The 230,686-nt window shown below is 58.0% G+C and carries 197 protein-coding genes (2 of these 197 running past the window's edge); 127 read left to right on the forward strand and 70 right to left on the reverse strand.

Features of this window, described 5'->3' with window-relative positions; genetic code table 11:
• The 18 genes from gmd to ACWGXE_RS09580 form a co-directional block, all read left to right on the forward strand.
• Positions 1-561, forward strand: partial view of a GDP-mannose 4,6-dehydratase gene (gene gmd, locus ACWGXE_RS09495; protein ID WP_447603188.1) — the 3' portion only. Its footprint begins 447 nt before the window's first position; 561 of the gene's 1,008 nt are visible here — the last part of the coding sequence; its start codon lies beyond the left edge, outside the window; its stop codon occupies positions 559-561.
• A gap of 8 nt (positions 562-569) precedes the next feature.
• A complete protein-coding gene (locus ACWGXE_RS09500; protein ID WP_447603190.1) occupies positions 570-1,727 on the forward strand; it encodes a glycosyltransferase family 4 protein in 1,158 nt (385 codons plus the stop codon).
• Between the two features lie 10 nt (positions 1,728-1,737).
• A complete protein-coding gene (locus tag ACWGXE_RS09505) occupies positions 1,738-2,841 on the forward strand; it encodes a glycoside hydrolase family 10 protein (protein ID WP_447603192.1) in 1,104 nt (367 codons plus the stop codon).
• A gap of 74 nt (positions 2,842-2,915) precedes the next feature.
• Entirely contained in the window at positions 2,916-4,265 is a 1,350-nt protein-coding gene (locus tag ACWGXE_RS09510; protein ID WP_447603194.1) for an O-antigen ligase family protein, read from the forward strand.
• A 31-nt stretch (positions 4,266-4,296) separates the two neighbouring features.
• Entirely contained in the window at positions 4,297-5,832 is a 1,536-nt protein-coding gene (locus tag ACWGXE_RS09515) for a flippase (RefSeq protein ID WP_447603196.1), read from the forward strand.
• Positions 5,833-5,857: 25 nt separating this feature from the next.
• The gene (locus tag ACWGXE_RS09520) at positions 5,858-6,637 is read left to right on the forward strand and encodes a class I SAM-dependent methyltransferase (RefSeq protein WP_447603197.1); all 780 of its coding nucleotides are present in this window, start codon (positions 5,858-5,860) and stop codon (positions 6,635-6,637) included.
• Between the two features lie 44 nt (positions 6,638-6,681).
• Positions 6,682-7,821, forward strand: coding sequence for a glycosyltransferase family 4 protein (locus ACWGXE_RS09525; protein WP_447603199.1), 1,140 nt, complete (start codon positions 6,682-6,684; stop codon positions 7,819-7,821).
• A 26-nt stretch (positions 7,822-7,847) separates the two neighbouring features.
• The gene (locus ACWGXE_RS09530; RefSeq protein WP_447603201.1) at positions 7,848-8,600 is read left to right on the forward strand and encodes a WecB/TagA/CpsF family glycosyltransferase; all 753 of its coding nucleotides are present in this window, start codon (positions 7,848-7,850) and stop codon (positions 8,598-8,600) included.
• 362 nt (positions 8,601-8,962) lie between these two features.
• Positions 8,963-9,646, forward strand: a complete 684-nt coding sequence (locus tag ACWGXE_RS09535; protein WP_447603203.1) for a VPLPA-CTERM sorting domain-containing protein — start codon at positions 8,963-8,965, stop codon at positions 9,644-9,646.
• Between the two features lie 136 nt (positions 9,647-9,782).
• Entirely contained in the window at positions 9,783-11,333 is a 1,551-nt protein-coding gene (gene xrtD / locus ACWGXE_RS09540) for a VPLPA-CTERM-specific exosortase XrtD (protein WP_447603205.1), read from the forward strand.
• A 3-nt stretch (positions 11,334-11,336) separates the two neighbouring features.
• Positions 11,337-12,965: a glycosyltransferase family 4 protein gene (locus ACWGXE_RS09545; protein ID WP_447603207.1), complete on the forward strand. Its 1,629-nt coding sequence runs from the start codon at positions 11,337-11,339 to the stop codon at positions 12,963-12,965.
• A 103-nt stretch (positions 12,966-13,068) separates the two neighbouring features.
• Positions 13,069-15,459, forward strand: a complete 2,391-nt coding sequence (locus ACWGXE_RS09550) for a tetratricopeptide repeat protein (RefSeq protein ID WP_447603209.1) — start codon at positions 13,069-13,071, stop codon at positions 15,457-15,459.
• A gap of 18 nt (positions 15,460-15,477) precedes the next feature.
• Positions 15,478-16,065 (forward strand): polysaccharide biosynthesis/export family protein, encoded by a 588-nt coding sequence (locus tag ACWGXE_RS09555; RefSeq protein WP_447603922.1) that lies wholly within the window; start codon positions 15,478-15,480, stop codon positions 16,063-16,065.
• Positions 16,066-16,118: 53 nt separating this feature from the next.
• The gene (locus ACWGXE_RS09560; protein ID WP_447603211.1) at positions 16,119-17,315 is read left to right on the forward strand and encodes a hypothetical protein; all 1,197 of its coding nucleotides are present in this window, start codon (positions 16,119-16,121) and stop codon (positions 17,313-17,315) included.
• A 29-nt stretch (positions 17,316-17,344) separates the two neighbouring features.
• Positions 17,345-19,111, forward strand: a complete 1,767-nt coding sequence (locus ACWGXE_RS09565; protein ID WP_447603213.1) for a lipopolysaccharide biosynthesis protein — start codon at positions 17,345-17,347, stop codon at positions 19,109-19,111.
• Positions 19,112-19,166: 55 nt separating this feature from the next.
• Positions 19,167-20,000: a CpsD/CapB family tyrosine-protein kinase gene (locus ACWGXE_RS09570; RefSeq protein ID WP_447603215.1), complete on the forward strand. Its 834-nt coding sequence runs from the start codon at positions 19,167-19,169 to the stop codon at positions 19,998-20,000.
• Between the two features lie 25 nt (positions 20,001-20,025).
• Complete coding sequence (locus tag ACWGXE_RS09575; protein ID WP_447603217.1) at positions 20,026-21,432, forward strand: AAA family ATPase; 1,407 nt, start codon at positions 20,026-20,028, stop codon at positions 21,430-21,432.
• A 29-nt stretch (positions 21,433-21,461) separates the two neighbouring features.
• Entirely contained in the window at positions 21,462-23,612 is a 2,151-nt protein-coding gene (locus ACWGXE_RS09580; protein ID WP_447603219.1) for a bi-domain-containing oxidoreductase, read from the forward strand.
• A 20-nt stretch (positions 23,613-23,632) separates the two neighbouring features.
• Here ACWGXE_RS09580 and ACWGXE_RS09585 read toward each other — a convergent pair whose 3' ends face one another.
• The 4 genes from ACWGXE_RS09585 to ACWGXE_RS09600 form a co-directional block, all read right to left on the reverse strand.
• A complete protein-coding gene (locus ACWGXE_RS09585; RefSeq protein ID WP_447603221.1) occupies positions 23,633-24,895 on the reverse strand; it encodes a GNAT family N-acetyltransferase in 1,263 nt (420 codons plus the stop codon).
• Positions 24,876-27,587: a hypothetical protein gene (locus ACWGXE_RS09590; RefSeq protein WP_447603223.1), complete on the reverse strand. Its 2,712-nt coding sequence runs from the start codon at positions 27,585-27,587 to the stop codon at positions 24,876-24,878. The genes ACWGXE_RS09585 and ACWGXE_RS09590 overlap by 20 nt, the downstream gene beginning before the upstream one ends.
• Positions 27,588-28,208: 621 nt before the next feature.
• Positions 28,209-29,009: a hypothetical protein gene (locus ACWGXE_RS09595; protein WP_447603225.1), complete on the reverse strand. Its 801-nt coding sequence runs from the start codon at positions 29,007-29,009 to the stop codon at positions 28,209-28,211.
• Between the two features lie 81 nt (positions 29,010-29,090).
• Positions 29,091-29,597, reverse strand: coding sequence for an AI-2E family transporter (locus ACWGXE_RS09600; protein WP_447603227.1), 507 nt, complete (start codon positions 29,595-29,597; stop codon positions 29,091-29,093).
• 303 nt (positions 29,598-29,900) lie between these two features.
• On the opposite strand from ACWGXE_RS09600, the gene ACWGXE_RS09605 reads away from it, so the two are divergent.
• Positions 29,901-30,341 carry a PRC-barrel domain-containing protein gene (locus ACWGXE_RS09605; RefSeq protein ID WP_447603229.1) on the forward strand — a complete coding sequence of 147 codons (441 nt, stop codon included), beginning with the start codon at positions 29,901-29,903 and terminating at the stop codon, positions 30,339-30,341.
• A 21-nt stretch (positions 30,342-30,362) separates the two neighbouring features.
• On the opposite strand, the gene ACWGXE_RS09610 is transcribed toward ACWGXE_RS09605, so the two are convergent.
• The gene (locus ACWGXE_RS09610; RefSeq protein WP_447603231.1) at positions 30,363-31,940 is read right to left on the reverse strand and encodes a PAS domain S-box protein; all 1,578 of its coding nucleotides are present in this window, start codon (positions 31,938-31,940) and stop codon (positions 30,363-30,365) included.
• A 253-nt stretch (positions 31,941-32,193) separates the two neighbouring features.
• Here ACWGXE_RS09610 and ACWGXE_RS09615 point away from each other — a divergent pair, with 253 nt between their 5' ends.
• A complete protein-coding gene (locus tag ACWGXE_RS09615) occupies positions 32,194-32,691 on the forward strand; it encodes a SixA phosphatase family protein (protein WP_447603233.1) in 498 nt (165 codons plus the stop codon).
• Positions 32,692-33,371: 680 nt separating this feature from the next.
• Positions 33,372-33,788 (forward strand): hypothetical protein, encoded by a 417-nt coding sequence (locus ACWGXE_RS09620; RefSeq protein WP_447603235.1) that lies wholly within the window; start codon positions 33,372-33,374, stop codon positions 33,786-33,788.
• A gap of 506 nt (positions 33,789-34,294) precedes the next feature.
• Here the strand turns inward: ACWGXE_RS09620 and ACWGXE_RS09625 are convergent.
• The 8 genes from ACWGXE_RS09625 to ACWGXE_RS09660 all read right to left on the reverse strand — a co-directional run bounded on the left by ACWGXE_RS09625 (position 34,295) and on the right by ACWGXE_RS09660 (position 43,908).
• Positions 34,295-35,020: a dTMP kinase gene (locus ACWGXE_RS09625; protein WP_447603236.1), complete on the reverse strand. Its 726-nt coding sequence runs from the start codon at positions 35,018-35,020 to the stop codon at positions 34,295-34,297.
• A complete protein-coding gene (tmk, locus tag ACWGXE_RS09630; protein WP_447603238.1) occupies positions 34,968-35,714 on the reverse strand; it encodes a dTMP kinase in 747 nt (248 codons plus the stop codon). The genes ACWGXE_RS09625 and tmk overlap by 53 nt, the downstream gene beginning before the upstream one ends.
• Positions 35,711-37,264 carry a Ppx/GppA phosphatase family protein gene (locus ACWGXE_RS09635; RefSeq protein ID WP_447603239.1) on the reverse strand — a complete coding sequence of 518 codons (1,554 nt, stop codon included), beginning with the start codon at positions 37,262-37,264 and terminating at the stop codon, positions 35,711-35,713. The genes tmk and ACWGXE_RS09635 overlap by 4 nt, the downstream gene beginning before the upstream one ends.
• A gap of 208 nt (positions 37,265-37,472) precedes the next feature.
• Entirely contained in the window at positions 37,473-38,141 is a 669-nt protein-coding gene (phoU, locus tag ACWGXE_RS09640) for a phosphate signaling complex protein PhoU (protein ID WP_447603241.1), read from the reverse strand.
• Positions 38,142-38,177: 36 nt separating this feature from the next.
• Positions 38,178-38,984, reverse strand: coding sequence for a phosphate ABC transporter ATP-binding protein PstB (pstB, locus tag ACWGXE_RS09645; protein ID WP_447603924.1), 807 nt, complete (start codon positions 38,982-38,984; stop codon positions 38,178-38,180).
• 78 nt (positions 38,985-39,062) lie between these two features.
• Positions 39,063-40,691 carry a phosphate ABC transporter permease PstA gene (pstA, locus tag ACWGXE_RS09650; RefSeq protein WP_447603243.1) on the reverse strand — a complete coding sequence of 543 codons (1,629 nt, stop codon included), beginning with the start codon at positions 40,689-40,691 and terminating at the stop codon, positions 39,063-39,065.
• Positions 40,692-40,704: 13 nt separating this feature from the next.
• Entirely contained in the window at positions 40,705-42,906 is a 2,202-nt protein-coding gene (locus tag ACWGXE_RS09655) for an ABC transporter permease subunit (RefSeq protein ID WP_447603244.1), read from the reverse strand.
• A gap of 18 nt (positions 42,907-42,924) precedes the next feature.
• Entirely contained in the window at positions 42,925-43,908 is a 984-nt protein-coding gene (locus tag ACWGXE_RS09660) for a PstS family phosphate ABC transporter substrate-binding protein (protein ID WP_447603246.1), read from the reverse strand.
• 249 nt (positions 43,909-44,157) lie between these two features.
• Between ACWGXE_RS09660 and ACWGXE_RS09665 the strand changes: the two genes are divergently transcribed.
• From ACWGXE_RS09665 to ACWGXE_RS09680, 4 genes are all read left to right on the forward strand, one after another.
• A complete protein-coding gene (locus ACWGXE_RS09665) occupies positions 44,158-45,684 on the forward strand; it encodes a hypothetical protein (protein ID WP_447603248.1) in 1,527 nt (508 codons plus the stop codon).
• 80 nt (positions 45,685-45,764) lie between these two features.
• A complete protein-coding gene (locus ACWGXE_RS09670) occupies positions 45,765-46,301 on the forward strand; it encodes a Slp family lipoprotein (protein WP_447603250.1) in 537 nt (178 codons plus the stop codon).
• 19 nt (positions 46,302-46,320) lie between these two features.
• Complete coding sequence (locus ACWGXE_RS09675; protein WP_447603252.1) at positions 46,321-46,641, forward strand: hypothetical protein; 321 nt, start codon at positions 46,321-46,323, stop codon at positions 46,639-46,641.
• A complete protein-coding gene (locus ACWGXE_RS09680) occupies positions 46,632-47,594 on the forward strand; it encodes a hypothetical protein (protein WP_447603254.1) in 963 nt (320 codons plus the stop codon). The genes ACWGXE_RS09675 and ACWGXE_RS09680 overlap by 10 nt, the downstream gene beginning before the upstream one ends.
• 55 nt (positions 47,595-47,649) lie before the next feature.
• On the opposite strand, the gene ACWGXE_RS09685 is transcribed toward ACWGXE_RS09680, so the two are convergent.
• On the reverse strand, positions 47,650-48,768 hold the full coding sequence (locus ACWGXE_RS09685) for a PstS family phosphate ABC transporter substrate-binding protein (RefSeq protein ID WP_447603256.1): 1,119 nt from the start codon (positions 48,766-48,768) through the stop codon (positions 47,650-47,652).
• Positions 48,769-48,874: 106 nt separating this feature from the next.
• Positions 48,875-49,108: a hypothetical protein gene (locus tag ACWGXE_RS09690; RefSeq protein WP_447603258.1), complete on the reverse strand. Its 234-nt coding sequence runs from the start codon at positions 49,106-49,108 to the stop codon at positions 48,875-48,877.
• 256 nt (positions 49,109-49,364) lie between these two features.
• On the opposite strand from ACWGXE_RS09690, the gene ACWGXE_RS09695 reads away from it, so the two are divergent.
• Both ACWGXE_RS09695 and ACWGXE_RS09700 read left to right on the forward strand, forming a co-directional pair.
• Positions 49,365-50,495 (forward strand): PstS family phosphate ABC transporter substrate-binding protein, encoded by a 1,131-nt coding sequence (locus ACWGXE_RS09695; RefSeq protein ID WP_447603260.1) that lies wholly within the window; start codon positions 49,365-49,367, stop codon positions 50,493-50,495.
• 244 nt (positions 50,496-50,739) lie between these two features.
• Positions 50,740-51,432 (forward strand): hypothetical protein, encoded by a 693-nt coding sequence (locus ACWGXE_RS09700; RefSeq protein WP_447603262.1) that lies wholly within the window; start codon positions 50,740-50,742, stop codon positions 51,430-51,432.
• 66 nt (positions 51,433-51,498) lie between these two features.
• Here ACWGXE_RS09700 and ACWGXE_RS09705 read toward each other — a convergent pair whose 3' ends face one another.
• Complete coding sequence (locus ACWGXE_RS09705) at positions 51,499-52,800, reverse strand: porin (protein WP_447603264.1); 1,302 nt, start codon at positions 52,798-52,800, stop codon at positions 51,499-51,501.
• 531 nt (positions 52,801-53,331) lie between these two features.
• Between ACWGXE_RS09705 and ACWGXE_RS09710 the strand changes: the two genes are divergently transcribed.
• From ACWGXE_RS09710 to ACWGXE_RS09720, 3 genes are all read left to right on the forward strand, one after another.
• Entirely contained in the window at positions 53,332-54,021 is a 690-nt protein-coding gene (locus ACWGXE_RS09710) for a response regulator transcription factor (RefSeq protein ID WP_447603266.1), read from the forward strand.
• A gap of 301 nt (positions 54,022-54,322) precedes the next feature.
• Positions 54,323-55,288, forward strand: a complete 966-nt coding sequence (corA, locus tag ACWGXE_RS09715) for a magnesium/cobalt transporter CorA (RefSeq protein ID WP_447603267.1) — start codon at positions 54,323-54,325, stop codon at positions 55,286-55,288.
• A gap of 198 nt (positions 55,289-55,486) precedes the next feature.
• Complete coding sequence (locus tag ACWGXE_RS09720) at positions 55,487-56,971, forward strand: DUF3943 domain-containing protein (protein ID WP_447603269.1); 1,485 nt, start codon at positions 55,487-55,489, stop codon at positions 56,969-56,971.
• Here the strand turns inward: ACWGXE_RS09720 and ACWGXE_RS09725 are convergent.
• Positions 56,968-57,699 (reverse strand): tetratricopeptide repeat protein, encoded by a 732-nt coding sequence (locus ACWGXE_RS09725; protein WP_447603270.1) that lies wholly within the window; start codon positions 57,697-57,699, stop codon positions 56,968-56,970. The genes ACWGXE_RS09720 and ACWGXE_RS09725 overlap by 4 nt on opposite strands.
• 486 nt (positions 57,700-58,185) lie before the next feature.
• On the opposite strand from ACWGXE_RS09725, the gene ACWGXE_RS09730 reads away from it, so the two are divergent.
• Both ACWGXE_RS09730 and ACWGXE_RS09735 read left to right on the forward strand, forming a co-directional pair.
• Entirely contained in the window at positions 58,186-59,676 is a 1,491-nt protein-coding gene (locus tag ACWGXE_RS09730) for a DUF3943 domain-containing protein (RefSeq protein WP_447603272.1), read from the forward strand.
• A gap of 73 nt (positions 59,677-59,749) precedes the next feature.
• Positions 59,750-60,313 (forward strand): Slp family lipoprotein, encoded by a 564-nt coding sequence (locus ACWGXE_RS09735; RefSeq protein ID WP_447603274.1) that lies wholly within the window; start codon positions 59,750-59,752, stop codon positions 60,311-60,313.
• 39 nt (positions 60,314-60,352) lie between these two features.
• Here ACWGXE_RS09735 and ACWGXE_RS09740 read toward each other — a convergent pair whose 3' ends face one another.
• The 4 genes from ACWGXE_RS09740 to ACWGXE_RS09755 all read right to left on the reverse strand — a co-directional run bounded on the left by ACWGXE_RS09740 (position 60,353) and on the right by ACWGXE_RS09755 (position 65,463).
• The gene (locus ACWGXE_RS09740) at positions 60,353-60,736 is read right to left on the reverse strand and encodes a CBS domain-containing protein (protein ID WP_447603276.1); all 384 of its coding nucleotides are present in this window, start codon (positions 60,734-60,736) and stop codon (positions 60,353-60,355) included.
• 45 nt (positions 60,737-60,781) lie between these two features.
• Positions 60,782-61,000, reverse strand: a complete 219-nt coding sequence (locus tag ACWGXE_RS09745) for a hypothetical protein (protein WP_447603278.1) — start codon at positions 60,998-61,000, stop codon at positions 60,782-60,784.
• 145 nt (positions 61,001-61,145) lie between these two features.
• Complete coding sequence (locus ACWGXE_RS09750) at positions 61,146-61,721, reverse strand: OmpA family protein (protein ID WP_447603926.1); 576 nt, start codon at positions 61,719-61,721, stop codon at positions 61,146-61,148.
• Positions 61,722-61,788: 67 nt separating this feature from the next.
• Positions 61,789-65,463: an aldo/keto reductase gene (locus tag ACWGXE_RS09755; RefSeq protein ID WP_447603280.1), complete on the reverse strand. Its 3,675-nt coding sequence runs from the start codon at positions 65,461-65,463 to the stop codon at positions 61,789-61,791.
• A 233-nt stretch (positions 65,464-65,696) separates the two neighbouring features.
• Between ACWGXE_RS09755 and ACWGXE_RS09760 the strand changes: the two genes are divergently transcribed.
• From ACWGXE_RS09760 to rnd, 3 genes are all read left to right on the forward strand, one after another.
• Positions 65,697-67,154 carry a malic enzyme-like NAD(P)-binding protein gene (locus tag ACWGXE_RS09760; protein ID WP_447603281.1) on the forward strand — a complete coding sequence of 486 codons (1,458 nt, stop codon included), beginning with the start codon at positions 65,697-65,699 and terminating at the stop codon, positions 67,152-67,154.
• Positions 67,155-67,175: 21 nt separating this feature from the next.
• Positions 67,176-67,865: a DnaJ domain-containing protein gene (locus ACWGXE_RS09765; protein ID WP_447603283.1), complete on the forward strand. Its 690-nt coding sequence runs from the start codon at positions 67,176-67,178 to the stop codon at positions 67,863-67,865.
• A gap of 62 nt (positions 67,866-67,927) precedes the next feature.
• Positions 67,928-69,070, forward strand: a complete 1,143-nt coding sequence (gene rnd / locus ACWGXE_RS09770; protein WP_447603285.1) for a ribonuclease D — start codon at positions 67,928-67,930, stop codon at positions 69,068-69,070.
• A 33-nt stretch (positions 69,071-69,103) separates the two neighbouring features.
• Here rnd and ACWGXE_RS09775 read toward each other — a convergent pair whose 3' ends face one another.
• Both ACWGXE_RS09775 and arsC read right to left on the reverse strand, forming a co-directional pair.
• Positions 69,104-69,319 carry a DUF6116 family protein gene (locus ACWGXE_RS09775; protein WP_447603287.1) on the reverse strand — a complete coding sequence of 72 codons (216 nt, stop codon included), beginning with the start codon at positions 69,317-69,319 and terminating at the stop codon, positions 69,104-69,106.
• Between the two features lie 23 nt (positions 69,320-69,342).
• Entirely contained in the window at positions 69,343-69,708 is a 366-nt protein-coding gene (arsC, locus tag ACWGXE_RS09780; protein ID WP_447603289.1) for an arsenate reductase (glutaredoxin), read from the reverse strand.
• Positions 69,709-69,787: 79 nt separating this feature from the next.
• On the opposite strand from arsC, the gene ACWGXE_RS09785 reads away from it, so the two are divergent.
• A complete protein-coding gene (locus tag ACWGXE_RS09785) occupies positions 69,788-70,165 on the forward strand; it encodes a hypothetical protein (RefSeq protein WP_447603290.1) in 378 nt (125 codons plus the stop codon).
• 111 nt (positions 70,166-70,276) lie between these two features.
• On the opposite strand, the gene ACWGXE_RS09790 is transcribed toward ACWGXE_RS09785, so the two are convergent.
• Positions 70,277-70,738 carry a hypothetical protein gene (locus tag ACWGXE_RS09790; RefSeq protein WP_447603292.1) on the reverse strand — a complete coding sequence of 154 codons (462 nt, stop codon included), beginning with the start codon at positions 70,736-70,738 and terminating at the stop codon, positions 70,277-70,279.
• Between the two features lie 504 nt (positions 70,739-71,242).
• On the opposite strand from ACWGXE_RS09790, the gene ACWGXE_RS09795 reads away from it, so the two are divergent.
• The 4 genes from ACWGXE_RS09795 to ACWGXE_RS09810 all read left to right on the forward strand — a co-directional run bounded on the left by ACWGXE_RS09795 (position 71,243) and on the right by ACWGXE_RS09810 (position 76,528).
• Positions 71,243-72,376, forward strand: coding sequence for a citrate synthase (locus ACWGXE_RS09795; protein WP_447603294.1), 1,134 nt, complete (start codon positions 71,243-71,245; stop codon positions 72,374-72,376).
• A 316-nt stretch (positions 72,377-72,692) separates the two neighbouring features.
• Entirely contained in the window at positions 72,693-73,142 is a 450-nt protein-coding gene (locus tag ACWGXE_RS09800; RefSeq protein WP_447603295.1) for an Hsp20/alpha crystallin family protein, read from the forward strand.
• A 486-nt stretch (positions 73,143-73,628) separates the two neighbouring features.
• A complete protein-coding gene (locus ACWGXE_RS09805; protein ID WP_447603928.1) occupies positions 73,629-75,032 on the forward strand; it encodes a class II fumarate hydratase in 1,404 nt (467 codons plus the stop codon).
• Between the two features lie 128 nt (positions 75,033-75,160).
• Positions 75,161-76,528 carry an FAD-dependent oxidoreductase gene (locus ACWGXE_RS09810; RefSeq protein WP_447603297.1) on the forward strand — a complete coding sequence of 456 codons (1,368 nt, stop codon included), beginning with the start codon at positions 75,161-75,163 and terminating at the stop codon, positions 76,526-76,528.
• A gap of 7 nt (positions 76,529-76,535) precedes the next feature.
• On the opposite strand, the gene ACWGXE_RS09815 is transcribed toward ACWGXE_RS09810, so the two are convergent.
• Complete coding sequence (locus tag ACWGXE_RS09815) at positions 76,536-77,468, reverse strand: NAD(+)/NADH kinase (protein WP_447603299.1); 933 nt, start codon at positions 77,466-77,468, stop codon at positions 76,536-76,538.
• Between the two features lie 228 nt (positions 77,469-77,696).
• Here ACWGXE_RS09815 and ACWGXE_RS09820 point away from each other — a divergent pair, with 228 nt between their 5' ends.
• From ACWGXE_RS09820 to thiE, 14 genes are all read left to right on the forward strand, one after another.
• Positions 77,697-80,126 carry an ATP-dependent Clp protease ATP-binding subunit gene (locus ACWGXE_RS09820; protein WP_447603301.1) on the forward strand — a complete coding sequence of 810 codons (2,430 nt, stop codon included), beginning with the start codon at positions 77,697-77,699 and terminating at the stop codon, positions 80,124-80,126.
• A 133-nt stretch (positions 80,127-80,259) separates the two neighbouring features.
• Entirely contained in the window at positions 80,260-81,294 is a 1,035-nt protein-coding gene (tsaD, locus tag ACWGXE_RS09825; RefSeq protein ID WP_447603303.1) for a tRNA (adenosine(37)-N6)-threonylcarbamoyltransferase complex transferase subunit TsaD, read from the forward strand.
• Positions 81,295-81,297: 3 nt separating this feature from the next.
• On the forward strand, positions 81,298-83,049 hold the full coding sequence (gene hflX / locus ACWGXE_RS09830) for a GTPase HflX (protein WP_447603305.1): 1,752 nt from the start codon (positions 81,298-81,300) through the stop codon (positions 83,047-83,049).
• Between the two features lie 51 nt (positions 83,050-83,100).
• Positions 83,101-83,757 carry an endonuclease III gene (gene nth, locus ACWGXE_RS09835; protein WP_447603307.1) on the forward strand — a complete coding sequence of 219 codons (657 nt, stop codon included), beginning with the start codon at positions 83,101-83,103 and terminating at the stop codon, positions 83,755-83,757.
• A 35-nt stretch (positions 83,758-83,792) separates the two neighbouring features.
• Positions 83,793-84,632 carry a YicC/YloC family endoribonuclease gene (locus tag ACWGXE_RS09840; RefSeq protein ID WP_447603308.1) on the forward strand — a complete coding sequence of 280 codons (840 nt, stop codon included), beginning with the start codon at positions 83,793-83,795 and terminating at the stop codon, positions 84,630-84,632.
• A gap of 23 nt (positions 84,633-84,655) precedes the next feature.
• On the forward strand, positions 84,656-85,363 hold the full coding sequence (gene gmk, locus ACWGXE_RS09845; protein WP_447603309.1) for a guanylate kinase: 708 nt from the start codon (positions 84,656-84,658) through the stop codon (positions 85,361-85,363).
• Positions 85,356-85,718: a DNA-directed RNA polymerase subunit omega gene (locus tag ACWGXE_RS09850; RefSeq protein ID WP_447603311.1), complete on the forward strand. Its 363-nt coding sequence runs from the start codon at positions 85,356-85,358 to the stop codon at positions 85,716-85,718. The genes gmk and ACWGXE_RS09850 overlap by 8 nt, the downstream gene beginning before the upstream one ends.
• Positions 85,719-85,724: 6 nt before the next feature.
• Entirely contained in the window at positions 85,725-86,939 is a 1,215-nt protein-coding gene (coaBC, locus tag ACWGXE_RS09855; protein ID WP_447603313.1) for a bifunctional phosphopantothenoylcysteine decarboxylase/phosphopantothenate--cysteine ligase CoaBC, read from the forward strand.
• Between the two features lie 49 nt (positions 86,940-86,988).
• A complete protein-coding gene (locus ACWGXE_RS09860) occupies positions 86,989-87,657 on the forward strand; it encodes a tetratricopeptide repeat protein (protein ID WP_447603315.1) in 669 nt (222 codons plus the stop codon).
• A 125-nt stretch (positions 87,658-87,782) separates the two neighbouring features.
• Positions 87,783-88,283 carry a type II 3-dehydroquinate dehydratase gene (aroQ, locus tag ACWGXE_RS09865; RefSeq protein WP_447603930.1) on the forward strand — a complete coding sequence of 167 codons (501 nt, stop codon included), beginning with the start codon at positions 87,783-87,785 and terminating at the stop codon, positions 88,281-88,283.
• 43 nt (positions 88,284-88,326) lie between these two features.
• On the forward strand, positions 88,327-88,887 hold the full coding sequence (efp, locus tag ACWGXE_RS09870) for an elongation factor P (protein WP_447603317.1): 561 nt from the start codon (positions 88,327-88,329) through the stop codon (positions 88,885-88,887).
• The gene (accB, locus tag ACWGXE_RS09875) at positions 88,884-89,459 is read left to right on the forward strand and encodes an acetyl-CoA carboxylase biotin carboxyl carrier protein (protein WP_447603319.1); all 576 of its coding nucleotides are present in this window, start codon (positions 88,884-88,886) and stop codon (positions 89,457-89,459) included. Before efp ends, accB begins: the two co-directional genes overlap by 4 nt.
• 144 nt (positions 89,460-89,603) lie before the next feature.
• Entirely contained in the window at positions 89,604-90,953 is a 1,350-nt protein-coding gene (gene accC, locus ACWGXE_RS09880) for an acetyl-CoA carboxylase biotin carboxylase subunit (protein WP_447603320.1), read from the forward strand.
• A 36-nt stretch (positions 90,954-90,989) separates the two neighbouring features.
• Positions 90,990-91,637 (forward strand): thiamine phosphate synthase, encoded by a 648-nt coding sequence (gene thiE / locus ACWGXE_RS09885; RefSeq protein WP_447603322.1) that lies wholly within the window; start codon positions 90,990-90,992, stop codon positions 91,635-91,637.
• Here the strand turns inward: thiE and bioD are convergent.
• A complete protein-coding gene (gene bioD, locus ACWGXE_RS09890) occupies positions 91,597-92,325 on the reverse strand; it encodes a dethiobiotin synthase (RefSeq protein ID WP_447603323.1) in 729 nt (242 codons plus the stop codon). The genes thiE and bioD overlap by 41 nt on opposite strands.
• Before the next feature lie 6 nt (positions 92,326-92,331).
• Positions 92,332-93,084 (reverse strand): SDR family oxidoreductase, encoded by a 753-nt coding sequence (locus ACWGXE_RS09895; protein ID WP_447603325.1) that lies wholly within the window; start codon positions 93,082-93,084, stop codon positions 92,332-92,334.
• Positions 93,085-93,213: 129 nt separating this feature from the next.
• Here ACWGXE_RS09895 and ACWGXE_RS09900 point away from each other — a divergent pair, with 129 nt between their 5' ends.
• Entirely contained in the window at positions 93,214-94,080 is an 867-nt protein-coding gene (locus ACWGXE_RS09900; RefSeq protein ID WP_447603327.1) for a hypothetical protein, read from the forward strand.
• Here ACWGXE_RS09900 and ACWGXE_RS09905 read toward each other — a convergent pair.
• Positions 94,009-96,981 (reverse strand): proline dehydrogenase family protein, encoded by a 2,973-nt coding sequence (locus ACWGXE_RS09905; RefSeq protein WP_447603329.1) that lies wholly within the window; start codon positions 96,979-96,981, stop codon positions 94,009-94,011. The two genes, ACWGXE_RS09900 and ACWGXE_RS09905, sit on opposite strands and share 72 nt — an antisense overlap.
• Before the next feature lie 163 nt (positions 96,982-97,144).
• On the opposite strand from ACWGXE_RS09905, the gene ACWGXE_RS09910 reads away from it, so the two are divergent.
• The 6 genes from ACWGXE_RS09910 to lipA all read left to right on the forward strand — a co-directional run bounded on the left by ACWGXE_RS09910 (position 97,145) and on the right by lipA (position 101,631).
• Complete coding sequence (locus tag ACWGXE_RS09910) at positions 97,145-97,978, forward strand: acyl-CoA desaturase (RefSeq protein WP_447603331.1); 834 nt, start codon at positions 97,145-97,147, stop codon at positions 97,976-97,978.
• 150 nt (positions 97,979-98,128) lie between these two features.
• On the forward strand, positions 98,129-99,013 hold the full coding sequence (locus ACWGXE_RS09915) for an Mrp/NBP35 family ATP-binding protein (RefSeq protein ID WP_447603333.1): 885 nt from the start codon (positions 98,129-98,131) through the stop codon (positions 99,011-99,013).
• Positions 99,014-99,075: 62 nt separating this feature from the next.
• On the forward strand, positions 99,076-99,381 hold the full coding sequence (locus ACWGXE_RS09920) for a Rieske (2Fe-2S) protein (protein WP_447603334.1): 306 nt from the start codon (positions 99,076-99,078) through the stop codon (positions 99,379-99,381).
• A 491-nt stretch (positions 99,382-99,872) separates the two neighbouring features.
• Positions 99,873-100,238: a hypothetical protein gene (locus ACWGXE_RS09925; RefSeq protein WP_447603335.1), complete on the forward strand. Its 366-nt coding sequence runs from the start codon at positions 99,873-99,875 to the stop codon at positions 100,236-100,238.
• A complete protein-coding gene (locus tag ACWGXE_RS09930) occupies positions 100,238-100,603 on the forward strand; it encodes a hypothetical protein (protein ID WP_447603336.1) in 366 nt (121 codons plus the stop codon). Before ACWGXE_RS09925 ends, ACWGXE_RS09930 begins: the two co-directional genes overlap by 1 nt.
• A gap of 95 nt (positions 100,604-100,698) precedes the next feature.
• Entirely contained in the window at positions 100,699-101,631 is a 933-nt protein-coding gene (gene lipA / locus ACWGXE_RS09935) for a lipoyl synthase (RefSeq protein WP_447603338.1), read from the forward strand.
• A 57-nt stretch (positions 101,632-101,688) separates the two neighbouring features.
• On the opposite strand, the gene ACWGXE_RS09940 is transcribed toward lipA, so the two are convergent.
• From ACWGXE_RS09940 to ACWGXE_RS09970, 7 genes are all read right to left on the reverse strand, one after another.
• On the reverse strand, positions 101,689-102,138 hold the full coding sequence (locus ACWGXE_RS09940) for a hypothetical protein (protein ID WP_447603340.1): 450 nt from the start codon (positions 102,136-102,138) through the stop codon (positions 101,689-101,691).
• Between the two features lie 796 nt (positions 102,139-102,934).
• Positions 102,935-103,870 carry a hypothetical protein gene (locus tag ACWGXE_RS09945; protein ID WP_447603341.1) on the reverse strand — a complete coding sequence of 312 codons (936 nt, stop codon included), beginning with the start codon at positions 103,868-103,870 and terminating at the stop codon, positions 102,935-102,937.
• A gap of 34 nt (positions 103,871-103,904) precedes the next feature.
• Positions 103,905-105,284, reverse strand: coding sequence for a YaiO family outer membrane beta-barrel protein (locus tag ACWGXE_RS09950; RefSeq protein WP_447603343.1), 1,380 nt, complete (start codon positions 105,282-105,284; stop codon positions 103,905-103,907).
• The gene (locus ACWGXE_RS09955; RefSeq protein ID WP_447603345.1) at positions 105,281-106,864 is read right to left on the reverse strand and encodes a hypothetical protein; all 1,584 of its coding nucleotides are present in this window, start codon (positions 106,862-106,864) and stop codon (positions 105,281-105,283) included. Before ACWGXE_RS09955 ends, ACWGXE_RS09950 begins: the two co-directional genes overlap by 4 nt.
• A complete protein-coding gene (locus ACWGXE_RS09960) occupies positions 106,861-108,300 on the reverse strand; it encodes a glycosyltransferase family 2 protein (RefSeq protein ID WP_447603347.1) in 1,440 nt (479 codons plus the stop codon). Before ACWGXE_RS09960 ends, ACWGXE_RS09955 begins: the two co-directional genes overlap by 4 nt.
• Entirely contained in the window at positions 108,297-109,361 is a 1,065-nt protein-coding gene (locus ACWGXE_RS09965; RefSeq protein WP_447603348.1) for a HEAT repeat domain-containing protein, read from the reverse strand. The genes ACWGXE_RS09960 and ACWGXE_RS09965 overlap by 4 nt, the downstream gene beginning before the upstream one ends.
• The gene (locus ACWGXE_RS09970) at positions 109,362-111,872 is read right to left on the reverse strand and encodes a response regulator (protein WP_447603350.1); all 2,511 of its coding nucleotides are present in this window, start codon (positions 111,870-111,872) and stop codon (positions 109,362-109,364) included.
• A gap of 1,531 nt (positions 111,873-113,403) precedes the next feature.
• Here ACWGXE_RS09970 and ACWGXE_RS09975 point away from each other — a divergent pair.
• The 9 genes from ACWGXE_RS09975 to amrB all read left to right on the forward strand — a co-directional run bounded on the left by ACWGXE_RS09975 (position 113,404) and on the right by amrB (position 122,865).
• Positions 113,404-113,904, forward strand: a complete 501-nt coding sequence (locus ACWGXE_RS09975; protein WP_447603351.1) for a hypothetical protein — start codon at positions 113,404-113,406, stop codon at positions 113,902-113,904.
• A 245-nt stretch (positions 113,905-114,149) separates the two neighbouring features.
• Positions 114,150-114,524 carry a hypothetical protein gene (locus tag ACWGXE_RS09980; protein WP_447603353.1) on the forward strand — a complete coding sequence of 125 codons (375 nt, stop codon included), beginning with the start codon at positions 114,150-114,152 and terminating at the stop codon, positions 114,522-114,524.
• Positions 114,521-116,377, forward strand: coding sequence for a glutamate mutase L (locus ACWGXE_RS09985; protein ID WP_447603355.1), 1,857 nt, complete (start codon positions 114,521-114,523; stop codon positions 116,375-116,377). The genes ACWGXE_RS09980 and ACWGXE_RS09985 overlap by 4 nt, the downstream gene beginning before the upstream one ends.
• A gap of 293 nt (positions 116,378-116,670) precedes the next feature.
• Complete coding sequence (locus ACWGXE_RS09990; protein WP_447603357.1) at positions 116,671-117,795, forward strand: hypothetical protein; 1,125 nt, start codon at positions 116,671-116,673, stop codon at positions 117,793-117,795.
• A 160-nt stretch (positions 117,796-117,955) separates the two neighbouring features.
• Positions 117,956-119,218: a DUF6754 domain-containing protein gene (locus tag ACWGXE_RS09995; RefSeq protein WP_447603359.1), complete on the forward strand. Its 1,263-nt coding sequence runs from the start codon at positions 117,956-117,958 to the stop codon at positions 119,216-119,218.
• Positions 119,215-119,865 carry a hypothetical protein gene (locus ACWGXE_RS10000; RefSeq protein ID WP_447603361.1) on the forward strand — a complete coding sequence of 217 codons (651 nt, stop codon included), beginning with the start codon at positions 119,215-119,217 and terminating at the stop codon, positions 119,863-119,865. The genes ACWGXE_RS09995 and ACWGXE_RS10000 overlap by 4 nt, the downstream gene beginning before the upstream one ends.
• A 92-nt stretch (positions 119,866-119,957) precedes the next feature.
• Positions 119,958-120,806, forward strand: a complete 849-nt coding sequence (locus tag ACWGXE_RS10005; RefSeq protein ID WP_447603363.1) for a hypothetical protein — start codon at positions 119,958-119,960, stop codon at positions 120,804-120,806.
• Positions 120,803-121,564 carry a hypothetical protein gene (locus ACWGXE_RS10010; RefSeq protein WP_447603364.1) on the forward strand — a complete coding sequence of 254 codons (762 nt, stop codon included), beginning with the start codon at positions 120,803-120,805 and terminating at the stop codon, positions 121,562-121,564. Before ACWGXE_RS10005 ends, ACWGXE_RS10010 begins: the two co-directional genes overlap by 4 nt.
• Positions 121,565-121,632: 68 nt before the next feature.
• A complete protein-coding gene (amrB, locus tag ACWGXE_RS10015; RefSeq protein WP_447603932.1) occupies positions 121,633-122,865 on the forward strand; it encodes an AmmeMemoRadiSam system protein B in 1,233 nt (410 codons plus the stop codon).
• A gap of 135 nt (positions 122,866-123,000) precedes the next feature.
• Here the strand turns inward: amrB and ACWGXE_RS10020 are convergent, their stop codons facing one another.
• Positions 123,001-123,522: a peptidylprolyl isomerase gene (locus ACWGXE_RS10020; protein WP_447603366.1), complete on the reverse strand. Its 522-nt coding sequence runs from the start codon at positions 123,520-123,522 to the stop codon at positions 123,001-123,003.
• Positions 123,523-123,574: 52 nt separating this feature from the next.
• Positions 123,575-124,852, reverse strand: a complete 1,278-nt coding sequence (locus ACWGXE_RS10025; RefSeq protein ID WP_447603368.1) for an MFS transporter — start codon at positions 124,850-124,852, stop codon at positions 123,575-123,577.
• Between the two features lie 274 nt (positions 124,853-125,126).
• Here ACWGXE_RS10025 and ACWGXE_RS10030 point away from each other — a divergent pair, with 274 nt between their 5' ends.
• The 5 genes from ACWGXE_RS10030 to ACWGXE_RS10050 all read left to right on the forward strand — a co-directional run bounded on the left by ACWGXE_RS10030 (position 125,127) and on the right by ACWGXE_RS10050 (position 132,865).
• Positions 125,127-128,576 carry a YhdP family protein gene (locus ACWGXE_RS10030; protein ID WP_447603369.1) on the forward strand — a complete coding sequence of 1,150 codons (3,450 nt, stop codon included), beginning with the start codon at positions 125,127-125,129 and terminating at the stop codon, positions 128,574-128,576.
• 19 nt (positions 128,577-128,595) lie between these two features.
• Positions 128,596-129,753, forward strand: a complete 1,158-nt coding sequence (locus ACWGXE_RS10035; RefSeq protein ID WP_447603371.1) for a M24 family metallopeptidase — start codon at positions 128,596-128,598, stop codon at positions 129,751-129,753.
• A gap of 123 nt (positions 129,754-129,876) precedes the next feature.
• The gene (locus ACWGXE_RS10040; protein WP_447603373.1) at positions 129,877-130,857 is read left to right on the forward strand and encodes a succinate dehydrogenase/fumarate reductase iron-sulfur subunit; all 981 of its coding nucleotides are present in this window, start codon (positions 129,877-129,879) and stop codon (positions 130,855-130,857) included.
• A 109-nt stretch (positions 130,858-130,966) separates the two neighbouring features.
• Complete coding sequence (locus ACWGXE_RS10045) at positions 130,967-131,407, forward strand: archease (RefSeq protein ID WP_447603375.1); 441 nt, start codon at positions 130,967-130,969, stop codon at positions 131,405-131,407.
• 6 nt (positions 131,408-131,413) lie between these two features.
• Entirely contained in the window at positions 131,414-132,865 is a 1,452-nt protein-coding gene (locus ACWGXE_RS10050) for an RtcB family protein (RefSeq protein ID WP_447603377.1), read from the forward strand.
• Between the two features lie 228 nt (positions 132,866-133,093).
• Here the strand turns inward: ACWGXE_RS10050 and ACWGXE_RS10055 are convergent, their stop codons facing one another.
• The 3 genes from ACWGXE_RS10055 to ACWGXE_RS10065 all read right to left on the reverse strand — a co-directional run bounded on the left by ACWGXE_RS10055 (position 133,094) and on the right by ACWGXE_RS10065 (position 137,183).
• Positions 133,094-134,788, reverse strand: coding sequence for a tetratricopeptide repeat protein (locus ACWGXE_RS10055; protein ID WP_447603379.1), 1,695 nt, complete (start codon positions 134,786-134,788; stop codon positions 133,094-133,096).
• A gap of 119 nt (positions 134,789-134,907) precedes the next feature.
• Positions 134,908-136,323: a Si-specific NAD(P)(+) transhydrogenase gene (sthA, locus tag ACWGXE_RS10060; RefSeq protein ID WP_447603381.1), complete on the reverse strand. Its 1,416-nt coding sequence runs from the start codon at positions 136,321-136,323 to the stop codon at positions 134,908-134,910.
• On the reverse strand, positions 136,320-137,183 hold the full coding sequence (locus tag ACWGXE_RS10065; protein WP_447603383.1) for an HDOD domain-containing protein: 864 nt from the start codon (positions 137,181-137,183) through the stop codon (positions 136,320-136,322). The genes sthA and ACWGXE_RS10065 overlap by 4 nt, the downstream gene beginning before the upstream one ends.
• A gap of 185 nt (positions 137,184-137,368) precedes the next feature.
• Here ACWGXE_RS10065 and ACWGXE_RS10070 point away from each other — a divergent pair, with 185 nt between their 5' ends.
• A complete protein-coding gene (locus ACWGXE_RS10070) occupies positions 137,369-138,289 on the forward strand; it encodes a CoB--CoM heterodisulfide reductase iron-sulfur subunit B family protein (RefSeq protein ID WP_447603385.1) in 921 nt (306 codons plus the stop codon).
• A complete protein-coding gene (locus tag ACWGXE_RS10075) occupies positions 138,286-138,603 on the forward strand; it encodes a cupin domain-containing protein (RefSeq protein ID WP_447603387.1) in 318 nt (105 codons plus the stop codon). The genes ACWGXE_RS10070 and ACWGXE_RS10075 overlap by 4 nt, the downstream gene beginning before the upstream one ends.
• 31 nt (positions 138,604-138,634) lie before the next feature.
• Here the strand turns inward: ACWGXE_RS10075 and ACWGXE_RS10080 are convergent, their stop codons facing one another.
• From ACWGXE_RS10080 to ACWGXE_RS10125, 10 genes are all read right to left on the reverse strand, one after another.
• Entirely contained in the window at positions 138,635-140,029 is a 1,395-nt protein-coding gene (locus ACWGXE_RS10080) for a sigma-54-dependent transcriptional regulator (RefSeq protein ID WP_447603389.1), read from the reverse strand.
• Between the two features lie 6 nt (positions 140,030-140,035).
• Positions 140,036-141,955 (reverse strand): ATP-binding protein, encoded by a 1,920-nt coding sequence (locus tag ACWGXE_RS10085; protein ID WP_447603391.1) that lies wholly within the window; start codon positions 141,953-141,955, stop codon positions 140,036-140,038.
• Between the two features lie 805 nt (positions 141,956-142,760).
• On the reverse strand, positions 142,761-143,759 hold the full coding sequence (locus ACWGXE_RS10090) for a multicopper oxidase domain-containing protein (RefSeq protein ID WP_447603392.1): 999 nt from the start codon (positions 143,757-143,759) through the stop codon (positions 142,761-142,763).
• A 144-nt stretch (positions 143,760-143,903) separates the two neighbouring features.
• Positions 143,904-144,662 carry a Crp/Fnr family transcriptional regulator gene (locus ACWGXE_RS10095; protein ID WP_447603394.1) on the reverse strand — a complete coding sequence of 253 codons (759 nt, stop codon included), beginning with the start codon at positions 144,660-144,662 and terminating at the stop codon, positions 143,904-143,906.
• A complete protein-coding gene (locus ACWGXE_RS10100) occupies positions 144,610-146,475 on the reverse strand; it encodes a transketolase (protein ID WP_447603396.1) in 1,866 nt (621 codons plus the stop codon). Before ACWGXE_RS10100 ends, ACWGXE_RS10095 begins: the two co-directional genes overlap by 53 nt.
• A 234-nt stretch (positions 146,476-146,709) precedes the next feature.
• Positions 146,710-147,807, reverse strand: coding sequence for a sulfate/molybdate ABC transporter ATP-binding protein (locus tag ACWGXE_RS10105; protein ID WP_447603397.1), 1,098 nt, complete (start codon positions 147,805-147,807; stop codon positions 146,710-146,712).
• Entirely contained in the window at positions 147,804-148,625 is an 822-nt protein-coding gene (locus ACWGXE_RS10110; protein ID WP_447603399.1) for a sulfate ABC transporter permease, read from the reverse strand. Before ACWGXE_RS10110 ends, ACWGXE_RS10105 begins: the two co-directional genes overlap by 4 nt.
• Entirely contained in the window at positions 148,622-149,458 is an 837-nt protein-coding gene (cysT, locus tag ACWGXE_RS10115) for a sulfate ABC transporter permease subunit CysT (RefSeq protein ID WP_447603400.1), read from the reverse strand. Before cysT ends, ACWGXE_RS10110 begins: the two co-directional genes overlap by 4 nt.
• A 9-nt stretch (positions 149,459-149,467) precedes the next feature.
• Positions 149,468-150,505 carry a sulfate ABC transporter substrate-binding protein gene (locus ACWGXE_RS10120; RefSeq protein ID WP_447603402.1) on the reverse strand — a complete coding sequence of 346 codons (1,038 nt, stop codon included), beginning with the start codon at positions 150,503-150,505 and terminating at the stop codon, positions 149,468-149,470.
• Positions 150,506-150,522: 17 nt separating this feature from the next.
• A complete protein-coding gene (locus ACWGXE_RS10125) occupies positions 150,523-150,957 on the reverse strand; it encodes an RrF2 family transcriptional regulator (protein ID WP_447603404.1) in 435 nt (144 codons plus the stop codon).
• Between the two features lie 145 nt (positions 150,958-151,102).
• Between ACWGXE_RS10125 and ACWGXE_RS10130 the strand changes: the two genes are divergently transcribed.
• A complete protein-coding gene (locus tag ACWGXE_RS10130; protein WP_447603934.1) occupies positions 151,103-151,384 on the forward strand; it encodes a type II toxin-antitoxin system mRNA interferase toxin, RelE/StbE family in 282 nt (93 codons plus the stop codon).
• 28 nt (positions 151,385-151,412) lie between these two features.
• Positions 151,413-151,646 carry a helix-turn-helix domain-containing protein gene (locus ACWGXE_RS10135; RefSeq protein ID WP_447603935.1) on the forward strand — a complete coding sequence of 78 codons (234 nt, stop codon included), beginning with the start codon at positions 151,413-151,415 and terminating at the stop codon, positions 151,644-151,646.
• A 381-nt stretch (positions 151,647-152,027) separates the two neighbouring features.
• Here the strand turns inward: ACWGXE_RS10135 and ACWGXE_RS10140 are convergent, their stop codons facing one another.
• The gene (locus tag ACWGXE_RS10140; RefSeq protein WP_447603406.1) at positions 152,028-155,153 is read right to left on the reverse strand and encodes a CHAT domain-containing protein; all 3,126 of its coding nucleotides are present in this window, start codon (positions 155,151-155,153) and stop codon (positions 152,028-152,030) included.
• Between the two features lie 101 nt (positions 155,154-155,254).
• Positions 155,255-156,637, reverse strand: coding sequence for a lipase/acyltransferase domain-containing protein (locus ACWGXE_RS10145; RefSeq protein WP_447603407.1), 1,383 nt, complete (start codon positions 156,635-156,637; stop codon positions 155,255-155,257).
• A gap of 1,446 nt (positions 156,638-158,083) precedes the next feature.
• Between ACWGXE_RS10145 and ACWGXE_RS10150 the strand changes: the two genes are divergently transcribed.
• From ACWGXE_RS10150 to ACWGXE_RS10195, 10 genes are all read left to right on the forward strand, one after another.
• Entirely contained in the window at positions 158,084-159,004 is a 921-nt protein-coding gene (locus tag ACWGXE_RS10150; protein ID WP_447603408.1) for a glycine--tRNA ligase subunit alpha, read from the forward strand.
• Positions 159,005-159,016: 12 nt separating this feature from the next.
• The gene (gene glyS / locus ACWGXE_RS10155; RefSeq protein ID WP_447603409.1) at positions 159,017-161,209 is read left to right on the forward strand and encodes a glycine--tRNA ligase subunit beta; all 2,193 of its coding nucleotides are present in this window, start codon (positions 159,017-159,019) and stop codon (positions 161,207-161,209) included.
• Between the two features lie 14 nt (positions 161,210-161,223).
• Positions 161,224-161,745 (forward strand): hypothetical protein, encoded by a 522-nt coding sequence (locus ACWGXE_RS10160; protein WP_447603411.1) that lies wholly within the window; start codon positions 161,224-161,226, stop codon positions 161,743-161,745.
• A 221-nt stretch (positions 161,746-161,966) separates the two neighbouring features.
• The gene (gene ppdK / locus ACWGXE_RS10165) at positions 161,967-164,771 is read left to right on the forward strand and encodes a pyruvate, phosphate dikinase (protein WP_447603413.1); all 2,805 of its coding nucleotides are present in this window, start codon (positions 161,967-161,969) and stop codon (positions 164,769-164,771) included.
• Between the two features lie 26 nt (positions 164,772-164,797).
• Positions 164,798-165,898, forward strand: a complete 1,101-nt coding sequence (ribD, locus tag ACWGXE_RS10170) for a bifunctional diaminohydroxyphosphoribosylaminopyrimidine deaminase/5-amino-6-(5-phosphoribosylamino)uracil reductase RibD (protein WP_447603415.1) — start codon at positions 164,798-164,800, stop codon at positions 165,896-165,898.
• A gap of 13 nt (positions 165,899-165,911) precedes the next feature.
• Entirely contained in the window at positions 165,912-167,222 is a 1,311-nt protein-coding gene (locus tag ACWGXE_RS10175) for a carboxylesterase family protein (RefSeq protein ID WP_447603937.1), read from the forward strand.
• On the forward strand, positions 167,219-168,034 hold the full coding sequence (locus ACWGXE_RS10180) for a hypothetical protein (protein WP_447603416.1): 816 nt from the start codon (positions 167,219-167,221) through the stop codon (positions 168,032-168,034). The genes ACWGXE_RS10175 and ACWGXE_RS10180 overlap by 4 nt, the downstream gene beginning before the upstream one ends.
• Positions 168,031-169,206, forward strand: a complete 1,176-nt coding sequence (locus ACWGXE_RS10185) for an MFS transporter (RefSeq protein WP_447603417.1) — start codon at positions 168,031-168,033, stop codon at positions 169,204-169,206. Before ACWGXE_RS10180 ends, ACWGXE_RS10185 begins: the two co-directional genes overlap by 4 nt.
• Positions 169,207-169,213: 7 nt before the next feature.
• A complete protein-coding gene (locus ACWGXE_RS10190) occupies positions 169,214-169,390 on the forward strand; it encodes a hypothetical protein (RefSeq protein WP_447603419.1) in 177 nt (58 codons plus the stop codon).
• A gap of 130 nt (positions 169,391-169,520) precedes the next feature.
• A complete protein-coding gene (locus ACWGXE_RS10195) occupies positions 169,521-170,177 on the forward strand; it encodes a riboflavin synthase (protein WP_447603421.1) in 657 nt (218 codons plus the stop codon).
• Between the two features lie 344 nt (positions 170,178-170,521).
• On the opposite strand, the gene ACWGXE_RS10200 is transcribed toward ACWGXE_RS10195, so the two are convergent.
• On the reverse strand, positions 170,522-171,502 hold the full coding sequence (locus ACWGXE_RS10200; protein WP_447603423.1) for an SGNH/GDSL hydrolase family protein: 981 nt from the start codon (positions 171,500-171,502) through the stop codon (positions 170,522-170,524).
• Between the two features lie 42 nt (positions 171,503-171,544).
• Here ACWGXE_RS10200 and ACWGXE_RS10205 point away from each other — a divergent pair, with 42 nt between their 5' ends.
• The 12 genes from ACWGXE_RS10205 (at position 171,545) to ACWGXE_RS10260 (ending at position 184,738) form a co-directional block, all read left to right on the forward strand.
• Positions 171,545-172,939 (forward strand): hypothetical protein, encoded by a 1,395-nt coding sequence (locus tag ACWGXE_RS10205; protein ID WP_447603425.1) that lies wholly within the window; start codon positions 171,545-171,547, stop codon positions 172,937-172,939.
• A gap of 168 nt (positions 172,940-173,107) precedes the next feature.
• The gene (gene pyrR, locus ACWGXE_RS10210; RefSeq protein ID WP_447603427.1) at positions 173,108-173,686 is read left to right on the forward strand and encodes a bifunctional pyr operon transcriptional regulator/uracil phosphoribosyltransferase PyrR; all 579 of its coding nucleotides are present in this window, start codon (positions 173,108-173,110) and stop codon (positions 173,684-173,686) included.
• Positions 173,687-173,688: 2 nt separating this feature from the next.
• Complete coding sequence (locus tag ACWGXE_RS10215; protein WP_447603429.1) at positions 173,689-174,609, forward strand: aspartate carbamoyltransferase catalytic subunit; 921 nt, start codon at positions 173,689-173,691, stop codon at positions 174,607-174,609.
• A 64-nt stretch (positions 174,610-174,673) separates the two neighbouring features.
• On the forward strand, positions 174,674-175,054 hold the full coding sequence (locus ACWGXE_RS10220; protein ID WP_447603430.1) for a hypothetical protein: 381 nt from the start codon (positions 174,674-174,676) through the stop codon (positions 175,052-175,054).
• A gap of 25 nt (positions 175,055-175,079) precedes the next feature.
• The gene (locus ACWGXE_RS10225; RefSeq protein ID WP_447603939.1) at positions 175,080-176,366 is read left to right on the forward strand and encodes a dihydroorotase; all 1,287 of its coding nucleotides are present in this window, start codon (positions 175,080-175,082) and stop codon (positions 176,364-176,366) included.
• Between the two features lie 41 nt (positions 176,367-176,407).
• Positions 176,408-176,890, forward strand: a complete 483-nt coding sequence (locus ACWGXE_RS10230; RefSeq protein WP_447603432.1) for a hypothetical protein — start codon at positions 176,408-176,410, stop codon at positions 176,888-176,890.
• 60 nt (positions 176,891-176,950) lie between these two features.
• A complete protein-coding gene (carA, locus tag ACWGXE_RS10235) occupies positions 176,951-178,129 on the forward strand; it encodes a glutamine-hydrolyzing carbamoyl-phosphate synthase small subunit (RefSeq protein ID WP_447603434.1) in 1,179 nt (392 codons plus the stop codon).
• The gene (gene sppA, locus ACWGXE_RS10240; RefSeq protein ID WP_447603436.1) at positions 178,122-179,090 is read left to right on the forward strand and encodes a signal peptide peptidase SppA; all 969 of its coding nucleotides are present in this window, start codon (positions 178,122-178,124) and stop codon (positions 179,088-179,090) included. Before carA ends, sppA begins: the two co-directional genes overlap by 8 nt.
• A 55-nt stretch (positions 179,091-179,145) precedes the next feature.
• Positions 179,146-180,123, forward strand: a complete 978-nt coding sequence (locus ACWGXE_RS10245; RefSeq protein WP_447603437.1) for a M48 family metallopeptidase — start codon at positions 179,146-179,148, stop codon at positions 180,121-180,123.
• Between the two features lie 21 nt (positions 180,124-180,144).
• On the forward strand, positions 180,145-183,408 hold the full coding sequence (carB, locus tag ACWGXE_RS10250) for a carbamoyl-phosphate synthase large subunit (protein WP_447603439.1): 3,264 nt from the start codon (positions 180,145-180,147) through the stop codon (positions 183,406-183,408).
• Positions 183,409-183,454: 46 nt separating this feature from the next.
• Positions 183,455-183,931 carry a transcription elongation factor GreA gene (greA, locus tag ACWGXE_RS10255; protein ID WP_447603441.1) on the forward strand — a complete coding sequence of 159 codons (477 nt, stop codon included), beginning with the start codon at positions 183,455-183,457 and terminating at the stop codon, positions 183,929-183,931.
• A gap of 6 nt (positions 183,932-183,937) precedes the next feature.
• Entirely contained in the window at positions 183,938-184,738 is an 801-nt protein-coding gene (locus ACWGXE_RS10260) for an SAM hydrolase/SAM-dependent halogenase family protein (RefSeq protein WP_447603443.1), read from the forward strand.
• Positions 184,739-184,837: 99 nt separating this feature from the next.
• On the opposite strand, the gene ACWGXE_RS10265 is transcribed toward ACWGXE_RS10260, so the two are convergent.
• Positions 184,838-186,067: a hypothetical protein gene (locus ACWGXE_RS10265; protein WP_447603445.1), complete on the reverse strand. Its 1,230-nt coding sequence runs from the start codon at positions 186,065-186,067 to the stop codon at positions 184,838-184,840.
• Positions 186,068-186,259: 192 nt separating this feature from the next.
• Complete coding sequence (bioA, locus tag ACWGXE_RS10270) at positions 186,260-187,630, reverse strand: adenosylmethionine--8-amino-7-oxononanoate transaminase (RefSeq protein ID WP_447603447.1); 1,371 nt, start codon at positions 187,628-187,630, stop codon at positions 186,260-186,262.
• Positions 187,631-187,771: 141 nt separating this feature from the next.
• On the opposite strand from bioA, the gene lepA reads away from it, so the two are divergent.
• From lepA to ACWGXE_RS10325, 11 genes are all read left to right on the forward strand, one after another.
• Entirely contained in the window at positions 187,772-189,583 is a 1,812-nt protein-coding gene (gene lepA / locus ACWGXE_RS10275; RefSeq protein ID WP_447603448.1) for a translation elongation factor 4, read from the forward strand.
• 68 nt (positions 189,584-189,651) lie between these two features.
• On the forward strand, positions 189,652-190,368 hold the full coding sequence (gene lepB / locus ACWGXE_RS10280) for a signal peptidase I (RefSeq protein WP_447603941.1): 717 nt from the start codon (positions 189,652-189,654) through the stop codon (positions 190,366-190,368).
• Positions 190,338-191,399 carry a D-glycero-beta-D-manno-heptose-7-phosphate kinase gene (rfaE1, locus tag ACWGXE_RS10285; RefSeq protein ID WP_447603450.1) on the forward strand — a complete coding sequence of 354 codons (1,062 nt, stop codon included), beginning with the start codon at positions 190,338-190,340 and terminating at the stop codon, positions 191,397-191,399. Before lepB ends, rfaE1 begins: the two co-directional genes overlap by 31 nt.
• Positions 191,392-192,198, forward strand: a complete 807-nt coding sequence (gene kdsB / locus ACWGXE_RS10290; protein WP_447603451.1) for a 3-deoxy-manno-octulosonate cytidylyltransferase — start codon at positions 191,392-191,394, stop codon at positions 192,196-192,198. The genes rfaE1 and kdsB overlap by 8 nt, the downstream gene beginning before the upstream one ends.
• Complete coding sequence (locus ACWGXE_RS10295; protein ID WP_447603453.1) at positions 192,195-193,796, forward strand: CTP synthase; 1,602 nt, start codon at positions 192,195-192,197, stop codon at positions 193,794-193,796. The genes kdsB and ACWGXE_RS10295 overlap by 4 nt, the downstream gene beginning before the upstream one ends.
• 42 nt (positions 193,797-193,838) lie before the next feature.
• Complete coding sequence (gene kdsA / locus ACWGXE_RS10300; protein WP_447603455.1) at positions 193,839-194,657, forward strand: 3-deoxy-8-phosphooctulonate synthase; 819 nt, start codon at positions 193,839-193,841, stop codon at positions 194,655-194,657.
• A complete protein-coding gene (locus ACWGXE_RS10305) occupies positions 194,639-195,679 on the forward strand; it encodes a KpsF/GutQ family sugar-phosphate isomerase (protein WP_447603457.1) in 1,041 nt (346 codons plus the stop codon). The genes kdsA and ACWGXE_RS10305 overlap by 19 nt, the downstream gene beginning before the upstream one ends.
• 20 nt (positions 195,680-195,699) lie before the next feature.
• Positions 195,700-196,320 carry a CDP-diacylglycerol--glycerol-3-phosphate 3-phosphatidyltransferase gene (pgsA, locus tag ACWGXE_RS10310; protein ID WP_447603458.1) on the forward strand — a complete coding sequence of 207 codons (621 nt, stop codon included), beginning with the start codon at positions 195,700-195,702 and terminating at the stop codon, positions 196,318-196,320.
• 67 nt (positions 196,321-196,387) lie between these two features.
• Complete coding sequence (plsY, locus tag ACWGXE_RS10315; RefSeq protein WP_447603460.1) at positions 196,388-196,981, forward strand: glycerol-3-phosphate 1-O-acyltransferase PlsY; 594 nt, start codon at positions 196,388-196,390, stop codon at positions 196,979-196,981.
• A 184-nt stretch (positions 196,982-197,165) separates the two neighbouring features.
• Positions 197,166-197,807: a TrkA C-terminal domain-containing protein gene (locus tag ACWGXE_RS10320; RefSeq protein WP_447603462.1), complete on the forward strand. Its 642-nt coding sequence runs from the start codon at positions 197,166-197,168 to the stop codon at positions 197,805-197,807.
• Between the two features lie 83 nt (positions 197,808-197,890).
• A complete protein-coding gene (locus ACWGXE_RS10325; protein ID WP_447603464.1) occupies positions 197,891-199,282 on the forward strand; it encodes a Do family serine endopeptidase in 1,392 nt (463 codons plus the stop codon).
• A 9-nt stretch (positions 199,283-199,291) separates the two neighbouring features.
• Here ACWGXE_RS10325 and fusA read toward each other — a convergent pair whose 3' ends face one another.
• Positions 199,292-201,397 carry an elongation factor G gene (fusA, locus tag ACWGXE_RS10330; protein WP_447603466.1) on the reverse strand — a complete coding sequence of 702 codons (2,106 nt, stop codon included), beginning with the start codon at positions 201,395-201,397 and terminating at the stop codon, positions 199,292-199,294.
• Positions 201,398-201,529: 132 nt separating this feature from the next.
• Complete coding sequence (radC, locus tag ACWGXE_RS10335; protein ID WP_447603468.1) at positions 201,530-202,246, reverse strand: RadC family protein; 717 nt, start codon at positions 202,244-202,246, stop codon at positions 201,530-201,532.
• Between the two features lie 188 nt (positions 202,247-202,434).
• Between radC and ACWGXE_RS10340 the strand changes: the two genes are divergently transcribed.
• The 5 genes from ACWGXE_RS10340 (at position 202,435) to ACWGXE_RS10360 (ending at position 205,667) form a co-directional block, all read left to right on the forward strand.
• Positions 202,435-202,608 carry a hypothetical protein gene (locus tag ACWGXE_RS10340; protein WP_447603470.1) on the forward strand — a complete coding sequence of 58 codons (174 nt, stop codon included), beginning with the start codon at positions 202,435-202,437 and terminating at the stop codon, positions 202,606-202,608.
• A 327-nt stretch (positions 202,609-202,935) separates the two neighbouring features.
• Entirely contained in the window at positions 202,936-203,511 is a 576-nt protein-coding gene (gene rsmD, locus ACWGXE_RS10345) for a 16S rRNA (guanine(966)-N(2))-methyltransferase RsmD (RefSeq protein ID WP_447603472.1), read from the forward strand.
• Positions 203,508-203,996: a pantetheine-phosphate adenylyltransferase gene (gene coaD, locus ACWGXE_RS10350; protein ID WP_447603474.1), complete on the forward strand. Its 489-nt coding sequence runs from the start codon at positions 203,508-203,510 to the stop codon at positions 203,994-203,996. Before rsmD ends, coaD begins: the two co-directional genes overlap by 4 nt.
• Complete coding sequence (locus ACWGXE_RS10355; RefSeq protein WP_447603475.1) at positions 203,993-205,186, forward strand: pyridoxal phosphate-dependent aminotransferase; 1,194 nt, start codon at positions 203,993-203,995, stop codon at positions 205,184-205,186. Before coaD ends, ACWGXE_RS10355 begins: the two co-directional genes overlap by 4 nt.
• Before the next feature lie 100 nt (positions 205,187-205,286).
• Positions 205,287-205,667 (forward strand): FmdB family zinc ribbon protein, encoded by a 381-nt coding sequence (locus ACWGXE_RS10360; protein WP_447603477.1) that lies wholly within the window; start codon positions 205,287-205,289, stop codon positions 205,665-205,667.
• Here ACWGXE_RS10360 and ACWGXE_RS10365 read toward each other — a convergent pair.
• From ACWGXE_RS10365 to purH, 4 genes are all read right to left on the reverse strand, one after another.
• Positions 205,642-206,148: a hypothetical protein gene (locus tag ACWGXE_RS10365; RefSeq protein WP_447603478.1), complete on the reverse strand. Its 507-nt coding sequence runs from the start codon at positions 206,146-206,148 to the stop codon at positions 205,642-205,644. The genes ACWGXE_RS10360 and ACWGXE_RS10365 overlap by 26 nt on opposite strands.
• Before the next feature lie 49 nt (positions 206,149-206,197).
• Positions 206,198-206,860, reverse strand: coding sequence for an L-threonylcarbamoyladenylate synthase (locus ACWGXE_RS10370; RefSeq protein ID WP_447603480.1), 663 nt, complete (start codon positions 206,858-206,860; stop codon positions 206,198-206,200).
• Positions 206,861-206,983: 123 nt separating this feature from the next.
• Positions 206,984-208,255, reverse strand: coding sequence for a phosphoribosylamine--glycine ligase (gene purD, locus ACWGXE_RS10375; protein ID WP_447603482.1), 1,272 nt, complete (start codon positions 208,253-208,255; stop codon positions 206,984-206,986).
• Between the two features lie 191 nt (positions 208,256-208,446).
• Positions 208,447-210,000, reverse strand: a complete 1,554-nt coding sequence (gene purH, locus ACWGXE_RS10380; protein WP_447603484.1) for a bifunctional phosphoribosylaminoimidazolecarboxamide formyltransferase/IMP cyclohydrolase — start codon at positions 209,998-210,000, stop codon at positions 208,447-208,449.
• A gap of 350 nt (positions 210,001-210,350) precedes the next feature.
• Between purH and ACWGXE_RS10385 the strand changes: the two genes are divergently transcribed.
• The 4 genes from ACWGXE_RS10385 to ACWGXE_RS10400 all read left to right on the forward strand — a co-directional run bounded on the left by ACWGXE_RS10385 (position 210,351) and on the right by ACWGXE_RS10400 (position 217,565).
• Positions 210,351-211,229 carry an OmpA family protein gene (locus ACWGXE_RS10385; RefSeq protein WP_447603485.1) on the forward strand — a complete coding sequence of 293 codons (879 nt, stop codon included), beginning with the start codon at positions 210,351-210,353 and terminating at the stop codon, positions 211,227-211,229.
• A gap of 3 nt (positions 211,230-211,232) precedes the next feature.
• Positions 211,233-212,474 carry a hypothetical protein gene (locus ACWGXE_RS10390; protein ID WP_447603486.1) on the forward strand — a complete coding sequence of 414 codons (1,242 nt, stop codon included), beginning with the start codon at positions 211,233-211,235 and terminating at the stop codon, positions 212,472-212,474.
• Positions 212,475-213,100: 626 nt separating this feature from the next.
• Positions 213,101-216,559 (forward strand): DNA polymerase III subunit alpha, encoded by a 3,459-nt coding sequence (locus ACWGXE_RS10395; protein WP_447603488.1) that lies wholly within the window; start codon positions 213,101-213,103, stop codon positions 216,557-216,559.
• Between the two features lie 40 nt (positions 216,560-216,599).
• On the forward strand, positions 216,600-217,565 hold the full coding sequence (locus tag ACWGXE_RS10400; protein ID WP_447603942.1) for an acetyl-CoA carboxylase carboxyltransferase subunit alpha: 966 nt from the start codon (positions 216,600-216,602) through the stop codon (positions 217,563-217,565).
• A 25-nt stretch (positions 217,566-217,590) separates the two neighbouring features.
• Here the strand turns inward: ACWGXE_RS10400 and ACWGXE_RS10405 are convergent, their stop codons facing one another.
• Genes ACWGXE_RS10405 through ACWGXE_RS10415 form a run of 3 tightly spaced genes read right to left on the reverse strand, consistent with a single transcriptional unit; the run spans position 217,591 to position 218,891 of the window.
• Entirely contained in the window at positions 217,591-218,166 is a 576-nt protein-coding gene (locus tag ACWGXE_RS10405; protein WP_447603489.1) for a hypothetical protein, read from the reverse strand.
• Entirely contained in the window at positions 218,163-218,369 is a 207-nt protein-coding gene (locus ACWGXE_RS10410) for a hypothetical protein (RefSeq protein WP_447603491.1), read from the reverse strand. Before ACWGXE_RS10410 ends, ACWGXE_RS10405 begins: the two co-directional genes overlap by 4 nt.
• Before the next feature lie 3 nt (positions 218,370-218,372).
• On the reverse strand, positions 218,373-218,891 hold the full coding sequence (locus ACWGXE_RS10415) for a hypothetical protein (protein ID WP_447603493.1): 519 nt from the start codon (positions 218,889-218,891) through the stop codon (positions 218,373-218,375).
• A gap of 124 nt (positions 218,892-219,015) precedes the next feature.
• Between ACWGXE_RS10415 and hrpB the strand changes: the two genes are divergently transcribed.
• On the forward strand, positions 219,016-221,523 hold the full coding sequence (hrpB, locus tag ACWGXE_RS10420) for an ATP-dependent helicase HrpB (RefSeq protein ID WP_447603495.1): 2,508 nt from the start codon (positions 219,016-219,018) through the stop codon (positions 221,521-221,523).
• Between the two features lie 86 nt (positions 221,524-221,609).
• Positions 221,610-222,662: a DUF2235 domain-containing protein gene (locus ACWGXE_RS10425; protein WP_447603497.1), complete on the forward strand. Its 1,053-nt coding sequence runs from the start codon at positions 221,610-221,612 to the stop codon at positions 222,660-222,662.
• An 11-nt stretch (positions 222,663-222,673) separates the two neighbouring features.
• Here the strand turns inward: ACWGXE_RS10425 and ACWGXE_RS10430 are convergent, their stop codons facing one another.
• Complete coding sequence (locus tag ACWGXE_RS10430; protein ID WP_447603499.1) at positions 222,674-223,081, reverse strand: hypothetical protein; 408 nt, start codon at positions 223,079-223,081, stop codon at positions 222,674-222,676.
• Between the two features lie 180 nt (positions 223,082-223,261).
• On the opposite strand from ACWGXE_RS10430, the gene ACWGXE_RS10435 reads away from it, so the two are divergent.
• The 3 genes from ACWGXE_RS10435 to ACWGXE_RS10445 all read left to right on the forward strand — a co-directional run bounded on the left by ACWGXE_RS10435 (position 223,262) and on the right by ACWGXE_RS10445 (position 225,794).
• Complete coding sequence (locus tag ACWGXE_RS10435) at positions 223,262-224,113, forward strand: CBS domain-containing protein (protein ID WP_447603501.1); 852 nt, start codon at positions 223,262-223,264, stop codon at positions 224,111-224,113.
• A 96-nt stretch (positions 224,114-224,209) separates the two neighbouring features.
• Positions 224,210-224,779, forward strand: a complete 570-nt coding sequence (locus ACWGXE_RS10440) for a thioredoxin family protein (RefSeq protein WP_447603503.1) — start codon at positions 224,210-224,212, stop codon at positions 224,777-224,779.
• A gap of 262 nt (positions 224,780-225,041) precedes the next feature.
• A complete protein-coding gene (locus ACWGXE_RS10445; RefSeq protein WP_447603504.1) occupies positions 225,042-225,794 on the forward strand; it encodes a CPBP family glutamic-type intramembrane protease in 753 nt (250 codons plus the stop codon).
• 101 nt (positions 225,795-225,895) lie between these two features.
• On the opposite strand, the gene ACWGXE_RS10450 is transcribed toward ACWGXE_RS10445, so the two are convergent.
• From ACWGXE_RS10450 to ACWGXE_RS10460, 3 genes are all read right to left on the reverse strand, one after another.
• A complete protein-coding gene (locus ACWGXE_RS10450) occupies positions 225,896-226,084 on the reverse strand; it encodes a hypothetical protein (RefSeq protein WP_447603506.1) in 189 nt (62 codons plus the stop codon).
• Positions 226,085-226,217: 133 nt separating this feature from the next.
• The gene (locus ACWGXE_RS10455; RefSeq protein WP_447603508.1) at positions 226,218-227,120 is read right to left on the reverse strand and encodes an alpha/beta fold hydrolase; all 903 of its coding nucleotides are present in this window, start codon (positions 227,118-227,120) and stop codon (positions 226,218-226,220) included.
• Positions 227,121-227,519: 399 nt separating this feature from the next.
• Positions 227,520-228,089 (reverse strand): hypothetical protein, encoded by a 570-nt coding sequence (locus tag ACWGXE_RS10460; protein ID WP_447603509.1) that lies wholly within the window; start codon positions 228,087-228,089, stop codon positions 227,520-227,522.
• Positions 228,090-228,349: 260 nt separating this feature from the next.
• On the opposite strand from ACWGXE_RS10460, the gene ACWGXE_RS10465 reads away from it, so the two are divergent.
• Positions 228,350-229,384, forward strand: a complete 1,035-nt coding sequence (locus tag ACWGXE_RS10465; protein ID WP_447603510.1) for a Tim44 domain-containing protein — start codon at positions 228,350-228,352, stop codon at positions 229,382-229,384.
• Between the two features lie 235 nt (positions 229,385-229,619).
• Here ACWGXE_RS10465 and ACWGXE_RS10470 read toward each other — a convergent pair whose 3' ends face one another.
• Positions 229,620-230,264, reverse strand: a complete 645-nt coding sequence (locus ACWGXE_RS10470; RefSeq protein ID WP_447603512.1) for a c-type heme family protein — start codon at positions 230,262-230,264, stop codon at positions 229,620-229,622.
• 169 nt (positions 230,265-230,433) lie between these two features.
• Positions 230,434-230,686 carry the 3' portion of a hypothetical protein gene (locus tag ACWGXE_RS10475; RefSeq protein ID WP_447603513.1) on the reverse strand. Its footprint extends 173 nt past the window's final position, so 253 of the gene's 426 nt are visible here — the last part of the coding sequence; its start codon lies off the right edge, out of view — the gene reads right to left on this strand; it ends in the stop codon at positions 230,434-230,436.

Raw genomic sequence — 230,686 nt, forward strand, 5'->3', positions numbered from 1 at the left:
CCCAGAAGCCCCTATGGCGCCGCGAAGGTGTACGCCTACTGGATCACGGTGAACTACCGCGAAGCCTACAATTTATTTGCCTGCAACGGGATTCTCTTCAACCACGAATCGCCCAGACGGGGCGAGACGTTCGTGACTCGTAAGATTACGAGAGCCGCAGCCAGAATTAAACTAGGGACGCAGCGAGAGTTGTTCCTCGGCAATCTCGATGCCAAGCGGGACTGGGGGTTCGCCGGCGATTACGTGCAAGCCATGTGGATGATGCTCCAGGCCGATCACCCGGATGATTATGTGGTGGCGACCGGAGAAACCCATACGGTCCGTGAATTTCTCGATCGGGCGTTCGGATATCTGGAGTTGGACTGGAAGCGGTACGTCAAGATCGATCAACGGTATTACCGTCCGACTGAAGTCGATCTCTTGATCGGGGATGCCGCCAAAGCAAATCAGGCCTTAGGCTGGGAGCCAAAAATCTCGTTCGAAGAGTTGGTCGTCATGATGGTCGAGGCGGATCTGCGGGCGGAACGGGACATTCTTGAAGGAAGTAAGAGCTTACGCTAGCTGCCTGTATGCGAACCGTGTCGATCATTCAGCGAGAAATTCCCCATTACCGCGTCAGGCTCTTTGAAGAATTGTATGCTCAGGGACAATCACAAGGGTTAGACATCAAGGTATACACCGCCGCTCCTCCACCAAACTCACAGACATCACCGGATTTCCCATACTGCGTTTTGCCCGTGCGCCGTTTTGGCAACAGCAAATCCAGTTCTTATTGGATCTATGGATTAAAAAAAGCGATTCTTGGGTCAGATATCGTGGTGGCTCCGCAAGAACTACAGTGTCTGACAGTTCCCTACCTGTGGGCAAGACGAAAACGCATCTGTAAAAACTGGATTTGGTGGGGGCACGGATATAATCATCAGGCATCGGTGAATCCGTCGCTTTCGACCACTATAAAAGAAGTAATTAAACAGTTCATGACCAGACGGGCCGATGGCTTGATCACCTATACGGCGAAAGGAGCGGAATATTGGCGACAGCGGGGTTTCCCGAAAGACCGCGTCATTCCTTACTTTAATACGATTGACGTTGAAGGCTTGAGGAATGCAGCAAAAGAGATCAGCGAAGACCAACTTTCCCATGTCAGACAGAAAATTGGAACGGAAGGAAAACAGGTACTGTTGTTCTCGGGACGTCTTTATGCCGAAAAGAAAGTTGATTTTCTCATTCGGGCATTTGCGATTTTAAAAAAAGCGCACCCGGCTGTGGTGCTACTAATAATTGGCGATGGAGAAGAACGCGGCAAATTGGAGGGACTTGTCGCACAACTTGACGTCCGAGATGTGCACTTCTTGGGCGAAGTTATAGATCCGAAGGAGACTGCAGTTTATTTCTTGCTCTCAGATTTGATGGTGGTTCCTGGCCTAGTTGGGCTCGTGATTGTTCATGGTTTTGCATACGGCTTACCGATGATAACCACAGAACATTCCGTTCACAGCTTCGAGGTTGAGTATCTGTCAAATAAGAATGGAGTTATCACTTCGAAGAGCGAAACGCGTTATGCAGATGCGATTCGCGAAATCCTCTCTTCAGAACCTCGTCTCCGAACAATGCGTAAGGCGGCAAAAAGAGATGCTGATCGTTTGTCCTTGGCCCTGTCCGCCCAACGATTTGTCAATGGCATGATTGCCTTTCACAATACTGATTCCACGATACCGTTACCATAAGAGGGTGGGCATGGTAGGAATTCTTGCATTAAGTATTGTTCTCGGGAGCCTAGCATATGATTTGTCATTTGCTGCAGAGCTGCTACAGCAACCAGCACCCTTTTCCGGTAAGCGCGCAATATTGGATGGAGATATCGTGCTGTGGACAAATAGGCAACAACTTGATCGTAGATTGGAACGAATCAAGGAGGCGGGTTTTAACGTTTACATGCCAACCGTTTGGCAAGGACGTGGCACTGTATGGCCTTCAAAATATGCCTCGTGGGATACAAAACTCGGGGACGGACCTGAAAAACATTTTGATCCATTACGACATTGCATCCAAAAGGCTCATCAATTAGGAATCGAAGTTCACCCGTGGTTCACGCTGACATTGCGTCAGGAAGATATCTTTCCTGAATTCGCTATGCCTGGAACTCCCGCAAAGGCGTTTGACGTTCATAACCGACAGTTTCGTGAGCTTATGTCGAACCTGATCGATGAAGTCGTCACAAATTACGATGTAGACGGAATTAATCTGGACTACGTGCGTGCAATAGATCTATGTACAAATGTTAACTGCCGGAAAGAATACAGCGAAAAGTATGGCAGGGATATAGAAAGGGATGCACGGCTTTTTAAGATTGTACCCGGAATGGTGCAACCGCTGGTGGAATATCAAAAAGCAGCCGTTACCGCCATGGTAACAGAAATCTCTGAAAGGATTAGACGCAGTAAGCCGGGGATCTTAATAAGTGCTGACGTATTCGTGGGGCATGCTCCGCTGAATCAAGGACAGGACAGCGTCGCATGGGCGAACAGCGGACTGGTGGATGTTCTCCTAAGGATGGACTATTTTCGACGACTCAATGTTGAATCTATGGATGCAACAAGACGGGAATTAAAGAATCCGAACGCGCAGAATTTTCTCATTTCAAATATGTCCAATCCTGCGGAATTAAGTCCAGGGCAAGAACCGTTTGCTCGGGATGGAAAATGGCTTGCAGAGACAATTTCCATGGTCCTCGACCGCTGGCCCGCAACTGGAATCGCTGTGTATTTTTATAAATATCTTACGGATGAACAAGTAGACGCGCTTAAGAACGGCCCGTTTCGGAAGGAAGCATCTCCATAAGTCCTGCCCCAAATGTGAAATGAAATAGACATAGTTGTCTTCCGATAGCGACAGTTCAAGATTCTATTTAGTAGATGGCATACAAGCAATTTCCCTTTGAGTGCAGATTAATTGATTTGGTGGTCTTCCTACCGCTCTTGGGACGTTGTTTTTTTCCTCAAGTCAGAAACACAGGCTCTATTACTTTCCAGTCCTCTTTCACCGATCCACAGATGCTCGGAACTTATTGTTTATGGTTCTACTGTCTCTATCACATTGCCCGTCGTCCAGGTGCGATTCGAAATTTATCTTCGACAACGCTGTTGCCTCTGGCTTTATTTTCGGCAATTGCCATTCTATCTGCATTCGTAAGTTCCATCTCACCAATGTACTCACTTTGGAGAAGTTTCGAAACGATCGGTGTTCTCTTGTGGGGAGGAATCGCGCTGAATTACGCTGAAGCAGATAATGCTTCTCGTAAGCTATTTAATGGGTTCTATACCATGAGTTTGATCATGCTAATGGGCGTTACCCTAACTATAATTCGTGACCCAGGACATGCATGGATGATAGAGGGCAGAGGAGTTCACCGGTTGGATGTAACGTCGACCTTTTTAATGGGAGCCAATTCTATCGGGGGCACGGCAGCATTATTGACCCTGGCAATGGCCGTACGATTTATATTCTTTATGAAAAGTCGCTACCTCATTCTATTAGGTCCGTTTTTGATGCTGTGTTACGCGGCTCGCTCAAGGACAGGATTTGTAGTCCTTACATTAGGAATAGCAGTCTCAATGGTTCATTTTGTTCGATTGCCAAGTCGACGATGGATAACTGCTATTTCAATAGCCCTTTGTTTGGTCCTTATTATGGGCCTTCTCGTTTTGAGTCAAGATTTCACGGATTCCATAGTAGACACCTTTACTCGCGGCCAAAATGAGGAAAATCTTAAATCTCTAGACGGACGAGTTTCCATTTGGACATCCGCTATGCAAGCATTTGAAGAATCCCCAATCCTTGGGTCTGGCTACGGTACCTATCCAGCCTGGATCGGCAGGATTGGGCATTTTCATAATTTATTTATTGAATTGGCAGTTACGACGGGAATTCTAGGGCTTACACCGATGGTTGTACTAATGCTTCTTACTGCTTGGCGTCTGGTTAACATATGGTTTGGTGCTTTAAAGGGAGATATGTCTGACCAACTCGTATCGCTTGATGCTCTTCTGATTGGTGCTGTGTTGATGGTTTCTAATATGACAACTGCCGGTACCGCCTATTACTCGTGGCATATGATCGGAACAGTTGTCTTGATGATCGCTCTCCACAATATGCTTAAGGTACAACGGGCGGCAACTATGCGGATCCCTCAAAACAGTCCTATGCAGCTTCAAGGGTCCGTTAATTTAGGAGCAGGGATGCTCAAGTTCCAAGGGAATTTGTAATGTAATGACATCTTCGGTTCGAACGCCTTCTATGGTATCTCCTTCCGCAGATCATGATCGTCAATGTGATGGACAAACCATTGCGATCAGTGGAACGGCTGTGCTCTTTTCTTCATTCTTTGGCAATGGACTTAATTATGCGCTGAGTATTTTCCTGGCACGCTTTCTCGGTGCGCATGAGTTTGGACTCTATGCGTTAGGGCTAACCATCTTTAATGCCTGCTGGTTAGTGGCCATGTCGGGAATAGATACCGGAGTGATCCGATTTGTTTCGCATTATCTCGGTCTAGGCGATGTTTCTAAGGCGCGCGAAATCTTCATTCAGGCGGTGCTGATAGTTACCATCTGTGGCGCTCTTATCGGCCTCATATTGGCAGTACTCGCCACTCCAATCGCGGTCTCGCTCTATCGCAAACCTGAGTTGGCGGCTGTTCTGTTCTATTTTTCTATGGCTATTCCACTAAATGTGCTAGTCGCGATTCTCATTGCTAGTCTCCAAGCCTTCAAGACAATTCGGTATACCATACTGATCAGATATCTCTGGGAACCGATGGGTAAGTTTGTTCTGGCAGCATTCTTCCTGTATACCGGTTTTGGATTATTCGGTGTCTTGTTAGCAATCATTATCACGCTATTTGGCAGTTGTCTTATCGCCGGACGCGGTATCGTTAAGGTCGCTGGAATTCGGATAAAAGACATACTTTTATGGAGGTTCGATGGCCTCCATATGCTTTTGGCTTTCTGTCTGCCGCTGACAATCTCAAATCTAGTTGGAGTCGTCGCGCCGCGCTCGGATTTATTGATGTTGGGATATTTTGTCACTCCCGAAGATGTCGGGATCTATCTGGTCGCCTTGCAGACGGCCGCGATTCTTGCGCTCATTTTAGCAGCCATTGAGCCAACTCTTGCGCCCATTCTAAGTAATGTCTGGGTGCAGGGTGATTTGGTCAGGCTCCAAGAGGCATATCAAACTGCCTCACGATTGACCCTCCTTTTAACAGTCCCCATATATATTGTTTTCGTTACTTTCTCAGGTGAGTTGCTTTCCTTGTTCGGAAGCAGATTCTCAACAGGTGCCTTGGTGTTCATTGTTCTAGCCACAGGTCAAGTAATTGCCACTTCAACAGGCTCGGCAAACAATATTTTGCTCATGACCGGCTATTCTGGGCGGGTTATGTGGAATAGCATTTCTATGGGAATTGTGATGCTCGCGGCAGCGGGTTTGGTGATCCCTCGATGGGGAATCCTCGGGGCGTCCATAGCTGCTTCTACCAACTTATTGCTTATGAGCCTAGTCCGTGTCATCCAAGTGTGGCGCCTCCACAGAATTCAGCCATATTCGAGTAGTCTTCTGAAAGTTGTGTATGCAGGGCTAATGACCGCTGGAGTGTTGTCATTTATGAAGACCTGGATCAGTGCTTCATATTATCCAATTATGGCAATAATTGGAGGCATCATCTATCTCGGTTGCTTATCATTTTTCGGGTTCGAGGAGGTCGATAGATCAGCGGTTAAATCTATTATAAGCAAGATTAAACGGCCCTCCATGCAAAGAGCCGAGGCCTAAACCTGTTCACTAGGAGCGACTGAGTATGTTGCTGAGAAAGAATCCGGAGGTTACTGGTAAGGAGCATTATCAGACGCTCTATAAAAATGACCTCGCCGACCAGGCAGAATGGTTGCGCCGATGCGCACGAGAAAAGGTCGATTCAATCGAACGGCTCCTAAAGCACAATCATATTAGCCCGAGAACGATACTAGAACTGGGGTGTGGAACTGGCGCCGTAATTATGGAATGTCAACGGAGAGGGCTTGCTGAGCAGTATACCGCTGTGGATTATTCCCATGAAGCCATTGGACATCTTAGAGGAGTTACTTCTGGTATCAACTGCATTGTCGCTGATATCACTGCCATGCGGCCTCTCTCACTGAAATGCGATGTGCTGATTCTGAGTCATGTAATTGAACATCTGGAGGCTCCAACGAAATTCCTCGCTTCGGTCCGTAACTTACAATTCTTATACCTTATCGCTGAGGTCCCTTTGGAGGATTTATTGGCCGGAAAAGTGAAAGCGATGTTCTCGGATCGAACACGCAATACAGCTGGGCATGTTCAGTTCTTCACAGCGGAGTCCTTTCGGAGGCTCTTAGTTTCAACTGGTTTCGTTATCCTAAACACCAGAAGGTATGTACCTGTTCTGAATTTGGATACCATCAGGTTTGTTTGCAAAAGAAATGGTTGGGGATTGATGAGGCAGATGAGGATGAGGATGGTATCACGCTGTATCCTTCCTTTATTGAACCCGCTGTGGTCTAAAATCTATTACGCTCATTACGCCGCGCTGTGCCGAAAGCAAACAGCTGATCATTAGTCTTCCGACTTCTCGAAAAGGAATTGCGCGATGTTGCTCAGACTATGGGTGTCGCTCAGACTATGACGGCTAAGCCTCGATTACTTGTTATCGGTCCCACGCCCCCTCCGTTTCATGGCGTGGCAGTTGCCATACAGACATTACTACAGTCGAGCATCACAGCGGAGTTCCAGGTATGTCATGTAGAGCTTGCTGATCGTCGAGGGATTCAACATGTCAATAAGCCGGACCTGCATGATGCTTTTCTCTTTGGGAGGCAGTGGGTACGGCTAGTCGCTATGCTGTTCCGCTCACGTCCCAGGCTCACTTACCTCGTTCTTTCTCAAACAACCATCGGCTTTATCCGAGACAGCCTGCTGATCTGGCCGGCATTCTTGAAGGGAAGCCACGTGGTACTGCATCTTCATGGTGGAAATATCCGTGACTGGTTTCTTAGCCGATCCTGGTTGATGAAACGCTACGTCCGGATGGTCCTAAATAGAGTTGCCCGTGTCATTGTTCTTGGAGAATCGTTGAAAGGCCTTTTCGAAGGGCTTGTTCAGGAACATAAAGTCGCTGTCGTCCCAAATGGGGTTGATTGGCAAAGCGGTAATGAAGACGGTGAACAAGTCAGCGTGGGAAATCGCCATAGAATTCTTCATTTGAGTACATTGAGCCATTTGAAAGGGGCATTAGTCCTGCTTCAGGCTATTCCACTGGTAGTTAAGCATCATCGGAACGTCGAGTTTGTATTTGCCGGTCCATGGTCGCACATGGAAGACAAGGAATGGGCAGAGAAGTTTATCGTGGAAAAAGGGATTGCGCCTTTCGTTAGTTTCACCGGCCAGGTGGAAGGCGATGCAAAAGTTAGCTTATTCAAATCCTCCCATATATTTGTATTCCCGGGAGTTCAGCAAGAAGGACAGCCGTTGGTCGTCCTGGAGGCAATGGCGGCGGGCTTACCGGTCGTTTTTACGAATCGCGGTTGCCTAAAAGAAACTCTGGGCCGTGAATCAGGTCTTTGCACTGAATTAAATGATCCCAAAGATCTTGCGGCTCAAATATTGTGGCTGCTCGATCACCCTGAGGAGAGAACTATGATGGGGCAGGCCGGTAGACGGCGGTATGAGAGGTTTTTCACTAAAGAGCAACACATTGCCAGCATGACTCGTGTACTGAAGGGCGTCGCCACAGCGACGAAATGAATACGAGGTTTAAGAACAAAGACTCCATGGCTAGTACAATGCTAGGTATCCAGCTTGATGGACGATCGCTTGAAGCCATGACCGCGGATTCGCTTTCCGCTGTCGAGCGAATGATGCCTCAAATTGTTTTCGCCTGCGCCAATCCCCATTCACTCGTAGTCGCGCAAAGCGATGATGCCTTCAAAGCAGCCCTCACAAGAACTAATCATGTGGTGGCCGACGGTGTAGGTGTAACCATTATGGCGCGTCTGGTTGGTGTGAAAACAGGTCCAAGAATAACCGGCCATGATTATTTTATTTCCGTGATGGATGCTTTGCATCAGCGTGGTCAGGGACGGATCTTCTTCTTTGGTTCGTCGCCACGTGTCCTCGATCTTATCGAGAAGCACTTTATAGCGGAATATCCGTCGCTTACTCTGTGCGGCACACTTTCTCCTCCATTTCGTCAATGGTCTAAGGAAGAGAATGACCGGATGATCGAAAAGATCAATGATGCCTGTCCAGATGTACTTTGGGTTGGGATGACGGCCCCCAAGCAAGAGAAATGGGTAGACGCCAATCGTCACCAATTGAATGTCCCGCTGATTGGATCTATTGGCGCAGTTTTTGATTTTTTTGCCGGTACTTATCCGCGAGCGCCGGAGTGGGCTTGCCGCGCCGGTTTGGAATGGGCCTACCGATTCATAAAGGAGCCCCGCCGCATGTGGCAGCGGAATATTATCTCCACCCCGAAATTCGTCGCATTTGTTCTAGCCAGGCATCTCTTTGCTTCAAAATAGCCGACTCCTACCTGTCTCATTCTGAATCATATCGGTGCGATCTTTCCTGAAAACCCAGTGATCCTACGTGAATGGTTTAGCATTCACCGGCACAATCAACCCGTGTAGCGTTCATAATGATCGTTGGCCGCCCTTGCGGAAATGGCAGCTCAAGCCTTCCTCGCACTTCAGTTTTTGCTAGGGCCGTTGAGCCCTAAAGAATTACGTATCGGGGAATTTCGATAGTGCCAAAAATCTTCTTGCGCTAAGGCATTGTTTTGAGTAATCTCCGACGTGCTGAGTTTCTGATCTTTTATAAGTAATGTGGTTACTACGTACGAAGACATGGGCGGCGGATGCGTCAAATGAACAGAGGAGTTGGTATGCCAAGCACGAAGCGTAGGAAACGTTTTTCGGCAGTCGGAGGCGGAAGCGCCTTGATGTTTATTCTGCTGCTGGCTCCGGGCCACGCCAGCGCTGCTCCCGTGACGTTCAGCTTCGGCGGCGCGGTAACCGACGTGATGGGGAGCGTCTTTACGCCGGGAGGGCAGGGTCCCAACGGGTTCAGCACCGGCCTTCCGTTCTCCGGCAGCTTCACATTCGACTCTTCCACGCCCGACAGCATCGCCGCCGCGAATACAGGACGGTATAACGGAGCGATTCAGACCCTCACCGTCAATGTCGGTACGTACCAGGCGACATTTACGCCGGGGTCGAGCTTCATTCAGGTGATCAACCGTCCCAGCGGCGACATCTACGAATTGCGGGCCGACGGCTTCCTGGGTAATTCGGTAAACGGACGGATTCCGACAAGCTTTCGATTGGAATTGACCGATCCGAGTGCCAGCGTCTTCAGCAATGATTCTCTTCCGACCAGTCCTCCGAGCCTCTCCTCTTTCGCATCGAGCCAATGGCGCCTTATCTTCGAGGCGAACGGGCGGCGCGTGCAGGGAGCGATCGCGTCGTTGGTTCCGTTGCCCGCGGCGGTATGGCTCTTCGGCGCCGGATTGATTGCTTTAGTGGGGCTTGGCTCCAGGAGCCTGGCTCGGAAAAATTCCGAGGCGTAGGATAATTGTACAATCGCGGCGGACATGGCTCGCGCGGCTGACACCAAAGGGACTCGAACGCGGTTGCATTGCAATCCAGCGGCATCCTGAAACACATAGGTCACTCGCCTCTTCTTTTCCTCTAGGTATTGATTCCTTGACGGTCATAGGATTACTGGCTCTTGGCCTGCTGGGCTATATGTATTTCGATAGCCTCCGGTTCATGGTCGGTCAGTGGGGTAGCGACGACTACAGCCACGGTTTCTTTGTTCCCATCATCAGCGCGTTATTGATCTGGCAGAGACGATCCGCGTTGGCCGCGATCCCTCTGCAGCCGTCCTGGTGGGGCCCGCATGTGCTTGTTGCGGGTCTCCTGCTCTATGTGATCGGCGATTATGCCACGCTGTACGTCGTGCTCCATTTTTCTCTCTGGCTCGTGATCGTCGGCCTCGTACTGTCGTTCATCGGCCTGAACGGCACGAAAGCGATCGCGTTTCCGTTGTTGTACCTGCTGGCGGCCATCCCGCTTCCGGTCTTTCTGTATGGGGCGCTCTCGAGCCGGCTTCAATTGTTGTCCTCGGCGCTCGGCGTCGGATGTTTGCAACTGGTAGGCGTCACGGCGTTTCGTGAAGGGAATGTCATTGATTTGGGGCCCGTCCAGTTGCAAGTGGTCGAAGCCTGCAGCGGCATCCGCTATCTCTTCCCGCTCACGGCGCTCGCGCTGCTCTGCGCCTATGGGTTTCGAGATCGGATGTGGAAACGCGTGGTGCTGGTGCTGTCCGCCTTGCCGATTTCGGTATTCGTCAATGGGTTCCGCATCGGCATCGTGGGCATTCTTGTCGAGCTCTACGGCTCGCAGGCAGCGGAAGGCTTCTTTCATTTGTTTGAAGGGTGGGTTTTGTTCATGGCGAGCCTGGGATTGCTTGTCCTCGAGATGTGGAGCTTGGCTCGACTGAACCCCGCGGAAGGATCGGCGGGACTGTTGGATCGGTTTACGTTCCGTGTCGAAACCGCGCGCCCGGTGCCCTCGAACTCGCCGGCGCCTGACGCTCCGGCAATCAGATTGATGCCTGGAGCCACTCTCTGCAGCGTGGCGGTGCTCGTTCCTTTTGCCATGCTCTCGTGGATGATCGGCGAGCGGGCTGAATCGCCTCCGGCCAGGCCGGCGTTCATGGATTTTTCCATGCAGATCGGAGATTGGCAAGGCACTCCCTCGTCAATGGAATCCCAATACCTCGACGCGCTGAAGCTCGATGATTACGTCCTGGCCGACTACGCGGCGGCGGGCGAATCCGTCAATCTGTATGTCGCCTACTACCGCTCGCAAAGGAAGGGACAGTCGGCCCATAGCCCGCAAAGCTGTATCCCCGGCGGCGGCTGGGAAATCATCTCCCATCGAAATATAGGTCTTCCCCTTGGCGACCGCGAGGGGACGGTCCATCCGGCGAATCGCGTCCTCATTCAAAAAGGACATGAGAAGCAGCTGGTACTGTACTGGTTCAAGCAGCGGGAGCGGTATCTCTCGAATGAGTATCTGGTGAAGTTCTATTTATTTTGGGATGCCCTCACCAAAGGTCGGAGCGACGGGGCATTGATTCGCCTCGCGTCCGCGGTTGGGCTCGGCGAGTCTGAAGAGGCGGTGGAGCGTCGCGTGATGGAACTGGCCCGCGCGATCCAGCCGGACTTGGCCCGCTATGTCCCGGATTGAACGATGACGAGCGCCGTCTTTTTCAGCTTCATCACCTCGCTCTTTGTCTGCATGGCGCTGATTCCGCCGTTGCAGCTTGCGGCCGGCAGGTTGCAGTTCATGGATCTGCCCGGCGGACGGAAAGTCCATCATGGCCCCATGCCGAGAATCGGCGGCATCGCGTTCGGGATCGGCGCGTTGCTCGCCATTGTGCTCTGGGTGCCGCACGATCCCATCGTCGCGCCGATTCTCCTGAGCGCCTGCATTCTCTTGGGATTCGGCGCATGGGATGATCGCGCCGGCCTCGGCTATAAAGCCAAGCTGGTCGGGCAGCTGCTCGCGGTGTTCGTCGTCGTCGGGATCGGACAGATCAGGCTGGATACGTTGCCGTTTCTGTTCGACCACGAACCTCCGCGCTGGCTAAGTATCCCGCTGACCGTGGTGTTCCTTGTCGGGGCTGCCAACGCGGTCAATCTGTCCGACGGGCTTGACGGCTTGGCGGGAGGGCTCGCCTTTTTGACGTTCGCCGGTATCGCCTATCTAGCCTTTCTTTCGCATGAGTCGATCGTGTTGCTGTTGGCGGTGGGACTGTTGGGCGGGCTCTTGGGATTTCTTCGCTATAATACCTATCCGGCCCGTATTTTCATGGGGGACGCCGGCAGTCAGCTGCTCGGTTTCCTGATGGGCGTCCTGGTGATTTTGCTGGCTGATCCCTCGCGCGCCCCGTTCAGTCCTGCGATAGGGCTGCTGCTCCTGGGCCTGCCGTTTCTCGATACCATCGCCGTCATGGTCAACCGGCTGAGAAAAGGCCGGTCTCCATTCGTCGGCGATCGCAACCATATCCACCATAAACTGCTTGCGCTCGGCTTGTCGCACTATGAAGCCGTCCTTGCGATCTATGCGGTCCAAGCCGGCATGGTCGGGCTCGCCTATGTGCTGCGATGGCAGTCCGATGCGCTGATTCTCTCCATCTATATTGGATTTGCCTGCGGCATGTTCGGCCTGTTTGTGGCGACAGAACGCGGCGTCATTCTCTTGCCTGCGCGGGCCGGCGGGCGCCTGCTTTCGGATACGAGGTTGGCGCGGATCGGGCCCTGGCTCAGCGAAATGGCTCCGCGATTTCTCGCGATCGTCGTCCCGCTCTTTCTGATTGCGAATGTATTTTTGCCCGGCCATGTGCCCGCCGACGTGGGCTATGCGGCAATCGCCCTCTTCGGCGTGATGTCGGCCGGTCTGTTCCTGCTTCCTCGCTATACCTCGCTGTTCGTGCGTGGCGGCCTGTATGTCGGCAGCGCATTCCTTATGTACATGAGCGAACAGTCGAGCCTCCCGGCCATATGGCCGATTCATGTCACGCAAAACACGGTGTTGGCCGTAATCGCGCTTCTGGTAGTGCTCTGCATGCGATTCAATCGTGCCGGTGGATTTCAGACGACGCCGCTCGACTATCTTATGGTGTTCTTCGCGTTGATCATTCCGCTGCTGCCGGAAATGCGCGCCGACATGCCGACGCTGAGTATTCTGGCCGGGAAACTCATCGTCCTGTATTTCTCGTTCGAATTGCTGCTCCACACCTTCTCGGAACGGGTGAGACAGTTGGGGTTAGTGTCGCTCTGGATTCTATTCGGGCTGGGCGTGAGGGCGTGGATGTGAAGAAGTTAGGAACCCGCCGGACCTCTTTAGTAATTCGCTTTAGGGCTAGAAATGAGGATTGAAAAATGAGGAATCCGGTAACTATGGGTTGTGAATGAGCGCGATGAAGTTTCATGCGGCGATTGCGGCCGTGACAATTGGAGGCACGCTGGTCTTTCTTGCCTGCGGAGGTCCCCACGAGCGGAAGACTCAATATCGGATGAAGGCCCAAGAGTATATCGAGGCCGGGAATTTCCCGAAGGCGCGGGTCGCCCTGCGGAACGTGCTCAAGATCGACCCGAAGGACGCCGAGGCCTATTTCCTCGTGGCGCAAGTCGAAGAGAAAGAAAAAAACTGGCGTAATGCCGTCGCCAATTATCAGCAAGTGGTCGAACTTGTGCCGGATCATAAAGGGGCGCTCCTCACGCTGGCCAAGTATTACCTTGAAGCGCGCCTTGCCGATCAGGTGCTCCAGGCGACCGGCAAGGTATTGGCGAAAGATCCGGCAGACCCTCAAGCCATGGCGCTGAAAGTGGCCGTGATGGCGCAGGAACAGAAGATGACCGAGGCGATGGCCGAGGCGGAGAGCTTGAACAGGCGCCATCCTACCGAGCCCGATGTGGCGATTCTGTTGGCCGCGCTGTACTCGCATCAGCACCGGCTGCGGGATGCGGAGGCGGTTCTCCGCCTGGCCCTTGAGGCGCATCCTCACCATCTGGACCTATTGCGCCATTTGAGCGCGGTGCTCGTGGATGCCGGAGACCGGCAAGGGGCGGAGTCCGTCTTGCGTCAGATCATCGACGAGGAGCCGAGCATCTTTGACCACCGGCTGAAGCTGGCGCGGTTTTACGACAAGCACCAGGCGGTCGATCGCGCGGAAGCGGTGCTCCGGGAGGCGGTCCGGCTTTCTCAGGAAAAGGAACAGCCGTGGTTGGCTCTGACGGATTTCCTCAAGCACCGAAGGGGAGCGGTGGTCGCGGAGCGCGCCTATCTCGACGCCGCCCGCGAGCTTCCGTATTCCAGCAAAATCCGTTTCGGTCTTGCCGCGCTCTACGAGGAGAGTAGAGACGAGGCGAAGGCTCGCTTGGTTTATGAATCCCTTATCAAGGAATACGACGACAAACCCGCTGGACTTGACGCTCAGGTAAAGGTCGCCGCCCTGGACTTTGCGGCGGGCCGGCGTGAGCAAGCGGAGGAGGGCCTCGCGGGCGTCTTGAAACAGAATCCGCGCGCGGCGGAAGGGCTGATTCTGCAGGGAAGGATCGCACTGGCCCGGCGAAGAGGGAAGGACGCCGTCCAGGCGTTTCGGACCGTCTTGCGTGATCAGCCGGAATTGGCGCACGTGCAGGTCCTTCTCGGGCAGGCGCACCTGATGTCCGGCGAATTGCAGTTGGCGCGGGAGAGTTTTGAGCGGGCCGTTGCACTCTATCCCAAGCAAGTCGATGCCGGGCTGGCCTTGGCGATGTTGGAACGTCAGGCCGGCCATGTGCAGCGGGCGAGGGCACGGGTGGAGGATATCGTCAGGGCGAATCCCGATCATCTTCGTTCCCTTGAAACGCTGTTCTCATTCGATCTGGCCGCGCAGGACTGGGCGCAGGCGAAGAAAACCTACACGAAGCTTCGGGCGGCCCTTGGGCAAAGTCCGACGGGATTCATGGCGGAAGGCCGGCTGTATGAAGCGCATCGACAGTTTGGCAAAGCGATCGCGGCCTTCGAACAGGCTATGGCCGCCGACCCAGATGCGCCGGAGCCGTTGTTGGCCGTGATTAAGCTGGAAATCGGGCTGAAACAGATTGACCGGGCCCGTGGGCGCCTGGAAGCATTGCTGGCGGCTCGTCCCGATCATCCGTATGGACATGGGCTGCTGGGTGAAGTCATGGCCTTCACCGGCCGGCAGGATGAGGCCGAAACCCGGTTTCGGACGGCGACCAGCGTGAATCCCAAGTGGATTACTCCCTGGCTGAACTGGGCGACTCTGAATGTGTCGCAGCGAAAGCCCGAGGCGGCGATCCGGATTCTTACGGAAGGATTGTCGGTCAATGCGGACAGCGAAGAGCTTCACATGATGCTGGCGTCGGTCTTGTCCGATCAGGGGCACGTGGATGCCGCGATCGCCGAGTACGGGACGGTGTTGCGGATGAACCCGCAGAATATCTTCTCGGCGAACAATCTGGCCGTCTTGCTCGTCGATTACAAAGGGGATGTGACGAGCCTCGAAAGAGCCTTTGTCCTTAGTCGGGATTTCGAGCGAGAAGCTCCGCACCCGCTTTTTTTGGATACGCTGGGCTGGGTGCGCCTGAAAATGGGCCATCTCGACCATGCGCTTCGTGTGATGAAGGACGCGGTCGTCAAAGCGCCCGATCTTCAGGCGCTCAATTATCATTTTGGCACGGCCTTGTACCAATCGGGCAACAAAGAAGAAGCCCGGCTGTACCTGTCGAACGCGCTTAAAAGGCCTGAGCCGTTTATCGGGCGCCAGGCAGCGGAACAGTTGCTGGCGCAAACGAGCGGATAAGGAGTGTGGGTGAGAAGGATGATCACGAAATGCACCGCGGCCATCTGCATGCTGGCGGCGATGGTGACTGTTGCCGCGGCATCGTTTGCCGCTTCGAATGATGTACCGGTCTCGACCGCTGATCCCGGCTATTTCCTCGGTCCCGAAGACGTACTGTTGATCTCCGTCTGGAAGGACGAACAATTGACCAGGGAAGTCGTGGTGCGGCCGGATGGGATGATTTCGTTTCCCCTGGTGGGCGATGTGCCGGCCGAGGGCCGGACGGTCGAAGACCTGCGCGCGGAATTGGTCAGGCGGCTGGGCAGATATATTCCGAATGCCAATGTCACCGTCGCGGTGACCAAAGTCCTGAGCTACAAGGTCTATGTCGTGGGCCGGGTGACCAAGCCTGGAGAGTATTTGGTCGGCCATTATACCGATGTGCTCCAAGCGCTCAGCTTGGCCGGCGGATTGACCCCGTTTGCGGCGGAAAACGACATCAAGATCATCCGGAGAATCAGAGGAGAGCAATTGGTGTTTCCGTTCCGGTATAGCGACGTGCGGAAGGGAAGAGATCTCGACCAAAATATCTTGCTGCAACGCGGCGATGTCGTGATGGTGCCGTAGCGTCTGTGGATTGTGTGCGCGGCGCCGGTATACACAATTTTTGGCGTGGGGGCTTGACGCGCGTTGTCGCGCGGGGAGTTCTCGTCGGGATAGGGTGGCTGCTGGCCGGCATCGGCTCGATTGGCCTGGCGGCGGAATGGTCCATCCTGCCGTCAATCGGCGTGAAGGGCTATTACAACAGCAACCTGCTGCTCACGCCGTTCCCGCATGAAGCGACGTACGGCTATTGGGTGTCGCCCGGGACGGAATTTTCCGGCAAGACGGAACGGCTGGAAGTCAGCGGTCGAGCCGCGCTGGATTTTGTCGATTACTATGGAGGCCAGCAGGATCGATTCACCAATATCCATTTGCCCCTATCGGCCCGATATAGAACCGAGAAGGACGAGTTCGGCTTCACCGGCGGGCTCAGTCGCGACAATACATTGATGGGCGAGTTTTTGACCACGGGCGTCGTGTTGCGCTTTACCCAGCGCGATCTCTGGACGGCAAATCCAACTTGGACCAGAAATCTGACGGAGAAGGTGGCATTCCAGGGCGGCTTCCAGTTTTCCGACGCCACGTATGAGAATGGATTGCGGCTCAACCTTGTGGATTACCAAGTGTATGGCGGGTCCGCGGGGTTCCTCTATCACGCGACGGAAAAGGATGACATTCAATTGACCGGCACGTATGCCAATTTTCACACCACGAATGCGCCGTTCGGACTGCGCGCGACATTGCCCGGCGCCGTGCTGAGCCTGGCCCATTCCTTTACGGAGACGCTGAAGGGCACGGTGTACGGCGGGCCTCGGTTTGTGAGTTCCACGACGCACGTGTCAGGCGGTTCTATCGAGAGCCAAGATACGGTGTGGGTCTACGGAGCCACTCTTGCGAAACAATTTGAGCGGGCCTCGCTGCAGGTAAACCTAACACGGGATGTTTTGCCCAGCGGATTCGGTCTTTTGCTCCAAACAGATCGCGCGGGCCTCCTCGCCACGTATGACGTCTCGGAAACCATCCGGCTGTCATTCGATACATCCGGCTACATCGTGTCCGGCATCACGCCGCTGGCAAACGGAGGCACCTTGTCGGATCAGCAGGTCGTCTACACCACCCCCATGGTGAGCTGGAAGTTCATGGAGTGGTGGAAGCTTGACGCCTCCTACTCGTATCGGTGGCGCGACGTCGACACGTTCGCCGAACCGGCCACGGCCAACATGGTGACCTTCATGGTGACGTATTTTCCGCCGAAACTGGCGGTCTCCCGGTAATAGGACGTTGAAAAGGGAACGATACTTCTATGATGACCCAACGCGCTCCAGAAACTGAATCGATGCTGAGTCTTCGCGACTATCTGGCCGTGTTGCGGCGGCGCCGCCGTCTGATGATCGTCGCCGGCGGATTTCTTTTTGCAGCGGGTTTGGCCGCCGCGCTGTTCTGGCCCGCCACGTACAAGTCCACGGCGACCATTCTCATCGAAGAGCAGGAAGTCCCACCGGAACTCGTGCATTCGACGATTACAAGCTTCGCCGATCAGCGGATTGAGATCATCAAGCAACAAGTCATGAGCCGCACCAGTCTCTGGAAGGTGGTGGAGCAATACGATCTCTATGCGGAGATGCGGCGTACCAGCTCAACAGAGGATGTGGTGAAGCGATTCACGAAAGACATCCAGGTCGAGGTCATCAGCGCGGATGTGATTGACAAGCGGACGCAACATGCGACCAAGGCCACCATTGCCTTCACGGTTTCCTATCAGAGCGGGTCTCCTGAAACGGCGCAGAAGGTTGCCAACGAGCTGACCAGTCTCTTTTTGGGGGAAAACTTGAAGAGCCGCGAGCGGCAGGCTCAGGAAACCACGATATTCCTCCAGCAGGAGGCGGCAAGCCTCGCCAAGCATATCGAAGAGGTCGAGGCCAAGATCGCCCAGTTCAAACAAAAGGCGAACGGCGCATTGCCGGAGCTAATGTCCTTGAATCTCCAGCTCATGAACCAGGCGGATCGCGAGCTGATGGACTTGGATCAGCAAATCCGAAGCCTCGAAGAACGGCAGGCCTATCTGGAGGGAGAATTGGCCACGATCAAGCCGAATACCCCGATCCTGTCCGTGACCGGCGAGCGCATCCTTGATTCGGTCGAGCGGCTGCGGGCGCTGCGCGCCGAATATGCAGGTGTCGCCGCAACCTTCGCGGCGGATCATCCCGATGTGATCAAAATGAAGCAAGAAATTCAGGCGTTGGAAAAGGAAACCGGCGCTGATCCCGAAAGCGAGGAGCTGGCAAAACAATTGATCGATGCCCGCGCGACCTTGGCGACGCTGAGTGATCGATTTGGGCCGGATCATCCTGATGTGCTGATTGTCCGGCGCCGGATCGGGTCTCTGGAACAGGAAATCAAACACATCGGCCTGACTTCAGGAAAGAAGCCGATGCAGCGTCCTGAAAATCCTGCCTATATCAATATCCAGGCTCAGCTCAAATCCGTGACCTCGTCGCTGGAAGCGTTGCGCGGCAGCCGCTCGGCGGTGAAGCGGCGTCTTCAGGACTATGCCGCACGCATCGAACGCACCCCCGAGCTCGAACCGGACTATCTCATGCTCGCGCGTGACCGCGACACGTCGGCGGAGAAGTATCAGGACATTCGCTCGCGGTTGCTGGAGGCGAAGGTCTCGGAAGGGCTTGAAGTCCAGCGCAAAGGCGAACGGTTTTCGCTGATCGATCCGCCGGGCTTGCCGGAGAATCCGGAGAAGCCCAACCGGAAGGCGATCGGCCTCCTGGGCTTGATTCTCGCGCTGGCCGGAGCAGCGGGCTCGGCGGCGGTTGCCGAAAACCTGGACCATTCGATCCGCGCGCCGGAACAAGTGGCCCGGCTGACACAGGCCTTTCCGCTCGCCGTCATTCCCTATATGCCCAACCGGGCCGATGTCGCGAGGGCGCGGACTCGCCTAAGACTGGTCCGAAGCGCGGGCCTTGCGGTTGTGGCGGCGCTGTTGCTGCTCAGCCATGTCTTCTGGACGCCATTGGACGTTTTGTGGTATGCCGCGCTGAGGAAAATCGGGTTGGAGTAAGCGAGCAATACGATACGACCGACGATTCACGAAGGACACATGAGAGGGACTTCCTATGGAATGGTTTCAAGCCGCGCTCGAACGATATAAGGAGCTGACGCCTTCCGACCCGGTCGTACCGAGGCCGGCACGCGTCACTTCCGCGCGGCGCGCCGCTTCGACGTCGTTTGTGTACAGCCGCACGAGGTCGATCGAGATTCCGGAAGCAGTTCTGCAGGACCGCCGCATTCTAGCGGGATTCGATGGGGGGCCCTTCGTGGACGCGTTCAAGATTCTACGCACGCAGGTCTTGCATCGCATGAGGGAAAAGGGGTGGAACGTCATCGGGGTGACGAGCCCCGGAAACCATGAGGGCAAGACCTTGACGGCCGTGAACCTGGCGACCAGCTTGGCCATGGATGTCACGCAATCCGTGTTGCTGATCGATGCCGACCTGCGCGATCCTCATCTTCATGAGATGTTCGGCATCGGAGATTGCGCGGGGTTGGCCGATTACTTGCTTGACGACACCCCGATCGAGGATCTCTTGATTCATCCCGGTATCGGCCGCTTTGTTCTGCTTCCGGGCGGGCGCTCTGTGTCCCATTCCGCCGAAGCCTTGACGAGTCCCAAGATGATTGCGCTGACCGAAGAATTCAAACATCGCTATGAATCGCGATTCATCATCTATGATCTTCCGCCGCTGCTTCGCACGTCCGATGTGCTGGCCTTCGCACCGTATATCGACGCGCTGTTGCTGGTTGTAGAAGAAGGGCGGACGAAAGTTGAAGACCTGGAGCGGGCCCTGTCGCTGGTGAAGCAGTCGACGCCGGTATTGGGTACCGTGCTCAATAAGGCGGGACGCGAAGCCGCCACGCTGACCGGCATGAGAAAATCTCTCTCCACCTGAGTCGCTCGCGACGGAGTAGGGTCCGATGTATAAGACATTCTATGGCCTCCGTGACAAGCCCTTCGCTTTATTGCCGGACACCGAGTTTCTCTACCTGGGCGCGACGCACCGCACCGCCTATAGTCTTCTCGAATATGGTTTGATCAGCGAAGCGCCGTTCATGGTCCTTACCGGAGACCCTGGGATGGGCAAGACTTCCCTGCTGCAGAAGGTCATCGCGGAGCACCGCGCGGCCTATTCCATCGGCCTGGTGACCAATGCCCGGTATGACGTGAACCATCTGCTGCCGTGGATTCTTCTCGCACTCGGCCTCAGCCACAAACAGTTGGATCCGGTCGAGGCCCACCACACGTTCACGGAGTTCCTTTCCCGGGAGGCCGAACGGAACCGGCGGGTGGTGCTGATCGTGGACGAAGCCCAAACGCTTGGCGTGAACTTGTTGGAAGAGTTGCGCCTGATGTCGAACATGAATCAAGAGAAGACGCTTCAATTGCAAATCATTCTTTCCGGCCAGCCCGATCTCCACCGGTTATTGCAGCGTCCCGACATGACACAGTTCGCCCAGCGCATCGTGGTGGACTACCATCTGCAGCCTTTCAGCCAGGAAGATGTCCTGCACTATATTCGCCACCGCCTGTGTGTCGCAGGTGGAAGGCCTTCTCTTTTCACCCAGGAAGCCTGTAACCTCACGCATCGGTTAAGCAGGGGCAACCCGCGCCTGATCAACCAGGTCTGCGAAATGGCGCTCACTTATGGGTTTGCCCGACAGGCCCCTCGGGTGACCGCGAAATTGCTCGCACAGGCCGCGCTGGATCGCCAAAAGAATAAGATCCTTCCATTGGCCGAAGAGGAGGACCTGTCCTCGATCGTGAACGGGCCTGAAGAAATTCAGGAAGCGGAAGAAATGGAGGAGATCGTCCCGGCGTCCTTGCCGATGCTTGGACGCGCCCCGCGCGAGAAGGAACCGGAAGCCCTGTCTGCCTCGGAAACATTCTACCAGAGCGGCTTGGCTCTCAAGAAAAACCGGCAGTATGAAGCGGCGATCAAGCAATTTGAACATGCGGCCGCCGATCCGTCATATCATCTCAAATCGTTCAGTCAAATCGGATTGTGCTACAAGGCGATCGGCCGGTTGGGAGAGGCCGTGTCGGCATTCAGGAAAACGTTTGCCGATCAGTATGCGTCCCGCCAGCAAAGTCTCACCGTGCGCTATCTTCTCGGCCGAACACTCGAGCATATGGACGAGGTGGATGAGGCACAGGAACAGTATCGGAAGATTTGCCGCGTCGATCGGACGTTCAAGGACGCCGCGATCCGCCTCTCTCGGTTGGAAGAATTCGCGCCGTCCGGGTCGATGCCTGCATCATTCCGGCCGTCGGCCGTCGGACGCGCCTGGCGCCAGGTCCGGCAGTTGTTGAAAGGCAGCAGCTAGGTAGATCAGAATAGCTCGATTGATACTCCATGAAGCAAGTCATTCAAAGTTACCGATCCGGTACCCTGAAAGTCGATGACGTACCGCCGCCATCGTTGCGCGGTGCGGGTCTACTCGTCCTGAATCAGGCTTCCTTGATCAGTCCCGGGACGGAAAAATCCACCGTGCAGGTAGCGCAGAAGACCCTGATCGGCAAGGCGATGGAGCGGCCTGAGATGGTGAAGAAGGTGCTGACCGCCATTCAAAAGGACGGGCTCAAGGAAACATTGAAACGCGTGTTCGACCGGCTCGATACGCCGGTCGCGCTGGGCTACAGCTGCGCCGGAACCGTCGCGGCGGTGGGGAAGGAAGCGGGACAGTTCTCGGTCGGAGATCGGGTAGCCTGTGCCGGGCAGAATTACGCATCCCATGCCGAGATGGTCTATGTGCCGAAAAACCTCTGCGTCAAGATTCCGGACGGAGTCGAGTTTGAGGACGCGTCGTTTGTGACGCTCGGCGCCATCGCGTTGCAAGGCATCCGCCAAGCGGAACCCAGGCTGGGCGACCGGATTGCGGTGATGGGGCTGGGCTTGCTGGGACAGCTTACCGTGCAGCTGTTGAAAGCCTCCGGCTGCCGCGTGATCGGTGCCGATCTGGATTCGTCAAAATTGAAGTTGGCGCAGCAGCTCGGGGCGGATGCCGCCGCATCACCCGGCGAATTGGTCGAGGCCGTGTCGGTCTTCTCCGAGGGCCAGGGCGTGGATGCGGTCATCATCACGGCCAGCACCAAGGACAATGGGCCGGTGGAGGTGGCCGGCGCGATTGCGCGGAAGAAGGGTCGGGTGGTGATCGTGGGGGCGGTTGGAATGGACCTGCCGCGGGAGCCTTATTATAAAAAGGAGCTGGATCTTCGCCTCTCGATGTCCTATGGGCCTGGGCGATACGACAGCGACTTTGAGGAAAAGGGCCACGATTATCCCTACGGCTATGTGCGCTGGACGGAAACGCGGAACATGCAGGCGTTCCTTGAATTGGTCGCCGAGCGGAAGATTCAGATCAAGCCGCTCATCACGCACCGCTTTTCCATCGAAGAGGCGGAAAAAGCGTACGCGCTCATGATGGAGGGCGGCGTGCCTTATATGGGCATGGTCATTACGTATCCTCATGATACGGCTCGTGCCTTGCCGGTGGCGATTCCGGTGGCGGCCGCACCGGGCGCTCGTTCGGTCACGCTTGGGATCATCGGGGCGGGCAATCATGTCAAAGATATGCTGCTCCCCCGGCTGCAGAGCTTCTCATCGGTCTCGATCCGCGGCATTTGCACGGCGTCCGGCATCACGGCCAAGTCGCTGGCCGAAAAAATCCACGCGGGCTATTGCACCAGCGATGCGCAGGCCATTCTGGATGATCGGGCAATGAACACGGTCTTGATCGGAACCAGGCACGACAGCCACGGGTCGCTGGTAATCAGGAGTCTCTTGGCGGACAAGCACGTCTTTGTCGAAAAGCCGCTCTGTCTGACCGAGGAAGAGTTGAGTGAGATTCGTGCGGTCTACGAAAAGAAGGCGGCGAGCGGGCTCCAGTTGATGGTGGGATTCAACCGGCGGTTTTCGCCCCATGCGAAGCAGGCGCAGGCATTCTTTGCCGCGCGCAAAAACCCGCTCGTGATGCTCTATCGGATCAATGCAGGGCGGATTCCGAGAGAACATTGGGTTCAAGATCCGGAGGTTGGCGGCGGTCGGGTGATAGGTGAGGCCTGTCATTTTGTCGATTATCTGCAAGCCCTGGCGGGAGCCCAGCCGACATCGGTCTTTGCGAGACGAGTCTCCCGGCATGGTTCCGGCGTCACCGATGATCAATGTGTTTTGTCACTCACGTTTGGGGATGGGTCCATCGGCACGATTGTCTATACAGCCGAAGGCAATCGGAGTCTTCCGAAGGAATATTTTGAGGCCCATGCCGATGGGAAGTCGCTGACGATGCAGGACTTCATGGACACGCAGATGTATGCCGATGGTCGAACTAGCCAATTCAAGACGGCAAAGCGTGAGAAAGGATTTCAGGAAGAGATGACCCGGTTCGTGCAAGCCGTCGAGCAGGGGAGTCCGCCCGTCATGCCGTTCGAAGAAATTGAAGCAGTCACCCGCGCCTGCCTCCTTGCCGTGCAAAGCCTCCAGACCGGATCGGTCTACGAGATCTAGCCCGACCTTCCCCTGAAAATTTAAACCACGCCGTGCTGGAAACTTGATGCTTCTTGCAGCCCGGTTTGGGCCGCTTCCTCGAACGGTCGGACAGAGCCGTTCACATTGAGCATGAGGCAAAAGCTGTCTTGGTCAAGTGAAGCGTTCAGATCGCTTCGAGCGTCATTCAAGCAGGTCCGCACGAATCCTTTGCGGCCATAGAAACGCAACCAACCCGCCATTTCGTAACTATAGCCCGGATCGTCGCATCTCAGCGCCGGTAATAACACTACGACCTGCTTATTCTCTACAGGATAAGAGACACATAGCTTCTGAAGAATCTGGCTGCCGAGCCCGAGACGTCGAAAAGCGGGTCGAATCCATACCATAAGTCGTAACCTGGACGGTGCTTCAGGATCTTTGGCAAGAACACCGAAACCCCACGTCCCTTCTCCAAGGTGGGAATGATTCGTGCTTGGGTGAGTATCTCCCACCCGGGCAACGATCAGAGGGTTCATGAAGGGCTTATAATAGAGATCATATTTATATTCTTGGACCGGCCATTCCCTTAGCAGCTCCCTCAGGATTTTGGGAGGCTTCTCAGGCACGGTGCTGTCATTTTTTCCCGTGAGATGGCTCTTTAGTTTCTCAAAAATGAGATCGAGATCATGGGGCCATGTCCCATCCTTTCGCGAATACACTTCTGGATTTATCTCCGGTGAGAGGTTGAGTTGATACTCTGCGAACTCCACGAAATCCTTGCTGTATGTGCTTCGCAGGCTTGGCCAAAGAAGCCGGAAGGTCTCAGTCGAGGCCCAGCGCTGAAACAAATTCATCCAGCCCCGGGCTGTTGAATGTGCATAATATTGCGCTAAGCGAAGATCGTAGAAGACGTTTTCCATAAGCTGGATCTGCAGATTACAGAAATGGAGAGCCGCTCGTTGTTCCGTCGCGGGTCGCCCGGCATTTTGCCGGTTGGGCCTGCCGTCGGTCCTTTGAATCGTTCGATCTTCAGTGTCAGCGCACTGTTCTCCCAAGTCTTGTTGTATATTTGGGAGCTGGGCCTCGTGCCGCGACCGGGCTTCATCCTCTTTATCCTGTCCTCTGAACATGTACCCGATTTCGGGGTAAATTTCTTGATCATATGTCATCAGATCAGGGTCGGCACTAAGCTTGGCCTCGAGCTTCATCAACTGGCTTGTCTGCTGGAGAAAGGAATTCTGGATAGTGGGCGGGATCGGATCCCAATAGGATCGCAATGCATAAAAGAAGTCGTCGGGCGGCTTATAGTTTTGGTTGGGCATACCTGAATACCTCCCAGCCGATATGCTCGCCGAGTCGGCGATATGACTCGAACTGCGATTCTGAAAAGAACTGATCGGCCGTGGTCTCATGGGGAAAATCCGGGTGCCGTCCGGCATACTCGGCGACGTCCGCCGGTTCATCCCCGGTTCGCGAAGCTTTGATATAGACCAGCATTCCGACCGGCGAACTCGAGTCTACATGATCGTAACGAATCGTGCCGATCGCATGATGCCGAGCGCTCGAACCGCCGTTTTTTGATCGGAGTATTTCTAAGTCGATCTCAATGTCGATACCGAAATCGGCGCGAATCTTCCGTATGGCGTTCCCCAGATCCTCGAATTCGAAGTTCCGGTCGGCTCCTGCATCACAACAGACGATATAGCGGCACCGGCGCCGTACCAACTCATAGATTCCGAGATTGTCGAAATGGCCTCCGTCGGACAGATAGACGTACCGGCTCTCTGCCGACGTCTTCCCGAACAATTCACACAGGAGGTAGTACAGGCTGAGCGTCGGGCCAGGTGTATCTCGCGTGGTGCGATGATGCGGATTACCGACCCACCATCCCAGCCGCGCATTGAATAGCGAGAGGAAGAAGGCCACCGGACGGCTGCTATGGTATCCCCAGTTTGGCGAGACGGCCGCGCCCGAGATGGCCATCGCTGTCCCGAGCGTCATCTTGTTCGCGAACGTTTCAGTCGGACAATAACCTGTTTCCCGGCTGCCGCAATAACGTGAGGTTAAGACAAAGGACGAGGCCTTCCGTTCCTGCCACCCGAGATCCTTGCCATCGGTCAAGTTGAGCGCCGTGTTGATGATCAGATAGGGGCCATTGTCGCCGGCAAGCTCGCACAGAAACAATTCGTCATCCGGATCGAAGTTCATCACAGGATCGGACCGGGCGCGGTCTGCCCGAGAGGCGCGAAGATAACAACGCACCAAGCGGTTCCGGTAGAACGCGTGCATAGAAAACTCGTTGACATCCACGCTCAATGCTGCAATGCCGCCGATGACCAGACAAGTAACGGTAAATATGAGGAGAGTCCAAGGCGAGGTCTCTTTCAAACGGTCTCCATAATCAGCGATCAGCGCGCTGACCGTCGAGGATTTCGGTGTGATCGTTCCATCAACGTGAATGTTCGCCTGAACCGGCCCTGCCAGATGGATGTCGGCTGTGGCGCGCCTCAGTTTCTCAAATTGAATCGGTGATGCTTCCGAAGCCGGATGCGGACGAGGATCAACCACCTTGGCGGACACGGTGGCAATAGCAACGAGGAGGCCGATGAGAGCGATACCGGGAAGAAGCTTGGAGGCTCGCTGCATCCAGATTTGCGCGTGCGTTGAGCCCGTTTTCGAGCTGTCTCCCAGCAGAATGCCGCCGATGGTGCTCAGGACCCATCCTGAGATGAGTGCGTGTTGAGTCGTTTCCCATTCGGCAAGCAGGTCCCAGCCGAGAGGCCCATACAGGGAAAGACAAAACAGCCCTCCCCAAGCAACGGCATAGAGCAAAAGAGTTCCTCCCATGCTGCCCAGCCACTCTCGGGTCATGTCCGTATGGACACGTGTATGCCACGCAATTTGCACGCTGACAGTAAGTAGACAGACAAGAAGGGTAAAAGGAGGACCCCAGATCAGCAAATGCCATGGTTCCTCAGACCACGCCAGATGCCATACGCCGACATAGATCACGCTATAGAGCGTGAAGCCGGCAAGGGAGCCGGCGAGCAACGCAAACCCGATGCGTGAGGGAATATGGTTGACTTTTACGTTTGTTTGTCCGCTCCGCACCGAGTTATACGCGGCGAACAGTGCGAACGATCCGGCATGCACTAGACCGCCCAGGATCGCCCATCCGAAGCCTCCTAACGAGTTGAAGGTGGCGATCATCCAGGATAGCGACCAGGACAAGGGCCACGAAGCGGACCAGGGTAGTGGGGTTGACGGCCAGTACAATAGGAAGGACGATAGCCCGACTGAGGCAAATTCGAACGACAAGAGGATGGAAATCAGAATTGCAGCCAACATCAATGGAACACAAATCCTCGTATGGAGCTGCAGGAGAGTATACGGACAACACTTTTCCGGTGGAACGTCTCGCGTTCGGAGGCGATTGAGTGCCGAGGACAAACACCACAAGGCTGATCCAATCGCAAGGACGATCAACCCAAGGACTGCAGAGAAGATCCATCCAGTGGCAAGCTGCAGATTCGGCCCGGCAAGCCATGCTGATAGGTGATATTGAGCGAGTACCACCAGTCGAGGAAGGATGAGCATGGCGGTCAGGAGGGGCAGGATCACGAGCTGATTGAGAAAAAGGTTCCGGCAATAGACCGCGATCGCTGTCCAAGTATCTAGAGAGAACAGACCTAATTGCGGGGTGAGATAGTTACTGTAATGGCGAAGATGGGTAATGGGCTCGAGCGGCCGACCGTTCGCTCCATTCTGCATGTGAACATGCGCGCTGGGTCGCGAGTCCAGTCCCTGTTCAACGACCTGGAACGCTATATCTTTCTCGCCCTGACCGGTATCAATAACTGAGGCATCGTGTCCGCCGCGGGACTTTTCAATTCGCTTGATCCGTTCGCGATGGATCCACGCAGACAGCCAACTGCCGATGTACCCGCCGCCGGAGACGGTTGAAAGATAGTCAAAGACACTGAGAAAGCTTCGCCGCTCCTGATTCTGAATCATCGCGAAGCTTTGGAGAATCCCCAAATTGAAGGACGCGCTGCGAATACCTCCGCCTGAAAGTGCAAGTCCGACCAGCCCAGTATCAGCCGAAGGCCGCGTGGAGGAAAAGTTCCTGCCTCGACGCTTGGATATTTCGACCAAGTCAGCTGGAAAAATTTCACAAAATGGCGGTTCGCCGGGAATTATTGCTTCATCCTGTTGAGGCGGGGGAGTAGGCTGTTGAATCTTATCGGTCCATGGTGCTTGCATGCTATCGCTCTCGGTAGTGGCAGGAGAAACAGCAATACTGATGCCTGTTTGAAGAGAAAATACATGTGAATATTAATTGCTTTGTTTTCTATAGGACAGAAAGCGGGAGGCGAGACAAATAGCCGGTCGCTTATTCGCTCTGTGTATCCAATCGTGCGTTGCTGTTATCCGAATCGATACATTTCTGAGGCGGAGTTCGGAAAGAAGATCGGTATCGGAATGCAACTCGCTGAAGCACAGCATCAGGCGGCCGGCTCCAGTCCATGAACCTGTCCGAGGTTTGCATAAGGCGAAGCAGTCACCCGCGCCTGCCTCCTTGCCGTGCCAAGCCTCCAGACCGGATCGGTCTATTCGGTCTAGGTGTCCATGAGTTTACTTGCTCAATGTCGGATGGGCCGGTTCTATGCGCCATAGGGGCCCATTGGTATAAAGAGGCCCTTCAAACCGTACAAAAGCGGGAACCTTTCCTTTTACGAGCCAGAAGTGATAATCAGGCGGAAGTTTGCCCAGAAGGGAGGCCAGCGTCTGTACGAACCAACCCAATTGAGGGCTCAACGTATAGTGAATGGCGTCGCGAGATGCTCCACCCGCGCGAATCGGCTCCTTTTCGACAGGCTTCAGCTGCACTTCATAGAGCTTGGGTTTTGGTAGAAAATCAATCATATGAACCGTGACGCTTTCATCAGGATCAAGGTTTTTGAGAAGCGTGACGGTCATGCCATTGTAGGTGTCCGGAGGAAGATCTAAATTGCCGGTGTCCGTCGTTTGCGCGCCGTCCTGAGGAGTCCGACTGAGCGTGTAGGCACCGGTGCCCGTATCCAGCGAGAGGTCAAGCGCCTCAGGAAATGAGGCGCCCCGTTGAAGTAATTTATAGCTCAGCAGTTTGAATCGCCGTTTCTGAGAAAAGACGACGGTTTCATCGTGCAGGGATCCGTCTTTGAGCTTAATTGATAGGCGACTCACTATTCGGTCTGCGCCGGCTGCTATCTGACTCAGTTCTCCGTCGCCTAATTTTTTCCCGTCAAGCGATGTGAGCGTCACGAATCCTTCGCTGATCCCCTCCGGGTAACGAACTTCAACGGGGCCGGCTTGAACTAATCCACGGTTTGATACCAGCCATAGGAAAAGAGATAAAGCGACGAACACCAAAGATTCCACCAGTCTCGATGTCATGTGCGGGGCCCTCAGTATGAAGTTCTCTTTCTACGGTTTATGGCACTCTAAATCATAAGATTCGGATGAACCGGCAGTCCGCTATGTCGACGATCTATCCTGAGGAACGACGGCCAATGTGCGCCGGCCGGCCCATAACTCTTCAAGCATAATCTTGCCGCAGGCGGCAACGGGGATGGCCAACAGCATGCCCAACGCCCCGCCGACTGCTCCACCGATCAGGACGGCCACCAACACCGCCAGCGCACTCATTTCCATAGTTTCGCTCTGGATCCACGGCGTCAGTACCCATCCTTCGGCAAAGGCGACTACGACGACCACCAAGCTCGGCCAAAGGAGGACATCCATCCAAGCCGCCGATCCGGATGAGGATAAGGCGTCGATATATTTCGCGAGCACGACTATCGGCCATCCCACGGCGGATAAGTACGGGACGATGGTCAAGAGTCCCGTTAAGATACCGAGCAATAAGGCGTACGGGACCCCGGCCACGCTCCAGCCCAGCGCAAAGGCCGCGGCTGTAATCGCGGCAATGAGCAACCGGCCCCGCACAAAGGCGCTGAGCGCTTGGTCCATCCGCCTCAGCATGCGATGAACCCGCCGGCCATAGCCTTCTTCCACTTTAGTCCGGACGAGGCGTTCCTTGGCATCTCATCGATCGACATGGCTCGTCGGCGGATGCCGACTGGATTCACGACGCCCGCTTCATTTGGCAGTCTCACTGTATGGCAGGTCCGTTCACCACACAACCAGGCTTTCCCCTAACTGATCTCGCGAGTTTGCATAAGGTCTCCAGTCCGGATGTAATGTGGAGGCAGTGATCGTCCGTGCTGGAGCAGGCGACGATCGCTCTATCGGAGCGCCGCAACATAACTCAATAGGAGGTGCTGTATGGTCCGTCCAGTATTGGCCGGGTTGATGATCGTGTCGCTGGCCGCTCTCTCTCAGGAGGTCGAAGCGCGCGATAAGAGTGGTGTGTTGAAAGCGACCGACTTGATCGGTATGAAAGTCGAGGGCACGGACGGAAAAAACTTGGGAAAGATTCTCGATCTGGTCATTGATCCAGTCGATGCGTCCATCGACTATGCCGTGTTGGATTTCGGCGGCGTTCTCGGAATTGGAGAAAAATATTTTGCGGTGCCGTGGGACGCCCTCACTTGGACCGAGGATAAGAAGAAGATTACGCTGGACGTCACGAAGAAGGACCTGAAACAAGCTCCCGGGTTTGATAAAAATAATTGGCCTGATCTCACCGACAGAGGGGAGTCCGTCGCCATTTATGAGTTCTATGGAGTGCCTGTTCCGAGCGGCGAGGCTTCGTCGAAACGGTAGTAGCGCCGAGATCTGATCTCTTTAATTGCTGGCAGGTGGTTCGTTCAGCGCTTGCAGAATCGCGTGATGCAATCGTTCGGGTGCGGCGTCCTTGGTGAGATAGGATGCCACGCCCGCCTCTTTCATGGCAGTTGCAATCTGTTCGCTTTCATGAACCGATAAGCCGATGACCGCGATGTCGGGGCAGGTGTTCCTGATGATGCGGGTGGCCTCGACTCCATCCAGTCTCGGCATATTGACGTCCATAACCACCACGTCGGGACGAAGCGCCTGCGCCAGTCGCACCGCGTCATGTCCGTCCACTGCCTCGCCGACCACAAGTACTTTCTCGAAGCCCATAAGCACGGACCGCATGCCTTGACGCACGAGCGGATGATCATCGACTAGAAGAACACGGATAAATCTCTGGCCCGACGGGCCGGCCGAATGAGTGGACTCAAAGATGGGCGGAGTCTGCACGGCATTGTCCGACTCTTTGACCGGGAGAATGAGGCGGGCGGTGGTTCCACTGTCTGGGCCTGATATGATTTCGACTCGCCCGCCGATGGCTTCCATCCGCTCTCGAATACTGAAGAGTCCGAAATGCTTTCCGGCTGCCACGGCGGCTGACGACGGGTCGAATCCCTTTCCGGCGTCTGTAACGGTGACAACCAGCAAACCGGAATCGGGGGTGGCTATAGCCAAGCCGGCGCTCTTGGCTCCGGAATGTTTGACGACGTTCATCAAGAGTTCGCGCGCCGACTGAAACACGAGCACGGCATGCTCCTCGGGAATATCGACACAAGAAGACGCGATGTCGGTTGAGACCGTGATGCCATGCTGCTTCATTTGGTCGGCCAGCCAGGTCAAGGCCATCACCAACCCAAACTCCCGGAGGACCGGCGGGGTGAGTTGTGCGACGAGCGAGCGCGTGTACGAGATGCAGTCCTGTACCATGCGCTCGGTGTCCCGGAGCTGCTGAGCCAGGCCGGTATGCTCAGCTTGCTGTGCGGTTTGTGCGAGCCGCAACCGGCACACGACGAGTATTTGACCCAGATAATCGTGCAGCTCTGTGGCGATTTGTTGCCGTACCCGTTGTTCAGCCAGACTGAGTTCCGTAGCGAGCGCGCGCAGACGTTCCTCCGACCGGTGAAGTTCATGCGTCCGCTCCGCCACACGTCGATCCAACTCGGTGGTGAGTTCACGCAGCTCCGCTTCGATACGTTTGCGCTCGGTGATGTCCCGGGCGCTTTTTGAGGCTCCGACGATGCGACCCGCATCATCTTTGATCGGAGAAACTGTCAGCGATACGCTGATGTGACGACCGTCTTTTCTGCGCCGAACGGTTTCATAATGATCGACATGCTCGCCGCGGCGAATCTTATCCAGAATATGAGTTTCTTCGTTGAGCCGATCTTCAGGGATGAGCATCGTGATGGACCGGCCAATGACCTCCGCCGGCGTGTACCCATAGATGCGTTCCGCGGCGCGGTTCCATGTAATAATTTTGCCCGTGAGATCCTTGCTGATAATAGCGTCCTCGGAAGACTCGACGATCGCAGCTAAATGTGCTCGATCGGAAACGAAGGGCAGCTCTCGCAGCTCGTCGGGGTTCGGCACTGGTTCTCCGGGGCGTTGAGGAGGTTAGAGACGTTAAATGGTAGTCCGATAACATATAATTGACAGCGAGCCTTCGCCACAACTGGGATGTTCCCTAGGGTCGAGAGTTTAATCTGGATGGGGCGCTGTAGAGGTGGGCTGGCGCCAGCCACACCCGTGTGTTTCGAAGCTAGAACCATGGCGGTGTATTTGTTGACGAGGGATAGAAAAGAATAGGAATATGTCGGCATCAGTTTGTTGAACCGGAGGCGCTATGGATTGCATATTGTTTCGGCACGGTATCGCGGTCGAGCGGGAGGAGTGGGACGGAGTCGAGAGTGATCGGCCGCTGACCGATAAGGGCCTCCGGAGAGCCAGGCAAGCGGGTGAAGGATTACGTGAACTCGAACTTAAGCCGACGCATCTCCTGTGCAGCCCGTTCGTCCGGGCCCATGAGACCGCGAAACTACTGCAAGATCTGTTTCGACAGAAACTGACTGTTCGGCTGGCCGACGAATTGCTGCCGGATTCTCCTCCCGATAAACTGTTTCCATTGCTGGCGTCGCTGCCTTCCGATGCTTGCGTGATTTGTGTAGGGCATGAGCCCCATCTGGGAGATACGGCCGGGTCAATGATTTTTGGGAAGCCGAGCGCCGGACTTTCGCTCAAAAAAGCCGGCGCCTGCCTGATCCGATTTGCGGAGGCGCCGCGGCCGGGGAGGGGAGTATTGGAATGGTGGCTAACGGCGGGCCAGCTTCGCGCGATGCGGTAACCATCCTCCTGCTCTAAGATTGAATATGCGGTGCTGCGGTTCGCTTTGCCTGCGTCCTCGCCTAGCTGCTGTAGAGAATTCGGGTGCCTTGGCTGACGAACGGTGCGCCCAGCCGGCGTCGGCCGCGATGCGATGCGTCTTGTGAGCCATTTCGGTAGGGGCCAACCTGCGTCGCCGCGCCTAACGGATTACCGGAACGGCGCCGCTGTCGGCCGCAGCTGCTTTCATCTTCTGGCGCCACGGCCAAACCTCTGCGCGCATCCGTTCCAGCCAAGGCAGGAAAGGGCAAGAAGAAGCACGGCGGGGCCGCAATGGTGCTCACGCACCGCTCCAGCGAGCTTTAGTGGAATAGCACCTCGCGTTTGCGGTAGAGCGGCGAGGTGTAACATAACTACCGGCTCGTTTCACTTGTTAGTATCCTCTCGCCACTCCGTCGCGCTCCTCCGTGCTCACCCCACTCACAACCTAACCTGGATTCCCGCCTTCGCCCTTCCGCGAAGACAAATCGGCAGGAATGTCGAATCTGACAACGTCCGCTTGGTCGTCAAGGGGACAGATAAATGATCTCCGATGAACGATATAAATACGTAAATCATCCGGGTGACTTGTTTGCCTGCTGCCTAACTGGTATTCTCCCCCGCCACGTTCGTATTTTTGCACAAGGCCGGAGATTATTCGCGATGAGAACTGACCCGCCAGGTACGCGGCGTACATGGCGGCGGAGCAGGCCGGCACAGAACTGCCGCCTCGCCGCGCTGCTCATCAATCCGCGGCCGCATATCGGCAAGATCTATCATCTGACTGGCCCGCAATCCGAGAACATGCATTTCTATGCACAGGAGTATTCGAAGGCGCTTGGCCGCACGATTACATTTCAGGATATTCAGGCCGAGCCGTGGCGGGACGGGCTGCTCGATCGCGGCTTGCCGGTTCACCTGGTGAACCACCTCGTAACGATGGCCGACCTGCACCGCACCGGACGTTACGACCGGATGTCGGACGACGTGCTCACGCTAACGAAGCAAGGGCCGCTGAGCATGCAGGAGTTCGTGAGAAAGAATGCGGCCGCATTCACCGCATCGGCAAAAGCCGCCTGACTGTTTTGCTGATATCTATCTATGACTGTGAGCCGCAAATTCGATGCCATTATCGTCGGGACGGGCCAAGCGGGTCCGTCACTGGCTGCGCGCTTTTCCTCGGCGGGCATGACCGTCGCGATTATCGAGAGGCACAAGTTCGGTGAGCTTCAGCCTTTCACCTAACAGAAGCGCTCGTGTCAAAAAACTGCGGACTCTCCGTTCAATGGTCGCTCGTCAGCCAAACCCTGGATTCCCGCCCCCCGCGGGAGTGACGACTTGAGTTAGAGACATCCATTCGGCGGGTGGAACGGATGGGCGGTGAGGCTTGCCGGCATGGCGTATTGCCAATGCATAGCTGAAGCGGCAGGACCGCAACGGCATTGCGATGCTCCATCGCGGCTTTATAGTTGCGTCCGTGTGTTCAAAAAACGCTTGAAGAGCTGCCGTAGACCATCGCATCATGCCGCAACCGAACCGTCCGCCGTTCGTCACCCGCTCCTAAGAACGACGAGAGAGGATTGGTTCTACGGGGCGGCCGCAGTCTTGGCCGGTTGCAATGTCTTATCCTGCATGAGCAGCGGCTGGATCTTGGCGCGGAGTTCCGCTTGGATGTCGTCCGGCGATTTGCGCGCGTCGATGACCTCGAACTGAAATTCGGTGGCCATTTTGTCGAATTCCTCGATCAACAGCCCCTGATATTTCTTAAAGCTATCGTAGAGGTCCATGCCGAGCCGCAGATCCATCCCGGATTCCCAATAATTCATTCCCTTGCTCTCAATCACTCGGAGCGCCAGCGTGTCCACGTCAATCCTCAAGTAACACACGAGATCGGGGATGAGCGCATAGCCGAACACCTCACGGATCCATTTGCGGTCACCGCTCCGGACATAGTCCCGTGCAAAGGCCGTATAAATGTAGCGGTCAGCCAGCACGATGAAACCTGAGCGCAGGGCCGGGATGATCTGATGCTCCAACCGATCGGCAAAATCCGTGGCATACAACAAACTGAGAGACCAGCGATCGAGAATATTGCCTTGCTTCGCCATCTCGATCGTTTTCGACATGAGATTCGAGCGGGTCCATCCGGTCGTGACGACGCCATAGCCTTGAACTTCGAGCCATTCTTGAAGCGACTCAATGTGGGTCGTTCGGCCCACTCCATCGGTGCCTTCAATGGCGATCAACCGGCCTTTCAAGTCACTCGGATTTAGGTATGTCAAACCGTCGCCAAAATAGCGTCCGCCGACCATGCGTCCCTCGTTTGGGTTTGTAGTTCACCAGGGCCCGTTCAACCACCTGGCGCATCGCGCTCTGCTGTGTTTCGATATCCTGCGTCGCATCCATCACCGTCAATGAGTATTCATCGACGATCTTGTCGTACTCCGTGAGGATGCGGGATTGGAAGATCTTAAAGCTTTCATTGATATCCTGGCTGAACCCCATGTCCATGCCGGCTTCATAGAATTTGATCTGCGCCCTGCCGCCGAGCAGCCGCGACACGGCCACATCGATCGGGACCTTGAAGTAAAACGCCAAGTCCGGGCGGATCGCAAAACTATAGACCTTTCTGATCCAGCTCGGTGAGACGCCGCGGACCACGTCGCGGGCGAAGGCGGTATACATGTAGCGGTCGGCGAGCACGACCATGCCGGCCTTGAGCGGCGGCAGAATCTCATGAAACAGGCGGCTGGCGAAATCCGTGGCGTGGAGGAGGCTGAAGGTCGTCGGGGTGAGACTCTTATTCTTTTTACCTTTCTTGGTAGTGTCCCGCACGAGTTCGGATGAATTCCATTCCGTAAAGAATACTTTGTGTTCGCGCGACTCCAGCCATTTTTGCAGGAGAAGCAGTTGGGTGCTTTTGCCCGACCCGTCGATCCCTTCCACGATGATCAGCTTGCCGGGATAGGGATGCGGTTGTTGAATGGAATGACCGCTGTCGCTCATGCCGCTCCTTCTTTCGGGACCACGATCTCGAACTGCACAGAACGTTGAAAGACGCTTTCGAACAGATTCGCGCGTCCGCGTGCCGCCCAAATCTCCAATTCGGCCTCGCCGGCCACATGCAACCGGATGGTGACGGTCTTGCCGAGGATTACGTCGAGGCTCTGCACGACGGAGAACTGGCTGCGATCCAAGGCATCGGCGATGCGAAGCAACGATCCCAGGACCTTGACGATCCGCTGGGAGCCGGCCGGCATGGACGCGAAGTCATCGTGTTTTTTGGCCGGCAAGGCGCGGCGATGATAGCGGGCCAGGTTCGCGATAATGTCCACTTCGTCCGCCGTCAGGCCGGACAGGTCGCTGTGCTTGATGAGATAGTAGGCATGTTTGTGATGCTGCCGTGGATTGATGACATAGCCGATGTCGTGCAGGATCGCGGCAAACTCCAGCCATTCTCGCTCGCGCCGTCCATATCCATGCAATGATTTTGTTTGATCGAAGAGGCGTACTGCGAGGCCGGCCACATGCAGGGCGTGGGTCTCGGATGAATGACAGCGCCGGGCCAAGGCGAGCACGTTCCGCTTCCGCACGTCCGGAATATCATGCTCGGCCTGAATTCCTTCCCGGTGCCGCTGGATAAAATCATAGATCAAGCCTTCCCGGATCGCCTTGTCGCAGAGGGTCAGCTCCTCCTTCTGTGTCAATTGAAGCAGCGTACGGAAGACGAGGGCGGTCGGCAATAACGTGTCCACTCGCTTCGGATCCAGGCCGGGGATCGCCAGCCGGGCTTTGACGGTGGACCGTGCGAGCTGGCGTTCGACCTGGGCGATTTCTTTCAAGGAAATTTTCGACAGATTCAACTGGGGAAGCGGACGGCCGGTGCGCTTGAGGTAAATGACTTCGGTCAAGTTGGCCGCCATGCCGGATGTCGCGATGATCTGCTCGATACGTCTCGTCCGGATGGACGCCAGCGCGCTTTTGAACTGGCCCGCCACCGTTGCTTCAAGTTGTTTGAGCATGCTCTTCGACGGCGGGGTCTTGGTCAAATACAGGTCTTTGAGCCGGATTGCGCCAAGCTTGAGGCTTTTCACGTGAAAGATTTGCTCTCGGTTGCCGACGATCATCTCCACCGATCCCCCGCCGATATCGACGACCATCGTGGGCTGGTCGGGCAGAGCGATGCTGTTTCGGACGCCCAGAAAAATCAGCCGGCCTTCTTCGGCGCCCGTGATGACCCGGGCGATCAAGCCGGTCTGCTGCGCGACCTGATCCAGGAATTCCCCGCCGTTGCGCGCTTCCCGCACCGCGCTCGTCGCCACCGCTTCGATCCGTTCGTAGCCCTTGTTCCGGGCAAGCATCACCAAATGTTTGATGACCTCGATGCCGCGTGTCATGGCCTGGTTCGACAGGCGCCGGGAGGTGAACACACCGTCGCCCAGGCGGGTCATGTCTTTGAAGCGGTCGAGCACTTTGTAGGTGTAGTCGGGATAGACCTCAGCCAGGACCATGTGGATCGAATTGGTCCCGATATCTAGGACGGCGAGCTTCGGCATTGACGGCGCTTGGCGGGATGTTGAAAAAGTCCTCCAGCTTTGTTCTCGCGTCGCTCAGAGACTCAACGTACGGAAAAGAGTACGACTCGCCTCTTCGCTCGCTGCGGCCTCGCTGGAAGGCCTTTTTGAACATCCCGCAACGATCTTCACGATCTTCCTTCACCAACTGAAGCCATCGAGCGACTGTTCTTCAGCTGCCTCTCACTTGCTATATGGACAAGGGGGGCGCGATGTGGCGGATATTCTTCCCTTCTACCATATAGACGACCAACTCGGCAATGTTTGTCGCATGGTCGGCGATCCGCTCGAGGGATTTGGCGACGAAGGTCAGGCGGATGGCGCGGGTAATGGTTTTCGGATTTTCCAGCATGAAGGAGAGCAATTCGCGAAACAACTGTTCGTTGAGATTATCCACATAGTCGTCGTCGTTGCAGACTTTCCGCGCGAGCGTCGCATCACTGTTGACGAACGCGTTCAGACACTCTTGCACCATCCGCATGGTCGAGTCGCCCATCCGCGGGAGATCGATATAGGGCTTCAACTGCGGCTCCTCGTTGAGCTCGAGGGCGCGCCGGGCGATATTTTCGGCGAGATCGCCCATCCGCTCCAATTCGGACGAAATTTTCATGGCGGTGGTGATGAAACGGAGGTCGCGTGCGGTCGGCTGGTGCAGGGCCAGAAGCTTAATGCAGGCATCGTCGATGTCTACGTCGAGGCTGTTGACGTCGTGATCATGGATGACGACTCCATGCGCTAGGTCCGAATCCCGTTCCACGAGCGATTGCATGGCGCGAAAGATTTGGCGTTCGACCACCGACGCCATGCGAAGGAGGTGCTCCTTGAGTTGAGCTAATTCATGATCAAAGTGCCGCTGCATGGTTTCGGTCCTCCTCGATGATCAATGCGGGCCGGCTCATCCGAATCGGCCGGTGATGTAGTCTTCCGTTCGCTTGTCTCGGGGCGTGGTGAACAGGGTCTTGGTGTCGCCGAACTCGATCAACTCACCCATAAGAAAGAAGCCGCATTGGTCGGAGACCCGCGCGGCCTGCTGCATATTGTGGGTCACGATGACCACGGTGTACTTGTCCTTGAGCGCGAAGATCAATTCTTCAATCTTTGCCGTCGCAATCGGATCCAGAGCCGAGCAGGGCTCATCCATCAAAATCACATCCGGTTGCACGGCCAGTGCCCGCGCAATACAGAGCCGCTGCTGCTGTCCGCCGGAGAGGCCGACGGCGCTGTGAGAGAGCCGATCTTTCACTTCGTCCCAGAGGCCGGCGCCCTGGAGGCTCGTCATGACCACATCGTCGAGGATGCTTCTCCCGCGGACCCCGTGCAGGCGCGGCCCATAGGCCACATTGTCATAGATGGATTTCGGAAACGGATTGGATTTCTGAAACACCATCCCGACCCGCTTGCGCAGGGCATTGACGTCGACCCCGGCGTCATACACGTTGGTGCCGTCGAGTTCGATGCGGCCGCTCAGGCGGGCACCTTCGACCAGATCATTCAGGCGGTTCAGGCATCGCAACAGGGTGGATTTGCCGCAGCCGGACGGACCGATAAACGCCGTAACCGTATTCGAGCCGACCGTCATCGTCACATGAAACAGGGCTTGCCGGGAGCCGTAGAAGAAGTCCAGGTTGCGCACGCGGATCTTGGCGTTGATGTCTAGACTGGCCACCGCGATTGCCTCCTTGTCGGTCCGCCGGACCCCCATGCGCGGCTCTGCGGCCAGAACCGGTTGTCCCATCTGCAACAGTGATACGTGTTTGTCCATGACGGCTCCTTCGCTCACCTATACGGCCGAAGTCGTAAAACGCTTGCGCAGGCGGTTGCGCACCACGACGGCAAGAAGATTCAATGTGACCACCACGACGATCAGCGTCAGGGTCGTCATATAGACCATGGGTTTGGCCGCTTCGACGTTCGGCGATTGGAAGCCGACATCGTAGATGTGGAAGCCGAGATGCATGAACTTCCGATCCAGATGCAAGAACGGAAACGCGGCATCCAACGGCAACGACGGAGCCAGCTTCACCACGCCCGTCAACATCAGCGGCGCCACTTCGCCGGCGGCGCGGGCCATGGCGAGGATCAGGCCGGTGAGAATGCCGGGCAGCGCGCAGGGCACGATCACATGGCGCAGGGTTTCAAATTTCGTGGCGCCCAGACCGATGGAGCCTTCCCGGAACTCGCGCGGCACCGAGGAAAGGCCTTCTTCAGTGGCGACGATGACGACAGGAACGGTCAGCAGGGCCAGGGTCAACGAGGCCCAGAGAATCCCGCCGGTGCCGAAGGTCGGGTTGGGCAGGGCTTCAGGAAAGAACAGCCGGTCGATCGTTCCTCCCGTCGCATAGATGAAACAGCCCAGACCGAAGACCCCGAAGACAATCGACGGCACGCCTGCCAGATTGTTCACGGCAATCCGGACTATCCGCACCAGGAACCCCTGCTTCGCGTATTCGCGGAGATAGACGGCGGCCATGACCCCGAACGGCATGACGACGATCGTCATGAGAAAGACCATGAGGACGGTTCCAAAAATGGCCGGGAAAATTCCGCCTTCGGTATTGGCTTCGCGAGGCTGGCCGGACAGAAATGCCCATAGATTCTGCATGTAGGCGATGAGCTTTGCGGTCAGGGTCATCGTATTCGTGCGAGAGACGGCGATGATCTGCGATAAGGGAATCTGGACTTCTCGTCCGTCGGACAGCTCCAAGCCGATCCGGTATTGCGCCTGGCTCTTGTACAGAGTTTCGAGCTCCGCGGTCTGCTCTTGATAGGTCTCTTCAAGCGTCGAGATTCGGCGTTGCCATTCTTCATCTCGAGCCGCCTCATTAAGCGTGATGGTTCCATCGAGCGTCAGCGCGCGGCGTTTCAGCCGGAGCGTTTCGATCTCATGATTGATGGCGCCGATCCGATCATGCTCGATGTCGTCGATCGTTCGCTGGGTCTCTCTGGCGTTGGCGAGCATGATCTGCAATACCGGCCATTGCCGCTCTTCAGTGCGATCGGCCCCCGGGCCGTCATAGAGCGCCACGATTCGTCCAAATGCCGGTCCCCACTCTCGACGCTCGATCCTGATCACATCCTCGGGCGCCTGCCTCGTTTGAATGGCCGATTCGTCTAACCATTTAAAATCGAATCCGAACGCATCGCGATTGCCGATTCGCAGGCGAAGACGCGCTAGTCCTTCGGGCCGGTCACGGGTGTCGGAGCCGGGAATGATTTCGCGCCCTGTCACCTGGCCGATAAATCGTTGGCCGTCATGCAGGCGTAATTCCTCAATGCGCTGCGGCCAGAACTGTCCGAGGCCATGCACCACGATCAAGCCCAACAGGCCGGCGATCATGAGCAGGCTGATTGCCACGCCCGAGGCCGTAAGCCACACGAACAATTCACCGCTTTTCCAAAAACCTTTCATGCCTCTCTTCCGATCAGGCGGACGTATATTTCTCCCGGAGCCGTTGCCGGACGACTTCGGCCAAGGTATTGACCGCGAAGGTCAGGATGAACAGCAAGAGCGCCGCCAGGAACAGGACGCGATAAAGCGTGCCTCCGTGCGGTGCTTCGGGAATCTCCACGGCAATATTGGCCGATAACGTGCGGAAGCCGTTGCTCCAGCTCCAGTCGAGGATCGGCGTGTTGCCCGTCGCCATCAGCACGATCATCGTTTCTCCCACCGCGCGTCCGAATCCGATCATCATGGCCGAAAAGATTCCGGGGCTGGCTGCGAGCAACACCAGGCGGACGACGGTCTGCCATCTCGTGGCTCCCAAGGCCAGCGAGCCGGCGATGAGATGTTTCGGCACGTTCGACATCGCTTCCTCGGCGATACTATAGATGATGGGGATGATCGCAAATCCCATGACGATGCCGACGACCACCGCATTCCGCTGGTCGTAATGGACGCCGAAGCTGTCCATGACCCACTGTTTGAAGTGTCCTCCGAACAGCAGACCCTCAATCCACTCATTGCCGGAGAGGCACAGCCAGATTGAACCGGCGAGGAGCGGCATGAGGAGAAGCGCCTCCGTCCCGGGACGGAGGCGCTCGCGCAGATGCAATGGGATTCCGTACCAGAGAAGCGAGACAACCATGACTACGAACGGGAGTAAGATAGACATACCCACCAGCGCGGGGAAGAACCGTTCGAGCAGCGGCGCCAACCAGAGCCCCGCCAGAAATCCCAGGACGACCGTGGGGAGTGCGGCCATCACCTCGATCATCGGTTTAATGGTGCCGCGGAGGTCGGGATGCATGAACTGCGACGTGAACGCGGCGCTCAGAATAGCCAGCGGCACGGCGAGAAACAGCGCATACATCGTTCCCTTGAGCGTGCCGAAGGCGAGCGGCATCAAGCCGTATTTCGGTTCGAATTCATCGGAACCGGATGACGATTGCCAGACATGCTGCGGGCCGTCATACCCCTCGTACCACACCGAACCGAACAGGGTCTGGAAAGTAATATCCGGAAACGGGTTGCGCACCTCATACAACGCCAGCTGCCCCTGCTCATCGAAAGCGGCGAAACCATCGGACTTGGGCGCGAAGGAAACGGCGCGGATCGGTGATTCGGCGGCGGCCACCTTGAGCCAGGTTTGTTCGGAAGTCGCATAATGCACAAAGACCTGGCCGCTTTCATCGGCCGTCACAAAACCCTTGTCACGAGTGGACGGGGAGAAGGCCGTCACCGGCGCCCGATGGGCAGCAAAGGTGTGCATCTGCTGAAGTTCGAGACGCCCGAGGCTGCCGGGCATGCGCACGAGGCCCCACGCGGAGACTGCTCCGTCTCGGGTCGTCACGATGAGACTCCGATCACCATTCAGAAAGCCCAGGGCCGTAATCGGTATGCCTTCCTTCGCCACGCGATGGACTCCGGGAGAAGGGCGCGTCTCCGCCTTCTTCAAATCGAAATGGTAAATCAGTCCGTCCGCCGTGCCGGCGTAGAGATGATCCAGCGACGCGTCCAGCGCCAAATGAGTCGCGGGCCCGTCGAATCGGTGGAGTTCCTTCGCCACGATGGTCTGTTCGCCTTCATTGTCGGGAAGAGGGGCGTAGAGCAACGAGCCCTGAGTCGTTACAGCAGCCAGGCCTGATCCAGCCGTTCCTGTCCGGTATGCGAGCGCCGTGAGGCCTTCGGAACTCACGCGAAAGGGAGTCGACGTTCGAAACAAGGGCCGCCGCATTCGTTCGCCTGATTCGGAGAAACTGGTCGCCACCCCCATCTTGAACGGCAGAATCGTCCCGTCTTCCATGGCCGCCACGTATCGACCGGAGCCGACTCCGCCTTGCGCGACGGCGGTGATGCGTGCGCCCGCAATCTGGTTGGGCACGTCGACCGGAATCGCCGCGCCGGTCGCGAGATCCACGAATTGAACTCCATCGGCATTCACGAAATAGGCGATGGTCTTGCCGTCGTCCATTCCAATCTGGATCGGCGCTGCAAAGGAGACGGTACTGGGGAGGGAGACACGCGAGAGCAATCGCGCGGAGGGGGTGGCAAATAGCGGCGTGACTTCTCGAAAGATGAAGAAGAAAATGGCGAGAATCGCGACAATGACCGCGATCCCGCCGGCGCTGACGACATATGTGGCGATACGATCGAGGAATCGGCGACTTGGGAGCAGGATGCTCATCGATGACGGTCACCTCTATTATCGAAGAGTCGCGAGATGCTTTTCCGCCGTCGCGCCATCCACGGGGAAGTATCCGTCCTTTAGGACATCGGCCTGTCCTTCGCGGCTATAGATGTATTTCAGAAACTGATGGACGATCGGCGGCAACGGCTTGCCCGGCGCCTGATTGACGTACACATAGAGGTATCGCCAGAGTGGATACGATCCGTTGCGCGTATTTGCCAAGGTCGGCTCAATCGCTTTGGTTCCGGCCTTTTCGGCCAAGGGCACCATGCGAATGCCGGACGTCGCATAGCCGATGCCGCTATAGCCGAGGCCGAATCGATCTTCCGTCACGCCTTGCACGACCGAGGCGGACCCAGGCTGCTCTTTGACCTGATCCTTGAAATCGCCGTTCTTCAGCGCATGTTCTTTGAAGAAGCCATAGGTGCCGGAGGCGGAATTGCGCCCATATAAACTGATCGGCGCGCCGGCCCACTCTCCGTTTAATCCCAACTGCCCCCAGGTCTTGATCTCCTGCGGAGCGCCACGCCTCCTGCTCTTTGAGAAGGCTGCGTCAACCTGTTCGATCGTCAGCGCCGTGAGAGGATTGTCTTTGTTGACGAAGATCGCCAGGGCATCGACCGCGACCGGATACGCGGCGGGCGGGTAGCCGAACTTGGCCTCGAATTTATCGATCTCGCTGGCCTTCATCAGTCTGGACATAGGGCCGAGTTGAGCCGTGCCCTCGATAAGGGCGGGAGGAGCGGTGCTCGATCCCTTTCCTTCGACCTGGATCTTGATATTCGGATATTGCCGGCGAAAGCCTTCCGCCCAGAGCGTCATGAGATTGTTCAGCGTGTCGGAGCCGATGCTATTGAGGGCGCCGGACACTCCACTGACTTTTTGGTATGGACGTAAAGATGCCTCTATGCCCTCCGAATCCGCGGCTAGCGCGTGTGATGTGGTCGTGACGCAAGCCAAGAGAATGAAACCCGTGATGCCGCCGAGCACAGGGTGCATATGTGCCTCCGTTTCTTGGCGTCAATCTTATGGAGGCGGCGTTTCGGCCGCATTGAACTCTTGTTAACGGGAAGTTAACTTTCGGCGCGAAGCGATGGTGATTCTGCTTGCAAGATGCCCTCGTGAGTTGTACTACCGTCTCCGCAAAGATGTTTACCCGCTTGTAACATTGCCGCAACGACTCTGTGATAGCGGGCCTATACATCCGCGCCCGTCGTTATGCCGACATCGTAATGCGGAGGACCGGATATGAACGCACTTCAACGGCTGGCGGTAGTCATCGGTGTGATGGGTATTTGTCTGTGGGCTCCGTCCGGGACGCCGGCGAGCGGAGCGGAGCAGGTCCCCGCTCCTCAGGGGCCGCATGCCGGTTCCGTCCCGGCGCCGGAAGAATCCGGTCCAAGCCCTGCGCCGGCGGCGCCGAACGCATTGCCGCCGGGCGGCGCGTCGGTCGAGGACATCCTGCTTCAGAAGGGCTCGATTACCATGGACGAATGGATTCAGATTCGTGCCGAACAGGAATATCGCGGCGCCGAGAATGCCAGGCGCATCGACGCCATCGAGGATTGGAAAACGAGAACGGAACTGCTGCCCATTCTGAGGGATAAAGTAAATTTCGGCCTGAATGCGCTGCAGTTTCTCTATAGTCATCAGGACGCGCATGTGCCGGAAGGCAAGAGCCAGGACAACTTCTCCATTCGCCGGTCCGAAATCGTGTTCTGGGGCCGTATCAGCGACATGTTGCCCCGTTGGCACGCATTAATGGAGTTTCAAAGCATCAGCTTCGGCCGTGAGACGCCGACCGGGGGCAGCGGAGCGGCGACGGGCCAACCGGTCGCCGCGACATTTTTTCGCGAATCCTATATCGACTTCCGCCCGTTTCAATCCTGGGCCCCGTATATGAACTTCATTCGCATGGGTGTGTTTCGCATGCCGTTCGGCATCTTTACGGAGACGTCCGGCGGCTTGCGCGATGTCATCAGTTCGCCCTATCTCACGTCAGTCGGCAGCGGCGTCGGCAATCAAACAGGCACGGCAGGCGCCATCGATTTTCTCCAGGAACGCGATCTCTTCGTCGATGTCCGCGGGCGGTTGTTCAATCGGTTGGAATATGTCGCGGGCATCATGAACAACAACAATTATCACGCGAACGCGACCGGCGCGAACGGCCCGAAAGCCTTTTATACCCGCATTCGCCTGTTCGGCACCGATGTCTCATGGGTCAGCTTCACGACGATTCAAGGGGAGTCGAACAACGCCAACACGAATATCAACGGCCGCGGCAAAGGCACCTTCGATCGGTACGGTCTGGATTTTCGGTATACGTCGAAGATCATCCCGGGCTTCATGGTGCAGGGTGAATGGTGGCAGGGGCATGACGGCGCGAACGCGACGACCGTCGGGCGACCAGCTAATGGAACGTGCCAGACCATGGTGCTATGCGGCGGCTCCGGCGCGCCCGGGGTGCAGCGACGGACCTGGTACGTGCTCGCCAAATATTTGATCTCCGATGGATTCTTTCAAAATTGGGAACCGACCGTCATGTATGAACAATTCGATCCGAGTACTTCCACATCGAACGACCTCTATACGAGAACGATCCTCGGGCTGACCTATTATTTCGAGAACTTCCCGCCGAAGATTCAATCCAAGATTCAGTTCAACTATGAGTTCCGGCACCACCAGGGCAATGGGCCCGGCGTTCCCTACGACACCACGTTTGATGCGTTCGCGCAGAATGCATTTCTCGTGCAATTCCAGATCCGGTTTATGTAGGACGGCGCGACTTCGATATCATCTCGTCGGTTCGCCTGCGGTTGCAAAAGAGACGCAGGAAGGAGTAAGGAGGACATACGATGACCCGCATCCACGGCAGCATTGTTCTGGGGATTTCGCTCATTCTTGTCGCCTGTTCTTCTTCCCCGATCTTTCAGAAGGAGATCACCGACGGGGTGGATAAAGACTTCGACTTCACCACCTGGCGCAATCTACCGAACGCCAAGGTGGGACGGAAAGTCCAACTCGGCGGGCGCATCGTACAAACGGATACCGCGGACGGCGGAGTGGTCATTATTACGACGCAACTTCCCATTGTCGAATATCCAGCCTATGGGCCCAAAGACAACGGCAGGCGGTCGGGTGAATTCGCCGTCTCGTATACCGGCCGTCTCGACTCCAAATGGTTGATCCCAGGCAACCGCCTGATTGTCGTCGGTTCCGTTGAGCAGGCGAAGGCGGTCGTCGTGGACGATGTGAAACGGAGTCTGCCCTCGCTGCGCGCCCGCTGTCTTCACATCTGGAAAACAGTCGGAAAAGAAATCGCGGAGTTTCCCTATAATATAGGTGGCGGATATGAGCCGCTGGAACATGAGACATTCTGCGCGTCGCCATGAAAGATGGAGTGGAAAATTCATGACAGCCCCGGGTCGGCGCCTAACCGGTTCTCTTCTGATGCTCGGTCTTGCGGGGGCGGTGGGATGCGGACATGAAGCCACGCTGGTGCGCGATACAGGGGACGGCGGTCTGGTTTCCTATGCGTACCAAACGGAAGCCGAGGTGTTTGCCTCTTCCGGGCGCCGGGACGCCTTTCGATTGATCGGGGACAAATGTCCTGCTGGGTCACGAATTGTTCGAGAGGGTCAGATTCCCAAAGTCAGCGCCGCCGCCGATCGAATCTGGCGGGGGCAAATCGGAACGGACCGCCTCTGGGGGATTCAATTCGCATGCGAGTAACACGTGATGGGACGGGGCCACTCAGCACGCCGGGCAGCGTCATGCTGGTGGTCGGATCCCTCTGCCTGATGTTGAGTTCCTGTCAATTCTTCACCCGAGGACAGCTGCTCTTTGACCGCTACGGCATTCAAGTCGGCCTCCAGCCCGATCCATCGGTTACCAGATCTTCGCCGCCCGCGCCGAACGCGCATCCGATCGACATGGCGCCGGAAAAGATGGCGCTGATGTTGAGCGCGATCCGTGTCAGCGGGTGGAGCGGCACGCTGGTGGGATACTTCGAGTCCCCGCGGCAGATTCCGTTATTCGACGACGCGGATCTTCGCCTCGTCGCGGCCCCGATCGCCCAGGCTTTTCGGGAGGCCGCCCCAAACGAGCGCGTGTTCTTTTATCTCCCGAATCCAAAGTCGGCGTACGGCGACGCGACCGCCGGATCGCTTTTCATCCGGGACTCCTATCTGCATGTGGTGGTAACGGATCACAAGGCCTTCGCCCAGGCCGACACCGGCGGGGGAGATGAAAAAGATCTGCGCGACACGAAAGGAATGAAGCTGTGGGTCGCCGCACCGTACAAGGTGGCAGAGGTTCCTCCTTCCCAGGAACCAGATTGGGCGCCCTTTGAAACGGTTCATCTCTCCATCAGTCCGAACGCCATCCTGACTCGGAACAGTGTCGGTCTTCAAGCCGCCGCTCCGCTTCCGGCCTCGTCTCCTCCGGCTGGAGGCGCCGATCGAGCCGGCGCAGCCACTCGCGAGCCGGCAGTCGTCGGGGAATCCCCACAAGACCTGAAGCTGCAGATCCGTGAGTTGACCCAGTCTAATCTCGATTTGCGTGACCGATTGAATGAACAGACGCGGCAACTGCACGAGTTGAAGGACGAACTGGCGCGCCTGCGAGGCGAAATGGAACGTCCCAAACCCAAATCGCCTCCCGCGCGCAAGCCGCCGTCTCCCTGAACGCTGGATTTCTCGGGAGCCGGCGACCGGTCCGGTCCGGACTTGATGCTCGCCGTTATTGCTTGGAGGAGGCGCCCGCAGGAGGCAGAGTTGATCCCAATGCCACCGAGAGTTTTTCGACCTGCTCGATGGGCAATGGATAAAAGCCCGCTTTGACGACCGCTTCCTGGCCTTCTCGACTCTGGACAAAGTTCACGAATTCCTGCACAGCCGGCGACAGCGAAGCGCCCGGCGCCTTGTCGAGATAGAGGTAAAGCAAGCGTCGAAGGGGATAAGTCTGATCGGCGACCGTCGCGGCTGATGGAATAATAAACGGCATGCCCTCGATTTCGGCCAGAGGCACGATGCGTACACTCGAGGCTTGTAAACCGATCCCGCTATAGCCCATACCGAGTTGATCCCGGCTCATAGCCAGGATGACCGAGGCTGCGCCAGGTTCTTCCTGCAACGACGGCTTGAAGTCGCCGCCTGCCAGCACATGTTCCTGAAAGAAAGCTCTTGTGCCGGATTTGCGGTCCCGCCCATACAACCGGATTTCGGCCTTCTCCCAGCCGCCGGCCAATCCTAAATCACCCCAAGTCGTAATGTCCTTTTTGAAGCCGCGGTGATGCGTGGTCGAAAAGATGGCGTCCACTTGATCCAGCGTCAGCCCCGGCAGGGGATTATCCTTATGCACATATAAGGCGACGGCATCGACCGCAATAGGGACCGCGAAGGGCTCATAGCCTCGTTGCGACGAAAATCGCTTGATTTCGGAATCCAAGAGTTCTCGAGAACTGCTCACCAATAGCGCCTGCTTGGCTCGTTCTTCGTGTACGACAATGCGGCCCGGCTGTGGGGCTTCCAAGAATTCAGCGATGCCCTTTGTCGATCCGCCGGATCGGAGATCGATCGCCACTTTGGGCTGGCGAGAGTGAAATTCCTGCACGAGCCGCCGCATCAGACCGTGCATCGTGTCGGACCCATGGATCTTAAAGCCCCCGCTTACTTGAACCCCGGCACTATATCGTTTCAGGGCGGGATCAACCGTCAAACTGGCAAAAGGCCCGCTTTGTTCAGCCTGGATAGAGCCGACGCCGCCTAACAGCAACACAAGCAGGCAGGCCAATGTCCGGCCGCCCGTCGTGGCCGATCGTAAGAAGCGCTGTTTCGGAGCTTGCGCGGAGCTCGCCATATTGATCCTCCTGGGTTGTTATCCGGTCCAAGATAAATCGGCCGGATTGCAGAAAGAACACGGCTTTGTTACAGGACTGTTAACTTTGCTGTTGGCAGACAGGGAATTACACCGAACAGCGTGTGCCTTCCCGGTCAGACTGCGGGGAGGCTATCTCATAATCGAACCCACGACGTAATAGCAGAATCTCGCCACGGCGGCTCAATGAATCCACACATTGAAACACCTGGTTCCAGCTCAGCTCGGGCAGAAGAGTGACTACCTGTTCCAGTTTCAGGCACTTCTCCGACCGCAAGAGATCGAGCACCATAGCCTCATTTCCCTCACTCTGAGTGACCATCTGGAAACCTCCTTTGTATGCCGACGAGGTAAGCATGGCCGAGAAGAAGGAATGTAACGAGCTTATCCTACGAAGGTCGCGATGATGGACAGATCATGGGTAGGTTAAAGATTTGTAACATTTCTCTCTGTATTGACGACGATCCGCTTCACAAGCGGTGGAACAATTTACACAGCGGCAATATGGCGGCAACTACGATTTCATTCGCCGCGAACTATAATCCGGCCTGTATCCCTATTATTTCGAGGAGGAAAACATGGACCTGTTTCGAAAGAAAGAGCAGGCGAAGGTTTGTCGACAGTTATGCATGGCCGTCACCAGTGCGGCCTTATGCTTGGGGGGAGTGGGTTTGGCCGCCGCACAGCCTTTTGGAGCCGCTCAGCAGGAACTTGATCCGAGCCTGACAGCCTATGTACCAGTCAATGGGCTATCCGGACGTGTCAGCATTGCTGGGTCGGACACGATGGCTCCGCTCATGACCAAACTGGTCGCTCACTTTACCCGCCAACATCTCGAAACGAAGTTTGCGGTTGAAAGCGTGCCGACCTCTCAGGCCATCCGGGAATTCATGCTTGGAATCTCCTATCAGCGGCGCGGGGACAAGGCCAGGGGAAGGGGAACCGACGGGTCCAGTTATGCCGATTTGTTGGCTTCCTCGCGTCCCCTGTCTGAGAAGGAACGGAAAGGTTTCGCATTCAACCACGGACATGAACCGCTCGAGATGCCCATCGCCATGGATGCGGTGGCCATCTACGTCCATAATGAGAATCCCATAACAGGCCTGACCCTGGAGCAGGTTGACGCGATATTCAGCACAACCCTGAAACGCGGAATGCAGTCCGTTTCAACATGGGATCAGGTGGGATTGCAGGACGGCTGGAGTCGGCAACCAATTCATCTCTATGGAAGAGATAAGAAATCGGGGACGCGGTACTTTTTCGAGCACGTTGCCTTGTTGGACGGGAATTTGAAGCCGGACGCACAAGAACAGCCCGGTTCCGCCTCAGAAATTCTTGCCATTGCCCAAGATAGGCTCGCCATCGGCTATGCGGGATCAATCTACAACACTTCATTCGTGCGCATGGTTCCCCTGGCGCAACAAGCAGGAGATCGATATGTCCTGCCCAGTGCAGAATCTGTCAGAGATCATAGTTATCCTCTCGCACGTCCGCTCTACCTGTACGTCAACAAGGATCCGAACGGGAAGCTGGATCCGATCGTGGAAGAGTTTCTCAAGTTCATAAACAGCGGTCAGGGCCAGGAAATCGTGGCGCGGGCAAACTATTATCCGCTGACCAGCGTGCAAGTCGCAAAGAACCGTCAGAACTTGGGATTGGCAGACACTGTGGCGCGGGTCCCCATGGCGGCGTTGCCGGATTCTCGGTGACGGAGCTTGGATGAAACGTCTGGTCTGCAGATCGCCTTGCCGACCAAAAGATTGAATTTCTCGAACACTAGAGCAGCCGTGCGGCCGCTTCCAGTGTTGGGCTCCTCTGATCGGGGAGCGTTCTTTCTCGAAGAGAGAACGCTCCCTTTCATATGCCACCATATATTATTACCCATGTTAGGATGGCGCGGGCCGCGGCTCAGTGCATTGGCCAATGCGCAAGCGGGGGAATAGGAGTCACGTCATGCGCGAACGAAACGGGTTCTTGCGTCAGCTGGTTGTGCTGGTTGTTTCGGTTGTTGTCGTCGGCATTGGCGGATGTACCAGTGCCCCTCCTCCCACGCCCTTCTATCAAGACTCCGTGACCTCCATTGGATTCCAATATGATGACCATGCGCGCAACCCGCATAGTCATCCGGCGAAGGTGACTCCTGAAACGATGATGGACATATTGAGGGGCGTACAGACGGTCTCAAGACAAGGGGTGCTGAAGAGTCTTGTCTTCAACAGAGCAGACCAGGGGCCGGCCTTTTCGAGTATGGAGATCCGCCTTTTGGCGCCGAAGCTCAGCGCAGCTCTGAGTAAAGCGAAGCCTGATGAATTGGTGACGTTCTACCGCCGGATCTCAGATGAAAATGTAGGCTTGGGAATTACCTCCGGGGGACTATTTGTGCAGGACCAACAGCTCTATTTTGTGCTGGCCAATAACCGTACGTTGCCCACGAGCGGCATGGGTCAGAACATGGTGTATGCCCTGGACCCGGTCGATACGCCCTTGCTCCCCATTGCCCGACTCGATTTTAGGGCCGCCTTTACACCTGGAACCGCATTGGTTCGGGAGGAAGAACGCATCTCCTGGCCGTATATCGATGACGGTCGCGTCCTTGCGATTGATTTAACGCAACTGCATCGGGACATCAGATCGGCAGAGAAATAACTGCCCGGCGTTCCGGACCGGCCCTGGGGAGATAGTCCCCCAGGGCTTTCAAAGAAATCTACGCCGCTAATTCCAGAACCACTGCATCTGGAATCGTAATTGCGACGCATCAAAGTCGGACTGCGGAGTATTAGCCACCAACCTGCTGTTCTCCCCATCCTTGAACACCCAATCCACGTTAAACCGAAAATGCGTGTCGGGCTCCCAGACGAGGCCGAAATTCCAGGTCCGGGACTGGCCGCTGGGCGCCCCGGCCAGACTCTTGAATCCGCCGTAATACTCTCCCCACCGGACATAGGGGGTCAGCATCCCGACATCGGAATAACGCCAGGTATAGTAGCCCTGGATGTATCCTCCGTGCAGCGATCGTTCATCAACAAAGTTGTTCGTCTGATTCCGTTCCGGACCGCGACCGACCGTGAACTCTCCGAGGATGCCCCAGGGCTGTGGCGGGGTCCAGAAGTAGGCCGTCACCCGCTCATCGTTGACGTCGCAACCGCCTTCCGAGTTCAGGGCGTCATGACAGCGTGCGGCTCCCGTGCTCGTCGGTGAGCCGACCCCGTTGACAGAGTAGATGCCGCGATAGGCCATGACTCCGGTTTCGAGGAGGCGGCCGTTCGGCAACTCGAACGGATAGGCGAGCTTCACGCCGACATGCTTGTTCTTATTGAGCTCGAGTTGGCTTCGGCCCTGCCCGTTGTACACCATGACCCCGAACACCCCATAGTCGCCCGGACCATTATGGTAAGCCGCGAGTTGGGCAAACCGAGCTTGTGCCACCTTGGGACTCCAGTAATAGGCAATGCCCAGGTCTCGTTCTCCTGGAGCCCCGCTCTGTATGGACTCATGCCGGTCCTGCTCTTGCCGATTTGTGCTGGAGCGGTAGGTGTCGAATGCGTTTGGCACACGATGGAGACCCGCGCGAAGGCGATGGACTCGATCTTTGGTTATATAATAGTCCAGGTAATTATCGATGATCTCCCGATTCTCGAGCTGTTGTTGCCCGCCCTCCAACGCGAACTGCATGTAGAAAGCGATCCGTTCGGAAACCTGCCCTTGGAGCACCAGCCGGAGGCGTCTGACATAGAATTCGTTTGGTTGCTGATCCCCAAAACTATCGTTCAACGGCAGGTCAAACAATGGACTCGTGGCGCCGAGATTATATTTGAACTGCGAGTACCCATTGATCCGGATCCGTTCGTACCATCTGGGATTTCCCGCTTGCTGCATCTCGGCGACTTGTTCGAAGATCCGCCGCTCCTCTTCCGCTTTGAGGCGAATCCAATCGTCCTGGCTGATGACGCCTTTCTCGAGCAGGAGGTTTTCGAGCGTCGAACTTTGAATCGTGAGGCGTTGACCGGATGTCACTCTTTCTCGCTGTCCCTCCACGTCTATAGGCGCAGACTCGATAGACGGTGGTGTCCCGGAAGCCGAGGCTTGGGCTACCTCCACACCCAGATTTGGTGTCGCGGCCCGAGTTTTCGGCAGAGGCGGGCTTTCCTCCGAGAAGCCCGATGGCGGCGACCATGCCATCACACACAATCCTGCCATGATGGCGAGTCCGCTGATTAACTGGTTGCATCTCCAACCCATTCATCCCTCCTTCTTGGATAGTTGCTCGGCCGAGCCATCCGGCAACCGGCCGGTATCGGCGGCACCATACGGGAGGGATGTCACTGAACGTTTTCCACGAAATTAAGGGACTGTTACGCTTGCAACGGATTGCGGAGCGCGTCACGGCAGGCGCCCGGGCATCGAAGGCGGACGGTAGTGAATGGAAAAGAAGGGAAGGCCGATAGGGGAACAATTAACGCGGGTTTAACTGTTTCGTTATGCCTCCGAAGCCTGCGCCCCGTAATGTGGCGCGCGGGACGCAGAGCGAGGCGGAAGGCAAGCGGGATGTTGGAAAGCACGCCGATTCTTATTGTGACACCGGACGAAACCCTCGCCTCTTTTTTGCATAAGGCGTTTAGCGAATACCGGTATCAAGTCATTCTGGCCAAGCATGAGAAGGCGGGCGTGGAACAAGGTTTACGGAATCCTCCTTCCGTGATTCTCGTGGATCGGCGGCATCTCTCGATTGATGAACTGCGCCGGCAACCTCAGCTTCGATTGATTCCCATCGTGGCCGTGCAGATGCTGGGAGCAGACTGTGCCGAAGATCAGTGTGCGGCCCAGTTAGACCAGGGGCTCGACGCCTGCCTGTGCAACCAAAGCCATAGGGAACTTGTCGCCCGCATTCGTGCGATCATGCGGACCAACGAGCGACTGCGCTCCTCCTCCGGGATATATAGACTTGGAAATCTGTCTATGGACGTAGGACGGCATGAAGTGCGGGTCGGAGAGAGATATGTCGACCTGGCGCCGCGAGAGTTCGAGATCCTGAAACAATTTCTTCGAGCTCCCCGGGTGGTCTTCACCCGGCAGGAATTATTGGATCGGGTGTGGGGCAAGGGCTATGCGATCGAGGAGCATGCGCTTGATGTCCATATCCATTCCCTGAGACGCAAAATAGAACCGGATGCATCCAATCCTCAGTTCATCACCACCGTTCGCGGTGTAGGGTATAAGCTGCAGAAGGCTGACTAAGCGGTAGCGGTTATAAGTCTGCCCATAAAACCAAGCATTGGTATAGCCCGGATCGATTTGGATTGCCCGTTTCAACCGCCGTTCCCCCTCAGCACGACCAGCCACGTCCAGGCAACTCCACTGGCAGGCCGGCGAGGCCTCAGCATAGCGGGCAGGTTTAGCAAACGCTTGGAAATTTGCATCACGGGACTGTAAAACTTTACATGAGAGCTCCGTGTGTCATTGGATAGGGGCGAAGCTCGGACTATAATGACTCGGACTACTCTCGTTGATTCCTGATTACCGTCACCGGATTGGACCCATGCTCAGCGCGTTTGTATTGACCGACGGAAGGCTCATGCAGGTTCGGGCCGATGCCGAAGAGGATTTGACCCGGAAGGAGACGATTTGGATCGATTTGGCGGACCCGACGGAAGAAGAACGCGAACTGGTGCAGTCGGTATTTCGGCTGGAGCTGCCGGAAGATGAAGAGTTGCAGAACCTGCAGGCGAGCGCCCGTTACTATCAGGATGAACACGGGGTACATATCCGTTCAACCTTCATCCAGAATAGTGACCAGACTCCTTCGAATGTGACGATGTCCTTCACGTTGCATGAAGGCCGATTGTTGACCGTGCACGATGAGGACCTGACCTTTTTACGATTATTTCGGATGCAGGCACGCGCGGGGACGGTGATCGTCAACGATGCCATGGACATCCTGCTCGGCTGCTATGAGCTGGCCGTCGAGCAGGATGCCGATGTGCTGGAAGAGATGTACAAGACGTTGGACGAAGTCGCCGCTCTCGTCTTGAGTCGGGACAAGCATATTACCAGCAGCGTCATGCGCGACAATATCGAACGGATCGCCGCCCAGGAGGACCTCAACGGAAAAGTGCGCTTGGACCTCATGGATAACCGGCGCGCCCTCTCATTCTTACTGAGGAGCCGCGTCGTGTCGCCTGCGCACACACAAGCGGTCAAAGGTATCCTGCGCGATATTGAATCCTTGAACGGCCATACGGGATTCATTTCAGATAAGATCAACTTCCTGATGGACGCCTTGCTCGGGATGATCAACTTGGAACAAAACAAGATTATCAAGATTTTTTCGATCGCCGCGGTCGTCTTTCTTCCGCCGACACTCGTCGCCAGCATTTACGGCATGAATTTCGACATCATGCCGGAACTGCGATGGCCGTGGGGCTATCCGTCGGCGCTCCTACTCATGATCTTTGCCGGCGCAGCGCCGTACCTGTATTTCAGGCGGAAGGGTTGGTTGGATTGATTCTCCGGCGTCTCCATTGATCCATACGTAGTCATTCCCACCGCGAAACGCCAGCCCTGCCATTTATTCCTTTCGACTGCAGATCCATAACATCCCCCAGAGCCAAGGCAAAAAGTGTGAAGATAAGCGCCGTCGGGGGCAGCTTGATCAATATTCTGGAGTGTGTCATTCATCCAACAGGCAAAGGCGGAGAGGATCTTGGTCCTATTACGAGGATTCATCCTACTCTATGGCGTCTTCCTACTGACATCGCCGGCTTATCCGGTAGACGAATCCAGCCCGGCCGGCCCATCCGCCTTTCACCGGTCATCCCCCGTTTCCATCGGTCCTCCTTCCCGTGAGTCCGACTCTCCCGCATCGCCCTGGGACAGCGGGGCCAACAAGAGCTATGTCATCCCCGCCGCGGAGATTCTGGCGTACCTGTTTTTGCTCAATCAGTATGATCGGCACTTCACCGAGCCGAGAGAGGTGTACCGCACGGATGGAGATACCTTCTGGAAGAATCTCACCGACTCGAAATGGGTCATCGACAACGATCAATTTGCGACCAACCAATTTCTCCATCCTTACAGCGGGACCATCTACTATGGGTTGGCACGATCGGCCGGCCTCAATTTTTACGAATCGTTTCTGTACACCGCCGCCGGCAGTTTCCTGTGGGAGCTCGGAGGGGAGGCAACGGCGCCCTCGGTCAATGACCAGATCGCGACCACGTTCGGCGGCGCGTTCCTGGGCGAACCGTTCTTCCGCATGGCGAACCTGCTATTGGAATCCGGGGACGGGCGGCCGGGCTTCCTGAGGGAACTCGGCGCAGCAATCATTTCTCCGCCGACCGGATTCAACCGTCTCGTGTTCGGCAATCGCTTCGACGCCGTCTTTCCGAGTCATGATCCCGCCACTTTCTTTCGGTTGATGGTCGGCGGCACGCTGACATCGTCCAGCCACAACGTCTCTGACAGCGTGAAAGACCGCGGGGCGGTCGGCGATCTCTCGTTTATCTACGGGCTGCCGGGAAAGCCGGGCTATACCTATACTCGGCCGTTCGACTATTTCGATTTCCATTTCACCGCCGCGACGCCGAACACCTTTGAAAGCATCAACACGCGGGGGATGTTGTTCGGCAGGACCTACGCCTCCGGCGAGACGACGCGCGGAATCTGGGGCCTGTATGGAAGCTACGATTATATTTCTCCGCAAGTGTTTCGTGTCTCGACGACCGCATTGTCGCTCGGGACGACATGGCAGACGTGGTTGTCACGCGACGTGGCGCTTCAAGGCACCGCGCTGGGAGGCGCCGGCTATGGCGCGGCCGGCAGAATCAACCGCACGAAAGATCGGGATTACCATTACGGGACGACGCCGCAGGGGTTGCTGACCGTTCGATTGATTTTCGGGGACCGAGCCATGATCGATTTTACGGGGCGGGAATATTATGTCAGCAGCTTTCTCTCTCCCGAGCGCCATGGCTGGGAAAACATCATGCGGGGAGAGGGCGCGGTCACGCTCCGCCTCTTCGACCGCCATGGCGTGGCGGTCCGTTATGCGGTCTCCCATCGGGATGCCTCGTATCCGAGCGTGACCTATCGTGATCAAACCATTGAGACCCTCAGCCTGATGTACGTATTGCTGGGGAACAGCGGGTTCGGCGCGGTGGAATGGCGCGGCGATGGACGGGCATTCTAGCGGGAGCGCAATGTGTTCAGCAGAGTCAACGCCTCCTCGCGATAGCGTCGAGCGCCTGCCGAGTGGGCGGCGGGCTGAGGTCCTTCAACAATCACGCGCAACTCTCGTCGCGCCTCGTCGGACGCATGGCGCTTGAGGTAGACCTTGGCGAGATCGAGCCGGACATGGATGTAGGTGGGATCGGCGAGAACCGAGCGTTTGAGATAGGTCAACGCCGCTTCGGCGTCACCGCCTAACAGCCAGGGAAGCTCCTCCATCATCATCCCCATCATATGGAGCGCCGGCGCATGGTTCCCGTTCAGCTCCAATGCGCGCCTGACATGGGCCTTCAGATCCCGCACGGTGAGGGCGGACGCCATCGTGCCTTTGAGCTGGGCGGCGCTTCCTAGATTGGCCGCATACAAGTAATGAGCGTCGGCATTCTGCTCCTGAAGGTCGAGCGCCTGACGTGCGAACCTGGCCCCCTCCTCATACGCCGCCCGGCGTTTCACCTCGTCTTGGTACGCCTCGTCGCCAAGGTCCAGATACAGGTCGGCGAGTTTCACAAGGATGGCCGGGTTTGAGGCGTGCTGCTTGTTCTCCTCAAGCAGTTTCTGCAGGTGTTGTTCGAGGTTCTGTACGGACTCGGAAATTGGAAAGGCCGATTGAACGGAGAGCAGCAGGACCGCGACGCCGCAGCAGAGGGCCGATGCCATAGTGCGGCGCGATATCGGTCTCGTTTTATGCATCTCCATGCCTTCCAGACATACGACATCTTGGAACGGAGACGCAATACGTGCCGCTCGGCATGTGATGACCCTAGCCGGCATTATTCATGAACGTTTCTACTGCAACTGCGTATACGCCGCTACGACAAGCCTGGCCGTGAATGTTACACGGCCAGGCGGGCGGGCTCGCCGCTCGGTGGCTCCAGCCAGCTCACCGTCTCGCTGGCGTGCACAAACGTGGCGCTCGTTCTTCCTCGCGCCGTGCGCCCCTCAACATCCGCAATTCTGAGGTATGCTTCGGGCCCTCGCGTCTCCACGCGCAGAAGACACCGCCCCTCACCGTCTCGGCGGCGTCCGCAAACGTGACGCTCATTATTCTTCGCGTCGCGGACCTCGCGTGGCGTCTCCGCAGTTTCGTCGCGAACCGTCATGAATAATGCGGGCTAGGACCTTGACCGATGCCCGAGAGTATGGCATTCATCCCGCCGGACTACGGGAAGGGGACGCTTGATCCGAATCCAAGAACTCATACTTTTATATGGCGTTCTTCTTCTGGTGCTGCCCGCGTATTCATCAGAGCAGTTGGAATCGAGTTCCAGCCCAAGCCGTTCGGCGAAGTCCCAACCAGCCTCATCGGCTGAAATCGGGCCGCCGTCTCCCGAAGCGGCTCGCCTGTCGTCGCTCTGGGACGGCGGGGCGGGCAAGAGCTATGTGATTCCTGCTGCCGAGATTCTGCTGTACGAGTTTCTTCTGAACCGTTTCGACCGGCATTTTGTCGAGCCGAGAGACGAGTACCGCACGAGCGGCGACAGCATCTGGAGGAACTTGACCGATTCGAAATGGGTCATCGACGATGATCAATTTTCGACGAACCAGTTCCTGCACCCCTATGGCGGCAGCGTCTACTATGGTCTGGCTCGATCGGCCGGCCTCGATTTTTACGAATCGTTTCTGTACACCGCCGCCGGCAGCTTTCTCTGGGAAATCGGCGGCGAGACGACGCCGCCCTCCATTAACGATCAGATTACGACCACCTTCGGCGGGACATTCTTGGGCGAACCCCTGTTTCGCATGGCCGGTCTGCTGCTCGAAACCGAAGCGGGACCGCCGGGATTCTGGCGAGAACTCGCCGCGGCGGTGATCTCGCCCCCGACCGGGTTTAACCGGCTTGTCTTCGGAAACCGATTTGACGCCGTCTTTCCGAGCCACAGCCCCGCCACCTTCTTACGCTTGCAACTGGGCGGGACGGTGACCTCAAGCAGCCACAATGTGTCCCAGAGAGTGCGGGAGGGAGGCGCAACGGCCGACTTCACGCTGACCTATGGGCTGCCGGGGAAACCCGGCTATACGTACAACCGCCCGTTCGACTACTTCGATTTTCATCTTACCGCGGCCACCGCCAACACGATCGCGAGCCTGAATACGCGCGGGCTGCTGTTCGGCACGGATTACGCGTTGGGTGAAGCGACGCGCGGGATATGGGGACTGTATGGAAGCTACGACTATATCTCGCCGCAAGTGTTTCGTCTCTCCACGACCGCTCTGTCGGTCGGGACGACATGGCAGACCTGGCTCTCGCGCGCCGTGGCGCTCCAGGGAACGGCGTTGGGCGGCGCCGGCTACGGCGCCGCCGGCAGCATTCATCGGACGGAAGACCGGGATTACCACTATGGAGCTAATCCTCAGGCGCTGCTGGCGCTGCGGCTGATCCTTGACGATCGCGCGATGCTCGATGTGACGGGACGGGAATACTATGTGAGCAAACTCGGCTCCGGAGACCACAGTGGATGGGAAAATATGATCCTCGGCGACGTGGGCCTAACCCTGCGGGTCTTCGATCGACACGGCCTGGCCGTCCGCTACCTCATCACGCATCGCGACGCACATTATTCCAACATTGACACCCGCAACCAAACCGTCGAAACCCTCAGCCTGATGTATGTCTTGCTTGGGAACAGCGGGTTCGGCGCCGTGGAGTGGCGGGGGGATCACTTCTAGCCGTCATGTCGAAGTTCTCTTCGCGTTCCCTCTTGAAGAACCGGGCTTCGACCAGGCATTCTGTGCCGCATCGATGAGGCGATTCAGCGACAGAAAGTTTCGGTGGGCTGCGCGCACGGCGGCTCTATGCTGCGTCGCAATCACGCTGCAGACCTGCTCGGCGATTCCGATCTTTTCTCCACGAGTGATGGAAGGCGTGGATGAAGGATTTGATGTGCAAGTGTGGTGGAAAGCTCCGAATGCCGTGGTGGGGCGGAAAGTGGAACTCGGCGGCCAGATTGTTCAGGGGGAGATAAAAAACGGGGAGACGTTTCTTGCCGCGACTCACTTGCCGATCGTCGATCAATTGGTCTACGAGTCGTTCGAAGTCAACCGGCCGGTGAATCAATATGGGATCTATTATCGGGCGACGATTGATCCGAAGTGGCTGGCTCCCGGTAACCACTTCATGGTGGTCGGAGTCACCTCACAGCCGAAACCGGTTTTTATCAATGGGACGCAGAAAACCGTTCCCTTCGTGATCGCAGAATGTCTTCATGTATGGAAATCGGCTGATACACCGCCCGCGCCCCCGCTTCTGGAAGCGGTAAAATTTGGAGCCTTAGACCATGTAACGTACTGCACGAGCGGCTATTGAACGTCGCCGGCCTGCGGAATCACTCGCCGGCAAGGCCGGTTAGAACTCGTCGATCGAGACCGGCTGCAAGAGATCGCGGACGGATAAGACCCCGATGATGGCTCCGCTTCTCATAACCGCCAAATGGCGGGTCCCATGCTGCTGCATCAGATCCGCCGCCTCGGTGATCGGCCGGCGCTCATCGATCCCGATCACCGGCGCGCTCATGATCGATTCGACCGGCACGAAGAACGGCTGGCGGCTTTCTCCCACCACTTTGCGGACAATGTCCGGCTCGGTGACGATGCCGACGATCCGCTCGTTCTGATGGACGAACACACTGCCGATCTTGTTGTTGTTCATGACCCTGGCCGCTTCCACGACCGACGTCCCGGCAGGTAACGTCACGACTTGCCGCGTCATGAGTTGATTGATGGTAACCATGAATGAGTCCTCCTTGGTTGAATGAGAGTGAATGGTCGCCGCCTCTTAGCAGAGATCTCCCGAGGCGCTCATCGGAAGGCGTGTGGCACGGCACGACGGTCTCCTCATCACAACAGAGGAGCAGCGCCCCTCCTTCGATCGGGTTCTCAGCAGCGGATAGAGAGCTTTGCCCTGCATGCGATACAGCGTGCGGATCGCATATCCCAAGGTGCATCCCATACCCAGCAGTGCCGCGATGATCCAGGTGAGAGTCTCTTGCCTCATAGACGGCCCTCCATGTGAACCGCTTTACAGCGGACGACACTGGAAAACATAGGCCGTCAAGGTTCCAAGCACGTCACGCAGAGGTAAATCCTGCGTTACAGGCGGGCGTAAAAAGGGGACATGCGGAAGCGGAAAGGCCTGCTGTTCAGTCTTTCACGACAAAATGCACGCTGCGATTCTTTTGCCAGCAGACGGTATTGTGCTGGAGACAGAGGGGCCGATCTTTTCCGAAACTCGTCACCTCGATCTGCAACGTTTCGAGACCCAGATTTTCGAGGTAGTGTTGCACACCCCGCGCCCGACGTTCACCGAGCACGAGATTATATTCAACCGTCCCAATCTCGTCTGTGCGGCCTTCAAGGACGATCCGTTTGATCCCATTGGCCTTCAGCCGCTTCGCGTTTTCCTCCACCGTGGTGAGCGCGTCATCGCGCAGGACGTATTGGTCAAAATCGAAGAGCACGTCGGGGAAGGGAATGTTCTGTACGCCGGTGGAGTTGCGTGCCGCCATCTCCACCGATCGCAGCGGCGGAGGCGGCTCGTTATCGGGCGGGGGAAGGGGAACTTCCTTGACGGGGGCGGGCGCCACCTGTTCGACCGCCATCGGTTTTGGTTCGGACGTCTCTCCGCCGCTGGTGCCGCTTCGGCCGGCGCAGCCGGTGGCGGCTACCAGGGCCGCCGCCATGAAAAATCCCACGGTACGGAATCGGATCCGATGCATCACGGAAAACCTCCATTGACAGATTGCGGGAGAGAATAATCAATTATGCCGGATGAGGCAAGTCCATTTACGAGGCGAAAGCTCGAAAGATAGCCAGCGGTTCGTTCAACGGTTCCCATTGCAGGATGTCCAGCGAATCGTTCACGTAAGTGATAGACCTCATCCCATTCAAGACGCAGGTCACACCCGGAGTGCTTGCAAGGACCCAGAGCGCTTTGCGCGACAAGGACTCGGCTCGTCGATGCGCCGGCAGCAGGGGATCGAGACGCTGTCCCACCGCCGCGCTCCTGGTCCTGCTGCGCTCGGAGGCCTCGCGGCGCACCTCTTTCAAGAGACTCAGCAATTCGGGCACATAGGCATCGCGCCAAGCTTCCCATCGCTCTGCGGTTTGGCCGGTCAGCAGTTGGCTCAGCGCCCGCAGCACCTGATTGACGTGGGGCGCAATCATGTGATGTTCGATTTGCTCCCAGTGTTCCAGGCCTTGCACCTGCTCCCGTATCTTGGCCAGCTCCTCGGCCCAATTGAAGAAGTCTGCCGGCAGCATTCCTTGACCGCTATGTTCGACGGCGGGCGCGATGTCGCGGCGATATTCCTCTTCCAATTTGGCGACGCGCGAGCGTTGATCAGCAAACGTCACGGCCGGCGCTTCCACCGGCACGTCGGCCAATCTCATCATGCCGCCGCCACGCCCCGGCATGGCATTGAGAGGCCGGTTCACCAAGACAGCCAAGCCTTCCTGTTGAGCCATGGCGAGCGGTGTGACTGTGCCTGCGCGTCCCGTATTCGCGGTCAAGACAGGTCCCGATTCATAGAGGTTCAGAGGACATTGCAGCACGGCAAAATGGTGGGCCGCGCCTGTTCCGGCCGCTTCCGTCGCCGCCTCCACCATGCGCGACAATGAAGTCGCTTCCGGGTCGTCGGCCGGCGCACCGACCGTATTGGAGGAGACGCCATACCAGCGAAGGCGGCCGGCTGCGATCTGTGACTCCAAGTACTGAAACGCCAGCTCAAGCCGCCGGTAAAATTCGTCACGCCGGGAAGCGAGCTGGTCTTTGCCGTTCAACTTGCTCTGGGAGAGAAAATATTCCGGATTATGCAGGAGGCAGACATCGAGCGTGTCCAATCCTAACCGGTCGAGGCTGGCGGTGAGCTGGTCCGCGAGAAACTCCGGATGCAGGCAATGCCAGATTCCCTCGCCGTACTTGACCATGTCGGGATAGGGCTTGTCGGCCTTCTCCCGCGCTTGCGCTTGGGCGAGATTCTGCCCTTGCACATAGCCGATCTTCGAGACGACGATCACTTCTTCGCGCGTGAGATCGCCGGAAGTGACCAGTTCGGCCAGCACCGATCCGACCAGACGTTCGCTGTCGCCGTCCATATAATTGGTAGAAGTGTCGATGACGTTGCAACCATCGCGGAGCGCCCGGATCAAGGCTTCGCGATGTTCCGCCTCTCCGGGTGCAACCCGGTAGGTGCCGAAACCGAGCCTGCTGCCGGTCAATCCGGGTCTGTCCCATGTCGTAAATCCCCGCGCCAGCTCAGGCGAGGCCGACGCGATCTTCCGTCCGGCATAGCCTGCTGTCCCTTGAATCGTGGCGAACCCCGGGAGGCGCCGTCCGCTCAGAACGGCCCCGTCCGGAGAGCCTGCCGGATGGTCGTTCGCGGTGTGAGATCGCAAGGCATTCGGCACCAACGCTGCATCGGTGATGGGTTGTCGGCAGGAGAAATTGCGGCAGACATAGAGGGCCGCCTTGCCATGGACCAGACTTTTGCCGCGGAGCAACGGGTGATCCGTCACGGTACTGAGAGGATCAAGCGAGGCGATAATGCGGTTCGGCAGATACTGCCGGCTGACCGCTTCAGTGAGCGTGCGGAAGCCCGCATCGTCGGATGCGCCGACCAACGCTAACTCAACCGGTCCGCTGGTCAAGAAATCGACCACGGCCAGACTCTTGGCAAACGCGCGCGGGTAACGGGCCATTTGTTTTCCATAGGCGCGGACTGCCGCCGTGGCCTGCTCTCTCCAATCATGGCGATCGAAATGGGCCGCTAATCGGGCCAAGGCCGATGCCGCGACGGCATTTCCGCTCGGCGTGGCTCCGTCCGGCCCCTCACGGCTTCGAATGATCAAGGTTTCATGCTGGCGCGCGGTCGTAAAAAAGCCGCCGTGCTGCTCGTCCCCGAAGTCGCGGACCATGCGGTCGGCCAAGCGTGCCGCCTCCATCAGATAGCGTTCGTCTGTTCCGCTCTCGTACAGATCGACCAGCGCCTCGGCGAAGTATGCATAGTCTTCCAGGTAGGCGTCGAGGTGTGCTTTGCCCTCTCGATAGGTGCGCAGGAGTCCTCCGTCCGGACGGCTCAAGGTAGCGAGAATGAAGTCGGCGGCCCGCCTGGCGGCCGTCGTATAGCGCGGCTCGCGGAAGACCCGACCCGCTTCGGCCATCGCGCTGATCATCATGCCGTTCCAGGCGGTGATGATCTTGTCGTCCAGCCCCGGCGGCACCCGCGTGGCGCGGGTGGCGTACAGGATAGGTCGGGATCTTTCGATAGACTCGCGCAAGGCTTCTTCGGTAATGCCAAGCTCGCCCGCGACCTCTGCATAACTCTTCGGCCGGTTCAAGACATTGGTATGTTCCCAATTGCCCGCAGCAGTAACGTCATAGAAAGCGCAGAAGCGGTCCGCGTCGTCCCGGTTCGGAAGGGCCGCGTGAATCTGTTCCCGCGTCCAGACGAAGAATTTCCCCTCGACTCCTTCCGAGTCGGCATCGGTCGCGGAAAAAAAGCCGCCCTCCGGTGAGGTCATCTCTCGCAGAATATAATCCAGCGTCTCCGAGGCGATGCGCCGGTATTCCGGGTCGTGCGTGACCTGATAGGCTTCAACATAGGTCCGCGCCAGCAGGGCATTGTCGTACAGCATCTTTTCGAAATGCGGAACCAGCCAGCGCTCGTCCGTGGAGTAGCGAGCGAATCCGCCGCCGAGTTGATCGTACATGCCGCCGGCCGCCATGGCGTCCAGCGTCTTGCGGACCATCGTCAACGTGTGGGGGTCCTTCGTCCGGTCGTAACAGCGGAGGAGGAGTGAGAGGCCGGTGGCCGGGGGAAATTTCGGCGCGCCGCCGAACCCGCCGTATCGAGCATCGAAGTCTTCGGCATACTGCGAGGTTGCCGCCAGCAGTTCCACCTCGCCGACTGACGTGGGAGAGGGAGTCCGCAAGCCTTCTTTGAGCCGGCTGGTGACATGGGCCGCTTGCTTGATCAGACCGTCGCGATCCTTCTGCCAGAATTCCGAAATTTTCTTCAGCACCGTCGGGAACCCCGGTCGACCGTACTTGTCTTCCGGCGGGAAATAGGTCCCGGCGAAGATCGGTTCCTGATCGGGAGTCAAAAACACCGTCATCGGCCATCCGCCTTGGCCGCCGTTCATGGCCAGCGTGGCCTGCATGTAAATTTCATCCAAGTCGGGCCGTTCTTCCCGATCCACCTTCACGCAAATGAAAGAGTCATTCATGAGCTGCGCAATCCGTTCATTTTCGAAGGATTCGCGTTCCATGACGTGGCACCAATGGCATGAGGAGTAGCCGATCGACAGCAGGATCGGTCGATCCAACTGTTTTGAACGGGTCAAAGCTTCCTTTCCCCAGGGATACCACTGGACCGGATTGTAGGCATGTTGGCGCAGGTACGGGCTCGTCTCGTGGATGAGCCGATTGGGCGAGCGGTTGCTGCGGTGTTCTGAGGACATGAGGCACCGTAACACGGTGCTTCTCGGACGGTCAACGTGCCGCAACCGCCGGATCAGAGGGCGGATAACAGACAGCAGAACCTTAACTCTTAACTCCCAACTCCTAACTCTGAATCACCGGTCATCTTCTGCCGTCCGAACCATTCATCATTCCTCATTCTATATTCCTCATTTTGGATTTGGGTTCGTATGGTAAGCTGATAGGTAACAATGACTATTCCATGGACAGTGATATGACGAGCGATGATACCGGCCCCTATTCCAACTATCGCCTGACGGCTCGGCTGGCATTGGCCAATAAACCCGGCATGTTCGCGAAGGTCGCGGCCTTGCTTGCCGAAGAAGGCGCCAATCTCGGAGCGGTCGATATCGTCTCGGCCAATGCCGACTGGATGATCCGTGATGTGACGTTCGACGTGCAAAACGAACCGCACGGCGACCGGGTCGTCCAGCGACTTGGAAGCCTCCCGGATGTGACCGTCCTGTCGGCCTCGGACCGAATCTTCCTTCTCCATCTGGGCGGAAAGATTCGCGTGCAAAGCCGCGTTCCTGTGACCACCAGGAATGTCCTCTCGATGGTGTATACGCCCGGTGTTGGTCGCGTGTCGCAGGCGATTGCGGCGGATCCGACCAAAGCCTATGCCTTCACGATCAAGAGCAACAGCGTGGCGGTGGTAACCGACGGGTCTGCGGTTTTGGGACTGGGAGATCTGGGTCCGGAAGCGGCGCTTCCGGTGATGGAAGGGAAAGTGATGTTGTTGAAGGAGTTCGCCGGCATCGATGCCTGGCCGCTATGTCTCGGTACCCAGGACCAGGACGAGATCGTCGGCATCGTCCGGGCGATCGCCCCGGGCTTCGGCGCCATCCATCTCGAAGATATCAGCGCACCCCGCTGCTTTACGATCGAACGCGAATTAAAGAAATGCCTGGATATTCCCGTCATGCATGATGATCAGCATGGGACGGCGGTCGTCTTATTGGCCGCGCTGACCAACGCGTTGAAGGTGATCAAACGACCGATCGGCGATGTCCGGATCGTCGTCAATGGTCTGGGGGCGGCCGGCACTGCCTGTTGCCGCATTCTGCTTGCTGCCGGCATCTCCCATCTGATCGGATGCGATAAGGAAGGGATCGTGCTCATGGGGGACGGGGACGAGTTGCGCCCCTATCGCACCGATTTGCGTGCCTGTATCAGGCGCGGGCAGCCGCGCGGCACATTGCGCGATGCCTTGAAAGGGGCGGATGTGTTCATAGGAGTTTCGGCCGGCAATATCCTTAGTGTCGAGGATTTGGAATTGATGGCGCCCGACCGCATTGTGTTCGCCATGGCCAATCCGGACCCCGAAATCGATCCCAAACTGGGCGATCAGTATTCCAGGATTTTTGCCACCGGCCGCTCCGATTTTCCTAACCAGATCAATAATGCGCTCGCTTTTCCCGGTATCTTCCGCGGGGCACTCGATGTCCAAGCGAGAGAAATCAACGAAGCCATGAAACTCGCCGCGGCGCAGGCCATCGCGGACGTCGTGCCGGAATCAGCGTTGAGCGAGGATTATGTTATTCCCAGTCTCTTCGATAAGGAAGTCGTTCCCCGCGTGGCAAAGGCGGTGGCCGGTGCGGCCAGGGAAACCGGCGTCGCGCGTCGTAAGGCCAAGGTGGGGGATGATCCCGCCAGAAACGAGCCGGTCTGAGGTTAACCTGACGAGACGGTTATGCTAAGATGCTGGAGCAGGCGGGGCAGCTGGTGTCACGCCTATTCCGACGGAGAATTGGTGCCGTTTTCCTCCGCTCGTCTCTCCAAGTACCAAGCCGGCATGCGGCGCCGGATCGAACTGCTTCGTGCGAAGACTGTGGATAGCCTCGACTTCGCCGTCGATTACATGATGCAGGAGCGAGTCGACAGTTTTTTCCGCATCGAGCAAGGACTCGAGGAAATCGATCGGTCGCTCAAGCTCATCGAGGACGAACTGGCCCATGTGATCGATATTTCCGGCGCCATCCGCCTGGAATCCAGGCTCGAATTCGTGGAGGACCGCTGGGACGATCTGGACAGCGAGGTCCGAGAGCGCCCGCGCCGACGCCGTCGGGGCGTGAACCTCGCGGATTTCTTGAAAGCCGCCGGCGGCTCGACTGATCCTGCCGGCCCGGTTCCTGAAGTGAACAATGCCGGTGATGCCTATGACATTCTTGGGCTGGAATTCGGCACCTCCCTGATGGAAGTGACCACGGCCTTTCGGCACCGTGCCAAGGAGCTGCATCCCGACGCGAGAAACGGCGACCGCAGCTCGGAGCCCGAACTCCGGCGGATCATTGCCGCCTATCAATTTCTCAAAGAGTATCTCAGTTTGAGCAATACGGAGCCGCCGCTCTCGCGGGGCGCTGAATATCGTCCTACCGAGTAATGAAGTTGGATATCGACCACTCGAACCGATACGTTGCCTCGCCCTCGGAACTGGCGGACTTTGTGACACAACTGAAGGGGTGCGATCGCATCGCGATCGACACCGAGTTCGTCGGCGAAGACCATTTCGTCCCGCGGCTGGAACTCATCCAGGTGGCGGCCGAGGGTGTGGCGGCCGTCATCGATTTTCAAGCGGTGGATACCAGCGAGCCGATGGCCGACTTCTGGTCACTTATCTGCGATAGGCGTGTCGAGAAAGTGCTGCACGCGGGCCGGCAAGACTTGGAGTTATTCCTGACTCATGCGGGCCAGATCCCCAAACCGTTCTTCGATACGCAGATTGCGGCGGCCATGGTCGGATATGGGCCCCAGACCGCCTATGCCAATCTCGTGCAACGAGTCAAAGGCGTCAAGTTGGATAAGGGCCAAACGTTCACCAACTGGAGCCAGCGACCGTTGACCCAGGAACAAATGATCTATGCACTTGCGGACGTTCAGTTTCTCATCCCGGTCCATGAGCACCTGCGCGGCCGCTTGCACGCCCTCGGACGCCTCGACTGGGTGGACGAGGAATTCGCCAGGCTCGAAGGAACAGTCGGATCCCAGACTCGTGATCCGTTAGAGCGATATCAACGGATTCGGGGTTGGGACAACCTCAAACCTCGCTCGGCCGCAGTGCTGCGGGAGTTGGCGTCCTGGCGGGAAGGAGAAGCGCGCCGGCGGAACGTGCCCCGCGGACGGGTTGCCCGTGACGAGGTGCTGCTCCAGCTCGCCCGCCAGGCCCCGCGGACCGTCGAGCAACTTCGAAGCGTGCGCGGCATGTACGGAGGGGAGATCGAGCGGAATGGGGGCGTCATTGTGGAAATGATTCACCGGGCGGTGACATTGCCTCCGACCGAATGGCCCGATGTGCCGCGGGAAAAGAAGGCCGATCCGGAATCGACGGGAACAGTCGAACTGCTCCAAGCGGTGCTGAAAGCCGTCGCGGCCGACGCCAGCATCGCGCCCACGCTGCTGGCGACCACCGGCGATCTTCAGACCTTGATCGAGTTGAAACCAGATCGGAGCGAAGCCGATCTTCCCATCCTCCGTGGCTGGCGCCGCCGCTTGGCCGGTGATCTGTTGCTCGAGGTGCTGGCCGGAAAGATCAAGGTGTGGATCAGCGCGGAAACGGGAAAAATCGAATTCGGGCGCCCCCTTTCATAGGTCATAGACCGGAAGCCTGCCACACAGCCCTTGCTATCCGGGTCGGGGTTGCGATCGTTTTCGCTCTTTCCACAGTCCAAACAGGAGCGTCAGCAAGGCGAGCCCGATCTCATCGGCAAACGGAATCACATCGGGGATCAGCAGATCGGCCAGGGTGAGTCCGGCAAACAACAGGAAGAGCGATGGAAAGCGTAAGTTCAACCGTTGCAACAATCGGCCGATCAGCGAGGCGCGGTCCATAGCAGCCATGATCATTTCGGCGCGGCTCTGCTCTATAGCACTTGTTTGATCGTCTCGGCCGGCCTGGCCAGCATGGCGGTCTCGCCGGTTTCGACCAAGGGGCGTTGGAGCAGATCCGGATGCTGTACCATCAGATCGATCAAGTCGTCATCGGACAGAGCCCGTTCGGACAGTTTGAGTTCCTTGTAGAGATCTTCTTTTGCGCGCAAGACCTGCTTCGGTGCAAGTCCGGCTTTTTTCAGTAGAGATTTCAGCCGCGCCTTGGTGAAGGGCTGTTCATAATAATTGACGGCAGTAAACGGCTTCCCACTTTCCTTCAAGAGTTGGACGGCTTGGCGGCAAGTTGAACACGTCGGCTTCTGGTAAATGATGATCTGTCCCATGGATGTCCCTTTCATGTCGTATCACACCTTGACGCTAATTTTTCGCCTGTGTTAAATCACTGAGCCGGTTCGTCAACCATCACGCGTTCTTCTCATGCCCATTGTCGGTACTGATACAGGCGGTCAAACGAAGCCGTTCGCTTGTGCCACATCTGCGCAACGGACCTTGAAGGACTTGCGGAGCAAGCGCAAGGGGCAACCGGTTTTGGTGGTCGGCCATATCCTGGAGCGCAAGGGCCAAGAAGCGACGTTCGAAGTATTCAATGATCGCCTCGCGGTCATCAAGTTCGCCGACGGTGCGATTTTTGGATACGATCCGCTCGAATTATTACTGCCGACTGAAATTGACGACAAGGGAGTACCCTATTTCGAGATCCGCCATTGCGAGGACTGTGGCCAACTCTTTCCACTGACCAGCGAAGAATGTGATGCGGATCAGGAACCGACCCAGTGCCCCGACTGCGCGGCGTAGCTACAAAGTTTTGAGTCGAGAATTCTGAGTTCCTGATTCAGAAAGTACACACCCGACTCCTCATTTTGAACTCGCAACTCAGAACTCTCAACTCATAAGAACTTCTCCACGTCAGTCCACCAGCGGGGCGATCTCGACCGCCTTTTTGATCAGGCAATCGCCTGCGAAACCCTGAAGTGTCATAGGAAGCATACTGGCATCCAGGATTCGGACTGAACTCACCTTGAACCCGTCGCTGGTTTTGCTGCCTTCCAATTTCATCGCATGACAGATCTCCAATGTTCGCCAAATCGGATTGCCGAGCACCGTCTCGCTGGGTAAGAGCTTGGTGTCGGAGACCGCGCCGTCAATCAGTGCTTTGGCTGGGACGCGGGCCTTGTCTTTCGGCGCTTCACTCACAACCGCAAAGACGGCCACTTCATCCTCCGCATAGCCGTGCAACGGCACGATAGCCAGTGAAGAGTAGAAGAGGCAGGAGAAAACAATCCAACTCGCGAGGCTCGTCGGGAGAGACCGGGTCCTCCATCGTGTCGTGGTAGACCCGTCAATGGGATACAACATCTCGCGAGCCATTGGGGTTCGCAGTTGGAGAGGGCCCTCCATGGCTGAGCGTACTGGTGCCGACCGGCTTCCCCGAACCTATTGACGTCGCGGGCTGACCCCTGTCAATCGGCTGGTCTAGTCGCCATACCATGACGAGTGCCGCAATCAAAGCCAGGAATCCGAGCAACAGCATGCCGCGCAAGAATATCGGTGTCACGCGCATCTTCCCAAGGGCAGCTCCAAAAGACATTTGCAGTATGCCTGCGATATGGGCCGAATTCAAGACGAGTGAGTAGAACTCCTAGCCCTGCTTCCATCATCTCGGTTTTGCGCTTATATGTCGCATGCCGCTTGCCGGGGCTCCGAGTCCTTGTTCATCAGGGGACAGGTCTCGCCGCTGTGGCTATAATTCGGTCGGGGAATTTTGATCGGCCGCGATGCGCGCGGCAGGCTCTTGCATGATAAATGATAAGCTGTACAGAATGGATGGGCGGCCTGCCCGCAATCGATCGATTCATCAAGGAGGACTCTTCAATGGCTCATGACTTTATGCCCGGGCTGGCCGGTGTCCCGGCTGCGAAATCATCGATCAGTGATGTAGACGGCCGGAAGGGCATCCTGGAATATCGAGGAATCCGTGTGGAAGAACTCTGCGCCCATTCCTCGTTTCTCGAGACGAGCTATCTGCTGCTGTTCGGCCGGTTGCCCAGCACGCAGGAATGGAATCGCTGGGTCAGTGACATTACACGGCATCGCCGTATCAAATTCCGCCTCGTCGATCTCATGAAATGTCTGCCGGACCACGGCCATCCCATGGATGCCCTCCAAGCCGCCGTGGCTGCCTTGGGTATGTTCTATCCGGGGCGCAATGTAAAAGATCTCGAGAATAATTATTGGTCGGCGGTCCGTCTGATCGCGAAGATGCCGACGCTGGTGGCGGCCTGGGCGCGATTGCGGCATGGTGACCACTACATTCCTCCTCGAGACGACCTGGGCTTCTCGGAAAATTTTCTGTACATGCTGACGGAATCGGTTCCGCATCCTCTCTGGGGCGAGATGTTCGACGACTGCCTTATTCTGCACGCCGAGCATACGATGAACGCCTCCACCTTTACGGGCATGGTGACCGCCTCGACGCTGGCTGATCCCTATACCGTGGTGGCCTCGTCGATCGGCGCATTGAAGGGGCCGCTTCATGGCGGGGCGAATGAGGAAGTCGTGCAGATGCTCAAGGCAATCGGGACAGTCGAGCGGGCGAAGCGCTATGTGCAGGAACGAATCGCGGCAAAAGACAGACTCATGGGATTCGGCCATCGCGTCTATAAGGTAAAAGACCCGCGGGCGACGATTCTCCAGAGTTTATGTGACCGCCTCTTCAAGGAATGCGGGACGTCTCCCTTGTATGACATCGCCCTGGAAGTGGAGCGGGCGGCGGAGGAACTCCTGGCCGGAAAAGGCATCTACCCCAATGTCGATTTTTATTCGGGCATTATCTATGACAAGATGGGCATCGGAGTCGATCTGTTTACACCGCTGTTCGCGATGGCTCGGGTCAGCGGCTGGCTCGCTCATTGGCTCGAGCAGCTTGGGGAAAATAAATTATTCAGGCCGGACCAAATTTATGCGGGTGAGCATAATCGGCCCTATGTTCCGATCGACCGGCGTTGATGATGTACTCGTGGAAGCGCCACCACGGCCGGTCCCGCGCGGCTATTCGACGAGCCGTACGAACCACCATAAGATGAGGGAAGCCGCCATGATCATGGCTCCCAGGACTCCATATGCAATGATCTCCAACATGCCCAGTCTCCTTTCTGCTTACCTCGGAAGGCCGGTAAACGTAACATCTTTTTGTTTGAAGTCAAGATCCTCAGAGTTGCGAGCGGGTGCAGACCGGGGCCTTGACTCCGCGCCAAATCACCTTACCTATATCATGTCGGCATAAGTAAAAACCAAGCCGTTAAACCAACATGGAGGTGAGAGTATGGCATTAGTAAAGTGGGATCCCTTTCGAGACCTGGAGGAAATGTCCGATCGTCTGAATCGCATCTTCGCACGACCTGCGGCCTGGCAGGGACAGGGAAAAGAGATCATGACTGTGGCGGATTGGACCCCGACGGTCGATATCAGCGAGACCGAGGCGGAGTATGTGATTAAGGCGGAACTTCCCGAGGTAAAGAAGGAAGAGGTCAAGGTAACCGTGGAGGACGGCGTGTTGACCATCCTGGGCGAGCGGAAGCAGGAGAAAGAGGAAAAAGGAAAGAAATTTCACCGCATCGAGCGTTCGTACGGCCGGTTCGTCCGCAGCTTTACGCTTCCGGACACAGTAGACGAAGCTCTCGTGAAGGCGGAGTACGCCGACGGTGTGCTCAATCTTCATCTCCCGAAGTCTGAAAAGGCGAAACCCAAGCAAATCGAGGTCAAGGTCGCCTGAGCTGTCCGCGGAACGCGCAGGGGCCCGCGTCGGCGGGCCCTGCCGCTTCTTCTCTATTTCCTCCTGCAGCACGAATTCCCACACATTGGTCTTCAAATTCCTACTGGATCACATCACCGATGTCCGTCGCCTGAGCCTGTTTTTCTCTGTGTCCGGCGTACACCTCGTTCGTCAGAGGCGTCGTCCTCCATGGCGCGAGCACTAGCGGCGGCTCTCTGTGGTCGATGAATGTGGCGACTCTGCTCTTGAGGTTGAACCGGATAGCCGTATAAGATGCGCGGTCTTTTCAGCGTCGAATGAATTCGGGGAATCTTCGGTCACAGGAGTCGCGCCGACGGATCCGAAGAATCCCAGGGGTCCATTCCCGTATAGCAGACCCTTATAGCAGACCCTAAATTTGGACCAGCGAGGGAGAGATCGGTGATGAGAAAGACCAAGGCAAAGCGAGGCAACGGCTCGGCGGCGGCCAAGCCGGCCGCGTCCGGAATGAGAATGGAGCGCGATACGATGGGCGAGCTGGCCGTGCCGGCCGATGCCTATTATGGTGTGCAGACGGCGCGTGCGATTGAGAACTTCCCCATCAGTCCCTTGAAGTTCCCGCGCTCCTTCATCCGCGCGATGGGATTGATCAAATATTCGGCCGCCTCCGTGAACGAGTCGCTCGGTCTGTTGAACCGAAAACACGGGGCCGCCATCAAACAGGCGGCGCGGGAAGTAATCGAGGGGAAATTGGACGCGGAATTTCCGGTGGATATTTTTCAGACCGGTTCGGGCACCTCCACCAATATGAACACCAATGAAGTCATTGCGAACCGCGCCACGGAAATATTGGGGGGACGCCGCGGGAGCAAGCTGGTGCATCCCAATGATCACGTGAATCTCGGTCAATCGAGCAACGATGTCATTCCGACCGCCATCCATGTTGCGGCGTCGGAAACGATTCAAGCGCATCTCATTCCCGCTCTGACCCGGCTGCATCGCGCGCTCACGGACAAAGCCCGCGCCTTCGACAAGATCGTCAAAATCGGCCGGACCCATCTCCAGGATGCGACTCCCGTGAGGCTGGGGCAGGAATTCGGCGGCTATGCCCGACAAATCGAGCTCGGCATCCAGCGGGTGAAGTCCGCTCAAGCGGCGTTGAGCGAAGTTGCGCTGGGGGGAACCGCAGTCGGCACCGGACTCAATTGCCATCCCGCCTTCTCCAAAAAAGTCTTGGCGCAGATTTCAAAAGAGACGGGGTGTTCGTTCAAAGAGGCGGTGAACCACTTCGAAGCGCAATCCGCTCAGGATTCGCTGGTTGAAGCGAGCGGCGCGCTGCGCACCGTGGCGGTGAGCCTGATGAAGATCGCCAACGATGTCCGCTGGCTGGGCTCCGGCCCGCGGTGCGGGCTGGGGGAAATCCGGCTCCCCGAGACGCAGCCGGGCTCGTCGATCATGCCGGGCAAGGTGAATCCCGTCATCGCGGAATCGGTTACGATGGTCTGTGCGCAGGTCATCGGAAATGACGTCACGGTGACGGTCGGCGGCCAGGCGGGGAATTTTGAGTTGCTCGTCATGCTGCCCGTCATGGCCTACAACCTTCTTCAGTCCATCGAATTGCTGGCCTCCGTCGCAACAAATTTCGCCGCTCGATGTATTGAAGGGATCGAGGCGAATGAAGAACGATGCCGGAGTCTGATCGAGGAGAGCCTCGCCATGTGCACCGCACTGGCTCCGGAAATCGGGTATGAAGCGGCCGCCGGGATTGCCAAGGATGCATACAAATCGGGGAAATCCGTGCGCGCCATCGCGTTGGAGCAGCGGGTCTTGCCGGAGAAACGACTCACGCAGTTGCTTGATCCTTGGCGTATGACCAAACCGGGCGGGCCTGTCGGAAGCGCGGGCGGGTAACGGCCGGGTTTTTGATGGTCGATGGTTTTGACAGCTCGAGTTTCACTATGCTAAAGTCCGCGGAACTGTTGGCTTTCCAGATCTTTCCACCTGTCGTGTTCACCTCCTTTGAATGAATAGGTTGCGAGATGAATGATACCGAAAAGCATGTAATCATTGTAGTCGGTGCCGGTCCTGCCGGAATGTCCGTTGCCAACATGATGGCGAAGGCTGGACATGAAGTCCTTATTTTAAACCGGGACATCAAATTCGGCGGATTGGCCGAGTACGGAATCTTCCCGAGCAAACTGAAGCTGCGCGGCGGCCTGAGGAAGCAATATTGGGACATGCTGTCACAGCCCAACGTCCGCTATCTCGGCAATGTGTCCGTCGGCGAAGGCAAGGACCTCACCACGGAAGAATTGCGCGGCTTAGGAGCCAGTGCCATCATTTTCGCGACCGGGGCCCAAGGAACGAAAACCATCGGCGTCGAAGGAGACTCCGCCTTGGGCGTCTTCCACGCCAAGGATGTGGTTTACCATTTTAACCGGTTGCCGGGGTTTGGTGATCGGCCGTTCGACATGGGGAAACATGTTGCGGTCATCGGTGTCGGCGATGTCATGGTCGATATTGCGCATTGGCTCATTCGTTATAAGAAGGTGGAACGGGTTACCGCCATTGCCAGACGAGGTCCTGCTGAACGCAAATACAACCCCAAGGAAATTCGGGCGGTGTGCGCAAATATGGACCAGGAAGGCATCGCCAAGGAGTTCCAACGGATTGCGTCCCGGTTGGAAGCCGTGGGGCAAAAAGCGGACGAGATATTGAAAGGCATGACGGAGGAGTTCACCAAGTGCGAGCCGAAGGCGAGCGACGCCAAAATGGGATTCCGATTCTTGGCATCACCGAAACGCGTATTGGTGGACGCCAATAATCGTGTGCGCGCGCTTGAACTCGAAGAAAACAAGCTGGAGCCCAAGGGCGACGATACGGCTGCAGTCGGGTTGAAACAATATTATGAATTTCCCTGCGACAGTGTCGTTTTTGCCGTCGGCGATCGGGTAGATGAGACGGTGGGGCTACCTTATAAGAACGGCGTGTTCCTGACCAATCCGGTAAAGACCGGCAATGATCCCGACGATGCGCTGTTTCAGGCCTACGATGAGAAGTCGGGTCACGTGCTCGACGGTGTCTTCCTGACCGGATGGGCGAGAAAAGCCAGCGAAGGGTTGGTCGGGATTGCCAAGCGGGACGGTGAATGGTGCGCGGAGGTGGTCACGCGGTACCTGGCCACGCGGGCGCCCAAGACGGTGTCGACACTTGAAGACGTCTTTGAACGGTTGCATCGATATCTCCGCGAGCGCGGGAGCGCGCCGGTGGACTTGGTCGGATTACGCGCGTTGGAATGCGCTGAAAAGGGCTATAACGGCGACAGCGACTGCATCGGTGAGTTCAAATTCGCGACGAATCAGGAAATGCTGAGCTATATCGAGCGAGATAAAGTCGTTCCGAGTTGACGGCGGATCAACCGTCTCCCCACTTCAGCTTTTCCCGCAACACCTCATAGTAGCTGCTTTCCGGAAAGCGGATCAGCCTGGTCCGGTGCTCAGACGCCGTGACTTCGACCGTGTCGCCTTGCGCCATCGCGACACCCACCTGACCGTCCAACGTCGCCATTGCTCCATCGTCTTTGCTCGTAAGCGTCACATCGATTTCGGCATTGATCGGTACGATCAGCGGTCTATGTGTCAACGTATGCGGGCAAATCGGCGTGAGAATCAATCCCTGTACCGCCGGATTGACGATGGGACCACCCGCCGACAGGGAGTAGGCCGTCGATCCGGTCGGTGTGCTGATGATCAAGCCGTCTCCGCGCAGATTCGTGACGAACTGCCCTTGAATGGCGATCTGCAGTTCAATCATGCGGGCCAGCGTGCCCTTGCTGATCACGACGTCATTGAGCACCGCGCCTTGGGCCACCGTTTCTCCATGCCGATGTACGTGCGTTTTCAGCATGAGGCGTTCATCAAGGACGAAATCGTTGGCAAACACGCGCTCAAGCGAGGGATACAGATGTTCCAGCCGAACTTCAGTCAGAAATCCGAGCCCGCCCATGTTCACGCCGAGGATTGGGATGCCGCGTTCGCCGGCCAGGCGGGCGGCATTGAGCATGGTGCCGTCGCCGCCCAGGATAAGCAGGACATCGGCCTTCCCGGCAAGATGCGTTTTTTGATAGCCGCCTTGTTCGCCGAGCAGCCCGGCCGAGGTCGTGTCCAAAATCACATCGATGCGCCGATCCCTGAGCCAGGCAACCACGTCACGCAACGTCGCCTTGACCTCGGGGAATTTGGGTTTCGTCAGAATGCCGATGCTTTTGCTTTTCATCTGGAGTCGTGCCGTCGCGTGTCGTGTCTCGATTGGTGCGCCCGGCGAAAGGGTGCGGGATTCTATCGGCATGATTCTTTTCCTGTCAAACGGTCGCGGACTGTGGTGCGAAATCACAAAGCGCCGTGCACGATTATGAATAATTCGCGGCGGCGGCTCGCGCGCGATTTCAAGTTTCCAATATCTTGACACCCCGTCGGTCTCTCGTTAGAATCAGTTCATCTGATTTTTCGACGGTTTGTCTCTCGCTTATTGATCGCGATACAGTCTTCGTCAGACTCTCTATTATAAGGAGGCGGGATGTTCGAACGGTTCACGGACAAGGGCCGGAAGATCATTATCTTGGCACGTGAAGAAGCCGAGCGGCATCAGAACGACTATCTGGGCACGGAACATCTTGTCCTTGCCATCCTGCGGGAAACAGACGGTATCGCCCTGATGATTCTCAAGAAGATGGGCCTCTCCACCGAGCAGATTCGGTTGGAGATCGAGCGCAATCTCCCGGGCGGCGGGACCACGATGACGTTCGGTGAAATTCCCTTCAGCCCGCGCGTGAAGAAAGTCATCGAGTACGGGGTCGAGGAAGCACGGCTCCTGGGACACAACCATATCGGAAGCGAGCATTTGCTGCTTGGTCTCCTGCGCGAGGAAGAGGGCATTGGCGGCAAGATCCTCCGCAGCCTGGGCGCGAACTTGCTCACTGCCCGACAGTTGACCGTGACGTTCCTGCGAAAGTCGGCGCCGCGTGAACGGGACCGCAAGAGCAATACGCCGGCGCTGGATGAATTCGGACGCGATCTCACTCAACTGGCCCAGGAAGGCCAACTCGATCCGGTGATCGGCCGTGCCGACGAGATCGAACGCGTGCTTCAGATCCTCAGCCGCCGCACGAAAAACAATCCTGTGCTGATCGGAGAGTCGGGCGTCGGAAAAACGGCGATCGTCGAAGGGCTGGCCCAGCGGATCGTGACTTCGGAAGTGCCGGACAATCTTCTTTCCCGGCGGGTAATCGCCTTGGATCTCGGGTCGCTCGTGGCCGGTACGAAGTATCGCGGCCAGTTCGAAGAACGGCTCAAGGTCGTCATGAAGGAGATCGTCCAGGCTGGGAACATCATCATTTTCATCGATGAATTGCATACCCTGGTCGGTGCTGGAGCGGCCGAAGGGTCTATCGACGCTTCCAACATGCTGAAACCCGCCCTCTCACGCGGAGAAATTCAATGCATCGGCGCCACGACCTTGGACGAGTATCGCAAGCATATTGAGAAGGATGGAGCACTCAAGCGGCGGTTCCAGCCGATCCATGTCCAGCCTCCTTCCACGGATGAGACGGTCCGGATCATCCAGGGACTGCGGGATCGGTACGAAGAACACCACGGCGTCGAGATTACCGAAGACGCCATCTCCGAAGCGGTGAAGCTTTCGGATCGATACATCACCGATCGATTTCTGCCGGATAAGGCGATCGATTTGATCGATGAAACCGGCTCGCGAGCGAAATTGCAGACCTACGCGTTGCCGACCGAGTTGAAAGCGCTCGAGCAGGAGTTGAAAAAGGTTTCGCGCGAGAAAGAGCTGGCCATTTCCATGCAAAACTTCGAGGAGGCCGTGCGCCACCGCGAAGAAGAAGAACGTTTGCGAAAGCTATTGGATGAGTCGAAGCGGGAATGGAAAAAGAATCAGGAGAAGCATAAACCGACTATCGGGAAGGAAGATGTCGCCTATGTCGTCTCCAAAATGACCGGTATCCCGCTCTTCAAATTGGAGGAAGAAGAGTCCAACAAACTGTTGAGAATGGAAGACTTCCTTCATAAGCGTGTCATCGGCCAGAACGAGGCGATTTCAGCCGTGGCCCGCGCGATCCGGCGTTCACGCGCCGGCCTCAAAGAGGCGCGCAAACCCATCGGCTCCTTTATCTTTCTCGGGCCCACGGGCGTCGGCAAGACCGAATTGGCTCGGACGCTGGCTGAGTTTCTCTTCAATAGCGAGGATGCGTTGATCCGGATCGACATGTCCGAATATCAGGAAAAATTCACAAGCTCCCGTCTGTTCGGCGCTCCTCCAGGGTATGTCGGTTATGAAGAGGGGGGACAGTTGACTGAAAAGGTGCGGCGGCGTCCCTATTCGGTCGTGCTGTTCGATGAAATCGAAAAAGCTCACCCCGACGTGTTCAATGTCCTCTTGCAAGTGCTGGACGACGGCGTGCTGACCGACAGTCTGGGTCGCAAAGTCGATTTCAAGAACACCGTGGTGATTATGACCTCGAACATCGGCACCAAATTGATCCAAAAGGGGGTCTCCCTCGGGTTCCAGAGCGAGGAACAAGGGGAACAGAGCCGGCGCCGGAAAGAAGACGTGCTCGGCGAACTCAAGCGGGCGTTCAGCCCCGAGTTCCTGAACCGGATCGATGAGATCGTGGTCTTCCACCCGTTGGAGAAAGAGCATTTGTTCAGCATTCTCGACATCCTATTGCGGGAGCTGAACTTGCGGTTGCTGGACAAGGGAGTCACGATCGAAGTCGATGACGAGGTGAAGCACTGGTTGATCAAGGAAGGGTACGAGCCGCTCTACGGCGCGAGGCCGATGCGCCGGACCATTCAGCGAGCGATCGGCGACCCGCTGTCCGAAGAACTGATCAAGGGCCGGTTCAAGGATAATCGAAAGATCAAGGTGGTTCTGCGTGACGGAACGCCGGCCTTCATTGAACAAGAAGCCATGGCCGAGGTGTGAGACTCGCTGGTTCACCGGGTCCGCAGGTCGGATATAACGTTCACGACGGCCCCCGCGATCGTCCACGATCCGGGGGTCGTCGTATTTTGTCGCTCAAGACGGTAACTTCTCTCATAAGAAAATAGAGTCTTTCTTGTCCACACATCACTCCTGGAAGCCTAATCCTATCCTCGGCATCGAGACCTCATGTGACGAAACGGCCGCGGCGGTGCTTGATGCCGAAGGGGTGGTCCTCTCCAATGTCATTTCCTCCCAACATGATGTGCACCGGCGCTTCGGTGGAGTGGTTCCCGAACTTGCGTCGCGCAGCCATATTCAGGTCATTGAAGGAGTGACGCAGGCCGCCCTTGAACAGGCTTCCCTGACTTGGCGTGATATCGGCGCCATTGCCGTAACACAAGGTCCCGGTCTCGCCGGAGCGCTCCTGGTCGGGCTGAGTTATGCGAAAGGCCTCGCCTATGCGTTGTCGGTTCCCCTCATCGGCGTGAGCCATCTTGAGGGCCATATGGCTTCGGCCTGGATTGACGCGCCTTCGTTTCCCACATCCTGCGTGATCCTCGTCGTTTCCGGCGGGCATACCCATCTCTATCTGTCCCAACCGGGCCAAGCCTATCGCCTGTTGGGCAGAACCGTCGATGATGCGGCGGGGGAAGCATTTGACAAGGGCGCGCAAATTCTCGGCCTTGGGTTTCCAGGCGGCCCGGCTCTCGACAAGCTTGCCAAGTCGGGTGATCCCGGCTCGGTCCGCTTTCCTCGTTCCTATGTGTGTCGCGGGGGCCTCGATTTCAGTTTCAGCGGGCTCAAGACCGCGTTGTTGTATTACGTGCAGGAACGGGATGATTCGGAACTGGAGCGACGCCGGGCCGACATTGCGGCCGCCTATCAGGAGGCCATTGTGGAGGTGTTGGTGACCCGTGCATTCGACGCGATGCGCCGTCACACCGTGACGGCGCTCGCCGTAGTCGGGGGAGTATCGGCAAACTCGAGACTGCGGGCGAGCCTGACGAAGCGAGCAGCCGCCGAAGGCTACCGGCTGAGTATCCCGGCTCTAGCCTACTGCACCGATAACGCGGCCATGATCGCTGCCGCGGGCCGCACCGCTCTACTCGCCGGCCGAGCTACGGCATTGGACTGCGAGGCCTTGAGCGAGCTTGAATTGCCGGCATGACTGGTGGACAATGATGCCAGAATACCGAACGACACAGCCGGGCTGACCCGGCAGGGAGTCACAATTCCCCTTATTCACGGTCACATCTCCGGTCTGAAGCCCGGCCAACTGGCGGCACTCGAACGACTCTACCGCCGTCGTGTCCCGACGAGTCTCGTGATCACGCCAGAGTTGGCCCGCACCGCATGCCAGCTCACCAACGAGATCAAACGTCCGATCGGGTTGTTAATCACGCGGCGCGGCGCGATCGAGCAAGTCCTCGTCGGTCCCGGCTCCATGCCGGCATTCCAATCATTGGCGAAATTCAGGGCCGGGGCCCATTCACTGCGCGGTCTTCGTCTGGTACGCACCCACCCGGACGATGAGCCGCTGAGCCAGGAAGATTTGACCAATCTGGCCCTGCTTCGCTTAGATTTGATGGCGGCGATCGGGGTGGATGATGACGCGGAGCCCGCTCATGTCTATGTGGCGCATCTAGTCCCCCCCAATCCGCAGGGACAGGTGTGCGCGGTCTTGAAGCCGGTTCTGTTTCAGAACTTCCAGCTGGAGTTCGACACGTTCGTTGCTGAGTTGGAGAGTGATCTTCAGCGGGCGGATAGCCGACACACGGTTCAGAGCGGACGAGAATCCGCCCTGTTGGTGAGCGCCTCACCGCGCAGCCGCGGCGAACAGGAGGAGCATCTTGACGAACTGGCGGAGCTGGCGGAATCGGCCGACGTGACCATTGTCGATAGAATCGTGCAGCGAACGCAAAATGAATATCACCGGTTCTTATTGGGCAAGGGGAAGCTGAAGGAAGTGGTCATCCGCGCTCTTCAGCGGGGAGCCGATTTGTTGATTTTCGACCAGGATCTTGCGCCGGCGCAGGCCCGGGCGATTTCTGAAGTGACCGACATGAAAGTGATCGACCGGACGCAATTGATTTTGGATATCTTCGCCCGCCGCGCCCATACGCGCGAAGGCAAGGTGCAAGTGGAGCTGGCTCAGCTCCGCTATTTGTTGCCTCGTCTGTCCGGGCACGGCGCATCTCTCTCGCGGTTGGGCGGCGGCATCGGCAGCAGGGGACCGGGTGAGACGAAGTTGGAGACGGACCGGCGGCGTATCCGGGAGCGCATTACGCACTTGGAACGCGATCTGTTGCACTTTGCGCGGCATCAGGATCAACGCCGCGCGAGACGGTTCCGCCATTCGCTGCCCATCCTCTCCATTATCGGCTACACCAACGCAGGAAAATCCACCTTGTTAAACACATTGACCAAAAGCCATGTTTCCGCGGAAGACCGTTTGTTCGAGACGTTGGACACGACCAGTCGGCGGCTTCGGTTTCCGCATGACCGGGAGATCATTGTCACCGATACGGTGGGGTTTATTCGAGACCTTCCCAAAGATCTGCTCGGCGCCTTTCGGACCACCTTGGAGGAACTGAAAGACGCGGATATCCTGCTCCATCTCGTCGACGCCAGCGCCGAGGATATCGACAGCCAGATTGCTGCGGTCGAAACAGTCGTGAAGGCGCTCGAAATTGAATCCATTCCACGGATCGTGGTGCTGAACAAATGCGATCGCTTGTCCCCTCATGAAGCGTCGGTGTTGAGCCAGCGGTACAACGCCATCGGAATCTCCGCCGTCCAGCCCGACACGGTCAGACCGCTGATCGCCAAAATCGAATCATTGCTGCCCTCTCTCGCTCCTGCCGCAACGTGTGACGGGATTTCTTCCGGCGCGCAGAGTCCGGCTCTTGTCTCCCGTTCATGAATCTGTGTCGAAACGAAAGGAAGCATCGGCTCGGCCGATGCGGGAAATCGCATGGCTCGTGAGAGTCACACGCGGCTGCGGCAAAGGGCTCTCCGCATCGTCAAGGCGTTAAAGAGCTCCAGGCCCGATGCCGGGGTCGAACTGCACCATCGCACTGCCTGGGAATTGCTTGTCGCGACCATACTCTCCGCTCAGTGCACCGACGAGCGGGTCAATCGGGTCACGCCGGCGCTGTTTCGTCGGTATCCCTCGCCGAAGTCCTATGCCGCGGCCGATCAAACGGAGCTTGAAACGCTGATCAAGCCGACCGGATTTTATAAAAGCAAGGCACGGAATCTGATCGCGTGTGCGAAGAGCGTGGCGGCCAGGCCGGAACAGCATGTGCCGAATACCATGGATGAACTCACGGCGCTGCCCGGTGTTGGCCGCAAAACCGCCAATGTGATGCTGGGGAATTGGTTCGGCGAGCCGGCGGTGATCGTCGATACGCATGTCAAGCGGGTATCGGGCCGGCTGGGGCTGACGAACGCGACCGATCCCGATCAAGTCGAAACGGACTTGCAGCGGTTGCTTTCTCCGGAGGAATGGACGTCCGGCTCGCAACAGCTCCTTTTGCACGGCCGCTACATTTGTCTGGCGAGGAAGCCGCAGTGCGACCGGTGCCCGATCTATCGCGATTGTCCGTGGGAAGGGAAGCGCGCACGATGATTCGCAGCATGACGGGTTTTGGAAAGAAGACGGGCATGTGGCTTGAAGCTTCGGTCTCGGTGGAGATGCGGTCGGTGAACCAGCGGTTTCTGGAAGTCGCCGTGCGCATTCCACGATCGCTGGCCGAAGCGGAAGATGGAATCAAAAAATTGGTGCAGCGGCGATGCCGCCGGGGACGCATCGATGTTGCGGTCTCGATCCATGGCGGCCGAAGCGGCGGGAAGATCCTGCAACTTGACCGCAACCTGGCTAAACAGTACCATCAGGCGCTTCGCGACCTGAAGAAGTCGTTGCGTCTCGCCGGATCAATCGATGTGGGACTGCTGGCCGGATTTCGCGATCTGTTCTCGCTCTCGGAGGAGGCGCCCGATCCGGCGGAATTACAGGGGCTCGTTCTTGAGTTGGCCGAAGGCGCGCTGAGCGACTTGGAGCGGATGCGCCGACAGGAAGGGCAGGCGTTGGCGAAAGATTTGTCCGGCCATGTCCACCGAATTCGGGAGCAGGCGCAGCAGATTGCCGAACAGGCGCCTCGCCTGGTGGCCGGCCACTATGCCCGTATGCAAAGCCGCATCGAAAAACTCACCGCGACGGATACACTCGATGAAGGGCGTCTCCTTCAGGAAGTGGCTCTCTTTGCGGACCGCTGTGATATTTCGGAAGAGTTGGTCAGACTGGAATCGCATATGGTACAGTTCGAGCAGACCCTGACAAGCGACGACGCGGTGGGGAAGACGCTTGAGTTCCTGCTTCAAGAGGTAGGGCGAGAAGTGAATACGATTGGGTCGAAGGCCAATGACGCGGCGGTGGCCCAATCGGTAGTCGCGATGAAAGCGCAAGTCGAGAAAATGCGAGAACAGGTTCAGAACGTCGAGTAGTGGGGCTTCGGACATTCTTTGTTATGACCGCATCGCCTGATCAGCCGACCGCCCCATCGATGACCGCCAGACGGGGTATTTTGTTCGTGATATCCGCTCCGTCCGGCACCGGAAAAACGACGCTCTGCAAGGAGATTGCCGCGCAAGTTTCCGGCTTGTGGCATTCGGTGTCCTACACCACGCGGAAACCGCGGCCGGGAGAAGTGGACGGGCGAGAGTATTTTTTTGTGGAGGAAGCGACCTTTTTGCAGATGATCGAACGCCATGAGTTCGTGGAGTGGGCTCGCGTGTACGGCAATCTCTATGGAACTCCGCGCAAAGCGTTGTCCGATAAGATGGAGCAAGGCATCGACGTGCTGCTTGAAATCGATGTGCAGGGGGCTCGGACGGTGAAGAAGAAATTTGAGGACGGCGTGTACATCTTCATTCTGCCACCCTCGTTCGATGTCTTGCGCACCCGTCTTCAAACCCGCGCCGGGGATTCCCCTGAAGAAATCCAGCGCCGTCTCCAAAAAGCCAAAGAAGAAGTGTGGAGTTATCGGGAGTATTACTACATCGTTAGAAACGATGATTTGAAACAGTCGTTGAAAGAGCTGGAAAGCATTTTCACGGTCGAGCGCATCAAGACCAAACGCCTCAATATGGCCTGGTTGGAGGAAAATTTCATCAAAGAAGCCAAGACGATTTCTGTCCATTTGCCCTCAACAAAGGAGAATCGCCCTCATGATTGATATGCTGTCCCTGTTGCCAGAATACACCGTGGATCAATTTGATTCACGTCATCGTCTCGTGCTGGTGGCGGCCCAACGCGCCAAGCACCTTATTCAGGGCGCGAAGGTGGCGGGCGCGTCCAAATTTACGAAGGAAACGACCGTGGCGCTCGATGAAGTCCTGCGGCACAAGGTCAATTTCCTCTGCGGCAAGGAGGCCCGCGACGCCCTCAAAGAGTCCAAACGCGTTAAAGAGGGGGAGACCGAGCGAGTGGCCATGATGACCGGTGAAGACGCCAAGGAGATCAAGAAAGAGTTGAGCGTGTACGTGGACGATACGCCGAAGCCGGCTCCTTCGGAAGGAGAAGAAGCCTGATCGGCGGTGGAGGTATCTATTCCGACCTTGATCGGTAAGCGCCTGGTTTTGGGCGTGACCGGTAGTATCGCCGCCTATAAGGCCGTCGGTCTCTTGCGCCTGTTGATCCGGGAAGGAGCCGCCGTCTCGGTTGTCATGACGGCGTCCGCCAAGCAATTCGTGACCCCGCTGACATTCGAAGTCCTTTCCGGACAGCCGGTGAACCACGAGTTGTTCCAAGCCCATCAAGAAATGCGGCATTTGACCCTGCCGACGGATGCTGATGCCATCGTGATCGCCCCGGCCACCGCGCATATGATCGCCAAGGCCGCCCTGGGTTTGGCGGACGACCTCTTGTCCACCATGCTGCTGACTTCACGCTGTCCGCTGGTGCTGGCGCCGGCAATGGACGGTGACATGTGGGGGCATGAAACGGTCGTCGCCCATGCAGACGCCCTGCGGAGACGAGGCGCGGTTGTCGTCGGACCGGAGGAAGGGCCGCTGGCATCCGGCCGAATCGGCACAGGTCGGATGGCTGATGAGCAAAAGATCCTATCCGCGGTGCAATCGGCTGTTCTGGGCAAGCAAGATTTGGCCGGACGCCGTGTATTGGTTTCTGCCGGACCGACTCAAGAACCGATCGATCCGGTACGCTTTATTTCCAATCGTTCCTCCGGAAAGATGGGCTATGCCGTTGCTTCGGCGGCAAGCGAACGGGGAGCGCAAGTGATCCTTGTCAGCGGCCCGACTGATCTTCTTCCGCCTGCCAGAGTGGAAGTCGTTCCGGTTGTCACGGCCGAAGACATGGCGAAAGCCCTTTTGGCGAGATTGTCGTGGGCTGATACAGTCGTGATGGCGGCTGCGGTGGCGGATTTTCGGGCTGCCAAGCCGTCCGCCCGCAAGCTCAAAAAGAAAGAGCGGGTCTGGACGAGCTTGGACTTGGAGCCGACGACCGATATTCTGGAGCAATTATCGGAGAGACGGACCGGCCAGCTGCTGGTTGGCTTTGCAGCGGAAACAGACGATCTGCTTGCCCATGCACTTGAAAAATTGCATGCTAAGGAAGTTGATCTGATGGTGGCCAACGATGTGACCATCGAAGGGTCCGGGTTCGGCTCTGATGCGAACCAAGCCATTCTGATCGATCGGACGGGCCGCACCGAGGAGTGGCCGTTGATGCCGAAGCGCGAATTGGCGGATCGAATTCTCGATGCCGTGGAAGTACTCCGGCGGGAGACGTAACGTCTCGCCAGCTCCGAGCGACAATAATAGTCTTTACGGGACATACCACATGAATTCGGCGGGCCGTATTGATCCGGTTCTGGCGGCTGAAATCGATCGTCTGGCGACCGCGCTCGCGAAAGATCCCCGTTCCAAGGCATTCATGCCGTTGGCGGAATCATATATTAAGGCCGATATGTGGCAGGAAGCGGCCGGAGTTCTGGAGGACGGGCTGCGGGTGAATCCCGGATTCGTGACGGCGATGGCTGCATTGGGCCGGGTCTACGAACAACTAGGGCAGCTCGGCAAGGCCAAACCGATCCTGGCGGAGGTGGTGGCGCAAAGCCCCGACAATCTTCGTGCGCATCGAATTCTGGCGAGAATATTCTCTAGCGAACGCCAGATGGAACCGGCGTTACAATCCTGTGAGGCGATTCTGGCGGTGAACCCCTGCGATGTAGAGGCGCTGTCCATCCGGCAAGCCATGACCGGCCAAATCGCGGGCGATGACAACCGGCCTCGGGTCAAGCGGGAGAAAAAGCGGCTGGAGAAATCTCGTGAGGAGACAAGCAGCGCGCCTCCCACCATCACCGCGTCCGAGCCCGTCATCCCGGCCATGCCGGAATCGGTTGAAGCCGCGACCGCTTCCGGTCCTTTGACGAAGACCGACCCCGTTGTGGCACAACTCAAAGCCTGGCTTAAAACCATCCACTCTCGTCGTACCCCGATTTCCCGCTAGGTCTTCTGTCCCTCATTCGAGCCGTTCGGCCGTTTGACCGCTCCGAAACACCCTGTTACAATGCCGCCGCTGTCAGCAGTCGATCACGCTGCAGCCTTGAGAAGAGACGACGTACGGAAAAGATGCTGCGGCTGCTCGTGCTCCACGGCCCCAATCTGAACCTTTTGGGGACCCGAGAGGAATCGGTCTACGGGACCACCACCCTTGCGGAAGTGGACGAGGCTCTGGCACGATTCGGCGAAGAGCATGAGATCGGCATGACGATTCGCCAGTCGAATCTTGAAGGCGAGCTGGTGACGTGGATACAGGAAGCAAAGGGGCGTTTCAACGGAATCGTTATTAATCCGGCCGGTTACACGCATACGAGCGTAGCGATCCGTGATGCGATCGCCGCCGTCGCGCTTCCGACCGTCGAAGTGCACCTCACCAACATTCATCAACGCGAGGAGTTTCGCCACAAATCCTTTATCGCGGGTGTCGCCTTGGCGCAGATCTCCGGATTCGGCCCAAATGGCTACCTTCTGGCGGTGCGCGGCCTCGCCGACCATCTCAAATCTTCGCAATTCAGAGGAGTTCGCCCGCGCCGGTCTTCCCGGGACCACTCCAAGAGACGCGGGAGAGCCTAGTAAACCGGACACCGTTCCATTTTCGTCGTAAGGAGAGATCGTTGTGATTACCACAGCCGAGTTTCGTAATGGCAGCAGATTGCTGGTCGAAGGAGAGCCGTTTTATATCGTCGAATTTCAGCATGTGAAACCGGGAAAGGGGGGCGCCTTTGTTCGGACCAAACTGAAAAGTTATCTCACGGGCAACGTGTTGGATCGGACGTTTCGGTCCGGCGAGCGGTTCGATGAGCCGGATTTGGAAGAACGAGAAATGCAATTTCTCTATGCAACCGGTGATTCCTATACCTTCATGGACACCGAGACCTATGAGCAGTTCACCTATGAGAAAAATCAGCTCGGCACGAACGCCGACCTGTTGAAAGAGAATACGGTCTCGACGATCCTCGTCTACGAGCACCGTCCGATTGCGGTCGATTTACCGATCTTCATTGAACTGAAGGTGGTTGATGCGGAACCGGGCGTCCGCGGCGATACCGCATCCGGCGGCAGCAAGCCGGCCAAGGTCGAGACCGGCGCCACAATTAAAGTTCCGCTCTATCTGGAGGTCGGAGAAACGATCAAAATCGATACGCGCACACGAGCATTTGTGGAGCGTGTCCGGTGAGCCGGTCTCCTCGAGAGAACCGCCCCAAGAAAGGACGAGCCCGTCCAATCATGCTGCCCGGTTCGTTTGCGCCGGACGCACCAGAGCAGAATGAGCCGCTGTTGCATCCCGAGCAGATTGGGCAGATCCAATCGCTCATCGATCTGTTGAAGCGAAATCATCTGACGGAATTGGAAATCGAACGAAGAGGCGTTCGGCTTTGCCTGCGCCTTGAGCCGGCCGCGAAAGCCGCAGCGGTTCAGTCCGGCGAGGCGCCCCACGCGCCTGCGGCTGCGGCCTCGTCCGCGCCGTCCCAAGTGGCGTTGCCGCCGGACAACAGCGGGCTCGTCACCATTACCTCGCCGATCGTGGGAACGTTTTATCGGTCTCCTTCGCCCGACGCCGATCCCTACGTGGAAGAAGGAGACTATGTCAAACGGGGGCAAGTATTGTGTATCGTCGAAGCGATGAAGCTGATGAATGAAATCGAATCGGAAGTGGACGGCCGTATCACCAAGATTCTTGCGGAGAGCACCAAGCCGGTCGAATACGGACAGCCGCTGTTTCTCATTGATCCGACCGCCACGCCATAGCAGGACCAATGACCGATCGATTGCTCGACTGGAACTCTTGGCCCTTGTCTGTGGCCGGCCGTCTTCCGGAGTTCCGCCGACGAGACGGGATTATTGAGTCATGATACGATTCCTCTAGCCTTCGATCCATTCCGGAGTTCATCTGTGTTCAAGAAAATCTTAGTCGCCAACCGGGGGGAAATCGCGCTTCGGGTCATCCGAGCCTGCAAAGAACTCGGGATCAAGACCGTGGCCATCCATTCCGAAGCGGATACCTACAGCCTGCATGCGCGCTCGGCCGATGAACGTGTATGTGTCGGACCCGCGGACAGCGCGTTGAGTTATCGGAATATTCCGAACGTCTTAAGCGCCGCCGAAATTACGGGTGCCGATGCCATTCATCCCGGCTACGGGTTTCTCTCGGAAAACGCACATTTCGCCGAGGTCTGCGAATCGATTGGCATCAAATTCATCGGTCCCACCTCGGAGAACATTGCGCTGATGGGTGACAAATCCAAAGCCAGAGAAATCGTGGCCAAGCGTGGATTACCGGTCACGCCGGGCAGTCCGGGAGAATTGAGAAGCGAGCAGGACGCGTTGGAAGCGGCCAAAGCGATCGGTTTTCCCGTCATTATCAAAGCCTCGGCCGGCGGGGGCGGGCGCGGAATGCGCGTCGTGAACAGGCCGGAAGAGTTAGGGCGCGCCTTCCAGGCGGCGCAGGCGGAGGCGAAGTCTACCTTCGGTCATGATGGCGTTTATTTGGAGCGGTATTTCTTGGAACCGCGCCATATTGAGGTGCAGGTTATCGCGGACCATCGAGGGCACGTGGTTCATTTGGGCGAGCGGGATTGTTCCATTCAACGGCGGCACCAAAAGCTCGTGGAAGAGACTCCATCACCGGCCGTGGATGACCGTTTGCGGCGGGAGATCGGGCGCGTGGCAGTGGAAGCGGTGAAGGCCATTCACTACCGGAATGTCGGCACCGTGGAATTCCTGCTCGACAAAGACCGCAAGTTTTTTTTCATGGAAGTGAACACCCGCATCCAGGTCGAACATCCGATCACCGAAATGGTTACCGGCATCGACCTGATCAAGGAACAAATTCGCATCGCGGCCGGCATGACCTTATCGTTCAAGCAGCCGGATATCAAGCTGACCGGGCATAGTTTTGAATGTCGCATCAATGCCGAAGATCCGGAAAAATTCACCCCGTGTCCGGGTCAGATCACAAAATATTCCGCCCCGGGAGGATTCGGGGTGCGGGTCGATTCGGCCATGGAACCCAATGCCACGGTTGTGCCGTATTATGACTCCATGATTGCCAAACTGATCACCCACGGACGGGATCGACAGGAAGCAATGGCCCGCATGAGGCGAGCACTGGACGAGTTCGTGATCGAAGGCATCAAGACCACCATCCCGCTCCACAAACGGATCTTCAGCGATCCTGATTTTCAAAAAGGTTATGTCTCCACGACGTTCCTCGAGCGTCTCCTTGCCGGCCAGTCTTCGTAATCGCCGGCGGTAACGATCGAGTCCCGGACGCACCTCATGGCCAACCCGCTGCTACGAGGACTGTACCTTCTACTCGATCCGGCGGCCTGTCCGGGCCGTTCGCTCGAGGAGGTGTTGAAAGAGGCGTTGGATCGCGGCGTCCGATTGTTTCAATACCGCGACAAACAGGCGACAATGAGAGAAGCCTATCGACTGGGCGGGGAATTGCGGCGGATTTCAGCCGACGCGGGCGCTCTGTTTATTGTGAATGATCGCTGTGATCTGGCCTTGGCGCTGGAGGCCGACGGGGTCCATGTCGGCCAGGCGGACGTTTCTGTGCCGGACGCGCGCGCCTTCCTGGGCGGAAACAAAATCGTCGGCGTCTCCACTCATACGCCCGATCAGGTCGTGACTGCTGTCCGGGACCAAGCGGATTACATTGCTTATGGCCCGATCTTCTCGACTCTCTCGAAGCCGGACCATGAAGCGGTGGTGGGGATTCATGGGCTCCGAGAGATTCGCCCACTCGTTTCCGTGCCGCTGTTTGCCATCGGTGGAATTTCGGCCGAGCGGCTCACGGAGGTCACGCAAGCCGGCGCCGATGGAGCGGCGATCATCTCGGCGGTTTTACAGGCCCCGAGCATCGGCGGGGCCATAGACGAGTTTATGGTGCGATTGGGGAAATCAGAGTTGCCAGCGAATTAAAGAGCGGATCACGCGCCAGATGGCCGACGGCACTCGGCCAATCCACCGTTGCAGCTTCCATATAGGGAAGAGGGCCGAGGACAGGCTCGGCCACCAACTGCCGAAGCAGCGAACAGGTCGAAGCGGCCTGTTCCTCATCAACCGTCGAATTGATCGGCTGGGCTTGGTTCAACACCAGGGCGAGGATCTGAATGCGGCGGGTGTGCAAGGACTCCATCGTCAATCGGGCGTGATTGATACCGCCGAGAGCGGTACGGCCTACGACAATGACCGCCAGCCCTAACTCGACGATGAGATCTCTCACGTCCCACATCTTTCCGATGGGTACAAGTAGTCCGCCGACTCCCTCAACCAAGGTGATAGGGTGGCGTTCGGCGATGGTCTTGTAGCAACGAGTAATTTCCGCAAGCGAGATGGGTTGAGAAAGTTGCTCCGGAGCTGCTAACGGGGCAGTCGGTCGCTGGAACCGATAGGGAGTGACAAGGTGGGGCTCATCGTGACTGCCTGCGGCCGTCGCTAACCGATAGCCGTCGCTCTGGTAGAGCGTAGAGTCTGACACGCCGGTCTCGATAGGCTTCATCACACCGACCGAGGGCAACTTTTTGCACAAATGTCGAGCCAGTGCGGCCGTGACCATGGTTTTGCCGACTGCGGTATCCGTGCCCGTTAAAAAAACGCCGGTACCCATCGCCTTTCACACGACCCTGCTATCCAGGTTCCACACTTGACCCGATACGTCCTTCAGTTGTGCCAAGTGACAAATGCTGCGAGCGACCTCGTCGAGATCCGGCGATCTGCCAAGCAGAGGGCCGGCGGTCCTGCCTTCGATGGCGATTCCGGCGAGGGGAGTATGATGCCGGCCTGGGTACACCAAATTGACGCGGATATCGGAGGTTCCCCACTCGCGTGCGGCGGTCCTGACCAGTCCCAGCAGGCCGGCCTTGGCGGCAGCATAGGCCGCCTGTCCCGTATCACCTTGGGTTCCCGCGTATGAGCCGATGACCAGGATAGAACCGCCGCCGCTCATCACGCCGGCTGCCGCCCTGATACAGTGAAAGGTTCCCGTGAGGGTTGTTTCGATGACGCGCTGCCAGTCGTCGTTCCGGTGTCGGATGACCAGTTGACCGGTCGCCGTTGCAGCGTTGCAGACCATCACATTCAATGTTCCATGGTGCATTACAAAACGATCAACCATGGCTGTAACTTCATTGTATAACCGTACGTCCGCATTATAGAGTGTGGCGTTGTTTGATGTGTTTTGCACGAGGGAAAGCGTGTGAGCCGCCTCCGCCGATTGAGTATGATAATGGACACCCACCGTCCACCCGGCACGAGCAAAAGCGAGACATATGGCGCGGCCGATCACGCCGGAGCCGCCGGTCACGAGAACGGTTCCACCATGCGGTGCGTCTTGATCTTGAGGTTTCGCTGAATCTGCCGGCGGCATACCGATTCCTGCAAAGGAGCCGGGATTATGGTATGTGGATCTCGAGAAGACAAGACAGGGATTTCCGCGGCTTGCCGCTCATGTGATTGTGTGTTACGGTTTCCAAGATTTGAGGAGGAGCTGAACGGCATGAGGATACGAAGATTTTGGACAGTGATGATATTGTCGATCGGGAGTCTGGTAGGGACGTTGATGATCATCGCCCCGCGGGCGGCTTGGTGCGCCGAAGGAGAAGGCAGCATCGCGCAATCCCCCGATTATTTTCCCGATGCGATCGGCAACCGTTGGCAGTATCGGGGTCAGATTTCCGAAGGACCGCTCCAGACGATCGAGAACAAATTCTTTTCGAACGTGTCATCCGTAACAGGCACGAAGAACCTGAAAGCCGGCACGACGGTCATGGTCTTCCATGACACGAATCCCGGAAACCATGGGCCTTCCGACAGCCTGTATCGCCGTGATGCCGCCGGTATCGTGTACTACGGTTCCGAGCCTGGGACCACGCTCGAGCGGCAGTTGGTGCCTTATCAAATCGTTCGTTTTCCCATGAAGGTGAAGTCATCCTTTAAGCAGTTCGACCGTACCGATATCGATTTCGGCAATGATCTCGACGGGGACGGCTCAAATGAACGTGCCGATGTCCAGGGACAGGCTACCATCGTTGGTCAAGAAGCGGTCACGGTTCCTGCCGGGTCCTATCCGGAAGCGGTCAAAGTTGAAGCCCGAATGACGCTTCGCATTCATCTATCATCGGTGAAACGATCGGTCGTTGGAACGGATATCATGACCGCGTGGTTCGTGAAAGGGATCGGGTTGGTAAAATATCTGGAGCGGCAGGAATTGGGCGCCTTGAAGGAAGACCGCGGATTAGTCACGGAGATTGTCGAAGAACTGGAAGAATTCCAGGTGACACCCAATTCAGCCTCACTCAGCCGGCGCGAAACCTCGCCGCAGGGTATTTTCACTCACTACACGGGAAATCATGAATTGCAATAGGTAATCTTCGCCTCCGGCCTTCGCTCCTACTCCCGATAATCGATGCCCCCCGAACGGCTGCCGGCCCACCAGCGCGCCGGTAATCGGCCGATTGATGTACAGATTGCCGACGTCGAATTGGACTCGCGCCTGTTCCACGTGCGACGGAGTTCGTGAGTAGAGGCCTCCCGTCAGGGCATAGGAGGTCCCGTTCGCCAGCGCCATGGCGTGATCGAATGTGGCGGCTTTCATGATGGCAAGGATGGGGCCGAAAATTTCCTCCTGAGCCAATCGGTGCTCGAGCCTGATATCGGTAAACACAACAGGTCCCAGTAAATAGCCGGGCCCTTGTATCGTTCGCTCAATCAGCAGGCGGCCTTCACGCTTTCCGGTTTCCACGTATGACTGAACCCTGGCCAATGCGCGTTCATCGATGAGAGGTCCCATTTGGGTGCCAGGATGCCGTGGCGCGCCGATGCGAAGGCTCGATACGGCCTCGGCCAAGCGACGAACGAATATGTCATACACGGCTTGATGGACAATGGCGCGAGAGCAAGCGGAACATTTCTGACCGGAATACCCGGTGAAGGAATAGAGGACTCCCGCCACCGCCTCGTCCAGGTCGGCCGTGTCATCGACGATGATGGCATTTTTCCCGCCCATTTCAGCGATGACTCGCTTGATCGATCGGGCACCGGGAGACAAAGATCCTGCTTGGTGAAGCATCCACAGCCCAACATCCTTCGATCCGGTAAATGCTACCGTCGCGACATCCGGCGCGAGTACCAGCGCTTTACCCGCCTCCGGGCCGCCCGGCACGAACTGGAGGACGCCTGGAGGGAGACCGGCCTGCGCGAATATTTCCGTGAGCAATTGGCCGGCAATCAACGAACGTTCGGAAGGCTTGAATAAGACCGTGTTCCCCGTCACCAGCGCAGCCGAGACCATGCCGGTCGGAATCGCAAGAGGAAAATTCCATGGAGCAATAACCGCCGTCACACCGCGAGGCGACAAAAGCCGGTGGTTCAGCTCGCCCGGCGCCTCACCGAGGCGTTGCCTAGCGGCGAGTCTGGACATTTCAACTGCATAGAATTCCAGGAAGTCGATGGCCTCGGCGACGTCGGCGTCCGCCTCATGCCAAGGTTTCCCTTCTTCAAAGACTTCCCAGGCCGCAAGCTCGTACCGGCGTGCCCGCATCAGTATGGCCGCCTTCTTGAGTAGGGCGACCCGCGTGCCGGCCGGCTGGGCAGCCCATGCGGCACTGTGTTTCTGGGCCGTCTGCACCATGGCGCCGATGTCGGAGCCTGCGTATCCCTGCAAGCGGCCGACGATCACGGCGGGGTCGGCCGGATTCCGGGTGATCAATTCATCGCCCGACGGCGCCGCTTGTTTCGGCAAGTCAGCCGACCATCCTCGGTCCAACAGCGCAGAGACGGCACAAAGCGCCTTCTCCATTGCTTGGCGGGCTCCTTCCTGCGAGAAATCGGCCTGCGGTTCGTTGTGAAATTCGACTGGGCTCGCCGTGATGGAATCCGCATCAGTCGGTGTAGGAGCGGTCATGGAATGTTCAGCACGCGCGGGCGGGGCAAGCAGCACGCTCAGCGGTTGGGATTCCACATATTCTTTTCGGAGGAACGATTCATTCGACGTATTCTCAAGCAAACGCCGCACTAGATATGCCATTCCCGGCAATAGTTCCCCGACTGGAGTATAGATGCGAAGGCGGCGAGCGCGCGCGGTGACCGCGGTCTGGAATGGTTCGGCCATTCCAAAAATCATCTGATATTCCCAGGACTCCGGCGCAAGCTTGAGTGATTCGGCGGTGGCTTCCACGACGGCCAAAGTCCGCAGATTATGGGTGCCGAATGCAGGCCGGATGACGTCGGTATGTTCCAATAATCGCCGGATCAATTGTTCATAGTTGATGTCGGTCTGAGCTTTGTGCTCGTACAGTGGAACCGGCCATCCGCGCTGGCGATAGCGGATCGTATCGGAATCCCAATAGGCCCCCTTGACGAGTCTGACCGTTATCGGGCTCCCGCGCCGCTGGACCCATTCGAGAAGGCGTTCCACATCTTGCGCAGTATCGCGATGATAGGCCTGAAGCGCCAGTCCGGCATAGGGATAGGCCCGGTAGGCTGTCTCCGAGAACAGTCTCATGAAGATCGATAGGATCAGATCCTTGGTCTCCGCTTGTTCCATGTCGAAAATGATCGAGGCAGGCAATGACGCAGCGAGATCGAGCAGGGGTCTGAGCCGGCGGCCTACTGCATCGAAGCTTCCGTCAGGATCCGTTGGGTCCAACTGCGCATGCAATGCTGAAATCTTCAGCGAAAGCTGGATTCGGGGAAGCGATCCCAGGTGATCATGTTCTAAGACGGAAATACTGGGCCAGGAGATGGATGCCGCCCCTAGCTGTTGCAAGGCCGCGACACAGTGGTCCCGATAGTGATCGGCTTCGCGATCACTCAGCGTCGCTTCACCAAGCAGATCCACCGATGAAGCTCGACGCTCCTTCCACAGTCCCGCGAGTCTCGGCAAAGCGGAGGCAATCGTGGCGCCGGCAATAAAGGTTTGGGCCATGCGTTCGACCTGGTGGCGGATGGTTTTTCCGCCCAGCGTCGCCCCCAGCGTGGTGGCGGTGAGCGCCTTCCATCCCCATTGTGATCCGAAGAGCCGCTCGGTCGTCTCGCCGAAATACTCATGCGCCACTGCCGTCACTTGTGCGTCGTCGCGGAGCGACGGCAGAACATCGACGAAGCGGAACAGTTGGGTTTTGAAGGCCTCGTCCTCCATGGCAAGATTGATGGCGGCTTGAGACCACCAGCGGGATTCGAACAGGTCAGGTCCACCGCCAGTCGACAGACGCGCCAATTCCTCACCGATAGCTTGAATTCTCGGCTCAATCGACCACGTAGTCATGCGGGCTGCCGCTCCCCTAAAATTCTCATCTCCTCGCTCTACTTAGTATACACCCGGTATTTCAGGTTGAAAAAGCCACATAACATCCGGTAGCATGCGCCCCGCTTGCTCGGAACGGAAATTCCGATGACCACTCGTATTTCACGTAACGTAAGGGAACATAATGGCCGAGTCTGCCGCACGATCGCTCGATTGGGGAATGATTCTTCTCTTCAGCACCATGACCCTTGTCACATTTATTGGGGTTCCGCTCTTCGCATACTTCCATGATTACACCGCCCTGGATTGGGTATTGCTGGTCGTGCTGTACATTATGACCGGCATGGGAATCACGGTCGGCTATCACCGCATGATCTCGCATCGCAGCTTTGAATGCCGTCCCTGGGTCAAGGTGTGCCTCTTGATTGTGGGCGGATGGGCGCTGCAGAACTCCGCGTTGCGCTGGTGTGCCGATCACATCCGCCATCATGCCAGAACGGATTCCGATGAGGATCCCTATAATGCCGCACTCGGATTCTGGCACAGCCATTGCGGCTGGCTCTTCATAGAGACGCCGTACCGATTGGACAAATACGAGAGCCGGCTCAGGAAAGATCCGCTGATCATGTGGCAACATCGATACTACGTGCCCATCGTTTTGTCGGGACTGTTGGTCCCATTTGTCGCCGGCTGGCTCAACGGCGGCTGGGTGGGCGGCCTCGGTTGTTTTCTGTTGGCCGGCATGCTGCGGACGGTGCTCGTGTTGAATTCGACGTTTACGATCAATTCGCTGTGCCATCTCTGGGGAGATCAGCCCCATGGAGTGCAGGACAGCAGCCGGGATAATTGGCTCATCTCGTTTGTGAGTTTCGGGGAAGGCTATCATAACTATCATCACACATTTTCACGTGACTATCGCAATGGCCCCAAGTGGTACAATTTCGATCCCTCCAAATGGCTGATCTATAGCTTGTCCTTCATGGGGCTCGCGTATAACCTTCAGCGTCAGAAAACTTGAATCCTTAGTCTCGGGCTGTTGCATGCTGGACCCTTAAGGTGCCCGTCCGCCTGCCGGCCCATTTCCTTTCGCCGGCTCAATAGCTTATGATGACATGATTCCGATCAGCCCAGAGCCGACGCATTCGGTGCACCCCGAGGAGGCATTACAATGGCAGAGATGCAGTCCGGATCCCCGCATCACGAGGATACTCAAGCAAGGGCGAATTTGATACCGGGAGTGAAGCATGTCATCGCCGTCAGCAGTGGAAAGGGCGGCGTGGGGAAATCCACCGTGTGTGTAAACCTCGCCGTGGCCATGGGGCTGAGCGGCGCGAAAGTCGGTTTGCTGGACGCGGATATCTACGGGCCGAACATCCCGATGATGATGGGTGTCGACAAAACTCCCGAGCAGAAGGATGGAAAAATATCACCGGCCGAGAGCCACGGTATCAAGCTCATCTCCATGGGATTTTTTGTGCCTGAAGATCAGGCCGTGGTGTGGCGGGGACCGATGGTCCATACCGCGATCCAACAATTGTTTCGAGATGTGCTGTGGGGCGAGCTGGATTATCTGTTGATTGATCTTCCTCCCGGGACGGGAGACGCCCAACTCACGCTGTCCCAGCTGGTGCCTTTGGCTGGGGCCATTACAGTGACCACACCGCAAGAGGTCGCGTTGCACGATGTGAGAAAAGGCATGATGATGTTCCAGAAAGTGAATGTCCCTCTACTTGGTATCGTGGAAAACATGAGCTACTTCGTGTGCGGACATTGCGGCGAGCGGACAGAGATTTTTGCTCATGGCGGTGGTGAACGGGCGGCCGAAACACTTGGTGTGCCGTTTCTCGGGCGAGTTCCGATCGATCCGGCGATTCGGGAAGGGGGCGATACGGGCCGGCCGCTCGTGGTCGCCGATCCGGCGTCACCGCAGGCGAAGGCCTTCCATGGCATAGCCGTGCAAATAATGGCGCGTCTGGGCAAAAGCGACCAAGACGGGTCGAGTCGTATTGAAAGTTTGTTGAAGAAAATCAAGCGACCCGCCTCGGAAAATTAACACGGCGGAATCGCATTGAAGTCCTCGCGTATCACGAGCCACGAAGGGTGAAGGAGGAGAGAATGCCTGAGTTTGTACGTGTCGCAGGAACGGATGATGTCAAGCCAGGAAGCGGAATGGTTGCGGAGATAAACGGAAAGCCCATTGCCGTTTTTAACGTCGAAGGCACATACCACGCCGTCGATAATACCTGTGTCCACCGAGGCGGCCCTTTGGGCGAAGGAGATCTGGAAGGGGACATCGTGACGTGTCCCTGGCACGGCTGGCAGTTCAATGTGATCACCGGCGCCTGCGTGAATAATCCGTCCGCCCGCGTGACTTCGTATCAAGTTCAAGTAGATGGAACCGACATCAAAGTGTTGGTGTGATTGATCGCGTTGCCCGTTTGACGTTTCCATACTTGAGCCGGTAGCAAGGGCTGCTGCATAATGAGCTGATCTTATTCATCTTTATTGCCTGAATGTTGCTGATCCGCCGGTTTGAAAGATCGAGCAAAAGCATGCTCCGTTCAAAATCATCGGATCTCTCTATCGCGTTCTCTATATCGGAAGGCCGTCGGCGGGAACACGAGGTTGCAGCTGGATGACTGCACCATCGGCGATTATCAAGACCACCGCTATTGCTTCGCTCGAGGGCGCTCTCACGCACCGACCCCGGTCCGGTTAGGCCGGACGTGCAATGGATTTCGTATGCCGACTTGGCCGAACTGAGTAACTTGATGGGTCGGCTCTCGTGAGCCATGAGGTGTGTCGATTCCGTGCAAAAGCCCCTGAACGATTTAGCGATTGGGATGCCGCGCGGATTGTCGCGGCCGTCAAGCAGCGTCGGACGGGTACAAAGTAGAAGGGAGCCGAAGATTATGATGAAAGAGACGCATCCAGGACACATTGAGACGACGGAAACGCTCTTGCGACTCTATGTATTCCTAATCCAGTTCATCGACCGGTGTCAGGATGAGGCGGCAAGAAAAACCTATCCGGAAGAAGAGCTTCAGGCGCATTTGACGACGACCCGAGCAAAAGTACACGACATTACCAAGGTGAATCCCGTAGTGCAGGCGAAAGTGGAAAAGGAATGCGAGCGCATGTTGACTTTGGGAGCGCGATGTCTCAAAGGGGGAACGGAAAAGGTCTCGGCATTGGATGTCTTGGATGCGGAACGGGCCATGCTGAAGAGTAAGACGATTGCGTTGAGCGACCTATTAGCAGTCTTTCGAGCCCAGTAATGCCTGATGGAGCAATCGAACGATATCAATTGGCCGGGTTCGATGACCGGGAGCGAGGATTCAACCGGCCCGTGGAATGTGAAGCGACTGGCGCAGGATTTCGCGCTGTCCTACGATACGAAACGGCCCGCGTGACGGCAGAGCATCCATCGTCGGCAACGGGAGCGTTGGAAGAGCTGGTGCGGGCGCTGCATCGACAGGGTTATCGGGAGTTGCGAAGTCAACTCAGTTTTAAGCATGGCCTGTATCTCGGGTCCCAGGAATTGTGGATCCAGTACCCGGATCCTGTTTCTGAACAGGAGTCGTCTGATTGGTTCTGGCAAAAGCTGCTACACTGGATGCAGAGAACTGTTGCCGCTCGCTAGGCGGACGGAACGCCATGGCTGGTCATCGTCATGCCTTCCTATCTCAGCATGTCTTATCACTCGAGACAACCCTTTGAGCGAAGGGCGGCGACAGCATGACATTTGTCCCGCTCACGGATCTTCGCTCTTCTCGAAGTCTTGATGAATCGGTCGATGGACCACGGCTTTCGGCATGGGAACGATCAGGCCGTCTGCCGCCATGGTTCAAGGTCCGTCTACAGACAGGCCCGGATTATATCGACATCAGACGCGCCATGGACCGCCTCGGTCTGCATACAATTTGTGAAGAGGCGCGCTGCCCGAATATGTGGGAATGCTGGAATGCGCGGACCGCGACCTTTCTAATCCTCGGAGACGTGTGCACGCGACGCTGCCACTACTGTTCGGTCGCCACCGGCCGGCCACCAACACTGGACCTGGATGAACCGTTGCGTGTTGCGAGAGCCATTGAGGCTTTGAGCCTTAGGCATGCGGTGATTACATCCGTTAATCGCGATGAACTGGATGACGGAGGCGCCATGGTCTTTGCCGAGACCATTCGGCACGTCAGGCGGCTGACGCCGGCTTGTACGATCGAAGTCCTGATTCCTGATTTTGAAGGGAATGAGGTTGCGCTGGCCTTGGTCTGCGATGAAAAGCCGGACATTCTGAATCACAACATTGAAACCGTCTCCCGATTGTTTCCCTTGATCAGACCGCAAGGCAAATATCAACGGTCAATCAATCTGCTCGGCAAGGCGAAACAGCTTGGAATGAAAACCAAATCCGGATTGATTGTCGGAATGGGTGAGACCATCGAAGAGGCCCGGGGTGTCATGCGGGATCTCCGATCAGTCGAGTGCGACATCATGACCATCGGACAATATCTACAGCCCACGAAAGACCACCTGCCCGTCGCCAGGTTTTACCATCCCGACGAGTTTGCGCAGCTTAAATCCGAGGGTTTGGCCATGGGCTTCGGCCATGTCGAATCCGGCCCGCTGGTGCGAAGCTCGTACCATGCGGAGCAGCAGGTGTCCAATCCTTGAGCCTGAATCAGGATTGAGAGCAACGCGTATGGAAATCCAATATCTTCATGGGTGTAGTCAGAATTGATTGAGGTCCTTGCCACTGATTGGAATTCCTGATACCCGCCAAAGGTTCTCGCGATAGAATTGTTTCAGGCGAGCGTCCAGGTCTTGGTGGGGCGGTTCGTGCTTGGTACCCCCAAGGATAAGGGCGCGCTCGTGCGCTAGTACGTCAGGAAACAGGTCCAGCACTCCATTGACGAGTCGGACATCTTCGCCCTTGCGAAGCGTATCGAAGGCGCCGGGCGCTTGATTCAAGGCACGGGCCTTTTCCAATGCGCTCTCATATTGATGCATCATGACAAACAATCGAACCATCGCGCCTTGCATGGCATAGTCCCGTTCTTCATCGTAGGTTTCTTTGGTCTCCGGATTGTTCAGCATTGCCGACCGAACGTCACCGAGCCAAGCCGTTTCACTGCCGATGATGCGACGCCGGACGATTTCATCGTAGACCGTTTGCGCCACCAGGAGATTGCCTCGTTTCGTGGGATGCACATAATCTAAGAAGAGGTTCGAACCCGGGAGCCAGTGGCGCGGTGCCGTCCCGGAAGACCTGTTCGGCGTCCGCCAGGGAGACATTCCCGGATTGACCGGCTATCCGTCGGAGAATCCGATTGAGGTCGGATGGCGCGCGGAAGGGATTGTGATCCAGGTCACGCGCTCGGCTATAAGCTTGAAACGCGGCATCATAGTCATGGAGTGCTTCCAACGCCAGCCCCAGCATAAAATGAGGTTCCGCATGCAGAGGTGATAACTGTGTCGCGGTCGAGAACGACTGAACTGCACCTGCTGCGTCTCCCCGCCATAATAGGCGGCGACCATTTCGGTATTGCTGCTCCCAGTTAGCCAGTGTTTCACCAGCGAGAGGCTGGTACGAGACATTGGGACGCCAGTCGCGCAGGTTCACCGGGACTGTCACTAGAACCACCGGCACGCCCTTTTCTTGGGCGGCCGTCACCATAAATGAATACTGAATTCATAATGCTCCCTCACCTTCTCATATTGTCGCGGGTTCTTCCGTAAATCGAGAGCGAGTTGTTCAATTTTCAACCATTGTTCATATGCGATATGCTGCCGTTCTTCAGGCAGTAGAGTATTGTCCGGCCATAGGCGGCGTCCCAAGGAGCTTCCCTTCATCCGCCGAATCAAGTACGACCCATTCATTATTGAGTTGAGTGGTTTCTGCCAGGACCCTGCCTCGGTATAGATTCGCTTCTCAATGAATTCATTATTTCCGCTGTAAATCACTACCAGATCTGGTTCAAATTGTTGAGGCATCAATGTCATGGGTGAGGAGAACTGATAAGGAATGATCATACGGAACCGTTCCCAGTGTGACGGCATCGGGCTCACCCCTCCGATAGATCTCTCTGAGAAGCCGGAGAAAGACATCGAGCATCGGCTCGAACCGGTTGTCGTAGCTCTGCGCGATCGTCTCGTCACGCAGGTTATATCCTTTTGCGAGCAAGAACCCGATATCCAAGCCAAAAGCGATGGCTCGGCCTTGACCATAGGAGCGATGTGTAATCGCTGCAGTCCCGTCTTCGTACACCGCCAACGGTGGTTCTTTCGGGGCAAGATAGCTGAGCGAGCCGATCGGCTCTTGCGATTTCGAGCGATCGCCCAGGCGAAGCATCTTTTCCTTGCGATCCGTGAACTGAGTGAGGAGCGGTGAAACCGAATTAAGTCGTAGTTCGAAATGCCGGCTGGAGTCTTGGACCTCTCGAAATCCGAACACCTCGTTCAGCCCTCCGCCGAGGACGTTGACGCCGATCAGTGTGCCGCCGTTCCGCGGAAACGCGGCCAATGCTTTCAAGGCGTCCGGGGAAAGCGTTCGGCCGGAGATCGTTGGATATACCAGCACGACACGGTGACGAAGCGCCTGCCGGTAGTCCTCAGTGACGAGAAAGGGCACTCCGATCGTCTTAAGTCCATGCGCCAGGCGGAGCCAATTGGAGGCGGGGTCCGTGAGCAGGATGGCGAGGCGGCTTACTGTTCCTTTGGAGTAACGGACTATAGGCGTAGGCAAGGGTGGATCGACCATGGAAATGCCGGATGGCCCTTGCACGCCGTTGAATACATGGACATGGTCGGCTTGGACCGTACCCGATTGCTCTGAAAGAGGGAAGAAGATCAGGCTGGCCCACATCGCCAACCCGATGACGATCAGTCCGATGACAATCAATAGCGCTCGCATGAGATGCTCTCCTACCTGCGTACGCGGATTGCGGCTACCAATGCCAGATGAGATTGAAGGTGCCGCCTCGCCGAACATAGAGTGTGCTCCGGTCCTCATAGTAGGCGAGGGCTTCTCCGGAGAAATGTGCGCTGATGGGAAGGATGACGCCTCCCTGCAGGATGCGGCTCTGTACCCGTGCGAAGTCTTGCACTGCAACGATCCGCTCTCCGGAAGTTCCAAATCCGCCGGACGCGAACACCTGAAGCCGGTCGGTGGGCCGCCAGGTCAATTGGGATGAGAGGGTAATGGAGCCTTGGCCGGGGATATAATAGACCTTCTCCGACAGCCACAGGTTGAACGGGAGATAGATCGTCAGACCCGGCTGCAATAGATCGATGCCGCCGGTCTTGAAGTCCATTCGCCGATAGCCGAGTGACATTTCAAAACGGGAGAGATACGGGGAGACATCGCCAAGTCCTTGGAAGAGTTCTCCTCCCAACGTCCAGTGCGGGACGAAATCCGCGTTGAAGGCTCCGGATGTTCCGAGATAGCCCCATGCCCGCCTCCACAAAGGGCTATAAAGTTCGGCGGACACAGGCGTGTCATGGAGACCGAATCGGTTTAACGGCTCCACCCGAGCGACCAATGTGAGATCACCGATCGGCTTCGCCGCTTCGAGGAGCCAGTCGCGCTCGTCGGGGAAACGATTGGTATATGAGTAGTGGGTATATCCGAGTTTTATATAATCACGAAATGGAATAGCCGGCCGCGTTCGTGGTCCCCGCATGGGTGCACGGGCCGATACGGTAATCTCTTGGGTCACACTTTCAATGTGTCGGGCGATTTCCGGATCTTTGGTGGCTTCATAGACTTCGCGGTACAATTGCAAGGCTTCCTGGTATTGTTTGTTCCAATACAGCGTGTCGGCCAATCCCTGTTTCGCTTCGACATTGTTCGGATCTTCAGCCAGCACACCCCGGTACATTTCGCCGGCTTCTTCAAAATGCTGCTGCCACGACCGCACCCGGGCCAGGGCAATCCGGACATCGATGTCCACCGGGTAGCGCGACAGAATATCACGATACAGCGCCGCGGCTTCTTCGTGGCGTCCTTGCCATGACAAGACACGGGCTAGGCGAGCCCGCACTTCATCATCGTCCGGTCGGCTGTTGAGGTAGTTGCGGTACAGATGCTCCGCTTGATCCAACTCTCTGGCATTCTCTGCCGCCGTGGCGGCCGTCAAGACGTCGCTTCTGGCCGGCTGGACGGACAGCGTGCCGTTGTCGCCTGGTTCCTGAGCCAGCAGGCTTCCTGAGATGAAAAGTGATGCCGCTGCAAGCAGGAGCAGCCATGTTGGGAGGCTCTTGTTGGAAAAGCACCAGGTTCTTGGGGTAAGAGACTGCGCGTCGCAGAATACCGCCGCACCGGTCATGGAGTTCCTTGTTCCGGCAAGGCGAAGAATCCGGCGTAATCATGAATCAGGACGCCGGTGAAGCTTGGGTTGGTCACAGCATGATCCAACGTACGGAGCATCCGCTGGACTTGAGCACGCGACTGCCGCGAAAAGGTCAGACGTTCGGGACGGACGGTTGTCCGCTGAACGACGCGGAACCAATTTTGATCGTATCCTTCCGGCGGCTGAGCAAACACGAGTCGTCGGTCGGCCCGGTCCAAGTATGCCGTCGCCAGTTCTCGCCGCGTCACCGTCTGCAACCGTACATGTTCCTCCAACGGCAACGCCCGCGTCTCCGCCCCCAGCCAAACCGGGAGGCCGATGAGGTCCGCATAGCGCAGTGAGTCGTCGACCAGTTCCCGTAACTCCTCCGGATCTGTTCGGTAACTCATGAGAGCCACCTCATCCGCTAGATCCATGGTGGCAAAGGCAACCGCCCGGTTGCCGGCGAACTGCGATGTCAACCAGAAGGGCATGACCACTGAAAGGCGAGTCTGTCCTCCAAGAGCGCGTTTGACCTGCGCATGCAAGTCCAGGTATTTGGTGACTCCCGTGGAGTCGTCGAAAAATCCTTCGAGTAGATATGGTTCAACATCCAGTTGCAGCCCGCTCGGCATGAGACCTCGCATGACCGTACGTAACTGCTCCACTTTTGCAATCAACGGCTGCGGATCAAAAATGGCTTCGGGGTATCCGTCCAACGCAAATGCTTCAATGCCTCGCTCTTGAGCTGCCTGGAGAAGCGCCGCATAGCTGTGCCAAATCTCTTTAGACTCACCCAGCGCAGGCGTCTGAACCACCAGACGGTCGCACTGCACGGATCGACAGGCTTCCAATAATGTAGCGGCGTGAGCCGTCGCGCTTTGATAGTCCCAGACCCAAAATCCCATTCGCCGATGAGGCATTGCCTTGGGCGGCCAGACTGCCAATGTGAGTTCATTGAAACGAATTGAAACGCCGCCTTGCCGTGGACTGATGACGAGTGCGGTGACGTCACGCAAGTCGATCGTCTTGGCCGCCGCCTTGAGAGGGATCGTGATATCGAATGATCCGGCTCCACGGTCGAGCAATGTTTGGGCGCCCTGCAATCCTGTCCGGATATCGGCCAGACCGAATGAAACCGGTGCAGACACTTCGCCGCGGAGCGCCATGACTTGGTAGGACAGGGCGTCCAGTGCAGTCCCATTCCTCGCGAGGGAGAGGACAAGCCGACACCGATTAGCATCTAAGCCGCGAGCCTCAAAAGTCCACGTTGCACCGGAAGGTTCGCTGGTCACTTCACAGTTCTTTTCGCTGTCAATGGCAACAATGCGATCCAGCACATTGAGGCGTGGTTCAGTCGGACGAACCCGGCGGGGCGGCGCAGGCTCAGGAGCGGATTTAAAGAGTAGCGTCGGAGCACGGCCCTCGACGTGAACCACCTCCAATTCCTCGACTGACATGGGAACGGCTCCTGAAAACAAGACCGTGTCGGCCGCCATGGTGGTAAAGGTATCTCCAACAATCGGAATCGTCGTCGACACGGTGATCAAGACGATGGCAAGCAGAGGATGGCTCATCGCGCGATTGCCGTTCCGGGTTGGGAAAATCCGCGCCGATCCATGACGCCCCAATCCCCTCTGCCCCGCGCATACTTGATCAATCCGCGAAGACGCCAGTACACCGTGACTTGTCGCAGACCGATGTTTTCGATCAAACACCAGAGAACCAGCCATAGGCGGTCCGTGAACGATTCAGTCCTATGGAACGTGAACTCTTCGATGACCAGGGAGGCGAAGGACAGCAGGACTCCATATCCGTACGCGATCAGGAAGAAGAGCAGCATGAACGGGAGGTTCATGTCGCCGAGCGCCATTATCAATCCCATGTTGAGCAGGCCTAACGCTTCAATGACGGGCGCCAGTAGTTCTCCAAACACGAAGTAGGGGAATACGACGAGTCCCAGCGCTCCGTACGAGGGATTGAAGAAAAGGCAGCGATGCCGCCATAAGACATCGGCGAGCCCGCGATGCCAACGATCCCGCTGATTACCCAAGACGCGAAATGATTCGGGAACTTCGGTCCAAGCCACCGGATCCGGAATGAAAATCACGCGCTGGGGCTGACGGGCTTCGTATCCGACCCGGCGTAGGCGAACAACCAATTCCATGTCTTCGCCCATTGTATCGTGCCGATAGCCGCCTGCCCGGATCACGGCTTCCCGCCGAAACAACCCGAACGCCCCGGAGACGATCATATTGCCTCCGAGGCGATTCCAACCCAGGCGGCCAAAGAGAAAGGCGCGCAGGTATTCCACAGCTTGGACTCCTGCCAGCAGGCGATGCGGCGTATTGACGCGCACGACCCGGCCTCCCTTGACCACCGCCCCATTGACGGGACGAATCGTGCCGCCCGCCGCCACCACCGTATCGGACTCGATAAACGGACGGACAATCCGTTGAAGCGCGTCCGGTTCGATCAGAGTATCGGCGTCGATGGCGCATACGAGTTCGTGCGACGCGATGTTCAGTCCGACATTCAATGAGTCGGCTTTGCCGCCCTTGTCTTTATCAGCGACAACGAGATGCGGATGGAGCTTCGATCGATAAAGCGCGCGCAGCGGTTTGGTTTGAAGCCGATGTTGATAGATCGGATGCACAGCGACAAGCTCGAACTGGTCGAGGAGGACTTGCAGCGTCTTGTCCGTGGACCCGTCGTTGATCACGATGACTTCCAGGCTTGGATACTGAAGTCCCAACAGTGCGCGAAGGCTGTCGGCGATTGTTCTGGCTTCGTTGAAGGCGGGCGCAAGCAGTGTAATACGAGGAACGATTTCGGATCCCAGCAGCCGTCGCCGGTTTTCGCCACGTTCCTTTTGCAGATGCGGGCCGATATCAAGCACGGCGCTGGCCAGTAACAGCGCGTAAAAGCTGGACAAGAAAAAGAAATAGACGAGGATGATCCATTCCATCAGGAGCAAGCAGTTGAGGAGTCCTTCTCCGATGGTGTGCGTCATGCCGCTTCCCCGTTGACCTTTGTCCGGGGAAAGCCGAGGACGTGCTGAGCCATGTCCCGGGCAAACTTATCGCGACTCGAGTTGCTTCGGCGAAGCAGCAGAATGCCGGGCGCGCCCAACGATCGGAGGGTCAGCGCTGCCTCCTGCCGCACCGTCCAGACGGGGTCTTCAAGCAAACGGGCGACGGCCGGTGAGGCTTGCCAACATTTGAGCCGGCCGAGCGCATGGGCCGCAGCCTGCCGTACGTGAGCTGCCGGATCATTCAAACGGTCCAGTAGTGCCGGCGCGAACCGGAGGCTTCCGCTTTTTCCAAGCGCCTCGATCGCCAGTGTTCTGATCGTGGGATCGGCATGACTCAGGCATGCGCGTGCCGGATCGATGAATCGTTCATGCCCCAAGGAGACTGCGACGGCCATGGCGCGTTCCAACGCGACTCCGGTTTGCGATTCAAGGTGGCGCGCCAAGGGTTCGACCACGATCAAGCCCATGCGATAGAGGGCATTATGAGCGGCAAATCGACAAAATCCGTCGGCATCGTCCAAGAGTCGAAGCAGGATGTCGATCATCTCCGGAGAGGGATGAGCCGCCGCCCAATTGGCAAGTTCCGATCGGACGATGGCCGAGGGATCAGGAAACAGCGAGGGAATAATGTGTTCGCCTTCGGCCAAGACGGTGAACAGCCGAATACCTCTGACCCGCCGCGACCACCAGCGGCTGCGACAGAGCCGTTCGCTGTGGTCGAGGATACCCGATTGCTTTGCGATATTCGCCAACGCTTTCAACTTTACTCCATTGAGGTTTTCGCCGAGGTCCGTAATCAGTTCGACCTGAGCGTGGAGAGGAAGAGCCGTGACCGCTTCTAACGCCTGGCTTTGGTCCGTGCCCGCCTCAAGCGCTTGCAACACAATGCTTCGGGCCGCCTGGCGCTTCGGTTCCAGCCACCGTGTCACCCACCGCAGCCAGGCGGCTTGACCAAAGAGCAATCCGAGGCTGCCGGCAAGCGCTGTCGCCTCTATGACCAGCACGAACGTTAACCAGCTCGCTGTCGGGATTGTGTGCATCTAGGCGTCGAGAGACCGACGAATGCGTTGCAGGAGAATTCTCGGGCTGAACGGCTTTGCCATATGGTCAAATGCGCCGAGCTCAAACATCGTGGCCACTTCATCCTCAGCGGAGCGATTCGTCAGCATGATGACTCGCATGCGGCGCAAACCAGTCTCATTGCCCAATAGACGTAGAAGGGCGAACCCGTCCAATCCCGGCAAATCGACCTCCGATAGCAGGACCTTCGCGCGCATGGCAGGGGATCTCCCGCCCAGTTTGGCGATCGCCTCCGCGCCGTCACGTAGCCAACCGGAGCGGTAGCCCTGGTTCCTCAGCATGCGCATGAGCATGTCGCTGATCGTCTCGTCATCGTCCACGATCACCACGTCATACTCCTCCGCCACAACCGGATGGTGGCCGTCTTCTCTCCCCACCACGCGATCACGCCCTCCGGCTTTCGCCTGCGACAACGCTTGTCCTGCGGCGTGATAGATCGCCTGGCGTTCGGACCCGTCGCCGGGAAACTCGGCGAGGCCGGCGCTGACACTGACGGTAAATGCCTCGCCCGTCCCTGCTGCGAAGCGTTCCCGACGGACGAGCCGGAGCAGTTCTTCAATTCTAGCGAGCGCCGCTGGTTTCGAAGCTCGATGGAGTCCGATCACAAACTCGTCTCCGCCCAGGCGTCCTATGGCGTCCTCGGGTCGGAAGAACGCGGAAAATATCTGTCCCAATCGGCGCAGCACTGCGTCACCGGTCGCCGTTTCATACCGATCATTGATCTGCTTGAGATAGTCCACGTCCACCACGGCGAGTGAAAAAGGGTCCCGATAGCGCCGGGCCGTGCGAATTGAACGCTCCAACATCTGTTCGACGGAATGCCGTCCGGCGACCCCGGTCAACCCGTCAATTTCCGTCCGGTGCCGGGACAGGCGCGCCCGGCCCAACCGGTTTTGAACCCGCATCATCAACTCGGCGCTGACGATAGGTTTGCTGATGAAATCGTCCGCCCCAGCGACGAACAGTCGTTGGATGGTTTGCACATCCGTGTGGGCCGAGAGAAAGACGACCGGAAGGGACTCCCAGTTTGGATCGACGCGCACCACGCGGCACAGCTCGATGCCGTTCAGATGGGGCATTTCCACGTCGAGTATCAACAGATCCGGATTCACCTGTTCCAACACGTCCCAAAACTGGAGCGGGTCGGTGAGGGTGGTGACCTGCATGCCGCGTCGTTCGAGTAGCTTGCTTGCGAGCCGCGCGACCATCTCACTGTCGTCAACCACCAAGATTTTCGGAACATCGATACGGGTGTGATTGAATGCCGCCTCCCTGGTGGCGTCGAGAATGCTCGCGGTCGACTGCCGCTTATCGACGATACCCTGGCAACCGGCTCCAGCGACAACAACCCGATCCTTGAATGAATCTCCCTCGGTCAACGCTAACACTGGGATCGGGGGTATGTGTGTGACAAGTTCACCCACGAAGTCCAATTCCTGGGAGGATACGCCGTCGTTTCCGAGGTCCAACAGGACCAAGTCCGGGTTCTTGAAAGTCATGGCTTCCATGGCCTCGATGAGATTGTGAGCGCCCGCAATCCGAACCTCATGTTTCGGCGCGTCACCTTGCAGGCGATCGAGAAGCGCCCCGTCAGCGGAGACTGCCAGCACGAGGGGACGTGCTTTAGTCCCGGTCATGTCACCTGCCGTGAGCGGTAAAAGCGCCTCCGTTCGCTCCTGGAGTTCCATTACCAGTTCACAGAAGCGGAGTACTTCCTGCGGCGACAACATCCCATCCCGCCGCAACAACTGCTCCGCTTCGCTTGCCGGTGTCGTGATGTGATTCAAACCGTATCCGCCGCCGTCTACCACGAGCTGGTACGATTGGCGAGCCGCCTCTTGCCTCATCTCGAGCGAGAGCGTGTCTTCAAGGAGAGATGTCGCAGCCTGTTCAAGAATCGCCGCTCGATCTTTCAACGATGTCTTGAACTGTTCCCACTCAGCCGCCTCATCCGGCGATAGAGTCTTGGACTTCGGCATGGCCCCATTTCCTGGATCATCACGCTCATTGAATGGGACTCCAAGTAAGCCGGCGATATGACGCGCGATTTCTTGAGGATCCTGTGGATAAGTAAGGAGAGTTTGGACGCCGAACTCTCTTACCAGGCGTTTCGTAAGGTCGGGATCCACATCCTTGCCGAGGCAGTACACAATGGGCGTCTGAGTGTTCTGTGAGCACCGGCGGATTCTACTCAGGAGGGATGCGCTTCCTCCGCGAAGACCTCGATGGTAGAAGAGGAAGAGATCCCACGGTAGCCGGTCGATGCGCTCTTGCGCCTGGGCCACGGTTTGGACCGTCTCAATGGTGACTTCGATCATTTGACGAAGAAATGTGATGACGCCGGGAGGCGTGCCCACGGCCAAGACACGAGGTTTCCCTTCCGGGGATGCGGGTAGTACTTCTTTGCTTTCCGAATCAATAGCCTGAACCGATGACCAGGCGGGATCCGAACCAGTCTCTTTGTCGGACATGCAAGTTGGGTTCAAAGTTGTCCAGGATATCGAGCGAACTCGCCTTCCGTCGCATTACGTCTTCAATGTTGCCGACCGAGATTCATCACGTAGGAATGCGGGCTGGGCATTCCCTAAATGCATATCCGAGCGGTGCATAGTCATGAGGCGTGAAAAGACGAGCACAAACGATGCAAAACACGCCTCTTCCCAACCGTATTGCACCATGAAGGATGCCACCCAGCAAGAACTTTCCAAAAAGATGAGCCTCAGGAAACACCTCAGACGGCCCTGCCGCAATGCCCATGAACCCGGATCAGTTGACTCTCTCACGGATACAGGATTCTGAGGTCGTCGGCTGAAGAAGGAAGGAGAGGAAAGGATATCCCCGCTGGCCGGCTGACGAACGGTGGGCCAGCCGGTGTTGGCCGTGATGCGACCCATCGCGTGAGTCAATTAATTTCCTCCATCGGAGGCGGGTGAGAACGGTGCGCGGGCTCGGTCGCAAAACTGACAGGGCAGCCAAACTGAAGGTCGCCGTTCGGACACAGCTAGAGAAATTGACCTCTGTAGATCAAGTACCTTTACCTCCGTACCCCTCGCGCCCCGCCAGACCAGCCAAAATCCGCAAATGACTCACCTGAGAAATCAGATAAATCGCCCGTGACGCCATCCAAGTCCATAATGCCTCAGGAAGACAAGTCGCAAGGGGATCGGCTTTCACCTCTAACGAATCAACCCGAAAACATCTTGTCGGCCTGGATAGCGCTTGAGGTTTGTCTCCTCCCGCCTACTTGCGCCCAGAGGAGTTGGCCGGCGGCGATCGAAGAGCTGTCGCGATGCTGTACGAGCCAGCTTTGCCTTGGGAGCGCGGTGAAAAATCGCGTGCCGCGGTAGTTATTAAGTTGTTAAGTCAGCTAGCAAAAACACGTGTCGAGCCGGACCTCTACATTGTGACCCCCTTTGTGATTGTTGCTGAGCGTTTGCGGCAGCTAGTGCGTCACAGTGGCCTACTGGATGGCTGGATCGTAGAGAAGGATGGCTGGAATGCGCGATACCGGCGTATTTCAGGAGTTAGACAAAAGGCTACCTTCCTAATTTGTCCTGTCGCTTGGGCGGGAGTTTGGCCTCTATCGCCGACTGGCGCAGAACACAACTTGCTGCAGGCCGTGACCGTTGCCCTTCAGTAGCAACGGCGGAACCTGTACTGTTCGAGACCCCCACGGTCGGGTTTACAGGTTGCGAGCGGACAAGGCTTAGTTGTGTGCGACAGGGGGGCTTCGATGTCCAACAATCCTGCCCGAGCGACTTATCTTCTACCGCCGGCTGGAATGGACGGCCACGAAGCCGTTTGCTTTTACGAACCCTGTGTAGTTATCAGCAGGCGTTGCGGCGGTGAGTCAGTGCCATTGGTTCGCCATCTCTTCCCTTGCCTGGAAAGAGGTCGCGACTTCTGCTCATCGAGTGAAGCGATCTTGAATTGACTCTCTCACCAACGCCCGCCTATAGTTCTCGTATCCCAATTATTGCGGGCCGCCATTTCATGAGTATCATGGTGAAAAAATTGCGCGTTGTGCCGGACCACGGTATTTTGATAGTCGGCGCCATCGTGCTGTTCTGCCTCATTCAATCGCCGGCCGATCCCGTCAATGCCGCTGTGTTCGAGTGCAGAGGACCGGATGGTTCAAAGATTCTGACCGACAGACCCAAGGGCCTGCACGGCTGTGTCATAATCGAAACGCTCGCGCCCTCTCCTTCCGGCGCTGGAGCGCCGCAGCCGGGATCTGCGGCACTGGATCATGAGCAGGATAATTCACCACCGCCTGTTCCCGCCCCGCAGCCGATGGTACCGCACTTATCCCCCGGGGGCATGTCTCGGGATCCGATGCAAGCCGGAAGTGTTTCAGATCAGCCGGGCCAATCATCCGGACAGGAATCCAAGCCTTGCCCTCCCGGCATTAATCCGCTGAACCCGCTCGCCAGAGGCCATTGCTCATCTGGTGCTTCTCCGTCGCCGGATGCGACGCACGAACCGCAACAATCTGCTCAATGAGCGGATTCTCTGTATTCAGAGAAATATGTCCGTCATCCCTATAGATGGATAGGGGCACAGGAAGCGTCTCGGCTGTAGTGACCTAAGCCGGATCTTAAGGAAAGCTGGGACTCCCGATCGAGCAAGTCGATTCGAACTCACTAGGGCGACGACGTCAGAGCTATCATGCCGGCTGCTCGAATTGACTCTCCTCAGACCCCTCCATATAATGCGATACATCAATGGGTTGACTCAGTCCCGGCCTCATGAACTTCACTTCATCCGAACCCATCGCGAAAAAGCTCACCTGGTTCCGGAGTGCGCTTCGGCATGCGTTTGCCGTGCAGGAGGTGCGGGACGAGTTGCCGGGAGAAGACCGAGTTCTGCTTGAGCGAGTGGCAGATGCCATAGTGAAACGTGGAATGGCGGCCCCCGCGACGGTATTTCTGGAATCGCTGGCCCCAATGAATTTTCTAGGCAGCCAGGCGCTGCATTTCGTTTCTCCGATCATCGAATGCGTGTTGAATGCCAAGGAAGTCGACCAAGTCGCCCGCCTCCTGGAACGGCGTGGCTCCATCTCCCGTCTCATTGTCCTCATCGATGCGAAATCCGCAGCTCCGCAAGGGATCCCGGGTCAATGACGGTGTCGGCGCAGCCCCGTGACACCGCATCGACCGATCGTCCGCTCAACGTAATCGTTGCGACCGATTGCGGCAGCACCACTACCAAAGCGATCTTGATCGAGAAGGTCGGTGAAGAATATCGACAGACCTTTCGTGGCGAATCGCCCACCACGGTTGAAGCCCCTTTTGAAGACGTTACCCGGGGTGTCCTGAACGCGATCACCGAGATCGAAGAGCTGTCGGGACGCAGGATTCTTGACGGGGACCATATCATCACGCCGAATCGGGCGGCCCAGAATGAGCCGGACGTCGGGGTCGATATCTATATCTCCACCAGCAGCGCCGGCGGCGGGCTACAGATGATGGTCACCGGGGTTGTCCAGAACATGACGGGCGAGAGCGCGCAACGGGCGGCGCTCGGGGCCGGCGCAATTGTCATCGACGTATTGTCGTCCAACGACGGCCGGTTGCCTCACGAGAAGATTGAACGGATTCGTTCCATGCGACCGGACATGATCCTGATGTCCGGCGGCACCGATGGAGGAGCGGTGACTCATGTGGTCGAGATGGCCGATTATATTGCCGCCGCCGAGCCACGCCCCCGATTCGGCAGCACCTATAAATTGCCGCTGATTTACGCCGGAAACAAAGAGGCGCAGAGCCAGGTCAAGAAAATCCTGGGGGACAAAGCTGCCTTGGAAATTACCGACAACATCCGGCCCGTCCTGGAGCGGGAAAATCTGGCGCCGGCTCGCAATAAGATCCATGATCTCTTTCTCGAACATGTAATGGCGCAGGCGCCCGGCTACAAGAAGCTGATCGAGATGGCCGGCGCGCCCATCATGCCGACGCCGGCAGCGGTCGGTCTGATCATGGAGACGATCGCGAAGCGCGAGCAAATCAATCTGATCGGCGTGGATATCGGCGGCGCCACGACCGATGTGTTTTCCGTGTTCGACAGCCGCTTCAACCGGACCGTGAGCGCCAATCTCGGTATGTCCTACAGCATCTCGAATGTGCTGGCCGAAGCCGGATTGGCGAACATCATGCGATGGGTGCCGTTCACGATCGATGAACAGACCCTGCGCAATCGGATCAAAAACAAGATGGTCCGTCCCACCACCATTCCGCAAACGCTCGATGAACTCCAAATCGAGCATGCCATCGCCCGCGAAGCGTTGCGCCTGGCGTTGAACCATCACAAATCCCTCGCGACGAGCTTGAAAGGCGTGCAGCAGGAGCGCACCATTTCCGATGTCTTCGAGCAGCAAACCTCCGGCCAAACGTTGATCGACATGTTGAAATTGGATCTGATTGTCGGCAGCGGGGGAATCCTGTCCCACGCGCCGCGCCGCGTGCAGTCGATGATATTGATGGTCGACGCATATGAGCCGCTGGGCTTCACGCAGTTATCCGTGGACAGTATTTTCATGATGCCGCATCTCGGCGTTCTTTCCACGATCAATGAAAAGGCGGCAACCGACGTGTTTGTCCGCGATTGCATGGTGTACCTGGGAACCTGTGTGGCGCCGGTCGGCCAAGGCAACGAGGGAGAGCGTTGTGTCGACTATGAAATCGCCTTTCCGGACGGCCGCGTCGAGAAAGGCGCGCTCCTGTTTGGTGAGCTGAAGCTCTTGCCGTTGTCTCATGGAGAAGAGGCCAAGGTGACCATAGACCCTGCCAAGCAGGTAAATGTCGGAGCCGGACCCGGCGTGCCGATGACGAAAGAGGTCCGTGGCGGAGTCGTGGGATTGCTTCTCGATGGACGAGGGCGTCCCCTGCGGCTCCCGAGCGATCATGATGCCCGCACCGGCGCGCTCATGCGATGGCAACACGCCGTCGGGCTGTACCCAGGAAGTTCTAAATTGTGAGATTTGAATGATGAGTTGCCGCTCAGGATTCATAGTTTCGAACCCATAACTCAGAACTTTATTGAGAATGGTTTACTGGTTGCTCAAAATGCTGTCCAGCGAGGTGCGCGAGACGACGAATAAGTCGTCTCAAGTTTGCGCACGGGCGCGAGACGGTGAGCGCCCAGTGTCTTCCTGAGCGGACCGTACCCTGTAAGGCGACAGTGTCTGAACCAGGCCTACCTTCCGGGACTGTACGTTGAGGCGAGCGAGCAACTGAGAAGGAAGCTGGACGGCTTTTTCAGCAACCAGATATGGCGCATTCCTACACTCCAGGTTTAACCGTCAGCGAACGGACGACGATCCAGCGGAAGCGGTTGCTGCCGTTGCCGGGAACCGTGCTCGTGACGGTCGGCCAGAGCGTCCATGCCGACACTCCGGTGGCACGCGCGGAACTGCCGGGAAAGGTCCTCGCGCTGAATCTGGCCAATCAGCTCGGCGTCGCGCCGGGCGAGATCCACGACTACTTGATCAAGAAAGAGGGCGATCGGATTCACAAAGACGAAATCATCGCGGAGAATAAACCGTTCATCAAATGGTTCAAGACGGAAATCGCCTCGCCCATCACCGGCACGATTGAATCAATCTCTCCGATTACCGGACAAGTCTTGTTCCGGGAACCTCCGAAAGTATTGGATGTCTTGGCCTACATTGATGGAACCGTCGGGGAGGTTCATGCGCAACAAGGCGTGACCATTGAGACATCGTGCAGCTTAGTGCAAGGAATCTTCGGCATTGGCGGTGAGACGCATGGAGAGATCGTCTTGGGCGTGACCGGACCGGATCAGACGCTCATGCCCAATCATTTAACGCCGGCGATGAGAGGCAAGGTTGTCATCGGCGGCGCTTTTCTTTCAGCGGACACGATGGCGCGCGCGAAACAAATCGGGGTCGCGGCCCTGGTAATCGGCGGCATTCATGACAGGGACCTGCGCACCCTGTTGGGTTACGACCTGGGTGTGGCCATCACCGGGACGGAGCAGGTCGGGTTCACGCTTGTGCTGACCGAAGGGTTTGGGACCATTCCGATGGCGACCAAGACATTCCGATTGTTGTCCGCCCACGCAGGACAAAAGGCCTCGGTTTCCGGCGCCACGCAGATCCGAGCCGGCGTCATCAGGCCTGAGATCATCATTCCTCAAGCTGCCTCTGCCGCGGCGGCGGTCTCGGTGTCGCAGCGCGAAGGTATCAGGATCGGCGATCCCGTCCGCATCATCCGAGATCCGCTGTTCGGTGTCATCGGGGAGGTTTCCCGGCTACCCTCCGAGCTTCAAAAGATCCCGACGGAAAGCGAAGTGCGGGTTCTTGAAGTGAGGTTCGGCGATGGGCGCACCGCCGTGATTCCGCGAGCGAATATCGAAGTGATCGAGAGCGCCTAGCAGGATGCTGAAAAAGGCCGCCAGCTTTGTTCTCGCGACGTTCGGAGGCTCGACGTACCGAAAAAAGTACGCCTTGCCCCCTCACTTGCTGCGGCCGCGCTGGACGACCTTTTTGAGCATCCTGAAAACTAAGCAAGTTCTGCCTCTTACTGAAAATTGCATGTCGACATTGCATCGTATTGTTCCGATTGTCACATTGTGGTTTATCCTTTTCTATGCAGGAACGATTACAGAGCATGCGAGCGCCGGAAGTCCGCTTTCCCCGCCGCAACAGTTGCGCGTGATCGATACACCGAGCGATGGGGGAGAGAGTCTGACTGTCGTATGGGCTGCGGCTGCCTATGACGGCCCGTCGGTCAAATACCAAGTCTTGCTCGGTGAAGGGGCAACGTCCGGTGATCCCTCCGCCTTCAAGATCGTAGCTGAAGTCGGTTCCGATTCCCATTATGTGCGCGGGGTCAAAGCCGCCTGGTGGGTGAGGCCGGGCGGCTCAGATGAGCACCTGTTCACGATCAAAAACGGAAAGGGAATCGAGCTCAAGAACGGCGAGGGCTATATAGTCACCGTCGCCGCCGTCTCAGGAGCCGAGCGAATCTTCGCTCCACCCGTACAGGCCACCCCGCTTGCCAATTGGATCAATCTCAACCAGCTCAACAACCTCATGTTGGCGCTGCTGTTCGGCTCGGTCGTCTTTTTCGCGATCAGCCAGGCGAAACGAAAGGAAATATTTCTCCGGCGGATCGCCGGGCTTGATGCGGTTGATGAAGCGATCGGGCGAGCGACTGAGTTGGGCAAGCCGGTGCTGTATTTGACCGGCGCGCACGACATGAGCGATCCCTCGACCATTGCGGCGGCCGTGATTCTGGGGCGCGTCGCCAAGCGGGCCGCCTCCTATGAGACCGACCTGCTGGTGCCGCACCGCGAGCCGATCACGATGGCGGTCTGCCAGGAAATTACGAAACAAGCGTACCTGGAAGCCGGCAAGCCGGATCTTTTTAAAGAGGACGCCAATTTTTTCATTACCAGCGATCAATTCAGCTACACCGCGGCGGTGGACGGCATCATGTTGCGGCGAAAGCCCGCGGCCAATTTTTTCATGGGCTCGTACTTTGCCGAATCACTGCTGCTTACTGAAACCGGCGCCAGCACGGGGGCGATTCAGATCGCCGGGACCGATTCGGATCACCAATTACCGTTCTTTGTCACGACGTGCGATTACACGTTGATCGGCGAAGAGCTCTACGCGGCCAGCGCGTACTTGTCCAAGGAGCCGGTTCAAATCGGCACCTTGCGGGGACAGGATTTGGGAAAGGCCTTCATTCTTGCCGTGATCGGCGTGGGCACGCTGATCGCCACCATCGGCGTCGTCACCGGCGGTGATTGGCCGCGCCTGATGCTCGATCTGTTCAAGGATTTCAAATGATCTTTCTCCGCCGACAATTGCCGCTGCTCGTCACGATGATCACCGGCTTGCTGTTTGCCGCTCAATACTATGTCCCGCATCCTGCTTCCGAACAGTTGCTGACCACCGTGACGAAATGGCTCCAAATCATCGGCGGTTTCGCGCTGGTGCTGGGCATTACCAGCCTGTTTCAGCTCCATGCCGCAAAAATCCGACGGCAGGAAGCAGGCTGGGGGTATAGCTTGGTGCTCTATGCCGGAATCGTCGTGACGGTCTTCGTCGGCCTGTGGAACGGGGGCAAGGAAACCATCGACGGCGCGATGACGTCATTTGGTTGGGTGTATTCCTATACCCTCGTGCCACTTCAGGGCACCATGTTCGCCATTCTGGCGTTTTTTATCGCATCCGCGGCCTACCGGTCGTTCCGTGCAAGAAGCCGTGAAGCGGCCGTGCTGCTCGTGGCCGCCATGATTGTGATGATGGGGCGTGTCCCGCTTGGGGAATTCATTTTGCCGATCAGCGGCGATCTCTCGGCATGGATCCTCAATGTCCTGAACGCGGCGGTGCGGCGCGCGATTCTCATCGGCGTCAGCCTCGGGGCCGTCGCGCTGTCGTTCAAGATCATCTTCGGAGTGGAACGGTCTTATCTGGGCGGGGGACGGGAATAAGGGAAAGTACGATTTGGAGATCGGGTGATTCTTGAAGGAGAGACTTCACCACGTCGCCACATCACCAAGTCGTACTGCTGCGAGGTACTGACGTGACTTTCGCCGAGCGCATGCTCAAGATCGATAGACGGATTATCTTCGTGGTGATCGGGCTCTGCACGCTGCTTCCTCTTCTGTTTCCGGTGGGACTTCCCATTCGGACGTCTCAGGAGGTCCGCGGGGTCTACGATTACATTGAAGGGTTGCCGGAAGGGTCGGTCTTTCTCTTGTCACTCGACTTCGACCCTGCCTCCAAGCCGGAACTACATCCTCAGGCGATTGCAATTCTGCGCCACGCCTTTCGAAAGAATCTTCGCATTATCGCCATGACGTTGTGGGTGACGGGGACCGGGCTCGCCGATCAAATCATCAGTCAGGTTGCGGCGGAAATGGGCAAGCAAAATGGCAAGGACTATGTCTTTCTCGGGTGGAGTCCCGGCGGGTCGGCCGTCATCGTGAATATGGGGCAGGATCTGTACACCGCCTTTCCCACGGATTACGGAGCCAAGGCCACGAAGGGCCTTCCGGTCCTGGCTGGGGTCAACAGCCTGCGCGATGTACATTATGCCGTCAGTCTGGCAGCCGGCAATCCCGGCGTGGAAGCGTGGTATGTGTTCGGCAAGGACAAGTACAAATTCGAGCTAGGCGGAGGCTGCACCGGTGTGATCGCCCCCGGCCTCTATCCATTGTTACGTAGCGGCCAAATCAACGGCTTGATCGGCGGCCTGCGCGGGGCGGCTGAATATGAAGGTTTGGTCGGTCAGAAGGGAAGGGCCATCGCCGGCATGGATGCGCAATCCGCGACTCATCTTGCGATCATCATGCTGGTCCTCACCTGTAACCTCTTTTATTTCAGCTTGCGCCGATCCGAGCGGGAGCAGAGCCGGACCGGATCGTCATGATGGCACCCAGCTTTGAAGCAATCCTTGGCGCCTGGGTCGCAACCGGCCTGACACTGTTCATCTTTTCATTCCTCTATAAGGATAATCCGCTGTTCAAGGTGGCCGAACATCTCTATGTCGGCGTGTCACTCGGTTATACAATCGTAAAGGCCTACGACACCGTCGTCATGACCCTAATCGTGCGGCCGATTCTCGACAAGGGGGAATGGTCGCTGGTGATCCCGGTCGGGATCGGGATGTTGATGCTCACGCGCTATGTTCCCAAGGCCGCCTGGTTGTCCCGCTATGCGTTCGCGTTCATCGTCGGAGTCGGCGCGGGACTGGCCATTCCACGGACCATTTCATCTTTTATCTTAAAGCAAATCGAAGACACGGTTCGTCCATTGGTGACCGCCGTGCCCGGCGACGGCCTGACGTTTTCCATGGCTTTGTTGAATCCAGCCAGTAATCTGAATGCCATCATCATCCTCTTCGGAGTCGTGTCGGTCTTGTTCTACTTCTTTTTTTCTGTCGAACACACGGGCGCGGGAAAAGTCGTGGCGCGCGCCGGCATTTTCTTTTTGATGATTTCCTTCGGTGCGGCCTTCGGCTATACGGTCATGGCCCGCATGTCGCTGCTGATCGGCCGGTTGACGGACCTGATCCAATTTTCCGACACGTCATACGGCAGCCCGACCGTTTGGCTGCTTGCGCTCACCATCATCACCCTGATCCTGCTCAGCCGCCGCGACCGGACGTTGCCTCCCGATCATTCCTAACCGTGTGGTTGCAGCCCGACAGCTCCCTCCGATAGAATGCCTCCGCCAAGGAGAAGACTGTGACGAGGATGATAACCAAGGACGCCAACCAATATCCCGCCCTTCGAAACCTGCAGTTCTCGCCGATCAAGGAAGGGGAGGACCAATACGTCGTCCTGTGGGACCCGACGGGGCTCAGCAAGGAGAAATTGGTCCTCCCGTTGAACTATTTCTTCATCGTGCAGCATTTTGACGGGGAGCACTCGCTGCAGGAGATCGGCGCAATCTATCTCAAGCGCTTCGGCGAGTTTCTCATGCCGAACAAGGTCGAGCAGCTCGTGTCGGAACTGGATGACAAGCTATTCCTGGAAGGGGCTCGCGTGGATTCGGCGAGACAGAGCGCATTAGATGCGTACCGGCGTGCTGCGGTTCGGAAGCCCGTCTTTTCCGGACGCAGCTATGAGGCGGATGGGGCGAAGCTGCGCCGCCAGATCGATGGATTTTTCAAATCCAAAGACGGGCCGGAACCCAAGGCCTCCGAGCATCAGGGCAAACCGATCAAGGGACTGGTCGCCCCGACCTATGAAATCAAGGAAGCCGGACCGGTTTATGCCTGGGCCTACAAGGAATTGGACGAAGCGCAACAGCCGGATGTGTTTGTCGTCATCGGCACGGCCTATTCGGGCCTAGGCCGGTTGTTTGCCGTGACCGATAAGGACTTTGAAACTCCATTGGGTGTGGTGCCGGTGGAGCGAAGCGTGGCCGATCAGCTTCGGGCCTCCGCGCCCGCCTCGTTCGAAGAAGAATTGGCGCACCTGAATGAGCAGGCGATTGAGTTCCAACTGCCCTTTCTTCAGCATATCGTCGGAACGAAAAAGGAATTTTCGATCGTGCCGGTCCTATCTTCTTTTTCCGCGAGCAGTTTGATGGATTCCCGTGTGCGGGAAGAAGCGGAGGCCTTCATTCATGCGCTGAGCGAAGCGCTCGCGCAGCTCCGCCGACCCTATTGCGTCGTGGCCGGCGCCGAACTTGCGCATGTGGGCATGCGGTACGGGGATGCTGCTCCCCCGACGGATTTCTCGTTTCACCGCTGCATGCAGCAGGATCTGGCGATGCTCAAGCATGTGGAGGAACGGCAGCCTGAGGAATTTGCTTCGTTCATCCAGCGGGAAAGAGACCAGCGGCGGATCGCCGGATTTTCGCCGATCTATACGCTGCTGCGGCTGATCGAGGCGGAACAAGGGCAGGTGCTTCGGTACGACCGGGGCATCACGGATCAATATAATTCGACCGTGACGTATGCCAGCATGGCGTTCTTCTAGCCCAATGAGGAATGAGGAATTGCTCGGAGAAGTGCGACGTCAACCTGGAGCCTAAATCGTCGCTCTCCGTTTAAGATCCAGTTTTGCAGCTTTGTCTCTCGTCACATTTTTTCATTCCACATTCCTAATGCCTCATTATTCGTTGACCGTCACCGTCATGGTGATCGGCTCGAGCGGATTATCTTTATCGTCCCGGACAACGGCCGCGATCTTATCGATGATTTCGATGCCCCGATAAATCTCTCCAAAGACGGTATAGCGGCGATCTAAGCCGCTGTTATCCACCAGACAAATAAAGAACTGTGAACCGTTGTCGTTGAAATCCCGGGTGCTGGTCCCGTCGCGCGGCATCTTGGCCATCGAGAGCGCACCTCGTTTATGCGGGCGGTCATTCGGTTCGGGATTCAAGAAGAAGCCAGGCCCGCCCGATCCGTGCAGAGAGCGATCCGACTCTTTACTCAACGGATCCCCGCCCTGAATGATAAAGCCCGGAACGACGCGATGGAAGGTCGTGCCGTCGTAAAATCCCATCTTTGCCAGATTGATGAAATTCTCCACATGACGCGGCGCGTCGTCTGGGTAAAATCGGATTTTGATCTCACCGAATTTCGTGACAATGCTGCCCCGCGGGTCTTTCTTCTGAAATTGGATCGTCATGGCGTAGGAATCTAACAGGCTTGGGATTGCGGCGGCAAGAGGGAGAAAAGCGTCATTGTTTGAACGCTTGTTCCGGGTCGATCTTGAGCCACATTACAGCGCCGGCGATCGCGACGAGCGCCGCGGCGCCCAGCGCCGCAGGCCATCCCCAATAATCGGCGATCCAAGGCGTCAGGGTCGGCGAGATCGCGCCTCCGAGGTTGGCGCCGGTGTTCATGATGCCGGATAATATCCCGGTATGGGTTTTCGAAAGGTCGGTTGCGGAGGTCCAGTATGCGCCGACGGTGAAATAGAGCCAGCCGGCCCCAAATGAAAGGGAAATAATGGCCAGCGCCGGGGAAGCGGCGAGACTTCCGACCGCGATGGCCGTGCCCGCGAGCAGCATGCCGGCCATGCCGACCGAAACTCGTCCGGTCTTCACTCCAAAGCCTAACGTCAGTCGATCCGTCATCCACCCGCCGAACGGACAAAAGATCAGAATGGCGAGAAAGGGGGCCGATGCGAACCATCCGCCGCGCAGCACGTCAAAACCACGGACATTGACCAGGTACAGATAAAACCACGACATGTAGACGTAGGCGACATACCCGAGGCAGCTGTAGCTGAGGACCAGCCATCGCAGCGTGGCATGCGTGGCAAGTCGCTTCCAAGGTATCGGAACCGATGAGGTTCGCGTTCGTGACATGTTCTGGGGAAGCCCGTCACGGCCGGGGCCCGGATCGGCATGCCGCTCGCCGGATAGGGCCAGCCAGAAGATGGCGACCAGCAGTCCGAGGGCGGCGCAGAGATAGAACACGACTTGCCATCCCCAGTTCACCATGATCCAAGCGGCCAGCGGCGGCGTGATTGCCGCACCGACTCCGATGCCGCCGATCGCGATGCCGATGCCGAGCCCGCGGCGGTTCGACGGGACCCAGTCGGCCACCGCGCGATTGAAATTGGGTAAGGCCACCGCTTCCCCCACGCCCAACATGAAACGCACGACAAGCAGAGAGCCGGTTATTCCGACAAGTCCGGTCAGAGGGGAGCTGGCCGCAACGGCCGTCAGTCCGGTGAAGACCGACCACCAGATCACCGCCACAGTCAGAACGATACGTGCGCCCCAGCGGTCTCCAAGCCTGCCGCCGGGAATCTGACAGAGCGCGTAGCCCAACACGAAAGCCGAAAAGACATGCCCGATGTCCTGGTTGGTCAATCCGAACGCCGGCATCATCTGCCGTGCCGTCACCGAGATATTGACGCGGTCGATATAGGTGACGACGCTGATGAGAAAGAGTAGGCTGACCAAGATGGTGCTACGTCTGACGGTGGGAGATTGCGGTATGGTCATGTCGGCTCCATTGATTGGCGACCGATGCCGGTTGCGGCCCGCATTATACCCTGCATTACTCAAGAAAGGTTCTCCTGCAACTGTGCGAGGCACGGCCGGTTCACCAATTAGGCGGTGTACGGATATTGGTCCGCTCACGGGACACGGCCATCTCACCACTCGGTGGCGTCCACAAACATGCCGCGCCTTATTCGTCGTGTCGCGCACCCTCTATCGTTTCTAGATTTCCTGGCGGTCCATCCGGTAAGATCGATCCTACAATAGTGGAGGAGGAGTGAAACGTCTTCGCGTCGTCGTCCTGCTCATATTCGGTGTGCTCGTGCTCGGCGTGCTCTTCCTGCTCTACTCTCGTGAGCTGACCGGAGTCGATTTCCTCAAGCAATTCTTTCTCCAGCAACTCGAAGCCAGTCTCAAACGCAAAATTGAGGTCGAACGGGTCAAGCTCGTCGTCCTGCCCAGTATCAGACTCGAATTGAGCGGGGTGGCCGTCTACGGCCACGATGATCCGACCCACGTCGTATTCACATCCAAGAATATCGACATCGTGCTGCGCTTGTTTCCGTTGTTGCGCAAGCAAGTCGTGGCTAAACGCATCTTTCTCGAAGAGCCCACCATGACATTCCATCGCTTCAAGAATGGGCAGTGGAATGTTTTGGCCGGAATCCAAACCTCGACGCGTGACGAAAGCGGCCTTCAGACGTTCGGCCGGCTGCTCCAGATCCGTGAAGCGACGATTCAAAACGGTCACATTACGATCACGGATGAAGCGAGACCGGACGGAATCAGGACGGCGCAGTTGGAAGCGGTCGAAGTCGCGCTCAAGGTCTATCCCGGCAAAGCGCAAGGAGATCTGCACGTCTCGGCCCAACTCTCCAATGATCGGACTCCACCGGCGGTGTCGCTCACCGGCACTGTCATGCTGAGTGAGTCTTCGGCGACCTTTGCCGCCGAGGAACCCTATACGGCGAGGCCGGCGCTGCAGTTCGACGGGACTCTGGAAGCGGAGAATCTGCACCTCCGCGAAGTCGCGGATTTTCTCGGACCTCGTCCGGTGCCGGAGCGATTGCAAGGGGCGGCAAGCATCAAGAGCGGCATCCGCATTGTGCCGGGCGTGGCGGGTTATGATGTGATGCTGACCGATATTGCGGCCAATGTCGATGAGCTGGTGGTGACGGCCAAGGCAAATCTGGCAGGCCTCATGACGGAACAGCCGACGTTTTCGGTGACATTTGCCTCTCCTTCGGTAGACCTCAAGGAGTTATTCGCTCGATTCCCCGCCGAATGGATTCACCAACAACTTCCCGCGGTGGTCTCCGATCGTCAACTCGGCGGGACGGTGGAGGTCGTGTCCGCCACATTGACCGGTTCGACGGTCGCCAGCCAGCAACTGTCGATGACCGGAGATTTTCGGGTGACCAAAGGCCGAGCCTTGATCGGCAACGATCGTGTGCCTACTCAAGACATTGCCGCGGCAATTTCAGTCGAGGCCGGACGGATCCGTGTCACAAAAATCACCGGCGCGTACGGCGCAATCCAGATTGCGGACGGCAAGGCGATTGTCTCGTTTCTGGAATCCGGTCCCTGGCTGGAGTTGGAGATCAACGGCACTATGGCCGCTTCGGAACTGGTCCGGTTCCTCGTCAAGAATATTCGCTCGGACCGCTTGGCTTCGATATTGGCACAGTCTCGGGACATCGAGGGGCAGGCGCAACCGACCTTTCGCCTGGTGGGGCCGCTCGACAAGCCGGATGGAGTCACATTCGCGGGCGGGGAAGTCGTCACGCAACAGGCCGCGTTGTCCAATCCCGCGCTGCCGCAACGACTGACCGCTATCCAGGGACGCATTGTGTTCTCGCAGACCGGTGGCGCGCAATTCGACCAAGTGACGGCCGCGCTCGGCGAGGCTCAATTGCAGATCAATGGACAGATCGGCGGCGGCGCGAACAGTCTGTTTCAAGATTTCGTCATTCGGACCCGCGGGCATGCATCTCATTTGCGCCAATTCATGTCAGCGGGCAGTGTTCCCGAGGATTTGCTGTCCGGAATGGTGGCGAGCCGGTTCATTTTCTCAGGCCTGACGGCCGCACCGCATCTTCGCGGCGATGTCGTCCTGAGCGACGCCAGACTGACACTTCCCTATCTAGGAGAAAAGCCGGCGGGGACGCCGGCTTCCGTGGAATTTGAAGCGGATATGGTCAAGAATGCAGGCCTCACCATCACGAGACTCGAACTCGTGCTGCCCCCGCTGCGCCTGCCCTTGAAAGGAAAAATTACGCTTGGAGAGCGGTTCACCATTGATGCGGAACTCGCGACCGGCACCGTTTCGCTGTCGAGCTTGCCGGAATGGATCTACAAAGGAGGCATCGAGGCGGGAAACTTCGAGATGTCCATGGACATCAAAGGCAATGACGCGGATTGGAAAAACTGGCGCACCGGCGGCTGGGTGGCATTGACGAACGGGCTGATGAACGCGAAGGGTTTGGATGGCCATATCGAGGATCTGTATGTCCGCTTGAAGTTCGCCCGCAACAGCGCGGACATCAAACAATTGTCGTTTCACGTCAAGGACAGCGATTTGACTCTGTCCGGCACCGTCAGAAACTGGACGGTTAAACCGGTGATTGCCGCGAAAATTGAATCGCCACAATTGGACATCGACTTGTTGATTCCAAAAGGGGAACGGTCGCCGATCCGAGAACTGCTGGAACTGTTGGCCGCGACCAGCCACGTGAGCGCCACGTTCTCCGTCGATAAGGGATATTACAAGCACTTGCGATTCGGCGGGTTATCCGGCCGCATAGCCATCCAGGATGGGGTGCTCGATCTAGACCGCGTTGCCGGACAGTCGGGAACCGGACAAGTCGCCGGGCGTTTGGTCGTCCATCTTCCGAGGGAAGCTCCGGCGGAAACGGAAGGGTCGATCCGAATGACGGGGATCCCGTTAGAAACGTTGATTCCGCTGTTTGGAGCCGTCGATCACTCCATGACGGGGGACGTCAAGCTGATCGGCGCCATGCGCGGGAATGGCCGCAATCCTCACGGAGTGCTTCCTACGCTGAACGGGAAAACGGAGATGGTGGCGCAAGAGGGCCATATTCTGAGAACAGACAAGCGGGCGATCTGGAAAATCCTCACGCTTCTCAATCTTCCGGCGGTGCTGCAGGGCAAAGTGGATTTTGACAAGGAGGGACTCCAGTACAATAAGATGACGGCCACCTTAATCGTGCAGGACGGCTTGGTCCAGACGCAGAATTTCATCATTGATAGCCCGGTCGTGAAGATCACGGCGGCCGGAGCATATGACATGCCGACCGACCAACTCGACATGGTCTGGGCCGTCAGCCCGTTCGGGCCTTATTCTCAGTTTCTGAAATCGATCCCGCTGTTCGGCCGGCTCGTCGCCGGAGACCGCAAAGGCCTGGCGACCGCGTTATTTCAGGTCAAGGGATCGATCGAAGATCCCGACGTCACGTATTTGCCAATGAAGTCGTTTGCCAGCGGCCTCACCGGTGTCGCGCAACTCGCCTTCGATGTGTTGAAGAATACCGTCCTGCTTCCCGTGGATATTTTGACGCCGCAGGAGGAGACGGGTCCGGCCATCGATCCCGCCCTCGAATTGCGCCGTCCACGGTCGCCCGTGCTCACCGAGCCTCCGACGCAGGCGGGGGCGGAATCACAGTCCGACTCCTTGACCGCCCCTGGACCTCGTGATAGCATGCAATAAGTAGTCTGTCGGAGGCCCGATGTCCTCGTTTATCCCAGCACCGCCCGACCGCAGCGATTCCGCCGTTCTCTTTATCGCGGCCAGCGAGTCGGATTCCAATCTGTACTACGCCACGCGCTTTATGGCGCCCGATCCGTTCCTCTATCTCGAGATCGGCGAGGAGCGGCTCATGATTATGAGCGATCTGGAAATGGACCGGGCCAAGAATCAGGCGAGCGTCGATACCGTCCTGTCCTATTCGGAAATAGAACGACGAGCCAAGCAGCAGGGTATAGCGGAGCCGGGAGCAGTAGATATCGCGCATCAGGTCCTCGGGGATCGACGGATTAAACATATCGTGGTCCCGGCGAACTTTCCTTTTTTTCATGCCATGAAGTTGCAGGAATTGGGCTATCAGCTCCGCTCGAAACGGGAACCGTTTTATGAAAGCCGTGTCGTGAAGACGGACGAGGAAGTTCGGCATATCGAAGCGGCGCAGCGGGCGACCGAGGAAGCCGTGGCCGTGGCCCATGATGCGTTACGCCGGGCGGTGATCCGCGAGGACCAATTGTGGCTGGACGGCGAAGTGGTGACGTCGGAGCGGATCAAGAAATTGATCAACGTCGCCCTAATGGAACGCGATTGCATCGCGCAGCACACCATTGTGGCCGGCGGCGAACAAGCCTGCGACCCTCACAATGAAGGCAGCGGGCCGTTGCCGGCTCACCGCAGCATCATTTTTGACGTCTTTCCGAGATCGGCCACCAGTCGGTATTTTGCCGATATGTCGCGGACGATTATTCGCGGCACGGTATCGAGTGATCTCAGACGTTTGTACCAAACGGTGAAGGACGCCCAGGAAGAGGCCATCACCCAGGTGCGCGACGGGGCGGACGGGGCGAAGATTCATCAGGGAATCTGCGACCGATTCGAGCGGGCGGGATATCGCACCGGCCTCGTGAATGGGCGGATGCAGGGGTATTTTCATGGTACCGGGCATGGGGTCGGTCTCGATATCCATGAAGCGCCTCGAATCAGCCGGACCGGTTCCATTCTCAGAGAGGGCCACGTGGTCACTGTGGAACCGGGTCTCTACTATCCCGGATTGGGCGCAGTCCGCATCGAAGATATGGTCCTCGTAACCAAGGACGGGTGCCGGAACCTTACGAACTATCCGAAAGTCTTTGAACTCGACTGAACGCAACGCGATCGCGAGTTCTGAGGTATGAGTTCTGAGTTTTGAGTTGTCAGAGTAGTGCTCACTCTGAACTCTTCGGAACTCATAACTCATCATTCAGAACTCAAAACTTCCCCACAATCAATGCGTTTAACGTTTTCCATTCGCCGATTCAATCCTGAGCGCGACCCGAAGCCTCGTTGGGAGGACTACCGCCTAGAGGTGGGACGCGGCATGACGGTCTTGGAAGCCTTGATCCGGATCAAGAACGAATTGGACGGCAGTTTATCGCTTCGCTATTCCTGCCGGTCCGCCATCTGCGGCTCCTGTGCCATGGATATCAATGGGACGGAAAAGCTGGCTTGCCGTACGTCGATACGCAAGGAATTGGAGCGACACGGAGCGCTGCGCATTGGGCCGCTGGACAACCTGCCGGTCATCAAAGACCTCGTCGTGGACATGTCGTCGTTTTGGGACAAGGTGCGAGCGGTGACACCATGGCTCAGCCCGACCGTCAGCCCCACGCGCCGGTACGGCTTTTCGGCGCAACTCCGGCTGTCGCCGGAGACGTACCAATTTCATAACGTCGATGCCTGTATCATGTGCGGAGCCTGTGTCGCCGCCTGCACCAGCCATGAAGTCTCGAAAGGGTTTCTCGGTCCGGCGGCGCTGGCGAAGGCCGATCGATTTCTCTCGGATCCGCGGGAGCCGGACAACGACAAATATCGTCGCCTCCAAGTTCTCGAACAGCCGGACGGCATGTGGGACTGTACACGCTGTAATTATTGCGTCGAGGTCTGTCCGAAGGATGTGAAGCCGATGGAAGCCATTATCCGCTTGCGGCGGGCGGCGCTCGAACGCGGGTTGACCTCCACCGGCGGGGCGCGGCACATCATCGGATTTGCCGGGCTCATTGAGCAAGACGGCCGGCTCAATGAAGCGGTCATGCCGTTGAAGGTCATCGGGGGCAGCCTATCCGGATTGCTCCGCGTGCTGCCGCTCGGGATGAAAATGTTGCTCAAGGGAAAGGTGCCGAGCCCGTTCGGCCACGGCCTGACGGGGATCGAACAGGTCCGAGCCATCTTTGCCGCCGCGCGGCGCCGCCGGCGCGCGGCTCGTCGCTAGCATGGCATCTTAAGACTTCAGTTCGGCGCGATCGCCCAGTGCCCTCCGTAAATCTTGTCTTCGTGGAGGAAAGCACCAGGCGGGGGCTCTATGACACAGAGAGAGCGGGATGTCCTACCACGTCACCTTTCCCGATGATATTGCGGTGGCCGACATGGCGTTCGAGGCGATCGCCGATTCTCCCGACGAACTGATCAGGGCGGCCACGAGCGCCATGATCCAAAGCCTGGCTGATCCAGCCACCATCGGCCGGACATGGGTCTATGCCGTCGATCGGTCCGCAAGCGACCTGCCGTCGTTGCTGTTCGACTGGCTGGAGGAATTGGTGTATTTGAAGGACGCACACGGCGTGGTCTTCCACGACGCCACGCTCACGTTAGGTCGTGAATCCGGCGGCTCTGCCTGCCGGCTCCATGGATGGGTCTATGGCGAACCGGTCGATCCGGTTCGACAAGAGCTCCGATCGGACGTGAAAGGCGTGACGAAACACCTCTATGAAGTGAAGCAGACCGACGGCGGCTGGAAGGCGAGGGTCGTTCTCGACGTATGAGACTTTATGAGACTCAATACGGACATGACGGTGAACCGGATTGCCGATGAAGTGTGGGAGATCCCCCGATCGGAGAAATCCGGCATGGTGGTTCCCGCGCGCATTTACGCGAGCGAGACACTGCTGGCGGCCATGGACCGGGGCGTGTTCGAGCAGGTGACCAATGTGGCCTGTCTGCCGGGCATCCAACGGTATGCGCTCTGTATGCCGGATGGCCACTGGGGCTATGGATTTCCGATCGGTGGAGTGGCCGCGTTCGACAGGAATGAAGGCGTCATTTCACCGGGCGGGGTGGGCTATGACGTCAATTGCGGGATGCGGTTGATCCGAACCGATCTTTCTCTGGCAGACGTCCAGCCCCGGCTGGACCGGCTCATGACGGAATTATTCCGCCGCGTTCCCGCCGGCGTCGGTTCGCAAGGCTTCGTGCGGCTGAACCGGACGGAATTTGCCGATGTCATGCGCCGTGGTGCCCGCTGGTGCATCGAACGAGGATACGGGTGGCAACGGGATTTGGACTGTATCGAGGAGAAGGGCTGTCTCGACCAAGCCGATCCTTCGAATGTCACTGACCAAGCCGTGACGCGGGGCATCAACCAACTCGGCACGCTCGGATCGGGCAATCATTATCTTGAAGTCCAAGTGATCACCGATGACGGGCTATTCGATCGTGATGCCGCCGCAGCCATGGGAATTTACGGCCGGGAACAAATCGCCATCATGGTGCATTGCGGCTCCCGCGGATTCGGCCATCAAGTCGCCAGCGATTACCTCAAGGTGTTCGAAAAGGCGATGCGGCGCTACGGGATCGAAGTCCATGACCAGCAGCTGGCCTGCGCGCCTTTCCGTTCGCCCGAAGGACAGGATTATTTCGGCGCCATGAACTGTGCCGCCAATGCCGCGTTCGCCAATCGCCAAGTCATCACCCATCAGATCCGGGAGGCGTTCGGGTCCGTCTTTGACCGGTCGCCTGAAGAGCTTGGGATGGAACTGGTCTATGACGTGGCTCACAACATTGCGAAGGTCGAACGCTATCCCGAGGGTGAACTGGTGGTTCACCGGAAGGGCGCGACCCGCTCGTTCGGGCCGGGCCGCCCTGAGTTGCCGGAACGGTACCGGAAGATCGGACAGCCGGTCATCTGCGGCGGCTCCATGGAAACGGGCTCGTATCTGCTCGTGGGGACGGAGCGGGCCGTGCGAGACACGTTTGCCTCCACGATGCACGGATCCGGCCGCACAATGTCACGAGGCCAAGCGAAACGATCGGTTCGCGGGGAGGAGCTTCAGCGGGAAATGAAGCAGCGCGGCATCATCGTCAAGGCTGTGTCAATGTCCGGCTTGGCGGAAGAAGCCGGGCTGGCCTATAAGGATATTTCCGAAGTCGTGCGCACGGTGGATCAGGCCGGAATCACCAAAAAAGTCGCCGAGCTCAAGCCGATCGGCAATATCAAGGGCTAGTCACACCCGCCCAACCCCGGCGCATTTGCATGCGCCTTTTCCCGGGCGCGGCGTACTCTTTCTCACGCGCCCGCCTCGAGGCTGCCGAGACAGGCTCTTTTCCCGGGTCTGTACGTGGAGCCACTGAGGTGTGCGAGGCGACGAATAAGTCGTCTCATGTTTGCGCACGAGCGCGAGTCGGTGAGCGCCCTTACGAGAACAAAGCTGGCGGAGGTTTGCAACATGCTGTTAGTCGCGATGCCGATACCCGTACAGCAACGTGATATTGATCCGGCGGTTGGTGTAGCCGTCTTTAAACGAAATCTCGTCGGTCTCGTGAAAGAGGTCGGAATTAAAGATCACGGCGCGGTTTGACCGATAGGGAATCCTTACCTCCGCCGCTCCCGCTTGCTTGAGCCAGTCGTAGATCTTCCCGCGATTGCGGTCGCTGTTGTACTCTTTGAAGTTCCAGTCACGCGGCGCTTCCTTGTTCCATACTACGAGCCCGCCCGAATCCGGATTCAGATTGGCCTCGTCCGGGGTAATCCAAAAGTTCACGTTCACTGCCGCGGCATCGGCGTGAATATTCAATCCGCGTCGCGTGCTGTCGTGTTTGAACGCCCAGGCTTGGGTCAGGGGGTGGGAACGAAAGATCGTCGGAAACGTGGCGCGCAGCTCCTGAGCAACCTGCAGCAACAGCGGTGTCGCGAATCCATCGCCCAGGAAGGCGCCGATATAGCCGTTCTCATAATCCTTCTTCCAGATGGTCGATGCCCAACAGAAGCGACGAAGGGCGTCCAGCGCCTCCGGACGGAGCAGATCGTCCACGAAGGTGACTTCCGGTTGGACGGCGTGGTAGCGCGCCTCGATCGCCGCGACATCCAGATGCGGATTGATCGAGCCATCGGACATTCTCTCGCACGAGGCAACATGCACCAGCCGATTGAAGGAAGGCGCGATTGATTGAAGGTCGCCGGAAGACGCCGGAAGGCGGTTGCCCTGGCCGGTCCGGCCGTCTAATGAGGATCGAAGCTTATTCAGTCCGGCCAAGTAAGGCTCGAATTCCCGTCCGATGATTCCGCGGTTCATGAGATAGTCGATCTGTTCCGCATCGTGCTTGAGCCTTGAGCGATAGACGACTGTCTCTGTTACAGGGCGGCCCTGATTGTGTTTGGCTTCGGCGGTGGCTCGAAAGCAAGCCAGCGCCCGTTCGAATTCCCCCTTCCACATGGCGGCAATGCCGAGATTGTAGGTCGCGGTCAGATAGCCGGGCTGGGCCCGAAGCGCCTTCTCGTAACAGGCTATCGCCTGATCGAGATGCCCCTGATCCATATAAATCAAGCCGAGATTGTTATGGGCCTCGGCATGATTCGGTTTGAGGGCGATGGCTCGACTGTATGAAGCGACGGCCTGTTCCGTCTGTCCGCGCTCCTTACACAGGACACCGAGACTATTCAATGTCTCGACGTGATCAGGCGCCGTTCGCAATACGTGCTCATAGGCCTCTTCCGCTTCTTCCAGGCGGCCCAATTCCTTGAGGACATTTCCCAGATTTGCGCGCGCCTCCAGATGACGGGGATTGAGAAGAAGCGCTTGCTGATAGGCGCGGACCGCCTCGTCCCTTTTCCCGGCCCGTTGAGCGACGACTCCTGTATTGAACCAGTAGAGAGGGTTGCCCTGGTCCAGACTGCAGGCTTCGACCAATAAGTGAAGTGCCTCTTCCAAGCGTCCAAGCCGATAGTAGAGGAGACCAAGATAGTGGGTCGCGTCCGGATGATCGGGCGCTGTGGCCAGCGCGGCGCGATACATTTGTTCCGCTTGCTGAAGCTGTCCGGCCTGGTGGGCGCGTTTGGCTTGCTCGACGAGGGCCCGGACTCCCGGTGAGCCGGAAAGGCTCTGCCTGGTCTGCTGCTTGCCCTGCCGGCGTCGTTCGGCGCGGTTCATAAGGAAAGGCTCCGATCGATGAATCTCGATGCGGCTGCTGGTGGCGGTCGAGCCGGTCCAAGCCTAACGCAAAGTTCGGCACAACGTCAAAGAGGAAGAGTAACAATAGTAGGTGGAGGTTACGCGGCGGCTGACCGGCCTAAGTGCTGGCGCTGCCCGAGAATATCAAGCGCGGCGACGCGGTAGGCCTCGGCCAAGGTCGGAAAATTGAAAATGCTGTCGATAAAGAAATCGATGCTCGCGGCATGCTGTAACGCCACTTGCCCCACATGGATCAACTCCGTTGCCCCCTCGCCGACAATCTGCAGGCCGAGCAACCGTTCGCCGCTGGGGTCGGCGACCATCTTCAGGAGTCCGTCCGCCGCGCCGGAGATCTGGCCGCGGGCAATTTCGTTGAATCGCGCCCGCCCGATCAATGGGCAGCTATAGCGGAGCCGAGCGGCATCTTCGTCCAATCCGATCGAGGAGATCTCAGGCAGCGTATAGATGCCGAGCGGAATCTGGTTCACGGAATCGCCTACCGGCAAATTCAGCGCATGACAGACCGCCCGCCGTCCTTGCTCCATCGCCGAGGAGGCGAGGGCCGGCGGGCCCAACATGTCGCCCGCCGCATAAATATGCGGCACGCTGGTCTGGCCGTAATCATTCACCGACAGCGTGCCTTTCGCGTTCACAGTGAGACCGGCGGCTTCCAATGCCAGCCCTTCGATATTCGCTTGCCGGCCGACCGCGACCAGCATTTTTTCACTCGCGACCGTGATGCCGTCGTCGAGTAAAGCCTTGACCTGTGACACCCCATCCCAGGTCGCCTCTCTGACCATACGACCGCCGTGATATTGCCCGCCGTGCCGTTCGAAACTCTTCTGAAAGGTCAACACCACTTCCTTATCCAAGAACTGGAGCGGCCGAACGGCTTTATCGATCATGGTGACCTGCACGCCCAGCAGAGAGAAGATCGAGGCATACTCGCATGCGATGACCCCGCCACCGACGACCGTCAACGAGCGGGGCAGATAGATCACCGACAGGAGGGAATCGCTGTCCAGGATATGCTCATGATCGATCGGGATTTCGGGAGTGAGTCGAGGCCTGGTGCCGGTGGCGAGAACGATAATATCCGCCCAAAGAATCTGCCTGGCCCCGTCGACGGATAGGAGTTCGATCTCATGCTCGGAACTGAAACTTGCTCGTCCATGGAGATAGACAACGCCGTTCCGAGTCAGTTGATTGGTCATATACAGTTCGTGCGCTTTGACCACTTCTTCAAGCCGCGTCATGAGCGAGGCCACCGGGACATCGGAGCGAAGCCGTCCTTCAAAAGCGTCGCCCGCGCGCTTCAAGCTGGCATGCTGCAGCGCGCTTTCCCGCAAGGTCTTGCTGGGAATGGTGCCCCGATAGACGCAATTGCCGCCGACGCCTTGTTCTCGTTCGATCAAGGCGACCCGCTTCCCGGCTTTGGCGCCCTGGATAGCGGCCTTCTGGCCCGCGGGGCCGCTGCCGACGACTATGATATCGTAGCGAGCAACCGGGCTCATACGTTCATCGCCTCCACGACGGCCGCGATCTTGTCTTTCATCTGAAGCAGCGCGTCAACGTCGTCAGGATAGAGATTCAGCTCGGCATACACCGGATGGTCGCGCACGACGGTGTCATCCATCGATTCGGGCTGAAGGAGATGCGTCGCCAGCCGGTCGGCCAGGCAGGTCGTCATGCATTCCTGACGGGCCCCCGTGGCTTGATCATAGTGTTCGTAGAAAACGATGGATTCGGCCACCTGTTGAGGAAGCGCCCAGTTTTTGGCGATCAACGACCCGATGCGAGTGTGATAACCGGCCAAGAGTCGATCCACCCAGCCGGGCTCAATCGAAATCCGGTACTCTTTCGACAGGGCGGCTGCGGTCTGCACGACCACCGGTTTTCCGATGGCGTGCAGAAGTCCGCAAAGATAGGCGCTTTCGACGTTGAACCGGCGCATCCGGGCGATTTCCTTCGCATAGGCCCCGCTGGCCAGCGAGTGCCGCCAGAGGCCCTTGATCTCCTGTTCAAAGCCCTCGACCTTCAACGCCGCATTCTTGAGCGAGGTGGTAAACGCAATTTCGGAGAGGAGGTTCATCCCGAGCATGGCGACGGCGTGTTGGAGAGAGACGACCGGATTGCGCGGCATGTAGGCCGGCGAATTGGCCACTCTGATGACATGGGCGGCCAACGCCTGGTCTTGATGGATCAGGCCGGCTAATTTCGAGGCCTCGGCGTTCGGGTCATACACCATCGTAAGGACTTCGGAAGCCACCTTCGGCAACAGAGGAACTTCGATGGCGCCGGTCTCGATCCGCTGACTTAGTAATGATTCCAGGCGATCGCAGGAGGAATTGGAGGCCGCAGCAGTGGAAGTCATGCAATGCTCCATGGCGTGATTGGAACCACCGGTGTGATTATCTTGATTCTGGATAGTGCTTCTTCGGCTTCCGGGATGAAAAACCTTAGCCCGGACCACGGACGGCGCTTCGAGACTGAAGCGGCATAATGTATACTGCGGCAACGTGATTGGGGTATCTTTTTACTGAAAGGAATCACCGACGGATGGCTCTACGATACGCGCTCTATCCCGGTTGTGCGGCGAAGGGGGCAACACCCGAACTGTATCAGTCCACGATGGCGATTATCGGCCGTCTGGGCATCGATGTCGCGGAACTCGCGGCGGCATCCTGTTGTGGCGCGGGTGTGGTGGCGGAAGCGGATCCGGAGGTGGCCCTTGCCCTGAATGCCCGGACGTTCGCGCAGGCCGAACAGCTGGGGTTGGATGTCATGACGATCTGCGGGACCTGTCAGGGCGTCATGGGGGCCGCCAATAAGCGATTAAAAACCGAGCCAGGCCTGCTTAACCGGATTAACGCGGTCCTGGAGAAGGACGGGGTGGCCTATCGTGGAACCATCCAAGTGAAGCACTTGTTGTGGATTGTCGTCCGGGAAGTCGGACTGACCCGGTTGGGCGAACAAGTTCGTATTCCGATGGATGAATTTCGCATTGCTCCGTTCTATGGCTGCTACATTTTGCGCCCGTCCTGGGACTTGGGCTTTGATGATCCGGAACAACCGACTTCTTTGGAAAAGGTCATTCGCGCCGTGGGAGGGGAACCGGTCAGTTACGCCGGGCGCACGAAATGCTGTGGCTTTCCGATCATCTTGGAAAAGGAAGCGATTGCGGTGGCGATGGCGGGCGGCAACATGAAGGAAGCCAAGGATCAGGGGGCCGACTTCATGGTGACCCCGTGCCCCCTCTGCCACATGAGCCTCGATATTTATCAGGAACGGGCCGGCCGGGCAGTCAATGCGTCACTCCAGTTGCCCATTCTGCATCTGCCCCAATTATTAGGGCTGGCCATGGGCATTCCCGCCCGTGATTTGGGCGTGTCCCGGCATCTGGTCCCGGTCGATTCCATTGTCCGCACGATCCAGCAGCGCCAACAGCAGATCAAAGAGCCGAAGGGAGTTCGTTCATGAATGTGGTGCGCCTCGCCGATCATCAGCAGTTCAGCGCGGAAAAAATGAAGAAGAACAATTTGTTTCAGACCCCGCGCTTCTTTTGCGATATCTATTGTTTCGAACCGGGCCAAGAGCAGAAAGGCCATGTCCATGGAGAACAGGACAAGGTGTACCTGGTCTTGGAGGGGGAGGGAACGTTCCAGGTCGGGTCGGAATCGAAGGTCCTGGGGGCCGGGCTCGGGACGCTGGCGCCGGCGGGAGCTGAGCACGGCGTCAAGAACCATACGAATCAGCGGTTGAAAGTGCTGGTGTTCGTCGCCCCCAATCCGTAAACTGCGCCGCATCGATCCATGGCCATGCGGGTTATGACTGTTTGGTTTCCAGCTTGCGGAGCCGGCGATCCAGCGCGAATCGGGTCACGCCCAAATGTTTGGCGGCCAGGCTCTTGTTATAGTCAGACAGCCGCAATACTTCCTCGATAATCGCCCCCTCGACATCCGCCAGGCTTTGCTTGCCGAGCGTCATCTCCACACGAACGACATGTTGATCTCCTTGGGTCGTGGAGGTCGCGGTTTGCAGGCTGGTGTCCCGCAATTCGCGGGGCAGGCACGCCGGTGTCAACGTTCGGCCCTGGCAAAAAATCGTGGCCCGCTCCATAATATTTTGAAGTTCCCGAATATTGCCGGGATAAGAATAGCGTTGCAGAATGGCCCGCGCCTCGGGGTCGATCTCGACGATGTCCTTGCCAAATTCTTTGCCGTATCGCATAAGGGCATGCATGGAGAGCGGGAAAATATCCTCCACGCGGTATCGAAGCGGCGGCAATTCAAACGTGACGACGTTGAGCCGGAAATACAGGTCCTCGCGAAACGCCCCCCGCGCGATCTCTTTCTTCAAATCCCGGTTCGTCGCCGCGATCAGGCGGAAATCCACGGAAATTTCCTCGGTGCCCCCGACACGCTGAAACTTCCGCTCCTGCAGCACGCGCAGCAATTTGGCCTGCATCGCCAGATCGAGATCGCCGATTTCGTCGAGAAACAGCGTGCCGCTCTCCGCGCGATCCAGCACGCCCAGCTTCCGGTGATGCGCGCCGGTGAACGCGCCCCGCTCGTACCCGAACAATTCACTTTCAAATAGTTCCCGAGGGATGGCCGTGCAATTCACGCCGATGAAGGGAGCGGCGGCGCGCGTGCCGTTATGATGGAGCACGCGTGCGATGAATTCCTTGCCGGTGCCCGTCTCGCCCATCAATAACACGCTCGTCTTGGGATTCTGCGCCACTTCTCGGATTTGGCTGACAAGGGCCTTCATGGCCGCGCTTTCGGCGATCAAATTCTCCATGGAAAATTCGTCGCCTTGGCGTTCGGCTTCATAGGTCACACGGCGCCGCAAGGTCAGCAATTCCAGCGCACGGCCGACGACCTGGTCCAGTCCATCCAGATCGACCGTCTTGATCACGAAATCGTAGGCTCCCAGTTTCATCGCTTCGACTGCATCTTCCACCGTGCCGTATGCCGTCAGCATGATGATGATGGGTTGGGGAAATTTGGACCGAATCGCCTTCAGGGTATCCAGACCGGAAAGCCCCGGCATTTTCAAATCGAGCAGAATCAGGTCGGGGACTTCGCGGTCAAGTCCCTTGATGAGAGCGTCGCCGGATTCGAAGCCGGACACCGCATGCTGTCGCCGGGACAACCGCTTGACCAGCGCCGAGCGGATGGCCGGTTCATCATCTGTGACAAAGATTGTGGCGCCCATATGTCGTTACCCCGATCCTGACTGCCGCAACGGCAGCCATATGCTGACGGTCGTGCCTTTCCCCTGTTCGGAGGCCAGCGCGATATCACCGCCATGAAGTTCAATGATATTCCGGCAAATAGCGAGGCCGAGCCCGGTTCCCCGCCGTTTCCCGAGCGTGAAGAACGGTTCAAATACGTGCGACAGATCCTCATGCGAGATGCCGCGCCCTTGGTCCATCACCGCGATGCCGACTCCTGCCTCCGATCCCCGCGCCTGTTCGGAGGCGGTGACGGTGATGGCGCCGCCCTCGCGCGAGGCCTCGATCGCATTTTGAAACACGTTGAGCAATACCTGCTTGATCTGATCCGGGTCCGCATGAATTGGAGGAAGGTTTGAAGACAGTTGGCAGGACACGACCAAATGTTTCTCGGTCAGTGTGGTTTCCAGCAATTTGAATGCGCCATGAACCACATCGGACATGCTGAACCAGGACGGCGCAATGGCTCGAGGTCTCGCGTGATCGACAATCTGGTTGACGATGCGGTCCAAGCGATGGATTTCCCGAAAAATAATCTCCAGGTCGCCGCGGCGGGGATCATCCGGAGCCGTGTCATCCAAGAGAAGCGCGGTGGTGGACCCGATGCCAACAAGCGGGTTGCGTATTTCGTGCGCGATCCCGGCGGCAAATTGTCCGAGCGTCGCCAAACGCTCCGCTCGCCTGAGCTGGGCCTGCATCTGGTCGAGGGCGGAGATATCGATATTGAAACCCTGATACATGACCGTGCGGCCCTGCTCGTCCTGGATGGGGATGCGCCGGCTCAGCACCTTTCTAATGGTCCCATCCAGATGCACGAATCGGAAAATCGTCTCGTAGGGACGATTTTCGCGCACGGCCTCGGCGAATTCGTTGAGCACCCGATCACGGTCGTCCGGATGGATCCATTGCCGGAATTCATCCGGTGCATCTTTCGAATCCGGATTGAGGCCCGCGAGCAACTGGTTATAGCGATTACTGAACGTGATTGCCATGCCCTGGGTCGTAAAAATGCCGAACGGCGCGTGGTCGACGAGACTTCGATACTTCGATTCGGAGGCCGACAAATTTTGATTGAGGGCACGCAATTCCGCTTCCGATTCCTCCATCCGGGCGAGATGCTCGCCCAACTGGACGCTCATCATGTGAATGACCCGCGCGAGATTGCCGATTTCGTCCTGACGGTCAGTGGCTGGGACATTCGTGATCGGCTTGGTCGAGGCCGAGCCGACCGCTCTGGCCAACGCCACCAGAGGAGTCGTAATGGAGCGGCCGATGAGGTGAAGCGCAAGGATCATCAGTACCAGGGCGAGAGATCCACCGCCGAGAAAGACCGAGACCATTGCGTCCCGATCTTGAGCAATTTTCGCCAGGCGCACATGGAGGGCTTCCTGCTCCAAGTGATCGAACTGGGACATCTCTTCCCGAATGGTGACCATGATGGCACGGCCGCGTCCCGCTTCGACGTACCGCAGCGCCATATCCACATGACCCGCCTTCACTTCTTCGATGATTTCGTCCTTCTCTTTGAATAACTGGGCGACCAATCGCTGCACATTGATGATAATCTTCCGCTGCGGCTCCGCATCATAGACGCTTTCCAGCAGCGCCTGTCCCACGAGCGGGGTCGATTCCTGTGCCCTCCGATAGGGGTGGAGATATCGTGTCTGCTTGGTCATGACGTATCCGCGAAAGCCGGTCTCCATATCGACGACGAGACGCATATATTCGGCCGCGCGCTTTTGAGTCAGATACAGGTTGTTTAACTGCTCCTCATCCTCGGAAAAGACCTGGACGCTGCGGTAGGTCACGATACTCAACACGATAATGGTCAGGACCGGAATCAAGGAGGCGAGGAGGAGCTTCCGGGCAATAGGCAAATCCTTGAGAACGCGAGCCAAGTACCGCATTGTCTCTCCAGCTTGCCAATATCGTAAGCCGCCTTTGGCTGTTAAAGCAATTGAGGGCCGGATGTCTTCCTCTAGCCCACATTATTCATGAATACTTCTACTGCAACCGCCGATTTGAATCTATTAATCAAGAACAACCCAGTTAGGGGGTCTACTTTCGCGCGACATCAATCAGATAGCGCTCGACCTTGCAAGCGCGGAAGGGACGCACCCGGCTGCGGAGTCGATGGCCAAGTACCTCTCCGCCGCGATTTGATCGAACGCGGCGGCCCAAGCGAAGCTTGGTGTGGCGGGCGGGTTCGCCCCTCGTGGCGTAGACATTCCGTTTCAAGTCTCGGCGCTCCACGCGCCCGTGTCGTCTGCGTCTTAGCGGTTTCGTCACGAACCGTCATGAATAATGTAGGCTAGATCGCGCCTCGTGCGCTGATATTCCCGACCCCTGCGCGGAACGGAATCTCCGCGAAGCGGACGCTGTCGCGGAGGCAAAAGTTTGATCTGCCGGAGTAATCAGCGTGGAAGGAATGGCGTCCCGTTCATACGATGTTTTATCGCAATGGATCTGTCGATAACCGTCGAACGTATCAGACATTACCTAGGAGCTAAGCAAGGGGCGTTCCCCAAGCCTAGACCCTCTCTAGTCAACGCTTATGGGAACCATGGCAAGCCAAGACGCGGTGAGTCCTCTAGAAATGGTGATGGAGTGAAAGAGCAAAATGAGCGGAGCCGCTCAACCCGCACCGTGCGGCAACTCACGCGGGAGGTGATCGCAAGGGACCACCTCCCACGTCGCTGTTGCCGCGTAGACCTATTGCACGGACGGCGTGATGCCCGTTGCAGGCGTGTCGATCTCCCATGGAGTATGGGGCATCAAGGGCGCCGGCTTGGCATCAGGTGATGCCACCAGAACTGCGATAGCCCCCCGCAACGCCCCCGTCAGCGAATGGGTGACCAGTGGATAGGCGCCGGCTGATTCGGGGATGACATCGAACGTCGCCGCGCTACCGGGTCCTACGACATAAGTTTGCACCCCGGTCAGTTTATTCGCCGGATTGCCGCTCTCATAGACATTGTCCCAAATTTCGCCGATCGGATGGAACGAGGAAAATTCATTGGGTCCTGCATTCACAAAATAGATCCGAACCCGCTCTCCCGGCTTGGCCTCCAACGCATGGCCTCCGGTCACGAAGGGATGGTATTTGAAAATGCCGCCGTTAAAGACAATGTGATCATATTTCCGGTCAAACATGGCCTGCACGTCATTTGGGTTCTTGTACAACTCCGACTGCACGAGCACGTATTCGCGATCCGCTTTCGGCCAGGTCTTGGCATCCTTTGGATCCACAATGATGGCGCCGAACATGCCGCGCGCAACGTGCTGAATCATGGGCGGCGCGCCGCAGTGATAGAAGAAGATGCCCGGCTTTTTCGCGACGAAGGTGAAGTCAATCGTTTCGCCCGCGTTGATCGCCCGATAGTTTTTCAAAAAGTCGATCTCCGCGGCATGGAAGTCCATGGCGTGCGGATTTTTGTTTTCCGCCGGATTCGTCAAGGTGAAATGAATCGTATCCCCTTCGCTCACTCGAATCACCGGCCCTGGCATCTGACCATTGAAAGTCCAGGCGGCGTAGGTTTCACCGCCCCCTTCGATCGTGACGTTTTTTTCAACCGCCGTCATCTTGACCTCGTGAGTCTTGGCGCCGGCAGGGCTGGTTACCCCGGCGATGACGAATGCGATGGCGAGCGCCGATGCCGGGAGACGGCTCTTGGCCCATAGGCTTCGACGACTATTCTTTCCGGTCTGCATGGAATCCTCCTTGAAATGTGATGAAGCGCACTCTTCCCACCGAGTCGATTCAGACTCGCGATGGAACCCTACTGTTCAGGGTAATGGGAGGATACGGCAGGTAGAACGCAAAATAATATGACAAATGTCATATTTTTAAACAAATCATAACGAAGGCTTCATGACAGCCAGTTCCTTGAGGCGGGCGAGATCGCGCACCACCAGCCGGGCGGCAGTCCCGGAGACCAGGCGCAACTTTTTGAACCGGGCCATGATGCGAATAGCGGTTTCGGTCGTGACACCGACCATATTCGCCATATCTTGCCTTGTCAGCCGGACGCCAAGCCTGACGCCTGATGTCTCTGTCACGCCGGTGCGTTCAGCCAGGTTCACCAACAAAGACGCCAACCGTTGATCGGCGCGATCCAGCGCGAGGATCTTGGCTTGCTCCTGCACTTCATTGAGCCGGTTGCCCAAATATTTGATCACTTCGATGGCGGCATCGGGGTTGCTGCGCAGCATATCGAAGTAGGCCTTCTTGCTCAGCCGCAAGACGCTGACTTCCCCCATCGGTTGCGCCGTCCCCGGGTGGGGCGATCCGTCAAAGACCGCCGCTTCGCAGCAGAAGAGATCGCCCGGCATCAATACTTTCAACGTGCATTCTTTGCCCTCGGGAGAGGATTTGACGCACTTCACCGAGCCGCGGGTGACGATGTGAAAGTAATCAGCAGGATCGCCTTGGCGGAAGATGTATTGGCCCTTACCGTAGTGCGCTTCGGTGAGCTCTTCCAGGAAGCTCCGGCGCTCCTGCTCGCCCAAGATATCGAGCAGGGGAATCGGCCGGAAGACCTCGCGTGGCCCGGCCGCCGGGTCAGGCGACGATTTGCTTGGCGGTTTCGACGATGCTGCGTGCTCCGATCCCATAGTGATCGATGAGCTCTTCTGGTTTGCCACTGTGTGGAATCTCCCGTACCGCCAGTTTATGAACCCGGACTGCTTCGGAACCCAAGGCGCTCAAGACGGCGTCGCCGATACCGCCATGCGCATAATGATCTTCGACCGTCAGCACGTTTCCGCCGGTGGCACGGGCACTCTCGACCAATGTCGCGCGATCAATCGGCGCGACGCTGTACAGATCGATGACGCGGGTATGGACGCCCGATGCCTTCAATTGATCGTGGGCTTTGAGCGCTTCGAAGAGCGTGACACCGGCGGCGACGAGGGTCAGCTTATCGTTCGCACTCTGGCGCAGCACGCGGGAGCCTCCGATGGTGAAGACGTCGCTGTCGGCATAGAGCACCGGCGATTTCGGCCGGCCGGCTCGAAGATACACCATACCTCGATGAGACGCGGCCGTTTCCACCAGCCGGTACATCGAGACGGCATCCGAGGGATAGAGCACCACGACGCCTGGCTGTGCGGCCATCATGGCGATATCCTCCAAGCCCATCTGTGACGGTCCATCCTCGCCGATGCTGACGCCGACGTGCGTGCCCACCAGTTTGATGTTGGCTTGGCTGATCGCGGCCATCCTGATGAAATCGTAGGCGCGGGTAAGGAAACAGGCGAATGTCGCCGCGAAGGGGATCTTGCCGCAGGCGGCCAAGCCGACGGCCGACCCGATCATGTTTTGCTCCGCGATGAAGTTCTCAAAGAACCGGTCCGGAAACCGCTTGCCGAATTTCTCGGTGTAGGTCGAATTCTTCACGTCCGCATCGAGCGCCACGACGAGTGGGTTGGCGTCGCCCAACGCCGCGAGCGCCGTTCCAAAGGCCTCCCGCGTCGCCGCGTTATCGCCTGCTTTATAGGAGGGCGCCGCCATTTTGCCGGCCGGTTTGGCGCCGTTGTGTGAAACATCGGGCCGTTTGATATTCGGCTGGCCTGCGGACGGTTTCAATTGCTGCTCCAATTCGGCGAGGGCCTTTTGCGCCTCGTCTCCTTTTTTCAGCGGCTTGCCGTGCCAATCCGGACGGTCTTCGACGAAAGAGATGCCCTTGCCTTTCAGGGTCCTGGCTAACAGGATGGTCGGCTTGCCTTTAGTGTGCGCCGCTTCGGAAAACGCGTCCAAAAGGGCAGTGATATCATGGCCGTCCACGACGATCGCGTGCCAGCCGAAACCGGCCCAGCGGCTTTGGTAGGCCTCCATGTCGTGCTGCAACATGGTGGGATCGCTTTGGCCCAATCGATTGACATCGATGATCGCGCAGAGATTATCCAAGTTGTAATGTTGTCCGACTTCCGCTGCTTCCCACACGGATCCTTCAACCGATTCGCCGTCTCCCATGAGCACGTAAATGCGCTGCGGGCTGCGATCGACGATTTTGGCGCACAATGCCATCCCGATTCCGGCGGACAACCCTTGACCGAGCGACCCAGTGGCCGTATCCACGAACGAGAGACGCGGAGTCGGGTGGCCTTCGAGGTCTGAACCGAGCGTCCGCAACTTGAGCAACTCCTCTCGGGGAAACAGCCCTGCTTCCGCCCAGGCGGCATACAAGAGCGGAGCCGCATGTCCCTTGGAAAGAATGAACCGGTCGCTGTTCGGGAGTTTGGGATTCTTGGGGTCGTAGCGCATCACTGAAAAGAACAGCGTGGCCACGATGTCCGCCGCCGACGCGCAACTCGTCGGATGACCGCTGCCGGCTTCAGTCGTGGCCTTGACGCTGTCGATTCGGAGCTGCGCGGCTTTATTTTCGAGCAAAGTCACGAGGTCGGATGTGGCGACAGAAGAAGCCATACTCATTGTCCTTTCCGGGGCTAAAGACAGACAGCGATGTCGCGCGGATCCCGCGCCCATTCATGGGAACGTAACAAAAGGAATCGGGTGAGTCAATGAAGGCTTTTGCCGACGAGCAATATGTAGGAACGTAACGACCGGAGCGATTGTAGGAAAGCAACTACAATGAAAGTAAGGAATCTGGAAGGCAAACGATGACCGGCCAACGCGAAGCTTCCAGCACTTATCATGCTGTCACGGCGTCAAGGGACCAGGCAGCGGCAGCGAACGGCGGACTCCGGAGCCCGATGGCTCGCCTTCGCGCGGAAGGAATCGGAACTGTGTCACCGCATAGGAGACCGGTTGCCCCACCTCGAATCGATGTTGCCGGAATTCCTCCTTGTTCATCCGGGACCGCAGGAGGACTCCGTCGGCCGTTTCAATCTCCAAACGGTAGGCGACTCCCAAAAAGTAGATATGGCGGAGCTTGGCCTGCTGTCGATACCGGGCCGGATCATCGGAAATCTTGACGTAATATGGCCTGAATCCCACTTGCACGCTCGTGCCGTCCGGGATCTCACGCGCCGGGAATTCCATTGAGCCGACCAGCACGGCGCCATTTTCCACCGTGCCATTGAGAATGTTCATGGACCCGATGAATCGCGCGACGAATTCCGTGGCAGGATCTTCATAGACCTCGGCGGGGGAGCCGGCCTGTTCGAGTCGTCCCTTCGAAAATACGATAATCCGGTTGGACACCTCCATGGCTTCTTCCTGATCGTGCGTCACGAAGAGACTCGTCACATTCAATTCGTCGTGTAGCCGGATCAGCCATTCACGTAATTCCTGCCGGACCTTGGCGTCGACCGCCCCGAATGGTTCATCGAGCAACAGGACGCTCGGGCGAGGCGCCAGGGCCCGGGCGATTGCCACTCGCTGTCGTTGTCCGCCGGACAACTGATGCGGATACCGGGCTCCCAGCCCTTCCAAACTCATGAGTGCAAGCAATTCCGTGACCCGGCGATCAATCGATGGTCGGTCCCATTTTTTGATGCGCAGTCCGAACGCGACATTACCGAACACAGTCAGATGCTTGAACAGAGCATAGTGTTGAAACACAAAGCCGATATTGCGGTCCTGAACCGAGACATCGTTCACGCGCCGGCCGTCAATAAAGATATCGCCCGACGAGGGAGTCTCCAGTCCGGCGATCATTCGGAGCACGGTCGTCTTGCCGCTGCCGCTCGGTCCCAATAGGCCGAGCAGTTCGCCTTCCTTGACCTGGAAAGTAACTCCGCTGACTGCCGTGACGGAGCCGAATATTTTCGTCACTCCTCGGACTTCGATCTTCATGATCCACCTAACGGTGAGATTTGCTCAATGGTCGCATGGGCCCGCGCCTTGGCGATTTCGAGCACCACGAGAATGGCAAACGAGACGGCCAGCAAGGTAAAGGCGACGGCGTTGGCGCCCGCGTAATTGAAATCAACATAGTTTTGATAAATGTGCAGCGTGGCGGTCTGCGTCAGCAATAGAATATTTCCCGAGACAACCAGCACGGCGCCGAATTCTCCGATCGCGCGCGCCGTCGTCAATGTGGCGCCGTAGACCAGCCCCCAACGGAGCGCGGGCAACGTGACCTTGTAGAAGACCTGCCATTCATTCGCGCCCAGCGTGCGCGCCGCTTCTTCTCCTTCCGTCCCGATGGTCTGCAGCAGCGGCGTGAGTTCGCGGACGACGAAGGGGAAGGTGGCGAACAACGTCGCCAGAACCATGGCGGGAAAGGCGAAAAGGACCTTCACGCCCATTGAACCGAAGAACGTCCCCAACAGCGTGTCCGGACCGAAGAGCAGGATCAGCATGAATCCGGCGATAACCGGCGAGACGGCAAAGGGCAGATCGATCAAGCCACTGAGGAATGTCCGGCCGGGAAACTGCTGGCGGACGAGCACCAGGGCGGTGATCGTGCCGAGTATCAGATTGACGATCAGCACGAGCAGGGTGATCTCCGCCGTGAGCCAAAATCCATGCAGCGCTTCCGGCTTGGTGATTTCATTCCAAAAGGACGCCAGCCCTTCGCTGAAAATTTGCGCGATCAAATAGAGCAGGGGACCGATCAGCAGGAACAAGAAATAGCCCCACACTGATCCGATGAGGAAAAGTCGTGTCATGCCGCGGCACCGGAGGTCCAGCGGGGCCATCGCTCACCGGGCGGCCTGGTGAGTCGCTCCAAGAGCACGAGCATCAAGAGGGACAGCGCCAGAATAGCGACCGAGACGGATGTCGCGCCCTGCGGGTTATAGCTTTCAATTTCTCCGTAGACATAGACCGATGCGACCTGTGTTTTCATGGGGATGTTCCCGGCGACGATGACAATCGAACCGAATTCACCCAGCGCCCGCACAAAGGTCAAGAAGACGCCCGTGAGCAATCCCGGCAGGACCGATGGAACGGTGACTTTCCAGAATGTGGTCCAGGCTCCGGCCCCCAACGTAAAGGCCGCTTCCTCCTGTTCCCGCTCCAGTTCCATCAGGACCGGCTGCAGCGCGCGAATCGTGAAGGGCATGGTGACGAAGAGCATCGCGAGGACAATGCCGGGCCAGTCGTACAGGACAGCCAGACCCCGCTGCTCGAGCCAGCCGCCGGCAAAACTCGTGGGCCCGTAGATGGCGGCGATCATCAAACCGGCCACCAGGGTCGGGATCGCAAAGGGAAGATCGACCAGCGCATTCAAAAACCATCGGCCGGGGAAATCGTACCGCACGAGCACGATGGCCGAGAGTGTTCCGAACAACGCATTGATAAAGGTCGTGAGGAGCGCCGTCGCGATGGTCAGCCGGAGCGCAGCCGAAGCTTGCGGGGTGCTGATGTCGTCAAGAAAACGGCCGATGCCTCCGGCCAAAGATTGTTCGCCGATGCCCAAGAGCGGCAGCACAATCAGGAAGAAGACATAGCCGATCGCGGTGAGACGGAGCGCGGTGGCGATGAGAGAATGACCGATCATGAGGACAGATCAATTTCCTCGCGCAAGGGATTCCACCGCCTTGGTCCAGACGCCTTGTTGGCCGAACAGCTTGTCCTGGATCTGATCCCAGCCGCCAAGATCGGCAATCGAAAAGAGTTTGGCCGGCGTGGAATACGTAGAGGACGGGGTCGAGGAGGCGCTCACCGACCGGAAGCCCAATTCGGCAAAGGCTGCCTGCGCCTCCGGACCGTGCAAAAAGGCGATGAAGGCTTCGGCTATGTCACGGACTTTGTGCTTGTCCGCATACCGGTCGACCACCGCCACAGGATTCTCAATCCAGACCGTTTCGTCCGGGACGATAATTTCATAGGGCCGATTGCTTTTGATGCGCGGCAGCAACTCATTCTCGTAGGTGACGATCACGTCGCCCACGCCGCGCTCGAATGTCGTGACGGATTCGCGGCCGCTCTTGTCCATGACCTTCACATTTTTCTGAATCCGCTTGAGAAGGTCGGCCGCATAGGTTTCCGGCGATGCTCCGCTTGCGGCACCGGCTTTCTCGGCCGCCAGTTTCAAGCCGGCACCATAGATGGCAATGATGTCCCACATGGCCCCGCCGGATGTCTTGGGATTCGGATACAAGACATCGATTCCCGGGCGGGCGAGATCTTCCCAGACCTTGATCTGTTTCGGATTGCCTTTGCGGACGCCTAAGGCGACCACTGATGCCGAAATCATGCCTTTGTTCGGGGTCCTCCAGTCATGGGTGATAAGGCCGGCCTTGACGATTTGCTGAAGGTCGCCTTCGAGCGAGAGCGCCGCCACGTCTGCCTCGAAGCCGCCGATGATGGCGCGAGCCTGCGCGCCGGATGCCGTGTACGAGGTTCGAACGCGTACCTCCTCGCCGGTGCGTGTTTTCCAATGGCGCTGGAACGCCGGGATGATGCTGCGTTCGTAGGCTTCCTTCGCTACGGTGTAAGCTGCGACGACAAGGTCGCGTGACTCGGCCGCCTGGAGAAAGCCGGGCAGGTCGGCCAGCGTGAGTATTAAAACGGCAAAAACAACCAACATTTTGAAGCGATTCATGAGAGACACCTCTTGTCTTATATGGGAGACCCGGCCGATGCGAATTTGGCCAGACTGTAATTATCCAGAATGTCGGCGATGGCGTTTCTGACCTCGCCCATTGCGTCTTGAAGCGGACAATGAGGCTTCGAGGCATAGGGGCAGTCGGGACACTTTTGGTAAGCAGTCTTGCTCACGCAGGAAATTGGCGCGAGCGGTCCATCGAGAATGCGGATGACCTGTCCGAGCGTGATGTCGTCGGGCGATTTAATGAGCGCATAGCCGCCGCGGACGCCGCGGCGGCTCGTCAATAAGCCGGCACGCTTCAGCGCGAGGAGGATCTGCTCGAGAAATTCGACTGGAATGTGCTGGCGGTCCGCAATTTCGTGGCGCTGCAAGACCGGACCTTTATAGGTACTTTGCAATTCCAGCAACGCGCGCAGTCCGTATTCGCTTTTTTTGGAAAGTTTCATGGCGCCAGGGACGGAACTCTAGTGTGTTAATCAAGATTGATGGAAATTAACTGAAAGGAAGGACGAACTGCAAGCGGTTTCTTGAAGGCGTAAGGAAGTTTTTCGACGTTTGACATACCTTATAAGGTATGGGTACAGTCACCCCGTGTGGGAGGTCTACGAGCATCGGCGTGTGATCAAGCAACTTGCTGCGCTGCCTCTCGAAATTTTGAAGCGTTATGAGAAATGGAAGGATATCGCTATGGTTTCCGGCTTGGCGGGTCTCCGGCTCATCAAAGGATTCCATGACGAGGCTCTGCAGGGCGAATGGCATGAGCACCGTTCATCGCGCCTGGGCTTACAGTACCGTGTGATTTACAAAGTGAATGCTAAGGACGGTATTTTTCAAGTGATCAGCATCACCCCGCATGACTATCGGAGGATATGACGTGAAAGGATTCCGGCGTGCCAAAAAGATGATCGATGTGTCGGTCGGAGAATCTGTCCGAATCATCAGAGAATTACAGGGGTATAGTCAGAACCAATTATCGGCCATGACCGGAATTCCCCAAGCGACCATCTCGGCGATTGAGAATGACCGCGTCCGGCTGGGAGTGGATCGCGCAAAAGTCATCGCGCGGGCGTTGAAATGCCATCCCGCCGTATTAGTCTTTCCGGGATGGGAAGTTGGAAAAGATTCTGCCGCGTAGCGATTCGAGGCTCGCGTTCGGCATACCTGCCGCTTAAACACAAACGCGAGCGCCTTTCCGCGATGATGTGGTAATGGTCGCCATGGCGAGCTTCATCGCGTATCCGTACCCTCCATAAAAGACTCCTGGTCCATTTTATTTCGCTCTTCCCGCAGAACGCCGCGCATCACCTGCTGACGGAAGCGGGCAAAGCCCGCCGTAGCTGGTCAGGTGCATGCGGATGTTATGCGGCATTTTGGTTTAGGCAACCGCTAGCTGTCCAATTTCGACCCGGACCGACCAGTCCTGCTCGGCAAAGCGGATACTTTCAAGTCGCTCGCTGAGTATGCCTGTAGCTGGCCTCGAACCGAAACTATTGCACGGCCAAAATTGACTTGTGCGCTACGGGACAGGGACAGGTAACGAGGTACGGTCTCCTATGAGGCGGAACGCGGCCCAAAAGTACGGATGCGCCGTCTCTCCGTTCATAAGGGTTCCCGCCGCTGCCTGCAGCGCGCGGTCTTTCGTCTGGCCTTTGCGCACAGCCTGATGGAATGAAACCATTAAACGCGCCGTGCTTAAGTCCGAAACTTGCCACTGCGTCGCAGCCACCGCTCGCGCCCCTGCCATTTGAAAAGCGCGCGATAGGCCGATTACGCCTTCGCCTGGGACAGTCTCGCCCAAAGCGGTTTCGCACGCAGACAGCACCACGAGATCAGCGTTGAGAGTGAGCTGGCTCGCCACTTCCCAAGCCTCCAGCACACCATCGCTCGCGTTATCGTTTGAGGAGGACTTCGGCGCAGCGAGCAGGATCCCCGAATTCATGGCGCGCGCCGGATAAAGGTAGCCGTGCGTAGCGAGATGCACGATGCGGGCGCCCCTAATGCGCTCGCGCACAGCCTGCTCGGTTGCTTCCTGCTGCAATAAAGGCTGGGCACCGTACAGGTCGGCGACTTGTCTTGCCTCGATCCCCGTGTTTGGCAAGGGCGCCGGCGGCCGACCTCGAAACGAACGCACGTCTGATCTTTTTCCCGCGCTAGCAGCACCCTCTGAAAAAACCGGATGCCCGACAACCAGCGCGTTCCATGGTGACCAACGTTCTGCACCCTTACCATCGGTAGGAAGCAGCGAAAGCGACGGCGTGTAGGACAGCGATCTCTTCACGCCGAGGTACGCAGGTGGTCCTTCGCCATTAACCACCAAGCTAGCGAATGGCACGTCCCAGAGCGCGCCGTCTGGGGAAAGCACGAGGCGATCCGCGGCCTCAACTTGTTGGCGCACGCTACGCGGAAATAGCATGTCAAACAACGCGCGGCCCGACGCAGTGGTCTTTTCGATGGGACTTGTCGAGTTCATGACTAGCGCGCGGTGTCGCTTGACCGCCTCCTCGATCTTGGACTGTGCCATATCGAGCTTGGACACATTGATTGAGCCGCCTGCGCCGCCGCGCAATACGAATACATGTATTTCGGCAACGTCGATCAAGAATGCGACATACGTGGTGTCCAGTCCTATGCGCTTCGCCGCTTCCGCCGGTTCGAGGACTGGAGGCGCGAGTCGAGGCGCCTGCGTCAATATGTGGCGCCATTGCTGATCGGCCTGCGTCCTCGCCATGCTGTGCGCGACCTGCGCCTTGTTGAGATCTGCAGTCCGAGCATCGACTTGCTCGCGCGCGCGCTGGAGTGCATCGGGGACGGCATTGTTCAGGGCCATCCGGTCGAGATGTGCCCTCGCCTCTGCGAGCGCTTGGCTGGCGCGCGAGATATCGAACTCTGCCCGGTCACGCGCGAGTATGGCGGCACGATACGAGGCCGTGAACTGGCCGCCGGAATCGGAACCCACACCGTCGCGCTCGAAGAGCGCTTGGCGCAGCGCATTAGCACGCGCTTCCTCTAGCGTACTGAATGCCGCTGCCGCTTTTCCTAGCGCGAGTTGCGCGTGTATGAGCACGTCGAAATACCGCAAGGTTGAGACCTCGTACGCCTGCCGGGCTTGATCGCCGCCGACCTTCGCGCCGTGCGCGCGGGCAATGTCCCAGGCGCGAAGCGCAAGGCGCTCGGATTCGGCCCACTCGCCACGCCTCCCGGCAAGGACGGCCAGGTTGGTCAGGCTGTTCGCCATATCCAAGGAGTCAGGCGCAAGCTTCTCGCGCAACCCCAGGGCCTGGCGATGATAGGTCTCAGCGGCTTTCAGATTGCCCCGCTTCAGCGTGACCTCGCCGAGGTTGTTCAGGGTCATGGCGAGGCTAAGTGAATCGGGCTGTAATTGTTGCTTGATCAAGAGCGCGGAATTGAACCGCTTGTCAGCCTCGTCGAACCGATCGTCGCGGAAGAGTACCACGCCAAGATTGTTCAGCGTGCGAGCAACCAATGTGGATCCGGGCACCTTCCGCTGGCGTATGGCAAGCGTCTGCTCAAAGTATTCGCCCGCGTGAGATACGTCGCCGCCGGCCAAAGCCACAGCACCCAGGTTCTCATAGGTAGAAGCAAGCTCGAGCGAATCGCGGTCCTTAATGCGTATCGCCAGGGCCGCCGAAAGATAATCCCCTGCTGCCTCAAGGTCGCCCAGTGTCGTAAGCAGCGCCCCGATATTGTTCAGGCAAGCGGCGTGACCAGGCGAACCGGGGGCATGCTTCTCCCAAAGAGGAATAACATCGAGATAGTCTTTCCGCGCCTCTTCGAGATTGCCTTGCTTGGCCTTCACATTGGCGAGATTGGTCAGGGCCGCCGCCAATTCGGCTGAATCCGGGAGGCGATCCTTGAGGACGACCAACTCCCGCTTGTAATACTTACGCGCTAGCTCCAGGTCGCCCTGCTCGGTGGTGATATCTCCTAGCTCCTCCAGCGTTCCTGCAAGCACGAGCGGGTCGGCCGAACGTCTTTCTCTGATGGCCAGTGCCTCTTGTTGGAACGCGCGTGCCTTCTGCAAGTCTCCAAGTCTTTTCTCGACTTCAGCCGCATTGCCGAACTCTGCGGCGAGAGCTAGGGAGTCCGGTTGATATTCTTTGCGCAACAACGCGGCGGTCGCGAGTAGGCCTTGCGCTACGACCAGGTTACGTGTGCGTTTAGGCTCCGGATCCACTTTGTCCCGGTATCGGATGCTCGCTTCCCGCAGAACGTCTGCTGCCTGTACGGGCCGCTCTCGCTCAGCGATTGCGACTTCAATCACTTTGGTTAGAGTCGCATACTCGCTCTCGTTGTCGAGTCGCTCCTGCAGAATGGCCATCCTAATGAGCGCGTCAATCTGCTCAGGCCCGTGACCACCCGCCCCCCACAAGGCAGCCGCCGCCTGCATTGCCTGAATGGCAGTGTCAATTTTCCCAAGCTGTGTGGACGCTCGGGCCTGTAGCGTCCTCGCCATCGCTTCTCCTGCGACATCCTGGCGCGCGGAGGCTGCAGCCCCGGCTTCCGCGATCTTGTGAAGCGCGTCACCCGATTGCCTTGCGGCCAACAGCTTCTCGGCTTCTTGGAGTAGCGAGCGCACTACTGCCGAAGGCTGCGGTGGAGGTGCTTCACCCTCTTGGGCCATTGCGGTGCTCTGAATGCAGACACCAGGAAGTGCTAGCAGGAGGATGCGTATAAGAACGAATGTCCGAAGTGCACGATGTACGAACATGACGGGCACCCCATTTAGACGCGACTGTCTGCCACAATAAACACATCGCTCACTGACGTTTGCGGATCTGCACTTATCGTCGCACGGTACAGGCCTTCAGGCAGAGGTGCGAACTCCGTCAGGTACAGTCCGTCCGCATTGCGTTTCAGTTCCACCCGCGCGACCGCGCGTCCGGTGGGGGCATCCTCCACCACTGCCGTCAGGGCGACGACCTCCCTGGAGCAGGTGGCGCGCAATGTCACCGGTTCAGTTCGCGTATAGGCGTCGGACATGCGTAACGCGATCCGGGGAGACGTAGCGAGCATGTCGAACCGCCTTACGGTGTTCCAGTCGCCTTTGGCCAGAACTCTCATCAATTGCGTCAAGACCTCCCGAGTGTTCTGGATCGACGCATGGCATTGGGCTACGTACATCTCTGAATCGGTGTCGCTATGCTCTACGGGCACGGCAGACACTTCAGGGACGGTGCCGTCGCCGTCCTCCCAGCTCGCCCCCGGATACTCCCGCAGCATTTCCACGCGCGAGCCGGCGAGCCTGGCCGACTGGAATGTCGGTTGGTAGCTGCCGACGATCGGATGAAGCCGGAAATCTCTTCGGTAGGCTGGATCAGTGCTGTGGTTAGCTACACACGCGTCGATCTCGCGATGAAAGGCGAGTGCCTTCGCGGCCTTCTCAGCGACGACGTTGGGTATGCCGTTCGTTTCGCCGATGCGTACAAGTTTGCCCGTGCCCGGGTCGTAGCATTCGTAGCGTGGTAGCAACTGATAGCTTGAGGTGAACGACCGGGCAAGCTCGGTGAAGCCGGAGATTGACACCGGCCCGAAACGTAGGCCGTTTGCTAGCGCATCCAGCGAGTTGAGCGACCCCCGGTAGGGCGTGCCGAAGGTCACTAGCCGACGCGTGTCGCGCCAGCCTTCCATGCACTCGACGAAGTAGCGCGCGACCAGTCCACCCATGGAGTGCGCGACCAGCATGAGCTTCGCGTCTTTATTGCCTGAACGAGACCGCCACGACGCCAGCCATTTGGCGCTCGCGCGCGCAAGCTTGCGTGCCGCCACGCGGTTGTCGCGACGCCAATCATACGGAAACTCAAAATAGTTTTGACCGGGAACGATTTCGAACGACTGGCGGATAGCCTGAGAAACCCGCGAATAGCCGTCGATCTTCCAGAATCCAGGTATGAGGTGCGTGTCGGGGAAGATGCGGGTCGCGATGATGCCGTCGCCGAGATCATCAGCATCGGCCGCATCGTCGGTAAGGGCAAGCGACTTGATGTTCTGACCGAGGGTCTGCAGCGCGGCAAGTAGCGCACCGCCTGAGAGTGCCCAAACATCCTTACCATCCTTCTGCAAGACGCTTCCCATGATTCCTGGAAGGAGGACGATGACATCGCGCATCGGTCGAGGTCGCGACTCCTCGGAACGAAGGAGAGAAGGTACAGTTGCCATAAATATGGCTCCCGTGGCGGCTGCGAGAAATTCGCGGCGATTCATGATAGGCGTTCCAAGGGATGAGGAATCATCATGTCGTCCTCAGTCTGTTCGGCGGCGTTAAGTGCCGCATAACGACGCCGTTGAGACTCCATGTCGAATAAGATGTTAGGCAGCATGCCCATGCTCGTGGATGTCCCGCCCGCTCGGCCACGGCGATGTCCGCGTAGTCGCCCCAGTATGTACCGACGACTTGTGACTTGGTGATCTCCGAGCACGCGGGGTCAGGCGGATGGTTATGTCCGAACTTGCATCGAAGGGCCATGCCGTTCACCTCTGTTGTCTAACTATTAAGTGAACCGCTTAACCTCTGGGATAGCTGCGCGGTGTATCTCGCTCCGGCTCGTATCAGTTCCTGCCGCAAACGTCGCGAATATCAATCGGGACAGGACCTCCTATCAGAGCCGGGCTGCTCCGGATACCCCGCTGGACCGGGCGGGATATCCGGATATTGGCCCACGGGAGATTCCGGTCGTATGACCCGCCTTCTGTGTCCGCCAGTAATGGGCCATGTTCATCACCAGCAAGGCTGTTTGCCAATCGAAGTGAAGGCTCCATCTCGATAGGCTCGCCGGCAAAGAGGGTCCGCAGATGAGAGATCGCCGACTCGGTGTGTGGAACCGCCCAATACTGCTCGTCCTGATGCCAACGGCGACCATCAACGGTCTTGATCTTAGCTACCCGCTGGGATGAGTAGCGAACCAGCACGATCAATCTTCCTTCATGCCACGGCTTGATCACAATTGGGGCACTTCCAGTCTCCTGCCTGGCTTGCTCACCCTAATGTCTCTCACTAAGTATTTCCAACCTCAGTTTATGCTTTTGCCCATAATGAATCAATTCATGTCTACGCTCTAGGATTTTCAGCAGGGCGAAATGGTTGCATTTCTTCAACCTGAAGAGGAGATTCAATATGGAGAAGAGTCACCGATCTCTGCTAGAAAGGTTGAACGTGGAGGGGCTGGCCGGTCGCCCATAGCCTTGCGCCCATCAGCGATAAGACTGCTGCAGTAACAGCCGCATCGACGGACCTTGGCGTCGAGCGAGTTTTCGCAGATGCCAGTAAATGTCTGGCAAAGGGATGTTTACTCAGCGCGTCGTGAACCTCGCGCCCGTGCGCAAACGTGAGACGATTTATTCATCGTCTCGCGCCCTCGTCAGCCGGTCGTGAGTACTTTGTCATCAGCCGGACGGTCAGCGCGTGCAGCAATCTAGCACGCTCAATGCTCAGCATTTGCACAACTCATTGATTTCGCGATCACCCTTTCTTGACACCCTCTGAATAATCTTGCTAGCTTCAACCCTTTCGCGGAGCGGTTGCGGCTCCACCGCCTTTTGTTGAACGGATTGTCGGTGAATTTCCAAGATCTCATCCTGAGCCTGAATCGGTTTTGGGCCGACCGCGGCTGCATCATCCACCAGCCCTATGATTTGGAAGTAGGAGCGGGGACATTCCATCCGGCAACGTTCCTTCGCTCTTTAGGACCTGAGCCCTGGCGTTCGGCGTATCCGCAAGCCTGCCGGCGGCCGACCGATGGCCGCTATGGCGAGAATCCGAACCGGATGCAACATTATTATCAGTACCAGGTCGTGCTGAAGCCAGCTCCGGACGATATTCAGACCCTCTACCTGGATAGTCTCAACGAACTCGGGATCGATCCGAGAAAGCATGACATCCGCTTCGTCCAGGACGATTGGGAATCGCCCACCTTGGGAGCCTGGGGACTCGGATGGGAAGTCCGTTTGGATGGAATGGAAATCACGCAGTTCACCTATTTTCAGGAGATCGGAGGCATTCCGCTCAACCCGATCACCGGCGAGATTACCTATGGGACCGAACGGATCGCGATGTATCTGCAGCAGGTTGATAGCGTCTACGATCTGGCCTGGAACGCGGATCTGACGTACGGCGATATCCACCATCGAACCGAGGTGGAGTTCTCGAAATACAATTTCGAGACGGCGGACATTTCCATGCTGATGGCGACGTTCCAGGCGTTTGAAGCGGAGTGTGGGCGGTTGCTGGACGCCAACCTGACGTTGCCCGCCTATGACTACTGTATGAAGACCTCCCATATGTTCAATTTGCTCGACGCCAGAGGCGCTATCAGTGTGACCGAGCGGACCTCGTACATTGCACGGGTGCGGGCGCTCGCACGGCGCTGTGCTGAGCGGTACGTCGCGGATCGGGAAGCCATGGGCCATCCGCTCTTGGAGCGAGCCCACACGCTCTCCTGCACGACCGCCAAGCGGGCACCCACTTCTACACGATAACCGGCGCCATTCATGGCCATGTCCTCCAAAGCGAAATCCAAAGCCAAATCCGCCGGAAAATCCGGCCGGCCGGCCGCGTCCGCCTCCACCGCGGAATTGCTGCTGGAAATCGGTACCGAAGAGTTGCCCTATCAGTTCGTCGCGCCGGCCTTGCGCGCGCTTCACGAGGCGACGGAACGGCGACTCAAGGAGGAGCGACTCTCCTTCGGCACGATCCGAACGGTCGGGACACCGCGACGCCTGGTCGTCCTCGTCGATCAATTGGCAACCCACCAAGCGGCGGCTGTGAAAGAAACGATGGGACCATCCAAGGCGGTCGCGTTCGATGAAACCGGGCAGCCGACCAAAGCCGCGATCGGGTTCGCGGCCGGGCAAGCGGTTCCGGTGGAGCAGTTGGTGGTTCGTTCGATTCCGAAGGGGGACTATGTCTTCGCAGTCAAGCAGGAAGAGGGGCAGGCGGCGACTGTCGTGCTTGCGCAACAACTTCCCAGGCTAATCGGGAGTCTGTCTTTCCCCAAAGCCATGCACTGGAACCAGACCGGGGTCAGATTTGCCCGTCCGATCCGCTGGCTCGCCGCATTGTGTCATGGAAAAGCCTTGCCGATTGAATATGCAGGGCTCACGGCCGGTGCCGTCAGTTACGGCCATCGGTTTGTCGGACGAGAGCGAAACGCCGCGACGAAAGGCTTCGCGGCCCGCACCATTGCGCAGTATCTCCGTGAAGCGGAGCGGCAAGGGGTGATTGTCGAACAGGATCGCCGCCGGACGATGATTCTTGAGCAATTGGCCGCCTTGGCCGAATCAGCAGGCGGTGTTCTTCATCACGATGATGAATTGGTGGAGCAGGCGGTCTACGCCGTGGAATATCCGCATGCGATTCTCGGGTCGTTTCAGCCGCATTATCTCTCGCTGCCCAAGGAAGTCTTGATGACGTCGATGAAGGAGCACCAGGGGTTTTTTGCGCTGGTGGATCGCAACGGTGCCTTGCTGCCGAATTTCCTTGCCGTCACGAACATGAAGTTGCCCGACATGCGGCTGATCCGAGAGGGAAATGAGCGGGTGTTGTCGGCGCGCCTGGCGGATGCCAAATTCTTCTTCGATGAAGATCGGAAGACGAGGCTGGCTGACCGCGTTGAAAAACTGGCACAGGTTACTTTTTATCAAAAGCTTGGATCCTTACATCAAAAAACAACACGCAATGTAGATCTTTCCACATGGTTAACCAGCAAGCTGTCGTTAAGTCATGAAGATCAGGATTTGTGCCGGAGAGCCGCTCAGCTCACCAAGGCTGATCTAATGACCGGCATGGTTGGTGAGTTTCCCACTCTTCAAGGCATCATAGGGGCTGAGTATGCGAGGCATGATGGCGAAGCAGAGGAGGTGTGCAACGCCATACGAGACCAGTACCTGCCCCGAGGCATGGATGGAGAATTGCCTGCAACGATACACGGGAAAATTGTTTCTTTAGCTGATCGGATCGACACGATTGTGGCGTTCTTCCGGGCTGGCGTAGTACCAAAGGGCTCGGAAGATCCATTTGCTCTCAGACGACATGCGCTTTCGATCGTACGCATACTTGTAGAAGGCCATCTTCGCTTGGAGCTGGATCAGGCAGTCGACAAGGCGGGGGAGATAGCAGAAAGAGACATCACCGATTCTTCGAGCACGCTCAGCGGCGGCGCACTCTCCTTTATTTTTGAACGGTTTCGTTTTTACGCAGGGGCATCGTGCGGAATACGCGACGATATCGTGGCTGCTGTTTGCGATACCGCATACGCGAACCCACATCTTGACTTGACTGATGTGCTACAGCGCATGAACGCCCTTCAAACAATTTCTGCATGCCCCGAGTTTGACCCGCTTATCATCGGCTTCAAGCGCGCGCATCGCTTATGCGAGAAAGAACAGTGGGATCGCAAGCCGGTCGACCCCGTCCTGTTCGGTCATCAGGCGGAGGTGGATCTCTATCAGGCCCTGCAGGCGGGCGATCAACAGGTCAAGGCCTCCATGGAGCAAGGGAACTATGCCGGCGCGCTCGATGTGCTCGTCCGGATGAAAGAACCGATCGACGACTTCTTCGCCGGTGTTATGGTGAATGCCGACGATCCCGCCGTACGCGGGAACCGCCTCTCGCTGCTGAAGGACATCGATGAAGTCTTCATGGCGTTCGCTGATTTTTCTCAGATCATGGTGCAAGGGTCATAGGGTATGATGGGCACATGGACCCGACCTCCGACCGTGCGATCCGGCCCGCCCCGTTCTTGCCGGACGAAACCGAACTGAGGGCGAAGAAAGTCCGTCGTTTCGCCTCCGGCGTCAGTATCGTCATGATGGTGGTCTGTAATGGAATCTTCCTTTTCGGCCTCTGGGTTACGGGAACCAATTTCGATCGGCTGGTCCGTACGCCGGATGTCTATAATGCGAAGCAGGACATCTGCCTCAGGTTGGCCTACCGAAACGTGCCGGGCGCCGAAAATCCGGTGCAGTTTTGCTCGGAATGGATCAACCTGGCCGATTCCAGCGGCCGTACCCATACCTTTCAAAAGGAAACCGAAATCAAGCAAGGCGCGGACGGAAAATTCTACTTGGACTATGGACCACTGGTGGATTATCGTCTCTTTGTCGTGGGGGCCTTCGTCGTCATCATTGTGGTGTTCGGGATCTTGCTGAAACGGCACTTGGTCAACCGCTATCGCACCAAACTGGAAACGGCCGCGCAACAGTCCGCGCCGCTTCATTGAACTAGAAGCTATTGAAAGAACCTGTGCAAAGCTAGGAAATCGATGGCCCGAATATCTCGGGTGGGACGATGAGACAGCGCAGGATGTTCAAAGAGGCCTTTCAGCGCGGCCGCAGCTAGCGAAGAGGCGAGGCGTACTCTGTTCTGTACGTTGAGCCTTTGAGCGTCGCGAGAACAAAGCTGAAGGGCTTTTTCAACATCCGGCGAGAAGGAGAGAACAGCGTGGGTAAAAAATACGTCTACTACTTTGGAGATGGGAAGGCCGAAGGTGCGGGCGGCATGAAGGAATTGCTCGGCGGCAAGGGGGCCGGGCTGGCCGAAATGACGAATCTGGAAATCTCCGTTCCGGCCGGTTTCACGATTTCCACCGAAGCCTGCGTGGAGTATTACAAAAGGGGCAAGGCGTTCCCTCCCGGCATGATGGAGGAAGCGCTGCACGCCCTGAAGCGGGTCGAGCGTTCCATGAGCGCCGGATTCGGCGATCCTGATAATCCCTTGCTGGTGTCGGTGCGGTCCGGGGCGCGGGCCTCGATGCCGGGCATGATGGACACCGTCCTCAATGTCGGGCTCACAACGAAGACGGTGCAGGGATTGGCGGCAAAGACACGGAACGAGCGCTTTGCTCAGGACAGTTATCGCCGGTTCATCGGGATGTTCGGCAGCATTGTCATGGGAGTGAACCGCGAGCATTTCGAAGACATCCTCAAGCACAAGAAGCAGGATTTGGGAGTCACGCAGGACACGCATTTGGATGCCAAGGCCCTCAAAGAACTGGTCGTGAGTTTCAAAGAATTGGTGAAGGAAGAAACCAAGCGAGACTTCCCCGACGAGCCGCTGGAGCAGCTGCGGATGGCGATTAATGCGGTCTTCTCCTCCTGGTACGGCGCCCGCGCGGTCACCTATCGCCGGCTCTACGATATCCCCGATTCCTGGGGCACGGCGGTCAATGTCGTCGCGATGGTCTTTGGGAACATGGGCGAGACGAGCGGCACCGGCGTGGCCTTTACCCGGGATCCTGCGACGGGGGCGAAGAATTTCTTCGGCGAGTGCTTGATGAATGCGCAGGGAGAAGATGTGGTCGCAGGCATCCGCACTCCGCTGCCGGTAGGGCAGCTCGCCAAGACAGTCCCGGCGGCCTACAAAGAGCTGGAGACAACCTATAAAAAGCTTGAGCGTCACTATCGAGACATGCTGGACCTGGAGTTCACCATCCAGGAAGGCAAGTTGTATATGCTGCAGACGCGCGTCGGGAAGCGGACCGGGATCGCCGCGGTGCGCATTGCGGTGGACATGGTCAAGGAAGGCGTCATTTCCAGAAAAGAAGCGCTGCAGCGGATTGCGCCGGATCAGATTGCTCAGTATCTCTATCCGATTTTCGACGCCAATGAAGAGGCGCACTGCCACCCGCTGGGAAAAGGGCTTCCGGCGGGACCGGGCGCGGCGGCAGGAAAGATTGCGCTGACACCGGAGCGTGCGGTGGAGATGAAGGAAGCCGGGAACCGCGTCGTCCTCGTGCGGCAGGAGACCAGCCCGGACGATATTCATGGCATGAACGCGGCGCTGGGATTCCTCACGGCGCGAGGCGGCATGACCTCGCATGCCGCGGTGGTCGCTCGGCAGATGGGCAAGGTCTGCGTAGCCGGCTGTGACGCAGTCGAGGTCCTCGATGCCCAGTCGGTCCGAATCGGCACGCAGGTCTTCCGCGAAGGCGATTTCCTGTCGATCAACGGCACGACGGGCAACGTGTACGGCGGCGACATCCCGGTGGTGGAGTCTGAAGTGATTCAAGTGCTGCAGGAGAAGATGGAGCCGGCCAAGTCGGAGAAGTACCAGTTATTCGATCAGGTCTTGAAGTGGGCGGACGACGTGCGGCGTTTAAAGGTACGGGCCAACGCGGACGTACCCGATCAAGCTCGCATCGCCCGCGGGTTCGGGGCTGAAGGCATCGGCCTGTGCCGGACCGAGCACATGTTTTTTGCCGAAGACCGCATTCCGATCATGCAGAAAATGATTCTGGCCAGGAAGCGCGAAGAACGGGAAAAGTATCTGGAGCAGTTATTGCCCCTGCAGAAGCAGGACTTCATCGGCCTGTACCGTGAGATGAAGGGCTATCCCGTAACGATCCGCCTGCTCGATCCGCCGCTTCACGAATTCCTCCCCAAGCGGGAAGAACTCATGGTCGAGATCGCTCAACTCGAACTGACCGGCGGGGCGCAAGCAGTCATCGAAGAGAAAAAACTGCTGCTCGCCCGTGTCGAGGAGTTGCACGAGTTCAACCCGATGCTGGGCCTTCGCGGATGCCGGTTGGGCATCACGATGCCGGAGATTACCCGCATGCAGGCGCGCGCCATCATGGAAGCCGCCTGCGAAGTCGCCAAAGAGGGGAAAAAGATCGTGCCCGAAATCATGATCCCTCTGGTCGGCATGGTGTCGGAAATGAAAGCGCAGAAGGACCTCGTGCGCGAGGTCGCCCAAGAAACCCTGAAGCGGTGTAATCAGAAATTGTCCTATCTCGTGGGCACAATGATCGAGCTGCCGCGTGCGACCGTCACGGCCGATCGCATTGCGCAGGAAGCGGAATTCTTTTCCTTCGGCACTAACGATCTGACGCAGACAACCTTCGGCTTTTCACGGGACGACGCGGCCAAGTTCGTGGACTTTTACAAGACGGTGAACATCCTTGACAGCGATCCCTTCGCGACTTTGGATCGGGAGGGAGTCGGAGCCCTCATGCGCATCGCCATCGCCGGCGGACGAAAAACAAGGCCGGACATCAAGCTTGGGATCTGCGGCGAACATGGCGGTGATCCCGCATCGGTCGAATTCTGCCACCAACTCGGGTTGGATTATGTCAGCTGTTCTCCCTACCGGGTCCCCATCGCGAGGCTGGCGGCTGCACATGCGGCGTTGGCCGAACAAGAAAGCAAAAAAGCCACGCCTGCGGCCAAAGCCAGCACCCACACCAGTCGGAAGCCAGCGAGAACCGTCGCACGATCCCGCAGCCGATCGGCGCGCAAAAAGCGGTGACTCAGGCCGATCGTGATGAGCAGTACATGACGCTGGCCCTTCGCCTCGCGGCGAAGGGCCGGGGCCGCACCAGCCCGAACCCCATGGTGGGAGCGGTCGTCGTAACTGCCGCCGGGCTGATTGTCGGGCAAGGCTATCACCGCCGGGCGGGCGGCCCACATGCGGAGTTCTTCGCATTACGGCAAGCCGGCAAACGCGCGGCCGGCGCGACTCTGTATGTGACGTTGGAGCCATGCGGCCATACCAATAAGCGAACGCCGCCTTGTGTGCCTCTCATTCAAGCATCCGGCGTCCGCCGGGTCGTCGTCGCCCAGGTAGATCCCAATCCGCTGGTAAGCGGACGAGGCATCCGCAAATTGAGGGCAGCGGGGCTGCGCATCGACATCGGATGCTGCGCACTGCAGGCGCGGCGGCTCAACGCCTTCTATTCCCATTGGATGGAAACAGGCCGGCCGTTCGTCACGCTGAAGGCGGGCATGACGCTCGACGGAAAGATCGCGACGGCTTCCGGTGAGTCCCGTTGGATCACCGGAGAAGCGGCTCGCCGGGACGCTCATCGCCTGCGGGCATCTGTCGATGCGGTGCTCGTGGGAATCGGCACGGTGTTGCGGGATGATCCCACCCTCACGGCGCGGATCTCCGACCGTCCACTGCGATTGGCTTCGCGCCAGCCGATCCGTATCGTGGTGGACAGCCGGCTCCGTATTCCCTTGAAGGCACGGGTTCTAAGCCGAGTACACGAAGCCCATACCCTCATCGCCGCGACGAAAATGGCGCCGGCTCGAAAGATCCAACTCCTTCGCCGGCGGGGAGTGGATGTGCTTGTGATTCGAGACAAGAACGGTCAGGTCTCACTGGCTGATCTCTGCCGGCAGCTCGGTCGGCTTAGGATCACCAGTTTGCTGGTGGAAGGCGGCGGCACACTCAATGCCTCTCTGATTCGCAGCAATCTGGTCGACCGGGTTGTCCTGTATGTCGCTCCATTGCTGCTCGGGGGCCATGATGCGAAGGGAGTGATCGGAGGTGCGTCACCGAAGCATCTCGGTGAGAGCCTGCTCCTTGAGGACGTCAGCATTCGTCGGGCCGGGCGTGATATGGTGGTAGAGGCGGATCTTCACCATAAGTAGGTATGTGGCGACGATGAATGGCTTGCGCGCCCGACGGATCTCTCACGCCGTACCGCTGATGGTATCGCTCTTGCTGTGTCCGGCGATGCCGCTGGCGAATCAGGCCGAGGACCGAGCAATCGGCGATCATTCCGGCGAGTTGGTCTGGGACTATTTGACGACCGAAGACAGCGATCAGGCCGCCCGGCTGGCTCCGCAAATTGAGGAACGGTTTGCCGGCCAATTATCCGCACTGGAGCGCACCATCCGAGCGGGACGGCCCTACGGCCCGCAGCCGGGCGGAATCTTCCTCGACGAACGGCTGGTGCTTCGCAATCGGACCTATCAGTACAGTCTCTACGTGCCGGAACCGTATCGGCCTTCGGATTCCTACGGGCTCGTCGTGTGCCTTCACGGGGCCGGCTTCTCGGGAGACGCCTACATTGAACGGTGGCGGCCTCGCCTCAATGATCGATATATCCTCGTGTGTCCCTCCTATCCGATGGGCGCCTGGTATACCAGACGGGCCGAGGAATTGGTGCTGGCAGTGATCCGCGAAGTGGAACGGCGATATCATGTCAATCCCGACCGAGTGTTTTTGACCGGCATGTCGAATGGCGGAATCGGCGCCTGGTTGATCGGCATGCACCATGCGCCGCTGTTTGCCGGCATCGCGCCGATGGCGAGTGGCTTGGATGACGTGCTCTTTCCGTTCTTGGAGAATTTGCGGTCCACGCCCGCCTACATCATTCATGGATCGCAGGATGAGGTCATGCCGGTGGAACTCAGCCGAAAACTCGACAAGGAACTGGATCATCTCGGGTATGCCCATGTGTATCGCGAACATGACCGGGTCCATCCGATGGCGGGCGGGCATTTCTTTCCGCGGGAGGAATTGCCTGCGCTGGTCCACTGGTTCGATACCCAGCATCGAACTGCGACTCCGACCTCGCTGACGGTTGTCCGTGATGCGAGTCACCTGACGCCGTTCAGCTGGGCCCGGATCGACGCGACGGATCGAATTGCGTCGTTTTCCGAAGATTTGGTCGACAAGCACGATGAAGATATTCGCGCCAAAAGTTACGCGAGGCTGCGAGTGGAGATCACCGCGCCGAATCATATCGACGTGCGGACCGATCATGTCAGACAATACACATTGTTTCTGAATGAATCATTGGTGGATCTGACTCAACCGGTCCGGGTCCTGACGAACGGCGCCTTGTCGTATGAAGGCCTCGTCACTCCTTCCATCGAAACATTACTGAGCCAGTCGCGCCTTCGGAAGGATCCCGGTCACATCTTTCCCGTCCAGCTCACCGTCCCGGTGCGTGAGCAGCCTTCGTGACGGTCCGGCGGCCGCGTTTCCGTACATGGGATTCTCTGCTGCTTGCCATCGTGATCGGCCTACCTCTTGTCGTTGAAGCTGGTCAAGCTGAGACGGAATCCTGTATCTTGCCCGCCCGGCATGCCGGTGTGACGTTTCCAGTCGAGCGCGTGAAGGATTCATGGGCGTGCCGCCTGCATCCGATCACGAGCAACTACACCACGGCGAATAAGATCGGGCCGGTTCGAACCGCATTGACGGAGGAGGTCTATGGGTACTTGCTCGATCATCCGCCGATGGCCGCGCACCTGGTGAATCGTCTCGACCTTGGACTCTATACAGCCGCCGCCAAGGCGCCGGATGTCTTTTGGGGAAGCGACGGTGAAGGGACCGAAGGCGTGGCCCAGTTGGTCTATCGCGATCGGTTCAGCAGGATCTATTACCTGGAAGGCCGCCATGACGGCACATTGTTGCCGTCCGTAACGGGTAAGGCGGTGGCCTTGCTCAGGATACAGCCCGTGCAAGGATTGAACGGCAGCGCCGCGGTGGACACGACGCTTGTGGCATACCTGCAGCTTGATAATCGCTTTCTTTCGGGCGTGCTGTCGGTCCTGCGTCCGCTGATCGGGAAAGTCGTGATCCGGCAATTTATGAAAGCATTCCATGCGGCGGATCGTTTGGGCGAGCTGATGCGGCAAGATCCCGAGCGGGTCTTGTTCGAGGCGATGGATCCTCCGCCGTTGCCGGACGACCAAGTGGCGTTCTTGAAACGCGTGTTGTCGAATCCTCAATTCACCGGCCCGGCAATGGAAAGCACGCCAACCTTCCCATGACTACGTCCCGCAGTTTCCTTCTACTCTGCACTATCGGCGTCTTCTGCTTCATCAGCTATAACATGGTGCGTATGCCGGTGCTGGCGCTGTTCGCCGAATCTCTCGGTGCAAGCCCGGAACGGATCGGACTCATTGTCTCGGTCTCGACCCTCACCGGGGTGCTGTTGAAGCTGCCGTCCGGCGCGCTGTCGGATATTTATGGCCGCCGTCTGCTGCTCAACGTGGGCGTCATTGCATTCGGGCTGCCGCCGTTCGTATATCCCTTTGTCTCGGACCTGAATGTGCTGACGGGCCTACGATTTGTGCACGGATTGGCGACGGCAATCTTTGCGCCCAGCGCGCTCGCCACGGTGGCCGAACTGTACAAGGAGCGGAGAGGGGCGGCATTGGGTACGTATACGGCCTGTACCCAATCGGGCGCGCTGCTCGGTCCCTTCATCGGAGGCTGGCTGGTATATGCCTCGGGATTTTCTTCGGCCTTTGTGACGGCCGGTCTTTTTGGATGCCTCGGGATCATTCTGTTCTTTAGCCTGCGGTTGAAGCCGCCTCCGCCGGACGTCAAGGAGAAAAGTCTGGCCGCCGTGCTGGCCGACATGTGGAAGGGATTCGCCGCGGTCGCGCGCAATCGCAAGGTGCTGATCACGAGTTCAACGGACGCAGCCAAGATGATCGCGAACGGCGCGTTGATGGCCTTTCTGCCGCTGTATGGGGTCTCGGTCGGACTCAATCCGGGGGAGGTGGGGCTGCTGTTCAGCATCCAGGCCATCACATCGTTCTTGTCGAAACCGGTGATGGGTCGCGTCTCGGATCGAGTTGGACGCCAACCGTTGATTCTCCTGGGATTGATCGTCTGTGCCGGCACGTTTGTCTTGATCGCGCAGGTGGCAAGCTTCCCATTGTTGCTCCTGTTGGCCTCCGGATTTGGGTTCGGAGAAGCGGTAGTCTCGTCATCTTCGTCGGCGCTGGTCGCCGACAGTTCGGAATTCAAACGCCTCGGGGCCGGGATGGGCATGCAGGGGACGATCATGGATATCGGACATGCCAGCGGGCCGTTGCTGGCAGGAGTGCTCATCGCGCATTTCAGCTATCAGGCGGCCTTTGGAATTATTGCCGGCATTCAAGTCGTCGCCGCCGGCGTGTTCTGGTTGACCATGGGGAGAGCCGGACGATAATGCTATAATGCGCGCTCGCCGCGCCGTATCGCCGTTGATTTGGACAGTCGTTCACTTAAATATGGAACATCAATTCGAAAGTGGTGACATTGTCGTCGGAGTGCTGGCTGCGGCAGGCGTCGTTGTCTTAATCGTGGTGTTTGTCTGGGTGTTTCGCCAGGTCATGTCGCGCGACGGGGAATGAGTCTGTAGGGGACGCAGCGCGGTGTTTTTCGCCTGTTGCAGTGGTGTTTGGCGTTAGCGCGATCTTCGCCGCGCATCCGTTCCATCCGAGACTGAAAGCAGAACGATAATAGATGAAGCGAGAGGGATGAATGTTTACCGGGATTGTGGAAGAAATGGGGGCGGTGACGACCGTCACCAAAGGGTTGGCCGGCACGCGCCTGACGATCATGGCATCCACGGTGATGAGTGATTTGACCGCGGGGGCCAGCATCAGCGTCAACGGCGCCTGCTTGACTGTCACGGCGCAGGGCGACACGGATTTTTCCGTTGATGTCTCGCCGGAAACCTCGTCCGTCACCACGATCGGCACCTTGGCGGCAGGATCTCCGGTGAACCTGGAACGCGCAATGAAGCTCAACGAGCGGATCGGAGGGCATCTGGTGTCCGGCCATGTCGACGGAATCGGCATGATTCGAAACCGGCATCAAGACGGCAATGCGATTCTGTTGGAATGCGAAGCGCCGAAAGAGATCTTGCGATACTGCGTGCCGAAGGGGTCGATTACCGTAGACGGCATCAGCTTGACCGTAAACAAAGTGACGGATCGTTCCTTCTTTCTGTCGATTATTCCCCATACCGCGAAGGTGACGACGCTCGGCTTGAAGCAGGTCGGGGATCGGGTGAATCTGGAGGCCGATCTGATCGGCAAGTATGTCGAACGATTGCTCCAGGAGCGGGGAAGCCTGCCGGAAAAGCCCAACCCGGTGATTGATCGAGAGTATCTGCAGAAGCGGGGATTGCTGTAGAGGATTTCGCCGTCAAGGTCGTGCGTGGGCGTTCCGCACGTGCTCGTCTCGCTGCTGTAACTCGCGATGGCCTGGCTGCGGCTCCCCCCATCCCCCACATCAGAATGTGGAGGCTTCCGATCAGCCGATACCTGTTCTCCTCAGGCATCGTCCGTCGGGCCTCGCACAGGCCTTCGCGACCGACATCAGCATCGCTCGCCCGCAATGTCACGCCACGCACGACCTTGACGGCTGGCCTCCGTCTCGGCTGACGAACGGCGCGCGGCCTCGGTTGCGCCATCATGCGTTGAAGTAGTCAGCCACTGAACCGGCTCGGTTTCCGGCGGTGCTTCACTTTTCCTGTATTAGAAATAACGACTAAAGACATAGTCGGCCAACGCCTCGCCGATGCGATGGTGAACCCTGGCGGAAGGATGTGCATCGAATTGGCTCGCCCGAAACTCTTCCGAAGTAAACTCATTATGGAGGGGCCAGAGATCTACGAATGCGATGTGGTCTCGTTCCATTTGTTCGGCCACCCTTCCAAAATGGCTTTGTTGTTCCGGCAATAGGACGATCGAATATGAAAGATGATAGCTCTGTGCCGTCTGCTTGAATCGAGGAATGTACTCGTAAGAGTCGGGTAATTCGCCGGCTGATAGTCCGGTATCCCGGCGCCGCAAATTAAACGATGAGTAAATTACATCTCTAAATAGATACGCCGAATGCATGTGATGCAGGATACGCTTGAATATGGAGTCCGGAGACAGAACACCGGCGGAGGTTGTATAGAAGTCGAGATATCCGGCCGAATTGACACTCGGCGTACGAGCGACGTTAAAATCCTGCGGAATAATCGCCATGAGAACCAAATCGGGCTGAACGTCGGGTACCCGATGTCGTAGCGTGGCGGCCATCTGCTTCACGCTGTAGGCCAGCGTTCCATAGTTAAAGACCCGCACCGTACGCTGCGTTTGCTTTTGGTTGAGTCGGGTTTCGAGGACGTAGGCGAATGTATCTTCCGTCTTGGACACCCCCGTCCCAAATGTGACCGAATCCCCAACGACGGCAATCCGATATTCATTCTTCTGTTTAGAGGTATGCGGGATGCGAGTTGGAATGGTCCGCAACCCCCAATGGTCGGTATCGATAACCGCCAGGCCTGAGGCGCGGGCCTGGACTAGATTGGGTTTGTGAACATACGGAATGTCGCCCGCACCACTGAACGGCATGTAGATCGGATCACAAATGTATTGTTCTGAATATCCCCACACTCTTACTGCAGCTTCGAGCAGGACTGCGGAAAGCGTCAGCACATACAGGACGAAGAGAGCGTTTCGAATCATGCGCTGGGATTGTATCACTGTGCGATAACAGCAGACCATCTCTTGACCGAACTCGCCGATCGCGATAAGTACGACCGTATGCGGTTCATGCATTTCGCCAGTGCAATGGCGTGTCACATCGCCGCTATCGTGTTTCTCGGCGCCTTGGCGCTCGGCACGCCACTTTCCTCCTCTGCCGTCACAATCACCGTCGATCTGGCTGTCGAAGAAGGGACGATGTCGCATCGGGCGAACGGCTATCTCGTCAGTGTCGAGCCGGACAGCCCTGCGTCGGAATTGATCGAGCCGCTGCGGCCGACCAGCTTCCGTGGGAGCGCCGGCTACGTCTTTCGTAACTATGAGCGATTGCGGCGTTTGGGCGTGAACGAGTTTCAATTGACCCTCGGACTGATCTTTGCCGACTTTTCAGACGGCATTTTTGACATCAACCGCATCGGAGAAGACGGAGACTACGGACCCTGGATCGGCCATATTCATAGAATCATCGACCAAGTCGAAGCGCGAAAGCTCACGGTAATCTGGGACATCTATAACGAGCCGGATCGGGCCAACGTTCCCATGCAGGACAATGATCGGCTCAAACAAGGCTGGCGGCTGGCGTATCGCATCATCAAGGAGCGACTACCTGACGCCCTCGTCGTCGGCCCCAGCGTCGCCTACTATTCGGCGCTCCGGCCCTTTCTCGAATGGAGCCGTGACGAGCGAGTGTTTCCCGACGTCGTCGCGTACCATGAATACGGCGATCCGGCCGGCGCGCCGGCCTACTTGGACGATCTCCGTCGCTTTCTCGCCGCAAGCGGATTGCCGCGTCCCGTTTCGGTGAATGAAATACTCGGCCAGGAGTTCTGGATGATTCCCGGCTATGTGGCCGGAGTCCTGGCGACGTACGAACGGGCCGGAATCCTCAGCGCGATGCGGGCCTGCTGGCCGGATGTGCAGGATACGAGCCGGCTCCAGCGGGACAACACCTGCGAGAACCCGACGCTCGACGGCTTGCTGTACGTTGATCGCGCATCAAAGCGACCGGGATGGCATGTTTATAAAGCCTATGCCGATATGCAAGGACTGAAAATCTCGGCAATGGCGGACTCCACCAACACCTATGCATTGGCCTCAGTCGATGCGTCAAAGGGACTGGTGCATGTGTTGATGGGAAAGTACGAGGAGCCCGCGAATAATGCGTCCCGTGTTCTCCTCCGAAATGTGTCGCGAGGCTCGTTCTCAGTCGGGGTACCGGGTCGATTACGAGTCCATGCTGAACGGATTCCCGATGTGGGTTCCGCTCCGCTCGAACATCCGGCTCTCACTTTCGATGCCTGTGTGCCCGTCGAGGATGATCGGGCCGAGATTGTCCTTGACGACTTTGCACGCATGGATGCGTATTGGATAGTCTTCGGCTCCTGCGACCAGGAGACGCCGCTGATCCTGTCGCCGTGATGCCGGTGTGCCCAAGAAGCGCATCGATCTTGACAGTGTCTCCACCCGATCGGTAAGATGCCTCAACCTTTAACGCTCATCCTGCGAGGTGAGCAAGGAGTGAGTGATGATTGCGGCTCAACGCCGTGCGACAGACCTTCTCATCGGAGCCGGTGAGGAGGTTTTTTTATGCCCTCAGCCGTACCAGTCGATCATATGACGACCGCGGACAAACAACAGGAGCGGGTCGTCATGGATGTGGGAGACATCGCCCGGGCGCTGACGCGCATCGCCCACGAGATTCTGGAGCGAAACAAGGGGACGGAACATCTCGCACTCGTCGGTATCCGAACCGGCGGTGTACATCTGGCCCACCGGTTGGCGCGCCGCATCCGTGAGATTGAAGGCACTCAACTGCCGATCGGAGAGCTCGACATCACGTTGTATCGCGATGATCTTGCCCTGCGGAAAAGCCAGCCTATCTTGCGCAAAACGTCGGTGCCGTTTCACATTTCCGATATGAAGGTCGTCCTGGTTGACGACGTGTTGTACACCGGCCGCACGATTCGAGCGGCGATGGACGGCCTGATTGACCTGGGCCGCCCCGCGGAGATTCAGCTCGCGGTGCTGGTGGATCGCGGACATCGCCAGCTTCCGATCAAGGCCACCTATATCGGCAAGAATATTCCCACGTCACGCGATGAAAATATTCATGTCTATTTGGAAGAAGAGGGAGAAGAAGATCGCGTGGTGATTATCAAGGGGTAGTCGTGGGCCTCAAACGCAAAGATTTGCTGAGCCTCGCCTCGCTCTCGGTGGACGAAATTAAACTCGTCCTCGAGACGGCGGATTCCTTCAAGGAAGTCTCCGGCCGGGAGATCAAAAAGGTTCCGGCGCTCAGGGGCAAGACCGTGGTCAATCTCTTCTTCGAGCCGAGCACGAGGACCCGCACCTCCTTTGAATTAGCTGCCAAACGGCTCAGCGCCGATGTGATCAACTTTTCCCCTTCATCGAGCAGCGTGGTCAAGGGCGAAACGTTACTCGATACAGCCCGCAATATCGAAGCCATGCAGGCCGACTTGATTGTGCTGCGTCATCCTTCGGCCGGCGCGGCGGAGACCTTGGCCCGCGGCGTAAAGTCCTCGGTGATCAATGCCGGCGACGGGTGGCATGAGCATCCCACTCAGGCGTTGCTCGATTTGTATACGATCAGGGGACGGGGCATGGATTTCCGGGGTCTCCGTGTCGTCATCGTCGGCGACGTGGCCCATAGCCGGGTCGCCCGATCAAATATGTATGCGCTCACCAAACTCGGGGCGCAAGTGCGGGTGGTCGGGCCGCCCACCATGATCCCATCCCATGTCGAGCGCTTGGGCGTGTCGGTCTTCTATAGTCTGGACGAAGCGCTGCGGGATGCGCAGGTCATCATGATGCTCCGCCTCCAGCTCGAACGACAGGGACGGGCGCTCTTTCCTACCATCCGGGAGTATGCCCGGCTGTACGGACTGACCGCCGAGCGTGTAAAGCTGGCGGAGCCGGGAGCCATCGTGATGCACCCCGGACCGATCAATCGCGGTGTGGAAATCGCGCCGGAAGTCGCCGACAGTCTCTCATCCGTGATCTTGGATCAGGTCGCCAACGGAGTGGCGGTGCGGATGGGCATCCTCTACCTGATGTCGGGAGCGGGATAGTGAAGAAATTGTGAATTAGGAATGAGGAATGAGGAATGGAGAGTCGGGAAATGAGGAATATCGAATGAGGAGTGAGTCGGCGGGGAATATAGGGTACGCGGGCCTATTGCTCTGGGTGCTGCTGGTCAGCTGTGCGGGTCATGTGGATCTTCAACACCTGGCCAAGACGCCGGACGAACTCGTGGCTTTGCAGCAATTCAAGGCCGACCATCCGGAAGCCGACAGGGAAGACTTGACCATGGCGTTGGAGGTCTATCGCGCGGCGCGGCTGAGAAAGCAGGCGCTGGCGGTGCATTACCGCCATCAGTATCCCAATGCGACCCCCGAAGAACTTGATACCCTCATCGAAGACCAAATGACGCGGGAAGGGCCGTATCCGGGGGCGATGCCGATGGGCTGTGCGAATGCGGGGTCCGGCCCAATGACCAACACGAGTTGTAACTGACATGAGACAAGCTGCATTGCGGGACATGACGATCGTGATCAAAGGCGGGCACGTCATCGATCCAGGTCGATGGAACGGCCCGGCGGATGTCGTCATCGAAAACGGAAAAGTCGCCCACCTTGGGCCGAACCTCTCCGTGCCGGACGGGGCGACCGTAATCCAGGCGGTCGGCCGGCTGGTCTTGCCGGGATTCGTCGATGTGCATGTGCATTTTCGTGAACCGGGGTTCGAATACAAGGAAACCATCGAGAGCGGCACTGCCGCCGCCGTCGCGGGCGGATTTACGTCCGTTTGCTGCATGCCGAATACGAACCCCGTGAACGACAACCAATCGATTACCGAGTTTATTTTGGAACGGGCCAGGGCGGCCGGCCTGGCCCATGTGTTCCCGATCGGCGCGATCACCAAAGGTTCGGAGGGAAAAGAACTGGCGGAAATCGGCGATCTCCGGAGGGCCGGCTGCGTGGCAATTTCCGATGATGGTCGCCCCGTGATGAACAGTCTCGTCATGCGGCGGGCCATGGAGTATGCCCGGGCGTTTGATATTCCGGTGGTCGATCATTGTGAAGATCTCCATCTCTCCGAGGGGGGCTGCATGAACGAAGGTCTCGTGTCCACGGAATTGGGACTGCCCGGTATTCCGCCCGCGGCGGAGGACGTCATGGTGGCCCGCAATCTTTCGCTGGCCGAGCTTACCGGCGCGCGCCTTCATCTTGCCCATATCAGCACGGTCGGCTCCGTGCGCATGGTCCGCGAGGCGAAAGCACGCGGCATTCATGTGACGGCTGAAGCCTGCCCCCATCATTTCACGCTGACGGAAGAATTGGCGCGCGGGTATAACACGCATGCCAAGATGAACCCGCCGCTGCGAACATGGCAGGATGTGCAGGCCATCAAAGAAGGCCTCCGCGACGGCACGATCGACGTGATCGCGACCGACCATGCGCCGCATGCTCCCCAAGAGAAGCAACAGGAATTCACGGAAGCGCCGTTCGGGATTGTCGGCTTGGAAACGGCCTTGCCTCTGACGCTCGGGTTGGTCGAGGAGGGTATTTTAGATTTGGAAACCGCCGTGGCCAAGCTGACGGTCCGTCCGGCCGAAGCCTTCGGATTGGCGAAAGGCACGCTCGCGGTGGGGGCGGATGCGGATGTAGTGCTGGTGGACCCTCACGCGCAGTGGGAAGTGGACCCGGCCCGCTTTCGCTCCAAAAGCCGGAACACTCCGTTTGCCGGTTGGAAGGTGAAAGGACTCGTGACTATGACGCTCGTCGGAGGCCGAATCGTCTCCGAGGCCGCTGAGCCGGGGCGATAATTTGCGTGGGACCGGCGTTGCGGCGGACTCTGGTAGTCTGCATGACCCTAGAATTCACAGCGCTCGCGACCTGGGTCGGCGGGCTGATCGTGTTAATCGGATCGGTGATTCCGGCGGTCTTCAACACATTCGGGGGGCAGGACAGCGGCGGCTTTTTTTTGACTCGTTCATTTGAAGGTTACAATCGCCTCGTCTTGATCGCGCTGACGATCCTCGTGTTGGGCATCATCGGGCGAGCATGGTTCCAGCAACGAGGTGTTCCCCAATGCCGAGTCACTCAAGGCGAATGGGTCGTGCTCGGCCTGATGGCTATCGTGGCCGGGATGATTATCTTTGTGCTGCACCCCCAGGCGGCGGCCCTCCAAGCAGCCGCATTTGCGTTACCGGGTGGGGCAGCCAAGAAGGAGGCCTTGGAAACCTTCTTTAAGCTGCATTGGCCGATGCGGGCGCTTTATGTGGTGAACTTGGGATTTGGGATTGTGTTGATCGGCATACGGGTTCGCTCCTGGATAGACCAGTCATGATGAGATGGACGAAAGGCAATGGGAATGTCTCATGACGGATAAGGGTCGGAGAGGACAAAGGTGAAGAGAGCCATTCTTGCGCTGGCGGACGGGACGGTCTTCGAAGGGAAAGCCCTTGGCTATGAAGGAGATACCTGCGGGGAAGTCGTCTTTAACACGGCGATGACCGGATATCAGGAAGTCTTGACTGACCCCTCCTATAAAGGACAGATCGTCACGATGACCTGTCCCCATATCGGCAATTACGGCCTGACCCCGGAGGACGAGGAATCGCGGAGAGTGTGGGCGGAAGGATTCATCGTCAAGGAATCCAGCGGGTTGGCCAGCAACTGGCGGACGAAGCATCGGCTCGATGAGTATCTTCGTCATGCGAAAGTCGTGGCGCTCGAAGGAATCGACACGCGGGCGCTTACCAGGCATTTACGGGAAAAAGGTGCTCAGCCGGGGGTCATTTCTCAAGGCGATTTGGATCCGGGCCGTGTCGTAGAGCGGGCCCGCCAGGCGCCGAGCATGATCGGGCGAGATCTTGCCGCCGCCGTGACCTGTGCCGCGGCCTATTCCTGGACAGCAGGCAGTGGTCCATGGGCCCCACGATTGAAACAAGATGGATTGCCGGCAGCTCATCTTTCCAGTCCGCGATGGAAAGTCGCGGCCTATGATTTCGGCGTGAAACAGAACATTCTGCGGCGCCTCGTCGATATCGGCTGCGAGGTCACGGTCGTGCCGGCCTCCACGACGGCCGAGGCCGTGCTCGCTATGAATCCTGACGGCATTTTTCTCTCCAATGGCCCGGGTGACCCGGAAGGTGTACCCTATGCGATCGAGGCGATTCGGCGGTTGATCGGACGCAAGCCGATCTTCGGAATTTGTCTCGGTCATCAAATCCTCGGCCTGGCCATGGGCCTGCAAACGTATAAGTTAAAGTTCGGCCACCATGGCGCGAATCATCCGGTATTGGATTTGCGAACCGGCCGGGTCGAAATTACGTCGCAGAACCATAATTTCGCGGTAAAGGGCCCTTCCCGGACATCGGGCGATGAGGCGTCGATTGTTTCCACTGACTTCGGTCGGGTACGAATCAGCCACGCGAGCCTCAACGACGAGTCGGTAGAAGGTTTGATTTGTCTCGATCAGCCGGTCTTTTCGGTGCAGTACCATCCCGAAGCCTCGCCGGGGCCGCATGACTCCGCGTATTTATTTGAAGAATTCAGTCAGCTCATGGAGAACACTCATGGATAACATCTGGCGACGCTCGGCATTGATACTAGCGCTGTTCCTGGCGCCGTTGCATGCGGGCTGCATTACGATCAATCTTCCACCAGGACCTGCGGCGCTGCAGGAATACAATGTCAGCGGGGATGGAAAAGACAAGGTGCTATTGGTGGACTTGTCCGGCGTCATCAGTTCGGAGAGCCGCGAAGGATTTTATAGCTATCCCAGCCTGCTCGCGACGATCAAGGAAGAGCTGTCGAAAGCGGCCAAAGACGAACGGGTCAAGGCCATGGTCCTGCGGATCAACAGTCCCGGCGGCACGGTGACGGCGTCGGACATCATTTACCATGAATTGAAAAGCTTCAAGGCCGCGCGCAATATTCCGATTGTGGCGTCCATCATGGATGTCGGCGCCTCCGGCGGCTACTACATCGCATCGGCCGCGGACGCCGTGATGGCGCATCCGTCGTCGGTAACGGGAAGCATCGGCGTGATCATGCTGACGGTGAACGCGCGGGGACTCCTGGAAAAAGTCGGCGTGGAGGCCAATGCGGTGACCTCCGGCCCGCGCAAGGATATGGGATCTCCGTTCCGGCAAATGCTGCCGGAAGAACGGGCTATCTTCCAAAGTGTGATCGACTCATTCTATGAGCGTTTTCTTCATGTCGTGCGGGAGGGCCGTCCGAATCTATCGACGGAGCAGATCAAAAAATTAGCGGACGGGCGAATTTATTCCGGTCAACAGGCCAAAGAATCAGGATTGATCGATGAGATCGGCTATCTTGACGAGGCGGTGGACCTCGCCAAGAAGAAGGCGGGACTCACCGCGGCAAAGGTCATTACGTACCGGCGGCCAGGGGAGTATCAAAACAACGTGTACTCGCGGCTCATGGGAAACGGGTCCGGGGTGGCAAATTTGGCGAATCTGGATCTGCTGTCGCTCGTGCGGGGCGGGACCCCGCAGTTCATGTACCTCTGGATGCCGTAATTGCAGTTTTCGATTCGTTGACGGTAGGGGCTGGTTGCTGATTCAATAGGCCACCATGGATTCATTGTCCCGCTCCTCCATCGATGAGCTGTTCGCGCGCTCGCTCGCGCGCCGCTCCATGCTGAAACTCGGCATGCGTGTCTTGTATGGGCTTGGATCGGCGCTGAGCCTCGGTGGCGCAGCAGGGTTGCTTCAAACAGTGACCGGATGTGTCAGGGCGCCGGGGACGGCCCGTGACCAGTTTATCTATATCTCCGAAGAGAAAGAGATCGCCATGGGGCTCAATGCGTTTCGTGAAGTCTTGCGGCAGGCGCCGTTGAGCGAGAACCCGGAAATCAACGAGATGGTGCATCGGGTGGGTAATCGCATCGCGCAGGCGGCCAATAAACCGGAATATCAGTGGGAGTTTGCCGTCATTCAGGACGATAAAACGATCAATGCCTTTGCCTTACCGGGCGGAAAAGTGGCAATCTTCACGGGCATTCTGAAGGTGACGAAGAATGAGACCGGCTTGGCGACGGTGATGGGCCATGAAGTCGCGCATGCGCTCCAGCGACACGGGGCGGAGCGTATGAGCCGGACGATTCCGGAGATGATCGGCCAACTCGGGGCCTTGGCGGCCGGGGCGGCGACCGGCCATGCGGATGTTGCGATGGCGGCCATGACAGCCTATGGGGTCGGAGTGTCCTTGCCCTTCAACCGCAAACAGGAATCCGAAGCCGACTACATCGGACTACGCCTCATGGCGGAAGCGGGCTATGATCCGAGCGAATCGGTCGGGTTCTGGGAGCGGATGAGCGGCTGTCCTCGCGCGATGATCGGCAAACTATGTTTTCGATCGCAACAATCCATCCCCGAGTTCCTCTCCACGCATCCATCGGATGTCACCCGCATTAACCAAATCGAGGCCTGGGTGCCGGAGGCCATGAAACACTACCATCCCCAAGGCGCTCCGGCGCAACCTCACGGACCGGTCAAACCGTACCGGCCCCCTATCGGACCCATGCCGGATGTACTTCCGCATACCGGATAATTCACAACCACGAGGTTATTCGTGCCGCGCCGCACAGACATCCAATCTATTCTTTTGATCGGTTCCGGGCCGATTGTCATCGGACAGGCCTGTGAGTTCGACTATTCGGGGACGCAAGCCTGCAAGGCCTTGAAGGAAGAGGGCTATCGCGTGGTGCTGATCAACAGCAACCCGGCCACGATCATGACGGATCCGGATTTTGCGGACCGCACCTACGTGGAGCCGATCACGTTGGAAGTCGTGGAGAAAGTCATCGAGTACGAGCGGCCCGATGCGCTCCTTCCGACGATGGGAGGACAAACTGCGCTCAATACGGCCGTCGGCTTGGCGAAACGAGGCGTCCTCGAGAAGTACGGCGTCAGACTGATCGGCGCCACCGCCGACGCGATCCACAAGGCGGAGGATCGTGACGCATTCCGACAAGCCATGTGGCGCATCGGCCTGAAAGTCCCGGACAGCGCTGTCACCACCTCTTTGTTCGAAGCCGAGGAGCAGGTTAAATCCATCGGATTTCCGGCGATTGTCCGGCCCTCTTTCACGCTGGGCGGAACCGGCGGCAACATCGCGTATAACATCGAGGAGTTCCGCAAACATGTGGAATGGGGCTTGGCCATGAGCCCCGTGCGCCAGGTCTTGATCGAACAATCGGTGATCGGTTGGAAAGAATTTGAGCTCGAGGTGATGCGCGATCTCAAGGACAATGTCGTCATTGTGTGCCCCATTGAAAACCTCGACCCGATGGGGATCCATACGGGTGACAGCATCACCGTGGCGCCGGCCATGACGCTCACCGACAAGGAATACCAACTGATGCGGGATGCCGCCGTTCGCATCATCCGGGAAATCGGCGTGGACACGGGCGGGTCTAATATCCAATTCGGCATTAATCCCGCGAATGGGGACATGGTGGTAATCGAGATGAATCCACGTGTGTCCCGAAGTTCGGCGCTCGCGTCCAAGGCAACGGGCTATCCGATTGCCAAGATTGCGGCCAAATTGGCCGTGGGATACACGTTGGATGAACTCCCGAACGATATCACGGGAGTGACGAAAGCCTCCTTCGAGCCGACCATCGATTACGTCGTCGTCAAGGTTCCTCGGTTCGCCTTCCAGAAATTTCCGGGCGCCGACGCCACCCTGACGACTCAGATGAAATCAGTCGGTGAAGTCATGGCGATCGGCCGAACATTTAAGGAATCCCTGCAGAAGGCGATTCGTTCGCTCGAGCTCGATCAATTCGGCCTGACCTCCAAAGCGAATCTGGACCACGGCTTGCCGGCCGGCGCGAATCCCGGGGAATTGCTGGACCGGATCCGCACGGCCGTTCGCACGCCCTTTCCGGACCGTCTGTGGCGCGTGGCGGACGGACTGCGCTTAGGGATGACCGTCGACGAATTGCATGCTCTGACTAAAATCGATCCATGGTTCTTGGAGCAGATCCGCGAGATCGTCGAGTTTGAAAGCCGCCTGGTCGGTCTCCGTCATCCCGACGGTGCGGGGGGCATCTCAGATGATCTGCTTCGGAAGGCTAAAGAACTCGGATTTTCAGACGAGCGGATTGCGCAATTGACCGGCACGGTGCCGGCGGCGGTCCGGCAACAGCGAACCGTTTCTTCGGGCAAGCGGCTGCGCGTAACGTATAAGCGCGTGGATACGTGCGCGGCGGAATTCGAGGCTCATACGCCGTATCTGTATTCCACCTATGAGCAGGAATGCGAATCGCGACCGACCGACCGGAAGAAGGTTATGATTCTCGGCGGGGGCCCCAATCGCATCGGCCAAGGCATCGAATTCGATTATTGCTGCGTGCATGCGGCGATGGCGTTGCGCGAGGAAAACATTGAAACCATCATGGTGAACTGCAACCCCGAGACCGTCAGCACGGATTACGACACGTCCGACCGCCTCTACTTCGAGCCGCTGACCGAGGAAGACGTGCTGAATATTATTGAGCGCGAGCAACCGTTCGGGGTCGTGCTGCAGTTCGGCGGTCAGACGCCGCTCAAGCTGGCTTTGCCGTTGTCGAAAGCGGGGGTCACCATTCTCGGCACCAGCCCGGATGCCATCGATCGCGCGGAAGATCGGGAGCGCTTCCGCGATTTGCTCAATAAATTGGGCTTGCGGCAGGCGGAAAGCGGCACGGCTCGATCGGTGGAGGAGGCGGTCCGGATTGCGGCCAAAATCTCCTATCCCGTCATGGTTCGTCCCTCCTATGTCCTTGGGGGCCGCTCCATGCAAATCGTCTATGATGAAGCGGGATTGCTGGAATACATGGGCTCAGCGGTAAAGGCCTCGCCGAAACATCCCGTGCTGATCGATCAATACCTCAGGGATGCCATTGAAGTGGACGCGGATGCCATTTCAGACGGTCGGACCGTGGTCGTGGCCGGCATCATGGAGCATATTGAAGAGGCAGGGGTCCATTCCGGCGACTCCGCCTGTTCGCTTCCGCCCTACACGTTGGACCGACCGATCATCGACGAGATCCGCCGGCAGATGACGGCGTTGGCGCTGGAGTTGGAGGTCGTAGGGCTCATGAACGCTCAGTTCGCGGTGAAGGACGGCACGGTCTTTGTCTTGGAGGTCAATCCGCGGGGATCGCGGACCGTCCCGTTTGTAAGCAAAGCCATCGGTGTGCCGTTGGCAAAATTGGCCATGAAGGTCATGGTCGGTCGCACCTTGGCCGATCTGCATTTTACGGACGCGCCGACGCCGGAGCATTTGTCCGTCAAAGAAGCCGTGTTTCCCTTTACCAAGTTTGCCGGCGTAGACGTTCTGCTGGGCCCCGAGATGAAATCCACCGGGGAGGTCATGGGCATCGACAGCGATTTCGGCTGGGCCTTTGTGAAATCTCAAGCCGGCGCGGGCGCCATGTTACCGACCGGGGGCACCGCTTTTCTCAGCGTCAAGCAGGAGGACCGTGCGCTTGCCTGTGATGTGGCGATCCGGCTTGGCCGACTGGGTTTCCGCATTACCGCGACGTCCGGCACAGCCGAACATCTACGAGAGAAGGGAATGACGATCGATACGGTGAACAAGGTGCAGGAGGGGCGGCCGCACATTGTGGACCATATTAAGAACGGTGACGTGGCGTTGGTCATCAACACCGTCAAAACGGCCGCGGCTCAGGCGGACTCCCTCTCCATCAGACGGGAAGCCCTCCACAAAGGCGTACCCTATTACACCACCATGCGAGGCGCCCTGGCCGCCGTGATGGGCATCGAGGCCGTCGTAAAAAAAGGTTTGACCATACGGTCGCTTCAGGAATACCACGGCGTTCGGTAGAACCGGACGCGAACTGTGCTCTTGCCATCAACGATCCGAGGGAGCAATGCCGACACCGATCACGAAGAAGGGATACGAAGCGCTTAAAGCGGAGTTGGATCGACTGCGGAAGGTGGAACGGCCCAAAGTGATTGAAGCCATTGCCGAGGCGCGCGCCCATGGCGACCTGAGCGAGAACGCCGAATATGACGCGGCCAAGGAACGCCAAGGCTTCATCGAAGCCCGACTCATTGAGCTCGAGTCCAAGCTTGCCGACGCGCGCATCATCGAGACGGCGGGGCGTACCAGTGACACGGTGATCTTCGGCGCGACTGTGGTGGTGATCGAGCAGGAAGCGCAGCAGAAAAAGGAATATACCCTGGTCGGACAGGACGAAGCCGACCTCAAGCTCGCCCGGATTTCGGTGCAGTCGCCGGTCGGGCGCGCGCTGATTGGCAAACGCGTCGGCGATCTGGTCGAGGTGACCACTCCGGTCAAGGTGGTGGAGTACGAGGTGGTCGAAATTCGCTTCGATGAGTTGTGAGGGGCGATGCCTGGGGCGTTGTCGCTAATTACGCTGCTGACCGACTTCGGAACGCGCGATTATTTTGTCGCGAGCATGAAAGGCGTGATTCTGAACATCAATCCCCAGTCGCAGATCGCCGACCTTTCTCACGAGGTCCCGCGGCATGACATTGCCGGCGCCGCCTACCTGCTGAAATCCTGCTATCGCTACTTCCCTGACGGCACCGTCCATGTCGCGGTCGTGGATCCCGGGGTCGGGAGCAATCGGCGTCCATTGCTCATTGCCACGTCCCGGTATTTCTTCATCGGACCGGACAACGGGCTCTTCACCTACATCTGTGACGAGGAGACCGGCGTGGAGGTCCGGCAGATCGAAAATCGACAATACCGGCTGGATTCCGAAGGTTCAACATTTGACGGCCGGGATGTTTTTGCCCCGGCTTCGGCCTGGTTGGCCAAGGGGCAGGCGGTGGGTTCGTTCGGGAGGCTTCTGACGAAGTATGAGCGGCTTCCTACGACGGCTCCCGGCTGGGACCGGCAGGTGATGGCCGGGCAGATTGTGTATGTCGATTGCTTCGGCAATCTCATTTCGAATCTGACTTCCGTTGAGTTGAAAGAGGTCCGTGGAGTGACTAAGCGTGGTGCTTCTTCCTTACATCTTGGCGGGCAGACGATCGAAGGTTTCGTGACCAGCTATAGCGACGGCGCTCCCGGCGTGCCGCAAGCGCTGATCAACAGCAACGGGCAGATTGAAGTCTTTGTCCGAGAAGGCAATGCCGCCGAGCTGCTCGGGGTCGGCCGGGGAGCGCGAATCGAATTGGCCTGAGTTTCAGTCCACTCATGACATGTGCCGACATTCGTACGGGTTTTCGTCACAATGACAAAAACGCGTCGGTGTTTTTCGGATGACGGAGTCCGACTCGGCTTAAAGGGAGGCGACAAGGAATCGCAGGAGGCCCGAGATGTCCTCGGTATCCGCGGAGGGACTGGCGTGGTTCATGGTGTTGGTGTAGGCCGCTTCCAGCGACAGCATGGCGGCTCGTCCGTAAATGGGATCGAGGCGGAATGCAAAGAGACCTCGGCTCACGATACTTTCGCTGTCGGTCGCTCGATCCGTGGACCGCGAGCTGGTGTATCCGCCCATCGCGCTCACGAGCAGCCGCTGGCTTTGCTTATATTGCAGCGACACCGAAGCAGTGGGGGTTTGCATGCGGGCGCCCGGCCTGGGCTGCTGCTCAGTCCGATAGCTCAACATCGGCATGATCGTCAATGTATTGAAGGGACGATACAGGCCGCTCAAGCTCTGGGACAACGCGACGTTTTCCACGCCGGCCCGAAGTTCGTCCGCCATCACGATGTAGCTGGAGGCGAGCCGCGCGTTCCAACTCTTCCCGCTATAGGCTAGGGCTCCTTCAACGCTGTTGCTCCGCGTGCGCTGTGGAAGCAAGCCGGCCGGGTCAAACACGCTGGTCGAGGCATTGCGCGCGTAGGTCAGACTGAATTCCGGCCAAGCCGGCTTGGCCAGCGCGACGCCGATGCGGCTGTATCGCTGCTCAATGCGCGGTTGAGACGGGTCAAGATCCACATTGTTCCACATCTCTCCGACGACGCTGCGAAACTTCGTGACGCCCCATTGTACTTCTCCCCACAGTTCGCGGACCGTTTGGTCGGGACTGTTGAGGAACGCCCTGCCCGCCGAGCGATAGTTGGCGCCATATCGAAACTGCTGTGCCGAACCGCTGAGCGCAAAGCGGACCATCCGCTTGGAGGAATCCTCGCGTTGATCGATGCGTGAGATGCCGGGCCGATCCTCTGCGGAATTGTTGGCGACTTCCCCCTCGGTGAAGAATTGTCCCTTGAGCCAGGTTGAAGCGGCGACAAGGCCTTCTGTCCGTGGTCGCTCGGATTCCGGCACCAAATCCTTGAGACGGGTCGGCGCAGCCGGAGCGACGAATGAACTGGTCCGAAACGACGTATTGAGAACCGGTGTCGCGATGGCAAAAGGAATTGCGGCCGGGCCTTTCGCTGCCGCGGTATCGAAAAACTGAATCCGCTGGAGGAGAAGTGTCATCTGTTGTTGGGATTGCTGCGCTGAGGCCGGAGAGGCGGAACCGGCAAGAAGGGTAAGGGCGACGCCAACGAGCCAACGTCTCATAGCGAGAATCAGTCAGGACATTCCACTGCACGCAACATAAAGTAAGTGTAGCACTCGGCATGCCAGTCATAAGTTGCTGAAATTACAGATGATTGAAGAGTTCTACTAATGTTCGAATTTAGAGACGGCTGTGTCGAACATCAGCGACGGCGTGTCCTCTTTTGTTCGATGGGACGGAGAGCGGATGTGAATTCAGCGGCCTGTAGACTCGGTCACCCGCTGGATGGCACGCTTGAGGATGGATACCATTAGGGCGAGTTCCCGAGGTGTGCTCGACAGGGGCGGCATGAGGACAAGCACGGTACCGAGAGGACGCAGGAGCAGTCCCAGGCGCCGCGCTTCCATGGAGACGTGATGGCCGATTCGTTCGTCGGGTGAATAAGGTTCCCGTGAGTCCTGGTCTTTCACGAGTTCAATGCCGATCATCAGGCCCAGTTGTCTGATGTCCCCGACGTGCGTGAGCCGACTCAAAGGCTTGAGTAGGCGCGAAAGGGTCGCTATTTTACCTCTCAGAGCGGCGAAGGTCCGAGCCTTCCGAAACAGCCGGATATTGGCAAGCGCCACGGCGCACGCCAACGGATTGCCGGTATAGCTATGGCCGTGGAAAAAGGTCTTCCATTCGTCGTACCGGCCCAGGAAGGCGCGATAAACCTCGTCAGTGGTTAAAGTAGCGGCCAGAGGCATGTAGCCGCCGGTCAGGCCCTTGCTGATCGCCATCAAATCCGGCGTGACGCCTTCGTGCTGACAGGCGAACATGCGGCCTGTGCGCCCGAACCCGGTCGCGACTTCGTCCGCGATGAGCAGTACATCATATTTTGTGCAGAGCTCTCGAATCTGTGTGAGATACCCGGGCGGCGCCGTGATCATCCCCGCAGCGGCCTGCACCATGGGCTCGAGAACAAAGCCGGCGATTTCCTGATGGCGCGCGCGCAGAAGCCGGTCGATCGGTTCGACGCAGGCCATACGACAAGACGGAAAGGTGAGCGCAAGCGGGCACCGATAACAATAAGGAGCCTCCACCTCCAGCGTAGGGAACAGCAAGGGCGCAAACCGGCCGTGGAAGAGCTCGATGTTACCTACGCTCACGGCGCCCAGCGTATCGCCGTGATAAGCCAGACGAAGGCGAAGGAACTTGGTTTTAGCGGGAGCCGCGGGTCTTCGTTGTTGCCAATATTGGACCACCATTTTAAGCGCGACTTCCACGGCGGTCGATCCATTATCGGAATAGAATACGCGCGTCAATCCTTTGGGAGCCAGGCGAACAAGTTCCCGAGCCAGCTCGATGGCTGGGGGATTCGATAACCCGAGCAAGGTGCTGTGGGCGATCTTTCCAAGTTGCTCGGTAAGGGCGTGATCCAGCCTAGGATGGCGGTGCCCGTGTATGTTCACCCAGAGCGACGACACGCCATCCAGATAACGCCGCCCGTCAATGTCGAAGAGGTACGAACCTTGTCCACGCTCGATGATGAGCGGCGGTTCGGCCACCCATTCCTGCATTTGCGTGAAGGGGTGCCAGAGATACCGGTGGTCCCACCGGGACAACTGTTGTCGGCGCCTGTTCATGAGCGACACAATAGCGGTGGGAAATGCACGCAATGATGAACAAAAACCCTGGATTGCGACCGCAGCCTGAGAATTATATCGGCCGGCGATTTTTTTGACAACCTTCAGGGCAGCTACTATAATGAGCCGATTTTGGGTCGCATGAATCAGGATTCGCAAAGTCTCATCCGAAATTTCTCGATCATTGCCCATATTGATCACGGCAAATCGACCCTCGCTGACCGGTTCCTAGAAGCCACGGGCGCCATCACCGCCCGGGAGTTCCGAGAACAGATCCTCGATGCGATGGACCTTGAGCGTGAACGCGGGATCACGATCAAGGCCCATGCGGTCGCCATCCGGTATCAGGCCAAAGACGGGAGCACCTATGCCTTGCATCTGATCGATACGCCGGGGCACGTCGATTTCACCTATGAGGTATCCAGGAGTTTGGCCGCCTGCGAAGGCGCGCTCCTGCTGGTCGATGCGACGCAGGGCGTCCAGGCGCAAACGATTGCCAATGTGAATCTGGCCATGGCAAACCACCTCACCATTATCCCCGTGATTAATAAGATCGACTTGGCCAGTGCAGATGTCGACGGCACCAAGCATCAGATCTCCGAAGTGCTGACCTTGGACGCCAGCGACGCGATGCTGGTCAGTGCGAAGGAAGGCCTGGGTGTCGTGGACGTATTGGAAGCGATCGTATCGCGAGTTCCTCCGCCATCCGGCGACCCCAAGAGTCCGCTCAAGGCCCTGATCTTTGATTCGTGGTTCGATAATTATCAAGGCGTCATCGTTCTCACGCGGGTGGTGGATGGGGAGATCCGGCCCGGCATGAAAATCAAGGTGATGTCGAACAATCGGATATTCGAGGTGATGGAAGTCGGGCAATTTACTCCCAAACGCACCAAGACCTCGCAACTCCTGACCGGGGAGGTCGGCTACGTCTGCGCCAATATGAAGGAAATTGCGGACGTCAAGATCGGCGACACCCTGACGGACGCCGTCCGTCCCACCGACCAGCCGTTTCCCGGCTATAAGGATGTCAAGCCGCTGGTCTTCTGCGGCCTGTACTCGACCGACACCGCCAAGTATGAAGATCTCCGCGACGCCTTGCTGAAGCTACGCCTGAACGATTCATCCTTTGTCTATGAGCCGGAAACCTCGCTTGCGCTGGGCTTTGGATTTCGCTGCGGTTTTCTCGGCCTCCTCCATATGGAGATCATTCAAGAGCGGTTGGAGCGTGAGTACGGATTGACTCTGATTACCACGGCACCGACGGTGGTCTATCGGGTGATGACGACGAAGGGGGACATCCTCGAGATAGACAACCCGGCCGAATTGCCGCCGCCCGGCTCGATCGAACTCTTTGAAGAGCCGTTCATTCTTGCGACACTAATCGCACCTGAGCGGTACGTCGGGAGTCTCATCCAATTGTGCCAGGAACGCCGGGGGATCCAGCGCAGCATGCAGTACCTCGACCCGACGCGTGTCATGCTGACCTACGAGTTGCCGCTGAACGAAGTCATTCTCGACTTTTACGATAAGCTCAAATCCAAGACCCAAGGATACGCGTCGCTCGACTACGAATTGATCGGTTATCGCGACTCGGATCTGGTGAAGCTTGATATCCTGCTGAACGCCGAACCGGTGGACGCGCTCTCATTTATTACCCACCGGGATCGCGCCTATCAGCGTGGCCGCCAGTTGGCGGAGAAAATGAAGGAGCTGATCCCCAAGCAGATGTTCGAGATCGCTATTCAGGCCGCCATCGGCAGTAAGGTGATTGCGCGCGAAACGATCGGGGCGCTGAAGAAAAATGTCACGGCGAAATGTTACGGCGGCGACATCAGCCGGAAGCGAAAGCTCTGGGAAAAGCAAAAAGAGGGCAAGAAGCGCATGAAATCGGTCGGCAAGGTAGAAGTTCCTCAGGAAGCCTTCTTGGCGATTCTGAAAGTCGGTGAAGAATGAATCGCGAGCCGGATCTCCGTAATGTCGAAGAGATGCCCGCCGCCCGCCCGTCCGAGAACAATGCCGACATGCCCGGCGCCCAGCCCGCGGGTGACGCGGCCGCCGTCAGTCATCCTACCGTGCCCGCGCGCAAGTCCGTGCTCCGCGAGTATGCGGAAGCCATCATCGTGGCGATGTTGCTGGCGTTTGCCATTCGGGTTTTCGTGGTCCAAGCGTTCAAGATTCCGTCCGGCTCCATGATTCCGACGCTGTTGATCGGCGACCATATTCTGGTCAGCAAGTTATCCTATGGAGTGCAATGGCCTACGGATTGCAAGTTTCAGATTAGTTTCCCGCCCGTGACTTGCTATTCGTCTCACACCGTCATTCCGTTCGGTTCGGTGCAACGCGGCGATATCATCGTGTTTCGGTTTCCCGAGGATGAGGACAAAGATTTCATCAAGCGCGTGATCGGCTTGCCGGGTGATACCTTGCATATCAAGAACAAGACCGTGTACGTCAACGGTCGCGCGTACGACGACAAGGCGTTCACGCAACGCATCGATCCCGGCGTGATTGATGGGCATATCAATCCTCGCGATAATTTCGGCCCCGTCACGATTCCCGAAGACTCCTATTTCGTCATGGGAGATAATCGGGACCAGAGTCTGGATAGTCGGTTTTGGGGCTATGTCCGCGCCGAGAAGATCCGCGGCAAGGCGTTCCGCATCTATTGGTCATGGAGCGGTCAAGGGACGTGGGTGGAATGGGTGCGATGGGAAAGATTCGGAAAAGCCATCCAGTAGCCCGAAGCGGATCGTCGGCGAAATCAGGTTCCGACACCTCGCCCGGCCGACCGCCTGACCCTTCTCTTCTCCGTCAATACATTCAGCGGTTTCCCCAAGCCACTATCCTCGTGATCGGAGATTTGATCCTTGATCACTATATCTGGGGGCGTGTCAGCCGCATTTCGCCGGAGGCGCCCGTTCCGGTCGTCCATGTGGAATCGGAATCGATTAAACTAGGCGGCGCGGCGAACGTCTTTAGCAATATTCTCACCCTGGGCGGCCGGGCCGATCTCTGCGGGGTGATCGGCGCAGACGAGAGCGGGCGCCTTTTGCTGAAGGAGTTAGGCGGCAAGCGTCGTGCGCGCGGCGGTGTCATCATCGATCATGACCGGCCGACCACGCGAAAGAGCCGCGTGATTGCGCATAATCAGCAAATGGTCCGGTATGACGTCGAGCGTCGGACCGAAATGAAACCGCAGCTCCAACAACGGATTCTCCGGTATGTCGACTCGCATGCGCGGGATCTCTCCTGTGTGGTCGTGTCCGATTATGCCAAAGGCGTCGTGACGGCTTCGTTGATGATGGAATTGACACGCCTGGCCGGCGCTCATCGCATTCCGATTGTCGTGGATCCCAAGGTGGAGCATTTCGGCTATTACAAAGGCGTCACGGTTGTGACACCGAATCATCTGGAAGCGACGCAAGCGGCCGGTGTCCATGGCGATGACGATCAGAGTATCAATGACGCGGGCGCGACCATCCGCCAACGACTGGGGTGTCGCAGTGTGTTGATCACCAGAGGGGAGCGCGGCATGAGTCTGTATGAGGCCGATGGAGCCTACTGGCATATTCCGACTCAGGCCCGGCAAGTCTATGACGTCACGGGAGCGGGAGACACGGTGGTGGGGACATTGGCCTTGGCGTTATCCACCGGCGCCAGCATGACGGAGGCGGCCACGCTGGCCAACTATGCAGCCGGCCTGGTGGTCGGAATGGTTGGGACGGCCACCATTGAACCGGCGCAGTTGGTTGAGGCGTTGAATGCGTGAATCACCCAGGGTTACGGTCGTCGTGCCGGCTCGCTATGGATCGTCCCGTTTTCCGGGGAAGCCGCTTATCTCTCTCATGGGGAAACCCATGATTCAGCATGTGTACGAGCGCGCCCAAGCCTGCCGGGCCGTTGATGAGGTCATTGTGGCGACGGATGATGAGCGAATTCAGGCAGCGGTCCAGGCATTCGGCGGACGGGTCATGCTGATGGCGGAGACCTACCGAACCGGGACGGATCGAGTCGCGGGAGTGGCGCGCCGGCAGCCGGGAGATTATTTTGTGGATCTGCAGGGTGATGAGATTGTGTTGAATCCCGACCTGCTCACGGATCTGATCCGGCCTTGCCTCACGACAGGGGAGGGCATGGCGACCCTCAAGCGACGGATCGAGTCCAAGGACGATTTGCACAATCCGGGAGTCGTGAAGGTAGTGACCGACGCGCAAGGTTATGCTCTGTACTTTTCCCGCGCACCGATTCCGCTGGTCCGTGACGATGTGGACCGAGCGGCCTTGGCCGGCTTGCATTTTGTCCATCTGGGCCTCTACATGTATCGAAGGGACGTCTTGATGCGGGTTTCATCGTTGCCGACCGGTTCGCTTGAAGACGCGGAGAAGCTCGAACAACTCCGGGCGCTGGAACAGGGAATTCGCATCCGGGTCTGGGAGACCACGCATCCGTCCATTCGGATCGACGTGCCGGAGGATGTGCCGGGCGCGGTGGACCAATTGCGCCGCTGCGATGTGAGCGGGTCCGAGCGGATCCGAAATGGGATGGTGCAGAATAGGATGGCGCAATGAGCAAGTTTATTTTTGTGACAGGCGGCGTCGTCTCCTCGCTGGGCAAAGGGCTCGCGTCCGCCTCGATCGGCAATCTGCTCGAAAGCCGTGGGCTCAAGATTACCTTTCTGAAATTGGACCCCTATATCAACGTCGATCCCGGGACGATGAACCCATATCAACACGGTGAAGTATTCGTGACCGACGACGGGGCCGAGACCGACCTCGACCTGGGACATTACGAACGCTATACCTCGCTCACGCTGACACGCGAGAACAACTACACGACCGGTCGGATTTACAATTCCGTGATTACGAAGGAACGCCGCGGCGATTATCTGGGAGGCACCGTCCAGGTCGTGCCGCACATCACGGATGAGATCAAGCAGTGCGTCATCCGGGTCGCGGGCGGGATGGACGTCACCATCGTCGAAATCGGCGGCACCGTCGGCGATATCGAAAGTCTGCCGTTTCTTGAAGCCATCCGGCAGATTCCCTATGACGTGGGGCGTGAGAATGTGCTCTACGTTCACTTGACGCTGGTGCCCTACATCGGCGCGTCGGGCGAGCTGAAAACCAAACCGACGCAACATTCGGTGAATAAACTCCGGGAAATCGGTATCCAGCCGAATATCCTGCTCTGCCGGACGGATCGGTATCTGCCTCCCGATTTGAAAGCGAAAATCGCCCTCTTCTGTAATGTCGAAAAAGACGCGGTGATTACCGCGAAGGATGTCGAAACCGTCTATGAAGTGCCGATCGTCTTTCGCAAGGAGGGCTTGGACGACCTCATTGTGCGCCTGCTCCATCTGGATACCGGTCCTCCCAATCTTCGCGAATGGGATGCGATGGTGCAGAAAATCAAGCATCCCAAGCACGAAGTCTCGGTGGCCTTGGTTGGGAAATATGCCGGGTTAAAGGAGTGCTATAAGAGTCTCGCGGAAGCGCTGGTCCATGGCGGGATCGATCATGAGACGCAGGTCAATGTGCATTGGCTCGAGTCCGAAGATATTGAGCGGCAGGGGACCGAACGGGTGCTGCGAGAGATGGACGGCATTCTGGTCCCCGGCGGTTTCGGTGTGCGCGGCGTGGAGGGAAAGATCGACGCGATCCGGTATGCGCGAGAGCGGCACATTCCGTATCTCGGTCTCTGCCTGGGAATGCAGTGTGCCGTGATCGAATTTGCGCGGCACGTGGCCGGCCTCAAGGACGCCAATAGCTCCGAATTCGATCCAGACTGCGGCGACCCTGTCATTGATTTAATGGTCGACCAGCAGGGTATCAAAGATAAGGGCGGCACGATGCGGCTCGGCGCCTACGGCTGCAAGCTGGCCGGGGGCACACTGGCGCAGAAGAGTTACGGGGTCTCCGAGGTGACGGAGCGGCATCGCCATCGCTACGAATTCAATAATGCCTATCGCGAGCGGCTGACGCAAAAGGGACTGGTACTGAGCGGGGTGTCCCCGGACGACCGCCTCGTGGAGATCGTGGAACTACCGACCCATCCCTGGTTTTTGGCGACCCAGTTCCATCCGGAGTTCAACTCGCGCCCGCATCGTCCCCATCCGTTATTCAGCGGGTTCGTGGGCGCGGCTCTGCGCAGGAAATGCGGACGATGAACGGCGCGGAATCATGGGCCTGCCGGAAGATCGAGTTGGATTATGCTGCACGAAGTTGATCTGGGCTTTTTTAAAGCCGGGGCGGGTCATCCTCCATTCCTGATCGCCGGTCCCTGTGTAATTGAGAGCGAACAACTGGCGCTGGAGACGGGGGCGCGCATTGCCGCTATGACGCGGTCTCTGGGTGTTCCATATATTTTCAAATCCTCCTATGATAAGGCCAATCGGACGTCGATCCATTCGTTCCGCGGGCCTGGTCTGAAGGCGGGATTGGCCGTGCTCAAGAAAATTCGGGACACGGTCGGGGTGCCCATCTTGACCGATGTGCACACCGCCGAGGAGGCGAAGGCCGCGGCGCAGGTGGTGGATGTCTTGCAGATCCCTGCGTTTCTTTGCCGGCAGACCGATCTCCTGGTGGCGGCGGCCGAGACCGGACGCGTGGTCAACGTGAAGAAGGGGCAGTTTCTGTCTCCCTGGGAAATGGACAATGTGGTGAAAAAGATCGAGGAAGCGGGAAGCCGGAAAATTCTGTTGACCGAACGGGGGTCGTCCTTCGGATACAATAATCTCGTCGTCGACATGCGGGCGCTCCCCATCATGCGCCGGCTCGGCTATCCGGTGGTCTTTGATGCGACGCATAGCGTTCAACTGCCGGGCGGCGGCGGCACGAAATCGGCGGGGCAGCGTGAGTTTATCGAACCGCTTGCGTGCGCGGCAGCAGCGGCGGGATGCGACGGATTTTTCATGGAGGTCCACCCGAATCCAGACCAGGCGTTATCGGACGGACCGAATATGGTGCCTCTGCATGATTTGAAGGCGCTTCTTGAGCGGATTCTGCGTATATGTCGCGCGGTCGCCTGATGAGAGAGTACAACGAGCTTGAACGCAAACGTGCGCTCGATGAGGTGTCGGCCGCCGACGGCGCGAGTCTCGAGGAGGGGAAACGGGTGCTCCGGATTGAGGCGCAGGCCGTCGGCGCGCTGATCGACCGCCTGGACGAGCGCTTTACCCAAGCCGTGGATATGCTTTATCAATGCAGGGGAAAAGTCATCGTGTCGGGCATGGGCAAATCGGGGCTCATCGGTCAAAAGATTGCAGCGACCTTGGCCAGCACGGGCACGCCGTCGTTTTTTCTCCATCCGGCTGAAGGCGTCCACGGCGACCTGGGTATGGTCGCCAGGCGGGACGTGATGATCGGGATTTCCAACAGCGGCGAGACGCAGGAGGTGCTGCAACTCCTGCCGTTCGTCAAACGGATCAATATTCCGGTCATGGCGCTCACCGGACGGCTGGGATCGACGCTCGCCAAGAACTCGGATGTCGTCCTGGATATTTCAGTCGCTGAAGAAGCCTGTCCGATGGGCCTGGCTCCGACGGCGAGCACCACCGCGACGTTGGCCATGGGAGATGCCTTAGCCATTGCACTGCTGCGGAAACGAGGATTCAAGCCGGACGATTTTGCGCAGTTTCATCCGGGCGGCACGCTCGGCCGGCGATTATTGATCAAGGTTAAGGATTTAATGCACGGCGGCGGAGCGTTGCCGGCGGTGCGACCCGAGGCGTCCGGACCTCAGGCGATCTTGGAAATGACGGCCAAACAATTGGGCATGACGACGGTGCTTGACGAGAACGGCTGTCTCACGGGCATCATCACGGACGGCGATCTTCGGCGTTTCATTCAGGGCGGGGGAGATTTCAAGGCGATCACCGCGGCCGATCTTGCCAGCCGGCATCCGAAGACCATCGGCCCGCATGAATTGGCGACGACGGCGCTCAGCCTCATGGAGCAACACAGCATTACCGCATTGGTGGTCGTGGAGGCCGGACAACGGCCGCTCGGTGTGATTCACTTGCACGATCTCTTGAAGAACGGCATTGTCTAGCCCGATCAGCATGAAAAGCCATGAAAACGGAGCCTGAATCAAAATCGGCGGGGTTCGTCCTGGTCCAGGCGGGGACGCAGGAGAGCAATATCAATCTGCCGAATGTCCTGACGGTCGCCAGGATTCTGCTTATCCCGGTGTTCGTGGTCCTGTTCGTCACCCCCACGCCCGATCGGTCGCTGGCCGCCGCCGTGGTGTTTGTAATTGCGGCCCTGACGGATTTGCTTGATGGCTACCTGGCGAGGCGGCGAGGGCAGGTCACCAAGTTAGGACGCCTTTTGGATCCGATTGCCGATAAACTGCTGGTCCTTTCCGCGCTCATTGTGCTGGTGCAGGTTGACCGGGTCACTGCGTTGGTCGCCATTCTGATCATCGCGCGCGAAGTCGCCGTCACGGGCATCCGGGCGATTGCCGCAACAGAAGGCATGATCATTTCGGCGGAAACGACCGGGAAGTATAAAATGGCTCTGCAAGTGATCGCGATCGTCTTATTGATTTTGGAGGGAACTGTCCTGTCTGATTACGGCAATGTCCATCTCGCCGGCATCGTCACTCTCTATCTCTCTCTGGTGCTGGGATATGTATCCGGCGGTCAATATGTCTGGAACTTTTGGCGACAAATCACGCTGAAAGGTCTGTAGCAGAGAGATCCCTCCGAGAGTAAGCGGCCTCTCTCGCCTGCTTTCCTGACCTATGCCTGATGTGCTCGTGGTTGCCATACTGATACTACTGGGATATCTCCTCGGTTCCATCCCATTCGGGCTGGTTGTCTCACGGCTATTAGCGACTACGGATCCGCGAACGGCCGGCAGCCGCAACGTGGGCTTCACTAATGTCTTACGGGTCGGCGGCAAGCAAGCCGGGATCCTGACGTTGATCGGGGACATGGGCAAAGGGTGGTTCGCGGCCTGGGCCGCCGGCCAACTCCTGCATGATGAAACCGCAATTTTAGCCGTAGCCTTCTCGGTCATCTTGGGGCATCTGCACTCCGTCTTTTTGGGATTCAAGGGTGGGAAAGGTGTGGCGACGGCGCTGGGCGCGGTGCTGGGCCTGCATCCGCTCATCGGCCTTAGTCTGCTGTGCCTGTGGCTGCTCGCGGTGTGGCTGTGGCGGTATTCGTCAGGCGGCGCATTAGCCGCCTTCGGCTTGTTTCCCATTGCGGCCGTGTGGTTTCATCAGAGTCCGCTGTTCATCGGCTTTGCCTGCGTCATCAGCGCGCTCATTTGGTTTCGCCATAAGGATAACCTCGTGCGTTTATGGAGCGGCACGGAGTCCCGGATCGGTCAGGCTGGCAAGTCGTGAGCGTCGGAGGTCGGGCGCCAAACTTCATCGGTGGCATCGGATGCGACGTAGCCAGGGGGCTAGCCTGTGAAAAAAAGGAAAAGCCTGGCGACAGAAGGTCGCTTGAAAGCATGCCCGGCGCCGTGTCCGGCTGAGATGTGAGTTGACATAATAAATCTTATCAGACATCTTAGGACGTGATTGCATGCTGCTGTACGAACTCTTAGCCAGGCTGCGCAAGGAGCTTTTGCTGACCGGCAACGCGCTGTATGAGACCGTGCTCGCTATTGCAGAACGCGTGAATCGGAAAGTGTACGTCTTACGGCTCCATAGTCAGGCCACGCAGCAACTTCAGTCCATCCGGGCACTCCAGGGCCAAGTCGGCCGACGGGTCGCCGACCATTTGGGATTGTTTTCCGAAGCGGCCGCGCCATCCCATGGCGGATCCGTGACGGATCTGGCTACGGTTGTCTCCGGCGCGGCACACCGGCTCAAACACGTGAAAACGGAACTGATGAAAACCGAGAGCCGCATTCGGGAACTCAAACGCGAAGCCGCGGATGAAGAATTGCTGGCCATTCAACGGGATCTTGCCCTTCGCGACGCCGCCTTGGCGCGGATTGTGGTGGCGCGTGGCGCGGCCGCTCTGGGCCATTCCCTCGGCGAACTCGATGTGCCGCCCACGACGCGAGTGGTATCGATCTTTCGCGGACCCTTTGTGTTGCCGATCTCGGATGAATTAGTCTTGCGTCCCGACGACGTGGTCGTCCTGGTCGGATTGCGCGCGGATGTGGAGCGCCTCGTCTCCCATTTCCAGAAGCAACGGACCTCGAAGACTGCTTCGTAACGGGCCGCATATTTTTTTGCCCGTGTCTGGTATCCTATCGGAACGGCTGGACTATGGCTTCCACAGTTCGAAGGAGGCGGAACGTGCGCATCGGACCTGCGCGGCTGATTCGAGATACGGCGGCCGGTGGCATGTTGATCGGTCTATCGCTCCTCGTTGTCGGCATCATGCCGGCGGCCGCTGTCCCGAGAGACTCCGCCGGACTAAAACTGCTCGAGGATATTCAGAACGTCATCACCGATCTGGCCGAAGAGGCTAAGCCGGCGGTCGTGAGTATTCTCCCCGTGCAAAACGGCCGGTCCCGTGATGTCTCGGGTGAACGGCTTCCCAACCCTTCAGGGTCCGGTTCCGGGGTGATCGTGGATGCCGACGGCCATATCATCACCAATAATCATGTGGTCGGCGAAGCGAGCGAGGTAGAGGTGCGACTGTCGGATAAAACCAAGCTGTTCGCGCAGGTCATCGGGAAGGATCCGGATACCGACCTGGCGGTCATCAAAGTGACCAGCGACCGTCCCCTCTCCAGCGCGCGCTTCGGCGATTCGGGCTTGGTCAAGGTCGGTCAATGGGTATTGGCGGTCGGAAATCCCTTCGGTCTCGATCGCACCGTAACCTTGGGGGTGGTGAGCGGCATCGGCCGGGAAAACATCAATCTCTCGCGGTATGAGAACTTTATCCAGACCGATGCGTCGATCAATCCCGGGAATTCGGGCGGGCCGTTATTCAACCTCAGAGGTGAAGTGATCGGCATCAATACGGCGATTATTAATTTCGCGCAAGGCATCGGCTTTGCCATCCCGTCAAATATGGCGAAGCAGGTCATGCAGCAACTCATTGCGAAGGGCCGCGTGGTCCGGGCGTGGTTGGGCGTCGGCCTGCAACCGCTCACGGTGGAATTGGCGAAAAAGTTCGGTGTGAATGAAGGCGAAGGCGTGCTCGTGAATGAAGTCTTCGACAAGGATCCGGCCGCCGTCGCCGGTATAAAACCGGGCGACGTCATCACGAAAATCGATAGCGGCCTCGTTGATAGCCCGAACAAACTCTCCCGCCTGGTCGCAGCGCTTCCCCCCGGCTCCACGGTCAATGTCGAAGTGGTTCGGGACGGCCGCCGCATCCAGCTGAATGTGGCCTTGAGTGAGCGGCGCGATCATGTCGTCACGGCTTCGCTGCCCCAGTCTCGTTCCGAAGTCAAGCTCGGTCTGGACGTCCAAGATTTGACCGCCGCGCTGGCCGACAAGTTTAAGCTGGCGGAGACGAAAGGCGTTCTGATCGCCCGGGTCGAACCCGGAAGCCTGGCGCAAGCGGAAGGCTTGCGCGAAGGAGACCTCATCAAAGAGGTCAATCGTGTCGAAATCGGAACCGTGACCGAATTCAGCGCCGCCGTCTCCAAAGTCAGGCGCGGCGAAACGGTCCTCCTTCGCGTGTTGCGTGAGAGCCGCGCCTTCTTTGTGGTCCTTAAGCCCTCCGACCGCTAGGCCGGTGCCTCAATGCGCGGCAACGGGCTGGCGCGCCGCTTTCTGTTCCTCGATGATCCGGCCCATCAAGTCTCGCGGTACCTCCTCGTAATGGGAAAACTCCATTACATAACTGCCTCGCCCGCCGGTGATCGAGGTCAGTGAGGGCGCATATTTCAGCAGTTCAGCCAGCGGCACGGTAGCCGTGATCGTTTCGGTATGGCCTTTGGCCGCCACCGTGACAATCCGCCCGCGCCGTGAATTAAGATCCCCGATTACCGCACCGATGACATCCTCTGGCGCTTCGACATCGACCGACATAATGGGTTCGAGCAACACCGGATGCGCGGCTTCCATTGCCTTCTTAAATCCCATCGAGGCCGCGATCTTAAACGCAAGTTCCGACGAATCCACCACATGGTACGAGCCGTCGTAGACGGTGACCCGCACATCTACAATGGGAAAGCCGGCCAGGACGCCTTCATGCATGGCTTCGACGACCCCCTTCTCGACTGCAGGGATAAAATTTCGGGGAATCGCGCCGCCGACGACGCGGTTCGTAAATTCGTACCCCCCTCCACGCGGAAGCGGCGCCAGTTCCAGCCAGCAATCGCCATATTGGCCGTGTCCGCCGGTCTGCTTCTTATATTTGCCCTGCGCTTGTGCCACGCTCCGGATGGTTTCTTTGTATGGAACCTTCGGTGTGTGGACGGCAACCTCGGCGCCGTATTTGCGATGGAGTTTTTCCAGCGCGACATCCAAATGGAGTTGCCCCATGCCGCTGAGCACCATCTCTTTCGTTTCGGAGTTGCGCATGAACTCCAGGCTCGGATCTTCTTCGATGAGTTTATGCAGGCCCAAGCTGACCTTTTCGATGTCGGCCTTCGATTTCGCTTCAATGGCAAAGGACAAGACCGGCCGCGCCAACCGGAGTTGCGGATACTGAATCGGCGCCCGCTCGTCGCATAACGTATCCCCGGTCATGGTGTCCTTTAATTTGGCAATGGCCACGATGTCGCCGGCCGACGCACTGGGAACCGGAGTGTATTTCTTGCCGAGGATCGTGAACAGGTGCCCTCCCTTTTCCTTGATCCGGCGAGTGGTGTTATAGATTGCCGTGTCGGCGGGCAGGACGCCGGAAAGCACCCGCAAATAGGACAGGCGACCGACGAACGGATCAATGATGGTTTTAAACACATAGCCGGAAAAAGGCTCCGATGGGGTTGCCTGCCGGACAACGGGTTCAGAGGTGCCCTCTGCGGGCAGTCCTCGAAGCGGGAGGGCTTCCGCTCGCGCTGCTGGTGACGGCAACAGCGCGATGCAGGCGTCCAGCAAAGTCTGGACGCCGATGGTGCGAATGGCAGACCCGCATAACACGGGAACAATCTTGCCTTCCTGCATGCCGTTGCGAAGCCCTTGCAGCAAGTCTTCCTTCGGAAGCGTACCTTCGGATAGATAGGTCTCGAGATAGCGGTCATCGACTTCGGCGACCGCTTCGGTCATTCGCTTTGTCGCTTGCTCAACCAGGGGCATCAGCTCGGGCGGAATGTCCTCTTCCTTCACTTTGGCACTGTCCGGACTGGACGAGTAGGCACGACCGGTCATAATATCGACGATCCCCGCCAGTTGCGGCCCAGCGCCGATCGGCAAGGACAGTGGAACGGCCGTCGTCTCGAACTCCGATTGGAACCCATCCACGAGCGACAGAAGGGATGTCCCGTCTTTATCCAATTCATTGACGAAGATAAGGCAGGGCAAATTCGCGTCACGAATCGCGCCCCACAGCCGCGTCAGCTCGCTTCTTATACCGCTGGAGGCGCTCAAGACGAGAACCACTCCGTCCACTGCGCGGAGGGCCGCCAGCATTTCCCCGGCGAAGCTCGACGCTCCCGGCGTGTCGACTACATTGAAGACGGTCTCTTTATAAGGCAAATGAACGACGCTCGTGCTCAGAGAGGTATGGCGGTGGATTTCTTCCGGCTCAAAATCGGACACCGAGGTTCCGTTGATCACCGACCCCAGCTGCGGCACCGTGCCTGCTGAGTACAACATCGCTTCGATCAATGAGGTTTTCCCCGATCCGGCATGAGACACCACGGCGACATTTCTGATGGATTCCATGGACGAGACTCTCATGATGAACCTCCTCGGGTTGTCGCCGAACGCGCCATGCCGCCCGGCGAGCAGTTGGTATGGGCAGGTGCTATATGGACATTCGTCAATTCCTCCTTGATCTGTTCAAGACGGCCGGTGGCTGCTATCTCCCCGTCAAGCGATGTTGCTCGCCGGCTCGATCCAGCCCTGGTCGGCAAAACTGACATAACGGCCGTCTCCAAGCACCAAATGGTCCAAAATCCTGATTCCCAGGAGCTGTCCGGCCGACACCAATCGGGACGTCAATAGGCGATCTTCTTGACTGGGTGTGGGGTCGCCGCTGGGGTGATTGTGGAGCAGGATGAGAGCAGCCGCCGACTCCCGGATGGCTAACTGGAACACTTCCCGGGGGTGGACGAGGCTGTGCGTTAAGGTGCCCTCGGAGATCGTGGCTTCCCGAATCATCGCATTCTTGGCGTCCAAGAGCACGATGGTGAAGACTTCATGGCGGAGGTTTCTGAGTCGAGGATGAAAATGCTTGAACAGGTCCGCGCTGGACGAGACGCGAATCCCCGTGGAAAGCGGCGCGGAGATCGCCCGGCGTCCGAGTTCAAGTGCGGCCTTGAGTTGAGCAGCCTTGGCCGGCCCGACACCGGGGATGGTGCACAGCTCATCCAGACCGCAATGCACTAAGCCGGAAATCCCGCGGAGTTCATGGAGAATATCCATCGCCACTTCCACCGCCGAGGCGTCCCGCCGCCCCACTCGTAAGAGAATGGCGAGGAGATGGGCGTCCGATAGGGCATCAGGCCCGTGCTTGAGCAAGCGCTCGCGTGGACGCTCGGCTTCGGGCCAGTCGATGATGCCAAGGCCGCGCTGCTTCTGTTCCATACCGGCTCACTGCGACAGAAAACTGTCACGTTGAACGTTTTTGTACTGGCACATTGGCGCATCTCAGGGGGGAGAGGTACCGATTGGAAAACGTAACCAATTGACAAATAACGAGTCGACATTTTGGTGCAGGTCTTGCTTGGGATTGCCTACAGTCGCCGTCAACGTCACCACCGAGGAGGGCTACCATGGAATGTCCGAAGTGCAAAGGCCTGATGATGCTGGAGAGATTTTCTGATTTCTTTCTCATCTTCTACGCCTGGAAATGCATCAACTGTGGCGCCATCATCGATCGCACCATTTCGGCAAACCGTCGGAAGAGCCTCGCGGCACGCGAAACCCAAACCGTCGCCACGCGTTAGCCTCGTTTCCGCCGGGTGGCCGAAGCCTGAGGTCGCAGAAAGACTTCACCGTCTCAAGAGGCTCGGTTCAGCACCGGCGTCGAGACGAAATCGGTGCCATTATAGCGAGCGACTCATTGGTCGTCAAAGCCGTACGGGGCAACCCCGCATCAACGAAATCCTGCCGCTCCAATCGCGCCGTGTCCTCTGGCTAAGTAACTCCTGAGCGGCGCGGAGGTTGACAAGGCGGCAACGTTTCTCCTCTTCCGTTTCTTCCGCTTGACCCCTTCAAAAACGCTATGTTACAGTGATTACCTGCATGAAAGTGAGACTCTCCTTCTAACCGTTATGCGTGTCATCGCGGGTGTGCACCGAGGCCGTCGCCTCCTGGGGCCGAGTGGACCTACGATCCGTCCGACTTCAGACCGCGTCAAGGAAGCCCTCTTCTCCATTATCGGCGACCGAATCGTCGGGGCTCGCGTCCTCGACCTGTACGCGGGAACGGGAGCCTTAGGAATCGAGGCGCTCAGCCGCGGGGCTGCCCATGTGACCTTCATCGAAGAAGACCTCTCGGCAGGTCGGATTCTACAGACGAATCTCCAGCGCTGCCGCGGCGTCGGCGCTGCCGACACCCATGTCAATGCCACTCGCGTCGAATCATACTTGCGCCGCGGGCGGCAGCCGCATCCCTTCGATATCGTGCTGGCCGATCCTCCGTATGCCGAGACCGCTGAGTTCATCCATGTCCTGGCGTTGGTCCCGGCCGAAACATTCGCGTTACGCGCGGTGCTCGTTCTCGAGCATGCGAAGAAAACAGTCATCCCGCCGACCCTCGGTGTCTTTCGCCTGGTCCGCCGGTATGAGTACGGTGACACGGCGCTCAGTCTCTTCCAGCTGGCAGAGGAGCCTTCGGTTTCGCTATGAAGATCGGCGTATATCCCGGCACATTCGATCCTGTCACGCACGGGCACACCGATATTCTGACGCGCGGCCTTCGTATCTTCGAAAAAGTGATCGTGGCGGTGGCACCGAATCCGAGCAAGCACCCGCTCTTCAATTTGACGGAGCGGCTGGAAATGGTTCGGCTTGTCACGAATGACATTCCCAATGTCGAAGTCATGGTCTTCGAGGGCTTGCTGGTGGATTTCGTGCAGCGCTGCGGGGCCCATGCTATTCTACGAGGGCTGCGGGCCATCTCGGATTTCGAGCATGAGTTCCAAATGGCGCTGATCAATCGCAAACTAGCTGAAACGGTCGAGACGGTGTTCCTCATGCCGAGTGAAGAATATTCGTATCTCTCTTCCACCATCATCAAAGACGTCGCGACGCACGGCGGATCCTTGAAGGATTTCCTGCATCCGGTTGTGGCGCAGCGTCTTCAGGAACGGATTCGAGGTCTCAAAGCATGAAACTGGCAGCGCGTGCGGCACGTGTGGTTCCCTCCCCGACTCTCAGCATTACCGCCACGGCGAAGGCGATGGCGGCCCAGGGCGTCGATGTGATTGATTTTGCCTCCGGCGAGCCCGACTTCGATACGCCCGCCCCGATCAAAGCCGCGGCTGAGGCGGCCATCCGCGCGGGATTCACCAAGTATACGCCCTCAAGCGGGATCGATGAATTGCGCAACGCCATTGCCGACAAGTTGAAGGCGGAACAGGGCCTGCAGTACGACAAATCACAAATTCTCGTGTCCTGCGGGGCGAAACACTCCTTGTACAATGTGGCCGAGGCTCTGTTGGAGGCCGGAGATGAAGTCATTATTCCCACGCCGTTTTGGGTCTCTTACCAGGACCAGGTGCTGCTCAACGACGCCACCCCGGTGTTGCTTCCGACGCGCGAAGCGGAGGGGTATATCATTCAGGAAGCGGAGCTCGACCAGAAGGTGACGCGGCACACCAAGGCCGTGATCGTCAATGGACCATGTAATCCAACCGGCGCGACGTATGATCGCCGCACGCTCGAAGGCATTGCGGCGGTGGCATTGCGCCATGATCTGATAATTATTTCCGACGAAATTTACGAAAAGGTGCTCTACGATGACCTCCGCCATGTCAGTATCGCCTCCTTGGGGCCGGATGTGGCGGCCCGGACGGTGGTCATCAACGGCGTTTCCAAAGCCTATGCCATGACCGGCTGGCGCATCGGATACGCCGCCGGACCGAAAGACCTCATCACGGCGATGGCCAATATCCAGAGTCAGAGCACCTCCAATCCTTGTTCAATTTCGCAAAAGGCGGCCGTCGCCGCATTCCGGCTGGGAGATTCCTTTACTGTCGAGATGGTGCGCGAGTTCGATCGGCGCCGCCGCGTGATGGTCGAACGACTCAACAAGATCAACGGGGTCAGTTGCCGGATGCCGACCGGGGCCTTCTATGCATTTCCCGATATAGCCGGTGTCCTCAACCGTCGAGCCGACGGTCGCCTGTTGAAGTCGGCGTCCGATGTGGCTACGTACCTGCTGAAGGAGGCTCAAGTCGCAGTCGTGCCGGGCGAGCCCTTCGGCAGTGGAGATCATATCCGGCTCTCCTATGCCACGAGTATGGAGGCTATCGAACGAGGCCTGGCGCGGATCGAGCAGGCGTTGCATCGGCTGCGCTAAAAAGCGGGGTGTGCCGGCGCCTCACCGAGCTTGATTTTTTTTGGATTGACCTTATCTTCTCTTAACGCAGAACGACCATCATGTAACAGGAGCGACTGCCGTGCCGATTTATGAATATCTGTGCCAGGCCTGTTCCCATCGATTCGAAGTGAAGCAAAGCATCAAGGATGATCCCATTAAAAGCTGCGCCCGCTGCGGCTCTGCAGTGAGTAAGCTGATTTCCTCCCCCGCCATTATGTTCAAAGGCAGCGGGTGGTACGTGACGGATTATTCCGACAAGTTGAAGCCCACGGACGGGAACGGCGAAGCCGAGAAGAAGACGACGGACAAGCCGGCCGAAGGAACACCGCAGCCGGCGGCCGCCGCTGAGAGTACGACAGCATCTGCGCCGGTGGCTGCAAAGGAAACGTCGGCTGCTCCAGCCGCCGCATCCCCCTCGTCCGGCACAGCAGCCCCTACCCCGACGACATCATCTTCATAGGCGCGAATTGTGACTGGCCCAATCCCTCCGCTCGCTCCATGCCCGCGACTCGTTTCGGCGGGGAGGCGCTGGATTTCCTTTTCGGCGTGGTCTTTGCCGGAGGCTTCGGTGCCGGTTTGTGGGACGGTTTGGTCGGCGCCTTGCTCTTAGTTTTGCCGGCGGTACCTTTGGTCAGCTTGGCGGTCCGTTCCCGTTCGGCCGAAAGCGCCCGTTCCAGATTCGCCAGCATGGCGGATTTCTCTTTGTTGACGCGGGTCAGTTCTTCGACGCGGGTCTGCAATTCCTCTTTCGCTTTGTTCGACGCATTGAGCTGATTCTGCAACAACGCCTTGTCCGCCGCGGTGGTCTGAGCCTCCGTACGCAGTTGTTCAATTTGAGCTTGAAGCGCCGGCGGCCAATAATCGCATCCCGTCAAAGCTACGGTGATGGCTGCGCCGAATGCGAACGCGATCGCGACCTGTCGAAACGAACGTATCATCATAGGTGTGTTCCTCCGGTGGCGCCGATTATACAGACAAAGCCGTATCACTTCATGGAGAAAGTTCACATCCCGACTGACGGAGTACTGAGTCGATCGCCGCACGGGAGACGGCGCCTTCACGGATCATGCGGACCGGCACCCGCGCGTCAAGGACGGTCGATGGCATGCCTCCCGGTGTCGATCCGGCATCGAGAACCATCTGAACGTCGTCATGCAGAATCGCAGACACCTCTTCCGCCGTGCAGAGCGCTCTCTGACCCGATCGGTTCGCGCTCGTCCCCGTCACCGGCCCGACCCGCATAAGCAATTGCCGAAGCAGCGGATACGCCGGAAGGCGAACCCCCACCGTGTCGCTGCCGGCGGTGAGCAGCCGGGACAGGAACGGCCGTGCGGGAAGAACCAGCGTAAGCGGGCCCGGCCAGAACGAGCGCATCAGGACGTCAGCGGCCGGTGGCACCGTCTCGACCAGCAACCTTAGCTGGTCCACCTCGCCGATCAGGACAAGGAGGGGTTTGTCATCGGCGCGTCCCTTGACCTGTACGACCGTGTGCAGAGCCTCCACATGAAAGGGAGACGCGGCCAACGCATAGGAGCTTTCCGTTGGAATAGCCATGATGCCGCCGGCGATGAGATGGTTTGCGACCGCGGAGTACGTTCCCTCGTTGAGCTCGGTATGAAATGGAATGACGGTAGGCATGGAATCTATGATCATCGGACACTTCGCGGAATGGAATGCCGTTCGGCGATGAAGTGCTCGGCGGCCTCTCCATTTCGTGGCACCGGCGACGGTTGAGTCAGCGCGCGGTACGACGGGGGTGAGAATGAGGCCGGCGCCTCATAATTGGATCGCCCGGGAGGCGATGTCCGTCCGATAGTGGCACCCGTCAAACGAGATTGTCCGAACGGTTCGATAGGCGGCGTCCCGTGCTTCCATCAAACTCGACGCTCGACTCGTGACGCCCAGCACACGCCCGCCGGCGGTCAGCACCCTCCCCTCCTGTTGTGTGGTGCCCGCGTGGAAGACGACGATCTGGTCTTGCGGCACTGCTGGGTGAAGCCCATGGATCGGCAGTCCGGTCTTGTAGGGCCCCGGATAACCCCCGGAGGCCAACACCACGCAGAGCGCGGCCGACTCATGCCACTCCACGGCGAGTTGATCCAGACGATGATTCACCACCGCCTCGAGGATGTCGAGTAAATCGGTTTTCAGCAGTGGCAATACCGCCTGCGTTTCGGGATCACCCATTCGAGCGTTAAATTCTAATACGTATGGTGAGCCCTGGACAATCATCAGGCCGGCATACAGCACACCTTGGAACGGGCAGCCCAAACGCCCCATGGCATCAACGGCCGGCTGCAAAATGTCCTGCAGCACCCTCTCGCGGAGCGCGGGCGTGGCCACCGGCGCCGGCGCATAGGCGCCCATGCCGCCCGTATTGGGCCCGGTGTCCCCGTCCCACACTCGTTTGTGATCTTGAGCGGGCGCCATCGGCACAACGGTATTGCCGTCGGTAAAGGCCATGACCGTCAGCTCTTCCCCGTCCAGAAATTCTTCGATGACCACCCGCAACCCGGCCTGACCCAAGAGGCCCCGTTCCATGAAATTGCGGACGGCCTGCCGCGCCTCTTCGCGGCTGGATGCCACCACCACCCCTTTGCCCTGCGCCAGCCCGTCGGCTTTGACGACGATCGGGACTTGTTCTTGATCGAGATATGCCAATGCGGGCTCCAGTTCATCGAAGGTCTTCGCCCGTGGAGTCGGAACCCGATTTGTTGCCAGCAATTCCTTGGTAAAGCTTTTGCTCGATTCGAGGCGGCTTGCAGCCTTGGTGGGTCCGAAGATTTTCAACTTCGCTTTTCGGAATTCGTCCGCGATGCCGAGGGCAAGCGGTGCTTCCGGCCCGACGACGGTCAGATCGATACGCTCCGCCAGTGCAAAGTCTTTGAGGCGGGTGATGTCATCGGCCTGAATTGGTACGCATGTCGCGAGATCCGCTATGCCGGCATTGCCGGGCGCGCAGAAGAGTTGGGGATCACGAGGACTCTGTGCGAGCTTCCACGCCAACGCGTGTTCGCGCCCCCCGCTGCCGATGATGAGTATCTTCACGGAAGCGCCTCGCATGAATTCTTGAAAAAAGAGAATCGCATATGGAATGAGGGACCGACGAGTCCCGGCTGCTCACAATGATCGTGGGCCAGGGCCGCAGGAAGGCTGGACCCTGAGGCGTTACTCTTGCGTCAGTACGTTGAAGGGGACGGACGACCGAGAACGAAGCCACACGACATTTTGAGCAGCGGCTAGTGGCGGAAATGCCGCATGCCGGTAAGTATCATCGCCACCCCATGCTCATCAGCCGCTTTCACCACTTCCTGATCGCGGATGGAGCCGCCCGGTTGAATGACGGCGGTAATGCCCGCTTGCGCGGCCGCATCGAGACCGTCCCGGAACGGAAAGAACGCATCCGACGCCATTACGGCCCCTTTCACAGGAAGCACCGCCTTCATGCCGGCCAACTTCACCGAATCGACCCGGCTCATCTGGCCGGCGCCGATTCCAACCGTCTGCCCGGAAGTGGCGTAGACGATCGCATTCGATTTCACGTGCTTGCAGACGATCCATGCAAAGCGGCACGCGGCGTACTCTTCATCCGTCGGCTTCCGCACGGTGGGCACCTGCAGCACCTTGATATTCTCCAACCGGCCGAGATCCCGATCCTGCACGATCAATCCTCCGACGAGTTTTTTGAGGTCATAGCCTTCCTGTGCCGCCTCCGACAAAGGCCCGACATCCAAGAGGCGGAGATCCTTCTTCCGTTTGAGTTCCGCTAATGCGTCCGGCGCAAAGCCCGGGGCGATCACGACTTCCACGAAGGTGGAGGTAATCTCCTTCGCGGCGGCCAGATCGACCGGACGATTGAAGGCCAGCACACCACCGAATGCCGAGATCGGATCAGTCTCCCGCGCCTTCACGTAGGCGTCCACCGGAGTGGCGCCCAGCGCGACGCCGCAGGGATTGTTGTGTTTGATGATGACCACGGCCGTATCGGAGAACTCCTTGACGAGTTCAAGCGCCGAGTTGGCATCGAGAAAATTATTGTAGGACATCGCCTTGCCGTGCAGGATCGTCCCTCGCGAGACCGACGGTTCCTGAGACCGGCGCTCGCGATAAAAGGCGCCCTGTTGATGGGGATTTTCTCCGTAACGGAGGGTCTCCACCCGTTCAAATTGAAGCGAAAGAATCGCGGGAAATTTGACCTCCCCACCCTGGGCCTGCTTTTCGAGGTAGGACGCAATGAGCCCATCGTAACGCGCGGTGTGCTGAAAGACTTTCATCGCCAGTTCCCGGCGCAGGGCCGGGGTCACCGTTCCTGATGTCAAAGCCTCCAGGACGCGCTGATAGTCGGCCGGATCCACCACTACAAAAACGTCTTCATGATTCTTGGCGGCAGACCGCAGCATGGAAGGGCCGCCGATATCGATATTTTCAATCGCGTCGGCAAATGAACAGCCGGGTTTGGAAATGGTGGCTTCGAACGGATAGAGATTCACGACGACGACATCGATCGGACCGATGCCTTGTTCCTGCATTTGCGCGACATGGGCCGGGACGCTACGCCGTCCTAAGAGACCACCATGAATCTTGGGGTGTAACGTTTTGACTCGCCCGTCGAGAATCTCGGGCGACCCGGTATAGGCGGCGACATCGGTCACGGCGATGCCCGCCTCACGCAGAGTCTTCGCCGTGCCACCCGTGGACAAAATCTCCGCGCCCAAGGAGACCAGCCCTCGGGCCATCTCCACGACTCCGGTCTTATCAGAAACACTGATCAATGCCCGCGCAATGCTGGCCATGATGGGCTCCCTTGTAGTCGTATCTTGAATAAGGTGGTAGGACACTCACATGATAAAAATGCGGGCGAAGAATATCAGATGGACGATCGCCGATTCAAGCTACCGGCTGGGCATTGATTCGGGAACGGGCGCCTCACCCTCGGCCCTGCGGGGCTGCAAGGCCTGAGCGGGTGCAATGTCCGGGCTAGCCTCGCCCGTGATGATATGGTAGGCTGCGCGCTCAAGCCAGCTTGGTGCGGTCCGGTGATGAGACATCGAATCGGATCTCGTGCGGCCGGCGGATAACGGCAATCCCTCGCGTGCGATCGAGGATGGATGAGTCCTCGCGTACTCGATTCATTGGACGATTCATGACGCGTGGCAAAATTCTGGGGATCGGTACTCTTGCATTGAGCCTTGTCGCTTTTATCTGCATTTCCCGCCATCAGCCGGTGGCCCACACGGCTTTAGCCGCCCCCTCGTTCAGCGCTTCGCTGGAGAACAATCAGCTGACCCTGTCCGGTTCCGTCGGATCCGAAGCGCATCGTACCGCCGTCATCGCCCGCGCTCAAGAATTGCTGAAAGGCACCCGCGTGAAAATAGCGGATCATCTGACAACCGGCGACGATGTGGCGACGGCGGGCTGGGAGCCGGCGCTTCCCGCCTTGCTTGGCATTCTGACCGCCCTCCATGCTAAAGGGTCAATTGAAGTTCACGATCAGGTAATTACGGTGAGGGGCACCGTGGCCAATGGAGATCTGAAAGCGAAAGTGATGCATGAACTAACGGCGCTGACCGGGTCAGCCTACCGGCTTGAAGATCATCTCACGGTACTGCCTTCCGTGGACACTCCGGTGCGTGACGCTCCCGCACGCCCGTCCCGCGCGTCCGTTCAATCGAGTCTTGATGAGATACTGCGGCGCGAAACGATTGCCTTTGAAAGCAATAGCGCCACAATCAGTTCACGCGGCCGAACGGTCATCGACAAGCTGATCCCGATCTTGCGGCGCGCGCCCGATTTGTCGGTGGAGGTGGCCGGTCACACGGATGCTTTTGGAGATCGGGACTACAATCTCCAATTAAGCCAGAGGCGAGCCGAATCCGTTCAGCAATATTTACTCAAGCATGAGGTCCCGAATCGGCTGTCCGCCGTCGGATACGGGGCGAGTCGCCCGCTCTCGAATGCACGGACGAGAGTAGCTCAACAGAAAAATCGGCGGATCGAACTCCGCGTGAAAGAGGAGCGCTGAGTCATGCTGACGTTCATCGCGCAAATTCTCGGATGCCTATTTATAGCGGCCGCTATCGGCTTGGCCATGGGCTGGCTGTTGCGAAGCTTTACCACTTCCGAGAAACGCCAGCAGTTGTCTGAAATCGCGGCGCGGTTGCGGGGGCGCGAGCACGAGATGGATTCGTTGCACCATGAGCTGAAAGTCCGTACATCGGCCGTGCAAATTCTGGAAAGTAAAATGATGGCCGCGGAGGCGGCGCTCAAGGACCTCCAGGCCGAGACGGCGATGAAAACCGAGCAGATCAATCTGCTGCAGGCCGGGATTACGGATAAGACGGCGTCCGCGAACTCGCTGGCTCGTGAAACCGAGACGCTGCGACAGGCCCTTGCGGAGGCCGAACGGGTTTTGGCCGAGCGCGCCACGCGTTATGCCGATATGGAAGCCGAACTTGAAACCGCCCAGGATCTCATGGTTCGCCGCGACCAAGAAATCGCCACATTAAAGACGTGGGTTGATCAACTCGAGGTCAAAGAGGCCGAGATCGGCCGTCTTCGGGGACAGGTCAAGGAAGTCGACTCGTTGCAGCGTCAGTTGGCCGCCATGGAAGCCGGGCGGCTTGAAGCCGAACAACAGGCGCGGCAGACACGGGACGAGCGGGAAGCGATTGAGGCTCGGTTGGAACTGTTACTCAATGAATCTCGGACCGAACGAAGAAATCAGGAGGACCGAGCGCGTGGGGAGGCCGAGCAGCATGCAGCGGCGCTGCAAGAACAAGAGGCGCTCATCGGGTCATTACGTCAAGAATTGGTTGAACTGGAAGCTCTGAGAGAAGACCTCGTTCACAAGGAGGCGCAGTTGGCGCAGGCGGAAGAACGGCGCATCATGGAAGTCAGCGAGCGAGAGGAAGAGATCGCCGCCCTGCGTCGCCGCTTGGTGGAATATCGGGTGGCGCAGGGATTGATGGGCAAGACCGCCGCGCGACAGCCGGAAGCGGAAGTCGAGGATGCACCGGTCGCCAAGCCGGGTAACGGATCAGGCCAGCCCAAGGACGACTTGAAGAAGATCCATGGGATCGGCCCGGTCATCGAACGCGTCCTCAATCGCATGGGTATGTATACATTCCTGCAAATCGCGCAAATGGATCAGACGGATATTGTGCGTGTCGCCGATAAGCTCAATACCTTCCCCGACCGCATCATGCGCGATAACTGGATCGAAGGCGCCAAGCAGCAGCATTACTTGAAGTACGGCGAAAAGCTGTAAGCGGCCGGTTCAATCGACGTCTTATCGACATCTTATTGTGAGGCCTGTACGCCGTGCCGTTGCTGCCGTCCGACGACTCCGCTTCTTTGCTCGCCTTCTTCTCCGATGGCGCCGGTCCCGGAATGATATAGCTGGCTTGGCCTTTGGCCGTGACATCCGCAGTAACGGTGTCGCCCTCCTCCAATTTCGTCCCGTCCATCATCATTTTGTGTTACCGTCCACATGCAACCGTACTTCTTTTCCGGAAAGGTCCCGGACCACATAGGTCTGGCCGTCAACTTTATTGGCCTCGCACTGTTTCCGACGGCGATGAAGAAATGACCTCGGCGAAACTTCCGGCGCGTCCCGTTGCGACTGCTACTAAAACGATGATCGACATTAAGAGAATCTTTCGCTGTCTCATCATCCGCCCTCCTTTCAAGGGAGCCAGAAATAGCTATTGTGATGGAAACGAAGCAAGCGACGGGCCATTGCGGCAGGACACTCCGTTCGGCAAAGCCCGCAAGGGTCTCTGAGAGATGGGGAGCAGCGGACGCATGACAGCGGCCATTCGCTCGGCCTCCTCCCCTTCCTTCATTTGACTTCCCTTCTTCACCCTTCTAAAATCCGCGCCAAGAATCTCACCCATGCCATCGCAATTCGTCCATCTCCATCTGCACACCCAATACAGTCTGCTCGACGGCGCCAATCAGATCGATCCGCTGGTGCAGCGCGTGAAGGAATTCGGCCAGCCGGCGGTGGCGATGACCGATCACGGCAATATGTTCGGCGCGGTGGAGTTCTACCGGAAGGCTACCGAATCTGGAATCAAGCCCATCATCGGCTGTGAAGCCTATATGGCGCCGGGAAGCCGCCTGGCGAAGGACAGCGGGCTGGCGAACAACGATTATTACCATCTTATTCTGCTCGCCTCGAACCGCACCGGATATCAGAATCTCATCAAGCTGGTCAGCAAAGCGTATCTCGAAGGATTTTATTACAAGCCGCGGATGGACAAGGAAATATTGCAGCAGCATTCCGAGGGACTCATCGCCTTGTCCGGTTGTTTGAGCGGGGAAGTCTCCTACCTGATCGGTCAGGGAGATCTCGAGGGCGCGACGAGAACCGCCGGCGAGTACCGGGAGATCTTCGGCAAAGATCATTATTACCTGGAGCTGCAAGCGAACGGATTGGAGCACCAGCGCATCGCCAACGACGGCTTGCTGGCCATCCACAAAAAGCTCGGGATTCCATTGGTCGGCACGAACGATTGCCACTATCTGAAGAAAGAAGATGCGCATCCACACGAGCTGATGCTGTGCCTGCAGACGGGGAAGACGATCAACGATGCCAATCGCATGAAGTTCGATACGGATCAGCTCTATGTGAAATCCACGCAGGAAATCGAAACAGAGTTCAAGGAATTGCCGTCGGCCGTCTCCAACACCGTCCGCATCGCGGAAGCCTGCACGTTGGAGCTGGCGTTCAACAAAACGTACTTGCCGAAGTTCACCGTGCCCGACGGATTCACCCGTGAAACCTATGTGGAGCATCTGGCGATGGAAGGACTGGCGGCGCGTTTGAAGGAACGCCCCACCGCCCTCCCGGCCCTCACTTATCAGACGCGGCTCAAGGAAGAGCTGGCCGTGATCTGTTCCATGGGATTCGCCGGGTATTTCCTCATCGTCTGGGACATCATCAAATTCGCCCGCTCCCGAGGCATTCCCGTCGGTCCGGGGCGAGGCTCGGCCGCCGGCAGCCTGGTCGCCTATGCGTTGCGGATTACCGATTTGGATCCGCTGGTGTACAGCCTGCTCTTCGAGCGGTTCTTGAATCCCGAGCGCGTCTCCCTCCCCGACATCGACATGGATTTCTGCATGGACCGGCGGGACGAGGTCATTAACTACGTCGTCGAGAAGTACGGCAATGACCACGTCGCGCAGATCATCACGTTCGGGACGATGAAGGCGAAGGCCGCCATTCGCGATGTGGGCCGGGTGCTGGATATGCCCTACGCGGAGGTCGATCGCATCGCGAAGCTGGTCCCCGACGATCTCAAGATGACGCTCGATAAGGCGCTGGAGCAGGAGCCGCGTCTGCGCGAACTGGTGGACAAAGACGCCAAGGTCAAGGAATTGATGTCGGTCGCCCAATCGCTCGAAGGCCTGGCGCGTCATGCCTCCACCCATGCCGCCGGCGTGGTGATTTCCGACGAGCCGCTCACCGAACATGTGCCGCTCTATAAAGGAGCGAACGACGAAATCGTCACCCAATACTCGATGGGGGACGTGGAAAAAATCGGTCTCGTCAAATTCGACTTTCTCGGGCTCAAGACCTTGACGATGATTCAGCGGGCCGTGAACCTGATTCAGGATGGCGCATCCGGCTCTGCCGCGTTTTCGATCGACGCGATTCCCTATGACGATCCACAGACCTTCGCCTTGCTCGGCTCCGGGAAGACGACCGGATTGTTCCAGTTGGAAAGCTCCGGCATGCGCGATCTGTTGATGGGACTGAAGCCGGACCGCTTCGAAGACATCATCGCCATCATTGCGCTCTATCGACCCGGTCCCATGGACCTGATCCCGGACTTCATCAAACGCAAACAGGGAAAGATTCCGATCGTCTACGAGACACCGGAATTGGAACCGATTCTCAAGGAAACGTACGGCGTCATCGTGTACCAGGAACAGGTCATGGCGATCGCCAACATGGTAGCCGGGTTTTCATTGGGACAAGCCGACATCCTCCGGCGCGCCATGGGGAAGAAGAAGCCGGAAGAGATGGAAAAGCTCCGCGTCAAATTTCTCGACGGCGCCCGGCAAAAAAAGATCGCGGAGAAAAAGGCCGACAAGCTGTATGAGCTGATCCAAAAGTTCGCTGGCTATGGGTTCAATAAGTCTCATGCGGCGGCCTATGCCGTCGTGTGTTATCAAACCGCCTATCTCAAGGCGCACTACCCGACTCAGTTTATGGCGGCGCTCATGACGAGCGATATAGGGAATGCCGACAAGATCGTCGGCTACTTCACAGAATGCCGCGGACTGGGGATTCCCGTGCTGCCGCCGGACATCAATCGCAGCCAACAACATTTTGCCGTGCACGACGGCGCCATTCGATTCGGATTGGCGGCCATCAAGAACGTCGGGGAAGGCGCGGTCGACTCGGTCATTGCCATCCGAAATGAGACCGGCCCGTTCCGCTCATTTTTCGATTTCTGCCGGCGGGTGGACCTCCCCAAAGTCAACAAACGCATGATGGAAGGGTTCATCAAGGCCGGCGCCTTCGACTCGATGGGAGGCCGGCGTTCGCAGTTGATGGCCGTACTCGATCAAGCCATGGAAGAGGGTGCCGCCATGCAGAAGGAGCGAGCGTCGGGGCAGACCAGTATGTTCGCCTGTGAATCGGGATCGGAACCACATGCGACCGCGCTTGCCGACCACCCACTTCCGGATGTGCCGGAATGGAGCCAGGGCGAACTCCTGAAATACGAGCGCGAGTTGACCGGTTTCTATATCAGTGCGCACCCTCTCGCCCGCTATGAAGCCGCGATTCGCCTCTTCACGACAGCGACGACCGACCGGCTGGCCGACGTGCCGGACGGGCGCGAAATCAAACTCTGCGGCATCATCACCGCCGTGAAGTCCATGTTGACCCGGAAAGGTGACCGGATGGCGTATCTGACCCTGGAGGATTTACATGGGATGGTAGAAGTGATAGCCTTTCCCGACCTCTACAAAGACAACGCCGATCTGATCGTGCCCGAACAGGTGGTCAGGCTCTCGGGAACCGTGGATCGCGGGGACAAGGGCACGAAAATACGGTGCAGCAAGATCGAAATGTTGGCCGAATTGCAGACCAAAGCCATTTCCAGCGTGGCCATCCGGCTCAATGGCTCGCCGGGGATGGCGACCAAGCTCCCCATGCTGCGACACGTTTTTCAGCGCCATCCCGGGTCGTCTTCCGTCACGCTGGTCTTTGCCGTCGATCCCGACTGGGAAGCCCGCTTGGCCCCCCTCCCCAACATCAAAGTAGCTCCCAGCGAGCACTTTATCGCCGATATAGAGGAAGTCCTAGGCAAGGGGTCGATTACTTTGGTATCGTAACTGAGGCCTCGTGAAGACCCGTAATGGGTGGGGTGTACCGATGAGAGACTATCTGGATTTCGAGAAGCCGATTCGGGAACTTGAAGAAAAGATTGAGAAACTCGCCTCCGCCGAAGCGCCGAAGGCGGGCGCGCAGGACGAGATCCGGAAGCTCCGGACGAAACTGGCTCAGGTGGAGCATGAGCTGTACAACAGCTTGACCCCCTGGCAGCGGACCCAGCTCGCCCGCCATCCGCAACGACCCACCACCCTCGATTATGTCAATGAGCTCTGCCGGGATTTTCAAGAGTTGCACGGCGATCGGAATTTCGGAGACGACCGGGCGATCGTCGGCGGCTTTGCCCGGTTCAACGATCGCTCGGTCATGATCATCGGCCATCAAAAGGGCAAGACGCTCAAGGAGCGCATGCAGCGGAATTTCGGCATGCCGAACCCCGAAGGCTATCGTAAGGCGCTGCGGTTGATGAAGCTGGCGGAAAAATTCGGGCGGCCGATCATCACATTTATTGATACCCCCGGCGCCTATCCGGGCATCGGGGCGGAAGAACGAGGACAAGCCCAGGCCATCGCGTGGAATCTTCTGATGATGTCACGTCTCGCCGTGCCGATCATTTCCATCGTCATCGGCGAGGGGGGCAGCGGGGGCGCGCTGGCGCTCGGCGTCACCGACCGTATTCTCATGCTGGAGCATTCGGTCTATTCGGTCATCTCACCGGAAGGCTGTGCGGCAATTCTCTGGGATGATCCGGCCAAGGTGCCTGATGCGGCATCCGCTTTGAAGATGACTGCACACGATCTCGTCGGACTGGGCATCGTCGATGAGGTCATTCCCGAACCGGTGGGCGGCGCGCATCGCGGGATCCGAGCCGTCTCCGATCGAGTGGCCAAAGTCCTCACCAATCATCTTTATCATCTGACCGAATTGCCGGCCGACCAACTGCTCCGCGAACGGGAACTCAAATATCGGAACATGGGCACCATGGGTGGTGTATCCGTTCCGGCGTGACGTCGGCCGCGACTGCGTTCCGTCGTCAATCCCATCCATCCGTCGCCATTCCAATCCCGGCGAATCGCTCCCGGACGGCGGCCAGAATCGTCGTGCGCAGACAATTCCGATAGGGAGCCAGGTTCCCGTCACCGAGATACCGGTCGAGGGTGCGGGCGAGTTTCTTCCACCAGGCTCGAGCGGATTGCCGAACGGCCGATGCGGCCGGGCCGCCGCTTGCGAGCATGTGCCTGAGTTCCTGTTCGAAAAATCCCACATGGGTTTCTTCATCTTCGAGAATGCCGGCGAGATCCGGACGCACGCCGACCAGCAGTTTGGCAAACTCCAATCCAAGGACTTCATATCCATACAGATGCACCGCGAGCGCTTCCCATTGTCTCGGCACGCGGGGCAGGATCGCCTTGTCCCAGGAGGGTACGCCCAGCATGGATTCGAACTGTTTGAGATGCGCTTCCTCCTCCGCTTCATGCCGTCGTAGAAAAGCGGCGGCGTGCGGCGGGACCTCGCTCGCCTGGGCCGCACGCACGGACCGCATGGCCATGGCTTCGGCTTTCAGAAACCGTTCGAGCAAGGGCTGTTCGCAAGAGGCGGGAAGAATCATATGTTTTCTTCGTCGGGCGGCTCAATGGGCCCGGCCCATTCTCCCTTGGTGAGCGCCACTTCCTGGAATCCACCGTCGGGCCACTGAAACTGGCCGACCTCATCCACTTGGACGATCAGCGGCTCGTCCTCATGATGTTGCCCGCGGTACCAATACCAGCCGGCATGCCCCGGCTTATGTCTCGTCCATTTCAAGCTCGTCATGGGTCAGCGCACCTTCTGTAATACCCCTTCCGCCACCGTGGCGTTCGGATTGCCTCCCACGATCGTATCCTTGTCCCCGAAGTGCGAGGTCGATTGCGTGGTGAGCCTCATCTTGAGTCCACCGGGCACCAATGCATATTCGAATAGGGCTCCTTCGAGATGTTGATCCATATAGCCTTGGCTGGCTTTCTCGAACGAACCCATGATCGAGACCGCCAGCTGTCCCGGCCCTACCTGAATGTCTTTCACGACGACGCGCTGCACGCCGCCGCCCGATGGCACATACTCGATCGTTTGGCCTGCCTGGGACAATTCGACTTGGCGGGTCACGCCGCGATTGTTGGTGTACGAGTACAGCGGCAGGCCCGATGCGCTGAAATCAACGACCACTTCCGATGAACTCCCGTCGGCTCCGGTGAGCAAACCTTTCCAAGAGCCGGTGATGTCTCCCGCATAGAGAGCGGGGCTCACCAGCAGGGACAGCACTGCCGCCATGATAGTGATTCGCGCCACTCGTGACATTTCTCTCACCTCCCAAGACAGACATGAATGAGCGCCGTCATGAGGCATGAACAAATTCCCAGAGCCAGGTGCCCTCGTGGTTTGATACAGTCTCTTGCCGGTTTGTGACGGCGAACACCGTATCATGGAACGACTTCCAATTGAAGAGGCACTTCCCGCTCTTCGCGACGCGCTGGACCGATACCGGGCTGCTGTGCTCGCCGCACCGCCGGGAGCCGGCAAGACGACGCGGGTTCCCCTGGCATTGTTGTCCGAACCGTGGCTCAACGGGCGTAAGATTATGATGCTGGAGCCGCGGCGTTTGGCTGCCCGCGCGGCCGCCCGCTACATGGCCCGCTCGCTCGATGAGACAGTCGGCCACACCGTCGGCTATCGGGTACGGCTCGACACCAAGGTGGGACCTCACACGAGGATTGAAGTCGTCACGGACGGCATTCTCACGCGCCTCCTCCAGCATGATCCATCCCTGGCCGACTATGGCGCGATCATCTTCGATGAATTTCACGAACGGAGCCTCCAGGGTGACCTCGGTCTGGCCCTCGTACGCGAGTCGCAACGGCTCTTCAGACCGGATCTGCGCCTCCTCGTCATGTCGGCCACGCTCGACTGTGCCGCCGTGGCCGCCGCGTTGGACGGTGCCCCCGTCGTCTCATCCGCTGGCCGGCTCTTTCCCATCGAGACCCGCTATGCCGGCCATTCCATCACCGGACCGATTGAACCGGCGGTCGTGTCCGCAATCCGCCGTACGCTGCCGAACGAACACGGCAGCCTGCTCGTCTTTCTGCCCGGCATGGCGGAAATCCGGCGGGTCGAACAGCACTTACAGAAATTGAACCTTCCCGCCGATGTGGCGGTGTATCCGCTGCATGGCGATCTCCCGCAAGAACTGCAGGAGGCCGCGATCGCGCCGGCGGCGCCAGGCCGGCGCAAAATCGTCTTGGCTACGTCAATTGCGGAAACAAGTTTGACGATCGAAGGCATCCGGGTGGTCCTCGATGCGGGGCTCATGCGGGTGCCACGCTTTAATCCACGTACCGGCCTGACGCGATTGGACACAGTTCGCGTGACGCAGGATTCCGCCGACCAACGACGAGGCCGGGCCGGTCGCTTGGAGCCCGGAGTCTGCAAGCGGCTTTGGACGGAGGCGGAGCATCGGGCCTTGTTGCCGCGACGCTCCCCTGAAATTCTGGAGACCGATCTGGCATCCTTTGCCTTGGAGTTGGCGGCCTGGGGAGTCGGCGATGCGGCGGATTTAACCTGGCTCGATCCTCCACCGGCCGGCCCCTTGGCTCAAGCCCGCCAGTTGCTGGTCGGACTGGGCGCGCTCGATGAGCAGGGCGTGATCACAGCGCATGGACGGCAGTTGGCTGAGATGGCGCTGCATCCCCGCCTCGCTCATATGATCCTGAAAGCCCTGCAGATCGGCCAAGGGGCACTGGCGTGCGACCTCGCCGCTCTGCTGGGCGAACGAGACGTGCTGCAAGGCCCGCCGGGATGGCGTAACACCGATCTGCGCATCCGGGTGGAAGCGGTGCGCGGGGTGACCGACCACGCGCAGGGAACCACAGTGAATCGCGCTCTCTGCCGGCACATCGATCAAGTTGCAGCCCAATGGAAACGCCGGTTGGGGATCGGGACGTCGCGGGCCGGCTCGATGGAGGCCCTCGGACTGTTGTTGGCCTTTGCGTATCCGGATCGTGTCGCGCAGCGCCAACCGGGCGTAGATCGCCGGTATCTGCTGGCCAACGGGCGAGGCGCGTCATTTGCGCACGAAGATCCCCTGGCACGAGAAGACTATCTGGTGGCGGCGCAGGTGGAGGACAGTGGGCAGTGGCCGCGTATCCTGCTCGCGGCTCCGATTACCCTGCGTGAGCTTCTCCATCACGAAGCTGATCTCATCAAGACCATCGATCTTCTCTCGTGGGATGATCGCTCGGAAGCCGTGCTCGCGCGGCGCCAGCGTCGATTCGGTGCGGTGATTCTCGAAGACCGGCCGCTGCCTGATCCGGATTCCCGCCAGGTCTCCGCTGCGCTCATGACGGGCATCCGGCGAATCGGGTTGTCGCGCCTATCTTGGACACCGGAATTGCTGCAATGGCGGGCGCGCGTCATGTTCGTCCGGCGGAATGAAGACCCATCCGCTGGATGGCCCGATGTATCTGATCAGGCCTTGCTTGCTCACGTGGAGAAGTGGCTCGGCCCGTTCGTCGAAGGAATGCGAACATTCGAGCAGGTGCGGCGGATCGATCTGCAGGAGCCGCTCTTTTCGTTGCTCACTTGGGCGCAAAGAAAAGACCTCGACCGGTGGGCCCCGACGCATCTCACAGTGCCGAGCGGTTCACGAATCCGCCTCGACTACGAGTCCGGCGAGCATCCGGTACTCTCCGTCAAACTGCAAGAAATGTTCGGGTGCCGGGACACGCCGTTCATCGCGGGAGGGAAAGTGCCGGTCATGCTGCATCTGCTTTCACCTGCCGGCCGGCCGGTCCAGGTGACGAAAGACCTCGCGAGTTTTTGGGCGACGACCTATCAGGAGGTCAAGAAAGAGCTTCGCGGCCGCTATCCGAAACATCCCTGGCCGGACGATCCGCTAAAGGCAGAAGCGACGAAGCGAACCAAGAGAAAGGTATGAGTTGGAATTGACCTAAGAATAGCGACTCAGTAACATTTTTTGCCGAGCGGTGAGACGAGCGCGGGTGGTTCCCAGGAGGTGACAGCATGCCGAAGAATATCGTGGTCTGCACGGATGGCACGTGGGATCGTCCCGGTTCCACCGACAGCGGCTCGAGTTTCTTGCCGGATGACACGAACGTCTGCAAATTCTTTTCCCTTTTGCCCGGCGACTCTCAACAGCAGTCGGCAACGACCCGTGTCAAATCAGTCTCGGGACAAATCGCATTTTACGATGACGGGGTGGGAGCGGACGGCATCTGGGCGGTCCGCATAGCGGAGGGGGCGACGGGAGCAGGCTTGGAACTCAAGCTGCGAGCCGCCTACCGCTTTGTGAGTGAACAGTATGAAGCCGGCGATCGGCTGTATCTGATCGGGTTCAGTCGAGGAGCCTTCACGGCGCGGAGCTTGGGGGGCATGTTGACCCGCTGCGGCGTCCCAGCGAAACAATTTCAGAATGACGTTTTCGCGAGTCATGCGTTCGATGTCTATCGCCGCAACAATGCTGCCGTGACAGCCGCCTTTCGGGCGGATTATCAGAGTCGAGATGTACTGATTGAAGTCATCGGAGTCTGGGATACGGTCGGCGCGCTCGGGATTCCACTCCTGCTGTTCAGCGGCCTGGACCACCTATTATTCAGTTTCTATGATACCTCGCTGCACCCGAATGTGCGCTTTGGGTACCATGCGGTCGCGATCGATGAGAAACGGGAAAGCTTTATCCCGACCCTGTGGGATCCCCGTGACGGGGTTGAGCAGGTATGGTTTGCCGGAGTGCATGGAGACGTGGGGGGCGGGTATAAGGAAACAGGATTGTCCGATACCACCCTGGCGTGGATGCTGGAAAAGATTCGCCCGCACGGTGTGCTCTTCAATGACCGCGCGTTTACGCCGGACGGCACCTGCTTGATTCAGGGAAATCCCCTGATGATGCCGATGCACGATTCCTATAAACCGCCTTTTCTCACGCCGCATCCGTCGGTGCGCGTCATCCCGCCATCCGCCGAATTGCATGTCAGTGTCCAGGAGAGATTGGAGAAGGCCCGGCCGGAGTATCGTCCGATCAACCTCCCGCCGGACCCGAGGAAATATGTGGAGTGAAGACGTATCGCTTAGTATCCCCGCCCGCTGCCGCCGCGTCCCATTCGGTCCATCGGCAGCGCTTCATAGCGCTGTTTCAGGTCGGGATGGTCGTTGAGATAGCCTTTGACGGCCGCGTCATCGGCGAAGACTTCGGGACTGCGCTTGCGATACTCGTCGATCGTCAGATCATACTTCGACAGGACCGTGTTGAGTTTCCCGTTGATGTCGTCCCGCATTTCGCGCATTTTTTCCGGCGACGGCCGCTGGCCCTCTCCAAACGACATGCCCCCGTCCTTGAAGTAGTTGGTCATCATCTCACCGATATCGATACGGGCCTTGACGAACTTTTCCACCTCGGCCGGTTCGGTCGCGAGGGCCGGCCCGGCATACAGCATGATTCCCATAGAGATCCCGATTATGATTCGCGCCACATTCATTGCCCCATTCTCCTCTGTGGATGTTGAAGAAAACCGTCGCGCCATCAACTTGATCGCATCATACCATCCTGATCGCGGTATCGGCCACCCGTTGAGGCGGAGCATCTTCAGATTGACCCACACCGCCGGACAATCTATGGTGTGAAGCGACAGGCCGGCCTGAAAATAAGGAGTACCGGTATGACAGAGCTTCCCGAACCACAGGTCCGTGAATATATGCATCGACAACTCGATGGGGTGCCTCCGTCCGTTTCTGTTGCACGTATCGCCGACATGATGCGACGGGATACGCTCGGTTCCGTTCTGGTCGAATCCGTCGATCATGTGAAGAATGAGACGGCCACGATCGGGATCGTCACAGAAACCGATCTCGTGCGAAAAGTGGTCGCTCAAGGACGCGATCCGGCACGGACCACCGTCAGCGAAGTGATGGCGAGTCCGTTGATCACCATCGCACCGGATCGGCCCATGTTGGAGGCGAGTCATGTGATGGAAAAGCACCGGATCCGGCATCTGGCGGTCTCGGACGGCAAGGAAGTGCTGGGGCTCATTTCCGTGCGCGATCTGGTCCGACATTTTGTTGAGGCCGATCATGGGCCGGTGCAGGCTTTGAACGACGTCTACCAGCCGCTCGGCGTGCTGATGCAACGAACCATCGAGACCATTCGAAGCGACGAATCGGTTGCGGCATCAGCGACTCGCATGTTGGAGAAGCAGATCGGCTCGCTCGTCGTCCGGGAGGACAACGAAATCGTCGGGATCGTGACCGAGGCGGATATTGTCCGAAAACTACTGGCGCATCAACTCGATCCGAACGCGACGCGCGTCGGAGCGATCATGAATTCCCCGATCCTGGACATCGACATCAATCGCACCGTGCGGGATGCGAGCGAATTGATGACCAAGCACCGGATTCGCCACCTGGCCGTCACAGACCACGGGAAAACGGTCGGGATCCTGTCGGTCCGGGATCTGGTCAAGATGGTGTCGATCAGAGATCGCCCCCAGTTCCTCCGGCGGACGGGCCGCTGAGTCGGCGACCCTCTTTTTTCGCCTTGAGTCGTCCGCAAAGCCGCTGGTAGAGTGCGGACAGGCTTGCTTGCTTCCATTCTGTTTCATGAGGTGACCATGGCAGTCGCGTCAATCATGCTTTCCCTTGGAACCCCCGCGCCTCCGTTTGCGCTCCCTGATGTGGTGAGCGGGCAGGTTGTCAAGCTAGAGTCGTTCAGCGGTAAGGCGGCTCTCCTTGTTATGTTCATCTGCCGCCATTGTCCCTATGTGCAACATATCCAGCACGAAATCACGAAACTCGGACAGGACCACGCGGAGACGGGACTCGGCATGATCGCCGTCAGCAGCAATGATCCGGCCTCCTATCCCGACGACGCTCCCGATCGGCTCAAGGAACTGGCGCAACGGCTTCAATGGCGATTTCCTTTCTGCTTCGATGAAACGCAGGAGGTTGCGAAAGCGTACAAAGCCGCCTGCACACCGGATTTTTATCTTTTCGACGGCCAGCGGCGATTGGTCTATCGAGGCCAGCTTGACGACAGCCGTCCCGGCAACAACAAGCCCGTCACAGGCCATGACTTGCGCGCCGCGATCGACGCGGTGCTGGCCGGCAAGTCGGTCACGGCCAACCAGCAGCCCAGCATCGGCTGCAGCATCAAATGGAAGCCGGGCAACGCGCCTGCCTAACCCAGCGTCTTTCAATACCATATCTTTCCTTCGAGAAGGTCGCAGCGATCAATGGCCTGACGCCCGGTTCACCAGGTCCTCGATCCGCCTCGCGTGCCGTCTTGGCGCCAAGCTGCTCACAGAACCAAAGGGGAAAGGAAAACGCAAAATCGAATCCAACAACGAGGCGCTTATCGTTATCAGCTTCGTGTATGACAAGAGCGGCAATCTCATGACTATGCGGTGTTCGGCTTTGTTATGATCAGTCCAACGGCGGATCTCTATGCGCGTTTTGTCGGTCGATGCAATTGTGACTTATTGCGATGCGGCTCAGCGACGCAGAATAGCGGCTGAGTTGCTGGTTTTGGGAGTCTTGTCGAGCGGCTTCCTGGTATTGTTTCCGCGGCGACCTGTCTTGGTGGACCTCGGTCTCGCTCTGTTTGCAGTGAGTCTGGTCCTGCTGACCGCCGACTATACAAGGACTCAAATCTGGGGAGAGTGGCCGGTCGACGCCGGGCGCGCAAGTCGGCGGCGGTGTCTTGTGATCACCATTGCGCTTACGGTTCTTGTGATGGTCGTATTCCTTTGTATCGGAGCCGTGATCGGCTATGAGGGAGCGGACTGGCCGGGCGTAAGGGCCAGGATTCTCCATCCCTACATTCCCACCGCAGTCCTGCTGTATTTGCCCTGGGCTTTGCTTCAGCAAACACTCTTTCAGTTCTACCTGCTCGGCCGGGTTCGCGCGCTCTGTCCATTGCTTCCTCCGCTTGCTCCGTCTGCGCTGAATGGGCTGATCTTCGGGTTGGTTCACGCGACTGATATCCGGATCATCACTTTGGCGGCGCTGGGCGGAACCCTGTGGAGTTTCTTGTATTGTTACTATCGGCGGCTCTGGCCGCTCGCCGTTTCGCATGCGCTTATCGGCACCACGTTCTATTACTGGGTGTACGGCTCTGATTTAGCGAGCCGGTGGAGGGCCCTCCTCATAAGCTTGATTCATGACATGACACAATTGTTCGGCTCGACTCCCCATTGAATCAGAGCCGGAAATAGACACGGATCTCCATGGATGGTGTGCGTTGTCCGTGATTCCGGCACGTATTCGATGATCAGCAGGCGTCCTGATTCTTGCAGATCCTACCCCCCCTCGCTCCCTTTTCCTTCCGATAATTTCCTGACGAGAGCCGTCATGTCGTCGAGCTTGCGCGCTCCGGCCGCGAGTTCGCCTTCCAATCGCTCGATCATATCCAAGCAGGCCTTGACTGTGTCGATGAGCTGAGCCTGGCTCATCGCCGGCAGCTTCCGTTCGAGATCATCCCTGTCCATGATGACCGTCCTCCGATGTATTCTGCATGTTGGGCACTCCCGTTCGGCTGCGAACGGTCCAGCGCACCGGCGCCCCTGCGCTCTTGCGTTCCGATCCAGTGGAATGGGGCCGGTTCGTTCGAGAGCGGCCTCCCTACCGAGGCAGGTTTGTCAGAAACTCACCAAGCACCCTGCGAAACCGATCCGGATCTTCGGCCATCATGAAATGACCGGTCTCGAACTCGACGAGCTGCGCCCCGGCAATCTGCGCCTGAATGCCCTTCGCGATGGCCGGCGTGGCGACATCATCTTTGGCGCCGACCATGATGAGCGTGGGCGCCGTAATCGGGGAGAGTCGGCCGTGCACGTTGAATTGCGACATGGACGTGAGCGCCTCCCGAATCACCGTGGCATTCCAGGTGGGAATCCGGTCGAGCAGCGGCTGATAGGCCGCCGAAGGAGTGTCCGGAGGAAAGCTGTCGATGATCATCTGTTGTGAGACCTGCGCATAGTCGCGCGGCGCCCCGATTGTCGGAATATCCCGGTCCAGAATCATCGCCCCATCGGTGGTCGAGACCAACACGAGCGCCCGCACCCGTTCCGGATGATCAAGCGCGAGCCGCTGGAGAATCATTCCGCCCATGGAAACGCCCACCCACACGGCCTTCTCGATGTGAAGAGCATCGGCAAGTTGAATCAAGTCGTTCGAAAACCGGTCGATCGTAAAGCCGGTCGGCGGCTTGTCCGAGTCGCCGTATCCACGGAGGTCCACCGCAATGCCGCGAAAGCGAGGCTGATAGGCGCCGACGTATTTCGGAAAGATATTGCTGGTCGTGACGACGCCATGGACGAAAATCACGGGATCGCCGGTGCCGGCTTCCAAGATGCTGAGGCGGACGCCATCAAGATTGACCGTCTGTCGCTTCGGCGGCTGCGTGGAAGCCCCGGCATCCGCGGTGCGGTCAGTCCGGATCATGCCGTCTCGTCCGGACCGAGTCGATTCGGCACATCCAAAGACCGAAAAGATGAGTGCGAGCACAAGCGCGAATCCCGGCATGCGTCTCCCCTTTCACGTAGATCACTCCGTGAGGTGCGATGGTCAAGCAGAGTACCTGCCATGAGCCGGACATGCAACGCAAGAATCGCACTCGCGCCTGGCAGACACGTCAGTGCGAATCTGTGAAGCGGCGGACCTAGGCGGATGGGCGGGCTCGTCGCCCGCCTCTTTTCCGCTTGTGCCTGCTCGACACTGCCAATACAATACACGTTCGTTGCGACGCTCCTTCGCCTCGTACCATCGCTGACCGAGTGAGAGAAGGAGATGCCCCATGTTGTTCGCGTGGGGAAAACAGTGTGGATCTGACTGAGTCCTCGGACACAAAGTTAGTGTGGCGGGCCGTGATCAGGGCGGTGCGATACGATAGGAGTGAAGCGAGCAGGTCCATGCGGATGCGGGCTACTTAAAGAGAGCCCGAAAGCCGGGAAATGAGCGATTGATCACGTCCTCGGTCGGCCCGACAACGGTCATGGTTGGATCGTACCGTTCCATCCAAAGCCGGCCCAGATGAACCGGCACAAAGAACAGGGCCAGTGCTACCAAGGACAAACCGAGGCCGGTCACAATGCCGGCAGTATCGCCCGCCTGGATGTATCGTTTGCCCAGGATGCCGGTGAAGGCTGCCGCCCCGACAAGAATCTCCAGCATCCAGATAAATTGGCTCACAGTCAGTCTGATAGGTAGGTACAGGGACCGAGACAGATAGATGCGTTGCGGTCCATTCGGGAGCGTCACGAGCAGCCGGTGCCCGATGCGGTGCAGCATCCGGCTGATGGAGAAGCCAATGAGACTCTGAAGCATGATGCTCATCACCGGATCGTGAGCCGCCATGGCTGCCGGACCGATCATGAAGACGAGCGGGGCCGCGTAGACTGTCCACGCCAGGATGTCTTCATAGGTGAATGCCCGCAGGAAGTCGCGGCACCCCTGCGTGAACGAATCTGGCCGAGAAGTACCGTCGTATTCCATGTGCGGGTGACAGCGGAGCGTGACCGATGGGGTGGAAGTTTGTGAATCGGTTAAGTTCCGGCTGGTTTCGACCTCAAGCGGATCAGAGAAATTGAATCCTGACTCTTGGAACGAGTTGTAACGCGGCGGGGCAGGACACGTCAAATAAAGAATGGTTCCATGCACCCACCGATTCTTAGGTTTTTGACCAACGTTCCTGGTACGATGGGAACGATTTCGGTGCCATTGAACCGCCAACCTCCTTCATCGAAAGGACTCCCGTGACGACTACAACCAAACTCATAGCTGCATGTCTTGCGTTATCTCTGGTCGGCGTGCCGACCCTCTCATTTGCCAAGGCGCGGGGCGGATCGGGCGGAGGGTTTTCGAACGGATCGCGAACCGGCGGCTCGGGAAGCATGGGCAGCCGTGGCTCCCGCACCTATCAGCAGAATAGCGGCAAACCGATCGAACAGTCGACGACGGCTAAACCGGCCACCCCACCGCCACAAACGGCCACGCCGCCTTCTGCCGTCCAATCGGCGCCTGCCGCGCCGGCATCCTGGTGGCAACGCAATCCTATTATGACGGGACTCATGGCCGGTATCGCCGGGTCGTGGATCGGCCATATGATCTTCGGGGCGACGGACAGTAGCGCGCGTACGGCTGAGAGCGGTGACCAGAGCGGCGAACCGGGACAGCCGGCCAATGCGTCCGGTCCGAACGGGATGCTGCTGCTCCTGCTCATGCTCATGGGTGGCGGAGTGCTCTATTATGTTCTCAAAGGACGGCGGCAAACGGCGCCCGCGTTCTCCGGTATTTCGCGGGCCGGCGCCGTCAGCGGATCGTTGCTGGATTCCTCGTCCCCAATAAGCGTTCCCGCCGATCAAGGCGAGATCGATATTACGTCGGCCGACAAGGCAGCTTTTCAACAATTGCTGATCGACATTCAAACGGCCTGGGGCAGACAGGATCTCGGCGGTTTACGGCGGCTCGTCACGCCGGAAATGCTCGATTACTTCAGCACCGCCTTGGCGGAACAGGCCAGCCAAGACATCGCGAATCATGTGGAGGACGTGACGCTGCTGCGGGCGGAGGTCCAGGAAGCGTGGACCGAAGGGACGACGCACTATGCGACGACGATGCTGCGATGGAGCGCGCGCGACTACACTGTCTCCGTGACGAAGCCGCGCGGCGACTCGGGTTATCTTATCGAGGGCAGCGACGAGCAGCCGACTGAGACGACCGAAGTCTGGACCTTCGTGCGCCACCAAAACGGGAAGTGGTTGCTCTCGGCAATCCAACAGACTGCCTAGCCGGTTGAAATCGGGGGCCGCAACCAATGGTTGCGGCCTCCGGTTGTTTCACTTCTCGCGGATTAGCCCTCGCGCAATGCTCACCACATAGGGGGTGAGGAAGTACGCCGCGATGGACAGGAGGGACGCTGGTCTTCTTTCAGAGTGGGATATCCTTTCTCGCTGAGAGACTGCGGGAAACCTCCTCGGGCCGGGAGATGCTTTGCCGGGCCATGCATGCGCACCGGCCGGGACGTCAGCGACCCCACGGAGTCTCAAACGCGGGGGGCTTCAGCCGTTCAAGGGTCCCTGGAGGACGCGGGAGCGGATCGGGAGGAAGAGTCAGGCTCGGCGATTGAGCGTCGCGGTTCATCCGCACGACCAGCGCCCCCATCACATCCCATTGCTGGAAGTTCCGGCGCACCGCGCGCGGATGGTGATTGTGACAATCCACGCAGGAGCGGACAAGCGCCAAATCCGCCGACATCGCCTTAAACTGATCTCCATCGACAAAACTCACGAAACCGCGCGAACGGTCCTGCTCCAGGTTAATCAGGGCCTTGGCTTCGGCGTCGGTCCGCGGCCGGTTCGCCGGGTTGACGGGCGTGAGGCTGATCAGTCCAATTTCTACACTCCGCACTTCCCCAGCCGCTGCTTTGACGAACTGCGCCGGCAGCGGCAGCAAATGCGAATCTGATTCCCAATCTTCCCGCGGCGTCAAACCGCCGTTCCTGGTGTGCTCGACCACGTGTAACACATAGGCGGTCCGAAACGCTTTCACGATGTCGAGAATGTACCGGGCCGTGAGCTCGAACGACGGTTCGGCGGACGTGAAGCCCCAGCCCAGGAAGATGAGACAACCGATCAGGCCAAGTACAACTCCGCCGTGACGCAGCCGCATACCAGCCCTCGCAGAAATACATGAGTAAGAATGGTGGGGCCCCGGAGATTATCCGATTCGCAGGTCGCCCGTCAATGCGGCGTTCAACACAGTCCCTACCCTGTCCTGTCCAGGTATACAACAGATTCATCAGGAAGCCGGTAGGGACTCCTTGAAGGAGGCCTACGTGCTATGGCGCCAGGCGGTCGATTGCCTGCGCAACAATTGTGGGAATTCCGCCTGGATCTTTCCCATGCGCCATAAAGACACCGCGGATGCGAAGATGGTCGTTCTGCACAACCGGCTTCGCCACATTCGGCCGACACGTGCCGGCCGTGCTGATTCCAATGGTACCCGACTTGTCTTGGAGCGCAAAGATTTGGCTATCGTAGACCGCACCGCCTCCACAGTGGGGCGTTCCACGATGAACGGGTAAGGTGCTC

The organism is Nitrospira sp. Nam80, assembly GCF_965152575.1.

Coding starts and splice junctions, on each gene's coding strand:
- ACWGXE_RS09895 (WP_447603325.1), bottom strand. CDS start 93,084: ATGCCGCCGGCAGATTCAGCGAAACCTCAAGATCAAGACGCACCGCAT.
- ACWGXE_RS10365 (WP_447603478.1), bottom strand. CDS start 206,148: ATGATGATACGTTCGTTTCGACAGGTCGCGATCGCGTTCGCATTCGGC.
- ACWGXE_RS10140 (WP_447603406.1), bottom strand. CDS start 155,153: ATGGCCCAAGAGGGTGAAGCACCTCCACCGCAGCCTTCGGCAGTAGTG.
- ribD (WP_447603415.1), top strand. CDS start 164,798: ATGACGCTGGCCCTTCGCCTCGCGGCGAAGGGCCGGGGCCGCACCAGC.
- cysT (WP_447603400.1), bottom strand. CDS start 149,458: ATGATCGGTCATTCTCTCATCGCCACCGCGCTCCGTCTCACCGCGATC.
- ACWGXE_RS09680 (WP_447603254.1), top strand. CDS start 46,632: ATGCGAGTAACACGTGATGGGACGGGGCCACTCAGCACGCCGGGCAGC.
- ACWGXE_RS09555 (WP_447603922.1), top strand. CDS start 15,478: ATGATCACGAAATGCACCGCGGCCATCTGCATGCTGGCGGCGATGGTG.
- ACWGXE_RS09710 (WP_447603266.1), top strand. CDS start 53,332: ATGTTGGAAAGCACGCCGATTCTTATTGTGACACCGGACGAAACCCTC.
- ACWGXE_RS09510 (WP_447603194.1), top strand. CDS start 2,916: ATGGCATACAAGCAATTTCCCTTTGAGTGCAGATTAATTGATTTGGTG.
- ACWGXE_RS10125 (WP_447603404.1), bottom strand. CDS start 150,957: ATGAAACTTTCCAAAAAAAGCGAATACGGACTGCGCGCGTTGCTGGAA.
- bioD (WP_447603323.1), bottom strand. CDS start 92,325: ATGGGTACCGGCGTTTTTTTAACGGGCACGGATACCGCAGTCGGCAAA.
- ACWGXE_RS09635 (WP_447603239.1), bottom strand. CDS start 37,264: ATGCCGAAGCTCGCCGTCCTAGATATCGGGACCAATTCGATCCACATG.
- ACWGXE_RS10260 (WP_447603443.1), top strand. CDS start 183,938: ATGCCTGGGGCGTTGTCGCTAATTACGCTGCTGACCGACTTCGGAACG.
- ACWGXE_RS09580 (WP_447603219.1), top strand. CDS start 21,462: ATGAAGCAAGTCATTCAAAGTTACCGATCCGGTACCCTGAAAGTCGAT.
- ACWGXE_RS09950 (WP_447603343.1), bottom strand. CDS start 105,284: ATGACCGGTGCGGCGGTATTCTGCGACGCGCAGTCTCTTACCCCAAGA.
- phoU (WP_447603241.1), bottom strand. CDS start 38,141: ATGCAGCGGCACTTTGATCATGAATTAGCTCAACTCAAGGAGCACCTC.
- ACWGXE_RS10010 (WP_447603364.1), top strand. CDS start 120,803: ATGATGGCACCCAGCTTTGAAGCAATCCTTGGCGCCTGGGTCGCAACC.
- ACWGXE_RS10415 (WP_447603493.1), bottom strand. CDS start 218,891: ATGTCACGAGTGGCGCGAATCACTATCATGGCGGCAGTGCTGTCCCTG.
- ACWGXE_RS09620 (WP_447603235.1), top strand. CDS start 33,372: ATGAGAACTGACCCGCCAGGTACGCGGCGTACATGGCGGCGGAGCAGG.
- ACWGXE_RS09790 (WP_447603292.1), bottom strand. CDS start 70,738: ATGGCTCGCGAGATGTTGTATCCCATTGACGGGTCTACCACGACACGA.
- ACWGXE_RS09805 (WP_447603928.1), top strand. CDS start 73,629: ATGAGAATGGAGCGCGATACGATGGGCGAGCTGGCCGTGCCGGCCGAT.
- ACWGXE_RS10025 (WP_447603368.1), bottom strand. CDS start 124,852: ATGACCATACCGCAATCTCCCACCGTCAGACGTAGCACCATCTTGGTC.
- ACWGXE_RS10425 (WP_447603497.1), top strand. CDS start 221,610: ATGCCGAAGAATATCGTGGTCTGCACGGATGGCACGTGGGATCGTCCC.
- fusA (WP_447603466.1), bottom strand. CDS start 201,397: ATGAGAGTCTCGTCCATGGAATCCATCAGAAATGTCGCCGTGGTGTCT.
- ACWGXE_RS10020 (WP_447603366.1), bottom strand. CDS start 123,522: ATGACGATCCAATTTCAGAAGAAAGACCCGCGGGGCAGCATTGTCACG.
- ACWGXE_RS10400 (WP_447603942.1), top strand. CDS start 216,600: ATGAGAGACTATCTGGATTTCGAGAAGCCGATTCGGGAACTTGAAGAA.
- ACWGXE_RS09675 (WP_447603252.1), top strand. CDS start 46,321: ATGACAGCCCCGGGTCGGCGCCTAACCGGTTCTCTTCTGATGCTCGGT.
- ACWGXE_RS09615 (WP_447603233.1), top strand. CDS start 32,194: ATGGATTGCATATTGTTTCGGCACGGTATCGCGGTCGAGCGGGAGGAG.
- ACWGXE_RS10110 (WP_447603399.1), bottom strand. CDS start 148,625: ATGACACGACTTTTCCTCATCGGATCAGTGTGGGGCTATTTCTTGTTC.
- ACWGXE_RS10045 (WP_447603375.1), top strand. CDS start 130,967: ATGTCCTACCACGTCACCTTTCCCGATGATATTGCGGTGGCCGACATG.
- ACWGXE_RS10160 (WP_447603411.1), top strand. CDS start 161,224: ATGGACCCGACCTCCGACCGTGCGATCCGGCCCGCCCCGTTCTTGCCG.
- ACWGXE_RS09665 (WP_447603248.1), top strand. CDS start 44,158: ATGAACGCACTTCAACGGCTGGCGGTAGTCATCGGTGTGATGGGTATT.
- ACWGXE_RS09685 (WP_447603256.1), bottom strand. CDS start 48,768: ATGGCGAGCTCCGCGCAAGCTCCGAAACAGCGCTTCTTACGATCGGCC.
- hrpB (WP_447603495.1), top strand. CDS start 219,016: ATGGAACGACTTCCAATTGAAGAGGCACTTCCCGCTCTTCGCGACGCG.
- rfaE1 (WP_447603450.1), top strand. CDS start 190,338: ATGGGAAAGATTCGGAAAAGCCATCCAGTAGCCCGAAGCGGATCGTCG.
- ACWGXE_RS09550 (WP_447603209.1), top strand. CDS start 13,069: ATGAAGTTTCATGCGGCGATTGCGGCCGTGACAATTGGAGGCACGCTG.
- ACWGXE_RS10080 (WP_447603389.1), bottom strand. CDS start 140,029: ATGGGCGCCACAATCTTTGTCACAGATGATGAACCGGCCATCCGCTCG.
- kdsB (WP_447603451.1), top strand. CDS start 191,392: ATGCGTGAATCACCCAGGGTTACGGTCGTCGTGCCGGCTCGCTATGGA.
- ACWGXE_RS09605 (WP_447603229.1), top strand. CDS start 29,901: ATGGTCCGTCCAGTATTGGCCGGGTTGATGATCGTGTCGCTGGCCGCT.
- ACWGXE_RS09800 (WP_447603295.1), top strand. CDS start 72,693: ATGGCATTAGTAAAGTGGGATCCCTTTCGAGACCTGGAGGAAATGTCC.
- ACWGXE_RS10370 (WP_447603480.1), bottom strand. CDS start 206,860: ATGATCATAGATTCCATGCCTACCGTCATTCCATTTCATACCGAGCTC.
- ACWGXE_RS10430 (WP_447603499.1), bottom strand. CDS start 223,081: ATGAATGTGGCGCGAATCATAATCGGGATCTCTATGGGAATCATGCTG.
- ACWGXE_RS10355 (WP_447603475.1), top strand. CDS start 203,993: ATGAAACTGGCAGCGCGTGCGGCACGTGTGGTTCCCTCCCCGACTCTC.
- radC (WP_447603468.1), bottom strand. CDS start 202,246: ATGGAACAGAAGCAGCGCGGCCTTGGCATCATCGACTGGCCCGAAGCC.
- ACWGXE_RS09750 (WP_447603926.1), bottom strand. CDS start 61,721: ATGCATCGGATCCGATTCCGTACCGTGGGATTTTTCATGGCGGCGGCC.
- ACWGXE_RS10390 (WP_447603486.1), top strand. CDS start 211,233: ATGCTGACGTTCATCGCGCAAATTCTCGGATGCCTATTTATAGCGGCC.
- ACWGXE_RS10265 (WP_447603445.1), bottom strand. CDS start 186,067: ATGAGACGTTGGCTCGTTGGCGTCGCCCTTACCCTTCTTGCCGGTTCC.
- ACWGXE_RS09595 (WP_447603225.1), bottom strand. CDS start 29,009: ATGACATCGAGACTGGTGGAATCTTTGGTGTTCGTCGCTTTATCTCTT.
- ACWGXE_RS09945 (WP_447603341.1), bottom strand. CDS start 103,870: ATGCGAGCGCTATTGATTGTCATCGGACTGATCGTCATCGGGTTGGCG.
- ACWGXE_RS09910 (WP_447603331.1), top strand. CDS start 97,145: ATGGCCGAGTCTGCCGCACGATCGCTCGATTGGGGAATGATTCTTCTC.
- ACWGXE_RS10065 (WP_447603383.1), bottom strand. CDS start 137,183: ATGACTTCCACTGCTGCGGCCTCCAATTCCTCCTGCGATCGCCTGGAA.
- ACWGXE_RS09815 (WP_447603299.1), bottom strand. CDS start 77,468: ATGCCGATAGAATCCCGCACCCTTTCGCCGGGCGCACCAATCGAGACA.
- ACWGXE_RS09795 (WP_447603294.1), top strand. CDS start 71,243: ATGGCTCATGACTTTATGCCCGGGCTGGCCGGTGTCCCGGCTGCGAAA.
- ACWGXE_RS10035 (WP_447603371.1), top strand. CDS start 128,596: ATGTCCTCGTTTATCCCAGCACCGCCCGACCGCAGCGATTCCGCCGTT.
- ACWGXE_RS09975 (WP_447603351.1), top strand. CDS start 113,404: ATGGTGAAAAAATTGCGCGTTGTGCCGGACCACGGTATTTTGATAGTC.
- ACWGXE_RS09955 (WP_447603345.1), bottom strand. CDS start 106,864: ATGAGCCATCCTCTGCTTGCCATCGTCTTGATCACCGTGTCGACGACG.
- ACWGXE_RS10100 (WP_447603396.1), bottom strand. CDS start 146,475: ATGGCTTCTTCTGTCGCCACATCCGACCTCGTGACTTTGCTCGAAAAT.
- ACWGXE_RS09670 (WP_447603250.1), top strand. CDS start 45,765: ATGACCCGCATCCACGGCAGCATTGTTCTGGGGATTTCGCTCATTCTT.
- gmk (WP_447603309.1), top strand. CDS start 84,656: ATGACCGCATCGCCTGATCAGCCGACCGCCCCATCGATGACCGCCAGA.
- coaD (WP_447603474.1), top strand. CDS start 203,508: ATGAAGATCGGCGTATATCCCGGCACATTCGATCCTGTCACGCACGGG.
- ACWGXE_RS09820 (WP_447603301.1), top strand. CDS start 77,697: ATGTTCGAACGGTTCACGGACAAGGGCCGGAAGATCATTATCTTGGCA.
- ACWGXE_RS09760 (WP_447603281.1), top strand. CDS start 65,697: ATGACGAGCGATGATACCGGCCCCTATTCCAACTATCGCCTGACGGCT.
- ACWGXE_RS10320 (WP_447603462.1), top strand. CDS start 197,166: ATGCTGCTGTACGAACTCTTAGCCAGGCTGCGCAAGGAGCTTTTGCTG.
- ACWGXE_RS10105 (WP_447603397.1), bottom strand. CDS start 147,807: ATGAAGATCGAAGTCCGAGGAGTGACGAAAATATTCGGCTCCGTCACG.
- ACWGXE_RS10405 (WP_447603489.1), bottom strand. CDS start 218,166: ATGATTCTTCCCGCCTCTTGCGAACAGCCCTTGCTCGAACGGTTTCTG.
- amrB (WP_447603932.1), top strand. CDS start 121,633: ATGATAACCAAGGACGCCAACCAATATCCCGCCCTTCGAAACCTGCAG.
- ACWGXE_RS09745 (WP_447603278.1), bottom strand. CDS start 61,000: ATGAGGCAAGAGACTCTCACCTGGATCATCGCGGCACTGCTGGGTATG.
- ACWGXE_RS09565 (WP_447603213.1), top strand. CDS start 17,345: ATGATGACCCAACGCGCTCCAGAAACTGAATCGATGCTGAGTCTTCGC.
- ACWGXE_RS09995 (WP_447603359.1), top strand. CDS start 117,956: ATGTCGACATTGCATCGTATTGTTCCGATTGTCACATTGTGGTTTATC.
- nth (WP_447603307.1), top strand. CDS start 83,101: ATGGCTCGTGAGAGTCACACGCGGCTGCGGCAAAGGGCTCTCCGCATC.
- ACWGXE_RS09985 (WP_447603355.1), top strand. CDS start 114,521: ATGACGGTGTCGGCGCAGCCCCGTGACACCGCATCGACCGATCGTCCG.
- ACWGXE_RS09970 (WP_447603350.1), bottom strand. CDS start 111,872: ATGTCCGACAAAGAGACTGGTTCGGATCCCGCCTGGTCATCGGTTCAG.
- lepA (WP_447603448.1), top strand. CDS start 187,772: ATGAATCAGGATTCGCAAAGTCTCATCCGAAATTTCTCGATCATTGCC.
- ACWGXE_RS09740 (WP_447603276.1), bottom strand. CDS start 60,736: ATGGTTACCATCAATCAACTCATGACGCGGCAAGTCGTGACGTTACCT.
- greA (WP_447603441.1), top strand. CDS start 183,455: ATGCCGACACCGATCACGAAGAAGGGATACGAAGCGCTTAAAGCGGAG.
- ACWGXE_RS09925 (WP_447603335.1), top strand. CDS start 99,873: ATGATGAAAGAGACGCATCCAGGACACATTGAGACGACGGAAACGCTC.
- ACWGXE_RS10295 (WP_447603453.1), top strand. CDS start 192,195: ATGAGCAAGTTTATTTTTGTGACAGGCGGCGTCGTCTCCTCGCTGGGC.
- ACWGXE_RS10190 (WP_447603419.1), top strand. CDS start 169,214: ATGCGCGCTCGCCGCGCCGTATCGCCGTTGATTTGGACAGTCGTTCAC.
- pyrR (WP_447603427.1), top strand. CDS start 173,108: ATGCCCTCAGCCGTACCAGTCGATCATATGACGACCGCGGACAAACAA.
- ACWGXE_RS09810 (WP_447603297.1), top strand. CDS start 75,161: ATGAATGATACCGAAAAGCATGTAATCATTGTAGTCGGTGCCGGTCCT.
- ACWGXE_RS10455 (WP_447603508.1), bottom strand. CDS start 227,120: ATGCCGGGATTCGCGCTTGTGCTCGCACTCATCTTTTCGGTCTTTGGA.
- ACWGXE_RS09785 (WP_447603290.1), top strand. CDS start 69,788: ATGCCCATTGTCGGTACTGATACAGGCGGTCAAACGAAGCCGTTCGCT.
- rsmD (WP_447603472.1), top strand. CDS start 202,936: ATGCGTGTCATCGCGGGTGTGCACCGAGGCCGTCGCCTCCTGGGGCCG.
- pstA (WP_447603243.1), bottom strand. CDS start 40,691: ATGAAAGGTTTTTGGAAAAGCGGTGAATTGTTCGTGTGGCTTACGGCC.
- ACWGXE_RS10095 (WP_447603394.1), bottom strand. CDS start 144,662: ATGGGATCGGAGCACGCAGCATCGTCGAAACCGCCAAGCAAATCGTCG.
- ACWGXE_RS10055 (WP_447603379.1), bottom strand. CDS start 134,788: ATGAACCGCGCCGAACGACGCCGGCAGGGCAAGCAGCAGACCAGGCAG.
- ACWGXE_RS10450 (WP_447603506.1), bottom strand. CDS start 226,084: ATGGACAGGGATGATCTCGAACGGAAGCTGCCGGCGATGAGCCAGGCT.
- ACWGXE_RS09960 (WP_447603347.1), bottom strand. CDS start 108,300: ATGACGCACACCATCGGAGAAGGACTCCTCAACTGCTTGCTCCTGATG.
- ACWGXE_RS09725 (WP_447603270.1), bottom strand. CDS start 57,699: ATGCATAAAACGAGACCGATATCGCGCCGCACTATGGCATCGGCCCTC.
- ACWGXE_RS09920 (WP_447603334.1), top strand. CDS start 99,076: ATGCCTGAGTTTGTACGTGTCGCAGGAACGGATGATGTCAAGCCAGGA.
- corA (WP_447603267.1), top strand. CDS start 54,323: ATGCTCAGCGCGTTTGTATTGACCGACGGAAGGCTCATGCAGGTTCGG.
- ACWGXE_RS09660 (WP_447603246.1), bottom strand. CDS start 43,908: ATGCACCCTGTGCTCGGCGGCATCACGGGTTTCATTCTCTTGGCTTGC.
- ACWGXE_RS09735 (WP_447603274.1), top strand. CDS start 59,750: ATGAGGCGATTCAGCGACAGAAAGTTTCGGTGGGCTGCGCGCACGGCG.
- ACWGXE_RS10145 (WP_447603407.1), bottom strand. CDS start 156,637: ATGCGCGATGTCATCGTCCTCCTTCCAGGAATCATGGGAAGCGTCTTG.
- ACWGXE_RS10435 (WP_447603501.1), top strand. CDS start 223,262: ATGACAGAGCTTCCCGAACCACAGGTCCGTGAATATATGCATCGACAA.
- glyS (WP_447603409.1), top strand. CDS start 159,017: ATGGCCATGTCCTCCAAAGCGAAATCCAAAGCCAAATCCGCCGGAAAA.
- ACWGXE_RS09900 (WP_447603327.1), top strand. CDS start 93,214: ATGAGGATACGAAGATTTTGGACAGTGATGATATTGTCGATCGGGAGT.
- ACWGXE_RS09530 (WP_447603201.1), top strand. CDS start 7,848: ATGGCTAGTACAATGCTAGGTATCCAGCTTGATGGACGATCGCTTGAA.
- ACWGXE_RS09990 (WP_447603357.1), top strand. CDS start 116,671: ATGGCGCATTCCTACACTCCAGGTTTAACCGTCAGCGAACGGACGACG.
- ACWGXE_RS10200 (WP_447603423.1), bottom strand. CDS start 171,502: ATGATTCGAAACGCTCTCTTCGTCCTGTATGTGCTGACGCTTTCCGCA.
- pgsA (WP_447603458.1), top strand. CDS start 195,700: ATGAAAACGGAGCCTGAATCAAAATCGGCGGGGTTCGTCCTGGTCCAG.
- ACWGXE_RS10070 (WP_447603385.1), top strand. CDS start 137,369: ATGGCTCTACGATACGCGCTCTATCCCGGTTGTGCGGCGAAGGGGGCA.
- ACWGXE_RS09930 (WP_447603336.1), top strand. CDS start 100,238: ATGCCTGATGGAGCAATCGAACGATATCAATTGGCCGGGTTCGATGAC.
- bioA (WP_447603447.1), bottom strand. CDS start 187,630: ATGAACAGGCGCCGACAACAGTTGTCCCGGTGGGACCACCGGTATCTC.
- ACWGXE_RS10000 (WP_447603361.1), top strand. CDS start 119,215: ATGATCTTTCTCCGCCGACAATTGCCGCTGCTCGTCACGATGATCACC.
- ACWGXE_RS09600 (WP_447603227.1), bottom strand. CDS start 29,597: ATGCTGAGGCGGATGGACCAAGCGCTCAGCGCCTTTGTGCGGGGCCGG.
- ACWGXE_RS10340 (WP_447603470.1), top strand. CDS start 202,435: ATGGAATGTCCGAAGTGCAAAGGCCTGATGATGCTGGAGAGATTTTCT.
- pstB (WP_447603924.1), bottom strand. CDS start 38,984: ATGGGGGTCCGGCGGACCGACAAGGAGGCAATCGCGGTGGCCAGTCTA.
- ACWGXE_RS09505 (WP_447603192.1), top strand. CDS start 1,738: ATGGTAGGAATTCTTGCATTAAGTATTGTTCTCGGGAGCCTAGCATAT.
- ACWGXE_RS09590 (WP_447603223.1), bottom strand. CDS start 27,587: ATGATTCAGAATCAGGAGCGGCGAAGCTTTCTCAGTGTCTTTGACTAT.
- ACWGXE_RS09625 (WP_447603236.1), bottom strand. CDS start 35,020: ATGGTCGGCGGACGCTATTTTGGCGACGGTTTGACATACCTAAATCCG.
- ACWGXE_RS09850 (WP_447603311.1), top strand. CDS start 85,356: ATGATTGATATGCTGTCCCTGTTGCCAGAATACACCGTGGATCAATTT.
- ACWGXE_RS10090 (WP_447603392.1), bottom strand. CDS start 143,759: ATGCAGACCGGAAAGAATAGTCGTCGAAGCCTATGGGCCAAGAGCCGT.
- ACWGXE_RS09915 (WP_447603333.1), top strand. CDS start 98,129: ATGGCAGAGATGCAGTCCGGATCCCCGCATCACGAGGATACTCAAGCA.
- ACWGXE_RS10440 (WP_447603503.1), top strand. CDS start 224,210: ATGGCAGTCGCGTCAATCATGCTTTCCCTTGGAACCCCCGCGCCTCCG.
- ACWGXE_RS09840 (WP_447603308.1), top strand. CDS start 83,793: ATGTGGCTTGAAGCTTCGGTCTCGGTGGAGATGCGGTCGGTGAACCAG.
- ACWGXE_RS10395 (WP_447603488.1), top strand. CDS start 213,101: ATGCCATCGCAATTCGTCCATCTCCATCTGCACACCCAATACAGTCTG.
- ACWGXE_RS09695 (WP_447603260.1), top strand. CDS start 49,365: ATGGACCTGTTTCGAAAGAAAGAGCAGGCGAAGGTTTGTCGACAGTTA.
- lipA (WP_447603338.1), top strand. CDS start 100,699: ATGACATTTGTCCCGCTCACGGATCTTCGCTCTTCTCGAAGTCTTGAT.
- ACWGXE_RS09585 (WP_447603221.1), bottom strand. CDS start 24,895: ATGCCCAACCAAAACTATAAGCCGCCCGACGACTTCTTTTATGCATTG.
- ACWGXE_RS09525 (WP_447603199.1), top strand. CDS start 6,682: ATGGGTGTCGCTCAGACTATGACGGCTAAGCCTCGATTACTTGTTATC.
- ACWGXE_RS09690 (WP_447603258.1), bottom strand. CDS start 49,108: ATGGTCACTCAGAGTGAGGGAAATGAGGCTATGGTGCTCGATCTCTTG.
- ACWGXE_RS10050 (WP_447603377.1), top strand. CDS start 131,414: ATGAGACTCAATACGGACATGACGGTGAACCGGATTGCCGATGAAGTG.
- ACWGXE_RS10225 (WP_447603939.1), top strand. CDS start 175,080: ATGACGATCGTGATCAAAGGCGGGCACGTCATCGATCCAGGTCGATGG.
- kdsA (WP_447603455.1), top strand. CDS start 193,839: ATGCTGCACGAAGTTGATCTGGGCTTTTTTAAAGCCGGGGCGGGTCAT.
- ACWGXE_RS09860 (WP_447603315.1), top strand. CDS start 86,989: ATGAATTCGGCGGGCCGTATTGATCCGGTTCTGGCGGCTGAAATCGAT.
- lepB (WP_447603941.1), top strand. CDS start 189,652: ATGCCCGGCGCCCAGCCCGCGGGTGACGCGGCCGCCGTCAGTCATCCT.
- ACWGXE_RS09500 (WP_447603190.1), top strand. CDS start 570: ATGCGAACCGTGTCGATCATTCAGCGAGAAATTCCCCATTACCGCGTC.
- ACWGXE_RS09655 (WP_447603244.1), bottom strand. CDS start 42,906: ATGAGCATCCTGCTCCCAAGTCGCCGATTCCTCGATCGTATCGCCACA.
- ACWGXE_RS09515 (WP_447603196.1), top strand. CDS start 4,297: ATGGTATCTCCTTCCGCAGATCATGATCGTCAATGTGATGGACAAACC.
- ACWGXE_RS09520 (WP_447603197.1), top strand. CDS start 5,858: ATGTTGCTGAGAAAGAATCCGGAGGTTACTGGTAAGGAGCATTATCAG.
- ACWGXE_RS10040 (WP_447603373.1), top strand. CDS start 129,877: ATGCGTTTAACGTTTTCCATTCGCCGATTCAATCCTGAGCGCGACCCG.
- ACWGXE_RS10305 (WP_447603457.1), top strand. CDS start 194,639: ATGTCGCGCGGTCGCCTGATGAGAGAGTACAACGAGCTTGAACGCAAA.
- sppA (WP_447603436.1), top strand. CDS start 178,122: ATGGATAACATCTGGCGACGCTCGGCATTGATACTAGCGCTGTTCCTG.
- ACWGXE_RS10185 (WP_447603417.1), top strand. CDS start 168,031: ATGACTACGTCCCGCAGTTTCCTTCTACTCTGCACTATCGGCGTCTTC.
- ACWGXE_RS10470 (WP_447603512.1), bottom strand. CDS start 230,264: ATGCGGCTGCGTCACGGCGGAGTTGTACTTGGCCTGATCGGTTGTCTC.
- ACWGXE_RS09765 (WP_447603283.1), top strand. CDS start 67,176: ATGCTAAGATGCTGGAGCAGGCGGGGCAGCTGGTGTCACGCCTATTCC.
- sthA (WP_447603381.1), bottom strand. CDS start 136,323: ATGAGCCCGGTTGCTCGCTACGATATCATAGTCGTCGGCAGCGGCCCC.
- ACWGXE_RS09755 (WP_447603280.1), bottom strand. CDS start 65,463: ATGTCCTCAGAACACCGCAGCAACCGCTCGCCCAATCGGCTCATCCAC.
- purH (WP_447603484.1), bottom strand. CDS start 210,000: ATGGCCAGCATTGCGCGGGCATTGATCAGTGTTTCTGATAAGACCGGA.
- ACWGXE_RS09570 (WP_447603215.1), top strand. CDS start 19,167: ATGGAATGGTTTCAAGCCGCGCTCGAACGATATAAGGAGCTGACGCCT.
- ACWGXE_RS10410 (WP_447603491.1), bottom strand. CDS start 218,369: ATGACGAGCTTGAAATGGACGAGACATAAGCCGGGGCATGCCGGCTGG.
- ACWGXE_RS10135 (WP_447603935.1), top strand. CDS start 151,413: ATGATCGATGTGTCGGTCGGAGAATCTGTCCGAATCATCAGAGAATTA.
- ACWGXE_RS10385 (WP_447603485.1), top strand. CDS start 210,351: ATGACGCGTGGCAAAATTCTGGGGATCGGTACTCTTGCATTGAGCCTT.
- ACWGXE_RS09575 (WP_447603217.1), top strand. CDS start 20,026: ATGTATAAGACATTCTATGGCCTCCGTGACAAGCCCTTCGCTTTATTG.
- ACWGXE_RS10245 (WP_447603437.1), top strand. CDS start 179,146: ATGGATTCATTGTCCCGCTCCTCCATCGATGAGCTGTTCGCGCGCTCG.
- ACWGXE_RS10120 (WP_447603402.1), bottom strand. CDS start 150,505: ATGAATCGCTTCAAAATGTTGGTTGTTTTTGCCGTTTTAATACTCACG.
- ACWGXE_RS09775 (WP_447603287.1), bottom strand. CDS start 69,319: ATGGCTGCTATGGACCGCGCCTCGCTGATCGGCCGATTGTTGCAACGG.
- ACWGXE_RS10175 (WP_447603937.1), top strand. CDS start 165,912: ATGAATGGCTTGCGCGCCCGACGGATCTCTCACGCCGTACCGCTGATG.
- ACWGXE_RS09980 (WP_447603353.1), top strand. CDS start 114,150: ATGAACTTCACTTCATCCGAACCCATCGCGAAAAAGCTCACCTGGTTC.
- ACWGXE_RS09965 (WP_447603348.1), bottom strand. CDS start 109,361: ATGCACACAATCCCGACAGCGAGCTGGTTAACGTTCGTGCTGGTCATA.
- ACWGXE_RS10075 (WP_447603387.1), top strand. CDS start 138,286: ATGAATGTGGTGCGCCTCGCCGATCATCAGCAGTTCAGCGCGGAAAAA.
- tmk (WP_447603238.1), bottom strand. CDS start 35,714: ATGAGCGACAGCGGTCATTCCATTCAACAACCGCATCCCTATCCCGGC.
- ACWGXE_RS09700 (WP_447603262.1), top strand. CDS start 50,740: ATGCGCGAACGAAACGGGTTCTTGCGTCAGCTGGTTGTGCTGGTTGTT.
- ACWGXE_RS10195 (WP_447603421.1), top strand. CDS start 169,521: ATGTTTACCGGGATTGTGGAAGAAATGGGGGCGGTGACGACCGTCACC.
- ACWGXE_RS09545 (WP_447603207.1), top strand. CDS start 11,337: ATGACGAGCGCCGTCTTTTTCAGCTTCATCACCTCGCTCTTTGTCTGC.
- ACWGXE_RS09535 (WP_447603203.1), top strand. CDS start 8,963: ATGCCAAGCACGAAGCGTAGGAAACGTTTTTCGGCAGTCGGAGGCGGA.
- ACWGXE_RS10460 (WP_447603509.1), bottom strand. CDS start 228,089: ATGGAATACGACGGTACTTCTCGGCCAGATTCGTTCACGCAGGGGTGC.
- ACWGXE_RS10445 (WP_447603504.1), top strand. CDS start 225,042: ATGCGCGTTTTGTCGGTCGATGCAATTGTGACTTATTGCGATGCGGCT.
- thiE (WP_447603322.1), top strand. CDS start 90,990: ATGGCCAACCCGCTGCTACGAGGACTGTACCTTCTACTCGATCCGGCG.
- ACWGXE_RS10230 (WP_447603432.1), top strand. CDS start 176,408: ATGACCCTAGAATTCACAGCGCTCGCGACCTGGGTCGGCGGGCTGATC.
- ACWGXE_RS10220 (WP_447603430.1), top strand. CDS start 174,674: ATGAGGAGTGAGTCGGCGGGGAATATAGGGTACGCGGGCCTATTGCTC.
- ACWGXE_RS10085 (WP_447603391.1), bottom strand. CDS start 141,955: ATGCGGTACTTGGCTCGCGTTCTCAAGGATTTGCCTATTGCCCGGAAG.
- arsC (WP_447603289.1), bottom strand. CDS start 69,708: ATGAAAGGGACATCCATGGGACAGATCATCATTTACCAGAAGCCGACG.
- ACWGXE_RS09905 (WP_447603329.1), bottom strand. CDS start 96,981: ATGACTACGTGGTCGATTGAGCCGAGAATTCAAGCTATCGGTGAGGAA.